174 protein-coding genes and 5 tRNA genes are annotated in these 189,531 nt (G+C 49.6%); 51 read left to right on the top strand and 128 right to left on the bottom strand.

Annotated elements, in window-relative coordinates:
- From OSH01_RS13145 to OSH01_RS13125, 5 genes are all read left to right on the top strand, one after another.
- Positions 1-1,530: THUMP domain-containing class I SAM-dependent RNA methyltransferase (locus OSH01_RS13145; RefSeq protein WP_266124571.1), on the top strand; the 1,530-nt coding region annotated here is incomplete at its 5' end.
- A gap of 112 nt (positions 1,531-1,642) precedes the next feature.
- A complete protein-coding gene (locus OSH01_RS13140) occupies positions 1,643-1,789 on the top strand; it encodes a hypothetical protein (protein ID WP_266124570.1) in 147 nt (48 codons plus the stop codon).
- Positions 1,790-2,235: 446 nt separating this feature from the next.
- Positions 2,236-2,751, top strand: coding sequence for an RDD family protein (locus tag OSH01_RS13135; protein WP_266124569.1), 516 nt, complete (start codon positions 2,236-2,238; stop codon positions 2,749-2,751).
- 30 nt (positions 2,752-2,781) lie between these two features.
- Complete coding sequence (gene hslO, locus OSH01_RS13130; protein WP_266124568.1) at positions 2,782-3,693, top strand: Hsp33 family molecular chaperone HslO; 912 nt, start codon at positions 2,782-2,784, stop codon at positions 3,691-3,693.
- Between the two features lie 61 nt (positions 3,694-3,754).
- Positions 3,755-4,564, top strand: coding sequence for a hypothetical protein (locus tag OSH01_RS13125; protein ID WP_266124567.1), 810 nt, complete (start codon positions 3,755-3,757; stop codon positions 4,562-4,564).
- Between the two features lie 8 nt (positions 4,565-4,572).
- Here the strand turns inward: OSH01_RS13125 and ftsB are convergent, their stop codons facing one another.
- From ftsB to OSH01_RS13070, 11 genes are all read right to left on the bottom strand, one after another.
- Complete coding sequence (gene ftsB / locus OSH01_RS13120) at positions 4,573-4,848, bottom strand: cell division protein FtsB (protein ID WP_266124566.1); 276 nt, start codon at positions 4,846-4,848, stop codon at positions 4,573-4,575.
- A gap of 41 nt (positions 4,849-4,889) precedes the next feature.
- Positions 4,890-6,176, bottom strand: a complete 1,287-nt coding sequence (gene eno, locus OSH01_RS13115; RefSeq protein ID WP_266124565.1) for a phosphopyruvate hydratase — start codon at positions 6,174-6,176, stop codon at positions 4,890-4,892.
- A gap of 255 nt (positions 6,177-6,431) precedes the next feature.
- Positions 6,432-6,860, bottom strand: a complete 429-nt coding sequence (locus tag OSH01_RS13110; RefSeq protein WP_266124564.1) for a MarR family winged helix-turn-helix transcriptional regulator — start codon at positions 6,858-6,860, stop codon at positions 6,432-6,434.
- A 9-nt stretch (positions 6,861-6,869) separates the two neighbouring features.
- Positions 6,870-8,438, bottom strand: coding sequence for an MFS transporter (locus OSH01_RS13105; RefSeq protein ID WP_266124563.1), 1,569 nt, complete (start codon positions 8,436-8,438; stop codon positions 6,870-6,872).
- Positions 8,439-8,517: 79 nt separating this feature from the next.
- Positions 8,518-9,069: a DUF924 family protein gene (locus OSH01_RS13100; protein ID WP_266124562.1), complete on the bottom strand. Its 552-nt coding sequence runs from the start codon at positions 9,067-9,069 to the stop codon at positions 8,518-8,520.
- Positions 9,070-9,169: 100 nt separating this feature from the next.
- Positions 9,170-10,024, bottom strand: coding sequence for a 3-deoxy-8-phosphooctulonate synthase (kdsA, locus tag OSH01_RS13095; protein ID WP_376918108.1), 855 nt, complete (start codon positions 10,022-10,024; stop codon positions 9,170-9,172).
- Between the two features lie 118 nt (positions 10,025-10,142).
- Positions 10,143-11,789 (bottom strand): CTP synthase, encoded by a 1,647-nt coding sequence (locus OSH01_RS13090; protein WP_266124560.1) that lies wholly within the window; start codon positions 11,787-11,789, stop codon positions 10,143-10,145.
- Between the two features lie 135 nt (positions 11,790-11,924).
- Entirely contained in the window at positions 11,925-13,712 is a 1,788-nt protein-coding gene (locus OSH01_RS13085; protein WP_266124559.1) for an aminopeptidase P family protein, read from the bottom strand.
- A gap of 85 nt (positions 13,713-13,797) precedes the next feature.
- Positions 13,798-14,451, bottom strand: a complete 654-nt coding sequence (locus OSH01_RS13080) for a 3-oxoacid CoA-transferase subunit B (protein ID WP_266124558.1) — start codon at positions 14,449-14,451, stop codon at positions 13,798-13,800.
- Positions 14,452-14,464: 13 nt separating this feature from the next.
- On the bottom strand, positions 14,465-15,163 hold the full coding sequence (locus tag OSH01_RS13075) for a CoA transferase subunit A (protein WP_266124557.1): 699 nt from the start codon (positions 15,161-15,163) through the stop codon (positions 14,465-14,467).
- A gap of 126 nt (positions 15,164-15,289) precedes the next feature.
- Positions 15,290-15,718, bottom strand: a complete 429-nt coding sequence (locus OSH01_RS13070; RefSeq protein WP_266124556.1) for an acyl-CoA thioesterase — start codon at positions 15,716-15,718, stop codon at positions 15,290-15,292.
- A gap of 191 nt (positions 15,719-15,909) precedes the next feature.
- Here OSH01_RS13070 and OSH01_RS13065 point away from each other — a divergent pair, with 191 nt between their 5' ends.
- Positions 15,910-17,556, top strand: coding sequence for an electron transfer flavoprotein-ubiquinone oxidoreductase (locus tag OSH01_RS13065; RefSeq protein ID WP_266124555.1), 1,647 nt, complete (start codon positions 15,910-15,912; stop codon positions 17,554-17,556).
- Positions 17,557-17,625: 69 nt separating this feature from the next.
- Here OSH01_RS13065 and OSH01_RS13060 read toward each other — a convergent pair whose 3' ends face one another.
- The 3 genes from OSH01_RS13060 to OSH01_RS13050 all read right to left on the bottom strand — a co-directional run bounded on the left by OSH01_RS13060 (position 17,626) and on the right by OSH01_RS13050 (position 22,047).
- Positions 17,626-18,507: a DMT family transporter gene (locus tag OSH01_RS13060; protein WP_266124554.1), complete on the bottom strand. Its 882-nt coding sequence runs from the start codon at positions 18,505-18,507 to the stop codon at positions 17,626-17,628.
- Between the two features lie 127 nt (positions 18,508-18,634).
- On the bottom strand, positions 18,635-20,620 hold the full coding sequence (gene acs / locus OSH01_RS13055) for an acetate--CoA ligase (RefSeq protein WP_266124553.1): 1,986 nt from the start codon (positions 20,618-20,620) through the stop codon (positions 18,635-18,637).
- A 125-nt stretch (positions 20,621-20,745) separates the two neighbouring features.
- Positions 20,746-22,047, bottom strand: a complete 1,302-nt coding sequence (locus OSH01_RS13050; RefSeq protein WP_266124578.1) for an MFS transporter — start codon at positions 22,045-22,047, stop codon at positions 20,746-20,748.
- A 322-nt stretch (positions 22,048-22,369) separates the two neighbouring features.
- Here OSH01_RS13050 and OSH01_RS13045 point away from each other — a divergent pair, with 322 nt between their 5' ends.
- Both OSH01_RS13045 and OSH01_RS13040 read left to right on the top strand, forming a co-directional pair.
- Positions 22,370-23,104 (top strand): C40 family peptidase, encoded by a 735-nt coding sequence (locus OSH01_RS13045; protein WP_323177995.1) that lies wholly within the window; start codon positions 22,370-22,372, stop codon positions 23,102-23,104.
- 81 nt (positions 23,105-23,185) lie between these two features.
- Complete coding sequence (locus tag OSH01_RS13040; RefSeq protein ID WP_266124552.1) at positions 23,186-24,067, top strand: spermidine synthase; 882 nt, start codon at positions 23,186-23,188, stop codon at positions 24,065-24,067.
- A gap of 39 nt (positions 24,068-24,106) precedes the next feature.
- Here the strand turns inward: OSH01_RS13040 and OSH01_RS13035 are convergent, their stop codons facing one another.
- The 3 genes from OSH01_RS13035 to OSH01_RS13025 form a co-directional block, all read right to left on the bottom strand.
- The gene (locus OSH01_RS13035) at positions 24,107-24,436 is read right to left on the bottom strand and encodes a DUF2325 domain-containing protein (protein ID WP_266124551.1); all 330 of its coding nucleotides are present in this window, start codon (positions 24,434-24,436) and stop codon (positions 24,107-24,109) included.
- 195 nt (positions 24,437-24,631) lie between these two features.
- Positions 24,632-25,573 carry a CysB family HTH-type transcriptional regulator gene (locus OSH01_RS13030; RefSeq protein WP_266124550.1) on the bottom strand — a complete coding sequence of 314 codons (942 nt, stop codon included), beginning with the start codon at positions 25,571-25,573 and terminating at the stop codon, positions 24,632-24,634.
- 83 nt (positions 25,574-25,656) lie between these two features.
- Entirely contained in the window at positions 25,657-27,150 is a 1,494-nt protein-coding gene (locus OSH01_RS13025) for a CoA-acylating methylmalonate-semialdehyde dehydrogenase (RefSeq protein ID WP_266124549.1), read from the bottom strand.
- A gap of 160 nt (positions 27,151-27,310) precedes the next feature.
- Here OSH01_RS13025 and OSH01_RS13020 point away from each other — a divergent pair, with 160 nt between their 5' ends.
- Positions 27,311-28,210, top strand: coding sequence for a LysR family transcriptional regulator (locus OSH01_RS13020; RefSeq protein WP_376918107.1), 900 nt, complete (start codon positions 27,311-27,313; stop codon positions 28,208-28,210).
- Between the two features lie 11 nt (positions 28,211-28,221).
- On the opposite strand, the gene lptF is transcribed toward OSH01_RS13020, so the two are convergent.
- Positions 28,222-29,325: an LPS export ABC transporter permease LptF gene (gene lptF, locus OSH01_RS13015; protein ID WP_266124547.1), complete on the bottom strand. Its 1,104-nt coding sequence runs from the start codon at positions 29,323-29,325 to the stop codon at positions 28,222-28,224.
- Positions 29,326-29,378: 53 nt separating this feature from the next.
- On the opposite strand from lptF, the gene OSH01_RS13010 reads away from it, so the two are divergent.
- The 4 genes from OSH01_RS13010 (at position 29,379) to epsC (ending at position 33,247) form a co-directional block, all read left to right on the top strand.
- A complete protein-coding gene (locus tag OSH01_RS13010; RefSeq protein WP_266124546.1) occupies positions 29,379-30,887 on the top strand; it encodes a leucyl aminopeptidase in 1,509 nt (502 codons plus the stop codon).
- Complete coding sequence (locus tag OSH01_RS13005) at positions 30,888-31,313, top strand: DNA polymerase III subunit chi (protein ID WP_266124545.1); 426 nt, start codon at positions 30,888-30,890, stop codon at positions 31,311-31,313.
- A gap of 92 nt (positions 31,314-31,405) precedes the next feature.
- Complete coding sequence (locus tag OSH01_RS13000) at positions 31,406-32,107, top strand: Bax inhibitor-1/YccA family protein (protein ID WP_266124544.1); 702 nt, start codon at positions 31,406-31,408, stop codon at positions 32,105-32,107.
- A gap of 228 nt (positions 32,108-32,335) precedes the next feature.
- Positions 32,336-33,247, top strand: coding sequence for a serine O-acetyltransferase EpsC (epsC, locus tag OSH01_RS12995; protein ID WP_266124543.1), 912 nt, complete (start codon positions 32,336-32,338; stop codon positions 33,245-33,247).
- 28 nt (positions 33,248-33,275) lie between these two features.
- On the opposite strand, the gene rarD is transcribed toward epsC, so the two are convergent.
- The 20 genes from rarD to OSH01_RS12895 form a co-directional block, all read right to left on the bottom strand.
- Positions 33,276-34,178: an EamA family transporter RarD gene (rarD, locus tag OSH01_RS12990; RefSeq protein ID WP_266124542.1), complete on the bottom strand. Its 903-nt coding sequence runs from the start codon at positions 34,176-34,178 to the stop codon at positions 33,276-33,278.
- On the bottom strand, positions 34,175-34,768 hold the full coding sequence (locus OSH01_RS12985; RefSeq protein ID WP_266124541.1) for a PIN domain-containing protein: 594 nt from the start codon (positions 34,766-34,768) through the stop codon (positions 34,175-34,177). Before OSH01_RS12985 ends, rarD begins: the two co-directional genes overlap by 4 nt.
- Before the next feature lie 23 nt (positions 34,769-34,791).
- On the bottom strand, positions 34,792-35,382 hold the full coding sequence (gene recO, locus OSH01_RS12980; RefSeq protein WP_266124540.1) for a DNA repair protein RecO: 591 nt from the start codon (positions 35,380-35,382) through the stop codon (positions 34,792-34,794).
- Entirely contained in the window at positions 35,375-36,262 is an 888-nt protein-coding gene (gene era, locus OSH01_RS12975) for a GTPase Era (protein ID WP_266124539.1), read from the bottom strand. The genes recO and era overlap by 8 nt, the downstream gene beginning before the upstream one ends.
- Positions 36,259-37,020 carry a ribonuclease III gene (gene rnc, locus OSH01_RS12970; RefSeq protein WP_266124538.1) on the bottom strand — a complete coding sequence of 254 codons (762 nt, stop codon included), beginning with the start codon at positions 37,018-37,020 and terminating at the stop codon, positions 36,259-36,261. Before rnc ends, era begins: the two co-directional genes overlap by 4 nt.
- Positions 37,020-37,904, bottom strand: coding sequence for a signal peptidase I (lepB, locus tag OSH01_RS12965; RefSeq protein ID WP_266124537.1), 885 nt, complete (start codon positions 37,902-37,904; stop codon positions 37,020-37,022). Before lepB ends, rnc begins: the two co-directional genes overlap by 1 nt.
- A 24-nt stretch (positions 37,905-37,928) precedes the next feature.
- Entirely contained in the window at positions 37,929-39,722 is a 1,794-nt protein-coding gene (lepA, locus tag OSH01_RS12960) for a translation elongation factor 4 (protein WP_266124536.1), read from the bottom strand.
- Between the two features lie 123 nt (positions 39,723-39,845).
- Entirely contained in the window at positions 39,846-41,348 is a 1,503-nt protein-coding gene (locus OSH01_RS12955) for a DegQ family serine endoprotease (RefSeq protein ID WP_266124535.1), read from the bottom strand.
- Positions 41,349-41,371: 23 nt separating this feature from the next.
- Positions 41,372-42,394 carry a MucB/RseB C-terminal domain-containing protein gene (locus OSH01_RS12950; RefSeq protein ID WP_266124534.1) on the bottom strand — a complete coding sequence of 341 codons (1,023 nt, stop codon included), beginning with the start codon at positions 42,392-42,394 and terminating at the stop codon, positions 41,372-41,374.
- Complete coding sequence (locus tag OSH01_RS12945; RefSeq protein ID WP_266124533.1) at positions 42,391-42,894, bottom strand: sigma-E factor negative regulatory protein; 504 nt, start codon at positions 42,892-42,894, stop codon at positions 42,391-42,393. The genes OSH01_RS12950 and OSH01_RS12945 overlap by 4 nt, the downstream gene beginning before the upstream one ends.
- A gap of 12 nt (positions 42,895-42,906) precedes the next feature.
- A complete protein-coding gene (gene rpoE / locus OSH01_RS12940; RefSeq protein ID WP_266124532.1) occupies positions 42,907-43,509 on the bottom strand; it encodes an RNA polymerase sigma factor RpoE in 603 nt (200 codons plus the stop codon).
- On the bottom strand, positions 43,506-43,952 hold the full coding sequence (locus OSH01_RS12935) for a hypothetical protein (RefSeq protein ID WP_266124531.1): 447 nt from the start codon (positions 43,950-43,952) through the stop codon (positions 43,506-43,508). Before OSH01_RS12935 ends, rpoE begins: the two co-directional genes overlap by 4 nt.
- Before the next feature lie 10 nt (positions 43,953-43,962).
- Entirely contained in the window at positions 43,963-45,195 is a 1,233-nt protein-coding gene (fabF, locus tag OSH01_RS12930; protein ID WP_266124530.1) for a beta-ketoacyl-ACP synthase II, read from the bottom strand.
- A 127-nt stretch (positions 45,196-45,322) separates the two neighbouring features.
- Positions 45,323-45,562 carry an acyl carrier protein gene (gene acpP / locus OSH01_RS12925; RefSeq protein ID WP_266124529.1) on the bottom strand — a complete coding sequence of 80 codons (240 nt, stop codon included), beginning with the start codon at positions 45,560-45,562 and terminating at the stop codon, positions 45,323-45,325.
- Between the two features lie 181 nt (positions 45,563-45,743).
- Entirely contained in the window at positions 45,744-46,487 is a 744-nt protein-coding gene (gene fabG, locus OSH01_RS12920) for a 3-oxoacyl-ACP reductase FabG (protein ID WP_266124528.1), read from the bottom strand.
- Positions 46,488-47,423, bottom strand: a complete 936-nt coding sequence (gene fabD / locus OSH01_RS12915; protein ID WP_266124527.1) for an ACP S-malonyltransferase — start codon at positions 47,421-47,423, stop codon at positions 46,488-46,490. It lies immediately after the preceding gene.
- A 41-nt stretch (positions 47,424-47,464) separates the two neighbouring features.
- Complete coding sequence (locus tag OSH01_RS12910; protein WP_266124526.1) at positions 47,465-48,442, bottom strand: beta-ketoacyl-ACP synthase III; 978 nt, start codon at positions 48,440-48,442, stop codon at positions 47,465-47,467.
- Positions 48,443-48,468: 26 nt separating this feature from the next.
- Entirely contained in the window at positions 48,469-49,548 is a 1,080-nt protein-coding gene (plsX, locus tag OSH01_RS12905; protein WP_266124525.1) for a phosphate acyltransferase PlsX, read from the bottom strand.
- A gap of 42 nt (positions 49,549-49,590) precedes the next feature.
- Entirely contained in the window at positions 49,591-49,773 is a 183-nt protein-coding gene (gene rpmF / locus OSH01_RS12900) for a 50S ribosomal protein L32 (RefSeq protein ID WP_266124524.1), read from the bottom strand.
- Positions 49,774-49,840: 67 nt separating this feature from the next.
- Complete coding sequence (locus tag OSH01_RS12895) at positions 49,841-50,344, bottom strand: YceD family protein (protein ID WP_266124523.1); 504 nt, start codon at positions 50,342-50,344, stop codon at positions 49,841-49,843.
- Between the two features lie 267 nt (positions 50,345-50,611).
- On the opposite strand from OSH01_RS12895, the gene OSH01_RS12890 reads away from it, so the two are divergent.
- The 3 genes from OSH01_RS12890 to OSH01_RS12880 are packed head-to-tail and all read left to right on the top strand — an operon-like array spanning position 50,612 to position 52,761.
- Positions 50,612-51,199, top strand: coding sequence for a Maf family nucleotide pyrophosphatase (locus OSH01_RS12890; protein ID WP_266124522.1), 588 nt, complete (start codon positions 50,612-50,614; stop codon positions 51,197-51,199).
- 15 nt (positions 51,200-51,214) lie between these two features.
- The gene (locus OSH01_RS12885; protein ID WP_266124521.1) at positions 51,215-51,937 is read left to right on the top strand and encodes an SAM-dependent methyltransferase; all 723 of its coding nucleotides are present in this window, start codon (positions 51,215-51,217) and stop codon (positions 51,935-51,937) included.
- A 17-nt stretch (positions 51,938-51,954) separates the two neighbouring features.
- A complete protein-coding gene (locus OSH01_RS12880; protein ID WP_266124520.1) occupies positions 51,955-52,761 on the top strand; it encodes an N-acetylmuramoyl-L-alanine amidase in 807 nt (268 codons plus the stop codon).
- Here OSH01_RS12880 and OSH01_RS12875 read toward each other — a convergent pair.
- From OSH01_RS12875 to OSH01_RS12860, 4 genes are all read right to left on the bottom strand, one after another.
- Positions 52,744-53,367: a protein-methionine-sulfoxide reductase heme-binding subunit MsrQ gene (locus OSH01_RS12875; RefSeq protein ID WP_266124519.1), complete on the bottom strand. Its 624-nt coding sequence runs from the start codon at positions 53,365-53,367 to the stop codon at positions 52,744-52,746. The two genes, OSH01_RS12880 and OSH01_RS12875, sit on opposite strands and share 18 nt — an antisense overlap.
- Complete coding sequence (gene msrP, locus OSH01_RS12870; protein WP_266124518.1) at positions 53,367-54,314, bottom strand: protein-methionine-sulfoxide reductase catalytic subunit MsrP; 948 nt, start codon at positions 54,312-54,314, stop codon at positions 53,367-53,369. Before msrP ends, OSH01_RS12875 begins: the two co-directional genes overlap by 1 nt.
- Positions 54,315-54,379: 65 nt before the next feature.
- The gene (locus tag OSH01_RS12865; RefSeq protein WP_266124517.1) at positions 54,380-55,045 is read right to left on the bottom strand and encodes an HAD-IA family hydrolase; all 666 of its coding nucleotides are present in this window, start codon (positions 55,043-55,045) and stop codon (positions 54,380-54,382) included.
- Entirely contained in the window at positions 55,045-56,010 is a 966-nt protein-coding gene (locus OSH01_RS12860; protein WP_376918089.1) for an RluA family pseudouridine synthase, read from the bottom strand. The genes OSH01_RS12865 and OSH01_RS12860 overlap by 1 nt, the downstream gene beginning before the upstream one ends.
- Before the next feature lie 481 nt (positions 56,011-56,491).
- Here OSH01_RS12860 and OSH01_RS12855 point away from each other — a divergent pair, with 481 nt between their 5' ends.
- Complete coding sequence (locus OSH01_RS12855; protein ID WP_266124515.1) at positions 56,492-59,794, top strand: Rne/Rng family ribonuclease; 3,303 nt, start codon at positions 56,492-56,494, stop codon at positions 59,792-59,794.
- A 184-nt stretch (positions 59,795-59,978) separates the two neighbouring features.
- Here the strand turns inward: OSH01_RS12855 and accD are convergent, their stop codons facing one another.
- From accD to OSH01_RS12835, 4 genes are all read right to left on the bottom strand, one after another.
- Complete coding sequence (gene accD / locus OSH01_RS12850; RefSeq protein ID WP_266124514.1) at positions 59,979-60,857, bottom strand: acetyl-CoA carboxylase, carboxyltransferase subunit beta; 879 nt, start codon at positions 60,855-60,857, stop codon at positions 59,979-59,981.
- 111 nt (positions 60,858-60,968) lie between these two features.
- Positions 60,969-61,802 (bottom strand): tryptophan synthase subunit alpha, encoded by an 834-nt coding sequence (gene trpA / locus OSH01_RS12845; protein ID WP_266124513.1) that lies wholly within the window; start codon positions 61,800-61,802, stop codon positions 60,969-60,971.
- A gap of 16 nt (positions 61,803-61,818) precedes the next feature.
- Positions 61,819-63,018, bottom strand: coding sequence for a tryptophan synthase subunit beta (gene trpB / locus OSH01_RS12840; RefSeq protein ID WP_266124512.1), 1,200 nt, complete (start codon positions 63,016-63,018; stop codon positions 61,819-61,821).
- Positions 63,019-63,100: 82 nt separating this feature from the next.
- Positions 63,101-65,347, bottom strand: coding sequence for a RelA/SpoT family protein (locus tag OSH01_RS12835; protein ID WP_266124511.1), 2,247 nt, complete (start codon positions 65,345-65,347; stop codon positions 63,101-63,103).
- Positions 65,348-65,438: 91 nt separating this feature from the next.
- Between OSH01_RS12835 and OSH01_RS12830 the strand changes: the two genes are divergently transcribed.
- Positions 65,439-65,948: a flavodoxin family protein gene (locus tag OSH01_RS12830; protein WP_266124510.1), complete on the top strand. Its 510-nt coding sequence runs from the start codon at positions 65,439-65,441 to the stop codon at positions 65,946-65,948.
- A 2-nt stretch (positions 65,949-65,950) separates the two neighbouring features.
- Here OSH01_RS12830 and pncB read toward each other — a convergent pair whose 3' ends face one another.
- Positions 65,951-67,126, bottom strand: coding sequence for a nicotinate phosphoribosyltransferase (gene pncB, locus OSH01_RS12825; RefSeq protein ID WP_266124509.1), 1,176 nt, complete (start codon positions 67,124-67,126; stop codon positions 65,951-65,953).
- A 252-nt stretch (positions 67,127-67,378) separates the two neighbouring features.
- On the opposite strand from pncB, the gene fdxA reads away from it, so the two are divergent.
- From fdxA to OSH01_RS12795, 6 genes are all read left to right on the top strand, one after another.
- Positions 67,379-67,705: a ferredoxin FdxA gene (gene fdxA / locus OSH01_RS12820; protein WP_266124508.1), complete on the top strand. Its 327-nt coding sequence runs from the start codon at positions 67,379-67,381 to the stop codon at positions 67,703-67,705.
- A gap of 205 nt (positions 67,706-67,910) precedes the next feature.
- Positions 67,911-69,131 carry a polyhydroxyalkanoate depolymerase gene (locus OSH01_RS12815; protein ID WP_266124507.1) on the top strand — a complete coding sequence of 407 codons (1,221 nt, stop codon included), beginning with the start codon at positions 67,911-67,913 and terminating at the stop codon, positions 69,129-69,131.
- A 34-nt stretch (positions 69,132-69,165) separates the two neighbouring features.
- Entirely contained in the window at positions 69,166-69,822 is a 657-nt protein-coding gene (locus tag OSH01_RS12810) for an RnfABCDGE type electron transport complex subunit B (protein WP_266124506.1), read from the top strand.
- A gap of 5 nt (positions 69,823-69,827) precedes the next feature.
- Positions 69,828-70,463: an endonuclease III gene (nth, locus tag OSH01_RS12805; protein ID WP_266124505.1), complete on the top strand. Its 636-nt coding sequence runs from the start codon at positions 69,828-69,830 to the stop codon at positions 70,461-70,463.
- Between the two features lie 135 nt (positions 70,464-70,598).
- Positions 70,599-71,270, top strand: a complete 672-nt coding sequence (locus OSH01_RS12800) for an ATP-binding cassette domain-containing protein (RefSeq protein ID WP_266124504.1) — start codon at positions 70,599-70,601, stop codon at positions 71,268-71,270.
- Between the two features lie 171 nt (positions 71,271-71,441).
- Complete coding sequence (locus OSH01_RS12795) at positions 71,442-72,077, top strand: OmpW/AlkL family protein (RefSeq protein ID WP_266124503.1); 636 nt, start codon at positions 71,442-71,444, stop codon at positions 72,075-72,077.
- 8 nt (positions 72,078-72,085) lie between these two features.
- On the opposite strand, the gene OSH01_RS12790 is transcribed toward OSH01_RS12795, so the two are convergent.
- The 4 genes from OSH01_RS12790 to OSH01_RS12775 form a co-directional block, all read right to left on the bottom strand.
- A complete protein-coding gene (locus tag OSH01_RS12790; RefSeq protein ID WP_266124502.1) occupies positions 72,086-72,841 on the bottom strand; it encodes an ABC transporter ATP-binding protein in 756 nt (251 codons plus the stop codon).
- Positions 72,838-74,673 carry a branched-chain amino acid ABC transporter ATP-binding protein/permease gene (locus OSH01_RS12785; RefSeq protein ID WP_266124501.1) on the bottom strand — a complete coding sequence of 612 codons (1,836 nt, stop codon included), beginning with the start codon at positions 74,671-74,673 and terminating at the stop codon, positions 72,838-72,840. Before OSH01_RS12785 ends, OSH01_RS12790 begins: the two co-directional genes overlap by 4 nt.
- Before the next feature lie 5 nt (positions 74,674-74,678).
- On the bottom strand, positions 74,679-75,716 hold the full coding sequence (locus tag OSH01_RS12780) for a branched-chain amino acid ABC transporter permease (RefSeq protein ID WP_266124500.1): 1,038 nt from the start codon (positions 75,714-75,716) through the stop codon (positions 74,679-74,681).
- Between the two features lie 132 nt (positions 75,717-75,848).
- Complete coding sequence (locus tag OSH01_RS12775; RefSeq protein WP_266124576.1) at positions 75,849-77,003, bottom strand: ABC transporter substrate-binding protein; 1,155 nt, start codon at positions 77,001-77,003, stop codon at positions 75,849-75,851.
- Positions 77,004-77,395: 392 nt separating this feature from the next.
- Here OSH01_RS12775 and msrB point away from each other — a divergent pair, with 392 nt between their 5' ends.
- Genes msrB through OSH01_RS12755 form a run of 4 tightly spaced genes read left to right on the top strand, consistent with a single transcriptional unit; the run spans position 77,396 to position 79,402 of the window.
- Positions 77,396-77,791: a peptide-methionine (R)-S-oxide reductase MsrB gene (gene msrB, locus OSH01_RS12770; protein ID WP_266124499.1), complete on the top strand. Its 396-nt coding sequence runs from the start codon at positions 77,396-77,398 to the stop codon at positions 77,789-77,791.
- A complete protein-coding gene (locus OSH01_RS12765) occupies positions 77,788-78,342 on the top strand; it encodes a septation protein A (RefSeq protein ID WP_266124498.1) in 555 nt (184 codons plus the stop codon). The genes msrB and OSH01_RS12765 overlap by 4 nt, the downstream gene beginning before the upstream one ends.
- Before the next feature lie 3 nt (positions 78,343-78,345).
- Positions 78,346-78,615, top strand: coding sequence for a BolA family protein (locus OSH01_RS12760; RefSeq protein ID WP_266124497.1), 270 nt, complete (start codon positions 78,346-78,348; stop codon positions 78,613-78,615).
- Positions 78,616-78,625: 10 nt separating this feature from the next.
- On the top strand, positions 78,626-79,402 hold the full coding sequence (locus tag OSH01_RS12755) for a peptidylprolyl isomerase (protein WP_266124496.1): 777 nt from the start codon (positions 78,626-78,628) through the stop codon (positions 79,400-79,402).
- 84 nt (positions 79,403-79,486) lie between these two features.
- Here the strand turns inward: OSH01_RS12755 and ligA are convergent, their stop codons facing one another.
- From ligA to smc, 3 genes are read right to left on the bottom strand one after another with little or no spacing between them, the layout of a single operon-like run.
- On the bottom strand, positions 79,487-81,592 hold the full coding sequence (gene ligA, locus OSH01_RS12750) for an NAD-dependent DNA ligase LigA (RefSeq protein WP_266124495.1): 2,106 nt from the start codon (positions 81,590-81,592) through the stop codon (positions 79,487-79,489).
- Positions 81,589-82,611, bottom strand: a complete 1,023-nt coding sequence (locus tag OSH01_RS12745; RefSeq protein WP_266124494.1) for a cell division protein ZipA C-terminal FtsZ-binding domain-containing protein — start codon at positions 82,609-82,611, stop codon at positions 81,589-81,591. The genes ligA and OSH01_RS12745 overlap by 4 nt, the downstream gene beginning before the upstream one ends.
- A gap of 37 nt (positions 82,612-82,648) precedes the next feature.
- A complete protein-coding gene (gene smc, locus OSH01_RS12740) occupies positions 82,649-86,170 on the bottom strand; it encodes a chromosome segregation protein SMC (RefSeq protein ID WP_266124493.1) in 3,522 nt (1,173 codons plus the stop codon).
- A gap of 254 nt (positions 86,171-86,424) precedes the next feature.
- On the opposite strand from smc, the gene lplT reads away from it, so the two are divergent.
- The gene (lplT, locus tag OSH01_RS12735; protein WP_266124492.1) at positions 86,425-87,756 is read left to right on the top strand and encodes a lysophospholipid transporter LplT; all 1,332 of its coding nucleotides are present in this window, start codon (positions 86,425-86,427) and stop codon (positions 87,754-87,756) included.
- Here the strand turns inward: lplT and OSH01_RS12730 are convergent.
- The gene (locus OSH01_RS12730) at positions 87,753-88,625 is read right to left on the bottom strand and encodes a uracil-DNA glycosylase (RefSeq protein WP_266124491.1); all 873 of its coding nucleotides are present in this window, start codon (positions 88,623-88,625) and stop codon (positions 87,753-87,755) included. The two genes, lplT and OSH01_RS12730, sit on opposite strands and share 4 nt — an antisense overlap.
- Entirely contained in the window at positions 88,619-89,872 is a 1,254-nt protein-coding gene (gene tsaB, locus OSH01_RS12725) for a tRNA (adenosine(37)-N6)-threonylcarbamoyltransferase complex dimerization subunit type 1 TsaB (RefSeq protein WP_266124490.1), read from the bottom strand. The genes OSH01_RS12730 and tsaB overlap by 7 nt, the downstream gene beginning before the upstream one ends.
- 228 nt (positions 89,873-90,100) lie before the next feature.
- Between tsaB and ompR the strand changes: the two genes are divergently transcribed.
- Positions 90,101-90,835: an osmolarity response regulator transcription factor OmpR gene (gene ompR / locus OSH01_RS12720; protein WP_266124489.1), complete on the top strand. Its 735-nt coding sequence runs from the start codon at positions 90,101-90,103 to the stop codon at positions 90,833-90,835.
- A gap of 19 nt (positions 90,836-90,854) precedes the next feature.
- Complete coding sequence (locus OSH01_RS12715; RefSeq protein ID WP_266124488.1) at positions 90,855-92,246, top strand: sensor histidine kinase; 1,392 nt, start codon at positions 90,855-90,857, stop codon at positions 92,244-92,246.
- On the opposite strand, the gene ispF is transcribed toward OSH01_RS12715, so the two are convergent.
- Both ispF and ispD read right to left on the bottom strand, forming a co-directional pair.
- Entirely contained in the window at positions 92,247-92,732 is a 486-nt protein-coding gene (ispF, locus tag OSH01_RS12710; RefSeq protein ID WP_266124487.1) for a 2-C-methyl-D-erythritol 2,4-cyclodiphosphate synthase, read from the bottom strand.
- On the bottom strand, positions 92,729-93,430 hold the full coding sequence (gene ispD, locus OSH01_RS12705; RefSeq protein WP_266124486.1) for a 2-C-methyl-D-erythritol 4-phosphate cytidylyltransferase: 702 nt from the start codon (positions 93,428-93,430) through the stop codon (positions 92,729-92,731). Before ispD ends, ispF begins: the two co-directional genes overlap by 4 nt.
- Before the next feature lie 17 nt (positions 93,431-93,447).
- On the opposite strand from ispD, the gene mfd reads away from it, so the two are divergent.
- The gene (gene mfd / locus OSH01_RS12700; protein WP_266124485.1) at positions 93,448-96,930 is read left to right on the top strand and encodes a transcription-repair coupling factor; all 3,483 of its coding nucleotides are present in this window, start codon (positions 93,448-93,450) and stop codon (positions 96,928-96,930) included.
- An 81-nt stretch (positions 96,931-97,011) separates the two neighbouring features.
- Here mfd and serB read toward each other — a convergent pair whose 3' ends face one another.
- Positions 97,012-97,866, bottom strand: a complete 855-nt coding sequence (gene serB / locus OSH01_RS12695) for a phosphoserine phosphatase SerB (protein ID WP_266124484.1) — start codon at positions 97,864-97,866, stop codon at positions 97,012-97,014.
- Between the two features lie 177 nt (positions 97,867-98,043).
- Here serB and OSH01_RS12690 point away from each other — a divergent pair, with 177 nt between their 5' ends.
- The gene (locus tag OSH01_RS12690) at positions 98,044-99,156 is read left to right on the top strand and encodes an NAD(P)H-dependent flavin oxidoreductase (protein ID WP_266124483.1); all 1,113 of its coding nucleotides are present in this window, start codon (positions 98,044-98,046) and stop codon (positions 99,154-99,156) included.
- Positions 99,157-99,209: 53 nt separating this feature from the next.
- Here the strand turns inward: OSH01_RS12690 and OSH01_RS16540 are convergent, their stop codons facing one another.
- The 20 genes from OSH01_RS16540 to OSH01_RS12590 form a co-directional block, all read right to left on the bottom strand.
- Positions 99,210-99,500, bottom strand: coding sequence for a DUF2818 family protein (locus OSH01_RS16540; protein WP_376918106.1), 291 nt, complete (start codon positions 99,498-99,500; stop codon positions 99,210-99,212).
- A 258-nt stretch (positions 99,501-99,758) separates the two neighbouring features.
- Complete coding sequence (gene nuoN, locus OSH01_RS12680) at positions 99,759-101,243, bottom strand: NADH-quinone oxidoreductase subunit NuoN (RefSeq protein ID WP_266124575.1); 1,485 nt, start codon at positions 101,241-101,243, stop codon at positions 99,759-99,761.
- Positions 101,244-101,252: 9 nt separating this feature from the next.
- Complete coding sequence (locus OSH01_RS12675; RefSeq protein ID WP_266124481.1) at positions 101,253-102,740, bottom strand: NADH-quinone oxidoreductase subunit M; 1,488 nt, start codon at positions 102,738-102,740, stop codon at positions 101,253-101,255.
- A gap of 11 nt (positions 102,741-102,751) precedes the next feature.
- On the bottom strand, positions 102,752-104,746 hold the full coding sequence (nuoL, locus tag OSH01_RS12670; RefSeq protein WP_266124480.1) for an NADH-quinone oxidoreductase subunit L: 1,995 nt from the start codon (positions 104,744-104,746) through the stop codon (positions 102,752-102,754).
- A 15-nt stretch (positions 104,747-104,761) separates the two neighbouring features.
- A complete protein-coding gene (gene nuoK / locus OSH01_RS12665) occupies positions 104,762-105,070 on the bottom strand; it encodes an NADH-quinone oxidoreductase subunit NuoK (RefSeq protein WP_266124574.1) in 309 nt (102 codons plus the stop codon).
- Between the two features lie 2 nt (positions 105,071-105,072).
- Positions 105,073-105,705, bottom strand: a complete 633-nt coding sequence (locus OSH01_RS12660) for an NADH-quinone oxidoreductase subunit J (protein WP_266124479.1) — start codon at positions 105,703-105,705, stop codon at positions 105,073-105,075.
- A gap of 18 nt (positions 105,706-105,723) precedes the next feature.
- Positions 105,724-106,212, bottom strand: coding sequence for an NADH-quinone oxidoreductase subunit NuoI (gene nuoI / locus OSH01_RS12655; RefSeq protein WP_266124478.1), 489 nt, complete (start codon positions 106,210-106,212; stop codon positions 105,724-105,726).
- Between the two features lie 17 nt (positions 106,213-106,229).
- On the bottom strand, positions 106,230-107,303 hold the full coding sequence (gene nuoH / locus OSH01_RS12650) for an NADH-quinone oxidoreductase subunit NuoH (protein ID WP_266124477.1): 1,074 nt from the start codon (positions 107,301-107,303) through the stop codon (positions 106,230-106,232).
- A gap of 1 nt (position 107,304) precedes the next feature.
- The gene (gene nuoG, locus OSH01_RS12645) at positions 107,305-109,638 is read right to left on the bottom strand and encodes an NADH-quinone oxidoreductase subunit NuoG (RefSeq protein WP_266124476.1); all 2,334 of its coding nucleotides are present in this window, start codon (positions 109,636-109,638) and stop codon (positions 107,305-107,307) included.
- 14 nt (positions 109,639-109,652) lie between these two features.
- On the bottom strand, positions 109,653-111,020 hold the full coding sequence (gene nuoF / locus OSH01_RS12640) for an NADH-quinone oxidoreductase subunit NuoF (RefSeq protein ID WP_266124475.1): 1,368 nt from the start codon (positions 111,018-111,020) through the stop codon (positions 109,653-109,655).
- Positions 111,017-111,511: an NADH-quinone oxidoreductase subunit NuoE gene (gene nuoE, locus OSH01_RS12635; RefSeq protein WP_266124474.1), complete on the bottom strand. Its 495-nt coding sequence runs from the start codon at positions 111,509-111,511 to the stop codon at positions 111,017-111,019. Before nuoE ends, nuoF begins: the two co-directional genes overlap by 4 nt.
- Before the next feature lie 28 nt (positions 111,512-111,539).
- Entirely contained in the window at positions 111,540-112,793 is a 1,254-nt protein-coding gene (locus OSH01_RS12630) for an NADH-quinone oxidoreductase subunit D (protein ID WP_266124473.1), read from the bottom strand.
- 2 nt (positions 112,794-112,795) lie between these two features.
- On the bottom strand, positions 112,796-113,407 hold the full coding sequence (locus tag OSH01_RS12625; RefSeq protein WP_266124472.1) for an NADH-quinone oxidoreductase subunit C: 612 nt from the start codon (positions 113,405-113,407) through the stop codon (positions 112,796-112,798).
- Between the two features lie 30 nt (positions 113,408-113,437).
- Positions 113,438-113,914 (bottom strand): NuoB/complex I 20 kDa subunit family protein, encoded by a 477-nt coding sequence (locus tag OSH01_RS12620; protein ID WP_266124471.1) that lies wholly within the window; start codon positions 113,912-113,914, stop codon positions 113,438-113,440.
- 133 nt (positions 113,915-114,047) lie between these two features.
- Positions 114,048-114,410, bottom strand: coding sequence for an NADH-quinone oxidoreductase subunit A (locus OSH01_RS12615; protein WP_266124470.1), 363 nt, complete (start codon positions 114,408-114,410; stop codon positions 114,048-114,050).
- A gap of 304 nt (positions 114,411-114,714) precedes the next feature.
- Positions 114,715-115,869, bottom strand: coding sequence for a porin (locus OSH01_RS12610; RefSeq protein ID WP_266124469.1), 1,155 nt, complete (start codon positions 115,867-115,869; stop codon positions 114,715-114,717).
- 488 nt (positions 115,870-116,357) lie between these two features.
- A tRNA-Leu gene (locus OSH01_RS12605) sits at positions 116,358-116,442 on the bottom strand.
- Positions 116,443-116,604: 162 nt separating this feature from the next.
- On the bottom strand, positions 116,605-117,090 hold the full coding sequence (gene secG / locus OSH01_RS12600) for a preprotein translocase subunit SecG (protein ID WP_266124468.1): 486 nt from the start codon (positions 117,088-117,090) through the stop codon (positions 116,605-116,607).
- Between the two features lie 17 nt (positions 117,091-117,107).
- The gene (gene tpiA, locus OSH01_RS12595; protein WP_266124467.1) at positions 117,108-117,857 is read right to left on the bottom strand and encodes a triose-phosphate isomerase; all 750 of its coding nucleotides are present in this window, start codon (positions 117,855-117,857) and stop codon (positions 117,108-117,110) included.
- A gap of 105 nt (positions 117,858-117,962) precedes the next feature.
- The gene (locus OSH01_RS12590; RefSeq protein WP_266124573.1) at positions 117,963-118,940 is read right to left on the bottom strand and encodes an NAD(P)H-quinone oxidoreductase; all 978 of its coding nucleotides are present in this window, start codon (positions 118,938-118,940) and stop codon (positions 117,963-117,965) included.
- A 312-nt stretch (positions 118,941-119,252) separates the two neighbouring features.
- Between OSH01_RS12590 and OSH01_RS12585 the strand changes: the two genes are divergently transcribed.
- Together OSH01_RS12585 and OSH01_RS12580 are read left to right on the top strand one after the other, a co-directional pair.
- Positions 119,253-119,342, top strand: a tRNA-Ser gene (locus OSH01_RS12585).
- 13 nt (positions 119,343-119,355) lie between these two features.
- A tRNA-Leu gene (locus OSH01_RS12580) sits at positions 119,356-119,441 on the top strand.
- A gap of 187 nt (positions 119,442-119,628) precedes the next feature.
- Here the strand turns inward: OSH01_RS12580 and OSH01_RS12575 are convergent.
- From OSH01_RS12575 to ilvB, 7 genes are all read right to left on the bottom strand, one after another.
- Positions 119,629-122,148, bottom strand: coding sequence for a mechanosensitive ion channel domain-containing protein (locus OSH01_RS12575; protein ID WP_266124466.1), 2,520 nt, complete (start codon positions 122,146-122,148; stop codon positions 119,629-119,631).
- A 318-nt stretch (positions 122,149-122,466) separates the two neighbouring features.
- Positions 122,467-124,611: a polyribonucleotide nucleotidyltransferase gene (gene pnp, locus OSH01_RS12570; protein WP_266124465.1), complete on the bottom strand. Its 2,145-nt coding sequence runs from the start codon at positions 124,609-124,611 to the stop codon at positions 122,467-122,469.
- A gap of 89 nt (positions 124,612-124,700) precedes the next feature.
- Positions 124,701-124,970 (bottom strand): 30S ribosomal protein S15, encoded by a 270-nt coding sequence (rpsO, locus tag OSH01_RS12565; protein WP_266124464.1) that lies wholly within the window; start codon positions 124,968-124,970, stop codon positions 124,701-124,703.
- Positions 124,971-125,154: 184 nt separating this feature from the next.
- On the bottom strand, positions 125,155-125,928 hold the full coding sequence (gene pssA / locus OSH01_RS12560) for a CDP-diacylglycerol--serine O-phosphatidyltransferase (RefSeq protein WP_266124463.1): 774 nt from the start codon (positions 125,926-125,928) through the stop codon (positions 125,155-125,157).
- A gap of 205 nt (positions 125,929-126,133) precedes the next feature.
- Positions 126,134-127,150, bottom strand: coding sequence for a ketol-acid reductoisomerase (ilvC, locus tag OSH01_RS12555; RefSeq protein ID WP_266124462.1), 1,017 nt, complete (start codon positions 127,148-127,150; stop codon positions 126,134-126,136).
- Positions 127,151-127,244: 94 nt separating this feature from the next.
- Positions 127,245-127,736 carry an acetolactate synthase small subunit gene (gene ilvN / locus OSH01_RS12550; RefSeq protein ID WP_266124461.1) on the bottom strand — a complete coding sequence of 164 codons (492 nt, stop codon included), beginning with the start codon at positions 127,734-127,736 and terminating at the stop codon, positions 127,245-127,247.
- Between the two features lie 12 nt (positions 127,737-127,748).
- Complete coding sequence (gene ilvB / locus OSH01_RS12545) at positions 127,749-129,470, bottom strand: biosynthetic-type acetolactate synthase large subunit (protein ID WP_266124460.1); 1,722 nt, start codon at positions 129,468-129,470, stop codon at positions 127,749-127,751.
- A 434-nt stretch (positions 129,471-129,904) separates the two neighbouring features.
- Between ilvB and OSH01_RS12540 the strand changes: the two genes are divergently transcribed.
- Positions 129,905-132,190, top strand: coding sequence for an FUSC family protein (locus tag OSH01_RS12540; protein ID WP_266124459.1), 2,286 nt, complete (start codon positions 129,905-129,907; stop codon positions 132,188-132,190).
- Here the strand turns inward: OSH01_RS12540 and yaaA are convergent.
- Both yaaA and OSH01_RS12530 read right to left on the bottom strand, forming a co-directional pair.
- On the bottom strand, positions 132,187-132,966 hold the full coding sequence (gene yaaA, locus OSH01_RS12535) for a peroxide stress protein YaaA (RefSeq protein ID WP_266124572.1): 780 nt from the start codon (positions 132,964-132,966) through the stop codon (positions 132,187-132,189). The genes OSH01_RS12540 and yaaA overlap by 4 nt on opposite strands.
- Before the next feature lie 69 nt (positions 132,967-133,035).
- Positions 133,036-133,818, bottom strand: a complete 783-nt coding sequence (locus OSH01_RS12530; protein WP_266124458.1) for a 3-hydroxybutyrate dehydrogenase — start codon at positions 133,816-133,818, stop codon at positions 133,036-133,038.
- Between the two features lie 191 nt (positions 133,819-134,009).
- Between OSH01_RS12530 and OSH01_RS12525 the strand changes: the two genes are divergently transcribed.
- Positions 134,010-134,086: transfer RNA gene (locus OSH01_RS12525), tRNA-Arg, on the top strand.
- Between the two features lie 296 nt (positions 134,087-134,382).
- Here the strand turns inward: OSH01_RS12525 and OSH01_RS12520 are convergent.
- From OSH01_RS12520 to OSH01_RS12465, 12 genes are all read right to left on the bottom strand, one after another.
- Positions 134,383-135,396 carry an XdhC family protein gene (locus tag OSH01_RS12520; protein ID WP_266124457.1) on the bottom strand — a complete coding sequence of 338 codons (1,014 nt, stop codon included), beginning with the start codon at positions 135,394-135,396 and terminating at the stop codon, positions 134,383-134,385.
- Positions 135,397-135,787: 391 nt separating this feature from the next.
- On the bottom strand, positions 135,788-136,360 hold the full coding sequence (locus tag OSH01_RS12515; RefSeq protein ID WP_266124456.1) for a CoxG family protein: 573 nt from the start codon (positions 136,358-136,360) through the stop codon (positions 135,788-135,790).
- Positions 136,361-136,426: 66 nt separating this feature from the next.
- Positions 136,427-137,218, bottom strand: coding sequence for an FAD binding domain-containing protein (locus OSH01_RS12510; protein WP_266124455.1), 792 nt, complete (start codon positions 137,216-137,218; stop codon positions 136,427-136,429).
- Between the two features lie 2 nt (positions 137,219-137,220).
- Positions 137,221-137,700 (bottom strand): (2Fe-2S)-binding protein, encoded by a 480-nt coding sequence (locus tag OSH01_RS12505; RefSeq protein WP_266124454.1) that lies wholly within the window; start codon positions 137,698-137,700, stop codon positions 137,221-137,223.
- Between the two features lie 63 nt (positions 137,701-137,763).
- Positions 137,764-138,018: a hypothetical protein gene (locus OSH01_RS12500; RefSeq protein WP_266124453.1), complete on the bottom strand. Its 255-nt coding sequence runs from the start codon at positions 138,016-138,018 to the stop codon at positions 137,764-137,766.
- A gap of 81 nt (positions 138,019-138,099) precedes the next feature.
- Entirely contained in the window at positions 138,100-140,592 is a 2,493-nt protein-coding gene (locus OSH01_RS12495; RefSeq protein ID WP_266124452.1) for a xanthine dehydrogenase family protein molybdopterin-binding subunit, read from the bottom strand.
- The gene (locus tag OSH01_RS12490) at positions 140,585-141,559 is read right to left on the bottom strand and encodes an ABC transporter ATP-binding protein (RefSeq protein WP_266124451.1); all 975 of its coding nucleotides are present in this window, start codon (positions 141,557-141,559) and stop codon (positions 140,585-140,587) included. The genes OSH01_RS12495 and OSH01_RS12490 overlap by 8 nt, the downstream gene beginning before the upstream one ends.
- Complete coding sequence (locus OSH01_RS12485; RefSeq protein ID WP_266124450.1) at positions 141,556-142,560, bottom strand: ABC transporter ATP-binding protein; 1,005 nt, start codon at positions 142,558-142,560, stop codon at positions 141,556-141,558. The genes OSH01_RS12490 and OSH01_RS12485 overlap by 4 nt, the downstream gene beginning before the upstream one ends.
- A complete protein-coding gene (locus OSH01_RS12480; RefSeq protein WP_266124449.1) occupies positions 142,557-143,402 on the bottom strand; it encodes an ABC transporter permease in 846 nt (281 codons plus the stop codon). Before OSH01_RS12480 ends, OSH01_RS12485 begins: the two co-directional genes overlap by 4 nt.
- Positions 143,395-144,390, bottom strand: coding sequence for an ABC transporter permease (locus OSH01_RS12475; RefSeq protein WP_266124448.1), 996 nt, complete (start codon positions 144,388-144,390; stop codon positions 143,395-143,397). Before OSH01_RS12475 ends, OSH01_RS12480 begins: the two co-directional genes overlap by 8 nt.
- An 11-nt stretch (positions 144,391-144,401) precedes the next feature.
- A complete protein-coding gene (locus OSH01_RS12470; RefSeq protein WP_266124447.1) occupies positions 144,402-146,018 on the bottom strand; it encodes an ABC transporter substrate-binding protein in 1,617 nt (538 codons plus the stop codon).
- A gap of 37 nt (positions 146,019-146,055) precedes the next feature.
- Complete coding sequence (locus OSH01_RS12465) at positions 146,056-147,660, bottom strand: ABC transporter substrate-binding protein (protein WP_266124446.1); 1,605 nt, start codon at positions 147,658-147,660, stop codon at positions 146,056-146,058.
- A 451-nt stretch (positions 147,661-148,111) separates the two neighbouring features.
- Here OSH01_RS12465 and OSH01_RS12460 point away from each other — a divergent pair, with 451 nt between their 5' ends.
- Positions 148,112-148,699, top strand: coding sequence for a cupin domain-containing protein (locus OSH01_RS12460; RefSeq protein ID WP_266124445.1), 588 nt, complete (start codon positions 148,112-148,114; stop codon positions 148,697-148,699).
- A gap of 347 nt (positions 148,700-149,046) precedes the next feature.
- Here OSH01_RS12460 and OSH01_RS12455 read toward each other — a convergent pair whose 3' ends face one another.
- Positions 149,047-149,982 (bottom strand): uroporphyrinogen decarboxylase family protein, encoded by a 936-nt coding sequence (locus OSH01_RS12455; protein WP_266124444.1) that lies wholly within the window; start codon positions 149,980-149,982, stop codon positions 149,047-149,049.
- 12 nt (positions 149,983-149,994) lie between these two features.
- A complete protein-coding gene (locus OSH01_RS12450; protein ID WP_266124443.1) occupies positions 149,995-150,975 on the bottom strand; it encodes a Bug family tripartite tricarboxylate transporter substrate binding protein in 981 nt (326 codons plus the stop codon).
- 749 nt (positions 150,976-151,724) lie between these two features.
- On the opposite strand from OSH01_RS12450, the gene OSH01_RS12445 reads away from it, so the two are divergent.
- Positions 151,725-151,816, top strand: a tRNA-Ser gene (locus OSH01_RS12445).
- A 179-nt stretch (positions 151,817-151,995) separates the two neighbouring features.
- Here OSH01_RS12445 and OSH01_RS12440 read toward each other — a convergent pair.
- The 3 genes from OSH01_RS12440 to OSH01_RS12430 form a co-directional block, all read right to left on the bottom strand.
- Complete coding sequence (locus OSH01_RS12440; RefSeq protein ID WP_266124442.1) at positions 151,996-153,426, bottom strand: aldehyde dehydrogenase family protein; 1,431 nt, start codon at positions 153,424-153,426, stop codon at positions 151,996-151,998.
- Between the two features lie 75 nt (positions 153,427-153,501).
- The gene (locus OSH01_RS12435) at positions 153,502-154,677 is read right to left on the bottom strand and encodes an acyl-CoA dehydrogenase family protein (protein ID WP_266124441.1); all 1,176 of its coding nucleotides are present in this window, start codon (positions 154,675-154,677) and stop codon (positions 153,502-153,504) included.
- A gap of 44 nt (positions 154,678-154,721) precedes the next feature.
- Positions 154,722-155,372, bottom strand: coding sequence for a helix-turn-helix domain-containing protein (locus OSH01_RS12430; protein ID WP_266124440.1), 651 nt, complete (start codon positions 155,370-155,372; stop codon positions 154,722-154,724).
- A gap of 80 nt (positions 155,373-155,452) precedes the next feature.
- Between OSH01_RS12430 and OSH01_RS12425 the strand changes: the two genes are divergently transcribed.
- The 6 genes from OSH01_RS12425 (at position 155,453) to OSH01_RS12400 (ending at position 160,696) form a co-directional block, all read left to right on the top strand.
- Positions 155,453-156,430, top strand: coding sequence for a Bug family tripartite tricarboxylate transporter substrate binding protein (locus tag OSH01_RS12425; protein WP_266124439.1), 978 nt, complete (start codon positions 155,453-155,455; stop codon positions 156,428-156,430).
- Between the two features lie 76 nt (positions 156,431-156,506).
- A complete protein-coding gene (locus OSH01_RS12420; RefSeq protein ID WP_266124438.1) occupies positions 156,507-157,766 on the top strand; it encodes a CaiB/BaiF CoA transferase family protein in 1,260 nt (419 codons plus the stop codon).
- A gap of 42 nt (positions 157,767-157,808) precedes the next feature.
- Complete coding sequence (locus OSH01_RS12415) at positions 157,809-158,540, top strand: enoyl-CoA hydratase/isomerase family protein (protein ID WP_266124437.1); 732 nt, start codon at positions 157,809-157,811, stop codon at positions 158,538-158,540.
- A 12-nt stretch (positions 158,541-158,552) separates the two neighbouring features.
- The gene (locus OSH01_RS12410; protein WP_266124436.1) at positions 158,553-159,410 is read left to right on the top strand and encodes a VOC family protein; all 858 of its coding nucleotides are present in this window, start codon (positions 158,553-158,555) and stop codon (positions 159,408-159,410) included.
- Between the two features lie 436 nt (positions 159,411-159,846).
- Positions 159,847-160,233, top strand: coding sequence for a hypothetical protein (locus OSH01_RS12405; protein WP_266124435.1), 387 nt, complete (start codon positions 159,847-159,849; stop codon positions 160,231-160,233).
- Positions 160,234-160,387: 154 nt separating this feature from the next.
- A complete protein-coding gene (locus OSH01_RS12400) occupies positions 160,388-160,696 on the top strand; it encodes a hypothetical protein (RefSeq protein ID WP_266124434.1) in 309 nt (102 codons plus the stop codon).
- Between the two features lie 56 nt (positions 160,697-160,752).
- On the opposite strand, the gene serS is transcribed toward OSH01_RS12400, so the two are convergent.
- The 4 genes from serS to OSH01_RS12380 form a co-directional block, all read right to left on the bottom strand.
- A complete protein-coding gene (gene serS / locus OSH01_RS12395; protein ID WP_266124433.1) occupies positions 160,753-162,096 on the bottom strand; it encodes a serine--tRNA ligase in 1,344 nt (447 codons plus the stop codon).
- Positions 162,097-162,235: 139 nt separating this feature from the next.
- On the bottom strand, positions 162,236-163,567 hold the full coding sequence (locus tag OSH01_RS12390; RefSeq protein ID WP_266124432.1) for a replication-associated recombination protein A: 1,332 nt from the start codon (positions 163,565-163,567) through the stop codon (positions 162,236-162,238).
- 3 nt (positions 163,568-163,570) lie between these two features.
- Positions 163,571-164,197, bottom strand: coding sequence for an outer membrane lipoprotein chaperone LolA (gene lolA, locus OSH01_RS12385; protein WP_266124431.1), 627 nt, complete (start codon positions 164,195-164,197; stop codon positions 163,571-163,573).
- A complete protein-coding gene (locus OSH01_RS12380; protein WP_266124430.1) occupies positions 164,187-166,562 on the bottom strand; it encodes a DNA translocase FtsK in 2,376 nt (791 codons plus the stop codon). The genes lolA and OSH01_RS12380 overlap by 11 nt, the downstream gene beginning before the upstream one ends.
- Positions 166,563-166,607: 45 nt before the next feature.
- Here OSH01_RS12380 and trxB point away from each other — a divergent pair, with 45 nt between their 5' ends.
- The gene (gene trxB / locus OSH01_RS12375; protein WP_266124429.1) at positions 166,608-167,564 is read left to right on the top strand and encodes a thioredoxin-disulfide reductase; all 957 of its coding nucleotides are present in this window, start codon (positions 166,608-166,610) and stop codon (positions 167,562-167,564) included.
- A complete protein-coding gene (locus OSH01_RS12370) occupies positions 167,551-168,333 on the top strand; it encodes a Smr/MutS family protein (RefSeq protein WP_266124428.1) in 783 nt (260 codons plus the stop codon). The genes trxB and OSH01_RS12370 overlap by 14 nt, the downstream gene beginning before the upstream one ends.
- Positions 168,334-168,661: 328 nt before the next feature.
- Here the strand turns inward: OSH01_RS12370 and OSH01_RS12365 are convergent, their stop codons facing one another.
- Both OSH01_RS12365 and icd read right to left on the bottom strand, forming a co-directional pair.
- On the bottom strand, positions 168,662-169,723 hold the full coding sequence (locus OSH01_RS12365; protein ID WP_266124427.1) for a linear amide C-N hydrolase: 1,062 nt from the start codon (positions 169,721-169,723) through the stop codon (positions 168,662-168,664).
- Between the two features lie 279 nt (positions 169,724-170,002).
- The gene (gene icd, locus OSH01_RS12360) at positions 170,003-171,259 is read right to left on the bottom strand and encodes an NADP-dependent isocitrate dehydrogenase (RefSeq protein WP_266124426.1); all 1,257 of its coding nucleotides are present in this window, start codon (positions 171,257-171,259) and stop codon (positions 170,003-170,005) included.
- 284 nt (positions 171,260-171,543) lie between these two features.
- Here icd and OSH01_RS12355 point away from each other — a divergent pair, with 284 nt between their 5' ends.
- Positions 171,544-171,975, top strand: coding sequence for a DUF1841 family protein (locus OSH01_RS12355; protein WP_266124425.1), 432 nt, complete (start codon positions 171,544-171,546; stop codon positions 171,973-171,975).
- Between the two features lie 14 nt (positions 171,976-171,989).
- Here the strand turns inward: OSH01_RS12355 and OSH01_RS12350 are convergent, their stop codons facing one another.
- Both OSH01_RS12350 and OSH01_RS12345 read right to left on the bottom strand, forming a co-directional pair.
- Positions 171,990-172,343, bottom strand: a complete 354-nt coding sequence (locus tag OSH01_RS12350) for a c-type cytochrome (protein WP_266124424.1) — start codon at positions 172,341-172,343, stop codon at positions 171,990-171,992.
- A gap of 10 nt (positions 172,344-172,353) precedes the next feature.
- Entirely contained in the window at positions 172,354-172,674 is a 321-nt protein-coding gene (locus OSH01_RS12345; protein ID WP_376918105.1) for a c-type cytochrome, read from the bottom strand.
- Between the two features lie 256 nt (positions 172,675-172,930).
- Here OSH01_RS12345 and OSH01_RS12340 point away from each other — a divergent pair, with 256 nt between their 5' ends.
- Genes OSH01_RS12340 through OSH01_RS12330 form a run of 3 tightly spaced genes read left to right on the top strand, consistent with a single transcriptional unit; the run spans position 172,931 to position 175,579 of the window.
- Positions 172,931-173,803, top strand: a complete 873-nt coding sequence (locus OSH01_RS12340; RefSeq protein WP_266124422.1) for an AAA family ATPase — start codon at positions 172,931-172,933, stop codon at positions 173,801-173,803.
- Positions 173,803-174,417: a GNAT family N-acetyltransferase gene (locus OSH01_RS12335; RefSeq protein ID WP_266124421.1), complete on the top strand. Its 615-nt coding sequence runs from the start codon at positions 173,803-173,805 to the stop codon at positions 174,415-174,417. Before OSH01_RS12340 ends, OSH01_RS12335 begins: the two co-directional genes overlap by 1 nt.
- Positions 174,407-175,579, top strand: a complete 1,173-nt coding sequence (locus OSH01_RS12330; protein WP_266124420.1) for a vWA domain-containing protein — start codon at positions 174,407-174,409, stop codon at positions 175,577-175,579. Before OSH01_RS12335 ends, OSH01_RS12330 begins: the two co-directional genes overlap by 11 nt.
- A 49-nt stretch (positions 175,580-175,628) precedes the next feature.
- Here the strand turns inward: OSH01_RS12330 and OSH01_RS12325 are convergent, their stop codons facing one another.
- Genes OSH01_RS12325 through OSH01_RS12255 form a run of 15 tightly spaced genes read right to left on the bottom strand, consistent with a single transcriptional unit; the run spans position 175,629 to position 189,348 of the window.
- A complete protein-coding gene (locus OSH01_RS12325) occupies positions 175,629-176,321 on the bottom strand; it encodes a DUF2968 domain-containing protein (protein WP_266124419.1) in 693 nt (230 codons plus the stop codon).
- A 44-nt stretch (positions 176,322-176,365) separates the two neighbouring features.
- Positions 176,366-177,790, bottom strand: a complete 1,425-nt coding sequence (locus tag OSH01_RS12320) for a sigma 54-interacting transcriptional regulator (RefSeq protein ID WP_266124418.1) — start codon at positions 177,788-177,790, stop codon at positions 176,366-176,368.
- A gap of 20 nt (positions 177,791-177,810) precedes the next feature.
- Complete coding sequence (locus tag OSH01_RS12315) at positions 177,811-179,535, bottom strand: pilus assembly protein TadG-related protein (protein ID WP_266124417.1); 1,725 nt, start codon at positions 179,533-179,535, stop codon at positions 177,811-177,813.
- Positions 179,536-179,554: 19 nt separating this feature from the next.
- Positions 179,555-180,016, bottom strand: a complete 462-nt coding sequence (locus OSH01_RS12310; RefSeq protein ID WP_266124416.1) for a DUF3613 domain-containing protein — start codon at positions 180,014-180,016, stop codon at positions 179,555-179,557.
- Between the two features lie 15 nt (positions 180,017-180,031).
- On the bottom strand, positions 180,032-180,931 hold the full coding sequence (locus OSH01_RS12305) for a tetratricopeptide repeat protein (RefSeq protein WP_266124415.1): 900 nt from the start codon (positions 180,929-180,931) through the stop codon (positions 180,032-180,034).
- Between the two features lie 2 nt (positions 180,932-180,933).
- Entirely contained in the window at positions 180,934-181,908 is a 975-nt protein-coding gene (locus tag OSH01_RS12300; RefSeq protein ID WP_266124414.1) for a type II secretion system F family protein, read from the bottom strand.
- Positions 181,909-181,917: 9 nt separating this feature from the next.
- Entirely contained in the window at positions 181,918-182,832 is a 915-nt protein-coding gene (locus OSH01_RS12295) for a type II secretion system F family protein (RefSeq protein WP_266124413.1), read from the bottom strand.
- Position 182,833: 1 nt separating this feature from the next.
- Positions 182,834-184,159: a CpaF family protein gene (locus OSH01_RS12290; RefSeq protein ID WP_376918104.1), complete on the bottom strand. Its 1,326-nt coding sequence runs from the start codon at positions 184,157-184,159 to the stop codon at positions 182,834-182,836.
- Positions 184,160-184,164: 5 nt separating this feature from the next.
- Complete coding sequence (locus OSH01_RS12285) at positions 184,165-185,439, bottom strand: P-loop NTPase family protein (RefSeq protein ID WP_266124411.1); 1,275 nt, start codon at positions 185,437-185,439, stop codon at positions 184,165-184,167.
- Between the two features lie 15 nt (positions 185,440-185,454).
- Positions 185,455-186,786, bottom strand: coding sequence for a type II and III secretion system protein family protein (locus OSH01_RS12280; RefSeq protein ID WP_266124410.1), 1,332 nt, complete (start codon positions 186,784-186,786; stop codon positions 185,455-185,457).
- A gap of 14 nt (positions 186,787-186,800) precedes the next feature.
- Entirely contained in the window at positions 186,801-187,748 is a 948-nt protein-coding gene (cpaB, locus tag OSH01_RS12275; RefSeq protein ID WP_266124409.1) for a Flp pilus assembly protein CpaB, read from the bottom strand.
- Complete coding sequence (locus OSH01_RS12270) at positions 187,745-188,197, bottom strand: TadE/TadG family type IV pilus assembly protein (RefSeq protein ID WP_266124408.1); 453 nt, start codon at positions 188,195-188,197, stop codon at positions 187,745-187,747. The genes cpaB and OSH01_RS12270 overlap by 4 nt, the downstream gene beginning before the upstream one ends.
- The gene (locus tag OSH01_RS12265; protein WP_266124407.1) at positions 188,194-188,649 is read right to left on the bottom strand and encodes a TadE/TadG family type IV pilus assembly protein; all 456 of its coding nucleotides are present in this window, start codon (positions 188,647-188,649) and stop codon (positions 188,194-188,196) included. The genes OSH01_RS12270 and OSH01_RS12265 overlap by 4 nt, the downstream gene beginning before the upstream one ends.
- A complete protein-coding gene (locus tag OSH01_RS12260; RefSeq protein WP_266124406.1) occupies positions 188,625-189,125 on the bottom strand; it encodes an A24 family peptidase in 501 nt (166 codons plus the stop codon). Before OSH01_RS12260 ends, OSH01_RS12265 begins: the two co-directional genes overlap by 25 nt.
- Positions 189,126-189,168: 43 nt before the next feature.
- Positions 189,169-189,348 (bottom strand): Flp family type IVb pilin, encoded by a 180-nt coding sequence (locus tag OSH01_RS12255; RefSeq protein WP_266124405.1) that lies wholly within the window; start codon positions 189,346-189,348, stop codon positions 189,169-189,171.
- Positions 189,349-189,531: the final 183 nt, after the last annotated feature.

Here is a 189,531-nt window from a genome sequence, read left to right as displayed (position 1 = left end):
GATCGTAGCCAACGGCCTAGCAATGACAGACCTCGATTCGAACGACGTGATGGCCAAGCGCCACGACGCGACGTCCAAGACCGTGGTGACAAACCACGCTTTGAAAAACGCGAAGGCGGCTATGACCGTAGCCAACGGCCTAGCAATGACAGACCTCGATTCGAACGACGTGATGGCCAAGCGCCACGACGCGACGTCCAAGACCGTGGTGACAACACAAAAGCTGCACCTTCGGGGATTTTTAAGTCCGCCCCCCAAACCGACGAGTTTCCAGTGACTCCGTCCCATATAACTCATGTGGACAGCCCTCAAGCACCACGAGCCGGTCAACGCTTACCTAATACGTCGATACAGGAAACCGAGCGCGTCTCGGTGCGTGCCACTCAGGCAGAGCAATATCAAATTTTTGCGCCCTGCCCACAAGGCCTAGAAGAAGCCTTAGCCACCGAGTTACGAGCCTTAGGCTACGAACAAGTTCAACAATCTAGAGCTGGGTGTCACTTTGTAAGCGACTGGATTGGTGTGATGCGGGCCAATCTATACTCCAGATTGGCGACGCGTATTTTGGTGCAGTTATCCCAAGCTAAAGTCTTTAACGAAGATGATATTTTGACGCTGGCACGCCTCACCCCGTGGGAGCGCTGGTTCGGTCCGGAAGATAGTCTGCGTGTCGACACATCAGCAGTACGTAGTCCTATGCAAAGCTTACAGTACTGTAATCTACGTGCCAAAGATGGTATTTGCGATCGTCTGCGCGAAAAAGAAGGAGCGCGCCCCTCTATTGATACGGTGCGTCCAGATGCTCGTGTGCATCTGTTTCTGAATGAAGACTCGGCAACTCTATACTTGGATACCAGTGGCGAGTCGCTGTTTAAACGTGGTTGGCGCCATAATAAAGGCGAGGCCCCCCTACGTGAAAATCTCGCTGCCGGCATGTTGATGCTTTCCGACTGGGATCCTAACTCCACCTTACTTGATCCCTTTTGTGGCAGTGGTACCTTATTAATTGAGGCCGCTTGGATCGCTTTAGGTGCGCCTCCCGGTATCTGGCGTCCATTTCACTTTGAGCGCCTACGCGTGCACGATGCCAGACTGTGGCGTGACATAAAAGCTCAAGCGCGTGCCGCCATTGCCCCACGCTTAGACACTCCACTTATTGGCTATGACCTCAACCCCGAGGTACTAGAGGCTGCTCGGGCCAACTTAGAGCGCGCTCACCTTACCGCTGACACCATACGCTTTGAAGTGGGCGATGCCTTAACCATTAAGGCACCTGCCGAGCAAGGCTGGATCGTTACCAACCCGCCTTATGGTGAGCGCATGGAGTTAAATAACGATAACTTCTGGCGCGACTGGTCGGCCAACTTAAAGCAAAACTTCAGCGGCTGGAACGTGAATGTAATATCTAGCGACCTAGACTTACCCAGCCAAATGCGTCTAAAAGCCAAGCGTCGCTACCCTTTATACAACGGTGCACTAGACTGCCGCCTATTCAACTTTGAAATGGTCGCAGCGGAATACCGCAGCTAGTAGGGTAAAGACGACAATCTAGTCTCTTCCTTTACTGTACTCTTGAACGAAATAAGGGTATACCCTATAATTCGGGTATACCCTTAAATAACGTGCTCCACAAGAGGACAACATGAAATTCCACAACGATTTAAGTCTAACCGACGACCTCGAGCGTAAACTACTACAACAAGCACTGCTAGAGCAAAATCAATTGCGTCCGTTTTTGGCACTCAAAAATCTGTTCTTGCGTTTGTTTGGGAAAACCAACAAAGCCTGAGTTTGCCTTTACCTCACAAAAAGCTCCTACACAATGTGCGGCGAATAAACACCCCCTTATTTCAAGGGGGTTTGTTATTCAAACATAGACAAAATAGCAGCACACATTAACTGCCACTTACTTCACCCCGTCTACCGGCTCTATCTATCCTAGATCTTGCCATTGTTCGCGCTTATCATCTTTCTCCGCGCCACAGGGCCTTTGATGTCCTACTTCATACAAAGCCCCCCTCATCTGTTTGATACAAACAATCGCCAATTCCGCTGTCCTACCGATCAATTGAGTGTTTTGACGGATGGCCATCACTCTCAACTTAAACAACGCATTGACTTTACGCCACCGAGCACTTACTAAGGTGGGATAAAGATCAGCACACACCAAGGGGAAACACACCCTTAGCGCAAATATGCGAGATAATACTGTTTGTATTGAAATTGTCTTTTGTTATGACCCCCACCCCTATTACGCCCAGCCGCTGGCGACGCTTTGCCTGCATGATGTATGAATCCATACTGCTATTCGGCATTATTTTCATCGCTAGCTATCTCTTTGATACGCTCACGCAAAGCCGCAGCGGCATCATATTGCGCCATAGCCGCCAACTGGTTCTTTTCCTCGCTTTAGGTTTATATTTTTTACTGTGCTGGTCACGTAAAGGACAGACCTTAGCCATGAAAACCTGGCATATACGCTTAGTCGATGCCAGCGGTAACAAACCAAGCATTGCCTTAGCTGCATTCCGTTTTTTATTAATTTGGCCCATACCGTTACTAGGCCTGTTAGCCGTCTATTATTTGTCTAGCTACACAGGCTACGCCTCTACGGACTTACTGGGCATTTTTGCCCCGTGCTTAATTTTTGTTTGGTCTTGGTTCGATAAGGATCAGCAGTTCTTGCACGATCGCCTACTAGGAACACGCCTAATCAGTGTTTCCCCAGCAAAAAATATAGCAGCGCGCTAACTAACTAATTTTGTATTCATTATTACTATCATGTCAGATCAACTGAACAAATATCTCTTCGCCGATCAAAGCACACGAGTACAACACGTGAAGCTGGACCAAACGTGGCAAGCAGGTTTACAACACCAAGCCTACCCGGAATGTATACAAAACCTGCTCGGGGAGCTATTAGCGGCAGCAACCTTACTGGCTGGTAATCTAAAGTTTGATGGCTCTTTTATTTTACAGATACAAGGAGACGGACCCATCGCTTTGTTGGTGGTTGAATGCAATAGTGAGATGCAAGTACGTGCCACAATTTCCTTGCGCGAAGGGCAAGAGATCCCCGCTGATGGAAACCTGCAAAGTTTGCTTAATGCCAGTGGAAACGGGCGTTGTGTCGTAATACTGATGCCTGACCAGAAGAATGGCGACTTTGCTCCTTATCAAGGCATTGTTCCACTTGAGGGTGATACCGTAGCCGAAATACTTGAGGCCTATATGCGTAACTCTGAGCAACTAGACACTCGTCTATGGCTCAGCGCAGACGCCAATCGATGTGCTGGCCTGCTATTACAACGCCTACCGGGGCAAGGCGGTAATCAACAATTAAGCGATACACTGGAAACATGGGAGCGCGGTCTTAGTTTAGCTTCTACTATCACTCATGATGAACTACTAGAATTAGAAGCAGAACAACTCATACATAGGCTTTTTTGGCAAGAAAATCTTACCAGCTATGAGCCTCAAGAAGTCAATTGGCATTGCCCCTGCAGCCGTGAGCGTGTGGCTGACATGTTAAAGATGTTAGGCTCAGCCGAAATCGAAGATATCTTAACAACGCAAGATTTGGTTCATGTGGCCTGTAATTTTTGCGGTAAGCCTTACGAGTTTGATGCTATAGACTGCGCAGCCCTATTTATCGAGCCAGAGCACCTTCCCTCCTCAAACACTTTGCACTAAGCTATTACGCCAGTAATGCCCACAATAGGCATGCTGACACAGACAGTACATACTGCGTGGCATGCCTACAAAAATCTTATCTGCTCAACAAGGCCAAGCAGCGCTTGAGTTTGCCATTGCTGCTCCTGCCCTGATCGCGTTAGCCGCTTTGGGGCTTGAGGGCGTATATCTGCATAATTTTCAGCATCGACTTCATGCAGCACTGCTACAAGCAGGCCGTGCAGGAATAGTGCACCACAATTCCCCCTTAGCCATTAAGCAACATTTTGAGCGGGCTTTATCCCGCACCCAAATACAGCAAGCGGCGTGGCAAATTCGTATACTTTCCCCCCGTCCTTCTGATTTTGCCTTGTTGTCTAGTAGTACACTTGCTTTGTCCAACGGCGCACTGGCCGTTATTGACAACGACTATCAGTTTCTTGAGACTGAACAAGCACCCGCCCGTAGAGCGGCCAACATACTAGAGCTGGAGTTGTATTACGCCTATCGCCCGTGGCACCCGTTGTTACGCCTAGCTGAAACACTACTTCCACCAAGCTCAGGTCATCCGGCCCACCTCAACAGCCGTTTTGTACTGCGTAGCGAGATGCGCTTGCCTATGCAATCACACCCTATGCTATGGAAAAACTTAACCGACCAAACAGTGATCTTTTACGATACCGTCAGAACCGTTAAGCAGGTCATCCACACCCGCGACAGCGACAGTACTCCACCGATAGAGTCTAGCTTACCCAAACCGTCCAGTGGCGCACCACCCGCCACATCACCGCAGCAGCCTCCTGTCGACAAAAATGTCATCACCCCGTGGCAACCCGTCAACCCGAACCCTCAGCACGATCAAACAAGTGCAGGCGATGCCCTGTGTGAATAACCAAATGATTACTTAGGGGGGGCTATCTGAATAAAAATCTCAGCGTCTCGTAATAAGCCAAGCTCACTGCGAGCACGCTCCTCAACAGCATCTATCCCCAAGCGCAAATCTTGGACTTCTGCATTTAAAGCATTGTTGCGTGCGATCAGTGCTTCATTATTTTCTTGTTCTGTTTCAAGCACTGCCTGCTGTTCACGCAAATTCAACCAACCACCCTTACCCCACCAAAGGGCGTATTGAGTAGCAAGAATGAGAGCAAATAAAAAAAGAGCTAATAAGCGCATAGACGTAAGGCCGTGACTAGCACGGCCCCTATTAAAGCTGATTAGCGCAGATTATAAAACGCTTCACGTCCAGGATAAGAAGCCACATCGGCTAACTCTTCCTCGATGCGCAGTAGCTGATTGTATTTCGCAGTGCGATCAGAACGGGACAAGGAGCCTGTTTTGATTTGCATGGCGTTAGTTGCTACCGCGATATCAGCGATGGTGGAGTCTTCGGTTTCACCAGAGCGATGAGAAATCACTGCGGTATATCCAGCACGTTTTGCCATTTCGATCGCGGCAAATGTTTCAGTCAAGGTACCAATTTGATTAATCTTGATCAAGATCGAGTTAGCGATTCCTAAGTCAATGCCCTTTTTCAAGATTTTTGTATTGGTCACGAATAAATCATCACCGACTAATTGAATTTTGTCACCTAATAGCTGACTTAACACCGCCCAGCCTTCCCAATCATCTTCAGCCATACCATCTTCGATGGAGATAATCGGGTATTTATCGCACCAATTGGCCAATAAATTAGCAAAATCGTGCGAGCTCAAGGAAACGCCCCCCTCGCCAGCTAGGTGATATTTGCCATCACGATAAAACTCCGAAGCAGCGCAATCCAGGCCCAAGGCAATTTGAGTGCCCGCTTCGTAACCAGCGTCGCTAATCGCCTGCAGGATGAGCTCAATGGCTGCCTCGTGGTTGGCAACGTTAGGAGCAAAACCACCCTCATCGCCTACGGCCGTCGACATACCTTGATTATGAATAATAGTACGCAAGGCATGGAACACCTCCGCACCCATTCGCAAAGCCTCACGAAAGCTCGTGGCTCCGATAGGCAGAATCATGAACTCTTGCAGATCTAGCGTGTTATTGGCGTGTGCACCACCATTGATGACGTTCATCATAGGAACAGGCATCTGCAAAGGACCACTACCACCAAAATAGCGATACAAAGACAAGCCGGAATCATCAGCAGCAGCACGAGCCACCGCCATACTTACCGCCAACATAGCATTAGCGCCCAAACGGCTTTTGTCTTCCGTACCATCCAAGTCGATTAAAGTGCGGTCGATAAACGTTTGCTCTTGAGCATCTAAACCTATTAGCGCTTCGGAGATCTCCGTGTTCACATGCTCAACCGCACGTAAAACGCCTTTACCTAAATAACGGGCTTTGTCGCCATCACGTAACTCCAGTGCTTCGCGCGCTCCTGTGGAGGCGCCAGACGGAACGGAAGCTCGGCCCATAGCTCCGGATTCAAGCAATACATCGCACTCTACGGTCGGATTACCGCGGGAGTCCAGTATCTCGCGGCCAATAATATCTACGATTGCACTCATGATGTTGACAGTCCTGCTGAAATAGCGAATGGCTATGAATAGTAAAAATCCAGTGATCTGGCCGTGCATCCACGGCTACACTCAGACCCAAGACACGATTGTACCTGTGCTAAGCACTGTGCGCCTATGGCTAAGCACAAAACACTCTGCTTTTAGCACGACTCAAACCTTCGATCGCGCTATCTGCGGTTTTATTATCAATCTAAACTATAAACTCAACGAGTTTAATCAGTCGATATATAAAGTATCTGCCTACTAAAACTCGTGTCGTTGGATGCATTCGTTCCAGCTGTTTAACAATCGACTTAACTGCAGCATGTCTGCGTGCGACAAATCGGCCAGCATTTGCTCCATAAATAGTCGTCTACGCGGCAGTATCTCTACCACTGCCGCGTGCCCGGCTTCCGTTAGGGTGACATTCATCACTCGATTATCCGACTCATCGGCAGCCCGGCGCACCAAGCCAAGCGCTTCAATTTGCTTCAATTGGCGAGTGAGCGCCGCCGGATCCATGCGTAAGGTCTGAACCAATTGTTTTTGAGACAAACTACCTTGCTGATAAAGACTGTATAAAATCCGCCAGCGCGGTAAAGGAATACCTAAACCCTGGTCAAAGGCGGACATCATATTCCGGTAAGTCTGACCCAACTGCTGCACTATCTGTAATTGCGGAAACTCATCCATATAGCTTAACTACCGCCTTTTCAAAAACTGTATCGTAGCGACTTTTCGCAACATAAAGAAACCACATAAGATCACTAGCAATACTAAGCCCATGCCGAAATTGACAGCTTGCAATAGTGCTTCCCTAGCACTGCTTAATACGGTCTGGCCTATCGTTGGAACATGCTCTAAAAATAGCGCTTGGCGCTCGGGGCTCATCAGCAACTGGGGATCTGTCAACATTGTACTGGCAGAGGCATCAACCGATGTGTGCAAAGCTACTACCAAATTTCCATAATGATAGGTAATTAACGTGCCTACGATCGTTGCTCCTAACATCCCTCCCACCATACGAGCTGACTGTAAGGTCGCCGTCGCAATACCCACCATGGAGCGCTGAGCAATTTCCTGTGAAAATATCGTGAGGTTAGGCATGATGAAACCTATCCCTACCCCTCCGACGGCCGTGTAACATACAAACAGCCAAGTAGGAGTATGGCTGTCTAAAAGTACCAAACCAGCACAGGTCAGTAACAACAGCAGCAAACCTACCATTAACATGCGGCTTGGGCGAGATAAGCGAGTCACGATACGGCTGTTCAAAATACTACCTACAGTAATGGAAACCACCATAGGTGTCACAAGTAGACCGGCCTCTTGAGGACGCATTTGCAACCCTCCTTGAAGCGCTAACGGGGCATAAAACAGTATAGAAAACATAACAAAGCCCAGCCCCGTCGCCATGATAAAAAGAGCCACCTGAGCTGGATTGCGAAACATAGCAGGAGGCAATAAAGGCTCCACACAGCGCTGCTCCCACCACATTAACAGTGCAAATGCTACCCCCCCTACTAACCCCAATAACAACATCCAAATATTCGCACCGTGAACTGGGACAAGCTCCACTAGCAACTGCACACAGGCTAGACCTAACACCAACAGTAACGCCCCCTGCCAATCAAGACGAATTCGCTCTGCTTGGTGATGACGTATCAAGGGTAAATATCGCCAGACAAAATACAAACTTAATAAACCTATCGGTACATTGACATAGAAAATTGAGCGCCACCCATATTGCTCAGTTAACACACCCCCCAGCGAAGGGCCAATCGCGTTCGCGATACCAAAGGCCGAACTCAACATCACCTGCCAACGCAAACGCACTTGCGTGCTGGGGAATAAGTCAGGTATGCATGCAAAGGCCGTCCCCACCAGCATACCTCCTGCCACACCCTGCAAAGCCCGTGCAAACACTAGCTGCAACATACTTTGCGCCAGTCCGCAGGCAACCGAGGATACGGTAAATAGGACAATGGAAATGATAACGAAATACCGACGCCCATAAAAATCACCCAGACGGCCAAATATGGGAACGGTGATAATAGAGGTCAGAAAATAGGCTGAAGCCACCCATGCGTAGAGCTCAAACCCATTTAACTCAGCGACGATGGTGGGCATGGCGGTTCCAACCACTGTCTGATCAATCGCCACTAACATCACCACAAAGCATAGGCCTAGCATGGCGAGAATAGAATGACTTACGGACAGCACTCGCCCGTGATGGATATGTGAATCGTCTGGATTGCTGGGTGCATTCATTTAGTTGATAAAACAATAATTGTCTTATCAACGATTCTACCGAAAGCACTTTTTTTTGACAAGAACAGCAGAAAAATACTTAACCTGTAAAACCACCTGCTGCCAAAAACTGCTTCTCAGGCTCGGTAGAAACTCGTCCTAACAGATGATTACGATGTGGAAAGCGACCGTATTGCTGCACTATATCTCGATGATGGAGAGCAAATTTCAACCCCTCACCGGTTTGACCACGCTCGTTTAACGCCACGGCCTTATGTTGATCCTCGATATCTTCACTGTGGGTAAAAGGCAAATAACAAAACACCCGTAACTCTGGGGGTAACTGCATATCACCCAAGCGATCAGTCAGTACAGCAGCATAGTGGCGCGCCAAGCTATCCGTAGCATACATATGGCCCGTGTGACGAAAGCAATTACGCGGATACTGATCGAGTAGCAACAATAAAGCTAAGGCGCCCTGATCTGAATCGAGCCAATGCTCGAGTTCGCGTCGTGCTGCCATCCAATGTTGGTCGACAAACTGCTCAGCGAACTGCTGATCAAAGCTAGCACTTTTTACAAACCAATAACCGCTATTCTCACGCCAGAACGACAATAAGGTTTCTATCTGCTGGGTATCTACTGGGTGCATGTCGAGCTCCTGAATAAGCCGTGGCAAATGTCATTAGCTGTTATACCAGATAGAACAAGCAGCTAGGCAGTGTAGCAGGCAGTATTTATCTGCCCCACCATTAAAAGCCTAGTGCAAAAGCACCGCTTTGTTTTACGCACTGATCAATTTGTTGCAAAGTGGCTAACAACTGGGGCATGTGTGCCAAGGGAACTGCGTTAGGTCCATCGGATAGAGCTTTAGCCGGATCGGGGTGAGTTTCCATAAATATCCCTGCTACACCAGCCGCCACAGCGGCACGAGCCAAGACAGGAACGAACTCACTTTGACCACCAGAAGAACTACCCTGCCCGCCCGGCAACTGTACTGAATGCGTAGCGTCAAACACGACCGGACATTCCGTAGCACGCATAATGGCTAAGGAGCGCATATCTGAAACTAAGTTGTTATAGCCAAACGAAGCCCCCCGCTCGCACACCATGATAGTTGACCCATCACCTCCTGCATCAAGTGCTGCTGCACGTGCTTTGGCAACGACTTGAAGCATATCGTGGGGGGCCAAGAACTGCCCTTTTTTGATATTCACGGGTTTGAGCGTAGCAGCACAGGCTTGGATAAAATCTGTTTGCCGGCACAGAAAAGCGGGTGTCTGAAGCACATCGACAATCGCCGCAACATCATCTACCTGATCCTTGTCATGCACATCTGTCAACACAGGCACCTTGAAATGTGCTCGCACATCGGCCAAGATTTGTAAGCCCTCGTAAACACCCGGGCCACGATAAGACTGCCCCGAACTGCGATTGGCCTTATCGAAGGAGCTTTTATATATAAAAGGGATACCTAATGCATCGGTGATTTCTTTTAAGCGGCCTGCGGTCTCAAACGCCATTTGCCGTGACTCAATCACACACGGACCAGCAATTAGAAAAAATGGCTTGTCCAAGCCTACTTCATAGCCACACAAATCCATTATTGCACCTCAAGAAGAACAGGGTCACTAGCAAAGGAGTACAAACAGCAGTACTGATGTGACCCTTATACTGCCAAATCTAGCAGACTCTTAGCCACGACAGCAGCTAAGAGCCATCCTATCAGGCTTTGCGCTTTTGTTGCTCTAAAGCGGCTTTCACATAACTGATGAACAAAGGATGCCCATCACGCGGAGTCGACGTAAACTCAGGATGAAACTGGACCCCAATAAACCATGGGTGCCCAGGAAGCTCCATCATTTCTGGTAAATTTTCAGTCGGCGTCCGTGCACTAATGACCAAGCCCACTTCTTCTAGACGAGGCACATACAAATTGTTCACCTCGAAACGGTGACGATGACGTTCGTTAACCTCGGGGCCATATATTTCAGCTGCGCGGGTACCTGGTTTCACGGGGCAACGCTGCGCCCCTTTACGCATCGTGCCACCTAAGTCGGACTCATTATCTCGATGCTCTATTTTGCCTTCGCGATCAGCCCACTCAGTAATCAAGGCCACAACAGGATGAACGGCAGAAGGATCAAACTCTGTACTATTGGCACCCACTAAACGTGCCACATTACGGGCAAACTCCACCACCGCCAACTGCATACCTAGGCAAATGCCCAAGTAAGGAATACCGTTCTCGCGCGCATACTGGATAGCACGTATTTTCCCTTCCGTACCTCGCTTACCAAAGCCGCCTGGAACCAAAATAGCATCCAAACCTTCCAAGCAAGCGACGCCCTCTTTCTCAATCACTTCCGAATCCAAATACTCAATGTGAATACGGGTTTCGGTGTGCATGCCTGCATGTACTAACGCTTCGCTGAGCGACTTATAAGACTCAGTTAAATCAACATACTTGCCGACCATACCAATACGCACTTCATGACGTGGATTTTCTTGCGCTTTAACCAAACGCTCCCACATGCTGAGGTCAGCGGGTGGTGGCGACAATGCCAAAGCGTCACAGACAAGATTATCCAGGCCTTGTTGATGCAACATGGCAGGAATTTTATAAATGGAATCCGCATCCCACACAGAAATTACGGCATCCAAAGGAACGTTCGAGAACAAGGATATTTTCGAACGTTCGTCGTCTGGGATTTCTCGATCAGCACGACACAGTAAAGCATTGGGATGAATACCGATTTCACGCAGTTTCTGCACCGAGTGCTGCGTAGGTTTAGTTTTTAACTCACCAGCCGAAGCAATAAACGGCACTAATGTTAGATGTACAAAGGCAGTATTGTTACGCCCTAAGCGCAAGCTCATTTGGCGCACCGCTTCTAAGAACGGCAAAGACTCAATATCGCCCACCGTACCACCGATTTCGACAATGGCGACATCCGCGGCACCGTCGTAAGCAGCCTTCGCACCACGCATGATGAAATCTTGAATTTCATTCGTGATGTGGGGAATAACCTGTACGGTCTTACCCAAGTAGTCTCCACGACGCTCTTTACGAAGCACGGACTCGTAAATTTGGCCTGTCGTGAAATTATTTACTTTGCGCATACGCGCAGAGATAAATCGCTCGTAGTGACCTAAGTCCAAATCCGTTTCGGCACCGTCTTCGGTGACGAACACCTCTCCATGCTGGAAGGGACTCATGGTACCTGGATCAACGTTAATATACGGGTCCAGTTTAAGCATGGTAACGCGCAATCCGCGCGACTCAAGGATAGCAGCCAACGAAGCAGCAGCAATACCCTTACCCAGAGAGGAGACCACTCCTCCCGTGACAAATACATATTTGGTGGTCATTATTTCAATCGCGCCTGACGGTTAGCCAAGCTATAGCAGGAAACTTGGATTATAGCGGGAAGCACTCCCCAAGTGGGGGCCTCCCGCCCAGAAAATACGAATAAAAACTGAGCTAGCTGCATCCAACAGTACTACTTAAATCGGTGCAGTGCGCTCTATCAGCCAATCTAGCGCCTTACCGTCCAGCAAAGGCTGCAAGCGCTGTCGTACCTGTGCATGATACTGATTTAACCACTCACGCTCGTGCAGCGCTAATAATGATGCATCAATACAACGCGTGTCGATCGGACACAATGTGAGCGTTTCGAATTGCAAAAACTCTCCAAACTCGGTTTGCGGACCCGGTACGCAGGCCAAGAGATTCTCAATACGAATTCCCCACTTACCTGGCCGATACAAACCCGGCTCGTTAGAGGTGATCATGCCGACTCTCAAAACGGCATTAGGGGTAACACGCGCGCGCCACGACAAAGACTGCGGCCCCTCGTGCACATTCATAAAATAACCTACACCGTGGCCTGTGCCATGACCATAATCCAAGCCTAGACGCCATAACGGCTGGCGTGCCAACACATCTAGGTGGGCGCCCGAGACTCCACTAGGAAAGGTCGCTAATGACATGGCAATCATCCCCTGCAACACCACGGTACAATCGCTTTTCTCCTGCTCAGACAAGTGCCCGACGGCAATCATACGGGTGATGTCTGTCGTACCGCCTAAGTACTGCCCCCCAGAATCAATCAGCAATAAACCATTGCCTTCCAGCCTTGAGTGAGCGTCTACGGTGGCTTGGTAATGAGGCATAGCCCCATTCGCTTGGTAAGCGGCAATGGTTCCGAAACTAGGTGAAACAAAACCAGGCCTACGAGCGCGAGCTGCGGTCAAATACTCATCCACGGTAAGCTCGCTTATCTCTCCCTGGCCCAAATGGTTGTCCAACCAAGCGAAAAACTCGCACAAAGCAGCCCCATCCTGCTCCATCACTGCCCGCACTTGCTGCAACTCGGCCGGTGTTTTACAAGCTTTCATCAATTGACTGGGGTTTAGTTGCTCGACCAATTTCAAATGCTGTAGTTGCCTAGCCACATGCACAGTAGTTCGCGCAGGATCTAGCAACATACTCAGCCCAGCAGGCAATGCCTGAAGGAAAGCGGAAAGATCCGTGTAAGCGTACAACTCTATACCATCAGCCAGTAAACGGGCTTTAATCTGCGACGACACCTTATCCAAATCAATAAACAAATAGGCGTGTTGCTGTGACACCAGTAAAAAAGATAAGAATACTGGGTTGTAGCTCACATCACTACCGCGCAAATTAAGCAAAAAAGCGATGTCATCCAAAGCGCTGACCAGATGCCAATCGGCCGTATGTCGCTGCATCTGCTCACGTAGGGACTGCAAATTTTCGGCACGTGTACGACAAGCATAAGGCGCCACGTGCTCATACACTGCTTGCTGGGGGTCTGCTGGCCGATCCGCCCATATAGGGCTAATCAAATCACTGTCTACTACCCACTCCAGTTCAGGCTCGCCCTCTTGCCACTGCTCCCAAGCTTGCATCGCCACCATACGACCATCCAATGCAACCCGGCCGCCTACAGGGAGTTGACGGCGCAGCCAATCCGCTGGCTCAGGCACCCCCTGTTTACCAGCACACATCAGGACAATACCCGTACCGCTCAACTGTGCTTGCGCCTGCTCCCAATACCGGCTATCCGTCCACACAGCTGCTGCGTCCAGCGTCACGATGAGGCTACCCGCTGAGCCTGTAAACCCGCTTAGCCAAGCTCGTAACTGCCAGCGCTCGGGTAAATATTCGGATAAATGAGGGTCAGCGCTTAACCAAACACTGGCAGCAATAGACTGAAACTGCATTTGCTCTCGCAAGGCGGCAATACGTCGTTCAATTAAAGTAGCACTCACTCCGAAGTCCTTATTAACATTCCAGCAAAAAACGAAAAAGCTTCAGCCTAGCTGAAGCTTTTTCTTACTCAAATCATGCCTGTAATTAAGCGACGGCACTCACATCTAATTTCGCTGCGGTTTTCGCTTGAATTTCTTCTACGGTTACATCTGGCGCAAGTTCAATCAACTTTAAACCTGATTCAGTCACTTCCATGACACCCAAATCAGTAATGATCAAATCCACCACATTAACACCCGTTAGCGGCAAAGTGCAGTCAGGCAGAATTTTCATATCTTCCGTACCATCTTTCTTGCGCGCCACATGATCCATAAGCACTACGACCCGGCCAACACCTGCCACCAGGTCCATCGCACCACCCATGCCTTTCACCATTTTACCGGGGATCATCCAATTCGCTAGATCACCTTTTTCAGACACCTGCATAGCGCCCAAGATGGCAAGGTTGATTTTGCCACCACGAATCATAGCGAACGAGTCTGCTGACGAAAAAAATGAAGAGCCAGGCAACGTCGTTACCGTTTGCTTACCCGCGTTAATCAGGTCAGGATCTACCTCTTCTTCGGTAGGGAAAGGACCAATACCTAACAAACCATTTTCTGACTGCAACCACACCTCAATACCAGCAGGAACGTGATTGGCCACCAGGGTAGGCATACCAATACCTAAGTTAACGTAAAAGCCATCTTGTAATTCTTTTGCAGCACGAGCTGCCATTTGATCTCTAGACCAAGCCATTGTTCTTTACTCCTCAGATACTACGTACAGTGCGCTGTTCGATACGCTTTTCAGGATTACTGTTCAGCACCAAGCGATGGACAAAAATTCCAGGCAAATGAATGTGATCGGGATCTAATTCGCCGGTTTCCACAATCTCCTCTACCTCGACAATGGTTAACTGCCCAGCCATAGCGACGTTAGGATTAAAGTTACGAGCTGTTTTATGGAACACCAAGTTGCCACTGCGATCTGCTTTGTAGGCTTTCACCAAGGAGACATCCGCCACCAAGGAGCGCTCAAGCACATACTTTTTACCATCGAATTCACGTATATCTTTACCATCGGCCACAATGGTACCCACACCGGTTGCCGTAAAGAAAGCGGGTATGCCGGCCCCACCAGCACGTAGTTTTTCAGCTAATGTGCCTTGCGGAGTAAACTCCAACTCGAGCTCACCAGCTAAATACTGACGCTCAAATTCTTTATTCTCGCCTACATAAGAAGCAATCATTTTCCGAATTTGGCGTGTTTCTAAAAGTTGACCCAAGCCAAAACCATCTACCCCAGCGTTATTGCTGATGCAAGTAAGATCTTTGACTCCACTGTCACGTAAAGCGGCAATTAATGCCTCGGGGATACCACACAAACCAAAACCGCCGACAGCAATGGTTTGCCCATCAGAGACGACGCCCGCCAGCGCCTCCGCTGCACTAGGATAGACCTTGTTCATTTGCTCTCCATAAATAATTTTCATCAAACAATATAGCTAACAAGGTAACCAAAACAGAAAGCATGTATGCCAATGGTTACCAGCCAATAGCCTCATTCTACGTGAAGTTTATGCTGCTTTGCACCACTATGTCAGCGTAGCTTGCAACGCTTCAATTTCACGGGACATCCAAGGGCGCGATACGCCATGCCGATCCGTCGCGACGAGAACATTTTTCCCGCGGGCATACACGATGGTTTCATCGGCTGCATCCTGCACATATACATTTAACTCTAGGCTACTGCGGCCTATACGCACCAATTCTATAATGACTCGTATGCTTGCTGGGTACAATAATGGACGTAAGAAGTCTAACGCTGTATGGGCCAAAACAGCACCATAATCAGAAGGTAGGGTAAGTCCCATATGCTGCATTAACTGCACTCGGGCTTCTTCAATGTACCGAAAATAAACACTATTATTAACATGATTTAGGGCGTCTAAGTCTCCCCAGCGCACCTCTTGTACATGCGCGAACCGTAGCCCCGGCTCATTTGCTTGTCCTATCTTGTCCATTACACCTCCTTTTATGCAGTCTTTACTTAAGTCTACCGCATACTAGAAGCAACAACCCATCTCTATGCGACATCAAGCACAGTACAAAACCCCACTTTTTTACGCGCTACACTACAATAATTGCCATTATGTGCAGTTGCACAACTAAAATAGAAGCAATCATTACTTCCTTAGAGGAGACTGGGTTTATTATGTCTGAGCACGAATCAATGGAATATGATGTCGTCATCGTTGGCGGCGGACCAGCAGGCTTAGCTACTGCTATACGGCTAAAACAGCTTGCCCAAGAACAGCAACAGGAACTTAGTGTTTGCGTCTTGGAGAAAGGCGCTGAGCTAGGCGCGCACATCCTATCCGGTGCAGTCATGGATCCCAGCGCTCTGAGCGAGCTCATTCCTGACTGGAAAGAAAAAGGGGCTCCACTTACCGTCGAGGTGTCTGAGGATAAATTCATGTTTCTCAGCGAAACATCAGCGCGCCTCACCCCCAACGCCCTTCTCCCTGCCTGCTTCAAGAACCATGGCAATTATATTGTGCGCCTCGGTGAGGTCGTACAATGGCTGGGCGAACAAGCTGAAGCACTAGAAGTCGATATATTCCCCGGCTTTGCCGCATCCCAGATACTCTATAACAACGAAGGGGCGGTAATCGGAATACAAACGGGGGACATGGGAGTAGCCCGCGATGGCAGCCATACCCCGCAGTATCAACCCGGAATGCAGCTATTGGCTCGTTATACCGTTTTTGCAGAAGGCTCGCGCGGCCATTTAGGCCGGCAGCTCATCGAGCGCTATAAGCTCGATGCCAATCGTAACGCGCAAAGTTATGGCATAGGCATCAAAGAAATGTGGGAGGTGGACCCCTCTCAGTCCCGCCCTGGACTGGTCGTACACACGGCTGGATGGCCACTAGACTCCGATACGTATGGTGGCTCTTTTCTTTACCACCTCGACAATAACATCGTAGCTATAGGCATGGTCGTCGGTTTAGATTACGCCAACCCTTGGCTATCCCCATTTGAAGAGTTTCAACGTTACAAAACACACCCTGCTATACGCCCTACTCTAGAAGGGGGTAAGCGCATTGCCTATGGAGCTAGATCCTTAACAGCGGGCGGGCTGATGGCACTGCCCAAGCTCAGCTTTCCGGGCGGCGTATTAGTTGGCTGTGAGGCCGGCTTTCTGAATGCAACCCGCATTAAAGGCAGCCATGCTGCGATTAAATCAGGCTCTTTAGCAGCCGATGCAATCTTTGCGGCCTTAAAGCAAGAACGCCAACATGATGAAATCATCAGCTACGAAAGTAGCTTTCATCAATCTTGGCTGCACGAGGAACTGAATAAAGCGCGTAATTTTAAGCAGTGGTTCAAAAAAGGACGCAGCATCGCTACGGTCATGACCTTTGTCGAACAAACCTTGTTATCAGGCAAAATGCCGTGGTCTTTACGTAACAATAAGCCCGATCACGCCTGTCTACAGCCCGCGGCTGAATGCGCCCGGATCGACTACCCGAAGCCTGATGGGAAAATCACTTTCGATCGCCTAAGCTCAGTGTTTATCTCAAACACCAATCATGAAGAAGATGAACCCATTCACCTAACTCTAAAAGACGCTTCGGTACCGGTGAAGGTGAATCTCGCCAAGTACGGAGGGCCGGAAAGCCGTTACTGTCCCGCTGGCGTGTATGAGTTTATAAAAACAGAAACCGGCGAAGACCAACTGCAAATTAACGCGCAAAACTGCGTGCACTGTAAAACCTGTGATATTAAAGACCCCACTCAAAATATCGTCTGGGTTCCCCCACAGGGCGGCGAAGGCCCTGTTTATAACGGCATGTAAGGCCTTAACCTTAAGCCACAGGCTAGGCAGCCCAATTGTTAACGTCTAAGTCAACAATTGGGCTGTTACTTATCTACTGGCTCTTAGCATGGGCCAGTTTACAATTATCAGCCCAAAAATAATGCAGCTAATCCCTGCCGTTTCGGCCCAACTAGGGACCTCGCCCAAAAACAACCAGGCAAACACCAAAGTTAGTGCAGGCACCCCCAAACTAGATACCGCAGCAACACTCGCCCTTACTCGTCGTAATACTTCCATCCATAACAGCCACCCCGCACCGGTCGCAAAAGCCCCTAAATAAAGCAGTCCCAAAAGCGACTCAATTGTTAATATCGTACTTTGCTGTGGGATCATCAGACTAAGCGGCAAAGTCATCACCATGCCTAAAAAGCACTGCCAAACGGTGGCATTTAATAGATCCACTTTATGTCGCTGAAAAAGCATACGCGAACAGGTTGCCCCAAACGCCCAGAAAATTCCTCCCAGCACCGCCAGCATAGAACCTAGCATTCCCCCCATGCCCTGCCAGGGAGATAAGGTCAAAAGCAAACCCACCATGGCAGACGCCATGCCCAACCAATGCCTTAGCTCGGGCTTTTCTTTCAGCATCGCCCACGAGAACAACAATATCCAAAATGGCATGGTATAAGCCAATGCAGACATGTGACCAGCGCCCCCGTACATTAAGGCAAATTGGACAAGAATTTGAAAACCCACGCTTTGAAAAACAGCAACCCCTAGCGTCAACAGCCAAGGCGTGGGATGTAAGCGCCCCCCTTTTAATCGCTGTACTACAGCCAAAAATAGAAAAGCAAATACATAGCGGATGAAAACCATATCGATAGGCCCGATGTAACTGACCATCTGTTTCATCACCACCCAACTAAGGCTCCATAGCACGATCACTAGGCCAATTAGTCCTGCTGCCCCCCTATCCACCTCAGTTTGCAATCTATTCCCCTGGAAAAATGATCAGCCTATATCACCGAGGTGCTATCCTACGCCAAAACTCCTAGAGTAGAAAACGAAACACCCCATTACCAGTGATAATGGGGTGACAATTAACGACATGAAAAAATTAATAGGCGTCGGACAACTGCTCAAGAATCGCAGGATTTTCTAGGGTGGAGACATCCTGAGTAATCGCTTCGCCATTGGCCACAAAGCGTAATAAACGCCGCATGATTTTACCGGAGCGAGTTTTAGGTAAATTTTCACCAAAACGAATTTCTTTGGGTTTAGCGATAGGGCCGATTTCTTTGGCTACCCAATTACGCAACTCGGTTGCGATTCGCTTTGCCTCGTCTCCGGCGGGAACATCACCGCTAAGCACCACAAAGGCCACCACAGCCTCACCAGTAGTGGCGTCAGGACGTCCAACTACCGCCGCTTCAGTGACCAGCTCATGAGCGACCAAAGCCGACTCAACCTCCATTGTGCCCATGCGATGCCCCGAGACGTTTAATACATCATCAATGCGTCCCATAACCCAAAAATAGCCGTCCTGATCACGCTGAGCTCCATCACCAGCCAAGTAGTAGCCGTTCAGCTCGGCAGGAAAATAGCTTTTCACGAAGCGCTCCGGGTCACCCCAGATGTTTCGAATCATATTGGGCCAAGGCTTACGAATCACTAAAAACCCACCTTTACCGCGCTCTACCTCTTCGCCCGCTTCATCTACAATCGCCACATCCATGCCGGGAAACGCAAAACCGCATGACCCTGGCTTCAACGGTGTTACTCCTGGTAGAGGAGTAATGACATGACCACCGGTTTCTGTTTGCCACCAGGTATCAACAATAGGGCAGCGTTCCAAGCCTACATTTTCGTAATACCACATCCAAGCCTCGGGGTTAATGGGCTCACCCACTGAACCTAACAGGCGTAAGCTGCTTAAATTGTAGTGGCGAGGGTGGCATTCTGGCGTGTTTTCTGCCGCCTTAGTTAACGAACGAATAGCAGTTGGAGCGGTATAAAAAATACTGACTTGATGGCGCTGTATCATCTCCCAAAAGCGACCGGCATTCGGATAAGTAGGGACGCCCTCGAATACAACTTGTGTCAATCCAGCGGCTAAAGGACCATAAGTAATAAACGTGTGTCCAGTGATCCAACCTATATCGGCGGTACACCAAAACACGTCATCATCCTTCGCGTCGAACGTCCACTGCACACTTAACAAAGCACCTAATAAATAACCCGCAGAGGAATGCTGCACGCCTTTAGGTTTACCCGTTGAGCCAGAGGTATACAGTACAAAAAGCGGATGCTCAGCGTTAACGGCAACAGGAGCACACTCCATTGCCTGTCCGTCAACCACAGCGTCCCACCAGATATCACGACCATCATGCCATGCTTGCTCAGCGCCGGTGCGGGCATACACAATAACGTGCCTCACCGCATCGCACCCCCCCAATGCTATGGCTTCGTCCACTGCAGGCTTCAACGCTATGGATCGCCCACCACGACGCTGCTCATCGGCGGTAATAATCAAGCTGGCCCCTACGTCTACCGCACGTTCATGAAGGCTTTTAGAAGAAAAGCCGCCAAATACGACACTATGCGTCACACCCAAACGCGCACATGCCTGCATGGCTACCACAGCTTGAACAGACATAGGCATGTAAATCAGCGCACGGTCGCCCACCTTGTAACCTAGCGCGGTCAGACCATTAGCAAACTGACACACCTGATGATAGAGCTGGCGAAAACTTAATTTGGTGACCACGCCATCATCGGCTTCAAATATTAATGCTGTCTTATGCTCAGTGGGCGTACCCAAGTGTTTATCAAGACAGTTTTCAGAAACATTCAATTCTCCGTCAGCAAACCATTTATAAAAAGGTGCTTTCGTGTCATCTAAGGTTTGCGTAAAACCTGTCGTCCATTGCAGCTTCTCGCGAGCCAATTTAGCCCAATAGGCGGTGTAATCGGTATCTGCCTCGTTTACTAAAGCTTGATACTGCGCTAGGCCCGCAATAGAGGCCTGAGCCTGGAAGTCCTCGGGGACAGGAAAGACACGGTGCTCTGTCAACACGGACTCGATTGAGGACGCTGTGCTCATGGGTTTGACTCCTATTTTGAATGTAATTTGCGATAGCAAAACAAGCTTGTTTTCCCACCATTTTTTTTACACTCTACAAGCAAAAACTTACTGAATGCTGACAAAGCCACGTAAGCAAGACCTACTCACTCATGCTGGACGCTATCTGCTTGTTTTGCTTGGGCTCCGCGGGCAAAATCCATACCTCGCAGCAGTACTAAACCTGAAAGGAAAAAAAATGCGGTACACAACAACGCAAGGCGGTGATTCCCTGCAGTGACCCACACCACCAAACCATATGACAACGGCCCGCAAATTGCCGCCAACTGCACGGCAAAGGACCACAGCGCATAGAACTCTGCCAAACGATGAGACGGCGCGAGTACTCCCACCATGGCACGTCCGGCACTTTGGCTGCTTCCTATGCATAGGCCCGCAACACCAGCGGCTAGCCAAAAAGCCGTGATGGTTTGCGAGCTCACCGCAATCGCAATCATCAATAACCAGCCAACTAAGGTCACCGCTAAGGCACGCTTATGGCCAATAACATCTTGTATGTGGCCAAATCCTATTGCTCCCACTGCAGCAGCGATATTCACCGTGAAAATTAGCATCATGGTCTGTGCCATCGTGAAGCCCATGGCCTCGGTGGCATAGACGGCAGATAAAGTAATCACCACCGCTATGCCAGCCTGATAACTCGCCCCGCACAACAGCAAAATACGAAAATCAGGGAAGTTATGCTGAACATCACGCCACGAAACGCGCAATCGCGTTAAGACACCTTGGGTAAGCTGATGGTTAGGTTGACTGCGCTCGCGCAATAACAAAAATGCAGGCAAAGCTGCTATCGAAAACAACACAGCAGTTAAAACGGTAATCCAAGGCACATATTGCTCGGCCGTCCAGCCTAATGCACTGGTGCTAAGCAGCAGATATAAAGACAAACCTAAGGTCAGCATGCCGCCAAAATACCCAAACCCCCACCCCCAACCAGATACTCGACCTAGTGCATCAGGACGGGCCAGTTCAGGCAAAAACGCCGCGACTAACGACTCCCCCACACAATAGGCATAATTAGAGAACAGTATGCACAGCAAGGCGCCCACCACGCCCCCCGGAACGACAAAAAACAACAAAGCGGTGGCCACCACGCATACTACTGTACTAATAAACAGAACTCGACGTTTATGTGCTCTGGCATCAGCCCACGCCCCTATCGCTGGCATGGTGAGCATAATAAAAAAGTAAGAGAGCGATAAACACGCTGTCCAGGCTAGGGTGGCCCAATCCTCGCCGGCGGCGATAACGCCCACAAAGTAAGCGCTATACACACTGGTAAGTATGACGGTGGTATAGCCTGAGTTGGCGAAGTCATACATCGCCCACGCCCATAACTCGCGCAAACGGACACCATGATTAAGACTGTCCTGCAAGCGCTCACCCATGTACGACATAACATCCACTTCCTTTGCGCTACAGCGCTAACCCATCAAACGGTCTACGAGCTAAAAATGGAGCTCAAACATGTTTATTAAAGCCCGAAATAAACCGCTATCATTATTGGACTAATATATATCAAGTTATCGGTAAACAAGTCTTTACCTTGCGTGGCTCATCCGGTACACTTTTGAACTATTCGCGTCTGCTTATACATAGGCTATAGCCTAGTATTTCAGCCTTGATACCTATAAAACACTGTTACTGCAGTATCAATTGGCATCATGGTTGGGTTGACATAAGCCCCAAACTCTTAAAAAGTCTGGAAAAATGCCGCCACATCAGTTCCTGGGTTATGCCCTATTTCAACAGTTTTTTCAACGCAAACTCTCCTTAGGGTTACTCACTGCGGCAGTAATACTAACGGGTTGCGCCAGTACAGGTAGTCAACAAACCTCGATGCTCATTGACAGCGACTTCGCTGAGCTCGATGCCAACTTCGACTCCCAATATGATTTCTCCATCGAATCTGACCCCTTAGCAGCGTTATTAGCAAAACGTCACACCAGCGACATTGCCATTTTCCAAGGGCAATCACGACGCGGACAAAAGCAAAACTTTTCTACTCCTAACGATAACCTTGAGGCGATGGGCTTTGCCAATACTGCCCTCTCCTTTCTAGGCGTAAAGTACCGCATGGGTGGCACCACCCCTACTACAGGCTTTGATTGTAGCGGCTTAGTTTCCTACGCTGCCGAAAAGTCTCTAGGCCTTAAGCTGCCCCGTACCTCTGCTGATTTAGCCAAAGCCGGCGAATCCATCAAACAAACCGAGTTACAAAAAGGCGACTTAGTCTTTTTCAACACCCTTGGCCGTCGTTTCTCCCACGTAGGTATTTACCTAGGCGAAGGAAAGTTTGTTCACTCTCCCCGCACAGGTTCTGTGGTACGCGTAGAAAGCATGCACACCAACTACTGGAAAAAGCGCTATAACGGTGCTCGTAGATTGGCCGCTAACACGCCTGAAAGCACCGTAGACAGCCCCCGCCTACGCAGCGCTAAATAGGACTGTCACTACGAGCTTTGTTTTACCGATCCTACAATCTGGCCTAAGCTTAGGTCCAAACCTTGCTTTGGACCTCTCACCATGTCACGCGCCGCTTTGCGTATTATGCTGACCTTGATACTTATCAGTATCAGCCTCTACACCCTACAACTGTACAATCGCCCCAAACTACTACACAGCCAAGACTCTGCCTTTGGTGCTTTACTAGTATTTGAAGAAAATGGTGAGCGATGCATGAACTTTGAGTCTATGCATGACCTAGGCCGACAGAGCTGTATACGGCTGGCAAACCCCAAACAATTGGTCTTTGCGTATACACGCATGATGATGTCTGCCCTGTACTTAAACCCGCACCCTAAAAGCATTTTGATTATAGGTTTGGGTGGCGCGACCCTAGCCAATGCCTTGGCGGATATAGTTCCAAATGCGATTATTGATAGTGTAGAGATTGAGCCTGCCGTGGCTAATGTCGCAGAGCAATACTTTTATTATCAACCTGGCCCGCGTCAACGCCTGTTTATCGACGACGGACGGCGGTATGTAGAACAAGCCAAACAACAAGGGCTGCAGTACGACATGGTGATGCTAGATGCCTTTGATGTGGACTACATTCCCGTACACCTAATGAGCGTAGAGTTTCTACAACAGGTGAAAAGCATCCTGTCGCCCGACGGCATCTTGATTGCTAACACCTTCACCGACAGCACCTTATATCAACAAGAGTCTGCTACCTATGCACATGTGTTTGGGCAGTTCTTCAACGTAGAGTTAGATAATCGCGTGATTATCGCCGTGAACGGCACCCTACCTAACCTGAGTACTCTTGTTCATAATGCCACCGCCCTAGCGCCACAACTGACCCCAATAGGCATCAACCTAGAGGAGTCCTTATCCCTTTTCACGCTTTCCAACGTGCCGAACGATGATGTCCCTTTGCTACGCGATTTAACCGCCCCCAGATAACGTTCCGCTATCGCGCTTGCATCCGTGTTACTGGCTTACTTAGGATTGCTGTTTTAGGGGGCAGCTCTCACAATAGCCGCACTGCAGTAAAGCTTGTTTAATGCTGCAGACGGAACGACGACAAGCCATCACTTGAATGCCAGAACGCTGTGCCGCTGCGCGGAAAGTTTTCATCACATTATGTCCCAAGAAGTCTGTCAGCAAAATAAGGACATCCGTACCAGTTGGTAATTGCAAGGTTTTCTTTTGATGTGCGGGATCACGGCCACTAATATGATGTTTTATTTTTATGTTATGACCTTTTAGCAAATCGGGAATATTACCCAGGCGATCTGCTCCGACTACGACAGCACTAATAGATTGAGACATATACACTCCAGCAAGTTGATAGCTTAAGTTAACGATAATCATTCTTATTTGCATTGTCAACCAATAACTGCTCACTTCCTTTCCTTAACAAGATAAACTCATCTCGCACCCCATTTTTCAGCTATAAAAAAAGCCATATTTCCACCCTATGAAAATATGGCCATAACAACATGCCAGCGACAGCCTTCCGAATAACTAATTAGACTGCAACTCATCCATTGCATTTTGCACGACTTCACGAGTCAAGGCGGGCGCCAACATTTCTAGCAACACATAAATATAATCACGTAGGAAGGCACCTGCCTTTACCGCTACGCGAGTATGATGAGTGCCAAAAAGATGTCCTACAGGCAACCCCACAAGGCCTTTATCGCGTCTAGGATCAAACGCCACGCCAGCGATAATGCCTATTCCCAACCCCACATCGACATATGTCTTGATAACGTCCGCGTCAATAGCCTCAAGCACAATATCAGGCGTAATTTGCTTAGCGGCGAAAGCTTCATCAATAGAACGGCGCCCGGAAAAAGCATGGTCATAGGTAACGATCGGATATTGCGCCAAAATATCAATAGACAAGGGCTTATTCGAGGGTTGATCAGCCAAGGGGTGATCAGGTTTCACCACCACCGTGTGTTCCCAAGAGTACACAGGTAGGGCAAGCAGCCCCGGTGTAGACGATAGGGTCTCGGTCGCAATCGCCACATCCGCTTGCTCATGCAAAACCATTTGCGCTAAAGCGGGTGGACTACCCTCAGCCAAAGACATATGCACTTTAGGAAAACGACGACGGAACTCTGGAATGACACGCGGCAATAAGTAACGCGCCTGCGCATGGGTGCAAGCAATAACTAAAGAGCCCTCGTCACGACGAGCAAAGTCATCGCTGACCTGCTTTAGGTTATCCACCTCACGCATAATGCGTTCAATCACCTCGGCCACTGCCTCACCGGGGCGAGTCAAACCTTTAATACGCTTACCATGGCGCTCAAAGATTTTGATACCGAGTTCGTCTTCGAACTCAATAATTGCCTTAGAGACTCCTGGCTGCGAAGTGTAAAGAGACCGCGCCGCTTCGGTTAAGTTGAAGTTGCGGCGGATGGTCTCACGAACGAAACGAAATTGCTGAAGATTCATATAAAGGCCCCATGTATAAGGCCATTATATGGAATAAAGAATAGTTCGCTTATTATAAATAGTTATAAACTTAGCATTCTTATTTACTTCATACTAATCGTCGTATTCAATGTACGCGCATGTGCCTGCCAGCGTGCCGTGACAGTTTTTGTTTGCGTCCAAAAACTAATAGCTTGTTTACCATTAGGCCCCAAGTCTCCCAGTTTCGACGCTCTTGAACCTGTAAAGCTAAACCAAGCAACCGGTACAGGAATTGGGATATTAATACCGATCTGTCCCACATCAATCTCGTGCTGGAAATAACGAGCAACACCACCATCTTGGGTAAAGATAGAAACACCATTTCCATTGGGATTGGCATTAATAAACGCTACCGCCTCTTCTATCGTATCCACCTCTACCAATAGCAGCACCGGACCGAAAATCTCTTCGGCGTAGATTCGCATGGCTGGCTTAACAGCCGAGAAAATGGTGGGCCCTACAAAGTTACCCTGCTCATAGCCTTTAACTTGAATCTGGCGCCCGTCCAGCAATAATTCAGCACCTTCCTGCACACCCGACTCAATCAAGCCTTCCACCCGCTGGCGGGCTTGAGGTGACACTAAAGGCCCTAGATCGGCTTCACGATCAGTACCTGCATTCACCTTCAGTGTGTGAGCACGCTCTACTAACTCAGGTATCCATTTTTTGGAATCGCCCACCAACACGGCGACAGATAACGCCATACAACGTTGCCCCGCAGCACCAAAAGCTGCCCCCAGCAATTGATTGATCGCAACCTCTGGATCCACATCAGGCATAATCACACAGTGATTCTTCGCCCCCATCATCGATTGACAACGTTTGCCCGCGTTGGATGCACGACGGTAAATCTCTGTCCCCACATGGGTGGAACCAATAAAAGAAATTGCCTGCACATCAGGATGCTCGCACAGCCCATTCGCAATATCCGCTCCACCATGAACCACGTTCAATACACCTGGCGGCAGACCCGCCTCTAGCGCCAGCTCAGCCATTAATAAGCTCGCTGTAGGATCTTGCTCAGAAGGCTTCAGTACGAACGTATTGCCCGTCGCCACTGCCAAGGGGAACATAAAGCAGGGTAACATCACGGGAAAATTAAACGCGGTAATGCCGGCACATACTCCCAAGGGCTGGATCAATGTATAAACATCAATACCGCTGGCCGCATTTTCAGCGTATTCGCCCAACTGTAATGACACGATAGAGCAAGCATGCTCAATAACTTCTAAACCCCGCCCAACCTCGCCTTCGGCATCGGGCAAGGTTTTTCCATGCTCTCGCGTAATGGCCTCGGCCAACTCTGCACTACGTTCACGCACTAAACGCTGTAAGTTCAGCATCACGCGCATGCGCGCGCCTTGGCTGGAATGCTTCCAACTTTGAAACGCCTCCTTGGCATTCGCCACTACCGCATTTAACTCAGCTTGCGTACAAAAAGGTACCAACGCTACACACTCTTGCGTAGCGGGGTTAAGCACCTCGCGCCACTCCTTGGTGGTGGACTGCACACGCTGTCCACCCATCAACATAGGTACTCGTTGTATTTCACTCATTATTTGTCTCCACTCTATCCAGTAATCGACGACGTTCAGATTTTCCTGAGTAAGCAGGACTCAAGCCAGCATGTCAGGGTTCTTCTTGAGTGTAGTGATCCATTAGATAAATTACCATGTTGGTAAAAGCTCAATACTTGTTTAAAAAAGCACAACATAAATTATGGACTGGGACAATTTACGTTACTTCATGGAAGTAGCACGCTATCAACGCATCAGTGCTGCGGCCCTGCGCTTAGGGGTGCAGCACAGCACCGTTGCACGTCGTATTCAAGCACTAGAACAAACCCTAGGACTGTTGTTATTCAATAAATCAACGGTGTCGGGCTACACATTAACAGCGGAGGGACTGGGCCTGTTCGAGCGATTAGAGCCCATAGAAAGTAGCCTACATGCCACTCAAGAGGCCATGAGCGCCCAAGCTCAACAAATTTCTGGACACTTACGCCTGGCCTGCACAGAAGGCTTTGGTACTTATGTCTTAACCCCTTTACTCACCCAGTTTCAGTCTGCCCACCCAGACATTACTCTCGATCTACTGACCATGCCTCGCCACATTAGCTTGCCGCGTCGTGAAGCTGATATTGCCATTGCATTAGAGCGGCCCGAGCGCGGGCCATACTGGTGTACTCGTCTGTGTCACTACGAATTGGGGATTTATGCCCATCGCGACTATTTGGAAACACAGGGTACGATCGACACGTTAGATCAATTAGAGGGGCTACCGTTTATTGCCTACGTAGACGACTTACTCTTTAGCGAAAGCCTTAAGTATTTGGGCGAATGGATCAGGCCACAAGATATACGCCTGCGCTGTACTAGCCTTATCACTCAGTACCACGCCGTACTCCAGGCGAAAGGGCTCGCGATACTCCCTTATTTTTTAGCGAGAACAGACCCACGCCTACAACCCGTACTGGCGACTCAGGTCAAACTGACACGTAGTTTTTGGATGTATTGCCACGAGGAACTGCGCCACACCACCCGAGCCCTACTGTTGTGGGATTTTCTTAAAACACAGGTTCAAGCGCAGCACAGCCTATTGCATTCCCAACCTTAAGCAAAGAACGCTTATGGAGACTGACGCGGCGCTTTAACTCTGAGCTTAAACCACATTAAGGTAAGCGTTGCCATGAGAAACAACACATGCACCAGCCAGACCCCGATGTCAAAATCCAACTGACCACGCACTATCCAGCCGCGCGATAGGTTAATAAGATTCATATAAAGCAAGGCGATTAAACCAGCAGCTAACAGGTTACCCGAGCGTCCTAATCGGGGATTCACCGCACCTAAGGGAATGGCCATCAGCGCCAGGTTCAACGCTGCAATCGGCAATGCCAAGCGCCACATAATTTGTGCCTTAGCCTCAAGCGTATCATCTGTGAGTAAACTGGCGGTCTGACGTCCTTTAATTTGTTGCTCTGCTCGTAACCGGATCGATTCCTCTGTGTTGGCACCGTCTCGACTTTCTAACCGTAAGCCATAGCGGTCGAAATTCACTATCCGTACCTCGGTTTGCCCTGGTTTGATGTCATAACGCTGGCCTTGGGATAACACCAGAAAGCGATCGCCATTTTCCTCCTCTTGCATGCTTGCACTCTGAGCGGTCACTACACTTAACCATTCTGAGTCCAGTACTCGAGCCACAACACTACTGAGTTCCTCGCCCTCTTGCTCAGGGCTGTCAGCATAAAAGACTCGTTCACCACCGTTTGACTCAATAAACTGACCTGCGGTGACCTTACTGAGATCAGAGCGTTGCTCAAAACGCTGCCGGTACTCATCTATCTGACGGTACGACCAAGGCGATAAAAACAACGTCAACACGGCGATTAACACGACAAACGGTACGCCACAGCGTAAGACAGGATTAAACCAATCGCGCAAAGAAAGCCCACTGGTGAACCACACTACCATTTCAGAATCTTTAAAACTGCGGGTCACGGTAGTAAGTACAGCAATAAATAGAGAAACAGCTAAAATGATGGGTAGTGCTGTCACGCTGGAAAAGGCAGCCAGTCCCAGTACTACGTCTGGACCTATATAACCGTTAGCCGCCTCACCTAATAGGCGCACTAGCAGCACACTGAGCCAAACCACCAGTAAAGTGGATAACACCACCCCGGCATGGCTAAGGATTTCAGAGACTGCTGACCGTTTAAATAGAGACATGAGACAATTTACGGGATAATGAAAATAAACTTGTGAACCTAAGGATACATAGAATGGAATTTAGCACACAGACCTCTGTCTCTTTGCATCAAATCAAAACCACTGCACTTGCTGTGGGCGTATTTGCAGACGGTGTACTTAGCGCTGCTGCTGAAGTGCTAGATCGAGCATCAGAGGGCGCCATCAGCGCAGTCATCAAGCAAGAGTTCAAAGCTAAGACAAATACGCATCTGGTTTTACGCTCCCTGTCTGGTATCAAGGCCGAACGCGTTATTTTAGTCGGCTTAGGCCCGCAAGAGGAATATAAAACAAAACAACATAAAGAAGCCGAAACCCAATTTGCGTTATATTGCCAGCAAAGTGAAATCACCGATGCTGTTTCTGCTTTAGCCAGCACACACATAGATGCAAGCACGTTACGCGAGCGCTGCCGCAACGCCGCTTTTAGCGTTACGCAGTCTCTCTATCGCTACACTGCGACCCTTAGCAAGCCCAAGCCTGAAGCCAAATTGAAAAAATGGTCAAGCTGGGTACCGCGCACCCAACAAACTGAAGCACGTGAGGGTTTAGCTGAAGGTCAAGCCATGGGCGCAGGCAGCAATCTTACGCGTACCTTAGCTGATCTGCCGCCAAACGTCTGCACCCCAAGCTACTTGGCCAAAACGGCAAAGGAACTTGCCAAAGAGTTCAAAACCTTAAAAGTGGAAGTACTTGAGCGCAAACAACTGGAAGCGCTGAAGATGAATTCTTTCCTCTCAGTCGCGCGTGGGTCTGACGAGCCGCCAGTATTTATTGTGCTGAAATACTCACCAGCCAGCCAAGCAAAAAACAAAAAAGCAGCCGACCAATCTGGCCCTATCGTATTAGTGGGTAAAGGTCTCACCTTTGACTCGGGTGGTATTTCTATTAAACCGTCTGCCAACATGGATGAAATGAAGTATGACATGGGCGGCGGTGCAAGCGTACTGGGAACTATGCGTGCGATTGCCGAACTGAATCCAGAGCGTGAAGTGATTGGTGTCGTCGCTGCCTGCGAAAACATGCCTAGCGGTAAAGCCAATAAGCCCGGAGATGTCGTCACTAGCATGTCGGGACAAACCATCGAAATTCTTAATACCGATGCCGAAGGCCGCTTAGTGTTGTGCGACGCTCTTACTTACGTAGAACGCTTCAAACCGGCTATGGTCGTGGATATTGCCACCCTTACTGGCGCATGCGTAGTCGCTTTAGGTCACGTTAACTCCGGCCTGTTCAGTCAAGACGAGGAGCTTGCGGCAGCACTTTTGAGTGCAGGACGTCAAACAGGCGATACCGCTTGGCGTATGCCCCTCGAAGAAGCTTACCAAGAGCAATTACGATCTAACTTTGCTGACATGGCTAACATCGGTGGTATGCCAGGAGGCTCAGTTACAGCTGCATGCTTCTTGGCTCGCTTCACTAAAGCGTACCGCTGGGCACACCTAGACGTTGCTGGCACAGCCTGGCGCAGTGGCAAAGACAAAGGCGCCACTGGCCGTCCTGTACCGCTATTGACGCAATTTATCTTAGACCAAACAAAATAAATGACACGTGTCGATTTTGCATTCGGCGCTCCAGAACGCTTACGCAAGGCCTGCGAGGTCGTGCGTAAGCATTATGAGGCTGGCCGCCCACTGCAAATATACCTTTCCGATACACGGCTACTACACCGTTTCGATCGCCTTCTTTGGGGGTTTGAGCCTAACGCTTTTATCCCCCATGTTTTCATTGATGACCCCGTAGCACAAGACACACCCGTGCTACTAACCCACCAAGCACCCAAACCACAAACTCCAGACACATGGTTAGTGAACTTAGATGATCACTGTCCACCAGGCTTCGAACAATTTAGCCGAATACTGGAGATTGTTTCTGAACGGGAGACCGACAGACAAACCGCAAGGGAACGCTGGCGACTTTACCAAGCAGCCCAATGTGAGCTGCATTCGCACGACCTGCGCGGCCGATAGTAGCCAGAATAATCAGTATTAAAACTTGATTATTCAGCTAATTGTCAGTTATGCTTTACATTGCAGATTATTTTTCTTGCCAAGGATTTATCATGAGCGAATTTCGACCCAGCCTGCCTGAGCAGAGCAACCATTACGGCTCCCAGTCGCTGGTAGCCCGCAATCGCGTCCTACGCAACACCTATTGGCTTTTAGCCGCATCGCTAGTGCCTACCATCCTAGGCGCTATGTTGGGCCTGCAAACAGGCATCAACCGTATCATGGGTAGTAGCCCAGGCATGAGCACCATTATTTTTCTAGTCGGTGCATTTGGCTTAATGTACTTGGTAGAGCGCAACAAAAACAACTCAATGGGTATCGCCTTCCTTATGGCGTTTACCTTCTTCATGGGAATTATGCTATCCCGTGTACTAGGGTTTGTTTTAGGCATGGGCAACGGCGCGCAGTTGGTGATGCTTGCCTTTGGAGGCACAGCAGCAGTATTCGGTGCCATGGCTACCGTGGCCAGTACCACGAAGCGTGACTTCACAGGTATGCAAAAATTCCTGTTTGTAGGCGTCGTGATACTGATCGTTGCTGCTGTGGCTAATATTTTCCTGCAATTGCCAGCACTAATGCTCACGATCTCCGTCATGGCGATCGGTATTTTCTCTGCATTTTTGTTGGTCGACTTGCAACGTGTTATTAATGGTGGCGAGACCAATTACATCTCCGCTACCTTAGCTATTTATTTAGATCTCTACAACATTTTCAGCAACTTGCTGGTCCTGTTGGGAATCACTAACCGCGACTAGATTCAGATCTGCTCTAGCAGGTCAGCCAAACGACCCTAACCCCGTCGTACTTTTAAACCTGGTTACGATTTACTCGTCACCAGGTTTTTTTTATTTTACGCATTCATAACCAGGTTTTCCTTCTGCCTATAGTAGGCTCTACGCTACTACTCGTCTTAAAATGATCGTTATCCTTGATTATGACAATACGTCCAAGAAAGCATTTATATATCGGAAACCAGTTAAGCAATGAACCACTTTGATATTTCAGATATCGTAAACGGCCTCAGACTCGCCCGCGACGATTGGCGTCAATCTCAAGATCGACTGCGCGACACCGAAGGACGGGAGTTCCCATCACGCATCGCGCTCAATACCACCATGGAGCAGCTTAAAGGGGCTTTATTTCCTATGCGCCTCGGCAGCCCAGAACTGCGCCGCGAAAATGAAGACTATTACGTGGGCTACACTCTTAGTAAGGCTCTTAGCACATTGGTTGATCAAGCATGCATAGAACTGGGACGTCACCACACTGTCGCCGAACAGGTGCGCGAGCAGGCCTGCATTGCCATACGTAGCTTCTCCGAAACATTGCCAGAACTACGACGTATTTTAGACATGGACGTACAGGCCGCCTATCAAGGCGACCCGGCTGCGCGTAGCGTGGACGAGGTTTTACTATGTTATCCAGGCATAGTAGCAATGATTCATCACCGCATCGCCCACAGGTTATACACACTAGAACTACCCTTGCTGGCACGCATCATTGCTGAATTGGCACACTCTCAAACCGGCATAGATATTCATCCAGGCGCTCAAATCTCTGAAGCATGCTTTATCGACCACGGCACTGGCGTGGTCATAGGCGAAACCGCTATCATCGGCCAGCGAGTACGCATCTATCAAGCCGTTACCCTAGGCGCTAAGCGCTTTCTCAAAGATGAGCATGGCCATCTACAGAAAGGCCAGGCTCGTCACCCCATCGTGGAGGACGACGTCGTCATTTACGCGGGTGCGACCATTTTAGGAAGAGTGACTTTAGGCCAAGGGTGCATTATTGGCGGTAATGTTTGGATTACCGATGATGTACGTCCAGGTCAAGTGGTGACACAGGCAAGCTTGCTACAGGACCCATCCAAGCCGCCCAGCTACCCCAACTAACCGCTAGGCCTGCACACAAAAGCAGGCCTTACTTTTTATGGGGTGAGTAACGAGCTGAATTGTACCAACGCCAGCCGCCCTCGAGCATGACACACAGCACTGCCAGCCAAATCGGTACGTAAGTAAACCATTGCGCACCACTAATTGGCTCATCAAGCAGTAAAAACGCCACCCAAAACAGCAACACAGGCTCTACATAGCCTAATATGCCAAATAAACCTAAGGGCAACAGTCGGCTTGAAGCGAAGTAACAGGCCAAAGCAACTGAACTAATTAGGCCGAGCAAAGGCACTTGTAGCAACAAAAGGCTGTGCTCACCAAAGACAGATAAGACTGAGGGCTGCCGTGCAACGACGATCCACAAGGCGGGGAGCAATAAAAAGCAAAAATCGAACCACAAGGAACTGATAGAACTAACGCGTAGGTAACGACGCAACATGAAATACGGTGGATACCCTACTACGACCATAGCAGTAACCCATGACACGCCCCCCATCAGCCATAACTCGTGGGCTACACCCACACAAGCACAAGCCACTCCTACTTTTTGCATGATGCTTAATTTTTCTTTGTAAAAAATCGCCCCGACTACCACCATGGCTAGCGGCAGCAGAAAGTATCCCAAAGAAACGTCTAAACCCCTTTGATGTATGGGTGCCCAAACAAAAAGCCATAACTGTATCCCCACCAAAGCCGCCGCTACGCCTAACAGTAGAAACAAAACTGGACTTTTTAACATGCGGCGCTGTACCCACACCACCTCACGCCACCGCCTAGTGCGCGTGATAATGACGGCGGCAGCAGGCAATCCTAAAATAACTCGCCATGCAAAGATATCCTCACCCGTCAGGGGAAATAAAACCGTGGCGTAATAATACAGTAGCGCAAATAAGGCTGAAGCCAGTACAGACAACAATACGCCTTGCTTCATGCCACCGCTTCCTGCTGTTTATAAAACTGCGCCAAGCGAAATAAGCGATCACGGCGTAATAACTCGTTGGTGGGTAAAGCCTGGGCCTCTGGGGTGACCATCAGGCTGGGTAAGGTATGTAACACCGCCAACATCGCTTGCGGCTCACTTATCGCTAGACGATACAAATACTCATCAGGCTCATAGAGCCCTACCCCAACGCGACGTAACTCAGAACGATTAAAGTCTTTGATATTACGGGTCACTACCGCTACAGACAGCTCCGGCCATTGCGCTTGCGCCGCCCGAGCGGCAGCAATCACATGCCAGTCTTTAGGATCACTGTGACGCAACCCTTTTTTATACTGCTCGACCACCCCCAGATTGGCACTAGGGAAAGCCCGCTCTAAATCAGCCCATTGCTGTTCGATACTTTGAGGAAAATACTTCCACAGTTTGGCTGCATTTCTTTGCCATTCATCGGCAATGACATCACTCCACACCGGGGTTAGATACGACTGTTGGGCCAGTGTTAACAACAAACGGCGCAGCACGTTAGACAACAGCACACAAGTGTCTAAAACCAATACAGAAGCGAGTGGAGTGGACATGGGTATCTAGAGTGAGAGAGAGATTAATAGCGCTGTAATTGCATCAGCACACTGCGGGTATGTAAAGGACGCCCCAGCAAGCTATTAAGTCTTTCCCGCAATTTGACACGCAATGCAGGCTCAAGCTGAGAATCATCAAAAGTGGGGGCAGGCTCATCGAACCCGTACCCGGTTTCATTCAATAATATCCATTCAAAGCGACGCAATGCCCACGCTACAGGGGGCCTAGGCGTTTGAGCCATATCGACTAAAGCAGAGTCATAGGCGTCGAACAATACAGGGTGGGGATCTTCGCGAGGCAGCAAACGAATCAAAAGCTCATTCATATACCAAGCGGACATCCAGGCACTTCCCCGCAGAGCGCGAATACCGTAACACTCTGCACGCGTGAGTGTTTTAACTTCATTGGCCCCGGTCCAACTTAACAGCAAGGGCTGAAAAACGGATAGCGCTGGCCGTAACGTGGAGTGGGGCCTTTTAGCCCCCTTAGCCACGAGCGGGATAATACCGTAATCGCGGGTAAAGCTTTGACATATCAGCGAAGTTTCACGCCACGCGCTGGTATGCAAGATAAAACCAGTAATATCCTGAACTCGGACTCTGGCTTTACTCATAACCTAATTCGCGCAATGCTGCCTCACGATCCGACCATCCTTTACGTACTTTGATATATACATCTAAATAGACGGACTTATCCAAGAGCTTGGCGATATCTTGACGAGCTTCGGTAGCAATACGTTTCATATGCATCCCTTTAGCACCTAGCAAAATAGGTCTATGACTCTCTCGTTCGACCAAAATGCAGGCAGCAATCCGTGCGCCTTCGTCGTTTTCTTCCCACTCCTCAATGACCACTGTGCAGCCATAAGGCAACTCATCACCAACGAGACGAAAAACCTTTTCGCGCAATATTTCAGCCGCAATAAAGCGCACCGAGCGATCAGTGATGGTGTCCTCATCAAACATAGGCTCGCCCTCAGGCAAAAAGCCAGCAATCTGATTCAACAATAAATCTAGTTGTATTTCCCGTGCCGCACTCACAGGTATCACAGAGGTATAAGGAAACAATTGACTTAAACGAGCTATATAAGGCAATAGCTCATTTTTACTTTTGAGCGCATCTACTTTATTAATCACTAAAATAGTCTTGCCATTTTTAGGCAATATTTCAAGTAGCTTCTCATCTGCCGCAGACCATTTTCCAGCCTCGACCACATGCAGTACCACATCAACATCAGTGAGGGCCTGAGTGACCACACGATTCATCATGCGATTCATCGCCCCGCCATGCTGCGTTTGAAACCCTGGGGTATCGACAAAAATGATTTGATCTTGCTCGCGCGTCAATACACTATTGATGCGATGGCGAGTGGTTTGCGCTTTACGCGATACGATCGATATTTTGCTACCAATAAGCGCATTGGCTAAGGTAGATTTGCCGACATTAGGACGGCCTACTATAGCCACAAAACCACAACGAAAGGGCTCACTCAACGGGAATTCTCCTGGGGTACCGCTACCGGTAAACGTAATTGTGTAGAGCGGCGTTGCCTAGACTGGCGTGCCGCGCGAGCGGGAAACTTTAGTTCCAATTCGGCAATAGCTTGGGTTGCCGCTGATTGCTCGGCGGCGCGACGGCTTGAGCCGCTCGCGCGCACTAGGATCTCTAACTTGGCGATACTGCATTCGATATCAAACATTTGATCATGAGCAGCACCGTGAGTTGCGACCACCGTGTAAACAGGCAAATCCAACTTACGTCCCTGTAGCAGCTCTTGCAACAAGGTTTTGGGGTCTTTACCTAGGGTTTTCGGATCTACATCAATCAACAATGCTTCATACTGACGACTGATGACACGCTCGGCAGCATCGAACCCTGCATCTAAAAATACAGCGCCAAAAATAGCTTCTAAGGAATCCGCCAAGATTGAGGGACGCCTAAACCCGCCACTTTTTAACTCACCTTCGCCCAAGCGTAAATAATCAGACAGACTCAGACGCTGGGCAATATCTGCGAGCGCTGACTGTTTCACCAAATTAGCCCGCAGGCGCGACAAATCACCTTCGTCAATCCGATCAAAGCGTCGATATAGCATCGAGGCCACAACAAAATTCAAAACTGAATCACCCAAGAACTCGAGTCGCTCGTTATGCCGTGCACTATGGCTACGATGCGTCAACGCTTGCTCGAGCAAGGAAATATCAGTAAAAGAATAGCCAATAACGGCTTCAAGCAAATCCAGACGTTTCATTAGTGAAAGCGCCCTATACGTCCCAGTTCACGGAAGTTCATCCAAATAAAAAATGCACGACCCACGACATTCTGGTCGGGCACAAAGCCCCAATAACGACTATCTAAACTATTGTCGCGATTATCGCCCATCACAAAATAATTACCTTCTGGAACCGTACACGTCACCCCGTCAGGGTAATATTCGCAGGCATCCCGATGCGGAAACTGCACAATAGGCATTAGAGCCTGAGGAGAGCTAGGGTTCAGCAATATATTATGTTGCACAATGCCCAGTTCTTCTAGGTAACGCCCTATATACATCGTACGATCAGGTTCGTAAAAATCACCATTACGAATTTGCGGCACCCGCTCACCATTTATAAAGAGCTCTTTATTGCGATACTGCACGGTGTCACCCGGCAAGCCTATCACTCGCTTAATATAATCAAGCTCGGGTTCGACTGGATACTTAAATACAATAACATCGCCCCGCTGCGGCGAACCTAAAGCAAGCACTTTAGTACCCAGGATGGGAAGGCGTATACCGTAATCAAACTTATTCACTAAGATTAAATCGCCGTTTTGCAGCGTAGGTAGCATTGAGCCTGACGGAATGCGAAACGGTTCAACGATGAATGAGCGCAGCAAAAAGACAAACAAGATAACCGGGAAAAAACTCACCCCGTACTCGACCCACCATGGCATGCGCACCGCCCTTTCATAGGCTTCTTGGCGCATGCGCTCAGTTTCCGCTTGGTCGATACCGGCCAAATCAGGCACAGCAGCACGTGCTGCGTGAGCCTTGGCGCGACGACGAGCACGTAAAAAGAAGCGGTCTAGGCACCAAACAAAGCCCGTGACGACCAATAACACAAATAAAATCAGAGCAAAATCCCAGCTCATTTGCTTCCTTTAGGAGTCAACGAATTACTTATCTTCGACCTGCAAAATCGCTAAGAATGCCTCTTGTGGGATCTCTACGTTACCCACTTGTTTCATGCGTTTCTTACCAGCTTTTTGCTTTTCGAGTAATTTTTTCTTACGTGAAATATCGCCACCATAACACTTGGCTAAGACGTTCTTACGTAGCGCTTTTACGTTCTCACGGGCAATAACTTCTGCACCAATGGCGGCTTGAATCGCGATATCAAACATCTGACGTGGAATCAAGGCACGCATTTTTGCGGCAACTTCACGACCGCGGTAACGCGCATTGCTGCGGTGCACGATCATAGACAAGGCATCCACCCGATCACCATTGATCAGAATGTCAACTTTCACTACTTCGGCTGAACGATATTCTTTAAACTCGTAGTCCATTGAGGCATATCCTCGGGACACAGATTTTAGGCGATCAAAAAAATCCAAGACGATTTCTGCCAAAGGCATTTCGTAGCTTAAATTCACCTGCCGTCCATGATACGTCATATTCAATTGCACACCACGCTTGGCGGTGCATAAAGTCATGACAGGCCCTACATAGTCTTGTGGCATTAGCAAAGAAACCACAACTACGGGCTCACGTACATCTTCAATCTGCGCCACTTCCGGCATACGCGATGGACTTTCAATCATGTGTACTTCACCATCGCGCGTCTGCACTTCGTACACTACCGAAGGTGCGGTGGTGATAATGTCCATGTCGAACTCGCGTTCTAAGCGCTCTTGCACAATTTCCATGTGCAATAAACCCAGAAAACCACAGCGAAAGCCAAAGCCCAGCGCCTGCGACACCTCGGGCTCAAACATCAGCGATGAATCGTTCAACTTCAACTTTTCCAACGAGTCACGCAGTTGATCGTACTCGCTGCTCTCGACCGGATACAGCCCCGCAAAAACCTGCGGCTTCACATCTTTAAAACCCTCTAAGGCCTCTGTCGCTGGTTTATTGGCCAATGTAATCGTGTCGCCCACCTTGGCATGCTCTAACTCTTTGATGCCAGAGATCACAAACCCCACCTCGCCCGCCGATAATTCGGTGCGATTCACTGATTTAGGAGTAAACACCCCTATATGCTCAACTAAATGAGTCGCGCGGGTCGCCATCAACAATATTTTATCTTTTGGCCTTAATACACCGTTCATTATCCGTACCAGCATCACTACGCCAACGTAATTATCGAACCATGAGTCGATAATTAGCGCTTGTAATGGCGCATCGACCTCGCCTACTGGAGGAGGAACTCTCGCCACGATGGTTTCAAGAATTTCATCAATTCCTAAGCCTGTTTTAGCACTGGCAGCAATCGCGTCGCTGGCGTCGATACCAATCACGTCCTCAACCTCTTGACGGGCTGAGTCGGGATCTGCAGAAGGCAAATCCATTTTATTAAGCACAGGGATAACCTCTACACCCTGCTCAATGGCGGTATAACAATTAGCCACCGTCTGCGCCTCTACTCCTTGTGAGGCATCCACCACCAACAAGGCCCCTTCACAAGCAGATAAGGAGCGACTGACCTCGTAAGAGAAGTCCACGTGCCCAGGGGTGTCAATCAAATTTAGATTGTAGGTCTTGCCATCCTGCGCCAAATACTGCAACGCTGCAGTTTGCGCTTTAATGGTAATGCCACGTTCTTTTTCGATGTCCATAGAATCCAACACTTGTGTAGACATCTCGCGATCAGCTAAACCACCACAACGCTGAATTAACCGATCTGCGAGCGTGGACTTGCCATGATCAATGTGGGCAATGATAGAAAAGTTGCGGATGTGATCCATAGACCCATAAAAAACAAAAAAGAGGTGATCTCGCTGCATAAACGGTAAGCAGCGACACAAAAAAGGGAGCGCCTCAGGGCGCCCCCTTATGACTAAAGCTATTTTAGCCTTTTTTACAGAGTTTTATTTTGCTGGCGTGATCAAAACCCATTGTGACTGGCCAGAGCGCAATACCAGAACTGCTGCAGGCTTGGACTTATCCAGCCCAGCCACCAGCTTACCATACTGCGCAAGGGTTCCCACATCACTATCGTTGATACGCAAAATTATATCGCCATTTTGCAGACCGACTCCAGAAGCTGGCTCACCTGCTTGCACTACGCGTACGGCACTAGGCACTCCTAAGCGCTTCAACTCTTCGGGAGAGACGGCCTCGACAGAGAGCCCCAAAGCATCCGTTTCACTTGGAGCAGTGTCTTTGGAAGCTGTAGGTGTTGGCTTTGCATCATTAGAAGGCATTTCTTCAACCTGAATTTTGACGTTGACCGCCTTACCTTTGCGCCAAACCTCTGCAGGTGCATTTTCGCCCGGTTTAACACTACCTACTATGCGCGGCAAGTCAGACATTTGGTCAATTTTTTTGCCATCAAACTTCAGTATAACGTCGCCAGCTTGAATACCCGCTTTAGCAGCCGGGCCATTTTCCTCCACGCTACTGACTAACGCGCCTTTGCTGTCAGTCAAACCCAGCGCCTTTGCCACGTCCTCGGCTACAGGCGTAATTTGGACGCCAATACGTCCACGTGTCACACGGCCATGAGCTTTTAACTGCTCTACCACACGCATCGCCTCATCAATAGGAATGGCAAGAGAAATCCCCATAAAGCCACCACTACGCGAAACGATTTGAGAGTTCACCCCTACCACTTCACCACTAAGGTTAATCAACGGACCGCCTGAGTTGCCCGGATTAACTGCTACGTCAGTTTGAATGAACGGCAAATAGTCACCGGTATCACGATTAATCGCACTGACAATACCAGAGGTAACGGTGGACTCTAAACCAAAGGGAGATCCAATCGCCAGTACCCACTGTCCTTTTTTGAGCGTATTAGAGTCTCCAATTTTCAAAGCCGGTAGGTTTTTGGCCTCTATTTTGATTAACGCTACATCGGTGCGCTCATCGGTACCAATAATTTTGGCTGGATACTCTTTACCGTCAGTTAAGGTAACGAAAATGCCATTGGCGTTCGCCACAACGTGGTTATTTGTCAAAATATAACCATCGTCAGAAATAATGAATCCAGAACCGACCCCGCGAGGCACAGTGCGCTCTTGCTGGTCAGGCACACCGGGGGCTTGACCACGCGGACCGCGCGGATCTACTCCCGGGGGAGCAAAGTCGGGACCAAAGAACCAGCGAAACATATCATACGGGTCACCTCCGGGGCCGCCGCTCATGGGGCGACGCACCGGTACGGACTCGGTAGTGCGTATATTAACCACACCACTTTCGGTGCGTTCCACCACTTTGGTAAAGTCGGGCAAGCCAACCTCAGCGGCAATTGCTGCTACATCTTGTGCCAATGCTGTTTGGGCGGGTGCTACTAAAGACAACATTACTCCCGTCGTCGTCGCAGCTAATGCTTTGATCAAACTTTTGTAGATCACGTTTTTATTCTCCATCGAGAACTCCTGTCTTATTTGCTTCAATGAGCGCGTAACTGCGGTACAAATTCCGTTTTTTCAGCTAAGGAACGTAAGGTCGCCATCGGTACTTCGCCTGTGGTAGTTAATAGGTAATCCCCTTTACGCAGACGAAACATATTCATTGCTCCACGATGGTAAGCACCCTCGATATTAGCCACTTCTTCATCCAAATCGCGCACAGCTTCTAAAAACACTGATATTGCCGACAAACCATCACCAATCACCATATGGGTGGCCTGACGACCAGCACGCATAGAACGCCTTACCTCACTAATCCCTTTGAACCCCGGAGGCATCGCTATATGCCAACCCATTTCGAGCAAATTGACATCGATTAGTTCGGGCTCTACTACTTTCCAATTTGAGGCCTTCCATGGCGAATGCAAGTCCTGCAAATTAACCTGTTCACCAAAATTAACAGAAGCGAAAGTAACCTGATCAATAATGTGCTGTTGAGCGCCTATAGTTTCTAGGCGCAGCAAAAGCTTATTATGTTTATCGGCGCAAAGCCGATAGCCGTAACGCCATTCGTCTTTGGGCTGCAACTCCAGCACATCACAATCACGCCCCGCCACACGATCTGTGCGTCCGGTTTGCTGTAGACGGTAATATTGCTCGACCTCTTGCGTGGGGCCCGAGAAAAAGGCGGGAAAACGCTCACTAGAGCGTCGTTCAATAATAATTAACTCTTGATCAGGTACTAGGCATTGTGTGACATCGTTTTGACGCAAAAACTCCCTAGGTGAACCGTCAAGAATCTCTAAGCGTTCGCGTTCGCCGGTACCATCAATGACATGGATCAAGCGCATAGCTTGGCTATTGCTACCCTGAGAATAAACAATTACCCCAGAGTAGTCTAAGTTCTTAGCAGCATCGTTAATGTCTTGCAAAATGGGTAAGGCCAAAGGCTCTGCCTGCTCTTGGGCGGATACCAAGCTAGCGCCAAAAAGACAAAATGCAGACACTAAGACAGCGGCGTAATGCTTACGTTTCTTTCCTGCACCTAAACGCGTAACCGTCATTGCCCCGCCACCCCACTGTCAAATGCCAACTGCCGAATAGGATTGCTCCCGACAAGATCTCGGTGGGCATCTATGTAATCGTGCCAGACACGATCATCTTGAGCACTTGCCACCAAGGTGCTACCGGCCTCCCCTAGCGCGCCTTCGAACATTTGCGGCATCGTCCCCCACAAAACAGCCAACATCGCCGCTGAGGCAGCGACGACTGACAGCGTGTAACGGCGTGCACGACCGGCCATGTGGGCAGGAACAAGTAGCGTAGGTTCATCATCAATGGCTTTTGACAAGCGTGCATAAAAACGCTCTGAGGGCTTAATCGCTAAGCCTTCAGTGCGCATAACATCACCAATTAAATGATAGGTATCCCATACCTGCCTGCCGTAAGGAGAATCCAAGTCTTCGGTGCGAATTTCAGCCTCACCGTCTACCCACGTTGACACAGCTAGCTCCCAAGAGCTGAGTTGTTCGTCTTGTTCCTGAGGTTTACTTAGCGCTTGCATGCCATAATCTCCTTACCAACGCCGCTCAAGGTCTTCATTTTCAAGAATGGGACGTAGCCGCGTTGCAATCGCATCCCTTGCTCTAAATATGCGGGAACGTACGGTTCCGATAGGACAGTCCATACTTTCAGCAATTTCTTCATAACTCATGCCTTCAATCTCCCGCAATACAATTGCCGTGCGCAATTCCTCTGGTAGGGCTGCAATAGCCTGATTTACCGTTTCCGCAATTTGTCGACTCACCATGACCGACTCGGGAGTACTTATATCACTTAGGCTATCAACTTGATCAAAAGTTTCACCTTCTTCATTCTCGACTGTATGGGCGGCATACGGCCGACGTCCAGCAGCCGCTTGCCAGTTGCGCGCAGTATTTATAGCAATTCGATACAGCCAGGTATAAAAAGCACTATCACCACGGAATTGTCCTAAAGCGCGGTAGGCTTTAATGAACGTTTCCTGCGCAACATCTTCAACATCTGCCGGATCACGTACCATACGACCTAACAGACGCATGATTTTGCGTTGATACTTCAACACCAGCAGATCAAAAGCTCGCTTATCGCCACGCTGAACACGTGCAACCAGTTCTGCATCGGTCTCGCGTTCACTCATATAGCATCCTTTTCAATAGCCCGAGCCCGCATTGACAGGCTTTGTAATTGCAGTTTCAGACTACGCCAGCCATGCTCACCTAATAGATAACGCCAAAATACAAGATGACGCTTTCCTTGCGGCGTGAGCAGTCTCATATAAATCCAGCCTGGCCCCACGTGCACTTTATTGATAAGCGCTACTTGCGGAGCTTCAGGACACTCTGCCACCCAGTATATCCCCTCTGTACAGGATAACGTTACTGAACAAAAAAAGGGGATTCGTTCCAAACTATAGAGCAAGACCGAGGCGAGCAAGAGGCCTAAAAACAACCCGTACCAAGATACGTTTCGTTGCCAAAATAACCAAAGCAACCCAAAAACAGCTAAAACAGACAACAAAAAACCCAGCCAACTTAGCAATCTGGAAGGACTGCTATGCCAAGACTGGGCTGGTTTGTTCATGGAAAAATGCTTAACGAAGACGTTTTACCACCATAGAACCATTTGTACCACCAAAACCAAACGAGTTGGACAACGCAGCCTCAATCGTTAAGTCTCGTGCCTGATTAGCACAATAATCAAGATCACACTCTGGATCCTGATTAAAGATATTAATAGTTGGCGGAGAAATTTGATTATAAACCGCTAGTGTGGTGAAGACGGCCTCGATTCCACCTGCCGCACCGAGCAAGTGCCCCGTCATAGACTTGGTTGAGTTGACCACCAGCTTATAGGCATGCTCGCCAAAGGCAAGCTTCAACGCCTCAGACTCATTCACGTCCCCCAACGGAGTGGATGTTCCATGTGCGTTAACGTACTGGATATCTTCGGGATTTAAACCACCATTACGCAAGGCATGATGTATGCCTCGACGCGGACCGTCACGGTCTGGCGAGGTGATGTGATGAGCGTCTGAGCTCATACCATACCCACCGAACTCACCGTATATGCGAGCACCGCGCTTTTTAGCATGCTCATATTCTTCGAGCACCAGCACGCCTGCACCCTCACCCAGCACAAACCCGTCACGCTCTGTGTCCCAAGGACGAGAAGCCGTAGTTGGGTCATCATTACGCGTTGATAAAGCGCGCATGGCAGCAAAACCGCCTATACCAAGCGGGGAGACTGTAGACTCGGCACCACCCGCAATCATCACATCAGCATCGCCATACTCAATTAATCGAGCAGCGTCACCAATTGAGTGCAAGCCAGTGGTACATGCAGAAACCACTGCATAGCTAGGTCCTTTGAGGCCAAGATTAATCGACAAATGACCCGAGATCAGGTTGATTAATGAGCCTGGAACAAAGAACGGGGAAATCCGTCTGGCACCACGCTCAAGATAATCTTTCTGGGTATCCTCAATACGTGGCAAACCACCAATACCGGACCCCACAATGACGCCAATACGATCGGCGTTTTCCTCAGTGACGTCTAAACCTGCATCTTTCCAAGCTTGAATACCTGCAGCCAAACCATAATGGATGAACGTATCCATTTGCTTAGCTTCTTTGCCACTGATGTATTGGGTAACGTCAAAGCCTTTAACCTCACCCGCTATCTGGGCGCTAAGGGCAGACGCATCAAAACGGGTAATACTCCCGATTCCAGAACGCCCATTGACGATGTTATCCCACGCTGTAGGAATATCGTTGCCAACCGGGGAAACAATACCCAGGCCAGTAATCACGACACGTCGTTTCACGGATGACTCCTAAACACAAAAAAAGCGGCCCTGAGAGAATGACAACGCCTAGGCCTAAGCTTTTGGACGCAGTCATTCACTGGAAACCGCCTCTGAGCGGGGCTCAAGCCCACACCCTGGATTGAACTTACTGCTTGCTGTTGGAGTTAATGTACTCTACAGCTTGCTGGACCGTCGTGATTTTCTCAGCTTCCTCGTCGGGGATCTCAGTTTCGAATTCGTCTTCGAGCGCCATCACGAGCTCGACCATGTCGAGCGAATCGGCACCGAGGTCGTCGAGAAAAGAAGATTCGTTTTTGATCTCGGCTTCGTTAACGCCAAGTTGTTCAGCGACGATCTTCTTGACGCGCTGTTCGATGCTTTCCATGCAGATTCTCCAAGTTGCGGAATAATTCCCGCGAAATATCGGTCAATCAAAACAAAAATTTGATGAACCATGACTAAAAACAGCATGCTTGATGAGGATTAATCTTCAAGAGCGTTCAATCCCTACCAATCAGCCCCACTAATTTCGTAATTTTACCTGATCTCGGCTTATAGCCAAGTACTTACATGTACATTCCACCATTTACATGGATAGTATTACCCGTAATATACTCTGCTTGCGGCCCAGCCAAAAAGGCTACGGCATTCGCAACGTCTTGGGCAGCGCCTAGGCGTCCCAAAGGAATTTGTGCCAACAAGGCCGTAGTTTGGCTTTCACTCAAAGCACGAGTCATGTCAGTGTCAATAAAACCAGGCGCTACGCAGTTTACCGTAATATTACGACTACCGAGCTCACGCGCCAAGGCTCGACTCATACCCGCTACCCCAGCTTTAGCTGCAGCATAGTTACTTTGTCCGGGGTTACCGCTTTCGCCCACGACGGAAGTGATATTAATAATACGCCCCCAACGAGCCTTCATCATGGGGCGTACAACCGCACGAGACAACCTAAACACAGCACTAAGATTCGTCTCAATAACACTGTCCCAGTCTTCGTCTTTTAAACGCATAAGCAGATTATCACGCGTAATACCGGCATTATTGACCAAAATATGAGGCCCGCCGTTATCACCTGCGAGTTCTTGCACCAGCGCCTCGCAAGCTTGTGCATCATCCACGTTTAGCACCGCACCATGGCTGCCCTGCTGGTTTAAACGTGCTGAAATCGCCTGAGCACCACTTTCGGACGTGGCGGTACCGATGACTTTAGCGCCGCGAGCCATGAGTTCTAGAGCAATCGCTTGCCCGATGCCGCGCGATGCGCCCGTTACCAATGCGGTTTTCCCGCTTAGACTTAAATCTTGCATTTAGGCAACCCTTAAGGTGTCCAGCGCTACCTGCATAGAAGCCGGATCAGTAATTGAAATAGCAGTGAGTTCACGATCTATACGTTTGATAAGACCACTTAACACTTTACCTGGACCACATTCTACGACGTGTGTCACGCCTTGTGCCTTCATCGCTTGTATGGTTTCTACCCAACGCACTGCATGCCACGCTTGTCTCACTAAGGCCGCCTTGATCTCGTCAGGCTGTGCAGGGCTTAGCACATCCACATTATTGATTACCGGAATAGTAGGATTTTGCAGGACAATTTTAGCTAGCGCATGTTGCAACACTGTGGCGGCCGGCTTTAATAGGCTGGAATGGAACGGCGCCGATACTGCCAGTACCAAGGCGCGCTTAGCGCCCGCCTCTTTAGCTAACTGGCAAGCTCGATTAACTGCATCCACATCACCGGCAATAACCACTTGCTCGGGAGCGTTAAAATTTACCGCCTCTACTGTCTGTCCTTGTGCGGCTTGCACACACACATCACGCACTTGGTCATCAGACAGCCCCAATATGGCAGCCATAGTACCCTGCCCTACGGGAACCGCTGCTTGCATGGCATCAGCGCGTACACGCACCAAAGGTACTGCATCGTCAAGAGACAATGCACCCGCTGCCGTAAGAGCCGAGTACTCACCCAAGCTATGACCTGCCATTAAAGCAGGTTGCTGCCCTCCGGCGGCAAGCCAAGCGCGATACATCGCCACTGAGGCCGTTAGCATCACCGGCTGGGTGTTGGTCGTCAAATTTAATTCTTCCGCTGGCCCTTGAGTCATCAAGGTAGCGAGATCCTGTCCTAAAGCAGAACTTGCCTGAGCGACTGTGTCACGTACTGCTGCTACATCAGCCCACGCATCGAGCATGCCTACCGACTGCGAACCCTGTCCGGGAAAGACAAACGCAATTTTCATCTGAAATTCTCGTATGAAATGAAGGTGCAAACCACTACGCTTTAGCTGCGTACTAGTATTGAACCCCAAGTAAAACCACCACCAACACCTTGCAACAGGGTCAGATCGCCTGCCTTGATACGCCCGTCTCGGCGCGCCACGTTTAACGCTAAAGGCACACTAGCTGCGGACGTGTTGGCGTGTTGATCTAGGGTAATGACCACTTTTTCGGAGGCCACGCCTAGCTTGCGACTCAGGAAATTCAATATACGCACATTGGCTTGATGAGGCACCATCCAATCGATGTCGCTCAGCTGCACTCCTGCTTGTTCACAGACTTGATGCGCCGAGGCTGCCAGAGATGTCACCGCCAGTTTAAAGACGGCCTGACCATCCATGCGCAAGAACGGATCCCCTACTACCTGGCCGTGCGACACATTACCTTTAGCACATAAAATTCCCATCTGACTGCCATCAGCATTAAGTTGTGCCGCTAATATACCCGGTTCGGACTCAGCACTTAACACCACCGCGCCTGCGCCATCACCGAACAAGACACAGGTAGCACGATCAGACCAGTCAAGAATGCTGGAAAACACTTCCGCACCAATCACTAACGCTTTTTTTGCTCGACCTGCTCGCACCATGGCGTCTGCTGTGCTTAAGGCATACACAAAACCACTGCACACAGCCTGCACATCAAATGCAGCAGCACCCACATTACCTAACTGCGCCTGTACTAAGCAGGCCGTACTGGGGAACACATAATCTGGCGTAGAGGTTGCGACGATAATCAGGTCTAGATCTTGGGCCGACACTCCAGCATCTTCCAGCGCTTGCTGAGCGGCCTGAGTGGCCAAGGTACTAGTTTTTACCCCCTCGGCTGCCAAATGACGCTGGCGTATACCTGTACGCTCAACGATCCATTGGTCAGAGGTTTCTATGCCTCGCTGAGCCAACTCTGCAGCCAGCTCATCATTGCTTACTACCCGAGGAGGCAAATAGCCGCCTGTCCCGACAATTTTGGCAAATATCGACATTTTTCTTATTCCAATTGACGCGTATCTCAGGAGCCAGACTCAGACTGAGGCTTACTATCGTTTTCTTGTAGGGCGGCCTCGCGCAGGCTAGCCCGCAGATGATCGATGGCTCGCGTTGTCCCTTCTAACAAACCGTTTTGTACTGCACCTCGAGCGCGTTGCAAAGCGTAGCCAAAAGCATACGCGTCTGCCGAGCCATGGCTTTTAATGACTATACCGCGCAAACCTAAAAGAGCGGCACCATTATGCCTACGGTTATCGACTCGGTCACGAAAGCGATTCAGTATAGGCTTGGCCACCAGACCCGCCGCCATGCTCAAGGCGTCACGAGTGAACTCATCACGCATCATGTTAGCGATCATTTTGGCCAGTCCTTCCATAGACTTAAGCACCACATTACCGACAAAACCATCACACACCACCACGTTAACGGTGCCCTTACAAATATCGTCGCCCTCTACGTTGCCGTAAAAGTTCAATCCGCTATTGCGTAATAGTTCGGCCGCTTGTTTTACCGTTTCGTTCCCTTTAATGAGTTCTTCACCAATATTAAGTAAACCTACAGTAGGCCTTTCAATACGATCGACGATTCCCGCTAAGGCACTTCCCATTATGGCAAACTGCAATAAGTGCTCAGCTGTACAGTCCACGTTCGCCCCTAAATCGAGCATCGTGGTCGCCCCGCCCTTTTGGTTAGGGATAGAGGTCGCAATAGCCGGACGGTCGATACCATCTAGGGTTTTCAACACATAGCGGGTAATCGCCATCCATGCGCCCGTGTTTCCGGCAGACACGCAGGCATCCGCCACGCCATCTTTGACGGCTTGAGCTGCAACGCGCATGGATGAGTCTTTTTTACGACGCAATGCCACCTCCACCGAGTCGGCCATGGTGACCACCTCGGAGGCATGCAGGATTTCATACCAGGAAGCATCGATACTGCCGTGCGCACGCAAAGCCTGAGCGATAGCCTGAGCGTCGCCCACCAGCAAACAGCGCACATCTGGAAACTGCTTAGCGAAAAGCAGCGCTGCAGGAACGGTGACCGGCAAGCCGACATCCCCGCCCATACAGTCGATGGCAATACGTATTTTTTGTTGTGACATCAAGCATGCAACCTATGTTGCTTGCATAAACAAAGTAGGCGATTATTCGTCGTTCTTTGTTTTCAGCACTTTACGACCACGATAAACGCCTTCTGGGCTGATGTGGTGACGCAGATGACGCTCACCAGTAGTTGGTTCTACTGCTGTGAACGTGGCAACCAGAGCGTCGTGCGAACGACGCATACCGCGACGAGAAGGACTCTTTTTGTTCTGCTGAACGGCCATGATGACTCCTGTGTAAGACTCCTCAATATGAGGCAGCCTAAATAATTAAGTAAATACTAATAAATAATCAAGACTTCTTAAGCTCACCTAGTACTGCAAAAGGTGACGGCCTAGACTCCGGCATGGGCTCTCCGGTGGAAAGCTCAAGGGTGTCTGGACAGACATCATGCATAGGCACATACGGTATGCTCAAGATGAGCTCGTCTTCCACCAGACCCAGAGCGTCCAGCCGACCGTTACAAAGTATTCGATCTGGACCATCTGCGTCGCCATCATCCTCTAGTTGGGCTTCGTCTGTAACCACTTCCACCATATTGGAAATATCTACAGGCCAAACAAAAGGCTTCATACAACGCTGGCACTCCAGCACGACCGACCCCTGAGCACGTACCTCAAGCACACGTCGATTAACGTGATCTATGCTGGCAGAAAGCGACCATTGAATCGCTGAATCTCCCTGCGCAGGAAAATCTTGAACCAAACGCGTGAGCTCGCCACTCAAAACCTGACCTTCGACGAACTGAGGGCCGCCGGACAAGTTTAACGTGTCGATATACTGTTTCGTAGTCATGGAAAACTTAAGCTGCCTATTTAATTGTTAATGCTTCAAATTAGCAAGAACCGTAAACCAAAAGAAAAAACCAAAAAACTTAAAACATACAACTTTAAGCTTTCTAGATAACCTCTTTATTTCTTTAAAGCGTACACCTTTCAAGCCATCTGTCTTTCAGTAACAAAACACCAAGGCTGCCAACGATCATTCCAGTAATGAAGAAAACATTAGATAATAACGTGTCTGGAACAAGCCAGTCAAACAACATAGGCCAATTTTACAAGCATGCGTCTCATACTAGCATCAGGTTCACGTTATCGCCGTGACATGTTAACCCGTTTACGCCTTCCTTTCACCTGCGTATCCCCAGATATCGACGAAAGCCCCCAACCGGGCGAGGCCCCGCACGCTATGGCCTTACGACTGGCCGAAGAAAAAGCGAAAAAAATCATATCCTTACACCCGGACAGCGTAGTCATAGGCTCAGATCAAGTCGCCACCTATGCTGGGCATATTATAGGTAAACCAGGCAATCACTCGGCAGCTGTAGCGCAACTACAAGCCCTAAGCGGGCAGGAGGTTGAGTTTCATAGCGCCATTTGTGTCATGAATACCACAACCACCTTGCGCGATGATGTTGTTACTTATTGTCATTTCCATGAATTAAGCCTGGCTGAAATTGAATATTACCTACATTGTGAGCAAGCCTATGACACTGCTGGCAGCGCCAAGGCAGAAAGTTTAGGTATTGCGCTCATGCAAAGCATGCGATCTGACGACCCCACCGCCATAATTGGTCTACCTTTAATTAGCTTATGCAACATGCTGCGCCAACTGGGCATTAACCCTCTGCAACCTAGTCTTGCCTCTTAAGCTCCTGGAGTTCCCATGTCATCCAAAGGCACTTTACACCTTATTCCGGTATCGCTCAGCCCTGTTAGTAGCACATTTTGGCTACCCCACTCGGTACAACAGCTGGCGGCGGGCTTAACCACCTACATTGCTGAAAACGCTAAAACAGCTCGGGCTTTTTTGAAGCAAATAGAAACTGCGCATCCACTGCAAGACATAACCATTCACACCCTCGACAAGCGTGGCACGCCAGACACAGAGCTACGTAGCTGGTTACAAACCGCCCTCAACGGGGAGGATATAGGCTTAGTATCTGAAGCCGGCTGCCCAGCTGTCGCTGACCCAGGTTCCATTGCAGTAGCTATGGCGCACCAACTAGGTATTCCTGTAAAGCCTCACGTGGGGCCATCATCGATTTTACTCAGCCTGATGGCAAGCGGCTTAGAGGGGCAGCAATTTACCTTTCATGGCTATGCTCCTGTCGAGAGCGGCGCTCGCAGCAAACAGTTAAAAGCCTGGGAGCTGCAATCGAAACAACTCAAACAAACACAGATTCTAATAGAAACCCCCTACCGCAACCCTGGCATGTATACCGCACTGTGCCAACAACTTCATCCTGACACCCGTTTATGCATAGCACGCGATTTAACGGGCGCACAAGAGTGGATACGCACTCAAACTATCCAAAAATGGCGTCAAGCGAGCCCCCCTGCGCTGGACAAAGTACCTTGCATCTTCTTGTTTTTAGCTAAGGCTTAAGCGCTTAAGGTTATTTTATGTGGTTCAGTCATATAGAAACGATGCGCCCACTGTGGCGTGGTGTAGGCTTAGCTGCCTGTCTGCTGGCAGCCGCCTGCAGTCAAACGACGCCTCGCTTACAGATACTGGACACCCATGAAGCAGTAGCACAAAGTAGCCGCGTCCGATATATCGTTATTCATTACACCGCTAGCCCCTACCCCCGCGCACTGCGAACCCTAACCGGTGACAAAGTGAGTGCTCATTACCTCATTACCGACCACTCACCACCCTTAGTCTATAGATTAGTGGATGAAAATCGTCGTGCTTGGCATGCGGGGGCTTCCTCTTGGTATGGTAATACAGATATTAATACGGGCTCCATAGGCATAGAAATCGTGAATCGGGGCCCAATAGGCCCAGGACAATGGGATCCCTATAGCCAACAACAAATCGAAGTTAGCCGTCAATTACTCCAAACATTGACGGCTAAACATGGGGTACTTCCCCAAAATATTATTGGCCATAGTGATATAGCCCCCCAGCGAAAAGTAGACCCTGGCCCACTTTTTCCGTGGGCGATACTGGCCGACGCAGGTTTGGGGCGTTGGTACGATGAGGAAATGGCGCAATCACTGAAGGCCCACTATAAAAACGAGCCACTTCCTAGCGCATCCACGATACAACAGCTACTTGCCCAAGCGGGATATGAGGTCACGAATAGCGGCCAATTTGACTCTGCCACGCAGAATGTCATCCGAGCCTTTCAGATGCATTATCGTCCAGCCTTATACGACGGCGTGATGGACGCTGAAACATTCGCTATTTTACTCTCGTTGCGCTGAGGCATGACGCTGCCAGCGCCACCAAATCCGCATACCAAACAACACCGCCAACACGGCGGAGTAGATCCAGACATCTAAGAAATTATTTTTACCTAAACGCATCAAATAAAAATGCAATAAAGCTAAGATAGCCGCCAGATACACTAGTCGATGTAGGCGTTGCCAATTTCGTCCCAAGCGACGCATCCAGCCATGGGTGGAGGTTATCCCCAGCAGCAGCATGAACAATAACGCTACGGCACCAACGGTTACAAAAGGTCGCTGGATTAGGTCTTGCCACATTAACAACAGGGATAAATCCTGCTCCCAAAGGGACCAAGCAACGGTGTGCAACAGACCATAAAACAAGCTAAACAAACCAGCCATACGACGCAAGCGTATCAGTGCTGACTGTCCTGTCAAATGCCTTAATGGCGTAATGCTTAAACTAAGGAACAACAATACCAAGCACCATACGCCACTAGAACGAATGAGGAATTCGGGCGGATTTGCTGTTAAGTTATCGGTCCACGCCAGATAAAACCAGCGCCATACGGGATATAAGCAAACAATAAAAAAACCACACTTCAAGCGCTTTAAGGCGGTGCCTCCCAAAGGCGTGGCCATTAGTAATACCGCCGCAAGTCCATACTGCTGTACATATGAGCGACATCCTCTGCATAACCATTAAAAGGTAAAGTAGCTTGGCGCGCAGCAAAAATACCCGAGCCTATTTTGCGCTCACTTGCTTGGCTCCAACGAGGGTGCGCCACATCGGGGTTCACGTTAGCAAAAAAACCGTACTCTTGTGGCGCTACTGCCATCCAACTGGAGACAGGCTGCTCTTCTACAAAGCTAATCCGCACCAATGACTTCGCCGATTTGAAACCGTACTTCCAAGGCACCATTAAACGCAAAGGAGCACCATTTTGATTAGGCAACTCTTTACCGTATAAACCCAACACCAGCATAGTCAAAGGGTGCATGGCCTCGTCGATACGTAAGCCTTCCGCATAGGGCCACTGCAGAACTCGCGACTGCAAGCCCCGCATACTTGCATGATCGGCCACCGTTTCAAAGCGTACATATTTTGCTTTTGAGGTAGGCTGTACCTGACGGAGTAAGACCGACAGCGAAAAGCCCACCCATGGGACCACCATTGACCATGCCTCAACACAACGGAGACGATAAATGCGCTCTTCCAGGGGAGCCAGTTTACGTATTTGCTCAATATCCAGCTCAAGCGGACGCTCAACCTCGCCATCGATACGCACCACCCATGGATCAGTACGCATTGAACCAGCATAAAGAGCCGGATCTTCTTTGCCTAAGCCGAACTCATAAAAATTATTGTAATTAACGATATGTTTTTCGGCCGTAGGTGGCTCATCGATAGGCCAGCGGGTGTTTTCTTCTACCGACCAGCTACGCTCTTGCCCCCAGGCTTGGTATGGCGCAGCCATACTTATTAAGCCCAAAGCTACTGCCTGCTGCACATAACGACGCCGTGCCAGCCATACTGACTCCGAGGTAATGTCCGATGGCAGCACCGGCTTGGATTTGAATTTGTACATGCTCGTCCTTTATGTCCGCATTGCCGGTCGTAAAAATTATTTGGAGCAAGCACAAGAAAAAAAGTTCAGCGCCCTAATACACGCCCCAATATCCAATGACGCATCTCACCGACCGAGTGCACCAGAACAGTGGGAGAGGCCTGCTCCAACGTAGATAAATCGTGAGCACCATAGGTCACTGCCAAACTATCCATATTTGCACGTTTGGCCATCTCTATGTCGTGAGCGGTGTCACCCACCATCAAGACCTGCTCAGGGTCCAAATTCAGCTCAAATAAAATTTGATGCAACATTTCAGGATCAGGTTTACTGCGAGTCTCATCTGCGCAGCGGGTGCTATCAAAAAGATGACTCAAAGATGACTGCTGCAAGACCCGATTCAACCCTTCCCGACTTTTCCCCGTAGCCACTGCTAGCAAAGCACCTTGCTGCTTTAGCTCACCCAATAAAGGCAGTATTCCATCGAACAGTTTCAAATGCGGATCACGCTGAAAGTAATGAAAGCGGTAACGCTGAATAAATAACGGCATGCGCTCAGCATCTAAATCAGGCACAGCACGGTATAGCGCACTTTCTAAGGACAAACCTATTACCCAGCTAGCCTGTTCCAAAGAAGGCACAGCCAAACCTATATCGGCCGCCGCCAACTGAATCGCCGTAGCAATAGAATGGGTGGAGTCCATCACCGTTCCGTCCCAATCAAACACCACTGCGGAATAAGCTTTACTCACTACTTTTGCTCCAAAACGTCAAGAATTTGTTGACACTCTAGCGGTAAAGGGGCTTGCAGCACGAGCCACTCACCACTAATCGGATGGGGAAACTCCAAACGCTCTGCATGCAAAAACATACGTTTAAAGCCTAAGCGCACAAACTGAGCCCGTACCTGATCATCACCGTATTTATCGTCCCCAACAATAGGGAACCCCGAATGCGCTAAATGCACCCGTATTTGGTGAGTACGCCCAGTTTTCAGTTCTGCTTGCAATAAGCTGTAATGGCCATATCGGCGCTGCAAATTAATAATGGTGTGCGCCAGCTTACCTTCCTCATCAACGCGCACCCTACGCTCTCCTTCTGCCGTCAACCAGCGTAACAATGGCAGTCGAATATGCTGCCTATCGTTCACCCAGTCTCCTTGCACAAGTGCCACATAAAACTTGCGCGCAGTAATAAGCCTAAACATATCGTGTAAAGCCAATAAAGCGCTACGCTTTTTTGCAATAATTAACAAACCAGAAGTATCCCGATCAAGCCTATGCGCTAGCTCCAGCATACGCTCATGCGGACGCGCCGCGCGCATTTGCTCAATCACTCCAAAGGACACGCCGCTACCACCATGCACAGCCACTCCTGCAGGCTTATTAATCACCACAATGGCATCATCCTCGAACACCACAGGAAAAACAGTGGGCGGCACCCATTGCTCTGGCTTTTGTTCGGGTAGGCGCATAGGAGGAATGCGCACGAGGTCTCCTAACTCCAATCGGTAGTCGTTGCTTATACGGCCTTTATTGACGCGCACTTGCCCGTCTCGGATGGCTTTATAAATGTGGCTTTTTGGCACGCCCTTACATTCGCGCAACAAAAAATTGTCGATGCGCTGGCCGGCATGGGCCTCCTCTATTTCAATTATTCGAACAGTCACAGCAGGCTTAGTTAAATCTAATGGTTTGCGCATAACAAAAACAGGCATATAATCGCTTCAGCCTATGAAAGCTGAGACAAGGTCGGACGTAGAGATGCAGCGGTTGCGTCTCCGTCTGAACGACAGGGTCTTATATTGTATGCCTGAGTAACAGCTTTCGGGTCATTAGGTCGCCGGGGTAGGCCCAGATCGAGAAAGCCGTGCGGCATTTGCCCGCTTTCCACGATAATTTCCACCCGCGTGCGGCGCTGAATTCCTGCACAGATTGTCCCGCTCTTTTGCACCAGGCGCATGTTTACCGAATCATGCGACTGCCGTTCCCAGCATTTTTTATCCGTCGTCCACTACCGTGAAATTGACCTCCCTGCTGATTGAACCCCGCACTTACGTGCGCAACGTGCCCCCCCTGACTTAACGAAGGGCAGGGTCGGCCCTGCTTTTCACTGCTGCAGTGATTGCGCTACACACCGAGTGACCCGCGGTCGCGTATCGATTTAACGATGCGCCATGACTACGGAGAAACACACTCATGAAACGAATGTTGTTCAATGCAACGCATCAAGAAGAATTACGCGTTGCTATTGTCGACGGTCAAAAACTTATTGACCTAGACATAGAAAGTGCCGGACGCGAGCAGCGTAAAGGCAATATATACAAAGGCGTGATCACTCGCATCGAACCCGGCTTAGAAGCGTGCTTCGTTAGCTACGGTGAAGAGCGCCACGGTTTCTTACCTTTTAAAGAAGTCGCTCGCAGCTACTTCAAAGAGGGTGTCGACGTACGCAGTGCGCGTATCCAAGACGCTTTAAGCGAAGGTCAAGAGCTTATCATTCAAGTAGAAAAAGAAGAGCGTGGGAATAAAGGTGCTGCCTTAACCACCTTTATCTCTCTGGCTGGTCGCTACTTGGTTCTAATGCCTAACAACCCCCGAGGCGGTGGTGTTTCACGACGCGTTGAGGGTGAGGATCGCCAAGAGTTACGCGAGGCAATGGATAAGCTCAACACCCCCCAAGGCATGAGCATTATCGCCCGCACCGCAGGCATAGGGCGTAGTGTCGAGGAGTTACAGTGGGACTTGAACTACCTTCTCCAGCTCTGGACTGCCATTGACGGCGCTGCACGTGATAACGCTGCTCCCATTCTTATTTATCTAGAATCTAGCTTAGTCATCCGCGCTATACGTGATTACTTCTCGCCTGATATCGGCGAAATCCTCATTGATACGGACGAAATCTATACCCAGGCCAGTGCCTTTATGGGTGTAGTTATGCCGGACAATATGCACCGAGTCAAAATGTATCGTGACGATACCCCTTTGTTCTCACGCTTTCAAATAGAACACCAGATCGAAACGGCCTATTCACGTACCGTACAGTTGCCCTCAGGCGGTGCCGTCGTGATTGATCACACCGAAGCATTAGTGGCAATTGACGTTAACTCAGCGCGCTCCACCCGTGGGGCAGACATCGAGGAAACCGCTCTACGCACCAACCTAGAGGCCGCCGACGAGGTTGCCCGTCAGCTACGTCTGCGCGACTTAGGTGGGCTGATCGTGATCGACTTCATCGACATGGAGGACAGCAAAAACCAGCGTGCCATTGAGCAGCGATTGCGTGACGCCTTATACCTTGACCGTGCTCGGGTTCAAATGGGAAAAATCTCCCGTTTTGGCTTAATGGAACTATCGCGCCAACGTCTACGCCCTGCCCTGAATGAAGGCTCACACGTTACCTGCCCACGCTGCACGGGTACCGGCGTTATTCGTGACGCAGAGTCCAGCGCCCTGCACGTACTTCGCCTGCTCCAAGAAGAAGCCATGAAAGAAGGCACGGCAGCCCTTCATGCTCAAGTGCCTGTCGATGTTGCCACTTTCCTGCTTAACGAGAAACGCAGTGACATCACCAAAATGGAAAGCCGCTTAAATGTGAGCCTGTTGTTAATTCCTAACAAGTTTTTGGAAACACCACACCACATCATTGAGCGTCTGCGTCACGACGACCCGCGTCTAGACGAAATACGCAGCAGCTACGAACAAGTGCAGCAACCCGAGCAGCCCACCACTTTGCTGCCACACCGCACCCACGAAATTAAGCCACGTCCAGAAGCCTTAGTGAAGGGTATTACGCCCACCCAGCCTGCTCCGGGCCCTAAATCCCCTGCTGCTGCCCCATCAGCGAGCACCGGCGGCTTATTGCGTAAACTCATTAACTGGTTAACGGGTGCAAGCACTAGCGAAACAGAACCCACCAAAGAGGCCGCTAGCAAAGTAAATCCACAGCGTCGCGGCCGTCGTCCCGAATCCGGCAACCGGAACAACCAAGAACGTACCCGCCAGCGTCGCGGCCAACGTGTCGTCACAGAGGAAGAAAAAGCCCTCAAAGAAGCGAGCACTAACACTCGCCCGGCTCGTCGCCGTAATCAACAAGCAGCCCCCCAAGAAGAGGTAGAGCAAGCACCTCAACAACAGCGCCAGGAAGTGACGCAAACGAATGCTGTTGACGTTAAAAACGATGACGGCAACAATCAAGCTCGTGGTCGTGGCCGCCGCGGTCGTGGCCGTCAACGCCGAGACGAGCAAGTTGTCGTACAAACCGACGCTGAACAGCTTGATAAGGTGTCTCAAAGCACTATTGAAGCATCTGCCGAAGTAGCAGTGGTAACCGAGCCTCAGCGCCCTGTCGCACCAGCTCAGGCACCAACAAGCACCTATGTCGAACCGGAAGCTGCACTAGAGGAAGACACGCCAGAGTCCCCTGAGGATGCCGACAATGGCGCCTTCGATCCTGAGCGTAAGCGTCGTCGCCGTCGTAGCCGTCGCGGCCGTCGTCCCACAGACGGACAAACAAGCAACGAGCAAGCCCAAGAGCAAGAAGACGAATCAGGTACCTCCCATGCTTTCATACCGCATGAGACACCTGCTTTCAATCCTGCTGCACTGGAGCGACAAGAGCAGGCCAGCCTTGATTCAGCACAAGCGCCTGCATTAGCGCTTAGCGAGCCCGTGGCTGAGCCCGTTGCCGTACACACTACAACTCAAGAGCCAGCGTCCAATATCAGCACAAGCGCCACCGAGCCTACTCTACCAACACAGCAGCCTGTCGCCATTGCAGCGCCCAAGCTTGCCCAAGTTGAAACTAAAGTAGTGAGCCCTCCTGTAACGCAAGACGCTGCAAACCTCGTAGAGGTGTCCGTTGAATCCACGATAGCGGTGCAAAAAGAATCAGAGAAAAAGCAAGAAGTAGCGGTTGCGGCAAGCAAGCCAGCGCTACAAATGGTAGAAACGCGTGTGATCGCCGAACCAAGCCCTGAAGTCGCCCCTAAGGCAGTAGAGGCCGTTAAAGCAATTGAGCCCGTTGATACCAATGAAGTTGCCAACCCTGTGTTGGAGTCTGAGTCTGCCCAAGAGCCCGTTACCCTTGAGCCAGCACTCGAGACGGAAGCGCTCCCCGAAAGCACTCCTACCGAGATTATCTCGCTACTTGACTCAAGCGAAACAAGCGCTAATCATGAGCCTACAGAAACTGTAGAATCCGCAGCACTTGGGCACGAGGCCACTGCTGAGCAAACGTCGCAAACTGAACTCGAACAGCCCGCGAACGCAGCATCCATGGAATCATCCACTGCTGCAGAGCCAAGTCCAGTCCAAGCGGCACAACCTGCCAGTGAACAAGACCTAGAACAGGTATTGGCTACTGCAGGGATTACGCTAGTTGAAACCAAGTCCGCTGACATCTCCGCTTATGAGGCCCCTAAAGTAAAACTGGGCCGCCCTCGCAAGACGGTTGCCCAGCCTAAAGTGGCAGAGCTAAAACAAGTGGAAACCGGCGAATAACATCAAGTTTCGGTAAGCACTAACCCCTTGCTGCGCACAGTTAAACTATGCTGTTGCAAGGGGTTTTTGAAACACCAAGGCCACCCACTTAACTTCGTAAAGCACGTAAAAAAAAGCTGGAACTCCTCAAGAGAATCCAGCTTTTTTTTGTGGCATTCAAAATGCCAAGCGGCTTGTGACTAATTTAGCCCAAAGTAGAAACAGCCTCTGCCGGCTGGCGCGTCAATAAGGCCAACAATTGAGCCAGCTCTTGACGCATGTGGCGGCGATCTACCACCATGTCTATGGCGCCTTTTTCAAGCAAGAACTCAGCGCGCTGAAAACCCTCTGGCAGTTTCTCACGTACGGTTTGTTCGATCACTCGTGGACCTGCAAAGCCAATCAATGCATTCGGTTCAGCAATTACTACATCACCCATAAACGCAAAACTGGCTGAAACTCCGCCCATGGTAGGATCGGTAAGCACACTGATAAAAGGCAAGCCGGCTTCAGACAACTCAGCCAACATAGCATTCGTTTTTGCCATTTGCAGCAGAGAAAACAAGCTTTCTTGCATGCGTGCGCCACCTGAGGCCGCCACGCAAATAAAAGGACTACGGTTATCGATGGCGGCACGTGCACCACGTGCAAAGCGTTCGCCCACCACGGACCCCATCGAGCCCCCCATAAACTCGAACTCAAAACACGCCAGAACAGCGGGGACCGATAAAATAGTTCCGCTTACTACTACCATAGCCTCGGTTTCACCGGTTTGCTTGGTAGCCTCACTAACTCGCTCTGTATATTTACGTGAGTCTCTGAATTTTAACGGGTCGGTGGGGCGTGTATTGGCACCGATTTCCACCTGCCCTTCGGGATCCATGATGGCTTTAATACGTGCTCTGGCCCCTATGCGCATGTGATGACTGCATTTAGGACAGACGTTCAGCGTTGCCTGCAAATCTTCTTTATATAACACCGACTCGCAAGCTGGGCACTTCACCCATATGCCTTCCGGTACTCGACGGCTGCTCGCGGGGTTGCGGTGTATACGCGGCGGGAGAATTTTCTCAATCCAACTCATGGGAGTTCCTGTTCGTCTGCCGAACGCTAATACGTTCGACCTTATTCTTTAAAAGCGTGGCCAACTAACGTGCCAAAGCACATAATTCTAATCGCAAACTGGCATGAATACCTAATTATCCAGCGCCGCCCTGACAGTGGCTAACCATTGCGCTGCCGCCTGGATGGCTGCCGCGTCTTGCTGCTTAGGTTCTAGGTGCTGAGACTGCTGTACAACCGTTTCCATGGTTTCTATCAGTTTTGAGCCTATCACGACAGCGTCGGCGTGCTCACCAATGCGTCGAGCTGTTTCAGGGTCGCGAATACCGAACCCTACACCGACTGGTATTTTTACGTGCTGGCGTATGCGCTGCAATTGGCTGGTTACGTCGTCTACGTTCAACTTACCCGAACCCGTCACCCCTTTCAAGGATACGTAATAAACATAGCCCTTGGCCAAAGCCGCTACTTTTTCGATGCGCTCATCCGTGGATGTAGGCGCTAATAAAAAGATGGGATCTATACCCTCTTGACTCATCATTGACGTGAATTCGATACTTTCTTCAGGGGGATAGTCAACCGTTAACACACCGTCCACACCTGCCTGAGCGGCAGCGCGCACGAACTCCGCCTGCCCCATACGCTCAATAGGGTTGGCGTAACCCATCAAGACCACAGGAGTCGTATCATCGAGTTGGCGAAACTGTGCAACTAACTCAAGTACTTTACGCAAGCCTACGCCGCGGCTGATGGCTCGCTCGGCAGCGCGCTGAATAACAGGGCCATCAGCGCTGGGATCCGAGAAAGGCACTCCCAACTCAATGACATCCGCCCCTGCTTGGCTCAAGGCATGCATTAAAGCTACGGTAGCCGGCACAGACGGGTCACCAGTGGTGATATAAGGGATTAGGGCACAGCGGCCATTCAAACGCTCAAAAGCGGCTTTTAAACGCACATTGCTAGTCATAGTGGTACTCAAAAAATTACAGTTGAATGCCGCTGTATTCGGCCACAGTATGCATATCCTTATCGCCTCGTCCAGACAAGCTAATCAAAATGATCTTGTCTTTACTTAAGGTAGGCGCCAACCGCACTGCCTCTGCGATAGCATGCGAGGACTCCAGCGCAGGCATAATCCCCTCGATGCGACAGCAATCGTGGAACGCTTTTAAGGCTTGTTGATCGTCGATAGTAGCGTAGGTGGCGCGTCCTGCTTCTTTCAGCCAAGCATGCTCAGGCCCTACTCCGGGGTAGTCTAAGCCAGCAGAGATAGAATGGGTTTCCGTCACGTTGCCATCTTCATTTTGTAATACGTATGTACGATTACCATGTAAAACCCCGACCCGTCCTCGATTTAAACTTGCCGAGTGCGCCCCTGAGTCTAAGCCCTTACCTGCGGCTTCTACTCCCAGCAAAGCAACCTCTGCATGATCAATATAGGGATGAAAAATACCCATAGCGTTAGAGCCGCCGCCCACCGCTGCAATAATATAATCAGGCTGACGCCCTGCTTCTTGGGGCATTTGATCTAAACACTCTTTACCAATAACTGCCTGAAAATCGCGCACCATCATGGGGTAAGGATGGGGGCCCGCTACCGTACCAATAATATAAAAAGTGTCTTCTACGTTCGTTACCCAATCGCGCATGGCTTCATTTAAAGCGTCTTTAAGCGTGCGTGAACCTGACTCTACAGGCACCACTGTGGCACCCAATAACTTCATGCGGTATACATTAGATGCTTGACGACGAACGTCTTCGGAGCCCATATAAACTACGCACTCTAAGCCATAACGAGCCGCCACTGTGGCTGTTGCTACACCATGCTGGCCAGCACCTGTTTCAGCAATAATGCGCTTTTTCCCCATGCGTCGGGCTAATAAGATTTGCCCAATACAATTATTGATCTTGTGCGCCCCCGTGTGATTTAAGTCTTCACGCTTAAACCAAATTTGCGCACCGCCCAGCTCCTCCGACCAGCGACGAGCATGATACACGGGGCTAGGACGCCCAACAAAATGCTTTAGCTCGTAAGCGAACTCTGCCAAAAACTCAGGGTCATCACGATACTTATCGTACGCCTGACACAACTCGTCAAGCGCGTGTACCAATGTTTCTCCGACAAAGGAGCCACCAAATTGGCCAAAATGGCCGCTCGGATCGGGCAAAGTATAAGAATTCAAGGCTAAATCTCTCGTTCAAAATAACAATAGCTTGGCAGCCCAGCCAACACGGCTGCAAGCATGCAATTCTATCAGGTTCACGTCAGAGACGACGGGCTTGCACGCCATTTAACTCATTCAAGGCAGCGAGCGCCCGCTGTATTTGCTCCCCGTCCTTGACCTCGATCGTAAAGCTCAAGCGCGTTAAAGAGCGTTTACTCTGGGTATTGATACCCGTCACATTCAAACGCAGACGAGCAAATACCTCAGAGAGGTCACGCAATAGATTGGGGCGCTCTTGGGCGTCAATCGCTATATCTATAGGATATAGGGTATCGCCAGTGTGTCCCCAGTCCACTTCTATGGCTCTTTCAGGATGCCGGCAGGCCAATTCGTGGTAAGACTTACAATCAGCTCGGTGAATCGATACCCCCCTTCCTTTGGTCACAAAACCGGCGATCAGATCGGGAGGAGCTGGCCGGCAACAACGCGCCAATTGCGTCATTAGGGAGTCTACCCCCACCACCAGCACGCCACTTTTCCCGGTTTTCAATACACTGGCATGCGCCACATTGAACACCCGTTGCTCAGGCTCAGCATTGGTGGTTGTGTCACGAAACAAATGATCCAACTGGCGCAAACTAAATTCGTCTTTTGCCACCGCTACATATAAGTCATCCGCCCGGGCGAACCCCAATTGCTGGGCCATTTGCTCCAAGTTAACAGCCGTACGTCCTAGTCGCTGCAGCTCTTTTTCGACCATGCCTTGGCCTTGTGACATGCGTTGCTGTAACTCAATAGCATTAAACCACGCCCGCACTTTAGCCCTAGAACGTGAACTAGCCAAAAAACCTAGCTGTGGGTTGAGCCAGTCACGTGAAGGCCCCCCCGCTTTAGCGGCAATAATTTCGACAGTTTGCCCTGTTTGTAAACGGGTAAGCAAAGGCACCATCTGCCCATTCACACGTGCCCCGCGGCAACGGTGACCTAAGTCAGTGTGCAAATAGTAAGCAAAATCAACCGGCGTTGCCCCTACTGGCAACTCAATCACCCGAGCTTGCGGCGTTAACACATAGATATGCTCATCGTTGCGCGCAAGCGAGGCTTCTGCTGGCTGTGCAAGCGCCCCCTCGTGAGGCGTCTGATCATCGTTGCCGTTTTTTTGTACCGACTCTCGATCCCAGGCCAAGAGCTGGCGCATCCAAGCGATTTTTCTGTCGTTATCGCCACCCGCACTAACCTGTCCTCCTTGAGGGCCGGCCTCTTTGTAGCGCCAGTGTGCTGCCATCCCATACTCGGCATACTGATGCATATCATGGGTGCGAATTTGCACTTCGAAACAACGGCCTTGCGCATCCGCGACTACCGTATGCAACGAGCGATAACCATTAGGTTTAGGACGGGAAATATAATCGTCGAACTCATCCAGTATAGGTGTCCACATTGAGTGCACTAAAGCAAGCGCAGTGTAGCAACTACGCTCGTCAGCAACGATGACACGCAGGGCGCGTAAATCATATAACTGGGTGAAATCAATATGCTTATTACGCATCTTATTCCAGATGCTATAAATATGCTTAGGACGTCCTGTAACCTCTGCCTGTATTTGCTCTTGGTGCAAAGCGCGTAATAAACGCTCACGCACTTGCTCAATAAACTGCTCGCGCTCAGTACGCTTCTCTTCTAGCTGACGCGCAATTTGCTTATACGTATCAGGCTGCAAGAAACGAAACGCCAGATCCTCCATTTCCCATTTAACCTGCCAGATTCCTAAACGATTGGCTAGCGGGGTGTAGAGTTCTAGAGTTTCACGCGCATACGCCGGCGGGCACTCTTGTTTAGACTGTGTATACCAGCGTAAAGACTGCAAGCGCGAGGCTAAGCGTATCAATACAATGCGCAAATCAGCCGCCATCGCCAGCAACATTTTGCGTTTCATTTCTTTCTGATCGCTGCCGGTCACCGCTTGATCGTGTGACTGCCCAGTAAGAGTACCTAAGCGATACAAGGCTCGCGCACCTCGCACTAAGGTCATGACCTCGGGACCAAACTCCTTCAAGATAGGATCTTGCTTACTGGGACTGTCTTGCATCGACAAAAAACACAGTAAGGCACTGGCCCGCGTCACGGCATCAGCATCTAAGCGCGCCAGGATAAGCGCCGTTGCTGCGCAATGACTGCTCAACGCCTCCCCCGTACTGGCAAGCTTATCCTGTACACCCTGCGCAACGTAAGCAGCGGCACTGGCAATCAGATCACGCGCCGAGTCCGACAAACCTTCACTGGCTTGCCGCAACCACGCTTCGTCAAACTGCTGCGTCCCAAGAGAATCTAATTCACTATGCTTCATGATAGGCGATAACCTATACCGACCTTTTAAAACGGATTCACTACCAGCCTATATACTATAGGGTCTGAAGTTTCTAGGCGAGTATGAACTCATGCCACCAGCCCGGCAACTGTTAATCATTTGGCACTCCCGTACTGGCGCAGCCCAGCAATTGGCCAATGCTGCACTAAACGGGGCGCGACAAGCCATAGTGCAACTTGAAGCACAGGCTTATTTGCGAGTCAGCATGCTAGCCTGTACACACGTGCAGGCTGAGGACCTACTGCAATCCGATGCCTATCTATTTTGTGCGCCAGAAAATCTAGGCAGCCTAACCGGCGCCATGAAAGAGTGCTTAGACCTGCACTATTACGCACTGCTAGAGCAAGTCAACGGCAGACCGTATGGCGCCATCATTAGCGCCGGGAGCGATGGCACCGGCGCGCTGCGTCAGTTACAGCGCATTTGTACCGGCTGGCGCTTACAACTCGCTTACCCTGGGCTAATCATGACTCTCGATGCCCAAACCCCGGAAGCTATTTGGGCCGCCAAAACAATTAGCCCACAGCAAAGCCAACAGGCTTACGAGCTAGGGGCAAATTTATGTGCTCTGCTACATTAAGCCTACGCTGGCGGCAACTGAAAAACCTGCCTTAGATAAGCCAAATAAGCCGGATCATCACACATGGTTTTTTCTGGGGCATCCGACACCTTGGCCACCGGCTGCCCATTACAACGCACCATTTTCATAACGATTTGCAACGGTTCGTGGCCTAAGTCGTTGGTCAAATTGGTACCTATACCAAAAGATATCTTGCAGCGCCCAGCAAAGCGTTGAGCCAGTTCAATAGCCTTGGGAATAGTGAGCCCATCAGAAAACACCAGCGTTTTAGTGCGTGGATCGGTACGGTTTAAACGATAGTGTTCTAATAAACGCTCACCCCACATAAAGGGGTCTCCTGAGTCATGCCGAGCGCCATCAAATAGTTTACAAAAATACATATCGAAATCGCGCAAAAAAGCATCCATACCGTAGACATCCGACAAGGCGATGCCTAGATCTCCGCGGTACTCTTTGGCCCACACTTCCAGCGCAAAAATTTGCGAATCACGTAAACGCGGCCCTAAAGCCTGGCACGCTTGCAAATACTCGTGGCCCATTGTGCCCAGCGGTGTTACCCCATACTTCATGGCCAGCCAAACGTTACTGGTACCGGCAAAATGAGGATGCATCTGGTTTTTCATGGTGGTCACCACCTCTTCGTGCCATAGCTTAGAAAAGCGTCTGCGCGTGCCGTAGTCGGCCACACGAAAATCAGACAGGGCAGGATCATCCACCACCAAACGCATTTTAGACTGTAAGCGCTCACGCCCCTCTTCCCAAGCAGGTTGCTGACACTCATTCCTAAAATACACTTCATTGACAATCGCCAGTACCGGTATTTCAAATAAAATGGTGTGTAACCACGGACCTATCACACGGATTTCAATCTCACCGTCTTGCTCACCGGGCTCTACACTGATGCAACGCTCGGGCAAATGAAACAAGCCTAGAAAATCGACAAAGTCACTTTTAATAAAGCGTAGGGAGCGCAGGTAATTCAGTTCCGCTTCTGTGAAGCGCAACGTACACAGAGCCTTGATTTCTTCGCGTATCTCATCGAGGTAAGGCCGCAAATTGACATTCGGCGTCCTACATTTGTAGCGGTACTCCACTTGTGCCGCAGGAAAGTGATGCAATACGACCTGCATCATGGAAAACTTATACAGATCGGTATCTAATAATGAGGTAATAATCATCGCTGCCGTCTAGAATAGAAGCCTGTTGTCAGTTACGATCAGGCTGGAGTCCGCACAACTATCGTTGTGTACACGCACTATTCTAGTAGCAGTCCCGTTAATTCCCTAGAGACCAAGTGCACTGTTAAGGGAAAACTGGCCTTTATTCGTTAAAATTATGCATCCGTTAAGCACCGGCCTTGTTTTTGCACTATTAACAGTGCTGTAAAACACTTTGCTGCGCCGGTTTTCTAGTGCTGGAGTTTTACTACAATGACCCACGTTGTCACCGAAAACTGTATCAAGTGCAAATTCACCGATTGTGTGGATGTCTGCCCCGTAGACTGTTTTCGGGAAGGTCCTAACTTTTTGGTTATCGATCCCGATGAGTGCATCGACTGCGCCGTCTGTATTCCCGAGTGTCCGGCAAATGCTATATTTGCCGAAGAAGATGTGCCACAAGATCAACTGCACTTTATTGATCTGAATGCCGAGCTTTCCCCCGAGTTCAAAAGTATCAACCGCTCTAAGAAGCCACTAGATGACGCAGATAACTGGAACGGTGTGGATGGGAAGCTACAGTACCTACAGCGCGAGTAAACGTAGCCAGCCTTCGCTGGCTCCCTATCCCGATACACTCCTCTACAAAATTCACTTTATTTGTACTGGGAAACATTGCTGCAATGCAGCATCGGGATAATACTAACACCTGAGCAGTGCAAAATACCCTACTGTGTAAGTCAATAGGCACACTGCTTACAAAGTGGTTGCATGAAGTTTCAGATAATTAGGTGTTACCCATACGATGCTATACGACCTGCATGAAATACAGCGCTCATTTTTAGCGCCCCTAGCTGCGTTTTCCGACACCAGCTCCCAATTATTTACTCACCCTTTCAGCCCTCTTTCCTACACCCCTCTTTCAAAGCAGATGGCGGCAGGTTACGAATTAGTACACCGGCTTGGAAAAGACTACGAAAAACCAGCTTGGGGCTTAACTGAAACCAGCATCAACGGACAAACTGTTGGTATTACAGAAACTTGCTTCATGCATAAACCGTTCTGTAATCTCATTCATTTTGAACGCGATAACGGCATAAGTGATGACCCAAAAATACTGCTAGTGGCCCCGTTGTCCGGCCATCACGCCACACTGTTACGCGACACAGTGCGTACCATGCTGCCCGACCACGATGTGTATGTAACAGACTGGGTCGATGCGCGTATGGTACCGTTATCTGAAGGCCCTTTTCACTTAGACGACTACGTCTACTATATTCAAGAGTTCATCCGTGCTTTAGGCCCTAATGTACACGTGATGTCGGTGTGTCAGCCTACGGTTCCTGTTTTGGCCGCTATATCGCTGATGGCCAGCGCTAACGACCCTCTTTTGCCAAAAAGCATGATTATGATGGGTGGCCCTATAGATACACGTCAGTCGCCTACTCAAGTTAACCGCTTAGCCACCACCAAGCCTTACGCTTGGTTTGAAGATAACTTAATTCATCGCGTACCCATCAAGTACCCAGGCGCAGGCCGCCGAGTGTACCCCGGCTTTTTACAACATGCGGGCTTTCTGGCCATGAATCCAGACCGCCACTTGCATTCTCACTATGATTTTTATCGTCACCTTATTAAAGGAGACGAGGATGATGCAGCCGCACACCGTCGTTTCTACGACGAATACAATGCTGTCCTCGATATGCCCGCTGAGTTTTACTTAGACACCATCAAAACGGTATTCCAAGAAGAGCGCTTACCTCGCGGCACCTGGGAAGTTGGCGGACAGTTGGTCAAGCCTGCCGATATCCACTCGGTCGCTCTCTTTACTATAGAAGGTGAACTAGACGATATTTCCGGGTTGGGACAAACACGAGCCGCTCAGGATTTATGCTCGGGTATCCCGGCAGCAAGCAAACAACATTTCACTGCAAAAGGCTGTGGGCATTACGGGATATTCTCCGGTAGTCGATGGCGCACGATGATTTATCCTAAAATCAAAGAATTCATTCGACATTCAGCCTAAAATACGGCTTACTGTTGTTTTCTTCTGGGGGCCAATGGCCCCTAGTATTTTTTTACTCATGCCCACTGAATCACTGATTGCGCAAGTTAATGCGCTACTGCCACAAACACAATGCACGCGCTGTGGTTATGAGGCCTGTCAGCCTTACGCAAAAGCGATCGTACAAGAAAATGAAGCCATTAACCGCTGTCCGCCAGGGGGTAAGGCTGGCATAGAACAGCTAGCACAGCTTTTACAACGCCCCATTCTCGACCTAGATCCGGAATGTGGAAGCTTTGATGGCCCAAGTCGAGCAGTCATTATCGAAGAGCACTGTATCGGTTGTACGCTCTGTATACAGGCCTGTCCTGTTGACGCCATAGTAGGTGCTAACAAGCTCATGCACACTGTACTCGCTCAAGACTGCACTGGATGTGAGCTGTGTATCCCTCCATGCCCTGTCGATTGCATAGTAATGGTGCCCACCGATGAATGGAGCCCTAACGATGCGCAACAGGCTGCTCAGCGGTACTCAGAACGCCAACAACGCCTTACTACCAAAATGGGCAACGAGTCAGGCGCCGTGGCACGCACACTAAGCAACAAACCCAGCTTAGCCAAAGCGGCCAATGAAGCCGAACAACGTCAAGCATTGATCGCAGATGCTCTGGCACGTGCTCGTGCACGCCGTGCACAAACCCAGCGCTCTTAATACCCATGAATGCTCAAAAACGTTACGAAATCTTCAGTCGCTTTCAAGCGGCTAATCCGCATCCAGAGACCGAGCTGGAATATGACAGTGTGTTTCAGTTACTGATCGCTGTCATTCTTTCCGCTCAAGCGACTGACGTATCGGTGAACATCGCCACTCGACGGTTTTTCCCTACCCATGGCACCCCAGAAGGTATATTGGCCCTAGGGGAAGAGGGGCTGAAAGAGGCAATCAAAACCATAGGCCTTTATAAAACAAAAGCCGCTAATGTAATACGCACCTGCCAATTACTAATAGATCGGCATCAAGGCCAAGTACCCAATAATCGGGAAGACTTAGAGGCATTGCCTGGCGTAGGTCGAAAAACCGCTAACGTTGTGCTCAACACAGCCTTCAGACAAATCGCCATGGCTGTAGACACACATATCTTCCGTGTCGCCAACCGTACAGGTATTGCACCTGGGAAAAATGTAATTGAAGTTGAGCAAAAACTGTTGCGTTTCGTCCCCAAACCATTCTTGTTAGATGCCCACCATTGGCTAATCTTGCATGGACGTTATATTTGTGTTGCACGCAAACCCAAATGCCCACAATGCGGGATTGCTGACCTGTGTGACTATAAAGAAAAAACACCTTTATAAAAAACTCAGTACAAACGCATACTACAACGACACATCATGACAAACCCGCATGGTGTTTGCTCAGTTCTATCCGCATACTGGCCTTAACGCACTCCTATTTTATAGACACCGGAGCATTGTTTATCGGAGAAAAAAATGTTGCCGCCGGCCCTAGAGATAAACAACCTTCATGTACAGACCAACCAACGTCAAGTACTACATAACATTGCGCTAACAGCCAACAAAAATGAATTCATCACGCTGTTAAGCCCAGATGCGACAGACCGCAGCACCTTGCTGGAGGCAATCGCCGGCATCAACACTGAGCGTCAAGGCTCCATCCGTATCCACGGGACGGAATCTAGCCACTTAAGCACAGCACAAGTAGCCGAACTGGGCATTGCTTACAAATCTAAGGCTCGTACGGCGGCACTACAGCTAAGCTGTGAGGACAATCTGCTTTTGCCACTAGACGATGTACCGTCTTCTTTTGGAGGGGGCATGTCGTTGGCTGAAATCTATGAGCTCTTTCCTGCCCTACACCAAAAACGAAGCCTTCCGGTTGCTCAACTCTCGGCTGGTGAGCAACAGATGTTAGCCATTGCTCGCATACTACGCACAGGTGCCAACTTACTGCTACTGGATGACGTTTCAGCGGGATTAGCCCCCATTAGCGCCGCCTCGCTTGCACGCTCATTAGATGGGCTGAAAAAGTTAGGCTATACCATCGTCATGGCGGAACAAAACGTCCATTTCGCTGCACATTTAAGCGATCGATTCTATTTACTTGAATCTGGGACCATACTGCGCAGCGAGCCACCTCAATAAGGTGCTACAACCTTTTTCTCCCCACTTAACTGTGGCAAGTTCCAGACACAGTTTGATCTAACGCAAACACTGACCACGCATAACTCATCGCTATTGAGATGTATCAAAACCCAACAACTCAAAGGCAGGCATGCTGGCACAGATGATCAACTACTAACTCGGAACCCAGCCATGAAAGCGACTTCACTCAGCCTTCTTAAGCCTGTCCTACTCAGCGCCACACTTTGCTTGATCCCTTTGGCAAACAGCCAAGCCCACGAGTCTGGCGACTGGCTACTGAAGGTAGGCGTTACCAATGTAAGCCCCAAATCTAATAACGGCTCGCTCGCCAATGGCACCGTTGATCTAGACGTAAAAAGCAGCACTCGCCCCAGCTTTTCTATTACCTACATGGCAACGAAAAACATTGGTGTGGAACTACTCGGTGCATTGCCCTTCAAGCACTCTTTGAACAGCAACTTAGGGAATATCGGTGAAACCAAACAGCTTCCCCCTACCCTTAGCTTGCAATATCACTTCTTACCTGACAACACCATTCAGCCCTATGTAGGGGTAGGCCTAAATTACACGCATTTCTTTAGCACCAAAGCAGGCGGTGCGCTAGCTGGCAATGACCTCAAAATTAAAAACAGCTGGGGCCTAGCCGCACAAGTAGGGGTGGATGTCAGTCTAAATAAAAACTGGTTCTTAAATGCTGATGTACGCTACATCAACATACGTCCCGATGTGCAATTAAACGGGCAGTCGATCGGGAAAGCAAAAATCAACCCCTGGGTGACAACCGTCGGGGTTGGCTATCGCTTCTAAGCGCAGCATTAAGCTGTCTGGGTTTTCCCCAAACCCAGATAGCTCTCTATCACTCTAGGGTTATCACTCAACTCATTAGCAGGCCCCTCTAACACCACTTCACCTGTTTCAAGCACATAGGCGTAATCAGCCACCTGCAGCGCGGCACGAGCGTTTTGTTCAACCAATAAAATCGACACTCCAGTGCGGCGTAAACGCGCAATAATCTGAAATATCTCGCGCACCACTCTGGGGGCTAATCCTAGGCTAGGCTCATCTAGCATGAGCACTTGGGGCTGAGCCATTAAAGCACGCCCTAGCGCTAGCATTTGACGCTCCCCTCCAGACAAGGTACCGGCTAATTGCCCGCGACGTTCTTGCAACCTAGGAAAAAGCTCAAACACCTGCTCTAACGTTTGCCTCCAACCCGGTGTTTTCGCTTGGTACAAACGAAACCCTCCTAGCAGCAAATTATCCTCGACCGTCATCGAGGCAAACAGTTCACGGCGCTCGGGCACCAAAGAGATGCCTGCGGCCACGCGCCGCTCGACCTCCCAACTAGAAATATTTTGCTGCTGATAATGCACCTTACCAAAGCAGCGGCCACTGGCTGGCAGGGACCCCATAATACCGTTTAGCAAGGTCGATTTACCCGCCCCGTTGGCCCCTATGACCGTAACGATGCTACTTTTTGGTAAGCGCAAACTCACATTTTGCACGGCATTGACTTTGCCATATTGCGCCGAAATATCTTGCGCATGCAATACTAAAGAATCCTGGCTCATGACTGTGCCCCCTGTGTCGCTGGTTGACCATCACACAGATCCAGCTCTTCGTCTATCCCACCTAGATAAGCCTGTAAAACAGCAGGGCTTTGTTGAATCTCTTGAGGCAAGCCCTCTGCTATTTTTGTGCCAAAATCCATCACTACCAGTTTGTCGGTTAGGTTCATGACGAAATCCATATCGTGTTCGACAAGCAAAAGACTCATCCCTTCTTGGCGTAACCTGCCTAGCACTTGGGCAAGATCCTGCTTTTCTTTATAACGCAACCCTGCTGCAGGCTCGTCTAACAGTAAAAGCAACGGGTCTGCCGCCAACGCACGGGCAACCTCAACAATACGTTGTTGCCCCAGAGCTAAATTGCCTGCCTGCTCATACATTAAATCGCCCAGACCAACACGCTCAAGCTGAACGGCGGCTTCGTGCAATAGCTGTGCTTCTTTAGCCCTATCCAAATGCAAAATAGCAGACACTACGCCAACAGGCTGGCGCAAGTGAGCCCCCAATGCTACGTTTTCTAACACGGACATTTGCGGCAGTAACTGCACGTGTTGAAATGTCCGGCCTACTCCTAAGCGCGCAATTTCTCGGGCTGGAACATGATCTAACGATTGACCTAAAAATTGTACAGCGCCGCTAGTTAGTGGTAATACCCCACTAATAAGATTAAAGGTCGTGCTTTTACCTGCGCCATTTGGGCCTATCAGGCCTACGATTTCACCGGCGGAAACACTAAAGCTGATATCGTTAACAGCGACTAGACCACCAAACTCTTTGCGTAAATCCTGAACGTTCAGTACTAAAGTGCCACGCTCAGGGCGCCGCCTTTGCGGCAAGAGCGGTACCGCTGAATCCACATGCCAAGGTACTTGAGCACTACTACCCCATGGGAAATAGGCCCAAACTCGCTGTAATAAAGGCCACACACCTTCACGGGCATATTGCAGAATTAAGATCATTAAAATACCAAATACAATCAATTCAAAATTGACGTTAGTATTCAATAACTTAGGCAACCAGTTTTGCAATTGATCTTTTAGTATAAGCACCAAGGCAGAGCCTAAGACGGCGCCCCAAACACTACTAGCACCGCCAATTACCGCCATAAATAGGTATTCGATACCGTAATTGAGACCAAACGGGCTGGGGCTCACCGCCCGTTGATAGTGGGCATACAACCAGCCAGACAAACAGGCTAACAAAGCGGCATAAACAAAAATAATAATTTTGTAGGCCGCCATATTGACGCCAAAAGACTCCGCCATATTATTGCCATGCTTTAACGCACGAATGGCTCGACCCGGACGAGAATTGAGCAAATTACTGGTTCCCCATAAGGACAGTAACACTAACGCCCAAATCAAATAATAAATATTGCGCCCAGTACCAAGAGAAAAACCAAAGAAACTAAGCGAAGCAATCCCTGCGATGCCATCGTATTGCCCTAAGAAGCTTAAATTACCAAATAAGTAATACAAAGAAAGGGACCAAGCCAAGGTACACAAGGGCAAAAAATGACCTGATAAACGTAGCGTAACGGCACCTAATATATATGCGGTTGCTAAGGTAAGCAGCAAACCTACACCTAAGTTCAACCAAGGTGACCACCCCATGCGTACAGTCAACCAAGCTGTGGTATAGGCCCCTAAGCCTACAAAGGCAGCCTGGCCAAATGAGGTCAAGCCACCAACTCCTGTCAATAACACTAGGCCCAACACCACTAAACTAGCTAAGCCAATATAGTTAAGCTGAGTAATCCAAAACTCGGGTGTACTGGATAAAGCAGGAAGTAAAGCCAGCAAACCTATAAATAAAACTGTTAATACTCGCTTCATCGCCCTTATTCCTCATCCTCAACGTGTTTGCTCGCAAAAGAGCGCCAAAGCAGTACAGGTATTACCGTAGTAAACACAACGACCTCTTTGTAGGCACTGGCCCAAAACGAAGAGAAGGCCTCTAGAACACCAATGAATAATGCCCCGAACAAGGCCACGGGATAACTTACCAATCCACCAAAAATAGCCGCTACAAAACCTTTCAAGCCAATAAGAAAACCGGTGTCGTAATAGATTGTCGTTACGGGGGCAATTAACATGCCCGAAAACGCCCCGATAGCTGCTGCTAAAGTAAACGTTAAGCTACCGGAAAAATTCGTGCTAATACCCACTAAACGAGCGCCTCGACGATTAACTGCCGTTGCACGGAGAGCGCGGCCATACAAAGTTTTCCCAAAAAAGAACCACAAGGCGAGAATGAGGAATAAACAAGAGGCCAACACAAAGAAGGTCTGCGCTGTCCAGCTCACCGCCCCCATATCCACTTGCCCCTGCATAAAGGCGGGAGTACGCCACCCTTCGGGCCCAAAAAACACTAGTCCTAAGCCTGTCATCGCAAAATGTACGGCGACCGAAGTAATCAGTAAGGTTAATACACTTGCCTCGGCAATAGGTTGATACACCAACCTATACAGCATAGGCCCCAAAGGGATGACCAATGCCAATGCGAATAAAACCTGTACGCCTAGTGGTAAGGAGGCAGCCGCGACATAGGGAGCCAAATAAAAGAGTGCCCCGGGTAATATCACATTAACCGCAGTCACTTTATACATGGTGCGCCAACGCCCTGTTCGCGCCGCTTGAATGAGCTCGAGCAGGAACACCAGAGCGCCTGCTACCAATAACAAAATTACCGTACCAGGTACTTGCCCGTTATAAAGAAAGGCTAAAGTCAGTGCGCCATAGGTGACAAACTCCCCTTGAGGAATAAAAATTACTCGGGTCACCAAAAAGACCAGCACTAAAGCTAGGCCAAGCAAAGCATAAATGGCGCCATTTACTACACCATCTTGCAGCAATATCAAAGCAATGGTGGTATCCATGCGGACAACATCCTGTACATCAAGAAAAAGTATCGGACTAAAAAAATGCGTAGGCCATACGCAAAGCCCTCAAGATTGTAAGCCTCTGCGACACGGAAAAGCCGGCTTTATAAGCCGGCTTTTAAAGCTCTGTTACAAATCAGGCTGATAGGTCCACTTCCCATCAACGACTTTCACCATGACACGGGCCCGCTCATCTAGCCCTGCATGGTTATCAGCCGACATAGTAAATACGCCTTGTGAACCTGCCAGATTTTCGGTTTGCTCAATGGCATCTCGTAGGGCTTTACGGAACGCTGCAGTACCTGGTTTCGCACCGCTTTCCAAGGCTTTAGGAATGGCATTGGCCACAATTAAACCTGCATCCCACATATGACCGCCAAAGGTATTGATCGAGCCCTCACCAAACTTGGCCTCGTAGATTTCTTTGTAATCCAACGCTGTTTTTTTGACCTCATTACTATCAGGCAATTGCTCAGCCACCAACAAGGGGCCTGCAGGTAAGTACATATCGTTGCAGTCTTTGCCGCAAACACGCAGTACATCACTATTGGCTGCCCCGTGTGTTTGATAGATTAGACCTTTATAACCACGACCTTTTAACTCACTTTGAGGCAACGCCACTGGTGTACCTGATCCTGCAATCAAAATGCCATCAGGCTTCGCCGCTAATAACTTTAATGTTTGGCCCGTCACACTGGTATCAGCACGAGCGTAGCGCTCGGTGGCAACCAGTTTAATTCCTTTACTTGCGGCTGCCTCTTGCATGACCTGTAGCCAGCCATCACCATAAGCGTCGCTGTAGCCAATAAAGCCCAAGGTTTTAATTCCTTGCTTTTCCATGGCATCTACCAGTGCTGCTGCCATAAGCTGGTCATTTTGCGGTGTCTTGAATGCCCATACACGAGCACCATCGACAGGTTCTACAATACGTGCATTGGCCGCTACGCTAATCATGGGCGTCTGGCTTTCTTGGGCCACATCCAGCATAGCTAAAGAGCCGGGTGTTACCGAGGTACCAATCACGACATCCACGTTATCATCGGTCACCAACTTACGCATATTACGTACGGCGGCAGTGGGATCGGTGGCATCGTCCAGCACGATATACTCAATGGTTTGACCTGCTACCTCTGTGGGTAACAAGCCGACAGTATTGCGCTCGGGTATTCCTAATGACGCCGCAGCACCCGTTGCCGACACAGTCACCCCCACCTTAATTTGCGCCGCCACTGACAACGGTAACGCCAAAGCAAGCGCCCCCCACAGCGCGGTCACACGCAACATTGAGCCTGTTTTCATATTTTTATCTCCTAATATCGTCATCGCCAGACATGGTATTTAATATAATGCGAAGCAGGATAAGACCCTAGCAACTGTACGCCGAAAGGAATAGTAGTATTAACCTTGGGCGCCTTAGCCTTTACGCTTATGACAGTAACAAAACTGTTAAAAGGCGTAAGTATGCACTACTTCATAAAAAACTGGCACTAATAAAGGCGCCCCAACCCCGTCCACAAACAACGAAAATAGCGTGCAGGCAGCGCTTTACGATGCCCCTTCTGCTCATAAAGATCCGGTTTAGGGAACCTTAAACGCTGTACTCACTCCAAATCTCGTTTAACATGTGGCCTGTACAAGCCTGCTCATCCTGCAAACTATTATCATAGGAACATCTTGTGAGCAAAGTTCATAAAACTGAAGCCCAATGGAAAGCACAGCTAAGCCCTGAAGAATATATAGTGACCCGTCAAAAGGGCACTGAGCCAGCCTTCAGTGGTCGCTATTGGAATCTTGACGCCCCTGGCATTTATCGCTGCGTGGCTTGTAGCACCGCTTTATTTAGCTCGGACACCAAATTTGACGCCGGTTGTGGCTGGCCAAGCTACTTCGATCCCATCAACCCCGACAATGTACGCGAAGAGCCTGATTACAGTCATGGTATGGTGCGCACAGAAATAGTGTGCAATATCTGTGACTCCCATTTAGGTCATGTATTTCCTGACGGCCCCCCTCCCACAGGCCTTCGTTACTGCATTAACTCTCTTGCTTTGTCATTTGAAGCGACTGAATGAAAAAACTGCTTTTTGATCTCTTTCCTCTGGTTCTATTTTTTATCGTTTTCCGTTTTGCCGATATCTATGCGGCTACAGCGGTGGCGATGGCTGCATCCGTAGCACAAATACTGTGGCTCAAATTTAGTAGCAAAAAAATAGAAGGTTCTCACTGGATTAACCTAGCCATTATTGTTGTCTTTGGCGGCGCAACGTTATTGTTTCAAAGCGATGTATTCATTAAGTGGAAACCCACCGTTTTATACTGGGTGTTTGCTTGCGTTTTACTAGGCGGACGCTATCTTATGGGGCGCAACCTAATGCAAAAACTCATGGGTGCTCAATTAACGCTGCCTGAACCTTTATGGGACAAACTCAACCTGATGTGGTCCGGCTTCTTTATTTTTGCCGGTATAGTAAATCTGTATGTTGCCTTCTCAGGCCACTTTACTGAATCCCAATGGGTGAACTTCAAAGTGTTCGGCCTAATGGTTCTTTTACTGGTCTTTGTCGTGATACAGTCAGTTTGGCTTAGCCGTCACATGAAAGACCAAACCGATCAGGCTGATTAAACTATGTCTACTCCTAACGAACGCAGTCAACTACTGGCCCAGCGCTTACAAGCGCTGGATCCCAGCGCCCTAGAAATTATTGACGAATCGCACTTACATGCAGGCCACGAAGGCGCAAAAGGTGGTGCCAGTCATTTTCGAGTGCACATTGTCTCGCCTCAATTTGTCGGTCTCTCCACCTTGGCTCGTCACAGGCTGGTCTACGAGTGCGTCCAAGACTTAATTCCTTTCCCTATACATGCTTTGGCTATTCAGGCCACACCAACCGTTTAAAAGGTATTTTATGAAACGTTTCGCAGCACTTGCCCTATCCTGCGCATTGGTCGCTCCCGTGTACGCACAAACCATAGCTACCGTCAACGGTAAAGCCATCACCCAACAACAATTAGACGGCTTCGTGCAGTTACTGGTTGAGCAAGGCAACCCCGATACGCCTGAATTACGCGAAAAAGCGAAAAAAGAATTAACTGATCGCTTAGCGCTATCCCAAGCGGCAGAAAAAGCGGGTTTAGATAAAAAAGCCGACATCCTAGAAACTATTGAGCTATCGCGCCAAGGCATATTAATTAACGCGCTTTTTGCCGATTACATCAAAAAATCCCCAGTTTCCGATGCAGATATCCAGAAAGAGTATGACTCCTTCAAAGCAGAAATGGGTAAAGATAAAGAGTTCAACGTGCGCCACATCTTGGTAGAAGATGAGCAGGCTGCTAAAGATTTGTTGGCCAAAATCAAAGCGAAAAAAATCAGTTTTGCAGACGCCGCTAAGAAAGACTCCATCGACACCGGTAGTGGTGCTCAAGGCGGTGACCTAGGCTGGGGCTCTAGCAAGCGCTATGTTCCTGAATTCGCTACCGCCATCGAAGGCATGAAAAAAGGTGAGCTCAGCAAAGCACCCGTAAAATCTCAATTCGGCTGGCACCTTATTGAAGTAGAAGATGTACGTCCAGTTACCGTACCAGAACTATCGGCCGTCAAAGACGACATAAAAAACATGCTGACACAGCAAAAACTTTCTCAGTATCAGCAAAAACTGCTGGATGACGCTAAGGTTCAATAAGCGTTAAACATGGAATGAAAAAGCGGCTTACCCTTAAAAGTAAGCCGCTTTTTTTCACAACTACTGTGCTGGTAAAACCTAGCTTTAAGCCTCTAGCAGCGCCAAGAACTGGGCCTCATCTAGCACAGGAATTCCTAATTCCTCGGCGCGCGCTAATTTACTCCCTGCCTCAGCTCCAGCCAATACATAGGCCGTTTTTTTCGACACGGAGCCACTCACCTTACCACCCGCCTCTAGTACTCGCTGCGTAGCTTGTTCACGGCTCATGCTTGGCAAGGTGCCGGTTATAACAAAGGTTTTGCCGCTTAAGGTCTGCACCTGAGCAGTTGCCACCTCTAACGCCTTAGGCTGCACCCCTAGCTCATGCAACTCTTGCAAAACTGCCAAATTATGAGGCTCTTGGAAAAAGTGATGAACAGATGCTGCCACTACCGGCCCCACCTCATTGATAGCAAGCAGTCGCTCTTGGTCAGCCTGTCGCAGCGCCTCTAGGCTACCTAAAGCCAAGGCTAGATCGCGGGCAGTGGTTTCCCCTACATGCCGTATCCCCAAAGCAAAAATAAACCTGTCCAGGTCTGGTTCACGGGCGCGCTCAATGGCCGCTAATAAGTTTTCTAGGGATTTCTTACCCATGCGAGGCAAAGCCAGCAATCTAGCCTGCTCAGCTTCTCGGTGCAATTTAAAGATATCGGCCAGGCTAGTAATCAGCTTCTCATCGACTAATTGTTCCACCAGCTTATCGCCTAAACCCTCAATATCTAGGGCCTTACGACTGGCAGCATGAATCAAGGTTTGCTTTAACTGGGCAGAACAAAACAAGCCGCCAGTGCAGCGCCAAGCCACCTCGCCCGGCAAGCGCTCTAGAGCAGAGCCGCAGGCAGGGCAGCTAGTAGGCATAGCGAATACTGGCGCCCCCTCAGGCCGTTTATCCAGTACCACTGCCACAACCTCTGGAATCACATCACCAGCGCGACGCACAAAAACCGTATCGCCCACGCGGACATCTTTGCGCCGTGCTTCATCCTCGTTATGTAAGGTGGCGTTGGTAACGGTAACCCCCCCTACAAACACGGGCTGCAAACGCACCACAGGCGTCACCACTCCGGTACGTCCCACTTGAAAGTCTATCTCTTCTACTCGCGTTGTTTCTTCTTGTGCAGGAAACTTATGCGCCAGCGCAAAACGCGGCGCCCGAGAGACATAACCTAAGGTTTGTTGGGCACGCAAAGCATTCACTTTATACACAATGCCATCAATCTCAAAGGGCAGGCTGGCCCTGTCTTGCTCTGCTTGGTGATAGAAAGCCAGCAACGCATCGGCGCCTCGTAGCACTTGTCGTCCTTGATTTACCGGTAAGCCCAAGCTCGCCATCCAGTCCAACATGCCGGCTTGCGTATCGCTAGGCAGCCCCTCCTGGGGCGTATCTAAAGCAAAAAGATCGTGTTGAGGCTCTACTGCTACTGTCTTTCCTGGCACGCCGCTAATTTCGCCCCACCCATAAGCAAAAAAACGTAAATGCCTAGTCGCCGTAATGCGAGGGTCCAATTGACGCAAACTGCCTGCGGCGGCATTACGAGGATTAACAAACTGCTTTTCCCCCTTTTGCAACTGCCGCTGATTAAGCGCCTCAAAGTCTTGCCTATACATCAAGACTTCTCCACGCACTTCTAATACGGCAGGCCACTGATCAGGACTACCCGCTAGGCACAGGGGTATGGCTTTAATGGTACGAATATTGCTACTAACCTCTTCCCCTGTAGTGCCATCGCCGCGGGTACTGGCCTGCACTAAAATTCCGTGCTCATAGCGCAAACTAACGGCTAAACCGTCGAATTTGTATTCAGCAATATAATCAACCTGCCTGTCTAGACCCACTAGCCCGGCTACTGCCAAGGTATCGGCCACGCGCTTATCGAAAGCGAATACATCTTGGCTGTCAAACGCGTTAGCTAAAGAAAGCATGGGCACGGCGTGCCGCACACTCGCAAAACTACCTACCGGTGCCGAACCAACCCGTTGGGTGGGTGACTGCGCTGTGATCCATTCTGGATGCTCCGCCTCAAGCGCTTCTAGCTCACGCATTAGGGCGTCATACTGAGCATCCGAGACGGTAGGATTATCTTCTTGGTAATACGCCCTGTTATAAGCTTCTAAGGCTAACCGTAACTGCTTAACTCTATCCAGGCTCACGCAAACACCCTAGTCGTTCTGGATGTTCCCGCAACAAAACCGGCCGCTTCCAATTTTTGATACATTTCACTAATTTGCTCATCTACCTTGTCATCTGCCCCTTCAGGCAAAGGACGACCACTATCATCCAGCACCACTGCGTCTAGCTTGCCAGCCAAATCGCGGGCCACTGCCGCCATACGGCTAAATGCCTGCCCATCGGCGGGGCTATTAGGCAAATCAAGCAGCAAGTCCACTCGCTCTATGCTGGCTGACTGCACTTGTTCAGGCCCATGGCCATCAAAACTAGCCAGAAAACGCGGTATGCCCGCATCCGACAACCAAGCGAGTTGACGTCCAAATGGCAAAAAACCCGCTTCTTTGACGAAAGCAATTACTTGTTGTGCTGGCATGGGACCAGCCAACCGAATAGAAAGTCCCACCTGCGCATCTAACTCAGCACATAAATGGTCTAAGGCTTGCCCACGACCCACGACCCGCTCCAGCTCAGGCCCTTCGACCTGACCGTCGTGCAAATTAGCAAGTGTCTGCGCAAACGTCCATAACTGAGACCACTCAATGTCGCTTATTGCCCCGCTACGATTGGCTAACAATACCGCCAACTGTAACGCCACATACTGCTGTCCATTTTGTAGGAAATCATGGTGGTGACCTTCCGTAGTTTCGGCTAACCAACGTACAGGCTTAGTGCCTACTCGCGACAAGTGCTTTAGCTCCTGAGCTAAGTCCCGTGCTTCTAGGGGATGCGCAAAACTGACGTCAATCACCGCTTCGGTGGTGGGGTCTAACTCATGTGCAGGCAATACCTCATCGTCTTTAGACCCGTCTCCTAAGGTAGGCTCACGTCGCTGCCCTACCACAGGTTCAAAAACCTGACTCATCAAAGGGTCATTTTCGCGTTCAGGAAAATGACTCTGCATCTGTTGCCGAGCCTGGCGATCTTGCCACCAGTTAAACAGCAACACGAGCAAAATAAGCAAGACTCCAGCCAGAATTAGCCCGATTTGCAAATCACTCATTTTATTTTCCAATCAGTACAAGCAATTAAAAAAGCACTTACGCATCTGCCATTTGCAGTGCGGTCTCCATGTCTACAGCAACGATTCGCGATACACCCTGCTCTTGCATAGTAACGCCAACCAGTTGCTTGGCCATTTGCATCGCGATTTTATTGTGAGATATAAATAAAAACTGCGTTTGGTCACTCATACTGGCAACCAAATTAGCATAACGCTCTGTATTGGCATCATCAAGTGGCGCATCCACTTCATCTAATAAGCAAAAAGGTGCCGGGTTCAGTTTAAAAAAGGCAAACACTAAGGCCGTCGCCGTCAGTGCCTTTTCGCCTCCTGACAACAGATGAATCGTACTATTACGTTTACCTGGTGGCTGCGCCATCACCTGCACTCCAGCCTCAAGCACTTCATCTCCCGTCAGACTAAGTTTAGCCTCTCCGCCTCCAAAGAGCTTAGGAAAAAGCTCGCCAAAGTGTTGATTAACGCTATGGAACGTTTCAAGTAGCAACTGTCTGGTTTCACGATCTATCTTGCGAATGGCATCCTCTAGCGTTTCAATCGCCGTACTTAAGTCAGCATGTTGCGAATCCAAATAGGTTTTCCGCTCCTGAGCCGTTTTCAGTTCCTCTAGCGCGGCTAAGTTAACAGGACCTAAGGCTTCAATCTGCCGTGTTAGGCGTTGTACCTCAGACTGCAACCAGCCTACTCTATGCCACTCAGGAGTTTTTTCTGCTAAGAGGCGACGTAACTGTGCTCTATCTACTTGGCGCCCGTCGAGCTGCTCTGCGTACTGCTCCACCGTCATGCGCGAGGCCTGCTCTTGGAGCTGTAACTCTGTCAGTTTCTCACGTAAGGGCTGCAATAGTTTTTCTCGTTCACTGCGGCTACTTTCTAACTGACGCAATAAGTCCGATACATTATCTAACTCGACTTTGGCCAAACGAAGTAGCTCCTCACGCTCGGCTCGCGCTTCTAGCGCCTCTTGTAAGCCGGCTTGTGCGGCACTGGCATCCAACTCTAGTAGTTCGCCTTGTAAGGCGCCTAACTCGTGCTCGGCACGCAATGCTTGATCGCGAGCTAATTGCAAGTTTCGCTGCAACTCACTAATTCGGCTTTGCAAACTACGTTCGGCAAACTGAGCATCTTGTACGGCTCGTTCCCGCTCACGCACCCCCAGCCTAGCTTGCTCCGCATTGTCTGCTAAGCGTTCACCTAAAATTTGTGCCTCGGCAAAACGTTCTTGGTGCTCAGCCAATTCCATATCCAAACTTTCGAAACGCTCCTCTGCCTGCTCTCGTGTGGCCACCAGTTCTTCTTTTTGCAAGCTGATTTCAGCCATGTCCTCAGCCAACCGCTGACCGCGCTCATCTGACTGCTGTACTAAATGACGTTGATGTGAAAATTCTAACTGCACATCATGCAACCTGCTGGTGAGCTCTCCTACACGCTGTCTAGCAGGGGCTATCGAGGCCGTTAACTGCTCCAGGCTTTGCTCCGCTCTCACACTAGCACTGAGCTGCTCATCAGCAATGAGTTGAGCCGCTTTAAGCTCGCGCTCTAAGTGGCTAATTTCTTGCTGCCTGGCCAACATGCCCGCCTGCTCTGAGTCGGGCGCGTAAAACCGTATACTAGTAGCGTCGACCACATGCCCTGCTCGGACGACAATTTGCGCTCCCGCCGCCAACTGAGGACGCAAACTTAAAGCAGCTGGCAAATCCTCCGCTAGGTACACATTATGTAGCCACGCCGCCAATAACTGACGCAACTCTGGATCACTCAAGCGCAACACACTGAGCAAGGGAGTTAAAGCACTAACCGGCGCACTTGTTTGTGCGAGCTGTAGTTCATAAAACGCGAGACGAGCCGGTGGGGCATCAGCCGCGAAAGCTGCTGCCATATCCAAACGTCTTAACTGCAACGCTGTCATGCGCTCACGCAGTATGGACTCCAGCGCAACATCCCAGCCTTTTTCTACCTGCAACAATTGCCACAAGCGGGTGAGCTGATGCAGGCCATGCTTTTCTAGCCAAGGCTCTAGGCTGCCTTGGGCTTGCACATCTTTTTGCAATGTCGTTAATGCGATTAAACGCGCTTCTAGACGCGCTACACTCTGTGCCGCTTGCTGACGTTGATCCTGCTCCTGGCGACGCTTTTGCTCCAACTGCGGCAACTGTGCCTCATAGTCTTGCATTTGCTGCTGCGCTTGCTGGAGTTGAACCTGTAAAACATTCAGCTCACCTTGTAGACGCTCTAGGTTTTCAGGGTCAGGGTGCTGCAACTGCCTACGCTCTTGAGCTAAACGCTCAAGTCGTAAGTCTATATTTTGTATCTGTCTATCCGCATCACGTTGAGCTTGTGCCGTGAGCGCCAAGCTTTGTTCTACTTTGCTCAACTCCGCCCGTAATTGCTCGCGACGCGCTGACTCGACGCGCAGTTGCTGCTCGAGCTCGGGTAAACCATCTTGTGCTTGCTCTGCTTGTGCTGCCAGCTCTTCCGTCTTGCAAGCGGCTTCCTCAAGCTGCTCCTGCGACTGAGTTAACTCAAATTGACAATGCTCCTGCTGCTCAGCCCACTCAGAGGCTTGTGCCAACAAGGCCTCACGGCGCAGTTGCATACGATTTCTGGCATCACTAACATGCCGTATTTCAGCTTCTAGGCTAGAGACTTGTGAACCTGCCTCATAGACATTCGCCTGAGCTTGATTCAGACGAGCGCTAGCTTCCACATGCCGTTGACGTTGCGTCTCCAACCCAGACTCGTTCGAGCGCAACTGGGCAATAGCTCCCTCAAGCTCAGTTTTTGCCTGTTCAATAGCGAGAAACCGTGACTGCTGCTCTTCTTGGGCATTAGTTTCGCGGACTAACCAGAGCAGATTTTGTTTTAGCTCTCCCTCTTGTTGTAGCGCATGATATTGCTGCGCGACTTCCGCTTGGGCTTCCAATTTCTCTAGCTGCGTGGCTAACTCTTGTTGTATGTCCTCTACCCGCAATAGATTCTCACGCGTATCACGCAAGCGATACTCGGTTTCCCTGCGCCTTTCTTTATAGCGTGATACCCCGGCGGCTTCCTCAAGAAAAACTCGCAATTCTTCAGGCTTAGCCTCAATTAGGCGGTTGATCATGCCTTGACCGATGATGGCGTAGCCGCGCGCCCCTAGACCCGTCCCCAAAAAAATATCATGGACGTCACGTCTGCGTACCGCTACGTTATTGATGAAATAACTGCTCCCGCCATCACGCGTTAACACTCTACGCACTGAAATTTCGGCATAGGTGGACCACTGGCCACTCGCGCGACCTTCTGCGTTATCAAACACTAACTCGACTGAGGCTCTAGCCGCTGGCTTACGCTGCCCAGAGCCATTAAAAATCACGTCTTGCATGGACTCGCCACGCAGCTCTGAGGCCTTGCTTTCCCCTAACACCCAACGTACGGCATCAATAATATTGGACTTGCCACAACCGTTAGGCCCCACTACCCCAACCAACTGACTGGGAGTCGGGATAGTCGTGGCATCCACAAAAGACTTGAAGCCGGCGAGTTTAATCTGAATTAGACGCACAAAGACACGATGTAGAAGATGGAAAAAAGCTGGTAGCTTGACTAAGCAAGGCGTAGCATCATGCTTTTTGCAAGCAGGTGTATGATACCGCAGGCCCTGAATATAATGCTTCTAGCAAGAAGGAAAAAAATGTTCAAGGCAACAATTTTTGTTACTTCACTATCAACAGCGGTACACTTGCCTATTTCCACCATTGGCCTACGACTTTTATAGTATGACACGACGAGCAACGTCCACCTGCTGCGGGAGTATTTTTGAATAAAGGCTTTTACCTGGTCATGGCTGCCCAAGCGCTATCGTCTATTGCCGATAACGCCTTACTGATTGCTGCAATTGCCATCATAGCGGACTTGAACGGGCCCTCATGGATGTCCCCCATGATGAAATGGTGGTTTGCCTTAGCTTATGTGGTATTGGCCGCTTTTGTGGGCGCCTTTGCGGACTCCTACCCTAAAGGCAAGGTTATGTTTGTGACCAATGCCGTGAAGCTCATGGGCTGTGTACTCATGTTCAGCCATCAATACTTTGGCATGAGCGACACCCAACAACTGGTGTTGATTTTCGCCTCATATACCTTAGTAGGTGTAGGTGCTGCTGCGTACTCACCAGCCAAATACGGCATCGTCACTGAAATGCTGAAACCTGAGGAGTTAGTAAAAGGTAATAGCTGGATTGAGGGCCTGACGGTTTTCTCCATCATTATCGGCACTTTCCTCGGAGGTATACTGGTACGCCCTGAGGTGTCTGAAATTCTAGCCCAACAGCCTTTTATTGCTCCATTTGCTCAAACACGTGGTGAAGTGGCCATTTTGCTGATCATTTTTATTTATTTGATCGCAGCCTTGTGCAATCTACGCATACCCAACACCAACATTCACTACCCGCCACAACAAAAGAATCCTATTAAGCTACTGAAAGAATTCAAGCTTTACGTGATTATTCTGTGGCAAGACAAAATAGGACAAATTTCCTTGGCTGTCACCACGCTGTTTTGGGGCGCAGGGGCTACCTTGCAGTTTATAGTGATTGAGTGGAGCGCCAAGCAACTGGGCTACGAGCTCAGTGATGCCACCAATCTAATGGGAGTGGCTGCTTTAGGAACTGTTTTTGGTGCCGTGCTAGCGGGCAAAGTGCCACTTAAAAAGGCACTAATGGTCTTGCCGATGGGCGTATTTATGGGATTAGTCGTCCTATTAATGCCTGTGGTTTATGCTAAATGGGCGGTTTATCTATTGCTACTAAGCATTGGGGGCTTATCAGGCTTTTTCGTGGTCCCCATGAATGCCTTACTTCAACACCGTGGGCATGTGCTACTTTCCGCAGGCCACTCCATTGCAGTGCAAAACTTTAATGAACAGCTCAATATTCTGCTTCTGTTAGCCGTCTATAGCTTGCTACTGTGGTTAGGCCTGCCTATTAATATTATTATTATTATTTTTGGTGTACTGGTTGCCAGCCTAATGATTGTGTTCATTATGTGGAAAAACGCTAACCTCAGAGCCCAACCTGAACTATTACAAGAAATTGGGCAAGAGGGCCACGGCCAAGCCCTGCAGGAGTGTGCAAGCCCAACCCGCCAGCACTAATGCATGCTGGCTTCCTGTAAGGTACGCATTTGTAATAGATCACGCCAAGCTTGTGCCTTGTGCTGCGGACGCAATAATAATGCCGCTGGATGATGACTAAGAACTAACGGTAAAGTACGGCCATCGGCTGTGCAATACGCTAAGGTTTTCCCCCGCTGAGTGTCTAAGGCACGCTCTTGTTGTGCAAAGACTTCTGCCGCTAACTGACCTACCGCCAATATGCGTTTAGGTACTAAACACTCAATCTGCTTATCTAAATAACGCCGGCAAGCTTCCAATTCGTCAGCTTGAGGGGGGCGATTCCCGAGGGGACGACACTTCACTAAGTGCGTAAAGTAAAAACTAGCATGGGGCAATACTGCCTTTAACATTGCCTGCAATAACTCGCCCGCCTGACCATCAAAAGGCAGGCCGCTACGGTCATCACTGGCACTTGGTGCCTCACCAACAACAAGCCAATCAGGTGACTGTTCCTGACCACGCCCAAAAACCGTCAGTGCCCGCCCCTCGTGCAAGGGGCATAAATCACACTCTTTAATCTGCTCATCAAGACCCGACAGATCATTGGCTAGTACATGCATATTCACGCGAGGCCTAGCAGACTGCATCACTTCGTTCACAGGCCTGAGCGCAGAGCGTGTCCGCTGAGGAAGCAACATCGCCAACGCCTCATCCCGTGCTTGCTTAGCGCTCTCCGTAGAAGCTGGCGCCACGCTTTTGCTCAGTGCGCCTTTTTCGGGCTCCTGCCCAGTCACTGGCGCAGCAGATAAAGGCTCTTGCATGGGCAGACGCATCAACAGCGAGCGATCCACACCGATTTCCTGTAGCCAATGACGCTGAAGAACAGTAATAGGCTCAAACGCTAGCATAGCTGCTCCTTGTTATGATGAATATTTTTCTGCATCAACAAGGCATCTTCACGCTGACCGGCTGCTGTCAGGTAATAATTTTTGCGCCGCCCTATTACTTCGTACCCACAATGCAGATAAAACTCTTGGGCCATACTATTACTTACACGCACCTCAAGGAATATAGAAGCTAAGCCCTGCTGCTGAGCATAACGCTCACCTTGCTCCAACAACAAGCGCCCCAAGCCCTGACCCTGTAAATCTGGCTGGACTGCTATGAGCAGGAGCTGTAGAACATCAGGTGCGGCTAAATAAATGGCAAATCCCTGCAACTTTCCTTGCTGCTCAATGACTAGAGCATGGTAGCCAGACTGAAGGGCATCCATGAAACTTTGTTGGCTCCATGGCGTCTGTTGCACTCGGCACTCTAGCTCCCAAGCTTGCGTGACATGTTGAGGCGCCATCGGTAACACGCGCATCGCCTGATCTAAGGCAGCCGGATTACCACCACGCCCCTGCTCCCGTTCTTGAATAGTGAAAGCCACTTTATCACGCACATATAAAGGCATCGCTTGAGCTGCAGGTAAGCTTTTTCCATTATCCCAATCCGCTAAAGCTAAGTAAGCCACGGCGGTAGCGCTAGCTTTGCTGGGTGTGCCGCATTGTATAGTGGGCATGCCCTGCAACGTGCTACTCAGATCCTTAAACGCACTTAGTGCATCACCACTAACACGCAGGACGTCGGCTGCTTGACCCCACCCATTCTTTTGTCGATGCTCAAGCCAATCGGGAACCTGCTCGACATCAATGAGCACAGGGGCCAAGAGGGTCTGCCAAGAGGAGTCAGCAAGCAATCGATAAGCCCCTGCATAGACTTCGTTCATGCGTGCATCTTGTATGACCAACTGCGTGTGCCCAGGTGACAGCGATAAAGACTGCACGTCACACCACGCAGCCGCTAGTAACGTTGACACGGGTAGTACGGGTATATTCAGGGCATACGCCATTCCCTGTGCAATTCCACAAGCAACCCGTAAGCCCGTGAACCCTCCAGGCCCTTGCCCAAAAGCAATTGCGCTTAAGTCTTGAGGTGTTAACCCGGCTTGATCTAGCAAAGCTTGAGCCATGGGTAACAAGCGCTCTGCGTGATCTCCGGTACCATCATGCTCTAGCGTTCTAAGCTGAACACCGCTTGCGGTGCGCGATAATAAAGCCAGCCCACAAAGGCTAGATGAGGTTTCAATAGCGAGTATATGTGCGTCCATCATGCCATTTTAAAGAAGCCTGAGAAAATATGCGCGTTTCAGGTTTTTAAAAAAGATATTCCCTGCCCGTCTGTGTTTTTTATCTTCTTGGCTGGCACTGGCGCCTTGCCAAGTACCGACATTGTTATTTTTTGAGCCAGTTTGTAAGCGAAATTAGTACAAAAAACTTAATGTGTAATATTTTTATACTTCCCCCTATACGTGGCTTCTTTTGCCTGTTACATTTTCGCTATGAACACTCAGAACCCCCCCCTCACTCGAAAAATCCTTGTCGTTGACGACGATCCACGACTGCGCGACCTGCTCCGTCGCTACTTGTCTGAGCAAGGTTTCAACGTTTTTGTCGCCGAAGACGGCAAAGAAATGACTAAACTCTGGCAACGCGAGCATTTCGATCTGTTGGTGCTGGATCTGATGCTTCCCGGCGAAGATGGCTTGTCCATTTGTCGGCGTTTGCGTGGAGGTCACGACAATACCCCTATCATCATGCTCACCGCTAAAGCCGAAGAGATTGATCGCATCGTCGGCTTAGAAATGGGAGCAGATGACTACCTGACTAAACCATTCAATCCACGCGAGCTACTCGCTCGTGTGAATGCCATTTTGCGCCGTAGGGGTACCGAGGAACACCCGGGCGCACCAAGCCAAGAAAATGAGTCGATAGAGTTTGGTCCTTATGTACTGAACTTATCAACGCGTACCTTAACCCGCAACGATGAAGTGGTACCTATTACTACCGGAGAGTTCTCGGTACTCAAAGTCTTTGCCCGTCACCCCAAGATCCCTCTCTCTCGTGACAAGCTAATGGAACTGGCTCGTGGCCGCGAATACGAAGCTTTCGATCGCAGCCTAGATGTTCAGATTTCTCGCTTGCGCAAGCTCATTGAACCCAACGCTTCCAAGCCCGTATTTATTCAAACGGTTTGGGGTCTGGGCTATGTTTTCGTCCCAGACGGTGGCCACTAGCCTATAGTTGGACGAATCTATGATGCGGACGACTACTACAGCAAGGAGTCGTTCCGATGGCGGCTCCCGTATAAGGCTAGGGCTATTTAGCCGCTCGTTTTTATTACTTGCGGCACTGATGCTAGTCAGCTTGGGAGCATGGCTACAGGTATTCTTTAGCTTAGAGGAAGGCCCACGCGCTACGCAAATGGCGCAGCGCGTGGCCTCTGTCGTCAGCATTACCCGCTCAGCTCTCGTTTACGCTCCATCTGCGGTACGCCCTTCGCTCTTATTGGATCTCGCGACCAAGGAAAGTTTGCGGGTACAGCCACGTGAAAGCACCGACGAACTAGAGCCGCTACCAAGAACCAATTACTGGCAGCACGTGCACCGTGAAGTACGCCAAGTATTGGGCAAAGATACTCTGGTTGTCTGGTCTGTCAACAATACGCCCGGCGTATGGGTTTCCTTTGAAATCGACGACGATAAATACTGGCTGGTCTTTGATCGCGAACAACTTAGTCTAACCGCAGGCATTGAGTGGTTGGGCTGGGGTGCAACCGCTTTGCTGCTAGCGTTAATTGGGGCGGCTGTCAGCGTGCGTTTTGTGAATCGCCCCCTAGCACAACTGGCTAAAGTAGCTCAACAAGTAGCCCGGGGCGACACGCCATCGACACTGCCAGAAAAAGGCCCCGTAGAAATCAGAAATATGAATATTGCCTTTAATCGGATGGTGCGCGATATAAGGCAGACTGAAACCGATAGGGAAATCATGCTGGCTGGCATATCGCATGATTTACGTACCCCCTTAGCACGCATGCGTTTGGAAATTGAGCTGAGCCAAGTGTCCGACGAAACGCGTGCAGCCATTGACGAAGACTTAGCCCAAATCGACCATAGTATCGGGCAACTAATGGAGTATGCTCGCCCGGCGGCCGAGGTTCCCGAGCATGGCATTGACGTGTCAGCGGTACTGCGCGACGTGTTTGAGCGCGAACGCATGCACACCGAATCTCTTGGAGGCGAGCTAACCGGTACCATTGAGCCAAATCTGTACGCCAGAATTAGCGCACACGACTTAAAACGAATTATTTCTAATTTAATTGAAAATGCGCGTCGCTATGGACGCAGCGTCAGCGACGATAAGGCGCGTATAACACTGTCCGCACAGCAGCGCGGCAACATTTTAGAAATTACCGTTAAAGATGATGGTGTTGGCATTGCTCAAGAAGACCTGCAACGTTTATTGCGCCCGTTTTCACGAGGCGTATCGGCACGCACCGGGGTCAGCGGTGCCGGCTTAGGACTGGCCATTGTTGAGCGCTTACTTGGGCAAGTAGGGGGGCATTTTCATTTAAGCAGTACCCCTGGTGAAGGCTTGTGCGCAAGAATACAACTGCCTAAACTGCGCAGCCGGCATACTACTGACTAACTACGCGCGATAAAGTAAAGCGACAACCGTTGCTGCAATACCCTCCTTGCGCCCCACAAAACCTATTTGTTCATTAGTTTTACCCTTGATATTGACCTGTTCTGGCTCAATCTGTAGGTCATGGGCAATATTGCTTGCCATCGCGGCAGCATGAGGTGCAATTTTGGGTGCCTGAGCGTGAATGGTGGCATCCACGTTCCCTATGCGCCACCCTTGCTCTGCAACCAATTGATAAGCATGGCGCAGTAAGACACGGCTATCCGCGCCCTTGTATTGTGGGTCAGTATCAGGGAAATGTCGGCCTATATCACCTAAGCCTGCCGCACCCAAAATGGCATCAGTGACAGCATGCAATAAAACGTCAGCATCTGAATGGCCCAACAAGCCATGCGTATGCTCTATCGTAACCCCGCCTATAATAAGAGGACGCCCGGTGCACAATATATGCACATCAAACCCCTGCCCTACACGAAAGGGTATCGTCATAACCATTTTTCCATGAGTTCAAAATCCTCAGGCCAAGTCACTTTAAAATTACGTGCAGAGCCCACCACAAGTATAGGCTGTTGGCCGAACAGCTCTATCGCTGAGGCCTCGTCCGTAATGACTGCCTGCTTAGTTTGGGCGTCTAACAAAGCCTGCTTTAACAGCGCCGCAGGAAACATTTGCGGAGTCTGTGCTAACCACAAGTTTTCGCGATCAACCGTCGCTTGCACCAGTACGCTTTGCCCAGCCGGTGCACCTCGTTTGACAGTATCGGGAACCGGTAAGGCTAATAGCCCGCCCTGCCCTAGCCCTAAGCAAGTATCGATTAAGGCACGTAACGACTGTGCTGGTAAACCAGGCCTAGCAGCGTCATGCACTATAACCCAATCTTGCTCTTGCAGCGCTAACTCTTGTAGTGCATTGGTGACGGTATCGGCGCGGCTTGCACCACCACAATACCGCAACACAGTGCGTGGCAGTTTACCCAGCTCTTTTTCCCCCCATGTGTCGCCCGGCGCTAAAATTACTCGCACTTGGTCGATACGCTCGTCTTGCAACAAAGCTACTACTGACCATCGCAGCATGGCCTGGCCTTTCAGCAAGCGGTACTGTTTAGGTAGCGTAACATCTTGCTCTGCACCCACAGCCCTTGCACCGATTCCTGCGGCTGGCAAAATGGCAATCAACTTTCTATTCATAACAACGTAATTTCATAATGACTATCCTGACGGAAACCGATACGCAACATACTCTGGCATTGCCAAGCTCCGCTCAAGTCTTGGCCGCCATTAAGCCCGGCCTCAGGTATGCTCAGCCTATGCCTCCAGGCTCCGGGGATGCTTGCTTATTGGCCGATTTAGCGCAGCAATATGCTGGCCCGCTTATTGTATTATGTGCTGACCCTTTAGATGCACAACGACTCAGCGAAGAGTTAAGCTTATTTGCCCCCAATAAGCGTATCCGTCAGTTGCCTGATTGGGAAACTTTACCTTACGACAGCTTTTCACCACATCAAGACCTGATTTCAGCTCGTTTGCGCACCTTACATGCACTAAAGCAAAATGAGCTAGATATCTTAACGGTGCCGGTTACCACAGCCTTATACCGCCTTGCTCCGCCTTCATTTTTAGCCGCCTACACCTTTTCCTTTGCCCAAGGCGACAAACTTAACGAACAAGCCTTACGTGAGCAACTAACTCTCGCCAACTACACCCATGTTACTCAAGTCACGGCGCCTGGTGAGTTTTGTATTCGTGGCGGACTGCTAGATTTGTTCCCTATGGGTTCGGTACTGCCTTATCGCATTGACCTATTTGATGACGAAATCGAATCTATACGCAGCTTTGATATCGACACTCAGCGTAGCCTCTACCCAGTCAAAGAAGTGCAGTTATTACCGGGTCGAGAATTCCCTTTAGACGAAGACGCCCGTCAAGCCTTTCGGGCTCGTTTTCGAGAGTATTTCGAAGGCGACCCGTCCAGAGCGCTACCTTATAAAGATGTGGGTAATGGCATCGCTTTTGCTGGTATCGAGTATTACCTGCCGTTATTCTTCTCCAGTACTGCGACCCTTTTTGATTACCTACAAGCATCAAGCTTGCTGGTAACACACGGCGATGTACAACAAGCCATACAAAGCTTCACTCAAGACACACAAAACCGCTATCAGTTTCTGCGTCATGACCCTGAACGCCCTATCGCTAATCCCTCCACTTTATTTCTAAGTAATGACGATTTTTTCCACGAGATAAAGCCTTTTGGGCGTTTAAGCTTGCAAAAGCAAGAGCAGGTACACCCTGACTTTGTGCCCTTGCCTAATATCGCGGTCAATCGCCGAGCCGATGATCCACTGGCGTTACTGCGTGCCGAAGTGCTCAACGAGCGCCGCCGTACCGTATTATGTGCGGACTCAGCTGGCCGACGTGAAACTCTGCTGCAAATGCTGCATGAGTACAACGTCAAACCCGATCCTGACGTGCAAACCTTAGGCGAGTTCCTGGACAGCGATAGCCGTTTCGCCCTTATCGTAGCCCCACTGTTTCACGGTTTTGCTTTAGCTCAGGCTGAGCTCAGCCTACTGACAGAGAACGACCTTTACCCCACCCAAACACGCAGTCCACGAGGCCGTCGTCGCCAAGAGCGTAGCAGCGATGTAGAGGCTATGGTGCGCGATTTGTCTGAGCTACGACGAGGTGACCCAGTAGTCCATACCGAACACGGCATAGGTCGCTATTGTGGCCTTATTGAGATGGATCTAGGGGAAGGGCCAGTCGAGTTCTTGCACTTAGAATATGCCAAAGACAGCACCTTGTATGTGCCCGTCGCACAACTGCATCTAATTTCTCGCTACAGCGGCTCGGACCCCGAGCATGCTCCCCTGCATCAGCTAGGTTCGGGGCAATGGGACAAAGCACGTCGAAAAGCGGCCAAGCAGGCACGTGATAGCGCCGCCGAACTTCTGGCTATTTATGCTCAGCGCGCGGCTCGCAATGGGTACGAATTTACACTGCCTATGCAAGACTACCAAGCTTTTTCCGAGGGCTTTGGCTTTGAGGAAACACCCGATCAAGCGGCAGCCATTGAAGCAGTCATTCATGATATGACCTCAGGACGCCCTATGGACCGCCTAGTCTGCGGCGATGTAGGGTTTGGTAAAACTGAAGTGGCTCTGCGAGCCGCTTTTCTAGCCGTCGCTAACGGCAAACAAGTGGCCTTGCTATGCCCTACTACCTTACTGGCTGAGCAGCATGCTCAAACCTTTACTGACCGTTTCTCTGATTGGCCCATTCGGGTTGCGGAGCTATCCCGCTTTCGCTCCAACAAAGAAAGCAACGCTGCCATAGCAGGATTAGCAGAAGGATCGGTGGATATTGTCATCGGCACGCACAAAGTGCTCTCAGAGAGCGTGACATTCAAAAATCTTGGTTTAGTCATTATTGATGAAGAGCATCGATTTGGAGTACGTCAAAAAGAGGCCCTAAAAGCGCTGCGAGCTGAAGTCGATATTTTGACGCTCACCGCCACCCCTATTCCCCGTACTTTGGGCATGTCGTTAGAAGGTATTCGCGATTTCTCTGTTATTGCCACCGCTCCACAGAAACGCTTAGCCATCAAGACTTTTGTCCGCAGGGAAGACGGCAGCACCATACGCGAAGCCCTATTACGAGAGCTTAAGCGTGGGGGACAAGTCTACTTCTTACACAACGAGGTCGACACCATACAGAATCGCAGGGCTAGACTGGAGGAGTTAGTTCCCGAAGCCCGTATCGCCGTCGCACACGGACAAATGGCCGAGCGTGAACTGGAAGCGGTCATGAAGGGGTTCTATCAAAAACGCTATAACGTCTTACTTTGCACGACCATCATAGAAACGGGTATTGATGTGCCAAGCGCGAACACTATCGTGATTCATCGCGCCGATAAGCTTGGGCTGGCACAGTTGCATCAACTACGTGGCCGCGTGGGTCGCTCGCACCACCAAGCCTACGCCTACTTGCTCACCCCCGGCGAGGATGCCATCACCAGCAACGCCAAAAAACGCTTAGATGCTATTCAGGCCATGGAAGAGTTAGGGGCTGGTTTTTTCCTTGCTATGCACGATTTAGAAATTCGCGGTGCCGGTGAAGTCTTAGGAGAGTCCCAATCAGGGGACATTCAGGAAGTGGGCTACTCCATGTATTCGGACATGCTGAATGCCGCCGTCAAAGCCCTTAAAGCCGGCGAGGAGCCCGACCTAGACTCCCCCTTCAAGGCCCAGTGCGAGATCAATTTACGTAGCTCCGCCTTACTGCCCAGTAATTATTGCCCCGACGTCAATGCGCGCTTAGGCCTGTACAAAAAGCTCGCTCACGCGCGCGATAACGACGACCTTATTGCCATTCATGAAGAGCTCATTGACCGCTATGGCTTATTGCCCGAGCCTGCGGAAAACCTACTCAGCGTACACAGACTACGCATCCAGGCTGAACCACTAGGCATTATTAAAATTGACGCGAGTGAAACTCAAGCCACTATTCAGTTTTCCAGCAAGCCCAATGTAGATCCAGTAAGCCTGATTGAATTAGTGCAAAAACAGAAACACATACGTTTTGCAGGCCCTGATAAATTGAAAATGGAGATGGCAGCTGGGCTGGATCTTAAGCAGCGCACTCAACAAATTACTGAGCTGCTACGCCAATTGAATAAGAGCCAACGCTAGCGCTGCAATGAAAACAGCACATTACCCTATACGGTATGTGCTGTTTTACCCCCGCCATCAAGCGGCATAATCAGTACTTACTTAGTGACTTAAACGAAACCAGTTCAAAACCCCGTCTAAAGGTGCATAATTCAATGCAAAAGCGGCTTGCTCTTGTACTACAGGCTTAGCCCTATAGGCGACTGAGTACTTCGCTTGAGCCATCATCACTAGGTCATTTGCCCCATCTCCAATGGCCAAGCACTGCTGTGGACCAGCGCCTAGTTCCTGCGCCAAAGCCTGCAAGTAATGAGCCTTAGCATGACTGTCCACAATATCACCAACTACACGTCCGGTTAATACCCCTTGCTCGACCTCGAGCGTGTTCGAATAAGCAAAATTCAGCTCTAGCCGTTGCTGTACCCGCTCAGTGAAAAAAGTGAAGCCCCCTGATACCAATAGGGTTTTCACACCATGCTGATGCGCTCCAGCAACCAGCTCTGCAGCCCCTTTATTGAACTGTAATCGCTCCGCATACACTCTTTGGAGGGCTTGCACCGGCACGCCTTCTAGTAGGGCGACTCGACGGCGCAGACTTTCTGAAAAATCGCTAATCTCACCTCGCATTGCCGCTTCGGTAATCGCTGCCACCTGCGGTTTGCGGCCGGCCATATCGGCGATCTCATCAATACACTCTATCGTGATTAAGGTGGAGTCCATGTCCATGGCTAAGACCCGCATATCGGACAAATTATCAATTTGGTTCAGATAAGCGAAGTCCACGCGAGCTTGCTGGCACAATGCCTGCACTTCTTTCTTGCTCGCAGGGTCAGCCCCAAGAATACGAACAACATTGGCTTGCGCTAAAGGCTGTACCCCATCAGCTTGGGCTAGGGCGGCAACCTTTTCTATAAACGAGCCATCAAAATGAGGCCCTTGCAAAATTAAGTGAGACATAGACGATTCAAAGAGTATTAACGGAGCAAAAAATAGCAGAAAGCAATATTGTAGCCCCGAGAAGATCTCTACAGCATGCAGCGCTCACGACTGGACACTTTTTAGCTCTACACAGGTGCCCCCCTAGCTGCTACGATATTCCAACACGCTGAAAACTTGCTAATAAGGGTGATCGCTATGTACGTCTGGCCAAACAATCAACTACTCGACTTACTCAATATCGAGCAGCCCATCATACAAGCCCCCATGGCGGGCGCCCAAGATGCGCAATTGGCTATTGCTGTTGCTCAAGGTGGTGGCCTAGGTTCTATTCCTTGTGCCATGCTATCGCCCGAGCAAATCCTCACACAATTTCATCTGTTTAAACAGGCTACGCCTGCCCCCGTCAATCTCAACTTCTTTTGCCATCCAGATCTCGCCCATAACCGTGAACAAGAGCAACAATGGCTTGCCCGCTTAAGCTCCTACTACATTGAAGCAGGTCTAGATCTAAACACCCCGTTGCCTAATGCCTCTCGTAGCCCCTTTCAGGCGGTTCATGCAGAACTTATCCAAACACTGAAACCGGAAGTAGTCAGCTTTCATTTTGGCTTACCCGATGCTTCTTTGCTTGATCTGGTTAAACAAAGTGGCGCACTAGTATTCTCTTCTGCCACTACAGTCCAAGAGGCTGTGTGGCTGAAAGAGCGAGGCTGTGACCTCATTATTGCGCAAGGCTACGAGGCAGGAGGCCACAGAGCATTGTTCTTAGATACTCGCATCGACACCCAAGTTGGCTTAATGGCCCTATTACCGCAAATTGTTGACGCTACCGACCTGCCGGTGATTGCCGCTGGCGGGATAGTGGATGGTCGCGGTATCACAGCGGCTTTTGCACTTGGAGCTTGCGGCGCGCAGTTAGGTACCGCTTTTTTATTTTGTCCCGAGGCAAAAATATCCTCCTTGCATCAACAAGCGCTGTCAAACAGCACAGCAAGCAGTACCGCCTTAACCAATATTTTTACCGGCAAACCGGCCCGTGGCATACTGAATAAGGCCATGCTAGAGTTGGGGCCTATCAGTACAGAAACCCCCGATTTCCCCTACGCTGCCTCCGCCATCGCACCCTTACGCAGTGCCGCTGAGCATGCACAATCCAGCGAGTTTACCCCTCTATGGAGCGGGCAAGCAGCCGCCCTAGGACGAGAGTTGCCCGCGGATCAACTCGTACGGGTATTGGCCCAAGAAAGTCAGGGGGTTTGTAAGCAATTAGGCCTAGCGGGGTCAAAGTACCCACTGGAAAAAGCATAGAGGTCAAGATAAAAAAATAGCCGCTCATTGGAGCGGCTATTTTTTCAGTGCACTTATTCAAACTTACCTTTTGGATGGCGCATCAAATAGCGGTACACAAAGCCGGGGTATGCCATGACCAAAAACAGACACAAAGTAATGACATAGAATTCCCAGTTTTGAGGAAAACGATTACCTATATGGCTTTCAAAAGCAAAGCCCAATGCACCGACTAAACAATAAAAAACCAGTACTTCCAGTAAACGAATAAATAAGTTCTTCTGTACTTTCTGCTGCTTTGATAACCACCCTGGTAAAGACATTAAGAGGCTAGCACTGAACAAGGCCAGCAACAGTTTAATCATGAACTCAGCGGACGAGTTCGCTAACAAACCGCTTAAGCTTCCCAAGTACGATAGTATGACCCAAACCAAAAAAGCTAAAACACAGAAAAACAATACACCGATAAAAAACTGAACCCACATGGGTCGAGGACTTTCCCCTTTCTGTGACCAAGGTAAAAGCAAAAAAGGCTTCTCTATCACAAAGGGCAAATTGGCTACGCATAACGCTAAGGCAATCAGCAAATAAACGGAGAAAGTCTGACTCATGTAAAAACTCAATTAAAACTGCAGTGACGCTTCAATGACTTTGATGCACAGTTCCATGAGGTAGTTCGGAAACATACCAATCACCAAGATCAAGGCACCATTCAATACCATTAAAGCACGTGCTAAGAGACTGGCCTGAACTGGCTGTACTGCACCTTGAGGCTCGTCAAAATAAATCACTTTCACTACACGCAAGTAATAAAAAGCGCCAATCAGGGACATAATGACGGCAAACACTGCCAACCAGATATACCCTGATGAGACCACCGCTTGCAGTACGCTTAATTTAGCAGCAAACCCAGCCATAGGAGGAATACCGGCCAACGAGAACATGGACAGCAACCATACTAGCGCAAAGCCCGGATGCTGACGATTCAGCCCTTTAAGGTCATCAATATTTTCACATTCAAAGTCTTTACGGCTCAAAAGTAAAATCAAACCGAACGTACTTAATGTGGTTAATACGTATATCACTACGTAAAACAAAGATGCGCCGTAAGCCTGAACGTTGTTTTCCCCCACCGACAGCACTCCAGACATTAGGCCTAAGAACACAAAGCCCATGTGCGAAATGGTGGAGTAAGCTAGCATACGCTTCAGGTTAGTCTGCATGATAGCGGTTAAGTTCCCGATTAAAAGGGAAGCAATCGCCATCAGCATCAACATAGGCTGCCAGTCTATCGCCACACCATGCAAGGCTTCCACCAAGAAGCGCAAAGCAATAGCAAAGGCAGCAAGTTTAGGAGCAGCACCGATAACCAGCGTAACAGTAGTGGGCGACCCTTGGTAAACGTCAGGAGTCCACATATGGTAGGGTGCTGCGGTCAGTTTGAAAGCCAAGCCAGACACTACAAACACCACACCAAATACCAACGCTAAGCGCTGCGCCTCACCTGCTCGAATGACTTCAGCAATTTTACCTAGGTCTAATTCGCCGGTAGCACCATAAATCATGGACATACCGTAAAGCAATACACCTGAGGCCAAGGCACCCAATACGAAGTACTTCATCGCCGCTTCAATTGACTCGCGGTGATCACGACGCAAAGCGACCAAAGCATAGGCGGCAAAGGACATCAGCTCGACGCCCAAATACACCATCAGCATGCTGCCTGCTGAAATCATCAGCATCTGGCCTAGCAAGGCCATCAATGTCAACGAGTACAACTCGCCGCCACGGCTTAGCATGTCACGCTGAAAGGCGTATTCGCGACCATAGATCAACGTGACCGCTACGGCAATACAAGAAAGTAGCTTAAGGAAATGGGACAGTGAGTCGACAACGAACAGGCCACCAAAAGTGACGCCATTCATGTTGCTCGACCATTGCCACAACACACTAAGCGCAACCACCACTAAAGTAATAAGCGTCAATGCGAAAGTACTATCACGTTTCGCATGTTGGCTGAAGGCATCAAAAACCAGCACACCCGAGGCTAAGATCAACAACAGGATCTCAGGCAGTGCCAGGACAAAGTTGAATGAATTTTCCATAATGTTTAGGGCCTACAGTTTCGAGACGGAGACGTGTTGCAGCAACGCTTCGACCGAAACGTGCATGACTTCGGTAAACGGCTTTGGATAAATACCCATATACAACACAGCGATAGCCATAACACTCAGGATAAAGAACTCGCGACCAGACAAATCACTCATGGCAGCCACTTGAGGATTCTCTATCGGGCCAAAGGCCACGCGTTTGAGCATCCACAGTGAGTAAGAAGCACCAGTGATCAGAGCAGTAGCGGTCAATAAACCGACCCAAAAGTTGTACTCCACAGCACCCATGATGACGGTGAACTCACCGATAAAACCACTGGTACCGGGCAAGCCACAGTTTGCCATAGAGAACAAGACGAAAAAGGTCACGAAGCGCGGCATAACCTTCACGACACCACCGTAATCGGCGATCTCGCGACTATGCATACGGTCGTAGAGCACCCCTATACACAAGAACATCGCACCCGATACAAAACCGTGCGAGATCATCTGCATAATGGCGCCTTCCAATCCCGTTACGTTGAACAGGAAAAAGCCTAGCGTGACAAAACCCATGTGGGCGACCGAAGAATAGGCCACCAGTTTTTTCATATCGTCTTGAACAATAGCAACCAATCCGATATAGATCACCGCAATCAACGACAGGGTAATCATAAATACTGATAGGTTCTGAGCTGCGTCAGGAACAATGGGTAGCGAGAAGCGAAGGAAACCGTAAGCACCTAGCTTCAGCATAATGGCTGCCAAAACAACTGAACCGCCTGTAGGAGCTTCCACGTGGGCATCAGGCAACCATGTGTGCACCGGCCACATAGGCACTTTGACCGCAAAAGCCATCAGCAAAGCGATAAAGATCAGTATCTGTGGTGTGTAGCCCAGCTTCACGTCATGCCAAGTCAAGATGTCGAACGTACCGCCGGACACATTCCATAGATAAATGAAGGCAATCAGTGTCAACAAGGAACCTAACAAGGTATATAGGAAGAACTTGAATGCTGCGTAAACGCGGTTCGGTCCGCCCCAGACCCCAATAATTAAATACATGGGGATCAAAGTGGCTTCAAAGAACACGTAAAACAGCAAACCGTCCAGTGAGCTAAATACCCCAACCATCAAACCTGACAGTATAAGGAAAGCCCCCATGTACTGGGCTACCCGGTTCTTAATCACTTCCCAACCGGCTAACACGACGATAATCGTGATGAACGCAGTCAGTAATACAAACCACAGGGATATACCATCGATACCCAAATGGTAATTAACATTAAAAGCCGAAATCCAGGAAGTTTTTTCCTCGAACTGCATCGCTGCCGTCGAGTTATCAAACCCTGTATACAAAGGAATAGTTACCAGTAGGCCCGCTATAGAGCCTAACAGGGACAGCCAGCGGGTGAACTCGGGGCGATCATCGCGCCCCAGAGCCAGCACTAGCAAACCAGCGACAATAGGAACAAAAATCGCCAGCGTTAACCAAGGAAGAGTAGAAGACGCCATATCGCTAGCCATTACTGAACCGTCAGTACAAAAAAGGTTAAGAGGACCAAGATACCCAGAATCATGGCTAGGGCATAGTGGTAGATGTAGCCAGTTTGCAGATGGCGACTCACTGCCGCGATCATGCCCACTACTCGCGCACTACCATTGACCAATAAGCCATCAATCAAGCCACGGTCAGCCCCTTTCCACAGGCCTGTACCCAAGCAGCGAGCACCACGGGCAAGAACCTGTTCATTGAACCAGTCAGCATAGTATTTGTTTTCCATGATGCGATACAGGAAAGCAAAGTTGCGCTTGAAAGCAGCTGGTACAGCGGGATTCACCAAGTACATGTAAGCAGCGACCACCATACCAGCAATCATCAGCCAAAATGGTACCGTGACAAAGCCATGCACACCGTAATCAAACCAGTTAGTCCAGTGCTCAGCCAACACAGCCATGGCCGGGTGATCAGGCAATACTTCAATGATGCCGTGGAAGTAGTTACCGAATAGCAGAGGATCTACAAACCAGACTCCTGCAAAAACAGACGGTATGGCCAGCAACACCAAAGGCAGAGTGACTACCCAAGGAGATTCTTTAGGATCACCACCGTGCTCATGGTGATCATGTGCATCGTCATGCTTCACATTGCGGAAGCGCTCTTGCCCATGGAATACCAGGAAATATAAACGGAAAGAATACAAGGAGGTAACAAATACACCGATGAGGGTAGCGTAATACGCATAACCAGCGCCCCAAACCTGAGCGGCTCCAGCAGCCTCAATAATGCTTTCTTTGGAGTAAAAGCCCGAGAAAAATGGCGTTCCAACCAAAGCCAAAGTACCGATCAAAAAGGTAAACCAAGTAACAGGCATGTACTTGCGCAAGCCACCCATATTACGGATGTCTTGATCGTGGTGCATACCGATAATTACGGAACCTGCGCCCAAGAACAGCAAGGCTTTAAAGAACGCGTGAGTCATCAGGTGAAAGATAGCTGCCGAGTATGCTGAAGCACCCAAAGCGACGGTCATGTATCCCAACTGAGACAAGGTAGAGTAGGCAATCACGCGCTTGACGTCATTTTGAATAATGCCCAGCAAACCTAGGAACAGAGCCCCTGTGGCACCAATAATCATAATGAAAGACAACGCAGTCGACGACTGTTCAAAAACAGGCGAGAAGCGTGACACCATAAAGATACCCGCTGTCACCATCGTTGCCGCGTGAATTAATGCGGAAATAGGTGTAGGACCTTCCATGGAGTCAGGCAACCAGCTATGCAAAGGTACTTGCGCCGATTTACCCATAGCTCCAATAAACAGAGCAATCGAAGCCACTGTTAATAGTTGCCAGTCGGTGCCGGGGAAAGTCAGAGTGCTGAGCTCTTGAACCTTTGCAAAGACATCACTGTAGTTCATTGAGCCTGTGTAGGCGTACAACAAACCGATACCTAGCGCAAAACCGAAGTCACCCACGCGGTTGACCAAGAAGGCTTTCATATTGGCGAAAATGGCCGTTTTACGCTCGAACCAGAAGCCAATCAGCAAATAAGACACTAGACCTACTGCTTCCCAGCCGAAAAATAGCTGCAACATGTTGTTAGACATGACCAGCATCAACATCGAAAAGGTAAACAGCGAGATATAAGAGAAAAAGCGCTGATAGCCGGGATCGTCACGCATGTAGCCAATGGTGTAGATATGCACCATTAGCGACACGGAAGTCACAACAACCATCATCAACGCGGTCAGTTGATCAATGAGAAAGCCGATATCCCATTGCACATTACCGATGGTAATCCATGTGTAGACCGCACCGTTAAAGGTGTGGCCATCTAACACTTGGAACAACACCATGACTGAACCAATAAAGGAAATCAGTACGCCCGCGATAGTAATTAAATGTGCTCCGGTTTTGCTCACAATACGAGCTAGAAAGCCCGTACCGAACAACCCCGAAAGCAAGGCACCCACTAAGGGAGCCAAAGCAACTGTTAAATATAGATTTATGGAGTTCATTGTTCTGCTATCCCATCAACCCTTGAGCTGGTCTAGATCGTCAACATTGATCTTGTTTAAGCTACGGAAGAGCAAGACCAATATAGCCAGACCGATAGCAGCTTCCGCTGCAGCGACTGTCAGGACGAAGAAAACAAACAGCTGACCCGCCGTATCACCAAACCAGGTAGAAAAGGCGACGAAGTTAATGTTGGCAGAAAGCAAAATCAATTCTACCGACATCAATAAAATGATCAGGTTGCGCCGGTTCATAAAGAAACCTAGCAGACCAATTGTGAACAGAATCGCACCTAAGACCAGATAGTGCGCAAGAGTAAGCGTCATCATCAGTTGTCTCCCGGTATGGTATTGTCAGCCTTGGCTGGCTGCTCAGTCTGAGAAGCGATATTGACCATGCGCAAACGATCCTTAGCACGTACCCGTACTTGTTGACTAGAGTTAGTACGAATAACGTCAGTACGCTTACGTAGCGTCAGGGCAATAGCAGACACCATACCCACCAACAACACAATACCGCCTACCAATACCGCCAAGACATAGTCGGTATACATCAGCACACCAATAGCAAGCGTATTGTTGTAGTCGGCCGCCACTGGCGCAGCAGGGCCAGCATGGTACCAAGTATTAGTCAGTACAAAGCCCATTTCCAAAACCATAACTATGCCTATGATGAGACTCATAGGCATATAGGGTTTGAACTTGTTGGGTACGCTTTCCTCGCGCACATCAAGCATCATGATGACAAACAAGAACATCACCATCACGGCGCCCACGTAAACCACGACCAAGAGCAAAGAGAGGAACTCTGCACCCGTCGTCATCCACACCATCGCGGCGGTAAAAAAAGCCAAAATCAAGTGCAACACCGCAGTAACGGGACTACGCGCCGTGACCACACGGAACGCAGCAATCACCAGTATCAGTGAGAGCACATAAAACAGCACAGTAGTAAATAACATAATTAACGTACTCCGGCCTTAACGATACGGTGCGTCTTCGGCACGACGACGGGCGATTTCAGTTTCATAACGATCACCTACCGCTAGCAACATGTCTTTGGTGAAGTACAGATCGCCTCGCTTCTCACCGTGATACTCATGAATATGAGTTTCCACAATAGAGTCAACGGGACAGCTTTCTTCACAAAAGCCACAGAAAATGCATTTGGTGAGATCAATGTCATAACGCGTAGTGCGGCGTGTACCATCTTCACGTTCTGCCGACTCAATGGAAATCGCCAAAGCTGGACACACGGACTCGCAAAGCTTACAGGCAATACAGCGCTCTTCCCCGTTGGGGTAGCGACGTAAGGCATGCAAGCCGCGGAAACGTGCCGAGGTTGGTGTTTTCTCCATTGGGTAGCGCAACGTAATTTTGCGCTTGAAAAAATATTTGCCGGTAAGGCGCATGCCTTTGAGCATTTCGGTCAGCAGCAAACTGCCGAAGAAATCTTTGATTGCTTCCATAATTTAGCCCCTGTGCCTTATTGCCAGATGTTCAATGGCGTTTGCATCCAAATCGCCACGATCAACAGCCACACACCCGTTAAAGGGATGAACACCTTCCAGCCCAGACGCATAATCTGGTCATAACGATAGCGTGGGAATGTCGCGCGGAACCAAACAAACATGGAGACGACGACAAAGGTTTTTAGCCCCAGCCACAACCAACCTGGAATCCAAGTAAAGGGTGCAAACTCTACCACTGGCGTCCACCCCCCCAAGAACATGATGGATGCCAATGCCGACAACATAATCATGTTGGCGTATTCGCCCAAGAAAAACAGAGCAAATCCCATTCCAGAGTACTCAACCATGGGGCCTGCAACAATCTCGGACTCGCCTTCCACTACGTCAAAGGGGTGACGGTTGGTTTCTGCGACCGCAGACACCACATACACCACGAATAAGGGTAAAAGCGGCAACCAGTTCCATGAGAGGAAGTTCAAGCCTTTATCGGCGAAATAACCTTGAGTTTGACCTACCACGATGCCAGACAGGTTTAAGGTCCCCGACACCAACAACACAGTAATCAAGACAAAGCCAATGGCTAGCTCGTAAGACAAGACCTGAGCCGCTGCACGCAAACCACCCAGTAAGGCGTATTTAGAGTTAGAGGCCCAGCCTGCAACCACCACACCATACACACCCAACGAGCTAATCGCTAACACATATAACAGACCAGCATTCACGTCTGCAAGAACTACGTCAGGACCAAATGGAATCACAGCCCATGCTGCTAACGCGGGCATTAAGGTGACCACAGGTGCCAACAAATACAGCGTTTTATTGGACTTAGCCGGAATGATCAACTCTTTGGTTAAGAGCTTAAACACGTCAGCAAATGGCTGTAGCAAACCGCGCGGACCCACACGAGTTGGGCCAAGACGAACGTGCATGAAACCAATCATTTTACGTTCCCAATACGTGAGGTAAGCCACGCAGAGAATGATAGGCACAGCAATCACGACGATTTTAATCAGCGTCCACACCACATACCATGCGGTGGGGCCGATCAGATCCGTACCAAAAGCCTGAATAGTAGATAAGATATCCATGTTATGCACGCTCCACAGTCAGTGGCGCAAAAGCGCTGCCGAGTGCGGCAGTTTGAGGAAATGCCGATGCAATGCGAACCGCTGATTGGGCCACGGTGTCATCAGCCTGCGCTGGCAAGACAATCTCGCCTTGCGCACTACGAACACGCACCTGATCACCATCTGATAGACCTAACGCTTGCAACTGCTGTGAGTGCATACGGGCTGTCGGTAGTGCACTGGCAGGCGTTGCCTGCAAGGGCTCTGAACGACGTACCAATGCATCCGTACGGTAGATAGGCACATCAGCCACACGCTCAAGTGCGTTAGCATCCACTTGATTCAATACTGGGTCGCCCTTGATTTGGTTAGACAGACGCGACTCCACGCCAGCCGCCATCACTAAATCACGTACTGACTCAGAGGTTTCGTCATCGAAACCATCGAGCTGAAACAAGTTACCCAGCACACGCAACACTTTCCATGCTGGTCGTGTGTCGCCAACCGGAGCCGCCGCACCTTTAAAGCTTTGCACCCGCCCCTCAGCATTCACGAATGTGCCGGAGGTTTCTGTAAAGGGGGCAATAGGCAACATGACATCTGCCCAGTCTTGCGCTGCAGAACGATAAGAGGTGAAAGCCACTGCCAGCGTGGACGCTTTTAAGGTTTCTACCGCACGGGCACCTAAATCGCTATCCATGGCCGGCTCGACATTCAGGACAAAGTAAGCACGTTGAGTTTGTGCCAACATTTGTTCCGCTGTCAGGCCACCTTTGGCAGGCACCGCGCCAGCCAAGTATCCACCCACCGTATTCGCCCCTGCCGTCAGGAAGCCTAGCTTTGCGTTCACGGCTTGAGCAATGGCGGCCGCATTAGCCAGAATTTCTGTGGCCACATCCGAAGAGATAGCCATATTACCGATCAACACTGCCACACGCTCACCACTACGTAAGCTGTCAGCAATTTGCTGGGCTTGAGCGGAAACCTGTAGCGTATCAAAACCAGCGGGTAAAGGCTGGGCATTTGCCTGAGCAATCGCCACCAATACCTCGCCTAGGGCTGTGGGTAATAAGCTAGGTTTAGTCGTAATGCGTGCCTCAATTGCGGCAAACAAGGGGTTATCAGCCGCCGAGTCAATAAAAGACACCTGAGCGCCACGTTTGACCGCCTGACGCAAACGCTGCGCCATCAAGGGATGATCTTTACGCAGGAAAGAGCCCACAACCAATACACGGTCTAGCTCATTGAGTTCAGTCAACGGCATACCTAGCCAAGGCGTACCACTTAATACTGAATCTAAACGAGAGTCGGTTTGACGCAAGCGAAAGTCCACGTTTTCTGAACCTAAAGCCCTGGCCAAACGCGCCAACAAAGCAAGCTCTTCAACGGTAGAGCTTGGGCTACCAATAAAGGCTAGTTGGTCAGCGCCAAACTTTTCCCGTACAGCATTCGTGGCATGTACCACGTGTTGTAGGGCATCGCTCCAAGAGGCCTCACGCCACTCGCCTTGATCATCACGCATCATGGGGTGGGTTAAACGATCTTCGGTGTACAAGCCTTCGTAAGAAAAACGGTCACGGTCGCTAATCCAGCACTCGTTCACCTCTTCGTTTTCGAAGGGCACCACGCGCAGTACTTTGTCTTGCTTAGCTTGAATGACTAAGTTAGCACCAACGCTATCGTGCGGGCTAACGCTGCGACGACGAGCCAGTTCCCACGTACGCGCATTAAAGCGGAACGGCTTGGACAGCAGGGCCCCTACGGGGCAAACGTCAATCATATTGCCGGAGAGTTCGGACTCAACGGCTTGACCAATAAAGGTGGTGATTTCCGCGTGCTCTCCGCGGTTCAACATCCCCACTTCTTGTACGCCAGCGATCTCTTCTCCGGTGCGCACACAACGTGTACAGTGAATGCAACGCTGCATGGCATCGGTGGAGATAAGTGGCCCCATGGATTTAGCGGCGACCACACGCTTTTCTTCTTTGTAGCGCGATTCATCCGCGCCATAACCAACCGCTAAGTCTTGTAATTGACACTCCCCGCCCTGATCGCACACGGGGCAATCTAGGGGGTGGTTAATTAACAGAAACTCCATCACGCTTTTTTGAGCGGCTACCGCTTTTTCGGAGCGCGTGTGCACGATCATGCCGTTGGTAACTGGAGTAGCACAAGCCGGTAAAGGCTTCGGCGCTTTTTCCACGTCAACCAGACACATGCGGCAGTTAGCAGCGATGCTAAGTTTTTTGTGATAACAGAAGTGCGGCACATAGACCCCAACATTATGAGCAGCCTGTATGACCATGCTGCCCTCTGGGGCTTCTACCTTAATGCCATCGATGGTGAGTTCTACCATTACTTTGTCCCGGCCTACAAATATTGAGGCACCACACAGCCTTTGTGCTCTATGTGGTGTGCGAACTCGTCGCGGAAATGCTTGACAAAACTGCGTACAGGCAATGCCGCAGCATCACCCAAAGCGCAGATCGTGCGGCCCATGATGTTATGAGCAATCTCATCGAGCATGTCCAAATCTTCTGGACGCCCCTGCCCATTCTCAATGCGCTTGACCATGCGCCAAAGCCAACCCGTTCCTTCACGACACGGAGTGCATTGGCCGCAGCTTTCGTGATAGTAAAAGTACGATAGACGCAGTAAGGATTTCACCATACAGCGCGTTTCATCCATTACGATCACAGCGCCAGAGCCCAACATGGAGCCGGCTTTAGCGATAGAGTCATAATCCAAGTTAGTCTGCATCATGATGTCAGCAGGCAATACCGGCGCACTAGAGCCCCCTGGAATAACCGCTTTCAACTTACGACCACCGCGCACACCACCTGCCATTTCTAGGAGGGTGGCAAAAGGAGTACCTAAAGGTACTTCATAATTGCCCGGCCGCTCGACATCACCAGAAATGGAGAAGATTTTGGTGCCGCCCGCATTAGCTACACCGATATCCAAATACTGCTGCCCACCATGGCGAATAATCCATGGGACCGCCGCAAAGGTTTCAGTGTTATTGATGGTGGTAGGTTTACCGTACAAACCAAAACTGGCCGGAAAAGGAGGTTTAAAGCGCGGCTGCCCTTTTTTACCTTCTAGCGATTCCAGCAAAGCGGTTTCTTCACCGCAGATATAGGCACCGTAACCGTGGAAAGCATGCAACTGGAAGTTAAAACCCGAGCCTAGAATATTATCGCCCAAGAAACCGGCTGCACGCGCCTGCTCTAGAGCTTCCTCGAAACGTTCATAGACTTCGAAAATCTCGCCGTGAATATAGTTGTAACCCACGCTAATGCCCATCGCAAACGCGGCAATAGCCATCCCTTCAATAACGATATGTGGGTTGAATCGTAAAATATCACGATCTTTAAACGTACCAGGCTCACCCTCGTCCGAGTTACACACTAAGTACTTTTGACCTGGTAATGTGCGGGGCATAAAGCTCCACTTCAAACCAGTAGGGAAGCCCGCGCCACCACGTCCACGTAACGCTGAAGCTTTAACTTCTGCAATCACATCGTCCGGTGTCATACCGGTGGTCAAAATTTTACGTAAAGCTTCGTAACCGCCACGTTTAACGTAGTCTTCCAGACCCCAGTCAGTACCGTTTAAGCCCGCCAAAATTTGTGGCTGGATATGACGATCGTGGAAGATCATACTGCGCGACAGATTAGCTCCAGGATCGGGTGCGAGCCCCTGAGCTAGTCTGCGCAGAATCTCCGGTGAACTCATGCCGACTCTCCGTGTTTTTTCAATTCCTCAAGCACGGCATCGATACGCTCGGGCTGCATATGCACACACATGTGCTGATTATTTAGCAGCATCACGGGTGAATCACCGCACGACCCCATGCACTCACCCATTAAGAGCGAGAACTGGCCGTCAGCGGTGGTTTCACCGTAATCGATACCCAATTTTTCTTTTAAGTACTCACCGGCCTTCACCCCGTCACGCAGGGCACAGGGCAAGTTAGTGCAGACGGTAATCGTCACGCGCCCAACCGGTTTTAAGTTAAACATATTGTAGAAAGTCGCCACTTCTTGCACGGCGATCGCCTCGACACCAATGTGACGAGCCACATCGGCCATAATTTCAGGCGACACCCAGCCTTTTTCTTGCTGGGCAATAGCCAGTGCTGCCATGATGGCAGAACGGCGCTGATCGGCTGGAAACTTCGCCAGTTCCCGGTCGATTTTTTGATAGGCTAATTCGGAAAGCAACATAATTCGGTTCCGTATATTCTGGTGCGACCTAACGGTCGATTTCACCAAACACAATATCCTGCGTCCCGATGATAGTGACCGCATCAGCAATCATGTGACCGCGTGTCATTTCATCTAGGGCCTGCAGGTGCACAAAGCCAGGGGCACGAATTTTCATGCGATAGGGCTTGTTGCCTCCGTCGGATATCAAATAGATACCGAACTCGCCTTTAGGGTGTTCTACCCCGGCATAGGCCTCGCCTTCCGGCACGTGCATACCTTCGGAAAACAGTTTGAAATGGTGGATGAGCTCCTCCATACCTGTTTTCATTTTTTCACGCTTGGGCGGCGCTATTTTATGATCCTCAGTAATAACTGGACCTGGATTATTACGCAGCCATTGTACGCACTGACGAATAATCTTATTACTTTCGCGCATTTCAGCTATACGCACCAGATAACGATCGTAAGAGTCGCCGTTGGTACCCACGGGAATATCGAACTCAAGGCGGTCATACACCCCGTAAGGTTGCACACGACGTAAATCCCACTCTACCCCTGAGCCACGCAACATAGGGCCTGTAAAGCCCAAGGCCTTGGCACGATCTGGATCAACCACACCGACGCCAACCAAACGCTGCTTCCAGATACGGTTATCGGTCAACAAGGTTTCGTATTCGTCCACACATGCGGGGAAACGGTTGGTGAAATCTTCGATAAAGTCCAACAACGAGCCTGAACGAGCCTCGTTCATCGCTTTCAGTTCTTTTTCGGAGCGGTACTTGTTACCTGTGTACAGTGCCATTTTCTCGGGCAGATCGCGATATACACCACCAGGCCGATAGTAGGCAGCGTGCAAACGAGCACCTGACACGGCCTCGTACACGTCCATAAGATCCTCACGCTCACGGAAGGCATACAAAAACACGGCCATGGCACCCACATCGAGGGCATGGGACCCCACCGACATGAGGTGATTCAAGATACGCGTGATCTCATCGAACATGGTGCGTATATACAGCCCACGCAACGGCACTTGTACCCCTGTAAGCTTTTCAACAGCCATACAGTAAGCATGCTCGTTGACCATCATGGAGACATAGTCCAGTCGATCCATGTAGGGCAAGGTCTGCAAAAAAGTGCGATGCTCGGCTAGTTTTTCGGTGGCACGATGCAGCAAACCAATATGCGGATCTGCACGTTGTATCACTTCACCGTCTAGCTCTAGCACCAGACGCAATACACCGTGTGCGGCGGGGTGCTGAGGACCAAAGTTAAGAGTGTAATTTTGAAGTTCTGCCATGATTAGCGCCCTACTCCGTAATCATCTTCGCGCACAACCCGAGGAGTGATCTCGCGTGGCTCAATGGTAACGGGTTGATAGATGACTCGTTGTTGCTCGGTGTCGTAGCGCATTTCAACGTAACCCGAAATCGGGAAATCTTTACGGAATGGGTGACCGATAAAACCATAATCAGTCAAAATACGACGTAAGTCTGGGTGGTTTTCAAACACCACCCCAAATAAGTCGAAAGCCTCACGTTCGAACCAATTGACCGTTGGCCAAACGTCGAACAAGGTGGGCAAAGTTGGAAAATCATCGTTAGGCACAAACGTGCGCACACGCAAGCGCCAATTATGCGTAAGCGATGTTAGATGCAACACCACTGCGTAGCGGTGTGGAAACAGGCTGGGATCAGGCTGAAAAGTAGGAGCGCGCCAGGCGGAATAATCAACGCCACACAAATCAATACAGGTTTCAAAACGCAGGTCTGCGTGATCCCGTAAGGTTGTACACACTTCCACCCAGCTCTCCGCCGGTGTTTCCAAACTAAGCTCGCCCAACGCGCAGCTTAATTTAATATCATCGCCCAGCACTGAGCGTAAGTTTTTCTCTAGAGTTTCTAGCCGTGTCATAGTCTCATTTCAACCTAAAGAGGCACCGCCTTAGCGGGCGATCGTATTGGTCAGACGAATCTTGTTTTGCATTTGCAGCAAGCCGTAAACCAGCGCCTCGGCCGTAGGTGGGCAACCGGGCACATACACGTCTACGGGTACGATACGATCACAACCACGCACCACCGAATACGAGTAGTGATAATACCCACCCCCGTTGGCACAGGAGCCCATAGAGACCACCCAGCGAGGCTCTGCCATTTGGTCGTAGACCTTACGCAAGGCAGGTGCCATTTTATTGCACAGCGTACCAGCCACGATCATAAGATCAGACTGACGCGGGCTGGGACGGAAAATAATGCCGAATTGATCAAGGTCGTAACGTGCTGCACCAGCGTGCATCATTTCCACGGCACAACAGGCCAGACCGAACGTCATGGGCCACATAGAGCCTGTTTTTGCCCAGTTCAGCAATTTGTCTGCACTGGTGGTTACAAAACCTTCTTTAAGAATGCCATCGATAGCCATAATTGTATGCCTTTTAGCGGGCCGGCATCAGTCCCACAGACTGCTACGCCCTATTTGCTTACCAAGTTTACTAGCCGCTTGCGCAAGCCGTATAAACCTCACACCCGTCACTCCTAGTGACATGACACCGAGATTACTCCCAATCCAGGGCGCCTTTTTTCCATTCGTAGATAAAGCCGACTGTCAATACAGCCAGAAATGCCATGACAGTCCAGAAGCCTACTAACCCTACGGTGCCATTAGCCATCGCCCAGGGAAACAAAAAGGCAATTTCCAGATCAAACATGATGAACAATATGGCGATGAGGTAGTAACGAATATCTACCTTCATACGGGAATCGCCAAATGCCTCAAAGCCACACTCGTAAGGAGATAGCTTTTCATCATAAGGGCGGTTAGGACCAAGTAAACGACCCGCCGTCAATAGCGCCAAACCTATACCTGTAGCCACAATAATGAACAGCAATACAGGGAAGTACTCTTGCAAGTTAGTCATGCAAAGCATCCAATCGCAGTAAATAAACTCTTGGATTGTAGCATTTTGAGAGCCATCTTTCGGGGGATAACCACACAGAGGCGTCAAGCTCATTAAGCGTTGCTAGAAGGCATCATATTTTCATTGAAATACGCGCAGATCTTGATTTTTGTAATTTTCACTGAACAGGAAAAACACAAGAACAGAACAACACCATAAGAATACGAAACAACAAAAAAGCCACTCCGAAGAGTGGCTTTAGGCTCTATACAGGTCATCATTAAGATGACCTGCTGCTGAGTGCGTAGTTGCCTACGCAACCCAATTAGAACTGGTGACGCAGACCAACACCAACCAGTGTGGACTTAGCATCTGTGGAGAAGTGTACGTTCTTGGCGTAGGAACCAATTGCGTATACGTTCGTGCGCTTGCTTAGTGGGTGTGTGTAACCCAAGCTGTATGTATGCTGCTTCTTGAACTCAGCGCCTGTACCTTGGAAAGCATCAGGAGCGCTGCGTGGGTCAGCCATTGTCCAAGATGCCATTACATTACCAGCACCTACTGGAGCGGACAAGCCAACCAAGTAAGAGTTAACTTTCAAGCCCTTACCGTTAATATTAGCTGGCAAACGCTCGCCGCTGAAGGACTGAGTCGCAAACATACCATCACGAGTTTGACCAAAAGCCAAAGACGCTTTTACAACTTCAAAGTCGTAGCTACCACCGATATTCCAGGCCTTAACAGTGTCTCCACCAACAACATTATTGCCGCTGTAGAACTCGGCTGTTTTACGCTGATCGTATGTAGCAACAAGACCGATAGGACCGTTGGAGTAACGCAGCGCTGTAGTGATAGCGCGTTGGTTTTCTTCCAGACCACCGGACTCTTTATAAGCCTGAGCACCGTCAGTATTAAAAGAATAACCAACCCCAAACTGGAAGCCAGAGAAGTTAGGAGTTTGGTATGTAACCAAGTTGTCGTAGCGAACTGTATTTACGGAAGTAAATGCAGCACCGACGTTAGCCTGATCGAAACCACCACCAAATGGATCAACGATACCAGGCATGTACTTGGAACCGATATTGGTTTGACGACCGAAGTCTAACTGACCCCAGCTATCACCAGCCAAACCAAGAGTAGCCTGACGGCCAAACAAACGATTGTTTACTTTAGCACTACCTTGAGCGGAGCCACCAGTACCTAAGTCAAAGCCACTTTCCAATTGGAATACAGCACGCAGGCCATCGCCCAGATCCTCAGAACCTTTCAGGCCCCAGCGGTTACCAGACTGAACACCGTTGATCAAGCCAGTTTTTTTGGATGTGATGGAGTTACCAGAACCACCGTACACACCCGAACCTTTGTACTGGTTAAAACCAATACCACCATCAACGATACCGTACAGCGTGACAGACGTTTCTGCGTGTGCGATGCCAGCGAAGCCGGCCATCAGAGCAGCAGCGAGCAGAGTCTTTTTCATGTAAGAAATCTCCGTAGATTTGAGTAAATCAGAGCAGCCCAACTACAACAGTGCTGCTGCTCCTTCTAACTCCGCAATGGGAAGTTAAGTGCTATTGCATCAAAATTCTGGCGACTTGACTACGAAAGCCTGTTCAAAGGTGAATCTTTCCGCTTTTCATGTTGGCTATACACAACAAAACATAGCAAAAACCCCATAAACAGGCCTTTTAGCAGGCTCACAAAAACCAGAGCTTTTGCAAAACAAAGACACCTCTTCTGGCTAGAAATAACTTGAATGAAATCAGCTAAGTATTGGTATTAGCTGATTTTTCGCTTAAATACCAAACTCACCTCAAGCAAGCCACATCCAACAAAAAGCAAGCGCCCAGCAACCCCAAGCAGGCTGATTGCATTCCAAGAACACCACAACACCCGAACAACCCAAAAACGAAGCATATAAAAAAACCCGCCTAACTTAATTAAGCGGGTTTTTAAATATTTGTAATTTGGTGCCGACGACGAGACTCGAACTCGTACAGCTTTCGCCACTACCCCCTCAAGATAGCGTGTCTACCAATTCCACCACGTCGGCAAATATGCAAAGACGATTACTATAGCACGAAACAAACAAAAACAATCCGAAATGCGCTTAAAACACTAAAAAAAGAACAATACCACCCAAATCGAAGAGGCAAATAGCTTTATAGCAACAAAAAACCACCCCGCGGGGTGGTTTTACTAGAATACCGAAAGCCTACTGGGCGGCAGGTAGGTCGCTAGCAGCCTTATCATCTGCCTGAACGCTATTGTCCACTGCTGGCATATCGCTATCAGCCTGCTGCGCAGGCGCTGATGGCACCTCGGCCGGCGTTCCGCTCACCGAAGGAACCTCTAGCGAGGGCACGGCCGGCACCTGATTCGAAGGCACGACGCTTTCAGTGGCACCACCTGGCACGGCGGACTCATAGCCCTGCATCACCCCATCAGTAAGTTGCTGACTAGGATGGTGCGCTACCCATGCCAACCCACCCGTTGTGACAAAAAACACCACTGCAGCCCATTTGGTTAGGCGCGACAGAAAGTTGGCCGCACCGGCCGCACCAAATACACTACCTGCAGAACCGCTGCCAAACGCAGAACCCATATCTGCACCCTTGCCTTGCTGCAACAGCACCAAGCCGATAATCGTCAGCGAAGACAATACTTGCACCGCTAGCAATACGGAAGACAAATTACCCATTCAAAAACTCCGTGACCTTAAGCGGCCGCAATATGTAAAAAATCATGAGCATGCAAAGATGCCCCCCCAACAAGGGCGCCGTCGATATCTGGCATGGCAAATAGATCAGCCGCATTATCGGGCTTCACACTGCCACCATAAAGTATGTGCAACGTATGAGCGATACTATCAGGCCACTGAGCGCGTATTAATGCGTGCACCTCTTGAGCTTGATCTGGCGTTGCACTTAAGCCAGTTCCAATTGCCCACACAGGCTCATACGCCACACAAATTTTTTGCAAGTCAGAAAGCGGCCAGTCAAGCACACAACGTAATTGCTCGATAATCACGGAATGGGTAACACCCGCTTCGTGCTCTTGCTGAGTTTCACCCACACAAAGTATAGGCTTTAACCCAGCATCGAGAGCCTGTCGCAATTTAGCGGCGACCAACTGATTGCTTTCCGCATGATATTGGCGACGCTCAGAATGACCGACGATCACCCAAGCACACTGTATATCGGCCAGCATGGAAGCTGATACTTCGCCCGTATACGCACCTTGAGCATGCGCGCTGACATCCTGGGCTCCTATAGCTATAGCAGAGCCTTTAAGGCAAGACGCCAGCTGCGACAAATACACATAAGGCGCACAAACAACCAAGTCGCAGGCCAGCGCGCTACCTGCCCCTTGCTTTAACTCGGCCAACAATTGCGCATTGCCCTGCAATGAGCCATGCATTTTCCAATTACCCACAAGCAGTCGCTTGCGCAAAGAGTGTACCGCCATGAACTTGCTTTTACCCGCTCAAGAGATAGTAAATATTTTAAATAAGCTAACTAACAACCCGCTATTGTAGCGCGAGCTGCTTATATTCGCCTAACAAGAATTCTCTTACTCTACCAGCAAGATAATTTTACCTACTTGCTCACCAGCTTCCATCATGGCATGCGCTTGGGCTGCATCGTGTAATGGAAATTGTGCATAGATCTGTGGCGCAATGACACCGCTTTCTAATAATGGCCAAACATGTTCACGCAAGCTGTTAGCAATGGAAGCCTTAAAAGCCACGGAACGAGCACGCAACGTAGACCCAGTAATAGTCAAACGACGTCGCATAATTTCTGCACAATTGACGGTAGCCCGCGCGCCGCCTAATAAAGCAATAATAACCACCCGCCCGTCGTCCGCCAAACACTTCAAGTCGCGATTGATGTATTCACCCGCTACCATATCTAGCACCACATTGACGCCTTTGCCTTGGGTATGCTCTTGGATGAACTCTTCATACTGCTGCGTGCGATAGTTAATGCCAATGGCACCTAGCTTATTGACGGCCGCCACCCGTTCGTCGCTTCCCGCCGTAGCGTAGACGGTATGCCCCAACGCCACCGCCAGTTGTATGGCTGTGGTTCCTATACCACTGGCGCCGCCGTGCACTAACAGACTTTCGCCTTGGCTGAGCTCGCCCCGGTCGAACACATTACTCCAGACAGTAAAAAACGTTTCCGGCAAACCCGCTGCTTCAATCAGCGATAGCCCCTTAGGAATAGGTAAACACTGCTGCACAGGCACCACGCAATACTGGGCGTACGCGCCTCCCGACACCAAGGCACACACTTTATCGCCTATAGCAAAACCACTTTGCGCCACATCACCGGCCACAATTTCACCTGCCAATTCTAAACCGGGAATATCAGAAGCACCTGGTGGCGGAGGATAGCCACCTTGACGCTGAAAAGTATCTGGACGATTAACACCAGCCGCAGCCACTTTCACTACTACCTCACCCGCCTGCCAACTTGGCATAGGACGATCACCCAGCACCAGGACCTCTGGCCCACCAAACTCTGTGATTTCCACTGCTTTCATCATGTGCATCCTTTCATCGTCAATAGATACATAGTTATAGCCTTTTTACAGCCCCAACTGCGTTTGCGGGCCACACCATAGCCTAAAAAACCCTACTTAGTCCAAGCCGCACCTGCATCACGTACCGATTAATCAGGAAAAACCCTATAAAGGCATGACTAAATGAAAATTTTGCGCTACACTTATTAGCTTTCCTAGTTAACGCGTATCGCACGCTTTAATTGTATGGAGTTTAGGCAGTTTAAATAATAGTTTTATCCAAATTGCACAAGCCTATTTGAATAAATTATGTTAAAACATCAGCCTAAACAAGGAAGCGTGCCAGAGCGGTTGAATGGACCGGTCTTGAAAACCGGCGATGGGGTAACTCATCCGTGAGTTCGAATCTCACCGCTTCCGCCAAAAAACACCCGCTGCATCCATGGCGGAATAGGTAGACGCAAGGGACTTAAAATCCCTCGGGCATTGCCCGTGCCGGTTCGATTCCGGCTGGATGCACCAAGATACTAAAAGCCCTAGCAAAGTATATTCTTGCTAGGGCTTTTTACTGTCCGCCACACAAGTACTACTATGCCCCGCTAGCGCGCCCTATCGCCAACTGGCGTCACAAGCGTTGCCTGTTTACACTCCTGACGAAGTACGCTGGGCTTAGCGCACTTCGTCTCAATGTAGGACAGGCGATTCAACGTTATGCTTCAGTAGATAAAGGGCGCAACGTTTGCCCTGCTGGCGGAACCACTTCAGCGCCACGACTATTTTGCGCTACGGCATCGACCATTCGTATATCAGCGGGGCTAGCATAGCCATTTTTATCGCGACCAAAATGCAGCACCGTATGCGGATAGGGTAGCTCTATGCCAGCAGCATCGAAATGTATTTTTACCCAACGATTAAAACTACGCTGAACCGCCCACTGCATGCCAGGAGCGGTTTTAATTAGCACCCGTATGGTAAAGCCCTCTCGATTTAACGAGGTTACCCCTGGAATAGAAATATCCTCCAAAATAGCGCTCGCGACCTCGGGATCTTGTTTGGTATCCAAAAACGCCAAACGCAAACATGCTATGGCTTCATCCACGGACTCACGCAGCCCAACGCAATATTCCCCGTAGTGATACCCGTAGTCACGCGTGTGGTTGGCCACGCAGTCAATCGCAGAAAATGGTACTAAATGGTAACCCCCGTCCAGCGTACGAATGACGACCGAGCGGATGGTTAGTTTTTCCACTACGCCAAATAAGCCGGCTACCTCCACCACATCATTCTGATTCATGCCATTTTCAAGCTGAATAAAGACTCCCGTAATGACATCTTGGACCAGCTTCTGCGCCCCAAAACCAATCGCCAACCCAACGACACCCGCCCCGGCGATTAACGGCCCTATATCTATTCCTACTTGGGACAGCACAATCAATACTGTCATCGTCAAAATAACAATGGCTAATGCGTTACGAAAGAGCATTAATAAGGTCTTTTCACGCTCGGTGGGCATATGTACGTTTGACGCGCTTAAACGATGCTCGATAATGCTAGCCAAGATAGTCCATGTCATGGCGGCAATGATAAGCACCACTGCCACGCGCACCACCGTGTTAATAACCAACTGCCCCTGGCCGCTACTAAACCAGGTGCGTAAATCGACTAAATTCCAAGCATCAAAAATACTAACTAGAACGCTGACCAATACCAGTAAACGTAGGGCTCGTAGACTTACGGGAACGTAAGAATTCAAGCGCTCTTCAAGCAAAGGAAAAGCATGATTCCAGCGAGCCGATAAATGCAAACGATGGGACAATAAAGAGCTTAAAATCAGCGAAGCCACTCCACCCAACAACAATGCTAATAAAGTTTGTCCTGTAGCTTTAGCCATAAAACTCAAGGCATTTTGCTGATCACCCTGGGTCACAAAAAACAGCACGGTAAAGTAGAGCAAGGCCAGCCATACCCACACGCGAGCGATGATGCGCAATAAAGTGCCACTGAAAGCGCCGTCCGCATGTTCAGCCTGCTTTAAAAGCGTTTCTGTTACCGCATGCCGACGACTCCATAGGACGCCCACCGCATAGATATACACGGCTAAGATCAATACCGCACCCATCACATTCGCAAAGGCTGGGGACAAAATTGCCTGCAATACCGGCACAAGGACTAATAACCCATACCCACCCACCACCACTACTATCGACACCCAACGGTTCCAGTATGCGGCGCTGTCGTTATTAATGGGCAACAAACGCAATTGGTCGTAGCCGGTTGCAAATATGCCTCGGCTCACTACCTTAATTAACTCTACGCCCACAAAGGCTGTCAAAAACTGTAAGGAAAATAAGGTGGTTTGTTGACCTGAGTTGGGCAATGCAACAGCCACGACATATGCCACTAGGGCTGCAGCAAAAATCAATAATACATCAATGAAAAAAGCACCCAATACCGCCACGAGCTTACGCAACTTGCCATAACGTAGAAGGTAATGACGCACACTATAGTGGGGACGCTCTGTGGCGGTTGACTGCATACTTTCGGTAGACGTCACCTGCAAGTGTGCAAAGTCGCCCGTCATCTGCGTGTCATCTTCCTTAATCTCATCAAGCTCCTTGCTGGCTGGCGCGCTGTCGGGGCGCTCAGACACGGCAGGAGCGAATGACGGCACTTTTTTTGCCCAGGTATCAAAACGACGAAACACTGGTTTAGCCAACCATCTGCAACACAGGAAAGCCAGCCCAGCCACTAAAATTGTTATCAATAGATTGATCAGCGCAGGCAGCCAATTCTGTAAACTTTGCACTGAAGCGGGGTCACCGCGCCCCAATTGGCGTAAAACCTGCCACGTCTGCACGACATCAGAGCGTAAATGTTGCGCAAAGCTTTGCAGACGCCACACAAATTCGTTCGTGTCACTTGCTTGAATCAACTCCGGTTGGGTTGAAACGATATTTGGCACGGTAGAGTCGGGCTCTTGCACTAGGGAGCCATCTTGCTCTGCCGCCAAAGCGCGCAACTGCTCAATAAGCTGCGTACGCAATTGCTCGTTGCCCAACACCTGAGCCAGAGCTTCGTAACCCGCTGCGGTTTCTTGAGCGGGCTCAGTTTGCTCTTGGGCCTGAACCCAAACGGGTGACAATAAACCACACACTGCCAATAAAAAAGCGAGCATAAACGCTCGCAGATTTAACAGCCTGGCGCTTGGCAAGATAGCGTTATCTGTCATGAGTAAAATAATTCCATACGAATAAAAAGAAAGACTGCTAAAAGGGTAGCACTAGGCCCCAGCACGCTACAAACGCACACCTGAAAAAGCGTCTATATTCCACCCACAAAAAAACACTAAGCCCTTGTTTTATATAAAAAAACACCTAACAAGGAAATATAGCAACACATCCAAGCAAGATGTTACTAAAGATAAAAAGCCAGTCCTCCTCTTTCAGCGTACTTAGCACATTGCTCTTAACACGCGCCGTACTCCCATAAAAAAACCCTTCAACACCGCGGCGTTGAAGGGTTAATCGCTACAAGCTAAACCTAAAGCTTATTCTTGCGTAGCGGCCACTTCGGAAGCACCACCTTGCGCCTCGATGCCACCAATAGCCTTAACAGATAGACGTAAACGTCCTTTGTCATCGGCCTCAATAACTTTGAACTTAACGAGCTGCCCTACTTTCAAGACATCGTTAATATTGGCGATACGGTAATTAGCAATTTCCGAAATATGGAGCAAGCCATCACGACCTGGTAAAACTTGCACTATGGCGCCGAAATCAAGCAATCGCATGACCGGACCTTCGTATTCTTGACCTACCTCCACCTCGGCGGTCAATTCCTTAATACGACGCTCTGCCTCGCGAGCTTTGTCTAAATCGGCACTGGCAATGGTAATGGTACCGTCATCGCCGATGTCAATTTGCGTGCCAGTTTCTTCGGTTAGGGCACGGATAGTCGCCCCACCCTTACCGATAACATCGCGAATTTTTTCAGGATTGATCTTCAAAGACAGCATACGAGGCGCAAACTCGGACATTTCAGTGCGTGAACCCATAATTGCATCACGCATTTTGCCCAAGATATGCATGCGACCTTCATGGGCTTGAGCCAAAGCCACCTGCATAATTTCTTTGGTAACCCCTTGGATTTTGATATCCATTTGCAAAGCAGTAATACCATTTTCGGTACCCGCTACTTTGAAATCCATATCGCCTAGGTGATCTTCGTCACCTAGGATATCCGTTAATACCGCAAATTTGCCCTCTTCGAGGATCAGACCCATAGCAACGCCCGCTACGTGATCTTGTAATGGCACACCTGCGTCCATCATGGCCAATGAGCCACCACACACCGACGCCATGGAAGAGGAACCATTTGACTCGGTAATTTCAGACACCAAACGAATCGAATACTGGAAGTCTTCGTGCTTAGGCAACAAAGGGCTTAAGGCGCGTTTAGCTAAACGACCGTGACCAATTTCCCGGCGCTTCGGCGCACCAAAACGACCGGTTTCACCGGTAGAAAACGGGGGGAAGTTATAGTGCAGCATAAAGCTATCACGGTGATCGCCCAATACCGAGTCAATAATTTGCTCGTCTTGCTTCGTACCCAATGTGGCAACCACTAGAGCCTGGGTTTCACCGCGCGTAAACAAAGCACTACCATGAGCACGCGGCAATACACCTAAACGCACACTGATAGGGCGAACAGTGCGTGTATCACGACCGTCGATGCGCGGCTCACCCGCTAAAATTTGACTACGTACAAGTTTGCTTTCCAGCTCAAACAAGAGGTTATCAACCTCGACCGAATCAGGAGCCTCGGTACCATTCGCCTCAGCCTGAGCAGCCAATGTCGCATGGACGTGCTCGTATACTCCACGCACTTTAACCGTGCGAGCCTGTTTTTCACGCAATTGATAAGCTTGCTTCAGACCGTCTTGAGCAGCCGCCCGCACCGCTTCTTGCAAAGCGGTATTCGCTGCAGGAGCCTGCCAGTTCCACTCTGGCTTACCGGCTTCTTCAACCAGCTCATGGATCGCGTTAATCGCTGCTTGCATTTGCTCGTGAGCAAACACGATTCCACCCAGCATTACCTCTTCACTAAGCTGTTGCGCCTCAGACTCAACCATAAGCACAGCCGCTTCCGTACCCGCCACCACCAAGTCCATTTGTGAAGTGCTCAACTGGCTAACGGAAGGATTCAGCACGTATGCGCCGTCAACATAACCCACTCGTGCTGCACCCACCGGACCGTCAAATGGAATGCCCGAGATGGCCAACGCGGCCGAAGCACCGATCATGGCAGCGATATCTGGATCGATCTCTGGATCGACTGACAAGGCATGAATAATTACCTGCACTTCGTTGTAGAAACCTTCGGGGAACAAAGGACGCAACGGGCGGTCGATTAAGCGGGAAATCAGAATTTCGCGCTCGGAAGGCTTACCCTCACGCTTAAAGAAACCACCAGGAATTTTACCGGCAGCATACGTTTTTTCTACGTAATCTACGGTCAAGGGAAAGAAGTCTTGACCTGCTTTAGCTTTGCTTGCACCTACTACCGTTGCCAACACAACGGTATCACCGATAGAAACCAGCACGGCACCTGACGCCTGACGTGCTATTTCGCCTGTCTCCAGCACTACTGTGTGCTCACCGTACTGGAACGACTTGCTTACTTTATTGAACATTAGGAGAATCCTTACAATAAAAAAACCGTGCACACAGCGAAACAGTATCGCCGTATGCACGGTTGTCTAGCGGGGAACCAGCCCCGATATCACTTACGCAGACCGAGCTTTTCGATCAGTGAGCGGTACGCATCTGGATTACGACCTTTTAGGTAATCCAACAACTTGCGACGACGGCTAACCATACGCAACAGACCACGACGTGAGTGGTGATCTTTTTTGTGTGATTTAAAGTGACCTGTCAGTTCATTAATGCGAGCGGTCAATAAAGCCACTTGCACTTCTGGAGAACCTGTATCACCTTGTTTACGCTGAAACTCGGAAACGATATCGCTTTTCTTGATATCTGCAACTGCCATTTTTTATACCTCTGAAACTGGCGTTAAGGCCGAGGTGCCCTAACGTGGTTACACTAAAAATAAAATACTGCTGCCCACTGAGCAGCAGCAAAGATGATAATTATAGTCGAATAAACTTGAAAGGTTGACTTATTTTACGCCTGACCAAGCTATAAAAACTACAGTTTGTGCTATCTAGCGCTGGCTACTGCTGCTGACGAGTACGCGCCACACGCAAATCGCGCGCTTTACGCCAACGCCACAACATTACGCACCAACCTGAAATGCTATACACGCAAAACAAGGCAAACAGCACCAAAGGCGGGTCTGTAGAGACAAACACAAACACCAACACAAAAAGCAGCATGCCCCAAAAAGGCACGCTGCGTCGAACGGCAAAGGACTTACCACTGTAAAAAGGGGCATTCGACACCATGGCCAACCCTGAATAGACAGTTAAACCAAAAGCCACCCAAGGGATAAATGCCGCCCCCAGCAAGGTCATTTTGTTATCTACCACCAACCAGACAAAGCCTGCCATCAGTGCCGCAGCGGCAGGGCTAGGCAAGCCTTGAAAGAATCGCTTATCGACCACAGCAATGTTGGCATTAAAGCGAGCCAAGCGTAGAGCTGCGCCAACCACATAAATAAAAGCGGCCAGCCACCCCCAACGACCTAGGTCTTGCATCGCCCACAGGTACATGACTAAGGCAGGCGCCATACCAAAAGCGACCATGTCGGCTAGGGAATCGTACTGCTCACCAAAGGCAGACTGAGTATTGGTAAGCCTAGCCACACGGCCGTCCATCCCATCAAACACCATGGATAAAAAGATAGCTATGGCAGCCATCTCGTAACGCCCATTAATAGCTTGCACCACGGCATAAAAGCCGGCAAATAAGTTGGCGGTGGTAAAGGCATTAGGCAATAAGTAAATACTGCGGCGCCGACGGTTTTCGTCAAGAGGTAAATTCGGCATAAGAGAATGTCGCGTCTATTCCAGTGTATGACACCTAAAGTAGCATTGTAGACCAGCCAGCGAGTACTGCCACGAAAACACGCTATTCAATCCTCAAGAAGCTCACCCCTTAAGTATAAATAGCCATAAAAAAAGCGCTGCATCAGTAATGCAACGCTTTTTTTTCACTGCCCGACGAAAACGAGTGGTCGTCGGGCCAAACTAATTAGTTTTTAGTTTGATCTACCAATTTATTGGCAGCAATCCAAGGCATCATGGCGCGTAGTTTTGCACCTACTTGCTCGATTTGCGACTCAGCATTGATGCGGCGACGTGAAGTCAATGTCGGTGCACCTGCGGTGTGCTCCAAAATGAAATTCTTAGCATAAACACCGTTTTGAATATCTGCTAGGCACTCGCGCATTGCTTTGCGTGTTTCGTCAGTAATGATCTTAGGACCAGTTTCGTACTCGCCATACTCGGCGTTGTTCGAAATGGAGTAGTTCATGTTAGCGATACCGCCTTCGTAGATTAGGTCTACGATCAGTTTGAGTTCGTGCAAGCACTCGAAATAGGCCATTTCAGGTGCATAACCCGCATCAACCAAGGTTTCGAAGCCCGCTTTGATCAACTCAACCGCACCACCGCACAATACTGCCTGCTCGCCGAACAAATCGGTTTCAGTTTCTTCACGGAAGTTGGTTTCGATGATCCCTGCACGACCGCCACCGTTGGCGCTAGCATAAGACAAAGCGATATCGCGCGCAGCACCAGACTTATCTTGGTACACAGCAACCAGGTGAGGTACACCACCGCCTTGACGGTATGTGCCACGAACAGTGTGGCCAGGCGCTTTAGGAGCAACCATGATCACGTCGATATCATCACGAGGAACAACCTGCCCGTAGTGCACGTTAAAGCCGTGCGCAAACGCCAAGGCTGCGCCAGGACGAATATTGTCTGCTACTTGCGTGCGATACACTTCAGCAATGCTTTCGTCAGGTAACAGAATCATGACTACGTCAGCTACTTTCACGGCTTCAGCAACTTCTTGCACGTTCAAGCCTTCGTTAGCAGCTTTGTTCCAAGAGGCGCCGCCCTTGCGCAAGCCTACCACTACTTTTACGCCAGACTCGTGCAGGTTCAAGGCATGCGCATGACCTTGTGAACCGTAACCGATAATAGCAACTGTTTTACCTTTGATCAGGGAAAGATCACAATCCTTGTCGTAAAAAACTTTCATTTAATTCATGCTCCAAATAATTGTATTACTGCAATTCTGCCTGCTTACGCACATGGGCGTAAGCAACTACGAAATTCGTGTGTAGGCAAAGAGATTAAAGCTTCAGTACACGCTCGCCACGACTAACACCCGAAACCCCGGTACGTACGGTTTCCAAGATGGAGGCACGGTCTAGCGCATTGATGAAGGCGGCGATCTTTTCCTGTACACCCGTTAGTTCTATGGTGTAGGTTTTGTCGGTAACGTCAATAATACGACCACGGAAAATGTCAGCCATACGCTTGACCTCTTCGCGCTCTTTACCCACTGCGCGCACCTTGATGAGCATCAGCTCACGCTCGATGTGTGGCCCCTCGGACAGATCCACCACCTTAACCACGTCGATCAGGCGATTCAAATGCTTGGTGATTTGCTCAATCACCTCATCAGAACCCTGAGTAACAATAGTCATACGCGACAAGGTTTCATCTTCTGTTGGCGCAACCGTAAGGGTTTCAATATTGTAGCCACGTGCCGAAAACAGACCGACGACACGAGACAGCGCACCGGGCTCGTTTTCCAGAAGGATAGAAATTACGTGTTTCATGATTTTCTTTCCTTATAGATCATCTGGGCCCAACAACATTTCAGTCAAGCCGCGCCCGGCTTTCACCATGGGAAACACGTTCTCGGTTTGATCTGTAATGATGTTCAGGAATACCAAGCGGTCTTTATGTTGAGTAAAGGCCTCTTTGATGGCTGGCATCACGTCAGCGGGGCGATCAATCTCTAGACCCACATGGCCGTAGCTTTCTACCAGTTTGATGAAATCAGGCAACGCGTCGACATAAGACTCAGAATAGCGTGAGCCATAATCGATTTGCTGCCACTGGCGCACCATGCCCAAGTAACGGTTGTTCAAACACAGTACTTTAGGTGTTAAGCGGTACTGCTTACATGTGGAAAGCTCTTGAATATTCATCTGAATAGAGCCTTCCCCCGTAATGACTGCTACATCAGCACCAGGATTGGCCATTTGTACACCCATGGCATACGGCAACCCTACTCCCATGGTGCCTAAACCACCTGAGTTGATCCAGCGTCGGGGTTTATTGAACTTGTAATACTGAGCAGCCCACATTTGATGCTGGCCAACGTCGGAGGTCACAAAGGCATCACCACCAGTCACTTCCCACAACGCCTCAATCACGGACTGAGGCTTAATGAGCTCGTCGGAACGGGCGTAAGCAGAGGCATCGCGGGCACGCCACGTGTTAATTTGCTTCCACCACTCGGTAAGGCTTTGCTTATTAGAGCGCTCGCCCTGACTTTGCACATAGAGCTCGTTCAGTTCAGTCAGCACTTCTTTGACACAACCGACGATAGGTACATCGACCTTCACACGCTTGGAAATAACGGAAGGATCAATATCAATATGAATGATCTTGCGTGGCACTTGAGAAAAGTGACGCGGATTGCCAATTACCCTGTCATCAAAGCGTGCACCTACTGCGACCAGTACATCGCAGTTTTGCATGGTCATGTTGGCTTCGTAGGTGCCGTGCATGCCTGGCATACCAATGTATTGATCCGCTGTACCAGGAAAGGCACCCAAGGCCATTAAGGTAGTAGTACACGGTGCCCCGGTTTCTTTCACGAGCTGAATCAGCTCATCAGAGGCATTACCTAGTACGACGCCACCGCCCACATAAATCAGCGGGCGCTCGGCAGCATTCAGCATCTGCACTGCTTTTTTAATTTGCCCTAAATGGCCTTTAGTAACAGGCGTGTAGGAGCGCAGTTTGACCTCGCTACGCTTGGGCGAGTAGCGGCAAGTCTGGATAGTTATATCTTTGGGAATATCCACCAGTACTGGGCCTGGACGGCCGGTAGAGGCGATATAAAATGCTTTACGTATGGTGTCTGCAAGGTCACGTACGTCGCGCACTAAAAAGTTATGCTTAACGCAAGGACGAGTAATGCCTACAGCATCACACTCTTGGAAAGCATCTTCACCTATAGCCTGTGTGGAAACCTGTCCACTGATAACGACCATAGGGATGGAGTCTAGATAAGCCGTAGCAATACCAGTGACCGCATTGGTCACACCTGGCCCACTAGTTACTAGTGCCACACCAACTTTATTAGATGAGCGTGAGTAAGCATCAGCAGCGTGCACCGCAGCCTGCTCATGGCGTACCAGCAAATGCTGAATACGATCTTGATTGAAAATTGCGTCGTAGATATAGAGAACAGCACCGCCTGGATAACCGAAGATATGCTCTACACCTTCGTCAGCCAAGGCACGTACTACAATCTCCGCGCCAGTTAATTCAGACATATTTTATTCCTTTCAGGTCTTGCTCTGACATACTGATCGACTCTCAGTCTGAGCCTGAGTCGACAACAACCACATGATCCAGCGCTTCATGATCCACAGGATCACACCACCTGGACACATAGCTGCCCGACCTGCGCTCTTCAGCATGCAGTGCGTGCGTAATAGTAGCTCTACGCGATAGCTTGAACGGAAGCTCTGGCAACACACGCTTGTAACGCGGCCAGCAACAAAGTTATGAGGCGCAAAAAACCGGGCGGATAGCCCGGGCTACAGAGCCTAGCAGATTTGCTCAGGATACAGAGTAAATACTTCATCGTACTTTACCGCTTTGCGGCTATACGGGCAACTAGATTTGTTGGTAAAGTACAAATAAGCTGCGCTATTGACGGCAGCACCTTGACCCACACTCTCATGTAGGCGCCGGCGGAGTGTTCATGGCAGCACCCATTCCACAAATTAAACAATTTCTTTATAGTCATTATTTGCTGGGCGGATTGCGTCAATCGCTCGGTGTGCTACTGCCCGTCATTATCCTAGGACGCTTCTTCGGTCACTATGACCTAGGCGTGATTGCGTCGATGGGCGCTACGTGCGTGGCAATTATTGATCAGCCCGGAGGGCCGCGTCGCTATCGTAACAACGAAATGCTAGGCGGGATTATCCTTGGCACCTTCACTGTGGCGATTACTGGGTTAGCCTCGGCCTCTCCCGTATTGATTCTGCTCTGTGTACCACTGTTGTGTTTTATCTACAGCATGCTGTCTGTATTTGGGCGCCGCGGCGGCTTAATTGGATTTGCCTGCTTGCTGTTAATGACGCTGACTATGCGCTTCCCCATGCAGCCCCAAGACATACTGCTGCATACCTTGTATTCTCTGGGGGGCGGTCTTAGCTATTACTTATTTAGCCGCTTATTTCGCAAACTTTTTTGGTTTCGCGAGGAGCGGCAGACGTTAGCGGTAGCCTTATCGGCTACCGCAGAGTACATCGCTACGCGTTCCGAGTTTTATAACTCGGACACCAACCTAGATGAGTGCTATCGCAAGCTGATCAAAATCCAAGCGGATATGACGGATAAGCACCAAGCGGCACGCGACATGGTGTTACGCGAACTGCCCACCGGTTCGGGACGTGGGGATAAACACAAACAAGCCTTGCTGACTGTGTATTTGAATATGGTCAGCGTGCTGGATTCGCTCGTGGCCACTTATACCGATTACACCTTATTACGTCGCCAAATGGGTAACACCGACTTCATGTTTTTTGCCCACGACGGTTTGTATAAGTTATCGATCGATGTGGGCAACATCGCCATGAATGTAGCGCGTAGCTTACATACCCGCCGCCGGGCTAGTGTAAAAGCAGAAATCCGTGCCATGGAGTACGAGCTAGAGCAACATAGGAATCAAGGCATGCCTACCAATGACCCTGAAACCTATGCCTTGCTAGTACAAATATTAAGGCGCCTACGGAACGTGAATCGGATTGTCGAGCACATGGCTAACAACACCCGTAGAGCCAGCCAAAACATGCCAGTAGACCAATACATGAGCAAATCCTTAAGCCGCTTTTTGTCACGCGAAGACATACGGCTAGGCATGCTAACAAGCAACCTACGGCTACAGTCTACTCATTGCCGATATGCCCTTCGCGTCACCGTGGCAGTGTTGTGTGCGCTAGGCCTAGGCGCGCTAAGTACCCACTTTCATGACAAACTAGGCCTTATCAGCGCCCTTACCGTCCACAGTTATTGGATTATTTTAACCATACTGGTCATTATGAAACCGGGCTTTGCTACCACGCGCCAGCGTAATGGGTGGCGTCTAGCCGGTACAGTCATAGGCTGCACAGGTGCGTTTTTACTTTTTAAGCTCACTGATAGCGGCGAAGTTTATCTGGGTATTATGCTGCTGGCGTATTTGCTGGGCAATAGCCTCGTGCAGCTTAATTACATGCTATCGGCGCTGTTTAACACCATCTTCGTGATTCTGTCTTTTCAGTTTCTTTCCACTGGCGGCACATTTATTATCGGCGAACGTCTTGTCGACACACTAATAGGCTGCGGCATTGCCATGGCTGCCAGCTACCTCTTACCCAGTTGGGAGGCTAATTCACTAGACGCTCTGGCCAAACAAGCCTTGGTTGCTAACCGCGACTACCTGCATACAGGCTTAGAGTTTGCACGACTGAGCCGAGCACACAGTCAAGCCCGCCTACAAGCCTCGCATGCAGACTCGTCTGAACAAGCTCAAGCTGAGCTAGCTCAACTAGAAGCCGCCCTCATGGAGGCTGATACCTCTTGGCAATTAAGCAATAAAAACGTGCACATTGCGTTCAGCAACTTTGCAGCCGCTTTTTATCGCATGATGGATGAGCCCGTAGGACGTCAGCGCAACGTCTCGTTACTGAACAACCTACTCATTCAAAACCACGTACTGGCATCCCAAATCAGCGCTGCTGTGCCACTGCTTGCCACCTTACAAGAAGTTCCGCCAGGCATTGGGCAATCGCTGGACGCCATTCAAACCTTATTGACGATCGAGGATGCAAGCGCTCCGGGGTCGATTGAAACGGAAGGTGAGCTCGCTTTGTTGGCTTACCCGATACGCCAAATGGTCAAAGCGGCACAACTTATACGTCAAGACATGCGCGGCCTAGAGTACAGCGTAGGGCCGCAACTCCCACCCAAAGAGGCGCAAGAGCGCGGCCTGGCTGCTTAAGCCACCTGCTCGGGCCGACGAAAGACCAGCTTATCTGCACTGGACAACTCGGGCGTGTAGGCATAGCCATCGACAGCAAAATGCTTCAACGCTTCGATACTTTCTATACGCTGGTCAATCACATAGCGAGCCATTAAGCCACGCGCTTTTTTGGCATAAAAACTAATGACTTTCCACTGATCATTTTTTTGATCTTGAAACACACACTGCACCACTTTTGCGTTTAGCGCCTTCTTATCTACCGCTTTAAAATACTCTTCAGACGCCAGATTTAGTATCCACGGATCAGGCTGCTGCGCTTGGCGCTGATTTAAATACTCAGCGATTTGCGTACCCCAATATTGATACAAATTAGCGCCCGCCGGATTAGCTAAACGGGTGCCCATTTCCAGCCGATAAGGACGCATCCAATCTAGAGGGCGCAACACACCATACAAACCACTAAGCATCAGCACGTGCTGCTGTGCCCACTCTAATGCTTGGTCATTGAGCGTATCAGCCTGCAAACCCTCGTACACATCGCCGTTAAACGCCAATATCGCCTGACGTGAATTGCTGGCATCAAACTGCGCTTGCCATTCGGCGTAACGCTGCACATTAAGCTGAGCCAGAGCTGGACTTAATTTCATGAGCTCAGCCACTTGCGACTCCGACTTGGTACGCAAAATGTCAATTAAGCTCTGGGCTTGCTCAATAAATAATGGCTGAGAATGCAACTGAGTGCGCACAGGGGAATCGTAATCTAACTTTTTTGCTGGCGATAAAAGCAACAACATAGACATAAGGTTCCTAAAAAAGCAGACACACTAGGAGCCTGCCATGTACTGACTGTTATCAAACACCGCTTAGCGGGCTGTCCACCCACCATCCATAGTGAGTGTGGTACCTGTAGTTTGACTGGCCGCATCGGAAGCTAAAAACACGGCGGCGGCACCTAATTGAGCAGGCAAGACAAACTGCAAAGAAGGTTGCTTTTCAGACAGCAACTCACGCGCGGCTTCTTCTATGCTTACACCCAACTTAACACTTAGCGCCTCAATTTGTTTTTCAACCAAGGATGTGCGCACCCAACCTGGGCAAATGGCATTGCAGGTGACGCCTTTTTGTGCGTTTTCCAGGGCAATGACTTTCGTCAAGCCTACTACGCCATGCTTGGCGGCCACGTAAGCAGACTTCTGTACGGATGCCACTAAACCGTGAACCGAGGCAATATTAATGATGCGCCCTGCCCCTTGCTTGTGCATGATAGGTAACGCCGCCGCTGCGCCATGAAATACTGCCGAAAGATTCAAGGCAATAATGGCGTCCCAACGCTCAGTGGGAAAATCTTCAACATTAGCGGTGTGCTGTATACCGGCGTTATTCACAAGAATATCCAATCCACCCAAAAGCTCGGCTGCCTGCTGCACAAAATCACGTGTGCTTTGCGCTTGGCTTAAGTCAGCATTCAGATAATAAGCCTTAATACCATACTTATTTTCTAGGCTCAGGCGCTCTTGCTCTATAGCGTCGGCCGCACCAAAACCGTTAATTACCACATCAGCACCAGCCGCTGCCAACGCATCAGCGATAGCCAAACCTATGCCGCTTGTAGAGCCCGTTACAATTGCACGCTTACCTTTCAGCATGAAAACCTCACTTGTGTAGACAGAGTTGAAACAATCCTACAGTGTACTCAGCCTCAATAAACAGCGTAAGTTAAAAATAAAGGTTAACGCGTCCTAAGCGCTAAGGACATTTACGTAGAGCAAGGAAATATAAAAAAACGCCGAACTTGCGTGACTTTCAAAAACACCCATGTTATAGTTACTTTCTCACAGCGGCTGTAGCTCAGTTGGATAGAGTACTTGGCTACGAACCAAGGGGTCGTGAGTTCGAATCTTGCCAGCCGCGCCATAATTTAGGGCCTTCCATAATGGAAGGCCCTACTCATTTCCTCATTGAAAATGAATTCTTGAGCATTAATGTTGGTGGTAAGTTTCACCAAGAAGCAAACATATCCCCCCACCTTATCGCTTATACGCCCGTAAGGCAGCTGGACTGCTTACCCGCTTTTGCGGTAAGCGCCTATACATACCTCAAGCTACCCGCGCAATACTAGTGATATGAAACGACCTATCCGTGCTACCCGAACACACTACAGGGAATGCCATCAGACACACACCGAGCCGTGACAGCTCTCTTCATGATGCTCATACGGCAACACCTAAATTATCTTTTGCGATGCGCACATTGAAATCTTGATGCAGCACAACGTTATTCTTGACTGCGATAATCTCTGCCATGATACTGACGGCAATCTCAGGCGGCGTCTTGCTGCCAATATAAATCCCTACTGGTCCGCGCAGCTTGCGCATCGTTTCTTCGGTTTGATCAAGATACTCGATCATACGGTCGCGTCGTGTATTCTGGTTACGCCGCGAACCGATAGCTCCCACATAGAACGCGTCCGAATGTAGCGCTTCAAGCAAGGCCATATCGTCAAGTTTTGGATCATGGCTAAGCGCTACTATGCAGGAACGTCGGTCAGGCTTGAAAGCTATCACGGCATCGTCGGGCATTTCTGACGTAACGATCGCACCTTCGATTGCCCAGGAACACGTGTATTCGTCGCGGGGATCGCACACAGTAACAGTAAAGCCTGAAAACAATGCCATGGTGCTTAAGCATGCTGCCAACTGACCAGCACCAATCAGCAGCATCCTGTATCCCGGTCCAAATATTGCCACCAAAACCGTGTCATCAAGCATCAAGCTGGTAGGACAATCAGTCACTTCAAGCGCGACACCACCCGTTTCGAGAGTGACGGTGCGTCTGACCAGCTTGCCATTCTTTAAATAAAGAATCAAACGTGCTAGTTGCTCCGCACAAGGGTTGTACTCAACGAGCAACTCAATGGTGCCACCACAGGGCAATCCAAAACGATGAGCCTCGTCTGCGCTCACTCCGTACACAAGCCTTTCAGTACCCGTTCGCGTATGCCACGATGTGTCTTCCGTGGAGCGGTGGCGAAAGATTAGATCGTCCTCAATGCAGCCACCCGACACCGATCCAATCACCGCACCGTCTTCACACAGCGCCATTATTGAGCCGACCGGACGTGGTGACGAACCCCAACTACGCACAACCGTAACAAGTATTCCAGCCTGCCCTTTAGCGCGCCAGTCAGAAATTGCCTTCAAGACAATAACATCCAGGTTTTCCAAATCCAACTCCGTTTCTTGCTTTTTACTCTAATTCTAACGCTCTGCTAACCGGTGGATCCTTGAGCCGTCCCTTATCAGCCTATTAATTGGAACGGTGTGTTGTATGACGTTGCAAAGATCAGCGTAAACATGATGTGCGGAACGCTCGCCACCAGACTTAACTCTGCCAACACTCTCCCCTGCTCATAGTCGGCGCACATAAGCTCCTAAATAATATATAGGGAGTCTGACCGAAACAGGCAAACGGCAAGCATCTTATTCACAGGAGAAGAGCAATGCAACAGCCTAGGCAAAACGTGATCTCTAAGTCTCAACGATGACCTTCACCCATACCAGTTGTAAGTCATCATTTGTCTGGACGTTGGTAAGCAGAAAAGTTAGTTGGTATTACCTATTCCGCCGTAAACAACCACGCCAGAATTACTACAACAGTTGCTGCAACAATCCACCATGCTCTGGATTTTACAGGGGCAACAGCGTCGGCTTTTTCAACTTGAATCTGAACTGTACTAGCATCAACGTTATTTTCCTTCGTATGTTTTTCAAATGCGCTGAAGAATTCGTCTGTCAATTTCTGAACCGTAGCGTCGATTAGACGCGACCCCAGCTGCGCCATTTTCCCCCCAACCTGGGCCGTCGCATTGTATTTCAGAAGAGTCTGCTCGCCTTCTTCGAGCAACTCCACATCAGCTGAGCCACGACCAAAGCCGGCCACCCCCCCTTGGCCTTCAAAGTTCAGGGTATAGCTTCGAGGTGCTTGGATGTTGGTCAGCTTTACACGCCCTTTAAAACGTGCACTAACAGGACCAATTTTTAAGGCTACCAAAGTATTAAAGCCGTCGTCGCCTTCGCGCTCCAACGACTCGCAGCCAGGAATACATGCCTTCAGCACATCAGGATTGTTCAAGGCATCCCAAGTCGCCTGCAATGATCCGGGAATCAGTCGTTCATCTTTTATTTCCATCCGTATTTCTCTCTAATCAGATATGTATCAAGAAATGCCAAGCAAACCGCTTGCCCAAAGCCAGATTTACGCCAATGCTTGGGCGACCGCTCGAGCGGCAATTACGCGTATTAAGTCAGCGCGATACTGGCAAGTTCCATGCATGTCGATATTAATACCCACTACATCCACATCAATTGATGTAACGGCGTCGGGATGGAAATGATGCGACAGCGCGTCTTCCATATCTATCTGACGAAATACTGTGCTTTTAGCCCCCGTCACAGCAAGCCGCACGGCCCCACCGAGCTTACTAACAAAAACACCGACCAACGCGAAGCGGGAAGCTGGCTGTTTGAACTTAACGTAAGCTGCCCGTTCGGGGATAGGAAAGCTTAATTCAGTAATCAACTCCCCGGGTTCTAAAGCTGTCTCATAAAGCCCCGTGAAAAAATCATCACTCTTGATCTCGCGCCGGTCGGTATGCACAATACCGCCTAGCCCCAGAAGAGCCGCAGGATAACATGCCGCCGGATCCGCATTCGCTAACGAACCACCGATGGTACCCATATTACGCACCATTGGATCGCCAATGCCCCCAGCCAGAACGGTAAGCGCAGGTATAGCCGCTCTAACATCAAACGATTGCGCTACGATAGCGTGGGTCGTCATCGCCCCGATCACGACACGACCCTCATCAACACGTATGCCTTTGAGGTCGCTTATGCCGCCCAAGTCAACAAGTCGTTCTGAGGCTGAAAGGCGCAGCTTCATGGCCTGAATCAGGCTTTGCCCGCCAGCCAGATAACGTGCATCACCTTGCATGCATTGCACCGCTTGAGCCCGACTTTCTGGTCGTTCATATTCAAAGTAGTACATAACTATTCAGTCCCTTGCTGTCCGCCAGCCTGCACGTGCTGTACAGAACGAACAATGTTTTGATAGCCGGTACACCGACAAATATTACCTTCCAACCCCACTCGAATTTCAGCTTCTGTCGCTTCAGGATTATTCTTCAGGAAGTCCACCGATGACATAATCATCCCAGGTGTACAGTAGCCACACTGCAGGCCATGGCACTCCCGAAAAGCAACTTGCATGGGGTGCAAGTTGCCTTCATTGCCCAGCCCTTCAATCGTAACAACATCGGCATTTTGGGCTTGCACCGCCAACATAGAACAGGCTTTGACTGCCTTACCATTCATATGAACAGTACAAGCACCGCATTGCGCCGTATCGCACCCGACATGGGTGCCGGTCAGTTGCAGATGGTCGCGTATCAGCTGGACCAGCAAGGTTCGCGGATCGACGACCCGGTCGACTGTATGTCCGTTAACAGTTAAAGAAAGTGAAATAGTCATACGATTTTCTTTATAAAGCGTCGATCCACCACGAGATCAGAACTCATTTATTGATACAAGGCGTCAATCAATGAGCAGCCCTGCCGACAATAGGCGTTTTTTCATTGCATCAAAGCCGCCTTTGTACTCCCAAGTCTGCACTGTATCGTGCGGGCATTTGATGAAAATGTAGTTAGCCGTAATGGACAGAATACGGTCAATCTGAATCAACTTTTCAACAAAACCATCAGCAGGTACATCGTCAATGACCAATTTGCGGTCTTCGGAATAGCCGTGGAACACTTGAGCAGCTTTAATGTGGGCGGAAATGTATTTCATAAAATGTCCATAAAAAATAAACAGGTAACGCAATTCTTGCAAAAAGTACTAACAAGGTGTTTTCGTGCTACTTCTCCTTCACTAAGCTTTCCCCCTTGCCTTGGCTTCCTGAATAGCCGTCCAAATCGCCAAAGCGGTCGCTGGCATCTGAATAGTTTCCACATTCAGATCACTCAGAGCATCTAACACAGCATTAATAATCGCCGGCGGAATCCCCACCGAACCGACTTCCGCACAACCCTTAGCGTTGAGTGGATTGTGTTCACAAGGAGTACTTTCTATTGCAATATTAAAATTCGGGAGATCATCTGCACGTGGCATGCAATAATCTTGGAAAGACCCCGTCAACAACTGTCCCGAGTCATCGTAAACACATCGCTCGTACAATGCCTGACCAATGCCCTGGGCCAAACCTCCATGTAGCTGGCCATGCACCACCATAGGGTTCACCACGGTACCCACGTCGTCAACGGCGACAATTTGGATAAGTTCGACCACACCAGTTTGGGGGTCTATTTCCAGTTCGCAAATATGGCAACCACAGGGATAGGTCCAGTTCAAGGGGTCGTAAAAGGCGATCTCGTCTAGGCCGGGCTCAACGTTTTCGATGGGATAATCGTGCAAGGTGTAAGCGGCGCGAGCTACCTCCTCAAAGCTGACTGTGCGGGAGCCCACATCTGTGTGAAACACCCCCTTTTTGAAGGTAACGCTATCATCTGCCACCTGCATCAAATGAGCAGCAATACGAACGCCTTTGCACAGGATTTTGTCCATGGCTTTTACAATTGCCGACCCCCCTAACACCAACGAACGAGATGCGGCGGTACCACGCCCAAACGCCACCTGATCAGTATCACCTTGGATAATTTTAACTTTCTCAATCGACACACCAAAACGATCACACACCAGTTGCGCAAACGTAGTTTCATGACTTTGACCATGGCTATGAGATCCGCTAAAGACGGTCACAGCGCCACTGGGATGTACCCGCACTTGGGCCGATTCAGCACGTCCACCGCGAGAACCCAGTTGACCTTGGACCTTGGATGGCGAACCACCGGCGATCTCCACGTATGTAGAAATACCAATTCCACGATACATGCCACGTTCACGAGCAGCACGCTGACGAGCCGGAAAGTCGTTCCAGCCGGCTTTTTCTAGTGCAACGCGCAAAGTCGCTTCGTGGTCACCCGAGTCATAAACCAGCCCACCTGGAGTGGCGTAGGGAAACTCATGAGCTTGAATAAAGTTTTGGCGCCGCAGTTCCACTCGGTCCCGCCCTATCTCCCGCGCTGCTTTATCTATAAGGCGCTCCAAGACGTAGGTGGCTTCAGGGCGACCTGCTCCACGGTAGGCATCAACACTATTTGTGTTGGTGAACGTGACGACCACATTACAGTGAATTTCCGGTATACGGTAAACACCTGACAGCAGGGGCGCATAATAAAACGTGGGAATCGCGGTGGCGCCGCTACTCAGATATGCCCCCACATTCGCCAAAGTTTTCACGCGTAAACCCAGAAATTTGCCGAACGCATCCATAGCCAATTCGGCTACGGTGCGGTGGTCACGTCCATGGGCATCGGTCAAAAATGATTCAGATCGGTCTGATGTCCAGCGCACTGGCCTACCCAGCTGTTTACTAGCCCAGCTCACCGTTGTTTCTTCAGGGTATAAAAATATTTTTGTGCCGAAGCCACCGCCAACATCAGGTGAAATCACTCGCATTTTGTTTTCCGGCATTTTCAGCACGGTATTACACAGCATGGAGCGGATCGTGTGCGGGTTTTGGCTTGTAGTGTAAAGCGTCATTTCCTGCATAGAGGAACTGTATATAGCGATAGCCGCACGAGGTTCCATGGGCGCAGCAACGAGGCGATTATTGGTTAGTTCGATGCGTGTAACGTGTTTCGCCATCTGGAAGGCGGCATCTACTGCCACTTGATCACCCAAGTGCCAGTCGCAGCAAATATTATTGGGTACATGATCCCATACCTGAGGTGCTCCGGGACGCACAGCCTCTTCAGTGCTGACCACTGCATCCAAGTGTTCATACTGAACATCCACCGCGTCCACGCCATCCAATGCCTCAATCAGACTTTCAGCAATCACAACGGCCACAGGTTCGCCCACATGACGAACCTTGTCGATCGCAAGCGGATAATGAGGAGGCTCAGCCATCGGATTACCTTCTGCGTCGTGAATCAGCCAACCGCAAGGTATACTTCCAACACCATCAGCCAACATATCATGGCCGGTGTACACTGCCACGACCCCCGGCAATTGAATGGCGTAGCTAATGTCAATACCCTCTATGTTCGCATGGGCATAAGGTGAACGCACAAAGCGGGCATACAGCTGCCCTGGGAAATGGTGATCATCCACGTATCTACCTTGACCCACTACAAATCGCTCGTCTTCAGTGCGTTTTACCGAATCGCCAATTCCAGTGGTTGGCTTGGAAACATCCCACGTCTGGGTTTTCTCGCTCGTGACATCTGCCACATTAGCAATTAGGTTGTCCTGGGTCATATCCATAGCATCATCTACCAAATAAAAAGAAGGCCTACTCATACAAGTGACAGGCAACCTGATGGCCTCTTGCCTCACCACCCGCCACAGCTTTCAGCTTTGGCGGCTGCATCGAACACTTTGGCATTACATGCGGGCAACGTGTATGAAACCGGCAACCCTGAGGCGGGTTGATAGGACTAGGCAATTCACCGATCAAGGTCTGACGGTGTCGTCGCAGGACGCTAGGCGGCTTAGCGACAGGAATTGCCGAAAACAACACTTGAGTGTAAGGATGCAAAGGCTTTTCCCACATTGATGACTTGGACGCAATTTCAACAATCTCGCCTAAGTACATCACGGCGATCCGGTCGGCTAGATACCCCACAACTGACAGGTCATGTGAAATAAACACATATGCCAGTCCATTTTCCGCCTGCAAACGCTTCAGCAAATTAATAATTTGTGCCTGAATCGACACATCCAATGCAGAAACCGGCTCGTCACACACAACAACCTTGGGTTCCAAAGCAATAGCCCTAGCGATCGCTACCCGCTGCCTTTGACCTCCGGAAAACTCATGAGAATAACGGTCAGCGTGTTCTTGGTGCAAGCCAACACGATCCAGCAATTCGCTGACCTGAACAGCTCGGTCAGAACGACGACCTATCCCATGAACATCAAAAGGTTCAGCCAGGATCTGACGCACCGTACGCCGAGGATTCAGCGACGCGTAAGGATCCTGAAAAACCATTTGTATATCGCGTCGTACCTCCCTAAGTGAGGCACGCGAAGCATGGGTAATATCTTGACCCATGAAAGAAATTGTCCCCGAATTCGGCTCTAGCAAACGGACCAGCGTACGGCCCATGGTCGATTTCCCGCACCCTGACTCCCCAACCACACCAAGGGTTTCACCCTCATTAACCACAAAGCTGACATCATCAACCGCTCGCACCGTGCCAGCGTTAGTGGCATAGTGCTTAACTAGGTTTTTTACTTTCAGTACAGGCGTAGCATTATCTTTCATAACAGCGTTCCAGCTTTGCGGTTAAAACAGGCCACTTGACGTCCGTCAGATTGTTCCGTAAGCATTGGCACATCTTGGCGACAACGACCCATGGAGTTGAGGCATCGCGGGGCAAAAGTGCAGCCTGCCCCCAAACGATTCAACGGGGGAACAGCACCGGGAATTTCCGCCAACTCGTGCACATCGGCCATATCCTCAATGTCTGGGCGCGGAACGCTGGCCAGTAAAGCCTGACTATACGGGTGACTTGGCGCTTGGAAAAATGACTCTGAATCGGACTCTTCGACCTTCCTACCGGCATACATCACCATGACACGCTGAGCCCATTCGGCCACGACACCCAGGTCATGAGTGATTAGAATTACACCCATACCCATTTCCGATTTAAGACGGTCGATCAGTTCTAATACCTGGGCCTGAATTGTCACATCCAACGCAGTAGTAGGCTCATCAGCAATCAGCACCTTAGGGTTGCACGCCAGAGCAATCGCAATGACTATTCGCTGTCTCATTCCACCTGAGAGGTGGTGAGGATACTGATCGAAGCGCTTGCCCGGCTCTGGTATACCGACCAGATCAAACAGTTCCAGCGTGCGCTTATGAGCAGCTTCAAAGGAACATGCGGTATGTTCGATGACGCTTTCGGCCACCTGCCGTCCCACTGTCATTAACGGGTTTAAGCTGGTCATGGGCTCCTGAAAAATCATAGACACGTCTTTTCCGCGAACCTTGCGCATTTCATCTTCACGTAAACTTGCCAGGTCACGGCCTAACAACAGAATCTGTCCACCAGCGGGACGTGCGATCCGATCGGGCAGTAGCCGCATAATCGAATAGGCCAGCATACTTTTGCCACAACCCGACTCTCCTACTACGGCTAACGTCTCTCCCGCCGCCACCTCCAGGCTGACGTTATTTACCACGGGAAACCACTGCGTCCGAGCAAAACGGAACTCGGTACGCAAGTCCCGAACTTCTAAAAGTGTCGCTTGCGCTTTCATTGCTTTAACCTCGGATTAAGTGCTTCGTTCAAAGCGTCTCCCGTAAGGTTGATCGCCAACACCGTCAACAAAATAGCAATACCAGGTATGGTCACCATCCACCACGCCGTACGGATAGCTGAGCGGCCAGCTCCAACCATAAAACCCCAGGTCATCACGTTCGGGTCGCCCAGGCCCAAAAACGAGAGACCAGACTCGAACAAAATAGCTGTGGCTACCATCAAAGAACCAGCCACGGTAATAGTAGACAGAACATTGGGAAGAACCTGAACCATCATAATCCGCAGATCTTTCATTCCCAAAGCGACACAGGCATGAACAAACTCTGCGTTCTTGACTCGGATAACTTCGGCACGCACCAAGCGGGCCAGAGGCGCCCAGGAAACAATAGCAATCGCACCAATAATATGAGTCAATGTTGACCCCAGCACCGCCACGATCACTATTGCACCGATGAAGCTAGGAATCGTCTGAAAAAATTCCGTGATGCGCATCATCAACGTATCGACGCGACCACCATAGTAACCAGACAGTCCGCCAATCACTGTGCCAAGCAGCACAATCACCAGCGTGGATACAGTGCCAACCAAAAGCGAGATCTGCGCGCCATACGCAATACCTGCAGCAACGCTACGGCCCAGCATATCGGTACCGAACAGGAACTCACCAAAAGGCTGGCTGAACGGCAAGCCGACCATTTCGAAGGGGCCATCTGGAAAAACAAACGGTGCCGAGATCACCAAGGAAAAAATACCCGTCAGAATCACCATTCCGATGATGGCATTGGGGTTACGCCAGAAGCGCCCCCATACTGTACTTTGCTGCGTCATCTCATCAGCCATGGCTTGATCTCCTTAATTCAATCCGTGGGTCCACAAGCGTATAAAGCAAATCAACCACCGCATTGGTGACAACCACCATAATGGAGCTTAAAAAGAAGATCCCCAGCAGCAAATTAAGGTCACGGGCGAATAGGGACTCATATGCCAACAGTCCCAACCCCGGCCAACCAAATACAGACTCCACAATGACTGACCCTCCCAGCATGCCCGAGACTTGCACCCCTGCCATCGTCAAGACAGGCAAAATAGCATTACGCAGACCATGCCGCCGTACGATTTTTCCTTTGTGCAGCCCTTTGGCCTTTGCCATATTCACAAAGTCCATCCTAAGAGTTTCCAGCATTGATGCACGCATCAAACGTGTGTAGAGCGCCATATAGAAAAATGACAACGTCACCGCGGGCAGGACCAGATGATGCGCCACATCCAGCACATAACGCCACCCTTCGTACCCTGCGCCAATGGTAATAATGCCACTAGTTGGAAACCAGCCAAGATTCAACGAAAAAACAATGATGAACATCAGGCCGACCCAGAACAGCGGCGTCGCATAAGACACAATTGCAAATACCATGATCGCAATGCCAACAACACTGCGTCCCTTCATGGCAGCAATCGCCCCTAGGAGAACACCAAAACCAACCGAGATGATCATCGATGCAACCATCAGTAACGCCGTAGCCCCAAGTCGCTCAAAAATCAAGTCTGCGACATCGCGTCCATGGCGAAACGAATACCCCATATCAAACATCAGAATATTCTTCATGTAATTGAAGAATTGCTGGTAGAGGGGCTGATCCAGGCCGAACTGAGCACGGATCTGTTGCATATACTGCTCGCTTGCCGCGCCGGCTTCACCTGCCAATACCTGCGCAGCATCACCTGGCGCCAGTCTTATCAAAAAAAAGTTAACGATGACGATGGCAAAAATAATTGGCACCCCGTGCAACAGCCTTCCCAGTACGTATTTACCTCGAGCTAACCACATAAGAGTCCTTACTACTTCTTAATCCAGGTGTCAGCTAAACCGCCACGCACACCAAATGGAGAGGTAATCAAATCTTGCACATCAGAATGCTGCATAGACACCAAAGCCTTTTCCATCAACCAAATCATAGGGCTGTCCTCAACCAGTTGCCTTTGCAAGTTATGGAAGAGTTCTGCGCGTTTAGCCGGATTAGTTTCGATCTGGGCTGCTTCCCACATAACATCAACGTCGTGGTTTTCATAGCGAGACGTGTTAGCGTAAGGAACGGGACGAATATTTTTCGACCAAAAATAACGCATCAGTCCTAGAGAAGGATCTGCCATGCCAATCGGCCAACCAGAAGCCATCCAGAAATCATATTCCCCGCCATAAACTTGGCGCATAAACGTTGGTGCATCACTGTTACGCAGCTCAACATCGATACCAACTTTTGTCAGGGCTTGCTTAATATATTCGCCCATGCGCCGCCAGTCTTCTCCGTTAGGCGCGACGTCATGCACAATCTTGAAGCGAATGCCGTCCTTACCTCGCAGCTGACCCGCTTCGTCCAGCAGCTTGTTGGCGATATCTAAGCGATCCTCAACGTCAAAGCGACGAACACCTTCTTCGGTGTACAAACCCGAGGGCTCGTACACTGACGACAAGGGCCCCATGGCCGGCTTACCAAAACCATACCAAATAGCATTGGTAATGAAGTCGCGGTCAATAGCATAAGCAATTGCCTGACGGACACGCTTGTCATCCATCGGCGGCCTCTTCGTGTTCAGTTCCAACGTAATAACCGGAGCCAGCGCCTCATAACCTCCTTCAGCGATTTCGATTTCTGGCAATTCTGCTAAACGTCGCATTTCTACCGGATTAATGGAACCAAACGTAGCAACATGTACTTCACCGCGCTCAAGCGCCGCCGAGCGAGTTGATGCATCAGCGATAAAGCGGAAAATTACGCGATCAAGGTAAGGACGCCCTTCGCGCCAATAATTTTCGTTTTTTTCAAGCTCAATGAAGCTACCTTTGTCCCAGCGGGCGAATTTGAACGGACCAGTTCCAATCGGAGCGTTGACAGCGGGGTTGTTACGGATGTCCGTATCTTCGTATATATGCCGCGGCAGGATCGGCACCTCCAGGCTAGACAATCCCTTCAGCATGGGTGGGTAAGGATGCACCAGATTAAGAATGACAGTATGTTCATCAGGCGTATCGATGCTTTCAACCGGCCCCAGGTTTTGCTTCCCGCGCGGGTGATATTCCTTCACGATATTCAGCAACGTAAACTGAACGTCAGAACTGGTAAAGGGCTCGCCGTCATGCCAATAAACACCTTTGCGCAGATTAAACGTGACCGTTTTACCGTCTTCACTAACCTCCCAAGATTCGGCCAATGAAGGCAGCGGATTCAAGTCCATATCGTATTCAAGCAAGCCATCAAACAGCTTAGTTGCGACTTCGTTCGTTGTAGGCGCTGAACTTAGTGCGTTTGTGATAAGCGACGGCTCGGGTGTGGTGGTGATGACCAGGCTACCACCATACTCAGGCATAGGCTGGGATAAAACCGGCGATGCTACCGCCGCGGTCAATAGCACACAACCGAACAGGGCTATGGTTTTTTTAATACTTGTTAAAGCCATACTGCCTCCTTAGTTACATCATTAGTATGTGTTTACGTTACTTCATCCAGGTATCATAAAGACCACCACGCACACCCAAGGGTGTTGTAATTAGGTCTTGCACTGCTGAACTTTTGAGTGCAACCAGCTGCATTTCCATGATTAAAATTAGCGGACTATCTTCAACAATCTGACGTTGCAATTTATGGAAAAGCTCGGCACGTTTTGAAGGGTCTAGTTCTGTTTGAGCAGCAACCCATAGCTCGTCGCCTTCGGGATTGCTGTAGCGTGATACGTTCGCAAATGGAACTTCGGGATTAATCGCTTCAGACCAGTAATTACGCTGAACACCCAGGGTGGGGTCGGCCATTCCCACAGACCAACTTGAGGTCATGTCAAAATCGTATTCTGCGTGTACTTGGCGAGCGAAGGTGGGGAAGTCACTATTGCGCAGGGTCACATCTATACCTAAACGAGAAAGTGCTTGGCGAATGTATTCGCCCATGCGTCGCCAATCTTCACCAAAAGGAGCCACATCGTGGACGATAGTAAAACGGCTACCCTTCTTGCCATCACGCGGATATCCTGCATCATCCAACAGCTTGTTCGCAATATCCAAACGGTCTTCAACGTCAAACTTACGCACGCCTTCAGTCGTATGCAAGTTTCCATACACGGATGAAATCGGTCCAATCGCCGGTTTACCAAAACCGTACCAAATATTTTTAGTAATAAATTCGCGATCCAGAGCGTAAGCAATAGCCTGCCGCACACGCTTATCAGCAAGGGGGCCTCGCTGAGTATTTAGCTCCAACAACATCATCGGGGCCAGTGCTTCATAACCGCCTTCGGCAATTTCAATCTCAGGCAAATCAGCTAGGCGACGCATTTCAACCGGATTAATAGTGCCAAAGTTGGCAACATGAACTTCACCGCGCTCCAAGGCAGCGGAACGAGTCGATGCATCGGCGATAAATCGAAAAATGAGGCGATCCAAATAAGGACGACCTTCACGCCAGTAGTTTTCATTCTTCGCCAACTCAATAAAATTGCCTTTTTCCCACCGTACAAACTTGAATGGCCCCGTACCTATGGGGTTATTCACTGCGGGATTCGCCCGAAAATCAGTACCTTCATAAATATGGCGCGGCACAATAGGCGCCTCAAGACTGGATAGCCCCATGAACATCGGCGGATAAGGGTGCTTCAAGTTGATAACGGCTACATGTTCATTAGGCGTATCAATTGATTCAATCGGCCCCAGGTTGGCCATACCTCGCGGATGATACTCCCTTACCACTTTTAGCAGCGAGAATTGCACATCAGCACTGGTAAAAGGCTCACCATCATGCCAAACGACCCCTTTTCGCAGATTGAACGTTACTGTTTTGCCGTCCTCGCTAACCTCCCATGACTCTGCCAACGAAGGAGTGGGCTGCATGTCCATGTCGTATTCCAACAGCCCATCAAAAATCTTCGTGGCTAACTCGGCCGTCGAAGGCGCTGAACTCAAAGCATTAGTAATCAATGCTGGTTCAGGCGTTGTCATCATAACGAGTGTGCCTCCCTCCTTGGAGGTATCCGCTGCTGATGCTGATAAGGCCACCATAGCGAAGGTAAAGCCTACAGTAGCTGCAACCCGTCTTAAGTTTGTGAATGCCATCTAGTTTTCCCTATCGAGCCCTACGCGCAGAAGGAGCGCACACTGCACTATTTATGTCACATACAAAATTCACATGCACGATAAAAATACATGCAGATGAAAAATTATTCTATTTGTATAAAAAATCAGTGAAAATAGGTGTAAACCCGAAAAAACACTCCAAAAACTAAAAAAATTTACAATACAAGTGAAAATTAGCAGCTAGGATGATAAAGAAACTGGTTGTGCCATAAGGTTTCCAATAACAAAACTTCTAACTTGCCGATAATTTCGACCAGAAACAACTAATCGACCTTTTAAAGGGGCATTCAAGATACAAGCTTATACACCGTAGCTAAAGTAGTAGGGATTCGAATTAGTTTATTTGGTATATTCGTCAAGTGAAATTTCAATCCAGCTCTACATTAAAAGAGCGGATGAACATGTACTAGCAAAATAGAAAGGCTCACAAATGTCCATGCCCGAATCACCCGCCGTCCTCGGCCAACATCTTCGACAACTACGCAAAGAACAAAAGCTGTCGCTGGCAAAGCTAAGCGAACGCTCGGACGTTTCCGTCAGCATGCTGAGCCATATTGAACGCGGACAAACCATGCCCTCGTTAAGGAGTTTGAATCGAATATGTCAGGCTCTAAATATCGAAATGTCGGCTATTTTTCCAACAAGCGACCCAGAATACGAAGACGAAAGCAGTGAAGTCGTTCGTGCACATGGACGAGCAGAACTTGCATTCAAGCCATATGGTTTGACTAAAGAGTTATTGTCACCCAAGCGCAACAAAAGTCTTGAGTTCTTCATGGTAACCCTAGAGCCAGGAGGCGGCTCAGGCCCGGAATTGCTGGTACGTCAAGGTGAGAAAGCAGGCATGGTTGTGCAGGGTGAACTCAGCCTGTTAATAGGTGAAAAACAATACGTCCTGTCAGAAGGTGATAGCTTTCAATTCAATAGTAGCAAGCCGCACCGCATCCTTAACAACACCGACAGCCCGATCAAGATTTTGTGGATTATTAGACCTGATTCGATTGTGGGCGATATTTAAACTTCGTGCAGGCTCAACCTTCTCAAGCCTGAACTATTTTCTACGGATACTCGATAGAGGCAAACAGCGGAACTATTCACACAGTAATTTCGGCACAGAGTCCGTAGCCCTCATCAAAATTTGCCTTTGACTACTCAACCCCTATACCCGAACCTCATGATTTTTGGCAGACTTTCGTCGCTCAGCTATCTTGATTACGCACCAAGGGGTCGTGAGTTCGAATCTTGCCAGCCGCGCCAAAACATAAAACTGTCTACACACTCACCCAATAATATCGATGCATTCTAAGTTCTACTTGGGGCTGCCCGCTTGCTCAAAACAAACGCAAGCCGGCAGCCCTCGTACCCTTAAACCGCCTTGGTATATTCCCGCAGGTAGTTTAAGTTGCGCATCGGTGTGAAGGAAGGAATTGTGCAACCTGGCGCGATAATTAAACGGTCTCTGCCGACCTGAGCAAGAATATCATCTACTTCCGCTTTAACATCGGGCAAACTGCGTTCTTGGATGCGGGTCTCATCCACGCCACCCATAAGACACTTATCCGTATGCTGACGCAATTGTGTCAAAGAGGGGTTGCTGGCCAAACGATCAGAAACACTAAGGACCTCGCAGGGGTAATCCCACGCGCGATCCATCAACAAGTGATCGCCATGAACGTGCAATACACGTACCATGCCCTCGGCTGCCTCTAGCACGCGTATCGCAAAAGGCTTTTGAAATTTCTCATGGCGTTCCTCTGTAACACCACGGGGACGATGCTCAGGAATGGCACCATTTATCGACAGAAAAATTCCCTCGACTCCCATGGCCTTCACAGCGCGCACGTACTCGCAAGTCGTTTCCGTCACGTGCTCAATAGCCTCTAGAGCGGCGCTTTCTTGTGCGAAGAAATTCTCTGCCTGACTGAAACCTACGTTCCTGACAATTTGCTGATAAGGCTCAAACACCGTGTCCAACATGGGAGTATCAGGCCCCAACTGCTCTCGCAACAAGCGCAAGACATCAAACTGCAGTTGAAAAGGTTCCTCGTTCATGTCAAGCCTGCGATAGGCCTTAAGACTTTCAGCTGAGTCTAGGGTATTGACATGTGCTGGAACAGGATAACGATAGTCATTCATTACCTTCAGGACATCCCAGTCATAGGCTTGCATGAATTGACTGTGCAAATCGGCGGTGCGTTTGCTGTCCAAGTGATCAGACTGAAAGTGTACCCATGCGGTGACAGGCGGGCGATCCACATTGGCACCCGACACCGCCGCCATAAATCTTTCTTTTTTATTCATTTCTCTTTCCACTTATTGAGGTTCAACACCCGCGTCACGTAGCAATTTTGTGACTTGCTCGACGGCAGAGCGCAAATCGGAGCTGTACTCATCGGGTGACTGATTAGGAGCCGTAAACATTGCACGATCAGCCAGGGCTTGTTTAACCTCTGGATCCGATAGGGCCTTGGTTGCCGACTCGTGTAAGCGTTCTCTTACTGCTATAGGCGTATCGGCAGGAACAGCAAGCCCAATTCGCGTCGTAAACGAGTATTCAGGGAACCCCGCTTCGGCGGCTGTAGGAACATCTGGTAAAGAATCAAGGCGCTGCTTGCCAGTGACGGCTAGGGCCCGCAGCTTGCCTGCTTCGATTTGTGGCAGAGGGGTCTGGGGTAAATCGAACATTACATCAATGCGCCCTCCCATCAGATCGATAATGGCTTGGGACGCCCCTTTATAGGGTACATGGGTCATATCAATACCCGTCGCCGCTGAATACTGAGCACCGGCCAAATGTAACGTGTTGCCTAGACCTGCAGATCCATAAGTCACCTTACCAGGATTCGCTTTCGCATAGTCGGTGAACTCGGCAAGTGTTTTAGCCGGGAAATCTGGGTGCACTGCAATAACTAGCGGTGACTCCACCAAATTTGTTACGCCAGCAAAAGCGGTCACAGGATCGTATGGCAAGCTTTTATTCAAAGCCACTAACGATGCATTGGTCATTTCACCGATAAGAAAGATCGTGTAACCATCAGGCGCAGAACGGGCCACGTAGTCACCACCTATGACGGTACTACCACCCGGCCGGTTATCCACGATGATATTGTGCTTCATATCTTCAGCCATTTTCTTGGCGACGACACGTGCTACAAAGTCAGATGAGCCACCTGCTGTATAGGGCACCACTAGTCTGATAGGTTTATTGCTTTCTGGGAACTGCTGGGCCAAGACAGGCTGGACTATCGCTATTCCACCTATCACGCCAACAATACTTTGCAGTAATTTTTTCATTATGCCCTCCAAAGAAGCGTTTAAGAAAAATTGTATTTTATAAAATGTATCCACCTAGACTTGTCCAGCCTTGGCGGCCCCCATTTGATGAGCAACGCCAACCGCTGTCCTCCCCTGGTCTTTTACCCCATGCCAAAACCCGCCTATTCAAGTATGTCCCTGGCTGGATTTTAGTGTCCGCCTAAGCAAAAGAACCCTAACAGCGGACGTCTATCAACTTTATCAGCATAGCGTGTAACAAACCCGTAAAACAAGTGAATCACTGCCGATGGCGACTAACAATGAGGTGATCAATATTATGGCTGGGTAGGCAGAGATAAAAATATCATTCTTGGCTTAAAAAACACAAAATAAGTGAAAAAACTTAACCAAAACAACATTAGAAGTGAATAATATTTATCATTCTAGAAAAAACAGAAACTTACGATCTTAAGACGGCGTAGTTAACGTTAAAAACACCGCTCAAAACTCATCCTCACGCGCACTCACTTGTGGACAAGCACCGTGCGACATGGCTCAAGCCAGTACCCGTCAAATATGGCGAGGAACAGCCCAAGAAATGAACCACAACGGAGGCATTACCACAGAGGAAATCGAAAAAGGCTATGTGCTCAGTTGCTGCACCAAAAGTGTACGGCGATATTGAAATTGAACTCTAACCATAGCCCACGGCAATCTCTTGCCCAACCAGATAATTTCGTTATATAATCGCCTGCTTACCTTAGCTATTTTTAGCAAAGGTAAAGCGCGGACAGGTGGCAGAGCTGGTCGAATGTACCTGACTCGAAATCAGGCGTACGTGATAAGCGTACCGTGGGTTCGAATCCCACCCTGTCCGCCAATGATTTGCCTAAGCAAGTCTAAAAAAATACAAAAACCCCGTAGTATTAATATACTACGGGGTTTTTTCCATTTTAAAAAGCTTATATCGTTAGACTCTTACCCCTGCGCCTAATTGACATCATCAGGAAGCTTCCCCGCTCTATCACTTATTAGGCTTAATCAGTGGCGTACCGCTTCTTACTCACCATAACCCATGATTGCCTTAACCTCTAGGTATTCCTTGAAGCCGAATTCTCCCCACTCACGGCCATTCCCAGAGCGTTTGTAACCACCAAAAGGTGCGGAAACATCTGGACCTGCCCCGTTAATGTGCACCATACCAGTACGTAATTGCGCTGCTACAGTACGTGCTTTACTGATATCTTTACTGTAAACATAACCAGAAAGACCATATTCAGAATCGTTGGCATAACTAATAGCTTCCTGCTCGCTATCGTAAGGAATAAGGCAAAGGACAGGCCCAAAGATTTCCTCTTGTGCAATGCGCATGGTGTTTTGCACATCTGCAAAGATTGTAGGTCTAACAAAGTAACCTTCGGTAACCCCTTCCGGCTTACCTAAACCACCTGATACCAGACGAGCACCTTCTGCTATGCCAGCCTGAATCAAAGCCTGTATACGATCAAACTGTATTTGACTCACTACTGGGCCCAATCTTTTTTTGTCTTCGGGAGTAGCACTAGCTTGTTCAATAGCTAAGGCCAGCGGTCGCAAAATTTCGATTGCCTCTTCTTGATATTGACGAGGAATAAGCAGTCTTGTAGGCGCGTTGCAGCTTTGCCCTGAATTCAAAAAACAAGCTTGGAGACTTTGTTTCAGTACACTAGGTAAGTCCACATCACTTAAAATAATATTAGCTGATTTACCGCCCAATTCTTGAGCCACACGCTTCACGCTCGGCGCCGCTTGCGTTGCTACCGCAACACCAGCTTTTGTAGAACCTGTAAAGCTAATCATATCGATCTCGGTGTGCCTTGCCAGAGCTTCTCCAACCTGATCACCTTGACCATTCACTAAATTAAACACACCAGCTGGCACACCCGCATCATGAAGGATGTCGGTTAGTAAAATCGCGCTTAACGCTGCTTGTTCAGACGGCTTTAATATGACAGTACATCCTGCAGCTAAAGCGGGTGCAACTTTACACAGCACTTGATTTAAGGGCCAATTCCAAGGCGTGATCATACCTACAACACCTATAGGCTCGTAACATATCGCGGTACCTCTACTAACCGTTTGAAATTCAAAGTTTTTAAGGACCCGTATAGCTTGCTTGATGTGTGCTGCCCCCATAGGTACTTGAGCGGCTTGAGCCAGCCATAAAGGAGCACCCATTTCTGCGGAAACAGCTTGAGCAAGCTCTTCCTTTTTTTCTTCGTATTTATTCAGAATACTCTCTAGAAGCTCGGTGCGCTCAGCAACTGTGGTCAGTGAGTACGTTCTAAATGCTGATCTAGCAGCTTTGACAGCAAAATCTACATCCTGCTCATTCCCCAAGCTTAAGGTACCTAAAGTAGTAGCAGTACTAGGGTTGATTAACTCAAGAGTATTTTTCCCCTGGGGTGGAACCCACTTTCCATTAATATAGAAATGATGCTGCTTGCTCATATTGTCCTCCTTAGGGTAAGTGAATATAGATAACCGATCGCCAAGCCCTAAGATGCCAAGCGACCAGTCTAATGATTAAAACTGTACGCTTTCGTCGCGCTGAATTAAATGCTTAGCGATAATGATCTGCTGAATCTGGGTAGTGCCTTCGTATAAGCGAAGTAAACGTACATCACGATAGAAACGCTCTACTTTATATTCACTGATATATCCCGCCCCGCCATGAATTTGTACTGCCCGATCAGCCACCCTGCCAACCATCTCTGTGCAGAACATTTTAGTGCATGCCGCTGCCATACTGAGCTCATCGTTACGCGCGCCCACCGGGTTCTGGTCATACTGTCGAGCCGCTTCTTTGAGCATCGAAACAGCGGCGAATAATTCCGCTTGGCTGTCAGCTAACATGCCCTGAATAAGCTGAAACTGTGCAATAGGCTGTCCAAACTGCTGACGCTCTTTGGCGTAGGCGACGGCATCTCTGATAAGACGATCAGCCATCCCACAGGCTTGAGCCGCTATATGCAAACGACCTCTGTCTAGCACTTTCATCGCGGTATAAAACCCTCGGCCGGGTATACCACCAATAATATTTTCCGCTTTTACTTTTACGTCATCGAGTATCACATCAGCCGTCAATGTGCCTCGTTGCCCCATCTTATGATCTGCTTTCCCAACTGTTAAGCCTGGGGAGTCGGCTGGTACTATAAAAGCGCTAATACCTCGAGCCCCATCATCACTTGTACGCGCCATCAAGGTGAAAGCTCCTGCGCGATTAGCGTTGGTAATAAAACGTTTCGTGCCATTGATAATGTAATGGTCACCATTCTGAACTGCGCGTGTTTGTATTGCTGCAGCGTCCGAGCCCGTGCCTGGCTCTGTCAGAGCAAAGGAGACCGTAATTTCTCCAGAGGCAAACTTGGGAAGCCAATACGCCTTCTGCTCTTCGGTACCATCCATAAGCACCCCTTGAGAACCTATGCCCACGTTGGTGCCAAATACAGATCGAAAGGCAAACGCGGTGTGGCCGATATCGTAAATCACCTCACACTCTTGTTCCATTGACAGCCCTATCCCACCGTACTCCTCTGGAATTGAGAGGCCGTATAACCCTAACTCTTTGATGTCATTAATGATATCTGTAGGGACAGCGTCATTTTCTTCCACTTGATTTTCGGCTGGTATCAAACGTTCAACAATAAAACGTTGTAGTACTGCTCGGAGTAGCCCGAATGATTCTTGATCTAAAGCCATTGTTGTTCCTCGCTCCATGTGTGACTTATGTTGTTAAGACTAGATTAAATGGGACCCATATCAATAATTTGTCCTATGCGCACTGCTTGCTCATGCAGGATCGCGATTTGTTGCTCCTGTTTTTCTTGCGTGTCTAATTCGTCTTGATTCGTTGAAATGGCCAGAGATAAAACTCTAGGGCTGTTATTTGGAATTCGAACTGCGAAAGAAATTTGATGCACGGGAGGATAAATTTGAGAGGCGTGCTGTGTACCCGGCGACATTTTCAAAGCTTGGTAAAGAGCACTATTACTGGGCAGAATGCTCCCAACTCGTAGGTTTGCAACATGCAACCGTCTACGTTGAGCTGGCGCGAGAGCTCGCGCAATAATTAGCACTCCTTCAGGGTGATGCTCTCCAATGTTCGCGGTACCCAGAACTTCATCAGCTAAAGCCTGCACGATAGTTTGAACCACTTCCGTAATGCCCAAGCTCTCGAGTGCAGCGAAGCCCAATTCCAATGTCTTGCTAGTTAGACTCCAACGGTTTTCATCGCGTGCAACATATCCCTCCTCTTCTAATGTAATGAGGAATCGCATTACGGTGGCGCGGGACAAATCAGTGAGCCTGGCAAGATCTGCCACAGTGGGGTAAGGATTTCCCCTGAATTGCTCCATCAATAGTAGACACCTTTGTATTGATCTATTATGCTTCATGACATGTTCACTTAATGGATGTTATGTTCACCTAGTGATCTAAATAATAACACAAGATTCTAATTTTTTGGGAGACATCAATGAATTTATTCGTGCGTAGATTTTTTTCTGTAGCAGGTGCCGTTGGGATGACCCTCATGTGCGGAACATTACAGGCCGAGACTGACTATCCAAATGGCCCACTTACGCTAGTAGTGCCTTATGCTCCGGGAGGGACTACTGATATCGTTGCGCGTTTAGTAGCTGCCGAATTGGGGCAACGTATCGGGCAAGCAGTAGTTGTTCAAAATAAGAGCGGGGCCGGCGGGGTGGTAGGAACGGATTATGTGGTGCGGCAAAAACCTGACGGATATACCTTAGTAACTGGGAACATTGGACCACTAGCAACAAGCCCCGCTTTATTTCCAAATTTACCGTATGACCCAGTAAAAGATCTGATACCAATTCGTAACTTGGTAGGTATTCCCAACGTAATCTTAGTTCGTGCTGATTCCCCATTTAAGACGATCCAAGATGTCTTGGAATACAAAGACAAAGATGCTTTATTTTATGCCTCGTCTGGTACATCAACCTCGCCACATTTGACAGGTGAAATGTTTGCTTTAGCAACGGGCGTGCCTTTAGAGCACGTTTCTTATCAAGGAAGCGCTCCGGCTTTAGTCGATTTAATTGCGGGTAACGTGCCTTTGATGTTTGATAATTTACCTGCATCTATTGCTCAGGTTCAAGCTGGCGCGGTACGCGCCTTAGCGGTTACTACAGAAGAGCGCCTGCCTTTACTTCCGGACGTGCCTACCTTGAAAGAGTCTGGCGTGCAGGATTTTGTGGTAACCGGTTGGTCCGGTTTGTTTGTACCCGCCGATACTCCACAGCCCGTTGTGGACTTCCTGTATGAAAATGTGGAACAAGTGATGCAAAGCGACAAAGTCAAAGAACGTATTGCCGCTTTGGCAGCGGAGGTGCCACAAGGTAATTCTGCCGAGTTTGGTCAGTTCTTGCAGGATGAGATTACTCGTTGGAGCAAGGTGATTAAAGAAGCAAATATTACTGTTAATTAATAAAAAACCGTGATCTAGGACCACGACAACCCCTAGATCAACGTCATTTACGAATTTTTAAAAGGCATGTATTCATATGTTTGACCGTCAGTTTATCGACAGTCTGCCTGTGTATGACAGATCGGAAGCTTCGGAGCTACCACTTAAGGGCATGTTAGTACTGGACATTACCCATTATATTGCTGGTCCACTAGCCAGTATGCTATTGGCCGACCTTGGGGCTACTGTCATAAAAGTAGAAGCACCCGGAGGAGATCGCTTTAGAGCCTATCCGCCGCATGATACCTCTGCACCAGAAGAAGGTGCGGCTTATTTATGGGCGAACAGAAATAAGCTGGGTTTGGAACTAAATCTGAAAAGCGAGCAAGGGCAGCAAGTCATCAGTCGTTTACTGACCAAGGCGGATGTGCTAATTGAAAATTTCGCTCATGGTGTCATGGGCAGATTGGGCTTCGGCTATGAGCAGGTGCATGCCTTAAATCCAAAGCTGGTGTATTGCTCTGTTTCTGCCTACGGTAGCCAAGGAAAATTTGCCGAGCGACCCGGATTTGATTCCGTGGTGCAAGCCGAGAGCGGCTTTGTAGCGATGAATGGTTACGCGGATAGACCAGGCGTTCGTACAGCTTCTTCTGTAATGGACATAGGCACCGCCATGTTGGCGTCTAACGGCATCTTGGCGGCTTTGTATGCACGTCAAGCCACAGGCGAAGGGCGTCATGTTGAGGTGTCTTTATATGGCAGTGCCTTACTGATGAATGGTTATGCCACGATGCAGACTCTGTGCTCAGGTCAAAACATGGAGCGTTATGCAAATACCAGTCCGGATAGTTGTCCGACAGGGGTATTTGATTGTCAAGACGCCAGCTTTTTTCTGCATTGTGGAAATAACGAGATAGCTAAACGCTTATTTAGCGAGGTGCTAGCACGCCCTGATTTAGCAGAGAACCCCGCTTATCAAACCGCAGCAGGCCGCCTGGCAGACAGAGAGAGCATCTTTGTCATATTAAAAGAAGCCTTTGCCACAATGTCATGGGCCGAACTTAAGCATGCACTGGAAAATGCGCGAGTGCCAGCCGGGCAAGTGCGAGACCTAAAAACCGCCTTACTCAGTTCCGAGACGGAGCAACTGGCCGCAGTAGAGCGCGTGCCGCATAAAACTTTGGGTTGGGTGCCGAATGTGAGAACACCCATATTTTTTGATGGCAGTATCGGTAATGCGGCGTCAGCCGCTCCGGTCCGGGGCCAAGATAGCGAGGCAGTGTTGCGCGATATCGCAGGTTTTTCAGAAGAGGAAATACAAGCGATAGTCCAGAGTGGACATGTGCGCAGTGCATAGTTAGAAAAACCAGATCGCTTACTTTACTGTGAGGAACTACAGATGATTACATCAACGATGAGCAATGGCATTTTGGAAATTGCTATTGATCGTGCAGAACGAAAAAATGCCTTGAATCATGCCATGTATGATCAGTTACGAGACCTGTTCACTGCATATGGGCAGGATGAGTCCTGCCAGGCGATTATTTTGTATGGAAAAAACGGTTTTTTTACAGCTGGCGCTGATCTGAAGGATTTTCAGCAAAAGCGCGGCAAAGAAGACCCTCCTGCGGTGCGTTTCCTACGTGCCCTAAGCAAGGCCCAACAACCTGTAATTGCGGCTGTTGAAGGTTTTGCAATTGGCATTGGTGCGACACTTTTACAACATTGCGATTTTGTTTATGCCGCTAACGATAGTCGCTTCCGTATGCCGTTTGCTTCTCTGGGTTTATGCCCCGAGGGAGGCTCATCTTTATTATTAGAGCAAATTGTAGGACGTCGACGTGCTAATGACTGGTTATTGAGTTCACGCTTTTTCAGTGCTCAAGAAGCACTGGAAGGCGGCTTTGTGACAGCTTTGCTTGAGCCGGGTCAAGCTCTTGTAAAAGCGCGTGAAGTAGCAGAGCTCTTGCGCACCCACCCATCGTATGCCATACGTTTGACTAAACATATGTTGCGTCAAGGGTCGGCGGAGGATGTTCAGAAAGCATTTGACTTTGAAGCCGCGATGTTTGCGCAGTGCCTTGCTCGTAAGGAAACTCAAGATTCAATAAAAGATACCGGTAAGGTGTGATTGGGGGACATTATGTTTAGTAAAGTAGACAGAATATTGGTAGCAGTAAACGATCTGGATATTGCTCAAAAAAATTACGAAGATATATTGGCCGCAGTCCATGTGGGTGACTCAAAAAGCGTTTACTTGAATGCGACTGTACGAACCATGGCAATTGGTGGCAGTGAGGTAGAGCTATGTTGCCCTTTAGGGCCCGGTCTCACACAAAGTCGACTTAATACAAAAGGGGAAGGCCTGTTCATCGGCGGCGTAGAAACTACGAATCTGTCCTCGTTTGAAGATCAATTGAAGCAACAGAAAGTGGGATATGTACGCGAGGGGGATCGCTTGTACCCCGATCCCACTGCCTTGTACCAATTGCCTCTGGCAGTCAGTCAAGCATCGCAGCGGATCAGACAGCCAGGCCCGGTCGATGACCTCTATGAGTTAACCATGGTGCTGAAGTCAAACTGGAACACGGTGGCGCAGCATTATGCCGATGTTTTAGGACTGAATCGTGAGCACGAGGTCGGTATTACATTTGAGCGTTTCGGTTACGAAGGCAATCTAATGAAGTTCAATCCAGATGCACTGGATAGGATAGAACTATCAGAGGCTCATGACCCTGCTTATCCTATGGGTAGATACACAGCCAAACATGGTGATGCTTTATATATGTGCTATATCGAAACGAACGATTTAGCCGATATTATTCAGCGGCTAGAGAGCAAAAAAGCTCCCTATACGCGTCGCACGACCACGCCAGTCGAGCGTGATGGCCTTTGGATTCATCCTGCTGTACTCAATGGCGTGCTCTTGGGCGTGTCCCGCCGTACCCTCGCGTGGGGATGGTCTGGAGATCCCAAGCGCATTGAACCACTCAGTGACTAAGACTGTTCAACGCAAGTATCCACACGAGCCCCCTTACACTCAACTACTCCAGGAAACCTAATTTTCTCAATTTAGTTATGATGCAATTGAGTTAACCGGCGAAGGGGGATGGCAGACTTATACTAGGAAGACAGTCTTAGCTTGATCAGTGGGCGTGGCGCTATAACGTAACCCATGCCCATTAAGCTAACGGCCGCTAGAGGCTGCTCCAAGGGTTAGGTCACATTTAACCCATATGACGTTTCAACGTTTACATAAAGACTAAACCCCGATTGCGCCCCTCAGGGTTTCCCCTTTTTTGGGCCAGGTTCGCTTGCGTTCTCGGGGCGCTGCTTCTATATTAAAACTAAGCGACAGCATTAACAGCCTTAACGTTTTTAACTTTAAAAAGACGTAGTGAAGTCACAAGCCATTGTGTTTTTCTTAAGGAGTTATTATGCCTATCCAATCTTTTCAGTGGCTCGTCACCGTTAGCGACAACCCAGCTTCGTTTAACGCGTGGGATATGTTTAGTTGGCTTTACCGCTTACCCGGAAGCATAATCATCGAAATCTTAGGCCACATTACCCCGTTGGCTGCACTACTGAATATCCAAGCCTCTCGTTCCACCGGGTATGCCACCTTAGATGGCCGTATTGTTAACGTAGTTTCTCTCTTTATCTGGGCAGCAACTATTTTGTGGATCTTGCATACTAGCTCCACACCCTCCTCGTCTGTTAAACCTCGGGCGCAACGTAAAGCTCCCTCATTGCATCGCCCCTATAGCAAGCATGGAAAAACGCGTAAAACCTCGATCGGACTGAAAACGCGTTTTTTAAATTGATAAGCGAGACGCTACAGAAGTTACTATTTGCTAACCGTACGCAGTGGTACGGCATTTTCTGTAGCTTTTAGAAGCGCTTTACTCAACCTCACTTACTCATTTCTGACGCCCAGCGGCGACAATAGGCCACCTAAGCAACTTAAGGGGGCATTTCATGAAAAAATGGATCGTCGCTGGTGTAGCCTCGGTATTAACGATAGCTTCCATAGGTGCGCATGCTGGCGGCCTAAATGTTGACGTTAATATAGGCATACCTGGCTTTGGCTACGGTGGCTCTGTTTATCATCCACCTGTACACGTAATAGAGCGTCCAGTGGTAGTGGTATCGCCGCCACGCGTCCACCATCATCGCCCTGCCTATGTGGAATACCGTCCACATTACCACTCAAAAAAATGGCGTAAAGAACAGAAGCGAGCGCATAAACGGTGGCGTAAGCAACAGGAGCGCTACTGGGATGATTAACACCAGACATCGATAAAAAAGCGGATGTCCATATTTTTGGCATCCGCTTTTCTGTTCTAGGCTTGAGGAGTAATTTTCTCTAGCCCCCCCATATAGGGGCGTAACACCTCGGGCACGACAACTGAACCATCCTCTTGCTGATAGTTTTCAATCACTGCCACTAAGGCACGCCCCACCGCCAGCCCGGAACCATTTAACGTATGCAGATATTCGGGACGTCCTTTCTCGGGGCGGAAACGAGCTTGCAAGCGACGCGCCTGGAAGGCCTCGCAGTTGGACACGGAAGATATTTCACGCCAGGTGTTTTGAGCTGGCAACCAGACTTCTAAGTCGTAGGTTTTAGCTGCAGAAAAACCCATATCGCCAGTGCATAACTGCATGACTCGATATGGTAGACCTAACTTTTGCAACACCGCCTCAGCATGCCCGAGCATTTCCTCTAGGGCCTCGTAGGACTTCTCCGGATGCGCCAATTGCACCATCTCTACTTTGTCGAACTGATGTTGACGAATCACTCCGCGCGTATCGCGCCCCCCACTACCAGCCTCGGAGCGAAAGCAAGGCGTATGGGCTGTTAAGCGCACAGGCAAGTCTTCCTGCGGCAGAATTTCATCTCGTACCGAACCGGTTAGCGTAATTTCAGAGGTGGAGATTAAATATAAATCCTCGGCTACCGCGTCGGCATCTGTTTCTTCTGTGTGGTCTTGGCCGCCTTTAGTTACCCAGAACATATCGTCCTTAAACTTAGGCAGTTGCCCAGTGCCAAATAACGTGGCGGCATTCACGATATAGGGTGTATAGCATTCTTGGTAGCCATGCTCGATGGTTTGCGTATTTAGCATGAACTGTGCCAGCGCACGGTGCAAAGCGGCCAATGGACCGCGCAACATCATAAAGCGAGAGCCGGACAGCTTGCGAGCCGATTCGAAATCCAAGCCGATTTTCTCACCCACCTCCACATGGTCTTTGGGCTGAAAAGTGATGTGAGCAGGCTCATCATTGGCATTCCGTGCGCCTGGAATCCAGCGGCGTAACTCAACGTTGTCCTCTTCAGAGCTTCCAACTGGCACGCTGCTATGAGGGATATTAGGAATCGTTGCTAACCACGAGCTTAGCTCTGCTTGAATTTCGGCTAAGGCTAACTCGAGCTGCTTAAGGCGTTCTGGTATGGCTTGGGACTCCGCCATTTCTTGACTAGCGTCCTCGCCTTTTGAGCGCAACTGACCAATACGTTTAGACAATGCGTTACGCTGAGCCTGCAGATTCTCAGTGTCGACTTGCACGGATTTACGCCGCGCCTCAAGCTCATGAAAGCGCTGTGCGTCAAAGTCAACGCCACGCGTGGCCAAGCCCTGCACGACCAGGTCTATATCTTTGCGTAATTGGTTTTGATCTAACATGTAAAAACCTAAAAATTGGGGTCAAGATAAGATTGTAGCTAATCCAGTTAGAAACCGTGAGCCTTGATCACCGCGTTTGTTCAATACCACAGCAAAGCACACGAAGGATATTGAGCTTACGAACCGCTTAGACTGACTCTTAAGGTTTTTTAGTGTCTTTATCTAACTGTCGCAGTTGTTTTAGCTTATCGCCTATTTTTATCTCCAGCCCTCGCGGCACGGGCTTATACCAGCCTGGCTCAGTCATTCCTTCAGGCAAATACGTTGCGCCAGCCGCATACGCACCCGGCTCGTCATGCGCGTAACGATAAGCTTGCCCATGCCCTAAGTCTTTCATGAGTTTGGTTGGGGCATTACGCAAATGCATAGGAACAGCGCGACTTTGATCTTGCTGCACAAAGGCACGGGCGCGGTTATAAGCCATGTAGCCGGCATTACTTTTGGCCGCAACGGCTAGGTAAATGACCGCTTGGGCTAGTGCGAGCTCACCCTCAGGACTACCTAAGCGTTCGTACGTTTGTGCCGCGTCATTCGCTATTTGTAAGGCTCTGGGATCTGCCAAACCTATGTCTTCCCATGCCATGCGCACAATCCTTCGCGATAGGTATTGCGGGTCAGCACCGCCGTCAAGCATACGCGTTAGCCAATATAGCGCAGCGTCAGGGTGAGACCCCCGTACCGATTTATGCAAGGCGCTAATTTGATCGTAAAAAGCATCACCACCTTTATCAAAGCGTCGTAAGTTTTGTGATAAAGACAGCTCTAACCATGCAGCATCGATGTCCGCTTGCCCGGCCGCGCGCGCCGACTCAACCACCACCTCTAGGGCATTAATAAGGCGGCGCGCATCCCCATCAGCCCACTGAGCCAATTGCTCGCGGGCATCGTCTTGGATATGAAACGGCGTACCATCTTCCTGTAAGACCAACAGGGCTTTATCCAACAAGAGCAATAAGTCTTCTGTTTTTATCGCCTCCAGCACATACACTCTGGCTCGTGACAGTAAGGCCGAATTCATCTCAAAAGAGGGGTTCTCGGTGGTGGCACCAATAAAAGTAAATAGGCCACTTTCTACATACGGCAAAAAGGCATCTTGTTGGGCCTTATTAAATCTATGCACCTCGTCAACAAACAAGATCGTGCGTCTGCCCTGCCCTTGTGCTACCTGAGCACGGGTAACTGCTTCACGTATATCTTTAACGCCCCCCAAGACAGCGGAAATAGCCAAAAATTGCGCATCAAATCCATCCGCCATCATGCGTGCCAAGGTGGTTTTACCTACCCCTGGTGGCCCCCAGAAAATCATCGAGTGGGGGCGACGAGATTCAAAAGCGACCCGTAACGGCTTACCTGGGCCCAGCAAATGCTGCTGACCCACCACGTCTTCCAATTGTCGAGGTCGCATGCGTTCAGCCAACGGCGCGTGCGTATGCCCGGCCAACGCCTCGGAGAACAAATCACTGTCGTTCATGGCTTATTGGATTTCAACTACATCCACTCCTTCGGGAGCAGTAAAGGTGAAGGTATCCGCCGGCAAATTAGGATTAACCTGTAAGCTTGAAAATTCGATTAGGGTGGTCTGATCAAAAGCGTCTTTTAACAGCAGACGCTGTGGCTTACCTTGCTTAAAGCCTATGTCTACATAAGCAAAGCCGGCGTCAGGGCTCAGGGGCTTAGCGCGTAACCAATCTAAGCCTTCTTGCTGTCCTTCCTCGCTTAATTGGAAGGAGCTTTCCAAGCTTGCCGTGCCAAACAAAATAGCCGCAGGAGAAGTGCCTATAGAGGCATCAACACCCCGTACCGTTACCTGAGCCAAGTCAGGGTCGTATTGGTAGAGCTGCTTACCATCAGAGACAATCTGCTGCTCATAGGGCTTAAGCACATCCCAACGAAACTGCCCAGGGCGACGAAATACAAAGGTACCCGTTTGGGTACTTTGTGGATTGCCTGCGGCATCGCGAGTATGTTGCGAAAACTCACCTTGGGCCGCGGGCACGGCTCGTATAAATGACTTTAACTGATCGGCGGCTGTGCCAGCCGCCCCTGCCACCAGCGGACTAGCCATCATCACGGCGGCTAGCAAAAAGGTTTTAATCTTCATCTCTTACCTCACCACCTTTCACGAGTATGTCGCGGTTACCGTTAGACTGCATCGCAGATACCACACCTGATGCTTCCATTTGCTCTAGCAAGCGCGCTGCACGGTTATAGCCAACCCGCAATTTACGTTGCACAAAAGAAATCGACGCCCTTTTATCTTGCAACACGATTTGCACTGCTTGATCGTAGAGTGGGTCGGATTCAGCATCCACCAAACCCGTCACACCATTTACCCCATCGCCTGTTTCACCCTCGACCGTGCCCTCAAGCAGACCGTCGATATAATCAGGTTCGCCATGCTCTTTCAGGTGTTCCACCACGCGATGCACTTCATCATCACTAACAAAGGCGCCATGCACCCGTGCGGGCAAACCTGTACCTGGCGGCAAATACAGCATATCCCCTTGGCCTAGCAGTGTCTCGGCTCCCATCTGATCCAAGATAGTACGCGAATCTATTTTCGAAGACACTTGAAAGGCTATGCGAGTGGGAATATTAGCTTTAATTAAACCGGTAATTACATCGACGCTAGGACGCTGAGTGGCTAAAATCAAATGTATTCCTGCCGCCCGTGCTTTTTGTGCCAAACGTGCAATGAGCTCTTCGATTTTTTTACCCTGCACCATCATTAAATCGGCCAACTCATCAATGACCACCACAATCATGGGCAATACAGATAAAGGCTCGGGGGCATCAGGCGTCAATGAAAAGGGGTTCGGTATGACCTCGTCACGCTTTTGCGCGTCGCGTATTTTGTTATTAAAACCGGCCAAGTTGCGCACACCCATTTTACTCATTAAGCGATAACGCTTTTCCATTTCGCCCACACACCAATTTAAGGCATTGGCAGCCAAGCGCATATCTGTGACGACTGGGGCTAACAAATGGGGAATCCCCTCGTAGACGCTCATTTCCAGCATCTTGGGGTCAATTAAAATCAAGCGTACATCGGCCGCGTCCGCTTTGTACAACAAAGACAGAATCATGGCATTGATCCCCACCGACTTACCCGAACCGGTGGTTCCCGCCACCAATAGGTGAGGCATTTTCGCCAGATCGGCCACCACAGGCTTACCGGCGATATCTTTACCTAAAGCCATCGTCAGCATCGAAGCACTGTTGTGATAGGTTTGCGACCCTAGTATTTCTTCGAGGCGTACTATTTGTCGCTTAGCGTTAGGCAACTCGAGACCCATCAGGTTTTTGCCCGGAATAGTTTCCACCACTCGGATGCTAACCAAGCTTAAGGCACGTGCTAAGTCTTTCGCCAAATTAACAATTTGACTGCCTTTTACTCCCGTAGCAGGTTCGATTTCATAACGCGTAATCACCGGACCGGCTTGCGCTCTGACCACCGTAACAGACACACCAAAATCCGATAATTTCTTTTCAATTAAGCGCGAAGTGAATTCTATGGTTTCGGGAGATACTGTCTCCAATTCCCCAGTGCTGCAGTCAAGCAAGGACAAAGGAGGAAGGTCTCCGCTATCGCCTGCTTGCTTAGGTACTTTAAACAGAGTTTGCTGCTTCTCTTGGATGACTCGCTCGGACTTGGGTACTTGGGTAACCGAGGGCTCGATGCGCACTGGTTGCTCGTGGGCCAACTGCTCTTGACGAGTCGAGACCATCTCGTTTCGTTCCGCTTTTTTAACTTCGCCCAGTTTGCGATCCTGACGCGCTGCAATGCCCGACGTGATGTTGCGTATGCAAAGTTCAATTAAAGTACCGACGCGCTCAGCCACCGTTAACCAAGAAAAGCCAAAAAACAAACTGAGTCCTATTGCCAGCACTGCCAGCATGAGCAAAGCACTACCTGAATAGCCTATGGCCGTTTGCAAAGCATGAGTTAACGCAATGCCCAGTTGCCCCCCTGCCCCAGCAGGTAGCTCAAGACTTTGTCCCCATGACTTGAAAAAGAAGGCCTCTACGCCCATGCTGCCGATAAATAACAAGGTAAAACCTATACCTGTTTCCCAGCGCACACGTGGTAATACGTCATCTATTTTGGCTTGCGGCAACACTAAACGGGTAAGGCGATAAAAGCCCACAGCCACCCGCTGTACTAAAAGAGCCACCCACCACCACGCTGACAGACCAAATAAAAACAGCAGGCCATCAGAAATAACGGCTCCAAACATGCCTCCGCCATTTTTGATACTGCTGCTATAAATGGATTTCGACCAGCCAGGGTCAGTTGGGCTCCAGGTAGCGAGTACCAAGCCTAACCATGCCGCCAAGGCAGCAAAGATAATCCAGCGCGCTTCGCGCAATAAACTTGCCAAACGTTGTTGTAAGGGCGAGGGCCCATTACGCACGTTTTTTGAAGACCGAGAACTACGAGGGGATGTTGCGGGTATTCTTGCCATGGACTCATTATAATTGGAGGATCTTAAATTTTCGGATTTTCTGTGATGTCTACAACCAAACACGCTAAAGTCTTGATTCTTGGCTCAGGTCCTGCTGGATATACCGCTGCAGTATACGCCGCTCGCGCTAATCTGAAGCCGGTCCTCATTACAGGTATGGAACAAGGTGGCCAACTTATGACCACCACCGATGTGGACAACTGGCCCGCCGACGCACAAGGTGTATTAGGCCCTGACCTAATGGCTCGTTTCCAAGCACACGCAGAACGCTTCGAAACTGAACTGATCTTTGATCAAATTACTAAGGTCGATTTAAGCAAGCGCCCATTTACCTTGTTTGGTGACGGCGGTGCCACCTATACATGCGATAGCCTGATTATATGCACAGGAGCTTCTGCACAATACCTTGGCTTGCCTTCTGAACAAGAATTTATGGGTCGAGGTGTGTCAGGATGTGCCACATGCGACGGTTTCTTTTACAGAAATCAGGATGTTATTGTGGTGGGTGGCGGCAATACGGCGGTTGAGGAAGCCTTGTATCTTTCTAATATCTGCAAAACAGTTACCTTGGTGCATCGTCGTGATACGTTCCGCTCCGAAGCCATACTGACGGACAAACTAATGGATAGAGTGGCCAACGGAAATATTAAGCTCAAACTGTTCCATGTATTAGATGAAGTGTTGGGCGATAACAGTGGCGTAACAGGCGTGCGCTTGCGCAATGTGCAAACCGATACGACGGAAGATCTAGCCGTAACCGGTGCATTCATTGCCATCGGTCACAAGCCCAATACAGACATTTTCGCCCAACAGCTCGATATGCACGATGGCTACATTACCACGCGTAGTGGCTTAAAAGGTCTGGCTACCATGACCTCCGTGCCGGGAGTTTTCGCAGCAGGTGATGTACAAGACAATATTTATCGTCAAGCTATTACCAGTGCTGCAACCGGCTGCATGGCAGCCTTGGATGCACAGCGGTGGTTGGATGAAGCAGAGTAAGCCCAAAACACTTGCTCGTAGCCTGGCTGACCTAAAGCAACTGCGTAAACAGGTCGAACAAGCAGAAAAAACTGCGCCGACAGTGGCGCAGCCTCAAAAGCGAAAAAAGCCTAGACCGCCCGACCCGGGGCAGTCTAAGTCCAGCCCGCCAGCGCTACGTTCCTTCGTTGAGCAAAGCAACACTTCTGAACTAGGAACGAGCTTTAGCCCCGAAGATAGAGCTTTGCTGCGTCAAGCTTACGCCCAAGTAAAGCCTTTACGTCACCCTGACGTTGTCCTTCGCGGCCCTACTAGCGCAGCAGTACGGCATGATCCTATATTGCAAGAGCGTAGACGACACGCTGAAGGGGCACCTACACCCAACGTGGCGCTCACTCCTGTGTCAGATCAGTACACCTCGGCTCAGGCAGAAAGCAATGACCGCCAATACCGTAACCCTGCCTGCGGCACGGATGTCATGCGCAACCTGATTAAAGGCAAATGGCCGATTACTGCCAGCCTAGATCTCCATGGAGCCAACGTAGATCAAGCCCGCGAACGACTCGATAATTTTCTATCATCATGTCTAGAGCACCAACTTAAATGCGTACGTATTGTGCACGGGGTAGGCTATGGCTCCAAAGGCGACCCCCTATTGCCACGTACAGTTAGGCTCTGGTTACGCCAGCTAGACGCCGTACTCTCGTACGTGGAGTGCGCCGAGCATGAAGGCGGACAGGGGGCAGTGAAGCTATTACTACGCAACATAGACAAATTAGAGCAAGAATAGAAAAGGGCCAGTTCTCACTGGCCCTTTTCTATTTCTAGTTGTTATGTGTACTGCTTTATTGCTTTTATGAAAATGCTGCTTTTTGCAGCGGCCCTTATAACTGGGCTTGTAGTCTCCTCACCTGCATGAATAGTATTGTGCAGTAATTATTACAATGTCACACTTAGGGAATGCACTGATATATGCTGAAATGTGTTCGTATTATCCCTATAAAGAAATGAATAACAGAAGCACAGCAGCCTCCCCACGCTACATTCCCCACCTACTACTCCTGGAAAGCTCCCTCAAGCCATCCTGCAGGCCTGTATACGGAACGCTTTGGTGCAGACTACACCCCTAAAAATGTAAAGGCTTTGCTTGGAACAAACAACTCACTGACCTCACCCGAAAAGATATTACGTTGATCTTTACCCAACACTAATTTCTTTACTTTTCCTGTTTCAGCTGAAAAATCAACTTTGTGTAAATCAACCCAAAACACGTTAGGGGTCAGCGCTGACTCAAAAAAGTACAAACCACGCTTCTGATCCGCTACGGTACGCCAGCGTGTCGACGATATATTGGGTTGATCAGGCGTGCTGATTCCATAAGGAACCGATACGTTACGAATCACGCTAAATACACTGGCTAACGTTTCCACCGCGTCGGGAGTTTTTGGAATAGCGTCCACATAAAAGGCGGCCCGCGCAAACCGATCTGCAGAGCGATTGGTACCCGGTAAAAACACTGTTCCACCGATTTCTTTCCAATACGAATTTAAGGCAAGCTGCTGATCGTAAGTAGGCGAGTTGGTCATCACTTGATAGGCAGGGCTGTGATGGATCACTTGTTTACCGTCTATGTATTCAACAATCGCGCTATCGCCACTGGCGTCGGAAAAGGCAAGATGTAAAGTTGCTAACCTGTCTTCGCCCGGCACTTGATCCGTTACCAAATGGAAGGGTTCAGTTTGCAAATAATCCACTGCTTCTTGTACCGTAGCAAAGTTGTCTAAGATGTATTGCGCCCAAATCGCAATGCTTAAACCTGGTTTTCCATCATTATCTGTAGGATATTTCGACTCTACCAGCCACAATACACCTGCAGAAAGCCCTTTCTCATTTAAACCATCTGTGGTTGAAATATCGTAACCAGAACTAATCACACTACCGTATTTAGAGGTCCACTTCAGTGAATTGCTACCCGCCTCTCCCGTGCGCTCCATGCCGCGTGGAAAGATCCAAAGATTGGTTTCTACGTCGGACTTCCAATCCATAGAACGAGCCGTCATGACCTGCTCGTCGGCACCGTGATAAATGAAGCGTGTGCAACTTAAGGCTGCGGGAGCCGCCAACGCTGTACACACTGCCGCCGCTAACGTAAGTACAGAGGTTTTAACCCGATATTTCATTCTTAGCTCTCCTTGGTAACTAGAACCAAACTGACATCAATGACAGCAGCTTAGCATTGCCTTACGGTGACACGGACGCATAAGACCGTCTGCATACTAACCTAAAGACTCGTTTTAACACGCCTTGAAATACAGCAGACCGTTACCGAAAAATTAAATTATCCGCCTTGGTGTAAAAACTTGCCCCTGTATCGCACACCGTCAATAAACAAGCCGTAAGCATAAAAAAACCCGCTTAGCATTTACTGCTAAGCGGGTTTAGACGACACACGTAAAAAATTACATGTTTTCGATCATGACGTCGCCAAAGCCAGAGCAAGAAACTTGCGTGGCACCTTCCATCAAGCGTGCAAAGTCATAGGTGACTTTCTTGGAAGTGATGGCTTTTTCTGTGCTAGCGATGATCAGATCAGCGGCTTCTGTCCAACCCATGTGACGCAACATCATTTCGGCGGACAAGATTAAAGAACCTGGGTTCACGTAATCTTTGCCAGCGTATTTAGGAGCTGTACCATGGGTAGCTTCAAACATGGCTACAGAGTCAGACAAGTTAGCGCCTGGAGCAATACCAATACCGCCTACTTGAGCAGCCAAGGCGTCAGAGATGTAGTCGCCGTTCAGGTTCAGTGTGGCAATTACGTCGTACTCGGCTGGGCGTAGTAAGATCTGCTGCAAGAATGCGTCAGCGATAGAATCTTTAACAGTGATCTCGCGACCTGTTTTAGGATTCTTGAATTTGCACCATGGGCCGCCGTCGATCAATTCAGCACCGAACTCTTGTTGGGCTAATTCGTAACCCCAATCACGGAAGCCACCTTCGGTGAACTTCATGATGTTACCTTTGTGAACCAGGGTAACGGAGGAACGATCGTTGTCGATAGCGTATTGAATCGCTTTACGTACCAAGCGCTGCGTACCTTCACGGGACACTGGCTTAACACCGATACCAGAAGTATTCGGGAAGCGAATTTTGTTAACGCCCAAGTTGTTTTGCAAGAAATCGATCAATTTCTTGGCATTTTCTGATTCCGCCTCGAACTCGATACCTGCGTAGATATCTTCAGAGTTCTCACGGAAGATAACCATATTGGTTTTTTGTGGCTCACGTACGGGAGAAGGTACGCCTTGGAAGTAGCGCACAGGACGCAAGCAAACGTACAGGTCTAGTTGCTGACGCAAGGCAACGTTTAAAGAACGGATACCGCCGCCAACAGGCGTTGTCAAAGGACCTTTAATAGACACAACGTAGTTTTTCACTGCGTCTAGGGTTTCTTCTGGTAGCCATACGTCGGGGCCGTATACCTGAGTGGATTTTTCACCCGCGTACACTTCCATCCAGTGGATTTTGCGTTTGCCGTCGTACGCTTTCGCTACCGCGGCATCGACCACTTTGATCATAACAGGACTGATATCTGCGCCTGTACCATCACCCTCGATGTAAGGGATAATGGGTTCGTCAGGTACGTTCAGTGAGTAGTCTGCATTAACCGTAATTTTCTGTCCCGACGCCGGGATTTTTATGTGCTGATAAGACATGGATGCTCCAGTAGTGCTCCAATTTTGGAATAGAAAACAGGCGAACACGGAACGCGCCAGCGTTTCTCGAGTCTTATATAAGAGTTTAACGTAAATTCAAGCAAAAAAACTGCAGTTCTATGACAAGCTTGCTGCGTTACGCTGATTTGTACTGTTTAAACTGCATATAAAGGGGCGGTGATTTTTACAGTACCGTGCGTGAGCACAGTATTTCAGAGGCAGTTTACAATCAGTGTTTCTGTTCTTCAACCAGGTTTATCGCCTGCTTTGCGTGTAATCAAACTATGTTCAATCCCTCCCGCGATCAAGTCCGTCAATTTTTTGTTGAGGCGTGGCAAAAACATTTGGGCAAGCATGTCTTGACACCGTTGGAAACCATGGCGGTGCAGTTGATCGAACGGCATCCCGAATACCATCAAGATTTAACTGACCCCGATGCTCTACAACAAGACTATGCTGTGGAGCAAGGCAAAAGCAATCCCTTCTTGCATTTATCTATGCATTTAGCCATAGACGAGCAACTGTCCATTGATCAGCCGCCAGGAATCAAAGCAGCGTATCAACAACTGCTGCTAAGCCACGATGCGCATAACGCCAGCCACATTATTATGGAAGCGCTAGGTGAGGTCTTATGGGATAGCCAGCGTTTGGGAACCCCATTAAACAATGAGCGCTACATAGAGCTTATCCTACGACACAGTACACGTGATCGCTAGCACATAACTGTGCCTTAGCGGCTGTGCGACAAGGGGCTGGGCAAGCTGGCCAACCACTGGCTCACTTGTTTAATTTCTACCGTACTTAAATTGGCGGCCATGGCTCCCATTACTGGGTTCTTACGTACATTAGCCCCCCCTACTTCCTGTTTTTGCCCTCTTTGGTAGGCAAGCAAAGTCTGCTCCAAATAATCCGCGTGCTGGCCTGCCAGCACAGGATACTCAGGACTCTGCGCGCTAAGTGCATCATCACCATGACAGGAGGCGCAATTATACTGTTGCCACACCTGCGCACCTACCTGCTGAGCGGGCACCTGAGCCGCCCACAGCAAGCTAATACAGGCTAACAAATATTTCTTCCTATACATAAGGTCTCCTTCAACGCCGTAAGCCAGCGTAGTAGGCCGCAATGTCAGCAATATCTTGCTGTGATAAGCTGGCTGCGACCGCATGCATCGTAGGAAAGCTGCGCTCTTGCTTAGCATAGGCGTGTAAAGCAGACTGAATATATTGTGCATGTTGCCCAGCAATCATCGGTACATGATATACCTCGGGAAAGCTTGCTTTGTATCCAGGCAAGCTATGACACCCTATGCACATAGATATTTTGTCGGGAGCGGCGGCGGGGTTTGCTTTGATGGCGGAGTCCTGTGCCAAGCTTGGGGGTACATACCCTATGGCAAGCACACTGCCTGTCATGATCCACGCGAAAAACCGTATCATTATCAATCTCTTCATAGCAATGGGCTTTCTTAAAGAGTTGTAAAAACGGCCTGAGCCTGTGGTCCGCGTTGCAAAGAAAACGATGTCACACGGAACTGTGCTCTTGATGCTACTGACCGGTGTGTGACTACAATTGTAGGTGAATAAACTGTTATGGTAGGGGCTACACGTCCTACCACTTCTTAAATTTTGAAACACAAAATAAACAGCTCGTTCGTGGAATCGTAATTCAATGACTGACAGAAACCATAATTTGGCCTCGCCCGCACGCTTTGAAGGTTCTGAGCGCTATGTCGCCACCGACGACCTTAAGCTAGCCGTTAACGCCGCACTCACCCTACAGCGCCCCCTCTTGATTAAAGGTGAACCAGGCACAGGAAAAACCTTGTTAGCGGAAGAGGTGGCCGCAAGTTTGGGACGCACACTATTACAATGGCACATTAAATCGACGACTAAAGCTCAACAGGGTCTGTATGAGTATGATGCAGTATCTCGCTTGCGTGACTCGCAGTTAGGTGACGATAAAGTTCACGATATCAGCAACTACATCGTCAAGGGCGTGCTGTGGCAAGCGTTTGAGTCCGACGAACCTACCGTCGTGTTGATTGACGAAATTGATAAAGCAGACATCGAATTTCCGAATGATTTGTTGCAAGAGCTCGACAAAATGGAGTTCCACGTGTACGAGACGCGTGACACCGTGCGTGCTAAGCACAGGCCCCTTATTATCATTACATCAAATAATGAAAAAGACTTGCCTGACGCGTTCTTGCGTCGCTGTTTCTTCCACTATATCCGCTTTCCCGAGCCCGAAACCTTGGCGCAAATTGTTCAGGTTCACTACCCACACATCAACGCTGACATTTTGGCAGCCGCGCTCAACACGTTTTACGCCTTGCGCGACGCCCCAGGGTTAAAGAAAAAACCCTCCACGTCAGAATTCCTAGACTGGTTACAGTTACTTCTGGGGGCCCAGATTAATCCCCAGCAAGTACAATCTTTAGACGAAGGCTTGCCGCCCATGGCGGGAGCCTTACTGAAAAACGAACAAGACCTCACTCTTTTACAACGACTTGCGGCCATGAGCCGTGCAGGACGGCGCTAATGCAGAACCGAGCCTTTAAGCCTGTTTTAGACAGCATTACCCTAGAAGGCCACGGCGTACGCTTAGTGCCACTGCAGTTGGGGCACGCAGACGCCCTCAGTGAAGCAGCCAGTGACGGTGAGCTATGGCGTGTACGCGTGACCAGCGTACCCGAGCCCCAAGACATGAAAGCCTATATTGAACAGGCACTAAACGGTCACACGGCTGGCCATATGCTACCCTTTGCCGTACAAGACCTAGCATCGGGTCGCTGGCTAGGAAGCACTCGCTATCACGACATCGTTCCGGGCATCGCACGCCTAGAAATTGGTTACACCTGGTATGCAAAAAGCGTTCAGCGCAGTCACGTGAATACGGCCTGTAAGCTTCTACTACTGGAATACGCCTTTGAAAGTTTAGAGGCTGCCTTGGTGGGTTGGCGTACTGATAACTACAACTATGCCTCGCAACAAGCCATTTTGCGTTTGGGGGCTAAGTTCGACGGCTGCCTTCGTCATCACGCCCGCCGCCGCGACGGCACTATGCGTGACACCATGATGTACAGCCTGACTGCTGCCGAATGGCCCGAGTCTAAGGCCCAATTACTTTATCGACTGCAACAGCATGCTGCTTGATTTTTTTTATCACCTTCGTGCTCGCCAATTACCGGTTAGCGTACAAGAGTACCTAGCCTTGCTTGATGCTCTACGCAAAGGCCTCATGCCTTTGTCGCTCGACCAGTTCTACTACTTAGCACGTTTAATACTTATCAAAGACGAAACGCTCTACGATCGTTTCGATCAGGCATTTGGACAGTTCTACGAACTGCATCAACGCAGCTTACCCAAAGACAAAGAAATCCCTCTGGATTGGCTAATCAAACAATTCCAAAAACAACTGTCCGCCGAAGAAAAAGCAGCCATAGAAAAACATGGCTGGGATAAGTTGATGGAACTGTTTAAAGAGCGCCTGCAAGAACAGCAAGAACGCCATGCTGGAGGCAATAAATGGATAGGCACCGGCGGCTCGTCACCGTTTGGGCATGGTGGTTATCATCCCGAAGGCATACGTGTCGGCGGACCTTCTGCGGGCAATCGTACTGCGGTAAAGGTATGGGAAGAACGTGAGTTTCGTGATTATGACGACCAGCAAGAACTAGGCACCCGCAACTTCAAAATGGCCCTACGGCGTTTACGCCGTTTTGCCCGGGAAGGTCAAGAAACCGAGCTAGACTTACCCAACACCATACGCGCTACCGCCCGTAATGCCGGCCTACTTGACCTACAAATGATGGCCGAGCGACAAAACAAGGTAAAAGTGTTGATGTTACTGGACGTGGGAGGCAGCATGGATGACCACATTGCCCAAGTCGAGGAACTATTTTCTGCCGCTCGTAGCGAATTTAAACACCTCGACGTCTATTACTTTCACAACTGCTTGTATGAGTCAGTGTGGCAACAAAATTCACGTCGAGGAAATGAGCGGATCGAAACCTGGGATTTGCTAAGGCGTTACAACGAAGATTGGCGCGTTATTTTTGTGGGTGACGCCACCATGAGCCCGTATGAAATTCTCCACCCAGGCGGCTCGGTCGAGCATTACAACAAGGAAACCGGTGCCACGTGGCTGCAACGTGTGTTGGATCATTGGCCTAAAACCATTTGGCTAAACCCCGAGCCCCGTGCAGGATGGGAGTATCGGCAATCTATCGCTATTATTAAAAACATCTTTCACGACCACATGTACCCACTAACGGGTGCTGGACTGGAAGAAGGCATGCACTACCTGTCAAAATAAAGGCCCTATGCTCCACGCGTAGGGCCTAAGCTAAGCGACGCCATCGCGCTCAGTTCACATCTCCGGACAAATGATTACGCTGTTGTTCCAGCGCTTTGATTTGGCGACGCAACTCCTGTAGTTGCTCACGTGTCTCTTTTTCTTGTTGCATTAAAGCAGTCGCCTCACGACGCGCTTGTTCACGTTGGGCAATCGCCAATGCCTCTTGGCGACGTTGCTCTTGGACGTCGTTTTGTAACACACTTAACTCGTCGGCGCGTTCCAAGAGCTCCTTCTCGGCTTTGTTTACCTCTGCCTGTAAGGTGATACGCTCGATCTCGGCCGCAGCAAAGTCGGCGCTATCCTGAGCATAGCGGGCATATTGTTGCTCGGCGACCCTCGAATCACGTGTTTTCAATACGCGCCAAAACTCCCGCTGCTGAAATAACACTACATAATAATCAAGCGTTTCAGGGTTAAATAATAAACTCGCACCAAAACGACCGTTATAGGCGGTCCGAAGCTCTTGGGCCCCCCCTTGTTGAATCAACTGGCGTAATTCGGTTGCAGTACTACTTTGCTGCGGGGTGACAACGGGAGCGATGACGACCTCTGTTTCTGCCACGGCCTGCACATCCTGCACGGGCTCATCTACTTGATTCACCGCAGTCTGCTTTGGTGATAACGTTGAACTGCATGCGGTTAACGCCAATACCAGACCTGTCGCTGTTAGCGCATTCGTCCATCCACGCGGATGCAGCATAATCTCTTCCCTTATATACATTTTAATTAAATAATTAATATATTTTAACCAGTTGCTTGAGAGACTTGCGCGGTAATGGTAAGTTTGCGCATTTTCTCCCACAGCACCTTGCGGCTAATTCCTAAATAAGCAGCGGTATCTTGACGCCTCCAAGCATGCTTATCCAATGCCTGTACAATCCGCTCACGCTCCTCGCGCTCAACCTCAGACAAACGCTCTAACTCAACTTGTATGCTGGCTGACTGGTCGGCGATCGTGGCTAATACGGTTGGCGAGTCATTGGTGCTAGGGGCGTGTCGTCCTAAACGTCCAAACCGGGACAGCACCTGCTGCAACTGCACCGATTCCCACGCTCCAAACTGACGGTTCATCAAGGCAACTCGCTCTACTAAGTTTGCCAGCTCTCGCACATTACCATCAAAACGCATGCTTCCTACGCTATCAAGCACCCACTGTGGAATATCCTCTACGTCAGATTGTAATTCTTGCTCTAAGAGAGCCGTAAAAATTGCTATTTTTTCCTCTGCACCGCGCTCTTCCAAACTAGGGATACGTAACTCGACAACAGCTAAGCGATAATACAGATCAGCCCTAAACTGCCCTTGCTGCACCAACTCAATCAAGTTTTTATTGCTGGCCGCGACCAAACGAAAATCTACAGGTATCTCTTGCACTGCTCCAAGGCGCGTGACGCTACGTTGTTCAATAACACGCAGCAGTTTCACTTGCTGATGCAGGGGCAAATCACCGATTTCATCTAAAAATAAAGTGCCCGTATCGGCTTGCTCAAAGTACCCTTTATGTGCACCTATAGCCCCCGTAAAAGCCCCCTTGGCATGACCGAAAAAATGTGCTTCAAATAATCCTTCGGGCACCGCACCGCAATTGACTGGCACAAACGGGCTTTTAGCTCGCTTGGAGCGATCATGCAACAATTGGGCTATACGCTCCTTCCCTACCCCAGTTTCCCCGTGTATCAACACACTGGCCTGACTGTCGGCATAAAGCTCGACCTCCGCTAGCAATCCACGCATGACAGGCGACACCGCCACCATAGGCCTTGTGCCAGTTGCCAACGGTAACTCCGCCTGCATCACCAAGCCCGAAAGCTTAGCCACTAGGTTGCGTAAATCGGCCGCGCTGAATGACAGCGGTAAGGTATAAGAATAAGCAGAAGGATAAAAGCGAGGATCATAGGTTCGCTCTTGCGAGGCCACCCAAATAACAGGAATAGCATGCTCTACCAACCACTCATGTTGATCAAAAATACCGTCTGCCATGACGCTCACCGAAACCAATGCCACCGCATGCTCAGTCATATAATGAGCACGATCTAGCCGCACTCCAGCATCGACTCTCAAGACTGCAACAGCCGTGTTATCCATCGCTCGCTCTGCACGCAGCGCCAAGTCGGAAGAACCCTCCCAAACATATAAGATAGGCTCGTTGGAAAGGAAAGTACTGCTCATTTAATCACTCTTTTGCCTTATCAATAAACCAAGTGAGACTGCTGATTGCACTGTATATCCAACAAGTCAACATCCGCTTCTACGACTTGTAGACCTAACATCTGCAAAACGACATTTAATACCCCATCTACCGATGTGGCTAAAGAATCTAGAATTGGAGACACCAAGCCAAGTAAACTGCCTAAACCTAAGGGTAAGTTGACGCCCAATAAGTTGGGACTCAACTTTAATTTAGATAAAGCAGTGACAACCAACTTACCCACAGCTAGGTCTGCACCAATCGTCTTCGATTGCTCATACCCACTTTCAAAACCCAACCACTCTATCCCGTCTACAGCGGTATCCTCAGCTTCTGCAAATAGCTGAATTCCTACCAAATCCAATCCCAACGCCTTAACACTCAAGGCTGACGCTCCATCGCAACGAGTAACGCCACCTACTAATGAATAGTTTCCTGCACAGACCATCACAGGCGAATTAACTACCTCGATTTGAGCTAGTCTTTCGTTATTTGGACAGATATCTCTGATAATAGCTGTTGATTGCGACACATTAATCGTGATGGGTAGCTCAACTGATACTGAAACGAGCAGTAGATCCACCTTAAGTTTCACTTCCAGTAACAAGCGAATACCTGCTGAGCGGGCGAATGCCCCGGTGCCCCCAACCCCAACAACCGGAGGCTCGACAATAGAAACCTTTATAGCCGCCGAACTTAACTGCCCTAGATCAATTAAGCTTAGATCTAAAGATAAAGCGTTGCCTCCGTTTGCTAATATCAATGATGAGCTAATAAGCTGAACCACATCCAATTTCATATTCGCCACCGATGCAGCGTTTGTACCCTCAGCTATATTTAACAGCCCCTTATCACCTATTAAGCTCACGGGCTGAGCAATAAGCAAAGAACCATCATTGCGTCTATAAGCTGCGATTTCTGTTTCTAGCTTATTCAAAAATGTAAGAAGTGCGACATTAGCCACTTGCTCTTGATCTAATACCAGCACGGTAGCTCTGATTAACTGCTGCAGATTAACTTTAGCGTCTGCCAGCTCATCAGGTGTCCCCACCCCAGCCAATATATCCAAAGGCAAATTAAGCTGCTCTAGAAGCCCCGACGCAGTAATAGATGCACTGGCGATCCCCTGAGCATCCAGCAAGTTCAGCACCTGCGGCTTTGCTCCCACACTTTTCAGCAAAGAGTAAACTAAACCTTTATCTTTCAATGCTAACAAACGGCTGCCCACCGAGAACACCGCTGCGGACCTTGACTGTGACACTGCCACTGCCTGTGCTGCCAGAGTTACGCCATTCATGAACGGAAACATCGGCTCTACATGATGCTCTAGGTCCACCCGCACCCCTACCAACTGGTCTGAGTCGATCGTATTGGAAACACTCAACGTAGTGGTTGCCCGATCCCAGATCCCACACATAGTCTCAATACTGTCTGCCTCCATAGCGGCTAGCATAGAAATACTATTACTGTTTACACTCTCTTTTGCCCTGTGCTCAGCGGGCCCGCACACAATCTGATTGCCATCTATCTGCACAGCATTTGCCCCCGCCAAAGCCGCCAAATCTGCTGCATTTTGTAGCTCGCGCTTAAGGTAATAATACTGGCCTATTTGCGCTGCTCCCAACAAGAGTAAAGCCACAAGAATAGCGGCAGCGGCAGGCACAATGATGGAACCACCTTGCTGGGGCACAGAGCGAGTCGTTACCTCATAAAAGCGCCTGAACATAGCTATACTCCTAGAACTTTTAACGGGTAGAACCCGTAGAAATTCGTTCTTCCATGAACTCGGGTATTGGATGTGTAAAACTATTAACGTAACGCTCCCAGGCTCGGCTGGCAGCGGCTCCTGATACGGGGACCACACGCCCAGCCCGTTGTGGATCAGCCTGCATACGTAGTAAGCGGCGGGTATCGTCTCCAATACCTATAACGGGAGGAATATGTCGCCGTCCTGTCTGCACAGTTGGATTTAAGCCTTCAGCCTCTGGCCAGGGATGCACCTGCTTAGCACTTAAGTCATATCGTTGATAAGGCTCAGGCTCAGCATTCGCTGCCCCGGATTCTGTGCTGCCCGATTTATCCTGATCGGCAATAGAGAAGGTTTGTACTGGTGCCTGTATATCAGCCGTTAACGGCCCCGTTTGCGCTGTCGCTACGTTGAAGCAAAGTAGCCCAGCCAGTGCCATCACAGTGCTCTTGAGGTTCATTTTTTAATCCTTAGCCTAGTAAGTACCGGAAACCATGCTTTCCAATAACGGACGGTGTCCCGATAAAGCCTGATCTACCGCGGGCTGACTGACCACTGTCAGGGGCGCGGAAGTCGAAATGCCCGATGCTCTACCTTTAATGGCAGGCAACAACGAGGAGCGGCTGCGCTCTCTGTGAGCATGAATAGCTTGCAACTCCTCTAGCACATCCGCCGCCATATTCACTACGGCCAACTGTGCCTGCTCAGATAAGCCAGCCTGTTGCATGACAAAAGTAGCTCTATTGGGCTCACCACTGACCAGCAAAAATAACGCCATGTTGCTCAGTATCCGAGGATTTTCAGGCTCTAACTCAGCGGCTTTTCCTAAGGCCAAGCGTGCCTGAGCGAGCTCGCCTGCACGCAGGCTGGCATAGGCTAAATCACTTTGCACGCTCGCATCGGCCGGTTCTAAACGAGCCGCCTGTGAAAAATACTCGGCAGCCTTGGAATAGTTCTGCTGCGCTCCCGACACTAGGCCCAAACCTTGCCAAGCCCGTGCGCTTTCGGAAGTGCTCACCAATGTTTGATACAGGCTACCAGCCTCCGGCAACTGCCCCGTCTGACGCAAGGCCTCAGCCCGTAAAATCAGCAATGCAGGCTCCGCGCCAAACTGGGCCTGCATGGCATCGGCATAGGCTAAAGCGGCGAAGTATTTACCCTGCTGTACAGTTTGCTCTAACATTTGCAGCGCCATCTGCCGATTACTGGGTTTACGTTTTTCCCAGTGTTCTATCTCTTTACCTTGTACATACGCTTGCTGCTCCTGCTGCTCACGCATGAGTTCATAGGCCGAGTCTGTCGTTTTGCTTGCACACCCCGTCACTAAAGCAGTTAGCGCCAGCACCATCATCCACTTGCGTGTTTGCCCTTTCATTCTTATCCCCCCGCCACTCGACCCAAGCCACGAAAAAGTGCTAGAAACCCCGAGCCTGCGGTGATAATCAACAAAGCGGGCAACAACGTGAGCACCATCACTCCCGTCATTTTTACCGTTAATTTACCGACACGCTCTTTGAGCTCTAAACGCCGCTGCTCACGTAAACGTACTCCGAAACGATGCAAAGGCTCTTGCATCGCTCCACCATGCTGATCGACTTGCGTAATTAAACGACAGACCAGATCCACATCGTCATTGCCATAGTTTTTTGCGAGGCGCTCCAAAGACTGAGCGCGGGTACGCCCACGGGCATATTGCTCTATGGCGATGCTTAACTCAGCCCCCAAAACAGGCAGCACATCTTGAAAATCTCGCTCTATGGTGTGTAAAGTCTGGTCGATAGACAAACCCACCCCTTGTAACAAGCGCAACATATCCACAAACAAGGGCAGCTCTTCAGCTATTTGCCGGCGACGGCGCAATGCTCGGTGCATTAAGAACCACTTAGGCAGCATCCACCCCAAAGCAAAGCCAAAAAAGCTGGCTACAAAAGGCAGCGTCGTATTCAATAAGCTAACCCCTGGCAGAAAATTAAATAGCAAGGCTAGACCCAGGCTCAATACGCCGCGAGCCAACACAAAATAATGACGTGCCAAATGTAAGTCACGATAGCCCGAGTTATTGAGAAGCTGTCTATCTTCCTTAGCCAACAAGCTGTTCCCAAAGCGTCCTTGCAGCCACAGCTCCCCGACAGAGCTAGCCCTATCTTTAAACTGCTCAGCCGCAGAAACAGGCCGACTATTTTCCTGCTTATGCTCTTTACCGGCCCGGTGGGCGACCACGCGCCGCAAATGCGCTCCTTGCTGGCGTTGACGCCAACTTACCCCCATCCACACCACTAATAGCAATAGGCTAGCGGCTCCGCACAAGGCTCCTGCCCACAACAGTATGATTTGAGGGTCCCAGCTCAGCATGCTTTTCTCCTAAACATTTCTTGCCATCCGATACAGCCAATAGCATCCGCCTAGCTGTAACAACAGTGCCCCCACTAACATCCGAAACCCTAAGGGGTCTAACCACATCGTCATAAAAAGATGGTGATTAAAGATCAGGATATATACCGCGATAGCAGCCGGCAAAAGAGCTAACACCCATGCAGACAGACGTACCTCTGCCGACATGGCTACTAATTCATGTCGTGCATTTTCGCGGTCACGCATGAAGCCGGCCATACGCTCCATGGTCTGGTCACTACGCCCCCCAAAACGAATGGCCACGCCAATCACAGAACTCACTAAAAACAGCTCATGCAGTCCATAGTGGCGAGCCACGGTACGTAATGCTTGATCAAGCTCTTGGCCCGACTGATGTAGGGCTTTGGCCTCTTGTAAGACCTCGCCCAACGGTGCCGATGTTTGCTCAACCGCACCTAAAAATGCAGCTCCCATACTCTGACCTATGGTGATTAAACGCACCATTAAATCTAAGAACTCAGGTATTTGGGCGATTGCTTTACGTTGCCTTTTATCGGTTCTAAACCACAAATACGTATAGCTGGCAACAAGCATAGCTAGCCCTAACGCTAAGGCGGGCAACCAGCCCAGCCAGAGATAAATAACTACGGGAGGAAGGCCACATAGTAGGCACCAGCTAAGCAGCAATTTTTGGGTAAGCGGGATGCCCGCCCGTAGCAGACGCTCTTGCCAGTTTTTAGGGGCACTGCGCCATACTTCTGACGCACGCGGGGCGTTATCAGTTGGATGCGAACGCCGCTCTAGCTGCCGCTCTAACACCTGCTGACTTAAGAGTCGCTCACGCTGGCGCTCTGCCTGCCACCATAGCAGCACAGCCACTAAAGCCGTCAATACCGCCACTAAAGCAATGAGCACCGCGTACATGTCACCGCCTCCAATCCCAAAAACTACTGTTGTCTTTAGATTCAGTAGACTCTTGCCCACGCGCTGTGGCATTCAACTGATCGCGATACGTACTCAGCTTCCGGGTATGAGGATGTATACCTAAACTAGGCCAACGATCGACCTCTTGCCCCTCTGCATCAAGGTAACTCTCGTGTTTATAAAGTTCTTGCATGGCGATCACCCCATCACCCATGCCTGTCACTTCTGTAATCGACAACACTCGGCGCTTGCCATTGGGCAAACGACCTATTTGAATAATAAAATCTAAGGCGCTCGCTATCTGCCTACGCAGGCTGTCCTCACTGCCTTGGAAGCCTGCAAAGCCGGCCAACATTTCCATGCGATACAAGCATTCCCGCGGCGAGTTAGCGTGGATAGTTGCCATCGAGCCTTCGTGCCCCGTGTTCATGGCTTGCAGCATATCGATCACCTCAGCCCCACGCACCTCGCCTACCACGACACGGTCTGGACGCATGCGCAAGCTATTACGTATCAAGTCACGTATAGTGATTTCGCCACCCCCATCGTACCCAGCTTGACGTGCCTCAAGGCGCACCACATGGGGGTGGTTCAACGCTAGTTCTGCCGTATCCTCCACCGTTACCACACGTTCTGTCTTGGGGATAAAAAATGCGAGTGCATTCAGTAAAGACGTCTTACCCGAACTGGTTCCACCCGAAATCAAAATATTACAACGCGCTGCTACAGCACTGTCCAACAAGTGATAAATTGCCTCATCAAATGCCCCCAGTTGCAGCAAATCGTCTGGCTTTAAAGGATCCTTACGAAATTTGCGTATGGATACCATGGGGCCATCTACCGCCAGAGGGTGAATGACCACATTGAGGCGACCGCCATCGGGTAAGCGTGCATCCACCATGGGAACTGACTCATCCAAGCGACGGCCCAGTGGCGCCAGAATACGCCGAACAATGCGGAGCACATGATGATTGTCCGTAAACTGACTGGCCTCTTTGGCTAACATCCCACCGCGCGAGACAAATATACTCGCATAACCATTGACGAGGATATCCTCAACATCAGGATCGTTAAGCAAGTCCTCAAGTGGCCCTAGGCCTGCCAGCTCTTGGGTGAGACGTTGCACCAGCTCACGAATCTCCATTTCATTAATGGCAATACGCTGCAGACGCACAAAACTAGCTACCTCGATGCCAACAAAATCCTGAATAGCTTGGCGCGACCAACGCCCAAACTCAGCGCCTAACTCCTCAATGCGCGCCAGTAAATGCTCATGCACTTGCTCTCGAACTTGCATCAAATCGGGAGCGCCTCCTACGATGGACATGGTATTCATACAGTGACCTTATTTTTACGCGGTTTTACCGCCCCCCATTTGGTCTTAAGACTGCCCCAAAAGCTACTTCCCCCTGGGGGTGATAGGGTTCGATGTGAACTAAGTAATGTGTCGCGTAACGCTTGCACAGCACGTGAGTAACTATCTTTTTCGCGCGCTTGTACTAGAAGTTGCCCCATGCTTGCGCTCCGCAAGTGCTCCATGCGACGGTCTGGCAGGACGGCCAAAAGCTCTAAATCAAAGCGTTTTGCTATGGCTTCAGCGGCTAAGCCATAGCGACTGTCATACTGATTGACGATTAACTTAGGCCGCTTAGTCAAGGATTGCTCAGCTCGCCTTGCCAGCAAATCAGACAATGCCACTAAAGAGCTTAAGCTTTGGTCCACAAGCACCAACAACTCATCCTCGGGAGCTTCTAGCTCTTGCAAGACTCTCTCATTAGGAAAGCCACCGCCATCTATTACAACGCTAGCCATAGTGCTACGCAGATAAGCACACAAGCTCACTGCATCAGCGATGTTTAACTGCTGCAAACTATATGGGTCGGAGGGCAAGCTCAGAGCATTTAAACCGCTAGGATGCTGAGCTAATGCAGCACTTAGCATAGTGTTATCTAAACGGTGTCGCTCACTCGCGGCTTGAATGAAGGTGAAATCACCACTCAGCGTTAAATACAAGGAGGCATTGCCTATTGGCCACCCTAAGTCCACGAGGCAGGCGCGCTCATGCAGGGGTAGATTACTGATTTCACCGTGTGCACGAGGAGCATGCTGATTGATATGGACTTGCACTAGATACGCTAAACTAGCTGCTAAGGAGCTCGTTCCTATTCCCGCTCGAGCTCCCAATAGCATCACGTGCGGATAATTACGCACCATGGGCTGCGATGCCTGAGAGCCTTGTTCTGTAATACGTAATAATTCACTAGCTATGCGGTCAGGCTGACTTAAATCGATAAACTCGTGCACCCCTGCCCGCAAAGCGTCCAGCACTATCTGTGCCGAGTCACTACAGCCTATTGCCACGCGCCGACAGCTCATATCCCACTGGTGAAACTCGCGTACTAGCGCACCCATCTGTGTACTTAACTGAGCGGTAGAAAAATCAAAGAACACATGTGTCAAGCCCGTACCTGGCCAAGCTTGGCGTAGACACTCGACGGTAGGTGGAACCGCTCGCCAATGCATACCCTGTGGCGCTAACTCGTTGAGACGCTGAACTAAAGCCGAGTCAGCGGTGACAAGCATATATTCCTTATGAATCGACTGCATACTCGCTCCGTCCTATTAGCGAGAGAAACCAGGCATTTGCTCATATCCGTGGCGACCCATTAAAAAATAGCCCCACGCATTCGGTGCGTCATCGACTTTTTCTTGGCGTTCACCAGGAAATTTAAGTGCGACGCCTTGCTGAATAGGTTTAATTAAACGAGGGGTCACCGCAATCACCAGCTCTAGTTCTTTTTGACTATATTGCACATTACGGAAAAAACTTCCCAAGATAGGTAAGTCACCTAAAAAAGGGATTTTCTTCACGGCAGCGCTGGTTTGGCGTGAGACTAAGCCGCTAATAATATAACTTTCACCATCGCCCAACTCGACAGTGGTGTCGGCTCGGCGTGTACGTATGGCCGGCATGACGGCCCCCTCACCTAAGCCTACAACCGTACTAAAATCCAGCTCGCTAGCTTCTGGTGCCACCTTTAATGCAATACGATCCGGTGACAGCACCGTAGGCGATACCGTCAAGCCAATACCAAAAGGCTTGTACTCCACCGTGGTAGTGCCCAGACCACCCGACACAGGTATAGGTATTTCGCCCCCAGATAAAAAACTCGCGCTATGGCCGGACATCGCTACCAAAGTAGGCTCTGCCAACACGCGCGCCAAACCGTTCTGCTCTAGTAGATTCAAGGTCGCATTAAAGTCGCGCGAACGATACATCACGTTCAAACCGCCACTAATTGCCCGGGGCAGCAAGTTAGAGGCCCCTGTCCAACGACTGCCATGCATAGCACTGACATCTAGGCCAATATCTTTCATCACCTCACGGGATACTTCGACCACCTTAACCTCTACCTGAACCATACCACTGGTGCTAATTTGGGATAGATCAAGTACAGACGTGTCGCCACTTTCCTGCGCAGCCGCCAAAGCTGCTTGGTGATCCAGCAAAGTTTCAGATTCCCCAGTTAGCAAGGCTTGGCTGCCAGCAGTACTCACATCAGCATGGACCATACGCCCATTATGTTTGAGTTTTTCTTCTATTTGGCTGGTGACCGTGATCGTCCAACGCTGCGCTGATTGACGCCCTGGTAACCACACACGTAAATCTGTTTTTCCGGGTCGTTTCCCTACCACTAACACTTCACCACCTTGCCCAGCAACAGGCGTCAACAAATGCACTTGAGCTACCGTATCGTCGGCAATAGCAATCCGTTGGGGAACTTGAGGAAAACGTAAGATGTCCTGATCGTTTGCCACTAGCTGTAAAGCTTGGGCGGCGCTGGCTGCCGTACTTTGCGCATACACCACCGTCGCGCTCCCTGCTACAGCCCCCACACCTATCGTGCACGTAACACTTAACGCAACAAGGCTTTTTCTTATTTGTAATATCATTTTCTCAGGCCCAATCAAAATTGCACGACTTCAATTTTTCCACCACGAATCACCTCAATCCGCCGCCCGTTGTCTGAAGGCGCCGACGGATAGGTGGCCTGCCGTATAGGTTCGAGCGGCTCTGTGCTAAGCGAGAACTCACGCAAACTCAAGCCAGCTAAGGCACGGTTAGCGGGGTCCTCTAAGGCCTCTTTTTGCTCAGAACTTAATTCTTTTTTAGCTGGCATCAATGTCGCAAACTCGGGAAACAAGGCTACATTGGGCATAGACTCATCCTCTAGGGAACGTAGCACTAATTGCAAGCTACCACTACGCACCGCTAACAACAGCTCATTCACCGCTGCCTCTGGGACTGCCAGCATAGCGTTACGTACTTGACTGTCCTGCCTGGCAGGAGTGCTCTCCGCCTGCTCTGGCCCTGCAAGCGAATCACGCCCGTAAGCGAGCACCTTCACCCTAGGCATCAGCAAACGGGCTTGGGTGTTACTGACCTCTGCGCTACTGCTAAAAGTGAAAAACACATCCACCAGATCGCCTGGTAACACGCGATTGTTTGCCCCTGAATTGATATCTACCGGGATGGTAACCGCACGCTCGCCAGGTGCTAGATAAGAAGCCAGAGAAAGTGCCAAGGAGCTTGCCAATACAGGCGTTCCCTGTTCGACTTGGTAACGCAGCATCTTGCCTTCCAGTTCAGCCATGTTGTCAAATGCTTGACTAGGAGCGACAGGCCACTGCACCACTTCTAGGTCGTTAGCACTTAAACGTATACCGGCTTTTAGTTCCTTGGCAGCCACCACCACTGGATGTAAAGGCGTGGCGGGAGACTGCTCGGTACGCTGCTCTAGCTGAACCGGTGCTGGTACAGGTTTGGGCTGCATGCCCAACCACACCGCCAAACCGATCAGCGCGGCCGCCATGAGCAGCAATATCAGCGCTATCCCCTTCATGACACTACTCATGGTCTCCCCTCTTTTAATAAGATCGTAGCCTCAGCCTGTAACTGATCCAATTTATTACTAGAAAATATGCCCAGCACATTCCCCAGAAACCAGCTTTTTAAAGCAACCGTCACCTTGAAGTGAGCGGTTCTATTATTACCTTGCTGATTTTCTTCATAAGTACTGCGTATTTCTCCCGCCAGCCTGCTCAACCAAGCATCCTCTTGCTCAGCACGCTGTACGTAATCCCTGAGCAAAGTACTGTTTCTCGCATAGCGCTCTGCTGTGTTTTCTGAGTGCTGCCATATCGCACTCTCGCGCGCCGCATCCCCGACCAAATGCGTTATTTTTTGTTGCACCAAAAACAGCGCACTAAAGCTGAGCAACGCAGAAAAAAGCATCAGCAACAGCCCTAAAACCAAACTTAACTCAATGGCTGCTACTCCTTTCTGAAGATGCCAAGACGTCATAGCGACTCTCCGATTACTCCAGCCACAGAAAGGTTAACGCTCGCCTCGCCCACCAAATGATTAGGAAGTAAAAAAGCAAACACACTGGAAGGCCCAAGCACTGGCATTAACGGAGCTTGAGCATAAGAGTAATGAATACTTAATCGCAGGCGATTGTCTTGATGTTCAATGTCATAGCGTAGCGACTCCGTCCCCACCCAGTTGCTTAGCCAACTTAAATTGGCCCGTGCACTAGCGAGTGCACGCCCTTCTCGAGTTTGACCCGCCGGAGGCGACATTAACGCTACCCTCACAGCTGTTTCAGCGGCGTAGTTCAATGCCTGCTGGGCGGTCATCATTAAACCAAAGCTAAGCAAGGCATAGAGTAGGATAAAAAGAATAGGAAAAACAAGGGCAAACTCAAGCGCATAAGCACCACGCTGCTTAATTATTTTATGTAGAGCTGCATCCATAACCACCCCAATAACGCGACTGCCAACCATGCACCTAAAGGGATGCTGCGTGCTTTAACTCGTAAGCCAGGTAAGGAAAAACCGTATTTTTTTTCCACGTTGGGAAGTAACACTAACACCAACGCATGCACGCCCGCCAACAGGCTTCCCCCAAGCACAATTAGCACACCCGCCTGCCAACCTACCGCAAGACCCAACACAGCAATCAACTTCACATCAGCTGCCCCCATTTGCCGCATGATCCACAAAGGAAAGAACAGCAGCAAACCAGCCATAAAACCCAAACCAGCCTGGGCCCAGTTACTGACTACCCCTAGGGGTAGTTCAGCCTGAAAGCCCAGAACCAGTCGTATACCCAAGAACAACAATAAAAATAAAATTAATAAAGAGTTGGGTATTTTTCTGTACTTAAAATCGCTGTAGGCTATAGAAATAGAAAAAAACAATAAACTATATATATAGAAAAAATACAGCATATTTAATTACAGAGTGACAAAGTCAAATAACCCAACTGATCCATTAAGTGGTGGTGGTTGTTGGTAGCTTTTCTAGCACCTTACTGAACATTTCGTCCAGGCCGGTTCCTAGGGCAGCTAATGTTCCAATAATGACAACAGCAATCAAACCCGCAATCAGTCCATACTCAATGGCTGTAGCGCCGTCTTCATCTTGCCAAAAATTAAGTAGTAAATTTTTCATCGTTCCCCCAAGGAAAAAGAAAATTTCAAACAAGTTAGATGAGCTATCTCTTCATAAAGATAGATACATTTAGACACACGGTTATCATCAATCCAAAACCAAACATTTTAGACCAAGGACTAGATTTATGCGTTTTTCACATAAATAATTTAGCCACATACCTTTCATGTATTTCAAACAGCG

The sequence above is a fragment of the Alcaligenes endophyticus genome (assembly GCF_026344035.1).
Lineage (GTDB): Bacteria > Pseudomonadota > Gammaproteobacteria > Burkholderiales > Burkholderiaceae_B > Alcaligenes > Alcaligenes endophyticus.
Note: the sequence above shows the minus strand (reverse complement) of the source record. Positions and strands in the feature narration are given on the sequence as shown.

Excerpts from the sequence above, each read along its gene's own strand:
- OSH01_RS13140 (WP_266124570.1), top strand. The coding sequence starts at position 1,643 with ATGAAATTCCACAACGATTTAAGTCTAACCGACGACCTCGAGCGTAAA.
- OSH01_RS13135 (WP_266124569.1), top strand. The coding sequence starts at position 2,236 with ATGACCCCCACCCCTATTACGCCCAGCCGCTGGCGACGCTTTGCCTGC.
- hslO (WP_266124568.1), top strand. The coding sequence starts at position 2,782 with ATGTCAGATCAACTGAACAAATATCTCTTCGCCGATCAAAGCACACGA.
- OSH01_RS13125 (WP_266124567.1), top strand. The coding sequence starts at position 3,755 with ATGCCTACAAAAATCTTATCTGCTCAACAAGGCCAAGCAGCGCTTGAG.
- ftsB (WP_266124566.1), bottom strand. The coding sequence starts at position 4,848 with ATGCGCTTATTAGCTCTTTTTTTATTTGCTCTCATTCTTGCTACTCAA.
- eno (WP_266124565.1), bottom strand. The coding sequence starts at position 6,176 with ATGAGTGCAATCGTAGATATTATTGGCCGCGAGATACTGGACTCCCGC.
- OSH01_RS13110 (WP_266124564.1), bottom strand. The coding sequence starts at position 6,860 with ATGGATGAGTTTCCGCAATTACAGATAGTGCAGCAGTTGGGTCAGACT.
- OSH01_RS13105 (WP_266124563.1), bottom strand. The coding sequence starts at position 8,438 with ATGAATGCACCCAGCAATCCAGACGATTCACATATCCATCACGGGCGA.
- OSH01_RS13100 (WP_266124562.1), bottom strand. The coding sequence starts at position 9,069 with ATGCACCCAGTAGATACCCAGCAGATAGAAACCTTATTGTCGTTCTGG.
- OSH01_RS13090 (WP_266124560.1), bottom strand. The coding sequence starts at position 11,789 with ATGACCACCAAATATGTATTTGTCACGGGAGGAGTGGTCTCCTCTCTG.
- OSH01_RS13080 (WP_266124558.1), bottom strand. The coding sequence starts at position 14,451 with ATGGCTTGGTCTAGAGATCAAATGGCAGCTCGTGCTGCAAAAGAATTA.
- OSH01_RS13075 (WP_266124557.1), bottom strand. The coding sequence starts at position 15,163 with ATGAACAAGGTCTATCCTAGTGCAGCGGAGGCGCTGGCGGGCGTCGTC.
- OSH01_RS13070 (WP_266124556.1), bottom strand. The coding sequence starts at position 15,718 with ATGGACAAGATAGGACAAGCAAATGAGCCGGGGCTACGGTTCGCGCAT.
- OSH01_RS13065 (WP_266124555.1), top strand. The coding sequence starts at position 15,910 with ATGTCTGAGCACGAATCAATGGAATATGATGTCGTCATCGTTGGCGGC.
- acs (WP_266124553.1), bottom strand. The coding sequence starts at position 20,620 with ATGAGCACAGCGTCCTCAATCGAGTCCGTGTTGACAGAGCACCGTGTC.
- OSH01_RS13050 (WP_266124578.1), bottom strand. The coding sequence starts at position 22,047 with ATGGGTGAGCGCTTGCAGGACAGTCTTAATCATGGTGTCCGTTTGCGC.
- OSH01_RS13045 (WP_323177995.1), top strand. The coding sequence starts at position 22,370 with ATGCCGCCACATCAGTTCCTGGGTTATGCCCTATTTCAACAGTTTTTT.
- OSH01_RS13040 (WP_266124552.1), top strand. The coding sequence starts at position 23,186 with ATGTCACGCGCCGCTTTGCGTATTATGCTGACCTTGATACTTATCAGT.
- OSH01_RS13035 (WP_266124551.1), bottom strand. The coding sequence starts at position 24,436 with ATGTCTCAATCTATTAGTGCTGTCGTAGTCGGAGCAGATCGCCTGGGT.
- OSH01_RS13030 (WP_266124550.1), bottom strand. The coding sequence starts at position 25,573 with ATGAATCTTCAGCAATTTCGTTTCGTTCGTGAGACCATCCGCCGCAAC.
- OSH01_RS13025 (WP_266124549.1), bottom strand. The coding sequence starts at position 27,150 with ATGAGTGAAATACAACGAGTACCTATGTTGATGGGTGGACAGCGTGTG.
- lptF (WP_266124547.1), bottom strand. The coding sequence starts at position 29,325 with ATGTCTCTATTTAAACGGTCAGCAGTCTCTGAAATCCTTAGCCATGCC.
- OSH01_RS13010 (WP_266124546.1), top strand. The coding sequence starts at position 29,379 with ATGGAATTTAGCACACAGACCTCTGTCTCTTTGCATCAAATCAAAACC.
- OSH01_RS13005 (WP_266124545.1), top strand. The coding sequence starts at position 30,888 with ATGACACGTGTCGATTTTGCATTCGGCGCTCCAGAACGCTTACGCAAG.
- OSH01_RS13000 (WP_266124544.1), top strand. The coding sequence starts at position 31,406 with ATGAGCGAATTTCGACCCAGCCTGCCTGAGCAGAGCAACCATTACGGC.
- epsC (WP_266124543.1), top strand. The coding sequence starts at position 32,336 with ATGAACCACTTTGATATTTCAGATATCGTAAACGGCCTCAGACTCGCC.
- rarD (WP_266124542.1), bottom strand. The coding sequence starts at position 34,178 with ATGAAGCAAGGCGTATTGTTGTCTGTACTGGCTTCAGCCTTATTTGCG.
- OSH01_RS12985 (WP_266124541.1), bottom strand. The coding sequence starts at position 34,768 with ATGTCCACTCCACTCGCTTCTGTATTGGTTTTAGACACTTGTGTGCTG.
- recO (WP_266124540.1), bottom strand. The coding sequence starts at position 35,382 with ATGAGTAAAGCCAGAGTCCGAGTTCAGGATATTACTGGTTTTATCTTG.
- rnc (WP_266124538.1), bottom strand. The coding sequence starts at position 37,020 with ATGAAACGTCTGGATTTGCTTGAAGCCGTTATTGGCTATTCTTTTACT.
- lepB (WP_266124537.1), bottom strand. The coding sequence starts at position 37,904 with ATGAGCTGGGATTTTGCTCTGATTTTATTTGTGTTATTGGTCGTCACG.
- lepA (WP_266124536.1), bottom strand. The coding sequence starts at position 39,722 with ATGGATCACATCCGCAACTTTTCTATCATTGCCCACATTGATCATGGC.
- OSH01_RS12955 (WP_266124535.1), bottom strand. The coding sequence starts at position 41,348 with ATGGAGAATAAAAACGTGATCTACAAAAGTTTGATCAAAGCATTAGCT.
- OSH01_RS12950 (WP_266124534.1), bottom strand. The coding sequence starts at position 42,394 with ATGACGGTTACGCGTTTAGGTGCAGGAAAGAAACGTAAGCATTACGCC.
- OSH01_RS12945 (WP_266124533.1), bottom strand. The coding sequence starts at position 42,894 with ATGCAAGCGCTAAGTAAACCTCAGGAACAAGACGAACAACTCAGCTCT.
- rpoE (WP_266124532.1), bottom strand. The coding sequence starts at position 43,509 with ATGAGTGAACGCGAGACCGATGCAGAACTGGTTGCACGTGTTCAGCGT.
- OSH01_RS12935 (WP_266124531.1), bottom strand. The coding sequence starts at position 43,952 with ATGAACAAACCAGCCCAGTCTTGGCATAGCAGTCCTTCCAGATTGCTA.
- acpP (WP_266124529.1), bottom strand. The coding sequence starts at position 45,562 with ATGGAAAGCATCGAACAGCGCGTCAAGAAGATCGTCGCTGAACAACTT.
- fabG (WP_266124528.1), bottom strand. The coding sequence starts at position 46,487 with ATGCAAGATTTAAGTCTAAGCGGGAAAACCGCATTGGTAACGGGCGCA.
- fabD (WP_266124527.1), bottom strand. The coding sequence starts at position 47,423 with ATGAAAATTGCGTTTGTCTTTCCCGGACAGGGTTCGCAGTCGGTAGGC.
- OSH01_RS12910 (WP_266124526.1), bottom strand. The coding sequence starts at position 48,442 with ATGTCGATATTTGCCAAAATTGTCGGGACAGGCGGCTATTTGCCTCCT.
- plsX (WP_266124525.1), bottom strand. The coding sequence starts at position 49,548 with ATGTCACAACAAAAAATACGTATTGCCATCGACTGTATGGGCGGGGAT.
- rpmF (WP_266124524.1), bottom strand. The coding sequence starts at position 49,773 with ATGGCCGTTCAGCAGAACAAAAAGAGTCCTTCTCGTCGCGGTATGCGT.
- OSH01_RS12895 (WP_266124523.1), bottom strand. The coding sequence starts at position 50,344 with ATGACTACGAAACAGTATATCGACACGTTAAACTTGTCCGGCGGCCCT.
- OSH01_RS12890 (WP_266124522.1), top strand. The coding sequence starts at position 50,612 with ATGCGTCTCATACTAGCATCAGGTTCACGTTATCGCCGTGACATGTTA.
- OSH01_RS12885 (WP_266124521.1), top strand. The coding sequence starts at position 51,215 with ATGTCATCCAAAGGCACTTTACACCTTATTCCGGTATCGCTCAGCCCT.
- OSH01_RS12880 (WP_266124520.1), top strand. The coding sequence starts at position 51,955 with ATGTGGTTCAGTCATATAGAAACGATGCGCCCACTGTGGCGTGGTGTA.
- OSH01_RS12875 (WP_266124519.1), bottom strand. The coding sequence starts at position 53,367 with ATGGCCACGCCTTTGGGAGGCACCGCCTTAAAGCGCTTGAAGTGTGGT.
- msrP (WP_266124518.1), bottom strand. The coding sequence starts at position 54,314 with ATGTACAAATTCAAATCCAAGCCGGTGCTGCCATCGGACATTACCTCG.
- OSH01_RS12860 (WP_376918089.1), bottom strand. The coding sequence starts at position 56,010 with ATGCCTGTTTTTGTTATGCGCAAACCATTAGATTTAACTAAGCCTGCT.
- OSH01_RS12855 (WP_266124515.1), top strand. The coding sequence starts at position 56,492 with ATGAAACGAATGTTGTTCAATGCAACGCATCAAGAAGAATTACGCGTT.
- accD (WP_266124514.1), bottom strand. The coding sequence starts at position 60,857 with ATGAGTTGGATTGAGAAAATTCTCCCGCCGCGTATACACCGCAACCCC.
- trpA (WP_266124513.1), bottom strand. The coding sequence starts at position 61,802 with ATGACTAGCAATGTGCGTTTAAAAGCCGCTTTTGAGCGTTTGAATGGC.
- OSH01_RS12835 (WP_266124511.1), bottom strand. The coding sequence starts at position 65,347 with ATGAAGCATAGTGAATTAGATTCTCTTGGGACGCAGCAGTTTGACGAA.
- OSH01_RS12830 (WP_266124510.1), top strand. The coding sequence starts at position 65,439 with ATGCCACCAGCCCGGCAACTGTTAATCATTTGGCACTCCCGTACTGGC.
- pncB (WP_266124509.1), bottom strand. The coding sequence starts at position 67,126 with ATGATTATTACCTCATTATTAGATACCGATCTGTATAAGTTTTCCATG.
- fdxA (WP_266124508.1), top strand. The coding sequence starts at position 67,379 with ATGACCCACGTTGTCACCGAAAACTGTATCAAGTGCAAATTCACCGAT.
- OSH01_RS12815 (WP_266124507.1), top strand. The coding sequence starts at position 67,911 with ATGCTATACGACCTGCATGAAATACAGCGCTCATTTTTAGCGCCCCTA.
- OSH01_RS12810 (WP_266124506.1), top strand. The coding sequence starts at position 69,166 with ATGGCCCCTAGTATTTTTTTACTCATGCCCACTGAATCACTGATTGCG.
- nth (WP_266124505.1), top strand. The coding sequence starts at position 69,828 with ATGAATGCTCAAAAACGTTACGAAATCTTCAGTCGCTTTCAAGCGGCT.
- OSH01_RS12800 (WP_266124504.1), top strand. The coding sequence starts at position 70,599 with ATGTTGCCGCCGGCCCTAGAGATAAACAACCTTCATGTACAGACCAAC.
- OSH01_RS12795 (WP_266124503.1), top strand. The coding sequence starts at position 71,442 with ATGAAAGCGACTTCACTCAGCCTTCTTAAGCCTGTCCTACTCAGCGCC.
- OSH01_RS12790 (WP_266124502.1), bottom strand. The coding sequence starts at position 72,841 with ATGAGCCAGGATTCTTTAGTATTGCATGCGCAAGATATTTCGGCGCAA.
- OSH01_RS12785 (WP_266124501.1), bottom strand. The coding sequence starts at position 74,673 with ATGAAGCGAGTATTAACAGTTTTATTTATAGGTTTGCTGGCTTTACTT.
- OSH01_RS12780 (WP_266124500.1), bottom strand. The coding sequence starts at position 75,716 with ATGGATACCACCATTGCTTTGATATTGCTGCAAGATGGTGTAGTAAAT.
- OSH01_RS12775 (WP_266124576.1), bottom strand. The coding sequence starts at position 77,003 with ATGTTGCGTGTGACCGCGCTGTGGGGGGCGCTTGCTTTGGCGTTACCG.
- OSH01_RS12765 (WP_266124498.1), top strand. The coding sequence starts at position 77,788 with ATGAAAAAACTGCTTTTTGATCTCTTTCCTCTGGTTCTATTTTTTATC.
- OSH01_RS12760 (WP_266124497.1), top strand. The coding sequence starts at position 78,346 with ATGTCTACTCCTAACGAACGCAGTCAACTACTGGCCCAGCGCTTACAA.
- OSH01_RS12755 (WP_266124496.1), top strand. The coding sequence starts at position 78,626 with ATGAAACGTTTCGCAGCACTTGCCCTATCCTGCGCATTGGTCGCTCCC.
- OSH01_RS12745 (WP_266124494.1), bottom strand. The coding sequence starts at position 82,611 with ATGAGTGATTTGCAAATCGGGCTAATTCTGGCTGGAGTCTTGCTTATT.
- OSH01_RS12730 (WP_266124491.1), bottom strand. The coding sequence starts at position 88,625 with ATGCTAGCGTTTGAGCCTATTACTGTTCTTCAGCGTCATTGGCTACAG.
- tsaB (WP_266124490.1), bottom strand. The coding sequence starts at position 89,872 with ATGATGGACGCACATATACTCGCTATTGAAACCTCATCTAGCCTTTGT.
- ompR (WP_266124489.1), top strand. The coding sequence starts at position 90,101 with ATGAACACTCAGAACCCCCCCCTCACTCGAAAAATCCTTGTCGTTGAC.
- OSH01_RS12715 (WP_266124488.1), top strand. The coding sequence starts at position 90,855 with ATGATGCGGACGACTACTACAGCAAGGAGTCGTTCCGATGGCGGCTCC.
- ispF (WP_266124487.1), bottom strand. The coding sequence starts at position 92,732 with ATGACGATACCCTTTCGTGTAGGGCAGGGGTTTGATGTGCATATATTG.
- ispD (WP_266124486.1), bottom strand. The coding sequence starts at position 93,430 with ATGAATAGAAAGTTGATTGCCATTTTGCCAGCCGCAGGAATCGGTGCA.
- mfd (WP_266124485.1), top strand. The coding sequence starts at position 93,448 with ATGACTATCCTGACGGAAACCGATACGCAACATACTCTGGCATTGCCA.
- serB (WP_266124484.1), bottom strand. The coding sequence starts at position 97,866 with ATGTCTCACTTAATTTTGCAAGGGCCTCATTTTGATGGCTCGTTTATA.
- OSH01_RS12690 (WP_266124483.1), top strand. The coding sequence starts at position 98,044 with ATGTACGTCTGGCCAAACAATCAACTACTCGACTTACTCAATATCGAG.
- OSH01_RS16540 (WP_376918106.1), bottom strand. The coding sequence starts at position 99,500 with ATGATTAAACTGTTGCTGGCCTTGTTCAGTGCTAGCCTCTTAATGTCT.
- OSH01_RS12675 (WP_266124481.1), bottom strand. The coding sequence starts at position 102,740 with ATGGCGTCTTCTACTCTTCCTTGGTTAACGCTGGCGATTTTTGTTCCT.
- nuoL (WP_266124480.1), bottom strand. The coding sequence starts at position 104,746 with ATGAACTCCATAAATCTATATTTAACAGTTGCTTTGGCTCCCTTAGTG.
- nuoK (WP_266124574.1), bottom strand. The coding sequence starts at position 105,070 with ATGACGCTTACTCTTGCGCACTATCTGGTCTTAGGTGCGATTCTGTTC.
- OSH01_RS12660 (WP_266124479.1), bottom strand. The coding sequence starts at position 105,705 with ATGTTATTTACTACTGTGCTGTTTTATGTGCTCTCACTGATACTGGTG.
- nuoI (WP_266124478.1), bottom strand. The coding sequence starts at position 106,212 with ATGGAAGCAATCAAAGATTTCTTCGGCAGTTTGCTGCTGACCGAAATG.
- nuoH (WP_266124477.1), bottom strand. The coding sequence starts at position 107,303 with ATGGATATCTTATCTACTATTCAGGCTTTTGGTACGGATCTGATCGGC.
- nuoG (WP_266124476.1), bottom strand. The coding sequence starts at position 109,638 with ATGGTAGAACTCACCATCGATGGCATTAAGGTAGAAGCCCCAGAGGGC.
- nuoF (WP_266124475.1), bottom strand. The coding sequence starts at position 111,020 with ATGAGTTCACCGGAGATTCTGCGCAGACTAGCTCAGGGGCTCGCACCC.
- nuoE (WP_266124474.1), bottom strand. The coding sequence starts at position 111,511 with ATGTTGCTTTCCGAATTAGCCTATCAAAAAATCGACCGGGAACTGGCG.
- OSH01_RS12630 (WP_266124473.1), bottom strand. The coding sequence starts at position 112,793 with ATGGCAGAACTTCAAAATTACACTCTTAACTTTGGTCCTCAGCACCCC.
- OSH01_RS12625 (WP_266124472.1), bottom strand. The coding sequence starts at position 113,407 with ATGACACGGCTAGAAACTCTAGAGAAAAACTTACGCTCAGTGCTGGGC.
- OSH01_RS12620 (WP_266124471.1), bottom strand. The coding sequence starts at position 113,914 with ATGGCTATCGATGGCATTCTTAAAGAAGGTTTTGTAACCACCAGTGCA.
- OSH01_RS12615 (WP_266124470.1), bottom strand. The coding sequence starts at position 114,410 with ATGACTAACTTGCAAGAGTACTTCCCTGTATTGCTGTTCATTATTGTG.
- OSH01_RS12610 (WP_266124469.1), bottom strand. The coding sequence starts at position 115,869 with ATGAAAAAGACTCTGCTCGCTGCTGCTCTGATGGCCGGCTTCGCTGGC.
- secG (WP_266124468.1), bottom strand. The coding sequence starts at position 117,090 with ATGGGTAATTTGTCTTCCGTATTGCTAGCGGTGCAAGTATTGTCTTCG.
- tpiA (WP_266124467.1), bottom strand. The coding sequence starts at position 117,857 with ATGGCGGTACACTCTTTGCGCAAGCGACTGCTTGTGGGTAATTGGAAA.
- OSH01_RS12590 (WP_266124573.1), bottom strand. The coding sequence starts at position 118,940 with ATGAAAGCAGTGGAAATCACAGAGTTTGGTGGGCCAGAGGTCCTGGTG.
- OSH01_RS12575 (WP_266124466.1), bottom strand. The coding sequence starts at position 122,148 with ATGACAGATAACGCTATCTTGCCAAGCGCCAGGCTGTTAAATCTGCGA.
- pnp (WP_266124465.1), bottom strand. The coding sequence starts at position 124,611 with ATGTTCAATAAAGTAAGCAAGTCGTTCCAGTACGGTGAGCACACAGTA.
- rpsO (WP_266124464.1), bottom strand. The coding sequence starts at position 124,970 with ATGGCAGTTGCAGATATCAAGAAAAGCGATATCGTTTCCGAGTTTCAG.
- pssA (WP_266124463.1), bottom strand. The coding sequence starts at position 125,928 with ATGCCGAATTTACCTCTTGACGAAAACCGTCGGCGCCGCAGTATTTAC.
- ilvC (WP_266124462.1), bottom strand. The coding sequence starts at position 127,150 with ATGAAAGTTTTTTACGACAAGGATTGTGATCTTTCCCTGATCAAAGGT.
- ilvN (WP_266124461.1), bottom strand. The coding sequence starts at position 127,736 with ATGAAACACGTAATTTCTATCCTTCTGGAAAACGAGCCCGGTGCGCTG.
- ilvB (WP_266124460.1), bottom strand. The coding sequence starts at position 129,470 with ATGTCTGAATTAACTGGCGCGGAGATTGTAGTACGTGCCTTGGCTGAC.
- OSH01_RS12540 (WP_266124459.1), top strand. The coding sequence starts at position 129,905 with ATGGCAGCACCCATTCCACAAATTAAACAATTTCTTTATAGTCATTAT.
- yaaA (WP_266124572.1), bottom strand. The coding sequence starts at position 132,966 with ATGTTGTTGCTTTTATCGCCAGCAAAAAAGTTAGATTACGATTCCCCT.
- OSH01_RS12530 (WP_266124458.1), bottom strand. The coding sequence starts at position 133,818 with ATGCTGAAAGGTAAGCGTGCAATTGTAACGGGCTCTACAAGCGGCATA.
- OSH01_RS12515 (WP_266124456.1), bottom strand. The coding sequence starts at position 136,360 with ATGGAAATAAAAGATGAACGACTGATTCCCGGATCATTGCAGGCGACT.
- OSH01_RS12510 (WP_266124455.1), bottom strand. The coding sequence starts at position 137,218 with ATGTACTACTTTGAATATGAACGACCAGAAAGTCGGGCTCAAGCGGTG.
- OSH01_RS12505 (WP_266124454.1), bottom strand. The coding sequence starts at position 137,700 with ATGACTATTTCACTTTCTTTAACTGTTAACGGACATACAGTCGACCGG.
- OSH01_RS12500 (WP_266124453.1), bottom strand. The coding sequence starts at position 138,018 with ATGAAATACATTTCCGCCCACATTAAAGCTGCTCAAGTGTTCCACGGC.
- OSH01_RS12495 (WP_266124452.1), bottom strand. The coding sequence starts at position 140,592 with ATGAGTAGGCCTTCTTTTTATTTGGTAGATGATGCTATGGATATGACC.
- OSH01_RS12490 (WP_266124451.1), bottom strand. The coding sequence starts at position 141,559 with ATGAAAGATAATGCTACGCCTGTACTGAAAGTAAAAAACCTAGTTAAG.
- OSH01_RS12485 (WP_266124450.1), bottom strand. The coding sequence starts at position 142,560 with ATGAAAGCGCAAGCGACACTTTTAGAAGTTCGGGACTTGCGTACCGAG.
- OSH01_RS12480 (WP_266124449.1), bottom strand. The coding sequence starts at position 143,402 with ATGGCTGATGAGATGACGCAGCAAAGTACAGTATGGGGGCGCTTCTGG.
- OSH01_RS12475 (WP_266124448.1), bottom strand. The coding sequence starts at position 144,390 with ATGTGGTTAGCTCGAGGTAAATACGTACTGGGAAGGCTGTTGCACGGG.
- OSH01_RS12470 (WP_266124447.1), bottom strand. The coding sequence starts at position 146,018 with ATGGCTTTAACAAGTATTAAAAAAACCATAGCCCTGTTCGGTTGTGTG.
- OSH01_RS12465 (WP_266124446.1), bottom strand. The coding sequence starts at position 147,660 with ATGGCATTCACAAACTTAAGACGGGTTGCAGCTACTGTAGGCTTTACC.
- OSH01_RS12460 (WP_266124445.1), top strand. The coding sequence starts at position 148,112 with ATGTCCATGCCCGAATCACCCGCCGTCCTCGGCCAACATCTTCGACAA.
- OSH01_RS12455 (WP_266124444.1), bottom strand. The coding sequence starts at position 149,982 with ATGAATAAAAAAGAAAGATTTATGGCGGCGGTGTCGGGTGCCAATGTG.
- OSH01_RS12450 (WP_266124443.1), bottom strand. The coding sequence starts at position 150,975 with ATGAAAAAATTACTGCAAAGTATTGTTGGCGTGATAGGTGGAATAGCG.
- OSH01_RS12440 (WP_266124442.1), bottom strand. The coding sequence starts at position 153,426 with ATGAGCAAGCAGCATCATTTCTATATTAATGGAAAGTGGGTTCCACCC.
- OSH01_RS12435 (WP_266124441.1), bottom strand. The coding sequence starts at position 154,677 with ATGGCTTTAGATCAAGAATCATTCGGGCTACTCCGAGCAGTACTACAA.
- OSH01_RS12430 (WP_266124440.1), bottom strand. The coding sequence starts at position 155,372 with ATGAAGCATAATAGATCAATACAAAGGTGTCTACTATTGATGGAGCAA.
- OSH01_RS12425 (WP_266124439.1), top strand. The coding sequence starts at position 155,453 with ATGAATTTATTCGTGCGTAGATTTTTTTCTGTAGCAGGTGCCGTTGGG.
- OSH01_RS12420 (WP_266124438.1), top strand. The coding sequence starts at position 156,507 with ATGTTTGACCGTCAGTTTATCGACAGTCTGCCTGTGTATGACAGATCG.
- OSH01_RS12415 (WP_266124437.1), top strand. The coding sequence starts at position 157,809 with ATGATTACATCAACGATGAGCAATGGCATTTTGGAAATTGCTATTGAT.
- OSH01_RS12410 (WP_266124436.1), top strand. The coding sequence starts at position 158,553 with ATGTTTAGTAAAGTAGACAGAATATTGGTAGCAGTAAACGATCTGGAT.
- OSH01_RS12405 (WP_266124435.1), top strand. The coding sequence starts at position 159,847 with ATGCCTATCCAATCTTTTCAGTGGCTCGTCACCGTTAGCGACAACCCA.
- OSH01_RS12400 (WP_266124434.1), top strand. The coding sequence starts at position 160,388 with ATGAAAAAATGGATCGTCGCTGGTGTAGCCTCGGTATTAACGATAGCT.
- serS (WP_266124433.1), bottom strand. The coding sequence starts at position 162,096 with ATGTTAGATCAAAACCAATTACGCAAAGATATAGACCTGGTCGTGCAG.
- OSH01_RS12390 (WP_266124432.1), bottom strand. The coding sequence starts at position 163,567 with ATGAACGACAGTGATTTGTTCTCCGAGGCGTTGGCCGGGCATACGCAC.
- lolA (WP_266124431.1), bottom strand. The coding sequence starts at position 164,197 with ATGAAGATTAAAACCTTTTTGCTAGCCGCCGTGATGATGGCTAGTCCG.
- OSH01_RS12380 (WP_266124430.1), bottom strand. The coding sequence starts at position 166,562 with ATGGCAAGAATACCCGCAACATCCCCTCGTAGTTCTCGGTCTTCAAAA.
- trxB (WP_266124429.1), top strand. The coding sequence starts at position 166,608 with ATGTCTACAACCAAACACGCTAAAGTCTTGATTCTTGGCTCAGGTCCT.
- OSH01_RS12370 (WP_266124428.1), top strand. The coding sequence starts at position 167,551 with ATGAAGCAGAGTAAGCCCAAAACACTTGCTCGTAGCCTGGCTGACCTA.
- OSH01_RS12365 (WP_266124427.1), bottom strand. The coding sequence starts at position 169,723 with ATGAAATATCGGGTTAAAACCTCTGTACTTACGTTAGCGGCGGCAGTG.
- icd (WP_266124426.1), bottom strand. The coding sequence starts at position 171,259 with ATGTCTTATCAGCACATAAAAATCCCGGCGTCGGGACAGAAAATTACG.
- OSH01_RS12355 (WP_266124425.1), top strand. The coding sequence starts at position 171,544 with ATGTTCAATCCCTCCCGCGATCAAGTCCGTCAATTTTTTGTTGAGGCG.
- OSH01_RS12350 (WP_266124424.1), bottom strand. The coding sequence starts at position 172,343 with ATGTATAGGAAGAAATATTTGTTAGCCTGTATTAGCTTGCTGTGGGCG.
- OSH01_RS12345 (WP_376918105.1), bottom strand. The coding sequence starts at position 172,674 with ATGACAGGCAGTGTGCTTGCCATAGGGTATGTACCCCCAAGCTTGGCA.
- OSH01_RS12340 (WP_266124422.1), top strand. The coding sequence starts at position 172,931 with ATGACTGACAGAAACCATAATTTGGCCTCGCCCGCACGCTTTGAAGGT.
- OSH01_RS12335 (WP_266124421.1), top strand. The coding sequence starts at position 173,803 with ATGCAGAACCGAGCCTTTAAGCCTGTTTTAGACAGCATTACCCTAGAA.
- OSH01_RS12330 (WP_266124420.1), top strand. The coding sequence starts at position 174,407 with ATGCTGCTTGATTTTTTTTATCACCTTCGTGCTCGCCAATTACCGGTT.
- OSH01_RS12325 (WP_266124419.1), bottom strand. The coding sequence starts at position 176,321 with ATGCTGCATCCGCGTGGATGGACGAATGCGCTAACAGCGACAGGTCTG.
- OSH01_RS12320 (WP_266124418.1), bottom strand. The coding sequence starts at position 177,790 with ATGAGCAGTACTTTCCTTTCCAACGAGCCTATCTTATATGTTTGGGAG.
- OSH01_RS12315 (WP_266124417.1), bottom strand. The coding sequence starts at position 179,535 with ATGTTCAGGCGCTTTTATGAGGTAACGACTCGCTCTGTGCCCCAGCAA.
- OSH01_RS12310 (WP_266124416.1), bottom strand. The coding sequence starts at position 180,016 with ATGAACCTCAAGAGCACTGTGATGGCACTGGCTGGGCTACTTTGCTTC.
- OSH01_RS12305 (WP_266124415.1), bottom strand. The coding sequence starts at position 180,931 with ATGAAAGGGCAAACACGCAAGTGGATGATGGTGCTGGCGCTAACTGCT.
- OSH01_RS12300 (WP_266124414.1), bottom strand. The coding sequence starts at position 181,908 with ATGCTGAGCTGGGACCCTCAAATCATACTGTTGTGGGCAGGAGCCTTG.
- OSH01_RS12295 (WP_266124413.1), bottom strand. The coding sequence starts at position 182,832 with ATGTACGCGGTGCTCATTGCTTTAGTGGCGGTATTGACGGCTTTAGTG.
- OSH01_RS12290 (WP_376918104.1), bottom strand. The coding sequence starts at position 184,159 with ATGTCCATCGTAGGAGGCGCTCCCGATTTGATGCAAGTTCGAGAGCAA.
- OSH01_RS12285 (WP_266124411.1), bottom strand. The coding sequence starts at position 185,439 with ATGCAGTCGATTCATAAGGAATATATGCTTGTCACCGCTGACTCGGCT.
- OSH01_RS12280 (WP_266124410.1), bottom strand. The coding sequence starts at position 186,786 with ATGATATTACAAATAAGAAAAAGCCTTGTTGCGTTAAGTGTTACGTGC.
- cpaB (WP_266124409.1), bottom strand. The coding sequence starts at position 187,748 with ATGAGTAGTGTCATGAAGGGGATAGCGCTGATATTGCTGCTCATGGCG.
- OSH01_RS12270 (WP_266124408.1), bottom strand. The coding sequence starts at position 188,197 with ATGACGTCTTGGCATCTTCAGAAAGGAGTAGCAGCCATTGAGTTAAGT.
- OSH01_RS12265 (WP_266124407.1), bottom strand. The coding sequence starts at position 188,649 with ATGGATGCAGCTCTACATAAAATAATTAAGCAGCGTGGTGCTTATGCG.
- OSH01_RS12260 (WP_266124406.1), bottom strand. The coding sequence starts at position 189,125 with ATGCTGTATTTTTTCTATATATATAGTTTATTGTTTTTTTCTATTTCT.
- OSH01_RS12255 (WP_266124405.1), bottom strand. The coding sequence starts at position 189,348 with ATGAAAAATTTACTACTTAATTTTTGGCAAGATGAAGACGGCGCTACA.